The organism is Streptomyces sp. NPDC048612 (assembly GCF_043199295.1).
Taxonomy (GTDB): Bacteria; Actinomycetota; Actinomycetes; order Streptomycetales; family Streptomycetaceae; genus Streptomyces.
Window position 1 is genome coordinate 111,429 of the sequence record NZ_JBICVV010000010.1, and the last position, 173,055, is coordinate 284,483.

Annotated in this window: 147 protein-coding genes, 2 tRNA genes and 2 pseudogenes (1 of these 151 cut by a window edge); 86 read left to right on the forward strand and 65 right to left on the reverse strand. The window is 71.9% G+C overall.

Going from position 1 to position 173,055, the window contains the following annotated elements; genetic code table 11:
* The 3 genes from ACGFN2_RS17565 to ACGFN2_RS17575 all read left to right on the forward strand — a co-directional run.
* On the forward strand, nt 1-745 hold the 3' portion of the coding sequence (locus ACGFN2_RS17565; protein WP_393361142.1) for a helix-turn-helix domain-containing protein. The gene continues 98 nt to the left of window position 1, outside the view; 745 of the gene's 843 nt are visible here — the last part of the coding sequence; the start codon falls outside the window, past its left edge; the stop codon is at nt 743-745.
* The gene (locus ACGFN2_RS17570; RefSeq protein ID WP_393361145.1) at nt 727-1,017 is read left to right on the forward strand and encodes a DUF397 domain-containing protein; all 291 of its coding nucleotides are present in this window, start codon (nt 727-729) and stop codon (nt 1,015-1,017) included. Before ACGFN2_RS17565 ends, ACGFN2_RS17570 begins: the two co-directional genes overlap by 19 nt.
* Nucleotides 1,018-1,168: 151 nt before the next feature.
* On the forward strand, nt 1,169-2,635 hold the full coding sequence (locus ACGFN2_RS17575) for a hypothetical protein (protein WP_393361148.1): 1,467 nt from the start codon (nt 1,169-1,171) through the stop codon (nt 2,633-2,635).
* Nucleotides 2,636-2,791: 156 nt separating this feature from the next.
* Here ACGFN2_RS17575 and ACGFN2_RS17580 read toward each other — a convergent pair whose 3' ends face one another.
* Together ACGFN2_RS17580 and ACGFN2_RS17585 are read right to left on the reverse strand one after the other, a co-directional pair.
* Nucleotides 2,792-4,138 (reverse strand): Ig-like domain-containing protein, encoded by a 1,347-nt coding sequence (locus ACGFN2_RS17580; RefSeq protein WP_362602647.1) that lies wholly within the window; start codon nt 4,136-4,138, stop codon nt 2,792-2,794.
* Nucleotides 4,139-4,222: 84 nt separating this feature from the next.
* Nucleotides 4,223-5,524 carry a CaiB/BaiF CoA transferase family protein gene (locus ACGFN2_RS17585; protein WP_393361151.1) on the reverse strand — a complete coding sequence of 434 codons (1,302 nt, stop codon included), beginning with the start codon at nt 5,522-5,524 and terminating at the stop codon, nt 4,223-4,225.
* A 322-nt stretch (nt 5,525-5,846) separates the two neighbouring features.
* On the opposite strand from ACGFN2_RS17585, the gene ACGFN2_RS17590 reads away from it, so the two are divergent.
* Nucleotides 5,847-6,212 carry a hypothetical protein gene (locus ACGFN2_RS17590; RefSeq protein ID WP_362602641.1) on the forward strand — a complete coding sequence of 122 codons (366 nt, stop codon included), beginning with the start codon at nt 5,847-5,849 and terminating at the stop codon, nt 6,210-6,212.
* A 124-nt stretch (nt 6,213-6,336) separates the two neighbouring features.
* Here ACGFN2_RS17590 and ACGFN2_RS17595 read toward each other — a convergent pair whose 3' ends face one another.
* The gene (locus ACGFN2_RS17595) at nt 6,337-6,960 is read right to left on the reverse strand and encodes a YIP1 family protein (RefSeq protein ID WP_362602638.1); all 624 of its coding nucleotides are present in this window, start codon (nt 6,958-6,960) and stop codon (nt 6,337-6,339) included.
* Nucleotides 6,961-7,045: 85 nt separating this feature from the next.
* On the opposite strand from ACGFN2_RS17595, the gene ACGFN2_RS17600 reads away from it, so the two are divergent.
* Nucleotides 7,046-7,762: a VIT family protein gene (locus ACGFN2_RS17600; protein ID WP_393361155.1), complete on the forward strand. Its 717-nt coding sequence runs from the start codon at nt 7,046-7,048 to the stop codon at nt 7,760-7,762.
* 85 nt (nt 7,763-7,847) lie between these two features.
* Here ACGFN2_RS17600 and ACGFN2_RS17605 read toward each other — a convergent pair whose 3' ends face one another.
* The 4 genes from ACGFN2_RS17605 to ACGFN2_RS17620 form a co-directional block, all read right to left on the reverse strand.
* On the reverse strand, nt 7,848-8,969 hold the full coding sequence (locus tag ACGFN2_RS17605) for a P1 family peptidase (RefSeq protein WP_393361466.1): 1,122 nt from the start codon (nt 8,967-8,969) through the stop codon (nt 7,848-7,850).
* Complete coding sequence (locus ACGFN2_RS17610; protein ID WP_393361158.1) at nt 8,962-9,795, reverse strand: hypothetical protein; 834 nt, start codon at nt 9,793-9,795, stop codon at nt 8,962-8,964. Before ACGFN2_RS17610 ends, ACGFN2_RS17605 begins: the two co-directional genes overlap by 8 nt.
* A 429-nt stretch (nt 9,796-10,224) precedes the next feature.
* A complete protein-coding gene (locus ACGFN2_RS17615) occupies nt 10,225-11,382 on the reverse strand; it encodes a low temperature requirement protein A (protein WP_393361161.1) in 1,158 nt (385 codons plus the stop codon).
* Nucleotides 11,383-11,487: 105 nt separating this feature from the next.
* On the reverse strand, nt 11,488-12,519 hold the full coding sequence (locus ACGFN2_RS17620) for a methyltransferase (RefSeq protein WP_362602626.1): 1,032 nt from the start codon (nt 12,517-12,519) through the stop codon (nt 11,488-11,490).
* 211 nt (nt 12,520-12,730) lie between these two features.
* Between ACGFN2_RS17620 and ACGFN2_RS17625 the strand changes: the two genes are divergently transcribed.
* Together ACGFN2_RS17625 and ACGFN2_RS17630 are read left to right on the forward strand one after the other, a co-directional pair.
* Nucleotides 12,731-14,047 (forward strand): amidohydrolase, encoded by a 1,317-nt coding sequence (locus tag ACGFN2_RS17625; protein ID WP_393361164.1) that lies wholly within the window; start codon nt 12,731-12,733, stop codon nt 14,045-14,047.
* Between the two features lie 310 nt (nt 14,048-14,357).
* A complete protein-coding gene (locus ACGFN2_RS17630; protein WP_393361167.1) occupies nt 14,358-15,428 on the forward strand; it encodes a MerR family transcriptional regulator in 1,071 nt (356 codons plus the stop codon).
* Nucleotides 15,429-15,498: 70 nt separating this feature from the next.
* Here ACGFN2_RS17630 and ACGFN2_RS17635 read toward each other — a convergent pair whose 3' ends face one another.
* From ACGFN2_RS17635 to ACGFN2_RS17645, 3 genes are all read right to left on the reverse strand, one after another.
* Nucleotides 15,499-16,713: an FAD/NAD(P)-binding oxidoreductase gene (locus ACGFN2_RS17635; RefSeq protein ID WP_362602617.1), complete on the reverse strand. Its 1,215-nt coding sequence runs from the start codon at nt 16,711-16,713 to the stop codon at nt 15,499-15,501.
* Nucleotides 16,714-16,805: 92 nt separating this feature from the next.
* The gene (locus tag ACGFN2_RS17640) at nt 16,806-17,855 is read right to left on the reverse strand and encodes a sulfite exporter TauE/SafE family protein (RefSeq protein WP_393361170.1); all 1,050 of its coding nucleotides are present in this window, start codon (nt 17,853-17,855) and stop codon (nt 16,806-16,808) included.
* On the reverse strand, nt 17,840-18,640 hold the full coding sequence (locus ACGFN2_RS17645; RefSeq protein ID WP_393361173.1) for a GntR family transcriptional regulator: 801 nt from the start codon (nt 18,638-18,640) through the stop codon (nt 17,840-17,842). Before ACGFN2_RS17645 ends, ACGFN2_RS17640 begins: the two co-directional genes overlap by 16 nt.
* Before the next feature lie 348 nt (nt 18,641-18,988).
* Between ACGFN2_RS17645 and ACGFN2_RS17650 the strand changes: the two genes are divergently transcribed.
* A complete protein-coding gene (locus ACGFN2_RS17650) occupies nt 18,989-20,494 on the forward strand; it encodes a rhodanese-like domain-containing protein (protein ID WP_393361176.1) in 1,506 nt (501 codons plus the stop codon).
* A gap of 322 nt (nt 20,495-20,816) precedes the next feature.
* Here ACGFN2_RS17650 and ACGFN2_RS17655 read toward each other — a convergent pair whose 3' ends face one another.
* Complete coding sequence (locus ACGFN2_RS17655) at nt 20,817-22,181, reverse strand: MFS transporter (protein WP_393361179.1); 1,365 nt, start codon at nt 22,179-22,181, stop codon at nt 20,817-20,819.
* 295 nt (nt 22,182-22,476) lie between these two features.
* Here ACGFN2_RS17655 and ACGFN2_RS17660 point away from each other — a divergent pair, with 295 nt between their 5' ends.
* From ACGFN2_RS17660 to ACGFN2_RS17670, 3 genes are all read left to right on the forward strand, one after another.
* On the forward strand, nt 22,477-23,010 hold the full coding sequence (locus ACGFN2_RS17660) for an AMP-binding protein (protein WP_362602602.1): 534 nt from the start codon (nt 22,477-22,479) through the stop codon (nt 23,008-23,010).
* A 1,189-nt stretch (nt 23,011-24,199) separates the two neighbouring features.
* Nucleotides 24,200-24,769: a MepB family protein gene (locus ACGFN2_RS17665; protein ID WP_393361182.1), complete on the forward strand. Its 570-nt coding sequence runs from the start codon at nt 24,200-24,202 to the stop codon at nt 24,767-24,769.
* Nucleotides 24,770-24,908: 139 nt separating this feature from the next.
* Complete coding sequence (locus ACGFN2_RS17670; protein WP_393361185.1) at nt 24,909-25,220, forward strand: hypothetical protein; 312 nt, start codon at nt 24,909-24,911, stop codon at nt 25,218-25,220.
* A gap of 40 nt (nt 25,221-25,260) precedes the next feature.
* On the opposite strand, the gene mscL is transcribed toward ACGFN2_RS17670, so the two are convergent.
* From mscL to ACGFN2_RS17695, 5 genes are all read right to left on the reverse strand, one after another.
* Nucleotides 25,261-25,767, reverse strand: a complete 507-nt coding sequence (mscL, locus tag ACGFN2_RS17675; protein ID WP_393361188.1) for a large conductance mechanosensitive channel protein MscL — start codon at nt 25,765-25,767, stop codon at nt 25,261-25,263.
* A gap of 741 nt (nt 25,768-26,508) precedes the next feature.
* A complete protein-coding gene (locus ACGFN2_RS17680; RefSeq protein WP_362602590.1) occupies nt 26,509-27,342 on the reverse strand; it encodes an S-methyl-5'-thioadenosine phosphorylase in 834 nt (277 codons plus the stop codon).
* A gap of 114 nt (nt 27,343-27,456) precedes the next feature.
* Nucleotides 27,457-27,798 carry an FmdB family zinc ribbon protein gene (locus tag ACGFN2_RS17685; RefSeq protein WP_362602587.1) on the reverse strand — a complete coding sequence of 114 codons (342 nt, stop codon included), beginning with the start codon at nt 27,796-27,798 and terminating at the stop codon, nt 27,457-27,459.
* A 112-nt stretch (nt 27,799-27,910) separates the two neighbouring features.
* Nucleotides 27,911-29,212, reverse strand: a complete 1,302-nt coding sequence (locus tag ACGFN2_RS17690) for an MFS transporter (protein ID WP_393361192.1) — start codon at nt 29,210-29,212, stop codon at nt 27,911-27,913.
* Nucleotides 29,213-29,527: 315 nt separating this feature from the next.
* Nucleotides 29,528-31,045, reverse strand: coding sequence for a potassium/proton antiporter (locus ACGFN2_RS17695; protein WP_362602927.1), 1,518 nt, complete (start codon nt 31,043-31,045; stop codon nt 29,528-29,530).
* Between the two features lie 185 nt (nt 31,046-31,230).
* On the opposite strand from ACGFN2_RS17695, the gene ACGFN2_RS17700 reads away from it, so the two are divergent.
* On the forward strand, nt 31,231-33,954 hold the full coding sequence (locus ACGFN2_RS17700) for a penicillin acylase family protein (protein ID WP_393361195.1): 2,724 nt from the start codon (nt 31,231-31,233) through the stop codon (nt 33,952-33,954).
* A gap of 179 nt (nt 33,955-34,133) precedes the next feature.
* On the opposite strand, the gene ACGFN2_RS17705 is transcribed toward ACGFN2_RS17700, so the two are convergent.
* Nucleotides 34,134-34,766 (reverse strand): 5-formyltetrahydrofolate cyclo-ligase, encoded by a 633-nt coding sequence (locus tag ACGFN2_RS17705; RefSeq protein ID WP_393361198.1) that lies wholly within the window; start codon nt 34,764-34,766, stop codon nt 34,134-34,136.
* 87 nt (nt 34,767-34,853) lie between these two features.
* On the opposite strand from ACGFN2_RS17705, the gene galU reads away from it, so the two are divergent.
* The 10 genes from galU (at nt 34,854) to aroC (ending at nt 43,700) form a co-directional block, all read left to right on the forward strand.
* Complete coding sequence (galU, locus tag ACGFN2_RS17710; protein ID WP_362602575.1) at nt 34,854-35,756, forward strand: UTP--glucose-1-phosphate uridylyltransferase GalU; 903 nt, start codon at nt 34,854-34,856, stop codon at nt 35,754-35,756.
* A gap of 4 nt (nt 35,757-35,760) precedes the next feature.
* A complete protein-coding gene (gene glp, locus ACGFN2_RS17715; protein WP_393361201.1) occupies nt 35,761-37,077 on the forward strand; it encodes a gephyrin-like molybdotransferase Glp in 1,317 nt (438 codons plus the stop codon).
* A gap of 60 nt (nt 37,078-37,137) precedes the next feature.
* Nucleotides 37,138-37,620: a cyclic pyranopterin monophosphate synthase MoaC gene (gene moaC, locus ACGFN2_RS17720; RefSeq protein ID WP_362602569.1), complete on the forward strand. Its 483-nt coding sequence runs from the start codon at nt 37,138-37,140 to the stop codon at nt 37,618-37,620.
* The gene (locus tag ACGFN2_RS17725; RefSeq protein ID WP_362602566.1) at nt 37,617-38,120 is read left to right on the forward strand and encodes a MogA/MoaB family molybdenum cofactor biosynthesis protein; all 504 of its coding nucleotides are present in this window, start codon (nt 37,617-37,619) and stop codon (nt 38,118-38,120) included. The genes moaC and ACGFN2_RS17725 overlap by 4 nt, the downstream gene beginning before the upstream one ends.
* A complete protein-coding gene (locus ACGFN2_RS17730) occupies nt 38,117-38,755 on the forward strand; it encodes a GNAT family protein (protein ID WP_362602925.1) in 639 nt (212 codons plus the stop codon). Before ACGFN2_RS17725 ends, ACGFN2_RS17730 begins: the two co-directional genes overlap by 4 nt.
* A gap of 151 nt (nt 38,756-38,906) precedes the next feature.
* Nucleotides 38,907-39,950 carry a hypothetical protein gene (locus ACGFN2_RS17735; protein WP_393361206.1) on the forward strand — a complete coding sequence of 348 codons (1,044 nt, stop codon included), beginning with the start codon at nt 38,907-38,909 and terminating at the stop codon, nt 39,948-39,950.
* A gap of 75 nt (nt 39,951-40,025) precedes the next feature.
* Nucleotides 40,026-40,098 (forward strand) — tRNA-Ala (locus tag ACGFN2_RS17740).
* A gap of 508 nt (nt 40,099-40,606) precedes the next feature.
* Entirely contained in the window at nt 40,607-42,229 is a 1,623-nt protein-coding gene (locus ACGFN2_RS17745) for an acyl-CoA carboxylase subunit beta (protein ID WP_393361209.1), read from the forward strand.
* Nucleotides 42,226-42,507, forward strand: coding sequence for a hypothetical protein (locus ACGFN2_RS17750; protein ID WP_393361212.1), 282 nt, complete (start codon nt 42,226-42,228; stop codon nt 42,505-42,507). The genes ACGFN2_RS17745 and ACGFN2_RS17750 overlap by 4 nt, the downstream gene beginning before the upstream one ends.
* 5 nt (nt 42,508-42,512) lie before the next feature.
* A complete protein-coding gene (aroC, locus tag ACGFN2_RS17755; RefSeq protein ID WP_393361469.1) occupies nt 42,513-43,700 on the forward strand; it encodes a chorismate synthase in 1,188 nt (395 codons plus the stop codon).
* Between the two features lie 156 nt (nt 43,701-43,856).
* On the opposite strand, the gene ACGFN2_RS17760 is transcribed toward aroC, so the two are convergent.
* Nucleotides 43,857-44,516: a ScbR family autoregulator-binding transcription factor gene (locus tag ACGFN2_RS17760; RefSeq protein WP_393361215.1), complete on the reverse strand. Its 660-nt coding sequence runs from the start codon at nt 44,514-44,516 to the stop codon at nt 43,857-43,859.
* Between the two features lie 208 nt (nt 44,517-44,724).
* Between ACGFN2_RS17760 and ACGFN2_RS17765 the strand changes: the two genes are divergently transcribed.
* A complete protein-coding gene (locus ACGFN2_RS17765; RefSeq protein WP_393361472.1) occupies nt 44,725-45,723 on the forward strand; it encodes a ScbA/BarX family gamma-butyrolactone biosynthesis protein in 999 nt (332 codons plus the stop codon).
* Nucleotides 45,724-45,744: 21 nt separating this feature from the next.
* Here ACGFN2_RS17765 and ACGFN2_RS17770 read toward each other — a convergent pair whose 3' ends face one another.
* Nucleotides 45,745-46,332, reverse strand: a complete 588-nt coding sequence (locus ACGFN2_RS17770) for a TetR family transcriptional regulator (protein ID WP_393361218.1) — start codon at nt 46,330-46,332, stop codon at nt 45,745-45,747.
* Nucleotides 46,333-46,553: 221 nt separating this feature from the next.
* On the opposite strand from ACGFN2_RS17770, the gene ACGFN2_RS17775 reads away from it, so the two are divergent.
* From ACGFN2_RS17775 to ACGFN2_RS17790, 4 genes are all read left to right on the forward strand, one after another.
* A complete protein-coding gene (locus ACGFN2_RS17775; protein ID WP_393361220.1) occupies nt 46,554-47,633 on the forward strand; it encodes an oxidoreductase in 1,080 nt (359 codons plus the stop codon).
* 13 nt (nt 47,634-47,646) lie between these two features.
* Nucleotides 47,647-48,375: an HAD family hydrolase gene (locus ACGFN2_RS17780; RefSeq protein WP_393361475.1), complete on the forward strand. Its 729-nt coding sequence runs from the start codon at nt 47,647-47,649 to the stop codon at nt 48,373-48,375.
* Nucleotides 48,376-48,586: 211 nt separating this feature from the next.
* On the forward strand, nt 48,587-49,678 hold the full coding sequence (locus ACGFN2_RS17785) for a ParB/RepB/Spo0J family partition protein (RefSeq protein WP_393361223.1): 1,092 nt from the start codon (nt 48,587-48,589) through the stop codon (nt 49,676-49,678).
* Between the two features lie 108 nt (nt 49,679-49,786).
* On the forward strand, nt 49,787-50,809 hold the full coding sequence (locus ACGFN2_RS17790; protein ID WP_393361226.1) for a LuxR C-terminal-related transcriptional regulator: 1,023 nt from the start codon (nt 49,787-49,789) through the stop codon (nt 50,807-50,809).
* A gap of 29 nt (nt 50,810-50,838) precedes the next feature.
* Here ACGFN2_RS17790 and ACGFN2_RS17795 read toward each other — a convergent pair whose 3' ends face one another.
* Nucleotides 50,839-52,722 (reverse strand): BTAD domain-containing putative transcriptional regulator, encoded by a 1,884-nt coding sequence (locus ACGFN2_RS17795; RefSeq protein WP_393361229.1) that lies wholly within the window; start codon nt 52,720-52,722, stop codon nt 50,839-50,841.
* A gap of 227 nt (nt 52,723-52,949) precedes the next feature.
* Between ACGFN2_RS17795 and ACGFN2_RS17800 the strand changes: the two genes are divergently transcribed.
* From ACGFN2_RS17800 to ACGFN2_RS17820, 5 genes are all read left to right on the forward strand, one after another.
* On the forward strand, nt 52,950-53,438 hold the full coding sequence (locus ACGFN2_RS17800) for a PhzA/PhzB family protein (RefSeq protein WP_393361232.1): 489 nt from the start codon (nt 52,950-52,952) through the stop codon (nt 53,436-53,438).
* A 152-nt stretch (nt 53,439-53,590) separates the two neighbouring features.
* Complete coding sequence (locus tag ACGFN2_RS17805) at nt 53,591-53,923, forward strand: hypothetical protein (protein WP_393361235.1); 333 nt, start codon at nt 53,591-53,593, stop codon at nt 53,921-53,923.
* A gap of 17 nt (nt 53,924-53,940) precedes the next feature.
* Nucleotides 53,941-54,537 carry a phenazine biosynthesis FMN-dependent oxidase PhzG gene (gene phzG / locus ACGFN2_RS17810; RefSeq protein WP_393361237.1) on the forward strand — a complete coding sequence of 199 codons (597 nt, stop codon included), beginning with the start codon at nt 53,941-53,943 and terminating at the stop codon, nt 54,535-54,537.
* 150 nt (nt 54,538-54,687) lie between these two features.
* Nucleotides 54,688-55,515 carry a PhzF family phenazine biosynthesis protein gene (locus ACGFN2_RS17815; protein WP_393361478.1) on the forward strand — a complete coding sequence of 276 codons (828 nt, stop codon included), beginning with the start codon at nt 54,688-54,690 and terminating at the stop codon, nt 55,513-55,515.
* 22 nt (nt 55,516-55,537) lie between these two features.
* A complete protein-coding gene (locus ACGFN2_RS17820) occupies nt 55,538-58,051 on the forward strand; it encodes a LuxR C-terminal-related transcriptional regulator (RefSeq protein ID WP_393361240.1) in 2,514 nt (837 codons plus the stop codon).
* Nucleotides 58,052-58,109: 58 nt separating this feature from the next.
* Here the strand turns inward: ACGFN2_RS17820 and ACGFN2_RS17825 are convergent, their stop codons facing one another.
* Genes ACGFN2_RS17825 through ACGFN2_RS17835 form a run of 3 tightly spaced genes read right to left on the reverse strand, consistent with a single transcriptional unit; the run spans nt 58,110 to nt 61,959 of the window.
* The gene (locus ACGFN2_RS17825; RefSeq protein WP_393361243.1) at nt 58,110-59,315 is read right to left on the reverse strand and encodes a 3-deoxy-7-phosphoheptulonate synthase; all 1,206 of its coding nucleotides are present in this window, start codon (nt 59,313-59,315) and stop codon (nt 58,110-58,112) included.
* The gene (locus ACGFN2_RS17830) at nt 59,312-61,297 is read right to left on the reverse strand and encodes an anthranilate synthase family protein (protein ID WP_393361246.1); all 1,986 of its coding nucleotides are present in this window, start codon (nt 61,295-61,297) and stop codon (nt 59,312-59,314) included. The genes ACGFN2_RS17825 and ACGFN2_RS17830 overlap by 4 nt, the downstream gene beginning before the upstream one ends.
* Complete coding sequence (locus ACGFN2_RS17835) at nt 61,294-61,959, reverse strand: isochorismatase family protein (protein WP_393361249.1); 666 nt, start codon at nt 61,957-61,959, stop codon at nt 61,294-61,296. Before ACGFN2_RS17835 ends, ACGFN2_RS17830 begins: the two co-directional genes overlap by 4 nt.
* Before the next feature lie 388 nt (nt 61,960-62,347).
* On the opposite strand from ACGFN2_RS17835, the gene ACGFN2_RS17840 reads away from it, so the two are divergent.
* Entirely contained in the window at nt 62,348-63,442 is a 1,095-nt protein-coding gene (locus ACGFN2_RS17840; RefSeq protein WP_393361252.1) for a phenazine antibiotic biosynthesis protein, read from the forward strand.
* Nucleotides 63,442-64,836 carry an aldehyde dehydrogenase family protein gene (locus tag ACGFN2_RS17845; RefSeq protein WP_393361255.1) on the forward strand — a complete coding sequence of 465 codons (1,395 nt, stop codon included), beginning with the start codon at nt 63,442-63,444 and terminating at the stop codon, nt 64,834-64,836. The genes ACGFN2_RS17840 and ACGFN2_RS17845 overlap by 1 nt, the downstream gene beginning before the upstream one ends.
* A 72-nt stretch (nt 64,837-64,908) precedes the next feature.
* Here the strand turns inward: ACGFN2_RS17845 and ACGFN2_RS17850 are convergent, their stop codons facing one another.
* A complete protein-coding gene (locus ACGFN2_RS17850) occupies nt 64,909-66,138 on the reverse strand; it encodes a cytochrome P450 (RefSeq protein ID WP_393361258.1) in 1,230 nt (409 codons plus the stop codon).
* A gap of 210 nt (nt 66,139-66,348) precedes the next feature.
* Between ACGFN2_RS17850 and ACGFN2_RS17855 the strand changes: the two genes are divergently transcribed.
* From ACGFN2_RS17855 to ACGFN2_RS17905, 11 genes are all read left to right on the forward strand, one after another.
* Nucleotides 66,349-66,702: a YybH family protein gene (locus ACGFN2_RS17855; RefSeq protein ID WP_393361261.1), complete on the forward strand. Its 354-nt coding sequence runs from the start codon at nt 66,349-66,351 to the stop codon at nt 66,700-66,702.
* Between the two features lie 52 nt (nt 66,703-66,754).
* A complete protein-coding gene (locus tag ACGFN2_RS17860; RefSeq protein ID WP_393361264.1) occupies nt 66,755-68,212 on the forward strand; it encodes an MFS transporter in 1,458 nt (485 codons plus the stop codon).
* Nucleotides 68,213-68,246: 34 nt separating this feature from the next.
* A complete protein-coding gene (locus ACGFN2_RS17865) occupies nt 68,247-68,600 on the forward strand; it encodes a phosphopantetheine-binding protein (protein ID WP_393361267.1) in 354 nt (117 codons plus the stop codon).
* On the forward strand, nt 68,590-71,094 hold the full coding sequence (locus tag ACGFN2_RS17870; RefSeq protein WP_393361270.1) for a type I polyketide synthase: 2,505 nt from the start codon (nt 68,590-68,592) through the stop codon (nt 71,092-71,094). Before ACGFN2_RS17865 ends, ACGFN2_RS17870 begins: the two co-directional genes overlap by 11 nt.
* Before the next feature lie 49 nt (nt 71,095-71,143).
* Complete coding sequence (locus ACGFN2_RS17875) at nt 71,144-73,225, forward strand: acyltransferase domain-containing protein (protein WP_393361273.1); 2,082 nt, start codon at nt 71,144-71,146, stop codon at nt 73,223-73,225.
* Between the two features lie 11 nt (nt 73,226-73,236).
* A complete protein-coding gene (locus ACGFN2_RS17880) occupies nt 73,237-74,334 on the forward strand; it encodes an aldo/keto reductase (RefSeq protein WP_393361276.1) in 1,098 nt (365 codons plus the stop codon).
* Between the two features lie 55 nt (nt 74,335-74,389).
* Complete coding sequence (locus tag ACGFN2_RS17885; protein ID WP_393361279.1) at nt 74,390-74,782, forward strand: lipocalin-like domain-containing protein; 393 nt, start codon at nt 74,390-74,392, stop codon at nt 74,780-74,782.
* A gap of 92 nt (nt 74,783-74,874) precedes the next feature.
* The gene (locus tag ACGFN2_RS17890; protein ID WP_393361282.1) at nt 74,875-76,257 is read left to right on the forward strand and encodes an FAD-binding oxidoreductase; all 1,383 of its coding nucleotides are present in this window, start codon (nt 74,875-74,877) and stop codon (nt 76,255-76,257) included.
* A gap of 223 nt (nt 76,258-76,480) precedes the next feature.
* Nucleotides 76,481-77,515: a 3-oxoacyl-[acyl-carrier-protein] synthase III C-terminal domain-containing protein gene (locus ACGFN2_RS17895; protein ID WP_393361285.1), complete on the forward strand. Its 1,035-nt coding sequence runs from the start codon at nt 76,481-76,483 to the stop codon at nt 77,513-77,515.
* A gap of 20 nt (nt 77,516-77,535) precedes the next feature.
* Entirely contained in the window at nt 77,536-79,401 is a 1,866-nt protein-coding gene (locus ACGFN2_RS17900; protein ID WP_393361288.1) for an HAD-IIIC family phosphatase, read from the forward strand.
* 2 nt (nt 79,402-79,403) lie between these two features.
* Nucleotides 79,404-79,658 (forward strand): phosphopantetheine-binding protein, encoded by a 255-nt coding sequence (locus ACGFN2_RS17905; RefSeq protein WP_393361291.1) that lies wholly within the window; start codon nt 79,404-79,406, stop codon nt 79,656-79,658.
* Between the two features lie 92 nt (nt 79,659-79,750).
* Here the strand turns inward: ACGFN2_RS17905 and ACGFN2_RS17910 are convergent, their stop codons facing one another.
* From ACGFN2_RS17910 to ACGFN2_RS17940, 7 genes are all read right to left on the reverse strand, one after another.
* Nucleotides 79,751-80,398 (reverse strand): M23 family metallopeptidase, encoded by a 648-nt coding sequence (locus ACGFN2_RS17910; protein WP_393361294.1) that lies wholly within the window; start codon nt 80,396-80,398, stop codon nt 79,751-79,753.
* Nucleotides 80,399-80,524: 126 nt separating this feature from the next.
* Nucleotides 80,525-81,811: a glycosyltransferase gene (locus tag ACGFN2_RS17915; protein ID WP_393361297.1), complete on the reverse strand. Its 1,287-nt coding sequence runs from the start codon at nt 81,809-81,811 to the stop codon at nt 80,525-80,527.
* Between the two features lie 184 nt (nt 81,812-81,995).
* On the reverse strand, nt 81,996-82,781 hold the full coding sequence (locus ACGFN2_RS17920) for a MerR family transcriptional regulator (protein WP_362602554.1): 786 nt from the start codon (nt 82,779-82,781) through the stop codon (nt 81,996-81,998).
* A 272-nt stretch (nt 82,782-83,053) separates the two neighbouring features.
* The gene (locus ACGFN2_RS17925; protein WP_362602551.1) at nt 83,054-83,449 is read right to left on the reverse strand and encodes a GntR family transcriptional regulator; all 396 of its coding nucleotides are present in this window, start codon (nt 83,447-83,449) and stop codon (nt 83,054-83,056) included.
* 160 nt (nt 83,450-83,609) lie between these two features.
* Entirely contained in the window at nt 83,610-84,629 is a 1,020-nt protein-coding gene (locus ACGFN2_RS17930) for an ABC transporter permease (RefSeq protein WP_393361300.1), read from the reverse strand.
* On the reverse strand, nt 84,626-85,555 hold the full coding sequence (locus ACGFN2_RS17935) for an ABC transporter ATP-binding protein (protein WP_393361303.1): 930 nt from the start codon (nt 85,553-85,555) through the stop codon (nt 84,626-84,628). The genes ACGFN2_RS17930 and ACGFN2_RS17935 overlap by 4 nt, the downstream gene beginning before the upstream one ends.
* A gap of 146 nt (nt 85,556-85,701) precedes the next feature.
* Nucleotides 85,702-86,187 (reverse strand): GNAT family N-acetyltransferase, encoded by a 486-nt coding sequence (locus tag ACGFN2_RS17940; protein WP_362602541.1) that lies wholly within the window; start codon nt 86,185-86,187, stop codon nt 85,702-85,704.
* A 67-nt stretch (nt 86,188-86,254) separates the two neighbouring features.
* On the opposite strand from ACGFN2_RS17940, the gene ACGFN2_RS17945 reads away from it, so the two are divergent.
* The gene (locus ACGFN2_RS17945; protein WP_362602538.1) at nt 86,255-87,058 is read left to right on the forward strand and encodes an exodeoxyribonuclease III; all 804 of its coding nucleotides are present in this window, start codon (nt 86,255-86,257) and stop codon (nt 87,056-87,058) included.
* 244 nt (nt 87,059-87,302) lie between these two features.
* Here the strand turns inward: ACGFN2_RS17945 and ACGFN2_RS17950 are convergent, their stop codons facing one another.
* On the reverse strand, nt 87,303-87,815 hold the full coding sequence (locus tag ACGFN2_RS17950) for a stress protein (RefSeq protein ID WP_393361307.1): 513 nt from the start codon (nt 87,813-87,815) through the stop codon (nt 87,303-87,305).
* A gap of 365 nt (nt 87,816-88,180) precedes the next feature.
* On the opposite strand from ACGFN2_RS17950, the gene ACGFN2_RS17955 reads away from it, so the two are divergent.
* Entirely contained in the window at nt 88,181-90,235 is a 2,055-nt protein-coding gene (locus ACGFN2_RS17955) for a BTAD domain-containing putative transcriptional regulator (RefSeq protein WP_393361310.1), read from the forward strand.
* Nucleotides 90,236-90,266: 31 nt separating this feature from the next.
* Here ACGFN2_RS17955 and ACGFN2_RS17960 read toward each other — a convergent pair whose 3' ends face one another.
* Nucleotides 90,267-91,145, reverse strand: a complete 879-nt coding sequence (locus tag ACGFN2_RS17960; protein WP_393361313.1) for a MerR family transcriptional regulator — start codon at nt 91,143-91,145, stop codon at nt 90,267-90,269.
* A gap of 218 nt (nt 91,146-91,363) precedes the next feature.
* On the opposite strand from ACGFN2_RS17960, the gene ACGFN2_RS17965 reads away from it, so the two are divergent.
* The 4 genes from ACGFN2_RS17965 to ACGFN2_RS17980 all read left to right on the forward strand — a co-directional run bounded on the left by ACGFN2_RS17965 (nt 91,364) and on the right by ACGFN2_RS17980 (nt 95,159).
* Nucleotides 91,364-92,893 carry a flavin-containing monooxygenase gene (locus tag ACGFN2_RS17965; protein ID WP_393361316.1) on the forward strand — a complete coding sequence of 510 codons (1,530 nt, stop codon included), beginning with the start codon at nt 91,364-91,366 and terminating at the stop codon, nt 92,891-92,893.
* Nucleotides 92,890-93,873, forward strand: coding sequence for an alpha/beta fold hydrolase (locus ACGFN2_RS17970; protein WP_393361319.1), 984 nt, complete (start codon nt 92,890-92,892; stop codon nt 93,871-93,873). Before ACGFN2_RS17965 ends, ACGFN2_RS17970 begins: the two co-directional genes overlap by 4 nt.
* Nucleotides 93,870-94,751, forward strand: a complete 882-nt coding sequence (locus ACGFN2_RS17975) for an SDR family oxidoreductase (protein ID WP_393361322.1) — start codon at nt 93,870-93,872, stop codon at nt 94,749-94,751. Before ACGFN2_RS17970 ends, ACGFN2_RS17975 begins: the two co-directional genes overlap by 4 nt.
* A 150-nt stretch (nt 94,752-94,901) precedes the next feature.
* Nucleotides 94,902-95,159 carry a hypothetical protein gene (locus ACGFN2_RS17980; RefSeq protein WP_362602520.1) on the forward strand — a complete coding sequence of 86 codons (258 nt, stop codon included), beginning with the start codon at nt 94,902-94,904 and terminating at the stop codon, nt 95,157-95,159.
* A gap of 171 nt (nt 95,160-95,330) precedes the next feature.
* Here ACGFN2_RS17980 and ACGFN2_RS17985 read toward each other — a convergent pair whose 3' ends face one another.
* Entirely contained in the window at nt 95,331-95,960 is a 630-nt protein-coding gene (locus ACGFN2_RS17985; protein WP_393361325.1) for a hypothetical protein, read from the reverse strand.
* A gap of 221 nt (nt 95,961-96,181) precedes the next feature.
* Here ACGFN2_RS17985 and ACGFN2_RS17990 point away from each other — a divergent pair, with 221 nt between their 5' ends.
* Nucleotides 96,182-97,162: an XRE family transcriptional regulator gene (locus ACGFN2_RS17990; protein WP_362602514.1), complete on the forward strand. Its 981-nt coding sequence runs from the start codon at nt 96,182-96,184 to the stop codon at nt 97,160-97,162.
* 67 nt (nt 97,163-97,229) lie between these two features.
* On the opposite strand, the gene ACGFN2_RS17995 is transcribed toward ACGFN2_RS17990, so the two are convergent.
* Nucleotides 97,230-100,568, reverse strand: coding sequence for a S41 family peptidase (locus ACGFN2_RS17995; protein ID WP_393361481.1), 3,339 nt, complete (start codon nt 100,566-100,568; stop codon nt 97,230-97,232).
* Nucleotides 100,569-100,882: 314 nt separating this feature from the next.
* Here ACGFN2_RS17995 and ACGFN2_RS18000 point away from each other — a divergent pair, with 314 nt between their 5' ends.
* The 5 genes from ACGFN2_RS18000 to ACGFN2_RS18020 all read left to right on the forward strand — a co-directional run bounded on the left by ACGFN2_RS18000 (nt 100,883) and on the right by ACGFN2_RS18020 (nt 106,087).
* Nucleotides 100,883-102,019, forward strand: coding sequence for an energy-coupling factor ABC transporter permease (locus ACGFN2_RS18000; RefSeq protein WP_393361328.1), 1,137 nt, complete (start codon nt 100,883-100,885; stop codon nt 102,017-102,019).
* A gap of 1 nt (nt 102,020) precedes the next feature.
* Nucleotides 102,021-102,782 carry a cobalt ECF transporter T component CbiQ gene (gene cbiQ, locus ACGFN2_RS18005; RefSeq protein WP_393361331.1) on the forward strand — a complete coding sequence of 254 codons (762 nt, stop codon included), beginning with the start codon at nt 102,021-102,023 and terminating at the stop codon, nt 102,780-102,782.
* Nucleotides 102,770-103,543 (forward strand): energy-coupling factor ABC transporter ATP-binding protein, encoded by a 774-nt coding sequence (locus ACGFN2_RS18010; protein ID WP_393361334.1) that lies wholly within the window; start codon nt 102,770-102,772, stop codon nt 103,541-103,543. The genes cbiQ and ACGFN2_RS18010 overlap by 13 nt, the downstream gene beginning before the upstream one ends.
* Nucleotides 103,544-103,693: 150 nt before the next feature.
* Nucleotides 103,694-104,881: a serine hydrolase domain-containing protein gene (locus ACGFN2_RS18015; protein ID WP_393361337.1), complete on the forward strand. Its 1,188-nt coding sequence runs from the start codon at nt 103,694-103,696 to the stop codon at nt 104,879-104,881.
* A 264-nt stretch (nt 104,882-105,145) separates the two neighbouring features.
* Nucleotides 105,146-106,087 carry a TIGR01777 family oxidoreductase gene (locus ACGFN2_RS18020; protein ID WP_393361340.1) on the forward strand — a complete coding sequence of 314 codons (942 nt, stop codon included), beginning with the start codon at nt 105,146-105,148 and terminating at the stop codon, nt 106,085-106,087.
* A 19-nt stretch (nt 106,088-106,106) separates the two neighbouring features.
* On the opposite strand, the gene ACGFN2_RS18025 is transcribed toward ACGFN2_RS18020, so the two are convergent.
* The 3 genes from ACGFN2_RS18025 to ACGFN2_RS18035 all read right to left on the reverse strand — a co-directional run bounded on the left by ACGFN2_RS18025 (nt 106,107) and on the right by ACGFN2_RS18035 (nt 110,666).
* On the reverse strand, nt 106,107-106,958 hold the full coding sequence (locus ACGFN2_RS18025) for a DMT family transporter (protein WP_362609764.1): 852 nt from the start codon (nt 106,956-106,958) through the stop codon (nt 106,107-106,109).
* Between the two features lie 161 nt (nt 106,959-107,119).
* A complete protein-coding gene (locus tag ACGFN2_RS18030; RefSeq protein WP_362609761.1) occupies nt 107,120-108,772 on the reverse strand; it encodes a penicillin-binding transpeptidase domain-containing protein in 1,653 nt (550 codons plus the stop codon).
* A 154-nt stretch (nt 108,773-108,926) separates the two neighbouring features.
* Nucleotides 108,927-110,666 (reverse strand): dolichyl-phosphate-mannose--protein mannosyltransferase, encoded by a 1,740-nt coding sequence (locus ACGFN2_RS18035; protein WP_393361343.1) that lies wholly within the window; start codon nt 110,664-110,666, stop codon nt 108,927-108,929.
* Between the two features lie 88 nt (nt 110,667-110,754).
* On the opposite strand from ACGFN2_RS18035, the gene rsmI reads away from it, so the two are divergent.
* The 8 genes from rsmI (at nt 110,755) to ACGFN2_RS18075 (ending at nt 119,263) form a co-directional block, all read left to right on the forward strand.
* On the forward strand, nt 110,755-111,636 hold the full coding sequence (rsmI, locus tag ACGFN2_RS18040; RefSeq protein ID WP_393361346.1) for a 16S rRNA (cytidine(1402)-2'-O)-methyltransferase: 882 nt from the start codon (nt 110,755-110,757) through the stop codon (nt 111,634-111,636).
* A 175-nt stretch (nt 111,637-111,811) separates the two neighbouring features.
* Nucleotides 111,812-112,297 (forward strand): hypothetical protein, encoded by a 486-nt coding sequence (locus ACGFN2_RS18045; protein ID WP_362609754.1) that lies wholly within the window; start codon nt 111,812-111,814, stop codon nt 112,295-112,297.
* A gap of 33 nt (nt 112,298-112,330) precedes the next feature.
* Nucleotides 112,331-113,206, forward strand: coding sequence for a TatD family hydrolase (locus ACGFN2_RS18050; protein WP_393361349.1), 876 nt, complete (start codon nt 112,331-112,333; stop codon nt 113,204-113,206).
* A gap of 169 nt (nt 113,207-113,375) precedes the next feature.
* Complete coding sequence (locus ACGFN2_RS18055; RefSeq protein ID WP_393361352.1) at nt 113,376-114,530, forward strand: ubiquitin-like domain-containing protein; 1,155 nt, start codon at nt 113,376-113,378, stop codon at nt 114,528-114,530.
* A 22-nt stretch (nt 114,531-114,552) separates the two neighbouring features.
* Nucleotides 114,553-115,485, forward strand: coding sequence for a 16S rRNA (adenine(1518)-N(6)/adenine(1519)-N(6))-dimethyltransferase RsmA (rsmA, locus tag ACGFN2_RS18060; protein ID WP_362609745.1), 933 nt, complete (start codon nt 114,553-114,555; stop codon nt 115,483-115,485).
* Nucleotides 115,482-116,420, forward strand: a complete 939-nt coding sequence (locus ACGFN2_RS18065) for a 4-(cytidine 5'-diphospho)-2-C-methyl-D-erythritol kinase (RefSeq protein WP_393361355.1) — start codon at nt 115,482-115,484, stop codon at nt 116,418-116,420. Before rsmA ends, ACGFN2_RS18065 begins: the two co-directional genes overlap by 4 nt.
* Nucleotides 116,421-117,172: 752 nt before the next feature.
* Nucleotides 117,173-118,330 (forward strand): ADP-ribosylglycohydrolase family protein, encoded by a 1,158-nt coding sequence (locus ACGFN2_RS18070; protein WP_393361358.1) that lies wholly within the window; start codon nt 117,173-117,175, stop codon nt 118,328-118,330.
* A 118-nt stretch (nt 118,331-118,448) separates the two neighbouring features.
* Nucleotides 118,449-119,263 (forward strand): IS5 family transposase gene (locus ACGFN2_RS18075; protein WP_393361483.1). Its coding sequence is split into 2 segments (ribosomal slippage): nt 118,449-118,791 and nt 118,791-119,263, totalling 816 coding nucleotides; the frame shifts between segments, so codons are not numbered across the junction.
* A 101-nt stretch (nt 119,264-119,364) separates the two neighbouring features.
* On the opposite strand, the gene ACGFN2_RS18080 is transcribed toward ACGFN2_RS18075, so the two are convergent.
* Nucleotides 119,365-120,039 carry a M10 family metallopeptidase domain-containing protein gene (locus ACGFN2_RS18080; RefSeq protein ID WP_393361361.1) on the reverse strand — a complete coding sequence of 225 codons (675 nt, stop codon included), beginning with the start codon at nt 120,037-120,039 and terminating at the stop codon, nt 119,365-119,367.
* Nucleotides 120,040-120,444: 405 nt separating this feature from the next.
* Here ACGFN2_RS18080 and ACGFN2_RS18085 point away from each other — a divergent pair.
* Nucleotides 120,445-120,564 (forward strand): annotated as a pseudogene (locus ACGFN2_RS18085) (type I restriction endonuclease subunit M); the annotation flags it as partial.
* Nucleotides 120,565-120,600: 36 nt separating this feature from the next.
* Here the strand turns inward: ACGFN2_RS18085 and ACGFN2_RS18090 are convergent.
* From ACGFN2_RS18090 to ACGFN2_RS18100, 3 genes are read right to left on the reverse strand one after another with little or no spacing between them, the layout of a single operon-like run.
* A complete protein-coding gene (locus ACGFN2_RS18090; protein ID WP_393361364.1) occupies nt 120,601-120,795 on the reverse strand; it encodes a DUF397 domain-containing protein in 195 nt (64 codons plus the stop codon).
* 39 nt (nt 120,796-120,834) lie between these two features.
* Nucleotides 120,835-121,032: a DUF397 domain-containing protein gene (locus ACGFN2_RS18095; protein WP_362609725.1), complete on the reverse strand. Its 198-nt coding sequence runs from the start codon at nt 121,030-121,032 to the stop codon at nt 120,835-120,837.
* A gap of 1 nt (nt 121,033) precedes the next feature.
* Nucleotides 121,034-121,891 (reverse strand): helix-turn-helix domain-containing protein, encoded by an 858-nt coding sequence (locus ACGFN2_RS18100; protein WP_393361367.1) that lies wholly within the window; start codon nt 121,889-121,891, stop codon nt 121,034-121,036.
* A gap of 187 nt (nt 121,892-122,078) precedes the next feature.
* Between ACGFN2_RS18100 and ACGFN2_RS18105 the strand changes: the two genes are divergently transcribed.
* Nucleotides 122,079-122,294, forward strand: coding sequence for a hypothetical protein (locus ACGFN2_RS18105; protein WP_393361370.1), 216 nt, complete (start codon nt 122,079-122,081; stop codon nt 122,292-122,294).
* Between the two features lie 131 nt (nt 122,295-122,425).
* Complete coding sequence (locus ACGFN2_RS18110) at nt 122,426-122,635, forward strand: hypothetical protein (protein ID WP_393361373.1); 210 nt, start codon at nt 122,426-122,428, stop codon at nt 122,633-122,635.
* Nucleotides 122,636-122,718: 83 nt separating this feature from the next.
* Here ACGFN2_RS18110 and ACGFN2_RS18115 read toward each other — a convergent pair whose 3' ends face one another.
* Nucleotides 122,719-123,033: a hypothetical protein gene (locus ACGFN2_RS18115; protein WP_362609715.1), complete on the reverse strand. Its 315-nt coding sequence runs from the start codon at nt 123,031-123,033 to the stop codon at nt 122,719-122,721.
* Between the two features lie 241 nt (nt 123,034-123,274).
* On the opposite strand from ACGFN2_RS18115, the gene ACGFN2_RS18120 reads away from it, so the two are divergent.
* Complete coding sequence (locus tag ACGFN2_RS18120; protein WP_362609712.1) at nt 123,275-123,640, forward strand: hypothetical protein; 366 nt, start codon at nt 123,275-123,277, stop codon at nt 123,638-123,640.
* Nucleotides 123,641-123,673: 33 nt separating this feature from the next.
* On the opposite strand, the gene ACGFN2_RS18125 is transcribed toward ACGFN2_RS18120, so the two are convergent.
* A complete protein-coding gene (locus ACGFN2_RS18125; RefSeq protein WP_393361376.1) occupies nt 123,674-124,438 on the reverse strand; it encodes an alpha/beta hydrolase fold domain-containing protein in 765 nt (254 codons plus the stop codon).
* Nucleotides 124,439-124,468: 30 nt separating this feature from the next.
* Complete coding sequence (locus ACGFN2_RS18130; RefSeq protein WP_393361379.1) at nt 124,469-124,834, reverse strand: hypothetical protein; 366 nt, start codon at nt 124,832-124,834, stop codon at nt 124,469-124,471.
* 176 nt (nt 124,835-125,010) lie between these two features.
* Here ACGFN2_RS18130 and ACGFN2_RS18135 point away from each other — a divergent pair, with 176 nt between their 5' ends.
* On the forward strand, nt 125,011-126,813 hold the full coding sequence (locus ACGFN2_RS18135; RefSeq protein WP_393361382.1) for an ABC-F family ATP-binding cassette domain-containing protein: 1,803 nt from the start codon (nt 125,011-125,013) through the stop codon (nt 126,811-126,813).
* A 216-nt stretch (nt 126,814-127,029) separates the two neighbouring features.
* Here the strand turns inward: ACGFN2_RS18135 and ACGFN2_RS18140 are convergent, their stop codons facing one another.
* Nucleotides 127,030-127,512 carry a hypothetical protein gene (locus ACGFN2_RS18140; protein WP_393361384.1) on the reverse strand — a complete coding sequence of 161 codons (483 nt, stop codon included), beginning with the start codon at nt 127,510-127,512 and terminating at the stop codon, nt 127,030-127,032.
* 833 nt (nt 127,513-128,345) lie between these two features.
* Between ACGFN2_RS18140 and ACGFN2_RS18145 the strand changes: the two are divergent.
* Both ACGFN2_RS18145 and ACGFN2_RS18150 read left to right on the forward strand, forming a co-directional pair.
* Nucleotides 128,346-128,600 (forward strand): annotated as a pseudogene (locus ACGFN2_RS18145) (hypothetical protein); the annotation flags it as partial.
* 20 nt (nt 128,601-128,620) lie between these two features.
* Nucleotides 128,621-128,926 (forward strand): hypothetical protein, encoded by a 306-nt coding sequence (locus tag ACGFN2_RS18150; protein ID WP_393361387.1) that lies wholly within the window; start codon nt 128,621-128,623, stop codon nt 128,924-128,926.
* Between the two features lie 395 nt (nt 128,927-129,321).
* On the opposite strand, the gene ACGFN2_RS18155 is transcribed toward ACGFN2_RS18150, so the two are convergent.
* Genes ACGFN2_RS18155 through ACGFN2_RS18165 form a run of 3 tightly spaced genes read right to left on the reverse strand, consistent with a single transcriptional unit; the run spans nt 129,322 to nt 135,167 of the window.
* On the reverse strand, nt 129,322-134,130 hold the full coding sequence (locus ACGFN2_RS18155) for a putative T7SS-secreted protein (RefSeq protein ID WP_393361390.1): 4,809 nt from the start codon (nt 134,128-134,130) through the stop codon (nt 129,322-129,324).
* Nucleotides 134,127-134,750: a hypothetical protein gene (locus tag ACGFN2_RS18160; protein ID WP_393361393.1), complete on the reverse strand. Its 624-nt coding sequence runs from the start codon at nt 134,748-134,750 to the stop codon at nt 134,127-134,129. Before ACGFN2_RS18160 ends, ACGFN2_RS18155 begins: the two co-directional genes overlap by 4 nt.
* Complete coding sequence (locus ACGFN2_RS18165; RefSeq protein ID WP_393361396.1) at nt 134,751-135,167, reverse strand: SseB family protein; 417 nt, start codon at nt 135,165-135,167, stop codon at nt 134,751-134,753.
* A gap of 477 nt (nt 135,168-135,644) precedes the next feature.
* On the opposite strand from ACGFN2_RS18165, the gene ACGFN2_RS18170 reads away from it, so the two are divergent.
* Entirely contained in the window at nt 135,645-136,445 is an 801-nt protein-coding gene (locus ACGFN2_RS18170) for a LuxR C-terminal-related transcriptional regulator (protein ID WP_393361399.1), read from the forward strand.
* Between the two features lie 106 nt (nt 136,446-136,551).
* Here ACGFN2_RS18170 and ACGFN2_RS18175 read toward each other — a convergent pair whose 3' ends face one another.
* Nucleotides 136,552-136,860 carry a hypothetical protein gene (locus tag ACGFN2_RS18175; protein WP_393361402.1) on the reverse strand — a complete coding sequence of 103 codons (309 nt, stop codon included), beginning with the start codon at nt 136,858-136,860 and terminating at the stop codon, nt 136,552-136,554.
* A gap of 29 nt (nt 136,861-136,889) precedes the next feature.
* A complete protein-coding gene (locus ACGFN2_RS18180; protein ID WP_393361404.1) occupies nt 136,890-138,560 on the reverse strand; it encodes a sodium:solute symporter family protein in 1,671 nt (556 codons plus the stop codon).
* Nucleotides 138,561-138,783: 223 nt separating this feature from the next.
* Between ACGFN2_RS18180 and galT the strand changes: the two genes are divergently transcribed.
* The 4 genes from galT to ACGFN2_RS18200 all read left to right on the forward strand — a co-directional run bounded on the left by galT (nt 138,784) and on the right by ACGFN2_RS18200 (nt 143,062).
* Nucleotides 138,784-139,845 (forward strand): galactose-1-phosphate uridylyltransferase, encoded by a 1,062-nt coding sequence (gene galT / locus ACGFN2_RS18185; RefSeq protein WP_393361407.1) that lies wholly within the window; start codon nt 138,784-138,786, stop codon nt 139,843-139,845.
* On the forward strand, nt 139,842-140,816 hold the full coding sequence (galE, locus tag ACGFN2_RS18190; RefSeq protein ID WP_393361410.1) for a UDP-glucose 4-epimerase GalE: 975 nt from the start codon (nt 139,842-139,844) through the stop codon (nt 140,814-140,816). The genes galT and galE overlap by 4 nt, the downstream gene beginning before the upstream one ends.
* A complete protein-coding gene (galK, locus tag ACGFN2_RS18195; protein WP_393361413.1) occupies nt 140,816-142,006 on the forward strand; it encodes a galactokinase in 1,191 nt (396 codons plus the stop codon). The genes galE and galK overlap by 1 nt, the downstream gene beginning before the upstream one ends.
* A gap of 270 nt (nt 142,007-142,276) precedes the next feature.
* Nucleotides 142,277-143,062, forward strand: coding sequence for a LuxR C-terminal-related transcriptional regulator (locus ACGFN2_RS18200; RefSeq protein WP_393361416.1), 786 nt, complete (start codon nt 142,277-142,279; stop codon nt 143,060-143,062).
* A 62-nt stretch (nt 143,063-143,124) separates the two neighbouring features.
* Here ACGFN2_RS18200 and ACGFN2_RS18205 read toward each other — a convergent pair whose 3' ends face one another.
* The 3 genes from ACGFN2_RS18205 to ACGFN2_RS18215 all read right to left on the reverse strand — a co-directional run bounded on the left by ACGFN2_RS18205 (nt 143,125) and on the right by ACGFN2_RS18215 (nt 146,660).
* Nucleotides 143,125-145,122 carry a beta-galactosidase gene (locus ACGFN2_RS18205; protein ID WP_393361419.1) on the reverse strand — a complete coding sequence of 666 codons (1,998 nt, stop codon included), beginning with the start codon at nt 145,120-145,122 and terminating at the stop codon, nt 143,125-143,127.
* A 62-nt stretch (nt 145,123-145,184) separates the two neighbouring features.
* The gene (locus tag ACGFN2_RS18210; RefSeq protein ID WP_393361422.1) at nt 145,185-145,979 is read right to left on the reverse strand and encodes an SDR family NAD(P)-dependent oxidoreductase; all 795 of its coding nucleotides are present in this window, start codon (nt 145,977-145,979) and stop codon (nt 145,185-145,187) included.
* A gap of 183 nt (nt 145,980-146,162) precedes the next feature.
* A complete protein-coding gene (locus tag ACGFN2_RS18215) occupies nt 146,163-146,660 on the reverse strand; it encodes a MarR family transcriptional regulator (protein ID WP_362609685.1) in 498 nt (165 codons plus the stop codon).
* Nucleotides 146,661-146,824: 164 nt separating this feature from the next.
* Between ACGFN2_RS18215 and ACGFN2_RS18220 the strand changes: the two genes are divergently transcribed.
* Entirely contained in the window at nt 146,825-147,649 is an 825-nt protein-coding gene (locus ACGFN2_RS18220; protein ID WP_362609683.1) for a trans-aconitate 2-methyltransferase, read from the forward strand.
* Between the two features lie 94 nt (nt 147,650-147,743).
* Nucleotides 147,744-148,118: a VOC family protein gene (locus ACGFN2_RS18225; RefSeq protein ID WP_393361426.1), complete on the forward strand. Its 375-nt coding sequence runs from the start codon at nt 147,744-147,746 to the stop codon at nt 148,116-148,118.
* Nucleotides 148,119-148,168: 50 nt separating this feature from the next.
* On the opposite strand, the gene ACGFN2_RS18230 is transcribed toward ACGFN2_RS18225, so the two are convergent.
* The gene (locus tag ACGFN2_RS18230) at nt 148,169-148,852 is read right to left on the reverse strand and encodes a TetR/AcrR family transcriptional regulator (RefSeq protein WP_362609667.1); all 684 of its coding nucleotides are present in this window, start codon (nt 148,850-148,852) and stop codon (nt 148,169-148,171) included.
* Between the two features lie 21 nt (nt 148,853-148,873).
* Complete coding sequence (locus ACGFN2_RS18235; RefSeq protein ID WP_362609665.1) at nt 148,874-149,887, reverse strand: fatty acid desaturase; 1,014 nt, start codon at nt 149,885-149,887, stop codon at nt 148,874-148,876.
* A 302-nt stretch (nt 149,888-150,189) separates the two neighbouring features.
* Between ACGFN2_RS18235 and ppc the strand changes: the two genes are divergently transcribed.
* A complete protein-coding gene (gene ppc / locus ACGFN2_RS18240; protein ID WP_393361430.1) occupies nt 150,190-152,952 on the forward strand; it encodes a phosphoenolpyruvate carboxylase in 2,763 nt (920 codons plus the stop codon).
* Between the two features lie 70 nt (nt 152,953-153,022).
* Here the strand turns inward: ppc and ACGFN2_RS18245 are convergent, their stop codons facing one another.
* The 6 genes from ACGFN2_RS18245 to ACGFN2_RS18270 form a co-directional block, all read right to left on the reverse strand.
* Nucleotides 153,023-153,544, reverse strand: coding sequence for a hypothetical protein (locus ACGFN2_RS18245; RefSeq protein WP_393361433.1), 522 nt, complete (start codon nt 153,542-153,544; stop codon nt 153,023-153,025).
* Between the two features lie 80 nt (nt 153,545-153,624).
* Complete coding sequence (pth, locus tag ACGFN2_RS18250) at nt 153,625-154,212, reverse strand: aminoacyl-tRNA hydrolase (protein WP_362613346.1); 588 nt, start codon at nt 154,210-154,212, stop codon at nt 153,625-153,627.
* Between the two features lie 143 nt (nt 154,213-154,355).
* Nucleotides 154,356-154,949, reverse strand: a complete 594-nt coding sequence (locus ACGFN2_RS18255; RefSeq protein ID WP_362613348.1) for a 50S ribosomal protein L25/general stress protein Ctc — start codon at nt 154,947-154,949, stop codon at nt 154,356-154,358.
* A 205-nt stretch (nt 154,950-155,154) separates the two neighbouring features.
* Complete coding sequence (locus ACGFN2_RS18260; RefSeq protein ID WP_362613350.1) at nt 155,155-156,129, reverse strand: ribose-phosphate diphosphokinase; 975 nt, start codon at nt 156,127-156,129, stop codon at nt 155,155-155,157.
* A 72-nt stretch (nt 156,130-156,201) separates the two neighbouring features.
* Nucleotides 156,202-157,659: a bifunctional UDP-N-acetylglucosamine diphosphorylase/glucosamine-1-phosphate N-acetyltransferase GlmU gene (gene glmU / locus ACGFN2_RS18265; protein ID WP_362613352.1), complete on the reverse strand. Its 1,458-nt coding sequence runs from the start codon at nt 157,657-157,659 to the stop codon at nt 156,202-156,204.
* Nucleotides 157,660-157,791: 132 nt separating this feature from the next.
* A tRNA-Gln gene (locus tag ACGFN2_RS18270) sits at nt 157,792-157,863 on the reverse strand.
* Nucleotides 157,864-158,193: 330 nt separating this feature from the next.
* Here ACGFN2_RS18270 and ACGFN2_RS18275 point away from each other — a divergent pair.
* Complete coding sequence (locus ACGFN2_RS18275) at nt 158,194-159,627, forward strand: sensor histidine kinase (RefSeq protein ID WP_393361438.1); 1,434 nt, start codon at nt 158,194-158,196, stop codon at nt 159,625-159,627.
* A 42-nt stretch (nt 159,628-159,669) separates the two neighbouring features.
* Here the strand turns inward: ACGFN2_RS18275 and ACGFN2_RS18280 are convergent, their stop codons facing one another.
* Entirely contained in the window at nt 159,670-160,233 is a 564-nt protein-coding gene (locus ACGFN2_RS18280; protein ID WP_362613355.1) for an SUKH-3 domain-containing protein, read from the reverse strand.
* An 8-nt stretch (nt 160,234-160,241) separates the two neighbouring features.
* Nucleotides 160,242-160,760, reverse strand: coding sequence for a YwqJ-related putative deaminase (locus ACGFN2_RS18285; protein ID WP_362613357.1), 519 nt, complete (start codon nt 160,758-160,760; stop codon nt 160,242-160,244).
* 320 nt (nt 160,761-161,080) lie between these two features.
* Between ACGFN2_RS18285 and ACGFN2_RS18290 the strand changes: the two genes are divergently transcribed.
* The 4 genes from ACGFN2_RS18290 (at nt 161,081) to ACGFN2_RS18305 (ending at nt 167,204) form a co-directional block, all read left to right on the forward strand.
* Entirely contained in the window at nt 161,081-162,088 is a 1,008-nt protein-coding gene (locus ACGFN2_RS18290) for an SMI1/KNR4 family protein (RefSeq protein WP_362613359.1), read from the forward strand.
* 5 nt (nt 162,089-162,093) lie between these two features.
* Nucleotides 162,094-164,862, forward strand: coding sequence for an SUKH-4 family immunity protein (locus ACGFN2_RS18295; protein WP_393361442.1), 2,769 nt, complete (start codon nt 162,094-162,096; stop codon nt 164,860-164,862).
* Nucleotides 164,863-165,102: 240 nt separating this feature from the next.
* Complete coding sequence (locus tag ACGFN2_RS18300) at nt 165,103-166,038, forward strand: LCP family protein (protein ID WP_393361486.1); 936 nt, start codon at nt 165,103-165,105, stop codon at nt 166,036-166,038.
* 164 nt (nt 166,039-166,202) lie between these two features.
* Nucleotides 166,203-167,204, forward strand: a complete 1,002-nt coding sequence (locus ACGFN2_RS18305) for a cellulose-binding protein (protein WP_393361445.1) — start codon at nt 166,203-166,205, stop codon at nt 167,202-167,204.
* A gap of 27 nt (nt 167,205-167,231) precedes the next feature.
* Here the strand turns inward: ACGFN2_RS18305 and ACGFN2_RS18310 are convergent, their stop codons facing one another.
* Nucleotides 167,232-168,845 carry an MFS transporter gene (locus ACGFN2_RS18310; RefSeq protein ID WP_393361448.1) on the reverse strand — a complete coding sequence of 538 codons (1,614 nt, stop codon included), beginning with the start codon at nt 168,843-168,845 and terminating at the stop codon, nt 167,232-167,234.
* A gap of 207 nt (nt 168,846-169,052) precedes the next feature.
* Between ACGFN2_RS18310 and mfd the strand changes: the two genes are divergently transcribed.
* Complete coding sequence (gene mfd / locus ACGFN2_RS18315; protein WP_362613364.1) at nt 169,053-172,619, forward strand: transcription-repair coupling factor; 3,567 nt, start codon at nt 169,053-169,055, stop codon at nt 172,617-172,619.
* The last annotated feature ends 436 nt before the right edge of the window (nt 172,620-173,055 follow it).

Consider the following 173,055-nt stretch of genomic DNA (forward strand, 5'->3'; position numbering starts at 1 on the left):
CCGCCAGCTCGGCGACGTGCTGGGATGGGACTGGTCGCTCTTCGGGAAGATGGAGAAGGGCGAGACCCTCGGCGGCCCGGAGGTCGCCCAGGCGTTGGACCAGCATTACGGGACGGCTGGACTGCTGCTGACGCTGTGGGAGTTGGCGGCGGGGGACCCTACGCAGTTCCGGGAGCGGTACCGGCGGTACATGACGCTGGAAGCCGAGGCGGTGAGCATGTGGCACTACGCGGTGAGTGCTCTCCCCGGCCTGCTTCAGACAGGTGGCTACGCACGCGACTTGCTCTCGGTAGGAGGCAGCAGCGATGACGAGCTGACCCGGCACGTTCAAGCGCGAGTAGGGCGTCGGGAGTTGCTCGACGGCCACGATGCTCCGCGCTTCCGCACCATCTTGTCCGAGGCCGTATTGCGCACACCGCTGGCTGACGCCGAGGAATGGCGTGAGCAGCTTGAGCACCTGGTGACCATGGGAGACCGGCCACACATCATGGTTCAGGTCATTCAGCAGCAACGCGGACTCCACGCCCTGACGAACACGGACACGATGTTCCTGCGACTGCCGGACGGCCGCACCGTGGCATGGGTAGAGACGGGATATTCGGGCGAACTTGTCGAGGAAACGGCAGCAGCCGAACGACTTCAGCTCAGCTACGATCTGGTCCGTGACCTAGCCCTATCCCCGGCTGAATCACGGAAGTTCATCAGGCAGCTGTTGGAGGAGGCCTCGTGCGAGCCATCGACCTGAGCACCGTCACCTGGCGCAAGAGTTCATACAGCAACCAGGACGGCGGCGCCTGCATCGAGGTCTCCGACGACCTCCTGGCCACCGCCACCTGGCGCAAGTCCAGCTACAGCAACCAGGACGGCGGCCAGTGCATCGAAGTCACCGACGACTTCCCCGCCGTCGTCCCCGTCCGTGACAGCAAGGACCCCCACGGCCCGGCCCTCCTCTTCGAGGCCTCCGCATGGTCGTCCTTCGTCGCCACCGTGAAGAACGGCGGGCTCACCAGCGCCTGAACTCCACGACACGGCCCCCGTCGCCCACCGGTGACGGGGGCCGTCGTCGTGTGCGCAGAGGCACCGGGAGCAGCCCCGGTCGGTAGCGCCCAGGGCCTCGAAGGCAACATCGTCACGGAAATTGGACGCGGCCGGAGAGGGCACGGAGCAGATGAAGGAAACACCCGACGCGGGCACGTACGGAGCGTCCGGTGCACGCAGCGGCCGGTGGGTGTCCGTGGCCGGGCCCCTCGCGCTGGTGGCGCTCACCGTGGCCTGGCTCTTTCTCGGGGCCGGGGCCGCGCGGACGGCCGTCATCTGGCTCGCCTTCGGGGTTCTGGTGCTGTGCCTGGGAGCCGTCGGGGCAAGTGTGTTCCGGGCCGGTGCGCCCCGGAACGAGACGTACGCACGGGCGGTGCGGGCCGCCTCCGCGGCATCGGCGGGCGCCCGGCCCGCCGCCGTTCCCGCGCGGCTGCACGGCACGCCGTGGCAGTCGCTCCGCGCCGTCGGCCTGCTCGTCGCGCTGCCGACGCTGGTGTGCCTGTGGATCGTGCTCGCGGCGGCGGAACCGGACTCCGGGAGCCGGGCGCCGGCCTTGCGCGAGGCCGGCGCCGTCACCGGCAGCTTCCGTATCGCCGCCATCGAGCACGAGGTGACCGAGGGGCGCGGCCGGCGGGCGCACGCCACGGCCGACTACACCGTCATCCTGCCCCCGGCGGCCGGGCAGCGGGGCGGCCGCGGGGTTCCGGCCACCTTTACGGCGGCCACCGAACGGCGCCAGGAGGTCGGCGGGACGCTCTACGTCGGCCACGTGCCCGGGCACCCCGAACTGGGGGCTGTGGGCGACGACCGGCGGGCCGAGGTGGAGCGGAAGCTGTCCGGCCGGGCGGTGGAAGCCTCAACGTCCTGGGTGGCGGCGGGTTTCTGGATTCTGGTGACGCTGGGGCTGTGCGCCGGCTGGTGGCGGGAGGGCATCACGCGCCGGGGTGCGCGCAGCACCGGTGAGGACTGGGTCGCCCTACGGGTCCGCGTCACGGGCGGAGGAAAGCACACCGACGCCCCGTCGGCCGAGGGCACGGATCAGACGACCGCGCGCGAACGCCGGGACAATACCCGGCAGCTCAAATGTCTGCTGCTCGCCGTCGACGGCACAGAGCGGACCGTTCCCTTCCACGGCGAGCTGTCCAGCACCGTCGCGGGGACCGTCCTGGCAGGGGCATCAGGGCTGCTGGTGTGGCACCCGCAGCGGGGCCGGGGCAAGGACGTGCTCGCCGAGCTGATCGGCGATGACGGCTGGCAGTTGCCGGGTGCGGTGCCCGTCCGGGTGGCTCAGGACGTGCGGGCGGACGTCCCGGCCCCGGAACGCGGGCCGGTCCCCGGGGCTGAGACCGGGCGTCAGGTCCCGCTGCTGGACCTCGGCGCCGCCTGGTCCGCGACCGTGTCGAAGCCGCTGCTGGTCGGACTGGCGTGCTCGGTGGCGATCATGGGAGCACTGCTGGCCGTGCCGGACAACGGCGCGTGGCGGCTGTGGGCCGGTGCGGCGGGCCTGCTGGTGCCGCTCGCCGCCGTCTTGGTGCAGGAGGTGTTCTTGGCTGACCAGGGCAGCGCCGACGGGACCGCCCCGGGCGGCGGCGACTGACAGAGGCCGGACGGGCCGTCCGTCCCGCTCATTGGCGGGACGGACACGCAGCCCTCCCACCGGGGGACGGATGCCCCCGTACACACACAAAGGCGGTGGCCGCCCCCCAAGGGACCGGCCACCGCCTTCAGCCGTACTCCGCCGGCGCGTCGTGTGTCAGACCGCGCTGCCCTGCTGCCACTCGGACCAGGACATGTTCCAGCCGTTGAGGCCGTTGTCGGGCTTGACGGTCTCGTCCTTCGAGTTCTTCACGATGACGACATCACCGATCAGGGACTCGTTGAAGAACCACTTGCCCGGGGTGTCGCCCCCGCCGCCCTTGTTGTCACGCAGGCCGACGCAGCCGTGGCTGGTGCCGGCCTGGCCGAAGATCGACGGGGCGCCCCAGTAGTTGCCGTGGAGGAAGGTGCCGGAGGCCGACAGCCGCATGGCGTGCGGGACGTCGGGGATGTCGTACTCGCCCTTGCCGTCCTTCTTCTTGAAGCCGACCGTGGAGCCGTCCATCCGGGTCTGCTCGAACTTCTCCGAGATGACCATCTGGCCGTTGTAGGTGGGGTTCTCGGGGCTGCCGCCGGAGATCGGGACGTTCTTGAGGGTCTTGCCGTCCCGCTTGACCGTCATGGTCTGGGTGTTCATGTCGACCGTGGAGACCTGCGAGCGCCCGATGGTGAAGGACACCGTCTTGGACTGCACGCCGGTGATGCCCTGGCCGCCCTTCACCCCGTCCAGGTCGATCTTCATGGTGACCTTGGAGCCGGCCTTCCAGTAGTCCTCGGGACGGAAGTCCAGGCGCTGGGTGCCGAACCAGTGGCCGACGACCTTCTGACCGCTGCTGGAGGTCACCGTGATGTGGGACTGGACGTCCTTCTTGTTGGTGATCGCCTTGTCGAAGTTGAACGACACCGGCATGCCGACACCGACGGTCTTGCCGTTGTCGGGGGTGTAGCTGCCGATGAAGCTGTTCGCCGAGGAGACCGTCGTGAAGGAGGCGTTCTCGGTGGCGGCCCGGCCCTTGGCGTCCTTGGCCTTCGCCACGATCCGGTACTTGGTGCCGCGCTCCAGCTGGACGCCCGGCTTCCAGGACGTGCCGTCGGACGATATGGCACCGGCGACGTCCTTGCCGGAGTCGGCCTCGGTGAGCTTCACCTCGGTCAGCTTGCCGCCGGTGGTCTTCACCCCGGTGTCGTTGATGCTGGCGTTGGTGGCGCCGTCCTTCGACGAGACCTTGATCTTGACATCGGAGGCGTTCTTGGCGGCCGCGGCGTCCGCGCCGGCCTGGCCGTTCTTGCCGTCGTCGTTGCCACCGGCCGAGGCGTCCCCGCCACAGGCGGACAGGGTCAGCGCGCTCGCGGCGAACAGGGCCGTCACGGCGAGCGTGCGGCGCATCCGCCGGTTGCGGCGCGGCGCGCCCGGCGCCTGCTGCTCGGCTGACAGGAGCAGCTGGTGCGGGGTGCGGGACCGAGCGGGAGCGGGGGTGTCCGGCGTTGTCACGAGCTGCTCCATAACAGGGGTGTTGTGGTTTTCCGTGCTGGTAAACAGCACGAGCGGGCGGATTTGGTTGCGGGTACGGCTTTCTTGTGACGAAGGTCACAATCGCGGCGGCAAGGGGCGGTCGGTCGGCCCTGACAGCCAGGTTCGCAGTGCCGTGCCGTGTTCGTCCAGGCGGGGTGGAGCGAAGGGTTGGGTCACCGGCGTCCCCGAAAGGCGGAGTGGGCTGGCCACTTGGGGGACACGCCCCTCGCCGACCGGGGTCACCGGATCGAGGCCGAGGCGCGCCGCCAACTCCAGGGCCTCGGAGAGGCTGTTGACCGGGCCGCACGGCACGGAGACGGCGGACAGCCGCTCGGTCCAGCCGTGCGGGGTGTCGGCGGCCAGCCGGTCCTCCAGTGCTTTGATGAGATCTGTGCGGTTTCGCACCCGGTCCTCGTTACGGGCGAAACGGAGATCGTCGGCGAGTTCCGGGGCGCCCAGCGCTCCTGCCAGCTCCCGGAACTGACGGTCATTGCCCACCGCCACCGCGAGCAGCTGCCCGTCACGGCAGGCCAGCGTCTCGTACGGGGCGATGCTCGGATGGCGGTTGCCCATGGGGCCCGGGTCGCGACCGGTGGCCAGATGGCCGGACGCCTGGTTGACCAGCGACCCCAGCAGCGAGGACAGCAGATTCACCTCGACCAGCTGGCCCCGGCCGGTGCGGTCACGGTGGCGCAGCGCCGCGAGGATGCCCGTGGCGGCGTCCTTCGCGGTCAGCACGTCCACCAGCGCGACGCCCGCCTTCAGCGGGGTGCCGCCGGGCTCGCCGGTGATGCTCATCAGCCCTCCGACGGCCTGTACGACGAAGTCGTAGCCCGGCAGCCGGGCGCCCGCGCCGGAGCCGAACCCGGTGATGGTGCAGTGCACCAGGCCCGGGTTGGCGGCGAGGGTCGCGGTGTGGTCCAGGCCGTGACGGGCGAGCGAGCCGGGGCGGAAGTTCTCGATCAGTACGTCGGCCCGGCGCGCCAACTCGCGGGCCGCGGCCGCGTCGTCCGGGTCGTCGAGGTCCAGGGCCAGGCCGCGCTTGGAGCGGTTCGCGGCGTCGAAATAGGCGGCCGTTCCGCGCGGCGGGGTGCCGCCGCCTGGTGCCGGGCCCGTGCCGGAGGGGGCGTCCGGGACGAACGGCGGTCCCCAGGCGCGGGTGTCGTCACCGGTGCCCGGCCGCTCCACCTTGATCACCTCGGCGCCGAGGTCGGCGAGCGTCGCGGCGGCCAGCGGCCCGGCCAGTACCCGGCTGAAGTCCGCGACGAGGACGCCGTCCAGGGCGCGCGCGGGCGGGGCGCCGTTCGGTGCGGCGCCGGCGGGTCCGGAGGGGGTGTCGGCGGGCGGCCGGGGCTGCGGCCGGTGCGGCTGCGGCACGTGCGTACTCCTCACGTCGCGGACGGGGTGCCGTCATCGTCCGGGACGATCTTCGCCGGGGGAAGCCGCCGCGGTGTCCAACGGGGCCGGGCGGACCCTGCCGGGGCGGCCTCTTGGGGTGGCGCCTTCGCGGGTCGTGCCGGGAATGTGGCGAAATGTCATAGGAGATGTGTCACTTCGGGACTTTTGGCCCAAGATCTCCTGTCGGAAGTCCCGAGGCGTGGTGTGTACTGACTCCAGGGCCCGTCGTCCGGGCCCGGATCAGCCCGCCGCATCCGGAGACCAGCCCCACCCCAGCGCCCCACCCGTCCGGGAGGACCCCATGCTCCCCTCCGTTTCGATTCTTCAGCAGATCGGCTTCGGCGCCCTTGTCGCGGTGGGCGTCGTCTGGGCCGTGGCGATCACCAGACTGCTGCGACGGGGCCGCTACGAGGCCGCCCTGCGGCGGGACCAGCGGGAGATGCGGGCACGATACGGGCCGCGCGGCCGGTTCGCACCCGGCGGCCCGTACGGGCGGCGCGAATCGGCCGGGCCGCCCGCGGACGGGCTGCCCGCACAGCCGGAGCTGCTCGGATCGGTGCCGCGGCAGACCGGGCCCGACGGACCGCCGTCGGAGTGTGTGGAGCTGAGCGACGCCGAACGGGCGGCCTTCGAGGGGCTCGTACGGCAGCTGAGCAGCCGTAGTTGAGCCGGTCCTGAGGGCCGGGTGAGACGGTCGGGGCGAGATGGCCGGGGCGAGATGGCCGGGGCGGGCGGCGGGGCGGGTACGCCCGGCGGTGGACCGGTCCCGGCCGCAGCGACCGGCCCCGGATTCAGCGGACGGGTCCCAGCCTCAGCAGGGCCAGCGCCGCCAGCATCTGCACGGAGACCGCGGCCGCCGACTTCCACGTCGAGAGATGGTGCTGGCCGCGTATCAGCAGTATGGCGAGGACATAGCCGAACCCCCAGGTCGTCCACGTCGCGGCCTGGACGAAGGTGGCGCCGGTCGGCAGCCAGGCGGCGATCGCCATCCGCGGCAGATCCGTCACCCAGAAGAGCACGATGAACAGGCTCGCGGTGGGTGCGAAGCGGCCGATGCCGCCCAGCGTACGGGCGATGGCGTGGGCGACCGCGCCCAGGACGAAGCTGGCGGCCAGCACCCCCGCCTCGGCCAGCCCGATGAGCTGGAGGCCCGCCGTGCGGTCGACGGCCCACTGGGCGTGGAACGCGTCCACCGACAGCACCCCGATGGCGCCGCTGATCAGCGACAGCAGTACCGCCGCGCTCCAGGCGCTGCGGTCCCGCGCCTCGTCCAGCACCTCCACCGGGCGGTACCAGAGCCCGAATATCAGCCGGTGCCACCACAGTCGGCGGCGGGGCGCGGGCTTGCGGGGGGCCCGCTGGACGAGCGTGGGCGGTGGGGGCGGGGGAGGCGGTGAGGGGGGCGGTGCGGACATAAGGCCGTTTCTACCACCGGCCCTTCCGCGGTGGCGTGGGGGCGTCGGGCCGGGCACGGGCCGGTGCGGATGCGACGCTCTTCCGATGACTTCGCAGACACCGGACCACGACGAGGCACACGGCGGCGGGCTCGGCAGCCGCCTCAACTGGCTGCGGGCGGCGGTTCTCGGCGCCAACGACGGCATCGTGTCCACCGCCGGACTCGTCGTCGGGGTCGCCGGCGCCACCGACGAACGGGGCGCGCTGCTGACGGCGGGGCTGGCCGGACTGCTGGCCGGTTCCCTGTCGATGGCGGCCGGCGAGTACGTCTCGGTCTCCACCCAGCGCGACTCGGAGAAGGCCGCGCTGGCGAAGGAGAAGCGGGAGCTGGCGGCCGAGCCGCAGGCCGAACTCATCGAACTGACCGAGATGTTGGAGGGCAAGGGGCTGGCGGAACCACTGGCCCGGGAGGTGGCCGAGCAGCTCACCGAGCACGATGCGCTGCGGGCACACGCCGAGGTGGAGCTGGGCATCGACCCCGACGAACTCACCAACCCCTGGCACGCGGCGGGGGCGAGCTTCCTCGCCTTCACGGCGGGGGCGCTGCTGCCGCTGCTGGCGATCGTGCTGCCGCCGGCCGCGCACCGCTTGTGGATCACGGTGGCCGCCGTGGTGGCGGCGCTGGCGCTCTGCGGGTGGAGCAGCGCACGGATGGGGTTCGCGCCCGTGGGACGGTCGGTGCTGCGGAACGTGGGAGGCGGCGTGGTGGCGATGGGCGTGACGTACGCGGCGGGCTCACTGCTGGGAGCGGTGGGAGTGTGAGGGGCGACCCGTAAGGGCCGGCGCGGAGGGCTCGGGGTGCCAGGTCCCTGACTCCGGCGCCGGGACCCGTACGGGGCGGGGCCGCTCAGTCCAGCCCGTACAGGTCCCGGTAGGAGGGGAAGACCCCGCCGGGACCGCGGACCGTCTCCGCGCGGTGGGCCGCGTCGACCACGGCGCGGGTCAGGACGTCCGCGCCCGCGGCGAGCAGCTCGTTCAGCGCGCCCGCCACGGCGTGGATGCCGAAGGCGGGATCGGCGTGCGGCTTCTCGGCGGTGAGCGGCCGGGTGGCGGTGGACAGCGCGAAGACCGTGTCACCGTCGGAGAGGAGATGGACCGGGCGGATGGCGCGGGCCAGGCCGTCGTGGGCGGTGCCGGCCAGCTTGTGGGCCTGGGCGCGGGTGAGGGCGGCGTCGGTGGCGACCACGGCGAGGGTGGTGTTGAGCGGCGGCCGGACGGACGCCGCCGAACGGGCCAGGGACAGCTCCCGGGCCTCGGCCAGCCGACGCAGCGCCGCGGCGTGCACCTCGGGGGCCGGGAGCGCGGCCGGGTCCTCGTACAGATGGCCGTAGAGGGCGCCGGTACGCGGGTCGGTGACGGAGCCCGCGGCGTTGACGGCGGCCAGGGCGGCGACGGTGGCTCCCGAGGGGAGCACCGCACTCGCCGTGCCGATGCCGCCCTTGAGGCCGCCGGCCACCGCGCCCGTACCGGCCCCCGTGTTGCCCCGGGCGACCGGGGCGCCGGGCTCGGTGCCCGCCGCGGCGTCGGCCGCCGACCGGCCCAGCGCGGCGTCCGGGCGGGCCCGCCAGTCGCCGCCGCGGCCCAGGTCGAAGAGGGCCGCGGCGGGCACCACCGGGACGACCTGGGCCGGGTCCGGGCCGACCCGGAAGCCCCGGCCCGCGTCCTCCAGCCAGGCGACGGCACCGGACGCGGCGTCAAGCCCGAAGGCGCTGCCGCCGGTCAGCACCAGCGCCTCGACCCGCTGGACGAGGTTGCGCGGGTCCAGGGCGTCGGTCTCCCGGGTGCCGGGACCGCCGCCGCGCACGTCGACGGCCGCGACGGCGCCGCCCTCCGGGGCCAGCACCACGGTGGTGCCGGTCAGGAACCCGTCACCGATGCGCTGGGCGTGGCCGACCCGGAGGCCGAGGACGTCGGTGAGGGCGTCCTGCGGCCCCGTGGGGTACGGCGGGCCCGACGGCTGCTCAGTAATCGGCCGGTCCCATCACGACGACCGGGTGCAGGTCGGGATCGAGGGTCCGCAGCAGCTCCCGCATCACCTTGGGCTTGAGGCTGATACAGCCCTGGGTGGGGCCGTCGTGGTCGACGTGCAGCCAGACACCGCCGCCCTTCGCCGCGCCCCAGGGGCGCCGCTGGTCCAGCGGGGAGGCCCCCTGCTCCCGGTTGTAGTTGATGGCGATGACGTAGTCGAAGGCACCGGCCAGCGGCTCGCCCTCCACACCGGTGCCGTCGGCGACGAAGCTGCCGTTGCGGTCGTAGGGGAGCTTGGTGCCCTCGGGGGCGGCCAGCAGACCGCCCGCGTCGGTGAGGGGGAAGACCCCGATGGGCGAGCGCAGGTCGCCGTAACGGTGGTCGTCGGTCCAGCCGCGGGCGGCGTTGTGGGCCGGCCAGGCGGGGCCCGCCTCCCAGTCGTCCCCGCCCTCCTCACGGGTGTAGAGGACGACCCGGGACTGGAAGGAGTCCATGCCCTTGCCCGTGACGACCAGCACCTGCCGGGAGTCGGCCGGTATGCGCTTCCTGGCCGCGTCACTGAGGCCTGGGACCGGCCGTCCGGCCGGGGCGTTCGGTGCGGCGTTCGGGGCGGTTTTCGGCGCGGACACGGGCGTACGTGGCGTGTCCGGGCCGGAAGCCGTCGTCGACGTGGTGCTCTTGGCGTCGGTCCCGCCGTTGTGGTCGTCGCCCGAGGCGGGCCACGCCCACAGGGCGGTGCCGACCAGGGTGGACAGGGCGAGACCGCTCACGGCCTTGCTGCGCCGGGACAGTCTCGTCCGCGCGCGGGACTGGGCGTGGCGGGCCATGGCTGGCGTCTCCTCAGGTACGGACGATGGTCGGTCCCGGGGCTTCTGCGGGTCTCCCACAGTGACACCCCCTGTCATAAAAAGGGCAATCTGCACCCTACCGCTTCCCCGTGCGCGCGCCTCCGCTGGCCCTTGTGAACAGTGGGGAACAAGAGCACGAGGTGGTGGGAAGTGGGGTCCATTGGTGGGTAATTGACGGGCAATGGGGTGGGGCGGGAGCGGTGGCCGTGCCGGGGCCGGGCCGCCGCCCGACGGGGGTGAAGATGGCCGGATCTGATGTGCAATCAGGGTCGCGAGCAGGGCTGAACGGGCGTCAGGTACGCCGATCGGGGCGGAGAACGACGGCCCCGCAGGGCCTCGCACGCACGGGGCCGACACGCCGTGGACGAGATCGGTGCCGGGACGCTCGTCGAGACGGGTGACGGGCCGCTACACCACCGGCGCGGTGCCCTGACGGGAGCTGAGGGCCACACCGGCCACCACCGTCGCGGCCGCCACCAGCCCCGTCGCCAGGACCGCCCAGTGCCCGGCGAAGGTGCACACCAGAACCAGCAGCGCCGACACCGGCAGCACCAGATGCTGGGCCGGCCCCCGCTTCTGGTGCCGGGAGTGGATCAGCCACACCGTGAGCAGGAACAGCGCCGCCGGCACCGTGACACACCCGGCCGCAGCGAACGCCGACAGATGCGCCCTGCCGAAGGCCTCCGCCACCGCGACCTCGATACCCGCCCCGACCGCGGCCGCCGAACCGAACACCAGGTAATGCCCGTAGCCCCACAGGAACGCCTGACGGTTCGAGCGGAGGTGACGGTGGATGGGCACCGCAAAATAGATCCAGTACGCGGCGAAGACCAGCAGCAGCCCGCCGCCCGCGATCGGCAGCAGCCTGTCGAGCGCCTCGTTCCGGTCCAGCGCCGACTGCACGGCGACGGTGGCCGCCGCGATCGTCTCGCCCAGCACGATGATGGTGAACAGGCCGTACCGCTCGGCGATGTGATGCGGATGCCAGCTCGTCTGCCGCTCCCGCTCGGCCAGCGCGGGAACCGCCAGCTCCAGCAGGCCCACCACCACGAACACCCACGGAATGTCGCCCTTGGGCAGGACCAGCAGACCCAGCCACCCGATCTGGCACACCGTCACCCCCAGGGCGTAGCGCAACGCCGTCCGCCGCTCGGGACCCCGGCTGCCGAGCGCGGCCCGCAGCCACTGGGTGACCATGGCCAGCCGCATCACCACGAACCCGAACCAGGCCACGGTGAAATCGCTGTGCGCGAAGGCCCGCGGCACACCCGCGGCCAGGATCAGCACCCCCGCCATCTGGACCAGCGTCACCACGCGATAGAGCGGGTCGTCGGTGTCGTACGCCGAGGCGAACCAGCTGAAGTTCATCCAGGCCCACCAGACGGCGAAGAAGACCATCAGATAGCCCGGAACGCCGTGGCCCGGATGCCCCTCGGCCAGCGCGTGCGCCAGCTCGCGACCGGCCTGCGCGACCGCCACGACGAAACACAGGTCGAAGAAGAGCTCCAGCGGGGTGGCGGCACGGTGCTGCTCGTCGCGGCGCCGCGCCCGCATGAGGACCGGCACGTCAGCTCCTCTCGTAGGCCGGAGCGGCCGCCCTCAGTAGAGCGCGGGCGGACGGAGCGGCCAACGAGGGCAACGGGGCGCGGCGTGTCGCCCCGCGCGCGGCGGCTACTCGGCGACCGCCTCCACGATCGAGGGAAAGACCGAGGTCGGCAGCACCCGCGTCAGCCGGAACCCGCCGGCCGACAGCAGCGTCGCGAACTCCTCCGCGGTGCGCTCCTGCCCGTCGAGCACCGCCATCATCGCGACGTCCATGGTCTTGCCGAAGTGCGGCGTGTTGCCCGGCGGCAGCACGGACTCGATGACCAGCAGCCGGCTGCCGGTGGCCATCGCCCGGTGGCAGCTGCGCAGGATGCGCCCGCACGCCTCGTCCGGCCAGTCGTGCAGCACATGCTTGAGGACGTAGACGTCACCGCCCTCCGGCACGGACGCGAAGAAGTCGCCCTCCTGCGCGCGCCAGCGGCCCTTCAACTCGTCGCCGTCCAGGAGGTGACCGGCCAGCGGCGGCGCCTGGTCGAAGAGCACACCGGTCAACCGCGGATGGCGGCGCAGCGCGGCCCGCAGCAGCCCGCCGCGGCCGCCGCCGACATCCACCACCGTGCCGGTCGCGGGGAACGGGCAGACGGCGGCCACCGCCTCGTCGACCGGGGCGGACAGCGACGACATCCCGTCGTCGAGCACCCGGCGGGCGGCCGGGTCCGCCGTCAGATACGCGAAGAGCGGCGCCCCGAAGATCCGCTCGAACGACGCGCCGCTGTGCTCCACGGCCTCCGGCATGGCCGCCGACGTCCGCAGGAACAGCTCGTCGGTCGCCATGAGCACGGCGGCGTGCAACGAGTCGGGAACGTCCGTACGCAGCGCCTGCGCGGACGGCGTCAGCTGGTAGCCGCCCGCCGCGTCCTCCCGGAAGATTCCACGGGTGGCCAGATAGCGCAGCACCCGGCGGAGGTGCGGGGCATGGGTGCCGGTGGCGGCCGCCAGCTGCTCGACGGTACGCGGGCCCTCCGCGAGGCGGTCGGCGATGCGGTGGTGCGCAGCGGTGCGCAGGGCGGCGGAGAAGAGATGGCCCATGGCCAGGTCGATCAGATGAGCCGAGAGGTCACGGGGCTCGCCGGTCGGTCGGTTGGGGGAAGTGGCCAACGTCAGCCTCCAGTCATCGGCGTGGGCTTGCCGGCCCGGGGCACAGGCGGTGATCCACCGTCGCAGCCACGGGCTCCGGTGTCACCAGCGAAGGGGAGGACAACCGCGAAGTCCGGCCAGGGGAGGGCGGAGTGCCCTAAGGGACGGGCTCCGGGGATTGCAGGGGCCACCGACCGCCGCCCGGCCCGCGGATTCATGGTCGAATGCGCGTATGAGCGACAGCGACACGACCGTCACGACCGCTAACGCCGACCCCCGCGGCAGCTCCGCCCCCGCCGCCGTCCTGGCCCCGCTCGACGACCGCCTCGCGGACCTCGAAGCCCTCTACGAAGACCTGCACCGCCACCCCGAACTCGCCTTCCAGGAAACCCGTACGGCCGCCGAGGCCGCCCGCCGGCTGACCGGCCACGGCTATGACGTCACCACCGGCATCGCCGGGACCGGCGTCGTCGGCGTACTGCGCAACGGCCCGGGCCCCGTGGTCCTGCTGCGCGCCGACATGGACGCGCTGCCCGTCACCGAGAACTCCGGCCTGGACTACGCCTCCATGGTCCCCGGCCGTATGCACGCCTGTGGGCACGACGTCCATGTGACCTGCCTGCTGGGCGCCGCCGACCTGCTCGCCGCGGGCCGCGACCACTGGTCCGGCACCCTGATCGCGCTCTTCCAGCCCGCCGAGGAGGCCGGCGGCGGCGCCCGCGCCATGCTCGACGCCGGCCTCTACGACAAGCACCTCGTCCCCACCCCCGACGTGGTGCTGGCCCAGCATGTCGCCCCGTTCGGCGCCGGGCTGATCGCCTACTGCCCCGGCCCCTGCATGGCCGCCGCCGACAGCCTGGAGATCACCTTCCACGGCACCGGCGGCCACGGCTCGCGCCCCGAGACCACGACCGACCCGATCCTGATGGCGGCGTCCTTCGTCCAGCGGGTGCAGTCCGTGGTGGCCCGCGAAGTCGCCGCGACGGACCGGGCGGTGGTCACGGTCGGCTCCTTCCAGGCCGGGGACTCCGCCAATGTGATCCCCGACCGCGCCGTCGTACGGCTCAGCGTCCGCACCTTCGACGAGACGGTCCGCACCGCGGTGCTGGCCGCCATCGACCGCATCGCGCGCGCCGAGGCAGCCGCCTCCGGTGCGGACCGCGCACCCGACACCGAGGTCCTGGGCTCCTTCCCCGTCACCGTCAACGACGCCACGACCCTGCGGGCGGTCAACGAGCAGTTCACCGAACTCTTCGGTCCGCAAAGGCTGTTCGCCTACGAGCCGGCCACCGGCAGCGAGGACGCCGGCCTGCTCGCCACCGCCGCCGGAGCCCCGCTCTACTACTGGTGGCTGGGCGGCTGGGACCCGGCGGAGTTCCAGGCAGCACTGGCAGCCGGCCGCCTCGCCGACCTCCCGTCCAACCACTCGCCGCACTTCGTCCCCGTGGTCCGGCCCACCCTCACCACGGGCGTCGAGGCACTGACCGCCGCGGCACTGAACCGGTTGGGTCCGGTGGGGAGGGAGGGGGTGGGGGCTAGCGGGGAGTAGTGAACGGGGGGAGGTGACGGGCGGCTCGGTGGGGCCGAGCGGTGCAGGCTGGACGGTCCGGGCGCTGTGGCGCGGGCCGGCCGGGCGGGCCGAGTAGCGAGGTGCGACGGTGCGGCGCGCGTCGCCCGTATCCGGTGTCCGGCCGGTTGGCGCGGTGCGATGGGGGTGCCCGGTCGGCCGGTCCCGCCAAGGCGGCGCGAGGTGGCGCCACCGCATCCGTTGACCTTGCCCTTGGGGCAAGCCCCAGCATCGGCGGTGCCGGGCGAGGCGCCCGGCACGAGGAGGACGGACGGGTGAACGGAGACGGGGCATGGCGCCGTACGACAACGACGCGCTGCTGACCATCGGGGCCTTCGCACGGGCCTCCCGGCTCTCGCCGAAGGCACTGCGCCTCTACGACGAGCTCGGCCTGCTGCCCCCGGCCCGCGTCGACCCGCACAGCGGCTACCGCCACTACGCCCCGGCCCAGTTGGAGCGGGCCCGGCTGGTGGCCTGGCTGCGCCGGCTCGGCATGCCGCTGGCCCGTATCCGCGAGGTGTGCGCACTGGCACCGGACGCCGCGGCCGCTGCGGTCGCCGCGTACTGGGCGCAGGTCGAGGCCGACACCGTGGCCCGCCGGGACCTCGCCGCCTTCCTCGTCGACCAGCTGGAGAGGAAGAACACCGCCATGACCCCACCCCACACCCCCCTGACGATGCGCTACGCCGCCCTGACCGACCAGGGACTGGTGCGCACGGCCCACCAGGACGCCGCGCACGCCGGACCGCGACTGCTGGCCGTGGCCGACGGCTACGGCCCCGTCGGCGGCCCGGCCGCGACAGCAGCCATCGAGGCGCTCAAGGACCTGGAAGAACAGGACCTGACCTCCGCGGACCTGCCGGCCGTCCTGGAGGAGGCCGCCCGCCGCGCCCACCGCGCCGCCCCGGCGGACGAGGCGACCGGCAGCACCCTCACCGCGCTGCTCCGCTCCGGCGCACAGCTGGCGCTGCTGCACGTCGGGGACTCCCGCGCCTATGTGCTGCGTGATTCCCGCCTCCTCCAGATCACCCACGACCACAGCCTGGTGCAGTCGCTGATCGACGAGGGCCGGCTCACCCCCGAGGAGGCCGCCTCACACCCGCAGCGGGCCCAACTGCTGCGGTCACTCGACGGGGCCACCGAGCTCGCCCCCGATCTGCAGCTCCTGGAGGCCCGTCCCGGGGAGCGCTATCTGCTGTGCACCGACGGCCTGACCGGGACCGTGCCGGCCGAGACCATCCAGCAGGTGCTGGCCACGGCCGACGGCCCCGACCAGGCCGTACGCGAACTCGTCCGGCTGGCCCGCGAGGCGGGGGCGCCGGACAACGTGGGGTGTGCGGTGGGGGAGACGGCGGGGGGTTAGGGCGGGGTGGGGGATGGGCCCTAGGGGGGAGATGTGCCCCTTGCAGAGCCCTTCCCGGTGAGGGGCGGGGTTACGCCAGGCCCTTGAGCATCCCCTTGAAGTAGAGCTGCGGCAGGCCGTAGCGCTTGAGGAACCACATGTCGGTGCGCTCCCGGGTGGTGTCGAGGAACGGGATCGACGGCGTGGGCTGCAGGTCGTAGTCGAACTCGGCGAGCAGCATCTTGTGCCGGGCGGTGACCAGCGGACAGGACGTGTAGCCGTCGTAGCGGGCGGTCGCGGGACGCCCGCGCAGCCCGGCGAGGAGGTTGGCGACCGCGACCGGAGCCTGCTTGCGGATCGCGGCGCCCGTCTTGGACGTCGGCAGACTGGCGACATCACCCAGCACGAACACATTCGGGAAATCGGGGTGCTGGAGCGTCTCCCGGTCGGTCTTGACGTACCCGTACGGGGAGTCAGGGTCGGCCAGCGGGCCGTCGGCCAGCCACTCGGGGGCACGCTGCGGCGGTACGGCGTGCAGCAGGTCGTAGGGGACGGTCTCGGTCGCGCCGGTGGTGTGATCGGTGATCACCGCCTCCCGTGCCGCGCCGTCGAGACGGGTCATCTCCGAACTCAGCCGCACCTCGATCCCGTACCGCCGGGCCGTCTCCGTCAACGCACGGGAGAACACCGGCACCTTGAACATCGCGGGCTCCGGCAGCACCAGAATGGTGCGGATATCCCCCAGCACCCCGCGCTTTCGCCAGTAGTCCGCCGCCAGATACGCGATCTTCTGCGGCGCGCCACCGCACTTCACCGGCCCGGACGGCATGGTGAACAGCGCCGTACCGCGCCGCATCCGGCGAATCAAGTCCCAGGTCAGCGGCGCGAGATCGGGCCGGTAGTTGCTGCTCACCCCACCGTGCCCGAGCGCCGCGGCGAGACCGGGCACCCCGTCCCAGTCGAGCTGCAGGCCCGGGGCCAGCACCAGCCGCCCGTAGGAGAGCACCCGCCCCGAGGCGGTCGTGACCGTACGGGCGGCCGGATCGACGGCGGTGGCCCGCTCCCGCAGCCAGCGCACCCCCGGCGGCATGACCTCCGCCTCGGTGCGCAGCGAGGACCGCAGCGGCGCCTGACCACCGCCGACCAGCGTCCACAACGGCTGGTACCAGTGCGTCTCGGAGGGCTCCAGCAGCGCGATGTCCCGGACACCGGCACGGCGTAACCGGGCGGCGACGGTGATACCGGCGGTGCCGCCGCCGACGATGAGGACCTGGTGGTGGGACGGGGCCGCGGGTGCGGGGGCCATGAACTCCTCCTGGAGGTGGTGGGGATCAGGTGGGTCGGTGGGGTCGGGGTCGGGGTCGGGGGGAGGTCGGGGTCGGTGTACGGGACGCGGGGCTACCAGAGTTGGGGCAGCGCCGTGGCCGCCATGACGACGGCGAGGACGGTGACGAGGCAGGCGAAGGCCGTGGCCAGCACCTCGGGGCGCAGCCGGGTGGTGAGGCGGTTGCCGAGGTGACTGCCGACCGCCGCACAGGCCGCGAAACCGGCCAGCAGCGGCCAGTCCAGTGCACCGGTACCGGCCCGGGTGCCCAGCGCCGTAAGGGAGTTGATGAGGATGACAAGAAGCGAGGTGCCGACGGCGACCGGCATCTCCAGGCCCAGCACCAGCGTCAGCGCCGGTACGACGACGAATCCGCCGCCGACCCCGAAGAAGCCGGTGAGCAGCCCGACGGCGGACGCCGTCACCGCGAAGCGCGCGGGCCGCAGAGGCGCGCGACGGGCGGGCCCGCCGTCGTTCTCGGCGGCCGCCGGGGACGAGGAATCCCGTAAGGGAACGGCCTCCCGTAAGGGAACGGCCTCTAGGGGCTCCGTGGGGGACGGCTCCGGGGACGGCTGTGGTGGCACCTCCGGGAACGGCCCCTCTGCGGGCTCCCGTAAGGGCACGGTCTCCGCGGCCTCCGCCGAGGACACCGCCCCCGCCGGCCCCCGTAAGGGCCGCACGCTGTCCGTCGCCGTCGCCGTCGCCGTCGCCGTCGCCGTCGCCGTCGCGGTAGCTGTTGCCGCCGCCCGCCGCTCGTGCCGCCCCCGTGTCACCAGCATCGCCGCCACCACGAGCAGCAGACCCGCGAACGCCGCCATCAGCACCGTGGGGTCCAGGGACGCGCTCCACCGGGAGCCGAGGTAGCTGCCCGCCGTACCCAGCGCCCCGAAGGCCGCACCGGCCGCCCACCGGACCCGCCCGGCCCGGCCGTGGCACCACAGCCCGGTCACCGCGCCGACCGTGACGACGACCAGCGCCCCCGCCGTCGCCTCGTGCGGCGACTGCCCCAGCAGATAGACCAGCACCGGCACCGCCAGCACCGAACCGCCACCGCCGAGCGCACCCAGCAGCAGCCCGATCAGCAGCCCGCACGGCAGCGCCGCCAGGGCTATGAGGACGGACACGAGGCCCGCGGCGCGAGGGCGACCGCCCGGCTGTCATCGGACCACTCCGCGACGAAGGTGAACCGGTCGCCGCGCACCACCGTCTCGCGCCACTCCACCGGCCGTTCCCCGGCCTGCCCGAGCCGCTCGATGGCGAACGCCGCCTCCCGGTCGGCCAGCCCCAGCAGCCACGTCTGCCGGATGTCCGGCAGGAAGGGCTGAATCCGCTCCCGGCCACCGGTCACCTTCACCCCGCAGCGCCGCGTCAGCTCCCCGTAGAGCGAGGTGTGCCCGAAGTCGGCGTCCAGCAGCGGCTCGGCCACCTCGGCGGCCAGATAGGCGGTGTCGTGCGCGAGTGGTTCGCCGTCCGCGAGCCGCAGTCGCTCCAGCACGACCAGCGGCGCCTCCGGGACCAGCCCCAGCTGCCCGGCGACCGTCCCGTCCACGGTCCGCTCCAGCCGCAGCACCTCACTGCGCTGCTCCACCCCCTGACCCTCCAGCTCGCGGAAGAGGCTGTAGAGGGAGCCCAGCGGCTGCTGTATGCGGCGGGTGTTCAGCCGGCTCGTCCGGCCGCGTTCGGCGATCACCAGGCCGTCGGCACGCAGCTTGCGCAGCGCCTCCCGTACGGTGTGCCGGCTGACCTCGTACTCGCCGGTGAGCCGGTGCTCGGCCGGGAACTCCGCACGGAACGCGCCGGCCTCCATCCGGCGGCGCAGATCGGTGGAGAGCTGCGCCCACAGGGGCAGCGGCGAGCGCCGGTCCAGGGGGCGCGGGCCGTGCGCGCCGTGCGGCGGCTCGGTCGTCATGGTGATTCCTCCGCGGGCGTACGGGGGTTGGGCGCACAGCGCTGGTTGCTGCGCTGGCGGTCGTGGTGGCGCCGGAGCAAGGGGCCGCCGACACCGGAGGAGCGGTCAAACGAAGCGCGGCCCGTTGGGGTGTCACGGAAACGCCATCCACCGAGCCGCTGTGGCCGATCAATGTCCGTATGTCTCACGCTGGTTGACGGGGCGTCCAGTACTGCCAGGCACCGCCCGGCTTGTCGCCCCGCCATCCGGCTACCTAATGTACGTACATCCGTGCATCCGCACAACGCACCCTGCCCGAACGGGCCCCGGCCGCCGCGCACGGGCCCCGCGCACCCCTGGAGGCCGACCGTGCACTTCGCGCAGTACTACCTCGACTGCCTCTCCCAGGCGTCGTATCTGATCGGCGACGAGACGACCGGACGCGCCGTCCTCGTCGACCCGCGCCGCGACATCGACGACTACCTGCACGACGCGGAAGCCGCCGGCCTGCGGATCGAACTCGTCATCGAGACGCACGTACACGCCGACTTCCTCTCCGGGCACCTCGAACTCGCGCGGGCCACCGGCGCCACCGTCGCCTTCGGGGAGGCCGCCGAAACCGGCTTCCCCATACGGCGGTTACGAGACGGCGAGCGCCTCTCGCTCGGGGCGGACGACGGCCAGGGAGTCACCCTCACCGTTCTCGCCACCCCCGGGCACACCCTCGAATCCATCTGCCTGGTCCTGCACGAACACCCGGAGGACGACGTACCGTTCGGCGTGCTCACGGGCGACACCCTCTTCGTCGGCGACGTCGGCCGCCCGGACCTGCTCTCCGCCGCCGGGCACACCCCACAGGACATGGCCGCCCGTCTGCACCGCTCCCTGCACACCAAACTCCTGACCCTCCCGGACGCGACCCGGGTCTTCCCCGCACACGGCGCCGGCTCCGCCTGCGGGCGCAACCTCTCCAGCGAGACCAGCTCCACCATCGGCGACCAGCGCCGCCTCAACTACGCCCTCCAGCCCATGCCGGAAGCCGACTTCGTCCGCCTGGTCACCGCGGGCCAGCCCACCACCCCCGGCTACTTCGCCCACGACGCGGCCCTCAATCGCGACGGTCACCCCCTCCTGGAGCCCGGCCCGCCGCCCGCCCTCACCCTCGACGAGGCCCTCGCCGCCCGCGACCAGGGTGCCGCCCTCCTCGACTGCCGCCCACTGGCCGCCTACACCCGCGCACATCTGGCGGGCTCACTCCACACGAGCCTGGACACCCGCTTCGCCGAGTACGCCGGCAGCGTGGTCGCCCCCGGCACCCCCATCGTGCTGCTCGCCACCCCCGGCACCGAACAGGAGGCCCGCCTCCGCCTCGCCCGCATCGGCTACGACCACGTCCTCGGCCATCTCCCCGACCCGGCCGCCGTACTGGACCGCAGGCCCGAACTCAGCCGCAGCAGCCGACGCATCCGCCAGGAGGAACTGGCGGCGCACGGCTGCAGGGTGGCACAGGGGGAGCCGACGGCGGGGGGCTCGGCGGAGGGGGGCCAGAGCGGCGCCCCGGCGGCCGATGCCGAATCGGCGGATGCCAGGCCCGTCGGCACCGAACCCGTCGATGCCGAACCCGTCGGCGTCCAGCTGATCGACGTCCGTAATCCGGCCGAATACGAGGACGGCGCCCTCCCCGGCGCCCGCAATGTCCCCCTGGCCGGCCTCTCCGACCGCCTCACCGAACTGGACCCGGCCCGCCCGGTGATCCTGTACTGCCGCAGCGGCAACCGCTCGGTGATCGCGGCAGCCCTGCTGGAGGCCCACGGCTTCACGGAGGTCTGCGACGTGATCGGGGGGTACGACGCGGCGGGTGCGGGTGCGGGGTAGGCGCGCGGGCTGCGGGGCTGCGGGGCTGCGGGGCTGCGGGGCTGCGGGGCTTCGGGGCTTCGGGTGCGGCGCCTGGCGCGCGGGGTGCGGGGCACGCCACGCGCGTGACGGCCTCATGCAGATGAGTGCCTGACATGCGCGATTGCCTTATCCCCGCCGTTCGCCCTGGGTTGGCCTTCTGACCAGGGGAGGGGGCCGGGGCAGGGGCCGGGGCAGAAGCCCGCCGGGGCGGGCCTGCCCGGGGCGCTTCGGCACAAGCTGCCGTAAGCGACCAAGCCAGGCCCCAAGCCCGCCCCCAGTCCCGCCAGCGCCCCCCGCCCCCCTACCCGCCCCACCACGACCCCAGCCCCCGCCCAACCAGCAGCGCAGGTACGGAAGGCAACACAAGTGCCCCAGCAACGGCCAGGCAGACAAGGGCGGGGAGGAGCAGAGACGGGCCGCCGCCGTCCCCCGTCGCCCCGGCACCGGTGAGGGTGAGTCCGGCCCCCGCCGTGATCGTCAGCACGGCCTTGGTCACGCCGGACGCCTCGCCCGCCCGCTCGCGGCGCACCACCGCCTGCGTGCCGGTGAGGGCCAGCCCGCCGGCCACCCCGAGCGCGACCGCGGCCGCCGTCGACGCGAGCAGCAGGGCGGGCGCGCCCGTACCGCGTGTGGCGGCCACCAGCGCGGCCCCCGCGACGGCGAGGCAGAGCGCCATCACCGGCACCGCCGCCGCCGGACGCACCCGCCCGGCCAGCGGACCACCCACGGCCAGCGCGCCCGCCGGAACAACGAAGAACACCCCAGCGTCCCGCACCGACCACCCCTCACCCTGCTGAAGCGTCCACGGGACCACGTACAACAGCGCCACGGTCGCGGAGTTGGCGACCGTACCGGCCACGGTCAGTGCCACGTACGGGCGATTGCGGAACAGGGCGAGGTCCACCAACGGGGCGGGCGCGCGCCGCTCGGCCCGCACGAACAGCGCGCCCAGCAGCACCGCGCCGACCGCCCAGCCCCAAGCCGCGAGGTGCTCCAGCCAGCGGGCCAGACAGGCCGGCACACCCGTCGCGGTGAGCGCGCCGACGATGTCGAGGGACCTCCCGGCAACCGGATCGCGGGACTCCGCCGCCCGGCGGGCACACACCAGCGCGGCCACGGCCAGCGGCACCGTCAGCCAGAAGACAGCCCGCCAGGACACCGACCGGGCCAGCACACCACCGAGGAACGGGCCGCACACGGTGGCCAGTCCGGCCAGCCCCAGCGCACGGCCCATCGCCCGGCGCCCGCGCCCCGGCGGACAGGCGCGAGTCAGCAGCGCCAGCCCCGCGGGCATGATCAGGGCTCCTCCCACGCCCTGCACCACCCGCGCCGCCACCAGCAGCGGCAGCGACGGCGCGAGCGCACACAGCACGGCCGCGACACCGAAGAGCGCCAGCCCGCCCGTCAGCACCAGGCGCCGCCCGTACAGGTCGCCGAGACGCCCGGCGAGCGGCATCAGCGACCCCGCGGTAAGGAGATAGCCACTGACGACCCAGGGGGTACCCGTCGCGGAACCGTGCAGCGCGTCGCGGAGGACGGGCAGCGCCAAGTTCAGTGCGAAGGAGTCCAGTTGCACGCAGAACGCGCCGGTGGCGACGGCGGCCAGCGCCCAACGGGCCTGCGGCTCCAGGTAGGTGTGTGGTTCGGGTTCCGGCATGACGGGCATCGGGCCGCCTCTCACGGGTCCGCCTCTCGCGCCTGCGGAGGAAAACGGAAAAAGGGAGGGGAGAGGGGGATGGAGTGCACCGGAAAGGGGCAGGAACCCGGAGCGGGTTGCGCACGGGCCGGGGAGGCCCGGAGCGACGAGCCGGGCGGCCGGGGCGGCAGCCAGTGCGGTGACCGCGAGGACCGGGAGCGATCTGCTGCCGCGTGGGTGCGGGAAGGGGCGGCGCGGCCCCGTACAACGGACGTTCAGCGAACGTTGATCGGTGATCTCCATGCTGAACCGCATGTTGCGCCGTGTGACTTCAGAGCATGCAGATGACGCCCGGGAAGTGCAAGAACCGGAGGCGTCACGGATCGCCCTCACCTGGAGTGGGGAGCCCGGACGCCAGGAGGAGCTGACGCACGGCATGCTCCTCGACCAGGCCGAACGCGCCGCCGCCGTACTCCGCCGGCTCGGCGTGCGGGCCGGTGACCGGGTCGCGGTGCATCTGCCGCTGGTGCCCGAGTCGGTCATCGCCACGCTCGCCTGCGGCCGGCTGGACGCGATACGCACCACGCTGCCTGTCTCGCTGACCGTGCCCGAACTGGTCGCGCGGACCCGCGAGTCCTCGGCCCGGGTGCTGATCACGGCCGATGCGGCGTTCTGGGACGGCGCCGTACGGCCCGTGAAGGCACTGCTCGACCACGCCCTGGCGCGGGGCAGCGCCTCGGGCCCTGCGGTGGACCGCACCGTCCTGGTCGTGAACCGCTGCTCGCGCCCGGTCTCCTGGAAGCCCGGACGCGACCAGTGGTGGCACGAGGCCCTGGGCGTACCGTCCGCCGGCCACTGACACCTCACCGGCCGCGAGCGGGCGGCCTCCGTCGCCGACGTAATGCGGCCCCTCCGGTGCGATGCGGCCCTCCGGTGCGATGCGGCCCTTCGGGGAATCGCCACGGCTGGGCGAGGCGCCCGCACACGCTCGTCGTGGGCAAGGCGTGAGCAGAACGGTTCAGCCGTGAGGGGAACGGTTCAGGGGGTGCGGCTCCTCGGCCCTTCCGCGGGGGAGCGGAGGAGCGGGGCACCGAGGGGGAGCACGGCGCGAGCGGGGGCGGCGCGTCGTGAACGCCGCGGGCGGCGCGAACGGGCACGGCGCTTCAGGCGGGCCGGGGCGCGGGGCGAGGTGCTTCGGGGAGCGCGCGGCGTGGGGGCGGGCGCTTCGGAGCGCGGCGCCTGGGCCCAGGGGAGGGGCAGGCAAGTACGGCCGTTCCGGGGAGCGCCGGCGAGCGCCGCGAGTACCTCGCCGTACGCCGCGAGTACCTCGCCGTACGCCGCGAGTACCTCGCCGTACGCCGCGAGTACCTCGCCGTACGCCGCGAGTGCGCCGCGATGCACAGCCACCCACAACCACCCACGGCCTCACCCACTCAGGCCACCAGAAACGGGCCATGCGCCTCACCCGCCCCTAGCGTGGAGCACGGCACAGCCCTCAGACGCCCCACCCGCCTCGGGCCGCGGCTCCGAAGGCAACCGGGCGCCGCCCCAGCGGAAAGGTCGCTGCCCCATGGCTCGTCATGAGTACGCACACCCCCGCCACCCCCTGCCCGGCAGCGACCGCAGTCGGCCTCTCAGGCGTCGCGGCTCACAGGGCCCGCCAACCAGGCCCCATGACGGTCATCGCCCGCACCCCATACCCACCCACGACAAGGGCCGCTAGGACAGAGGCCGTTCATATCCCACCCGGATCACACCGGACACCTGACGCGCCTCCTGCCCTCCCCCCCGGGCCCTCCCCCCCGCCCTCCTCCCCCGGCCCTCCGCACCCCGCTCCCTTCCTCCGCCCCCGGCTCCCCTCGCTCCCGCCGCCACCCAGGGCCCTCCGCCCCAGCGCCTCCGCCCCAGCGCCCACGCCCCCCCCGCGCCCACGCCCCCCGCTCCCGCCGCCACCCCAGCGCCCACATCACCCCGCGCCTACGCCCCCCGCCCTGCCCCCCCGATATCCCCCCGCCAGGTCCGGCGGCCCGCAATGACACGATGGGGGAATGGCGACAAAGCCCGAAGAATCCTCCGAGTGCCGGCCGACAGTTCCCGGGGCGTGGCCGGAGGGCGCACCCCTGCATGCCGAGCTTCTTGCGGCGAAGAGCCTGGTTTACGACCCCTGCGGGTTCACCTGCTCGCAGCCGGTCCGGGAAGCGGAGAGCGCGGAGTACGCGGCGCATGAATTCACGCTCGACGGCTCCGCCGTCAGGTATCGGGTCGCCAAGACCACCCCGACGAAGGCAGGGCAGTTCGTCACGGTGTGGAAGCGGAGCCCCGGCGGGCCGATTCAGCCCTTCGATTCCGGAGATCCAGTGGATCTCTTCGTCATCAGCAGCCGCGCGGACCAGAACTTCGGACACTTCGTCTTTCCGCGTGAGGTGCTCTGCGAACGGGGCATCGTCTCCCGGAACGGCTCCGGCGGAAAGCGTGCCTTTCGCGTCTATCCGCCATGGGTGGAGACCGCCAATCGGCAGGCCCGTACCGCGCAGGCGTGGCAGGTGAACCACTTTCTGCCGATTCCCGAGGACGGGTCTCTCGACTCGGCCCGCGCACAGGCCCTCTATCACCCGTGACCGGCCGCCCGGGCCACCACGAGGGAACGCGCGCCCCCGCCCGGGGCTCGCCCTCGTGCCGCCCGGCACCACCGCCGAAGAGGCGCCGTGGGCCCACGCCGGGCCGGGACCGCTCCCGGCCCGCCCGTACCCTGGAGTCGTGAGCACCACCCCCGACCCCGCAGCGGCCGCCGAGCAGCCCGAGTCGGCCCCCGAGCCCGCGCGGGCCCCCGCGCCCCAGGACGCCGCCGAAACCGACGCCGACGCCGCCCCCACCCCCGAGCAGCCTCCCGCCTCCCCCGCCGCACGCCCGGCGGCCTCCAAGGCTGCGGCCCGGCTGGTCTTCGACGATCCGTTGAGTCGGCAGTCCTCCGATGACACCGACCGCGGCTGGGGCGAGCGCCCGGCCGGGGGCGACAGTGCCGCCGACCTCGCCCGCTTCCTCGACGAAAAGCCGCCCCACCACCTCTGAGTGAGGCGACGGGGCGGCTTCTGCCGGCCGTGGGCGCCTGCTACTCGTGGGTCTTCTGTGTGCCGATGGTGCCCGAAGCGGAGGAGGGCGCGGACGGCGAGCCGGTGCGCTGGGCGAGCAGGGCGTCCCGGATCTCGATGAGCAGCTGGATCTCGGTCGGGTCCGCGGTGGCCGCCTCGGCCTGCTGCTTGGCCGCCTGGCGTTCCTTCCACTTGTTGATCGGAAGGATCATGAGGAAGTAGACGACCGCGGCGGTGATCAGGAACGTCAGGGCGGCGCTGAGCACCGAGCCCCAGAGGATGTAGATCCCGTCGGCGAAGGCGCCCGTCTTGGGGTCCTTGGCGCAGGTGGCGGTCAGGCAGGACTGGTAGTGATCGAGGTTCTGTGAACCGAGCGCGCCCACGATGGGGTTGATGATGCCCTTCACCACCGCGTTGACGATGTTGGTGAAGGCGGCACCGACGACGACCGCGACCGCGAGTTCGATGACGTTGCCGCGCATCAGGAATTCCTTGAATCCCTGGATGACGCCCTTGCTCTCGCTCACCTGACAGCCTCTTTCCCTGCTCACTGCGGACGGTGCACACACACTCAGCACCGCAACTTACGGCAGGGCGGGGCGGGGATGTCCAGTCGTGTGACACGAGCCATCGGGCGACCGGTGCGTCGGCGCGGAACGGAAGGTTCCGGCGGAGTGGCCCGAGAACACGGGCCCGGTGGACGGATACCGCGGTACCGGTGCGGTGGGCGCGCCCCCCTTGGCGCGCGGCGGGTGCCCCGCCCTGCGCGACAGTCTCACGGGGGCCGGGAACGGAGGCCACTTGATCTTGGAGCATGGTCACCGCCCTCCCGGCGCCGCCGACGACGGGCAGCCGGGCGCGGGAGCGTCTCGTACGGCCCCGTACGATGCCCCGCCGGCCAGTGCCGCGGCGGTCATCGCCAGCCCGGCCGCCAGTAAGCGCTGCCGCGCGCTCCGCCCCCATCGGTGCCTCCCGCCGCCGGCCCGCACCGGCGGGAAGTGCGGCACCTCACACGGCGGGGGAGCGGGGAGCGGCGGAGAGAGGGCATCGGGGCCGGTGAGGCTGGAGACGCCGGCGAGGGCGGGCGAAGAGGGAGCGGGCGAGGTACGGAGCATGGTGGTACCGCCTGTGAGGTGGTGAGGTCGGGTGAACCGCTGATCACCACCGTGCCGCACGGCCCCGTCCGCCCGCTCCGGGCTGTGGACGACCACGTCGCTGTGGACAACTCGGCCACCCGGGAGGGGGAGGCCGAGCGTCCCGCGGCGGCGTTACGGCAGTTCGATGCCCAGGTCCCAGCCGGCGTGGGCGCCGGTGCACAGGCAGTCGCGGGCCGCGTTGTCGGGGAGGGCGGCGACCGCGTCGAAGAGGACCTCGCGCAGCCGGCCGACGTTCTCGGCGAAGACCCGGAAGACCTCCTCGTGGGAGACGCCCTCGCCGGTCTCGGTGCCCGCGTCCAGGTCGGTGACGAGGGACAACGAGGTGTAGCAGAGGCCCAGTTCGCGGGCCAGGACCGCCTCGGGGTGGCCGGTCATGCCGACCACCGACCAGCCCTGGGCGGCGTGCCAGCGCGATTCGGCGCGGGTCGAGAAGCGGGGGCCCTCGATGACGACGAGGGTGCCGCCGTCCACCGGCTCCCAGTCCCGGCCGCGGGCCGCCGAGAGGGCGGCGCGGCGACCGGTGGGGCAGTAGGGGTCGGCGAAGGTCAGATGGACGACGTTGGGGACGCTGCCGTCGGGCAGGGGCTCGCCGTCGAAGTAGGTCTGGGTGCGGGCCTTGGTGCGGTCGACGAGCTGGTCGGGGACCAGGAGCGTGCCGGGGCCGTATTCGGGGCGCAGCCCGCCGACCGCACACGGGCCGAGGACCTGGCGCACGCCGAGTGAGCGCAGTGCCCACAGGTTGGCGCGGTAATTGATGCGGTGCGGCGGGAGATGGTGGTCGCGGCCGTGCCGGGGCAGGAACGCGACCTGGCGGCCGGCGACCTCCCCCGTGAACAGGGAGTCGCTCGGGCGCCCGTACGGGGTGTCCACTGTGATCTCGGTCACGTCGTCGAGGAACGAGTAGAAGCCCGATCCGCCGATAACGCCAATCTCCGCGTCAGCCATGCCGGTCACACTATCGGGGCGCGGCAACGGGGGAGAGTGGCTGACGGAGACGGAAGAAAACCGCAAGGCAACGGGCCCCGCCGTCGGTGACGGCGGGGCCCGGAGAAGCGCGGGTCAGGCGGCGGAGCTGCTGCCCGAGGACGAAGCGGCGGCCGGGGAGGCGGACTTGCTGTCCGAGCTGCCGGACGAGGAGCTCGACGTGTCCGAAGAGCCGGACGAGTCCGAGGAGGACGTGCCCGAGGTGCTGGAGCTCTTCGCGGGGCTGCTGCTGGACGACGAGCCGCGGCTGTCGTTGCGGTAGAAGCCGGAGCCCTTGAAGACGATGCCGACCGCGGAGAACACCTTCTTGAGGCGTCCGTTGCAGCTGGGGCACTCCGTGAGCGCGTCGTCGGTGAACTTCTGCACCGCCTCGAGGCCCTCGCCGCACTCGGTGCACTGGTACTGGTAGGTCGGCACTTGACTTCCTCCTGGCACTCTCACTCGATGAGTGCTAACGACGCTCCATATTGCAGTATTCCCGCCCGCCAGTCCACCGTGACCGGCGGACGGTGACCGACCCCACGCTCGGTCAGGCGCGCGCCAGCTCCCGTTCCCGGTCGTCGGAAACGGCCGGGACCCGGGCGTCGGCGCCCTGCGAGGCGACGGGGGAGGCCGCCGCCGGGGTGCGCGGCAGCAGGTGGGCGCGGAGCGCCAGCAGCACCACCAGGGCCAGCGCCGTACCGGCCAGCGGCACCAGGAACCCGGTGCTCGGCCCGAAGCGGTCCGCCAGCTGGCCGGCCGAGGTCGCCGCGGCCGCCTGGCCCAGCGCGACCGCGCCGGTCAGCCAGGTGAAGGCCTCGGTGCGGGCGGCGGCCGGCACCAGCGACTCCACCAGCGTGTAGCCGGTGATCAGGGCCGGGGCGATGCACAGGCCGACGACCAGGCCGACGGCGCCCAGCAGCGGCACCGCGGTGACCGCCCACAGCGGGACGGTGGCCAGCGCCAGCAGCCCGTAGGCCACCAGCAGACGGCGCCGCGGGCCCACCTTCCAGGCGAGGGCGCCGCAGACGATCCCGGCGAGCATGTTGCCGCCCGCGAAGATCCCGTAGAGCACGCCGTTGATGCCGGGCTGCCCGATGTGCTCGGTGAACGCCGTCAGCGAGACCTGCATACCGCCGAAGACCGAGCCGATGCCCAGGAAGGCCACGATCAGCACGCGGACACCGGGGACCGACAGCGCCGAGACGCGCGCCGGTTCGCCGGTCCGCGCCCGGTGCACGGCCGGCTGGCTGCGCCGCTGCGCGGCGAACAGCAGCCCGCCGGCCAGCGTCAGCGCGGCCTCGGCGACCAGCCCGGCCGCCGGGTGGACCCCGGTGCACAGCGCGGTCGCCAGCACCGGGCCGACCACGAAGGTGAACTCGTCCGTCACCGACTCGAAGGCGGCGGCCGTCGGCATCAGCGGGCTGCCGCCCAGCCGGGCCGCCCAGCGGGCCCGCACCATCGGGCCGACCTGCGGAGTCGAGGCGCCCGTGGGGACCGCCACCGCCAGCAGCGTCCACAGGGGGGCGTGGGCGAGGGCCAGGGTGATCAGCGCCGCGACGCCGGCGACATGCGCCAGGACGCCGGGGATCAGCACCGCGCGCTGCCCGAAGCGGTCGGCGAGCTTGCCGCTCTGCGGGGCGAACAGGGCCATCGATACACCGGTGGTGGCGGACACCGCGCCCGCGGTGCCGTACGAGCCGGTGGTGGACTGGACGAGCAGCACGATGCCGATCGTCAGCATGGCGAAGGGCTGCCGGGCCAGAAAGCCGGGCAGCAGGAATGTCCATGCACCAGGGGTGCGGAGGAGTGGTCCGTATCCGGTACGGGTGTCCTTGACCGCGGATGCCACGGCCGGGCCTTTCTGCCGCCTGGTAGCGCCACCCGCGAGGTCCTCACGGGTACGCGCCGAGAGCTGTCCTCTCGCGCAGGACCGAGTGATACCGCGTGGTCCGCACCAAAGAGGTGGCTGCATGGGGCAGGGGGACCGCGGCCGCCGAGCGGTCGCGCCAGCTCTGCATCAGGCAGAGTTGGTTCGTCGATGTGCCTCTTCATGCTACAGGCCGCAGCGCGTGAAGCCCTGGGATAGGCCAGGGCTTCACACGGAATTCCTTGGTATCCGTGGAGAGATGCGGCACATTTCCGTATCTCCCGCTGCGGCGCGGGGTCAGTGGCGGCTGTGGCCCCGCCCCGAGGGGCCGCCGGTCCCCAGCCAGCCGGCCAGCTTGCCGCCCTGGGAGACCGCCTGCAGCCGCCGCTCCGCCGCGTCGCGCACCGGATCGGTCGCGACCACCAGCAGCTCGTCGCCGCGCCGCAGCACCGTCGACGGCGAGGGCACGAAGCTGGAGCCGTCCCGGACGATGAGGGTGACGGCCGCGCCCGCGGGCATCCGCAGCTCCCCGACCTCGACGCCGTGCATACGGGACGCCGGGCCGATCGAGGTGGACAGCAGATGGCCGCGCAGCCGCTCCAGGGGCGCCGACTCGATGCCCAGGTCGGCGGCCTCCTTGCCGTCGCCCAGCCGCAGCCGCCGGGCCAGCCAGGGCAGGGTCGGCCCCTGGACCAGGGTGTAGACCACGACCAGCACGAAGACGATGTTGAAGACCCGCTCGCTGCCCGGCACGTCGCCCACCATCGGGATGGTGGCCAGCACAATCGGCACCGCACCGCGCAGTCCGGCCCACGACAGCAGGGCCTTCTCCTGCCAGGGCACCCGGAACGGCAGCAGCGCCACGAACACGGACGTCGGCCGGGCCACCAGCGTCAGGATCATGCCGATCACCAGCGCCGGGACGATGTCGTCGATCAGGTTGTGCGGGGTCACCAGCAGGCCCAGCAGGACGAACATGCCGATCTGGCCGAGCCAGCCCAGGCCCTCGGCGAAGCCGCGGGTGGCCGGGGCGTGCGGCAGTTTGGCGTTGCCGAGGATCACCGCGGCCAGATAGACGGCGAGGAAGCCGGAGCCGTGGGCCAGGGCGCCGGCCGCGTAGGCGGAGACCGCGATGGCCATGACGGCGATCGGGTACAGGCCGGACGCGGGCAGCGCCACGTGCCGCATGCCGTACGCGCCGAGCCAGCCGATGGCCAGGCCGATGGCGGCGCCGATCGCCAGCTCCAGAGCGATCTCGCCGAGCAGCGCGTACCAGTGCTCGACCGGTCCCGCGGTGGAGAAGGCGACCACGAGGATGACCACGGGGGCGTCGTTGAAGCCGGATTCGGCTTCCAGTACGCCGGTCAGGCGGGCCGGCAGCGGCACACTCCGCAGCACGGAGAAGACGGCCGCGGCGTCCGTGGAGGAGACCACGGCGCCGATCAGCAGCGCCTGGCGCCAGTCGAGTCCGGCCAGGTAGTGCGCTCCGGCCGCGGTGACCCCCACGCTCACCGCGACCCCGACCGTCGACAGCACCGCCGCCCGGGGCAGCGCCGGCTTGATCTCTTTCCACTTGGTGCCCAGGCCGCCCTCGGCGAGGATCACGACCAGCGCGGCATAGCCGAGGAGTTGGGTCAGCTCGGCGTTGTCGAAGATGACGCCGCCCGGACCGTCCTGTCCTATGGCGACGCCTATCCCCAGGTAGATGAGCAGGCTGGGGAGCCCGCTGCGCGAGGAGAGCCGTACCGCGGCGACCGCAATGAGCAGTACGAGCGAGCAGATCAGCAGGAGTTCGTTGAGGTGGTCGACAGTCAGGAGCTGATCCTTCCTCGCACGGGCGCCGGGGCGGGCGGCTTTCCTTACCGTATCTAGTTACTGAGGCTAACAATTTACCATTACTTGAAGGTTGGATGTGCTGGCGGTGACTCCGCGTAGGGGTCGCCGAACCCGTGCGCCTATGGTTGCTCCAGCACTCCCACCCTGCCCCTCGAAGGACAGAGATGCCCGCCAACAAGTCCGGCCCAGTCCCCAGGAAGAAGAAGGGGCGGCGCGGCCGCCTCGTCGCGATCACGGTCGTGCTGCTGCTCGTGGCGGGCATCGGCTTCGGCGCGTTCTGGGGAGTCAGTACCGTCCGCGCGTCGTTCCCGCAGACCACCGGCTCACTCAAACTCCCGGGGCTGACCAACCCGGTGGACGTCACCCGCGACGCCCACGGCATTCCGCAGATCTACGCCGACACCGACGAAGACCTCTTCCGCGCCCAGGGGTACGTCCAGGCCCAGGACCGCTTCTGGGAGATGGACGTACGGCGCCACATGACCTCCGGCCGGCTCTCGGAGATGTTCGGCAAGAGCGAGGTCAAGACCGACTCCTTCCTGCGTACCCTCGGCTGGCACGAGGTGGCGCAGAAGGAGTACGACACCAAGCTGTCGCCCAGCACCAAGAAGTACCTCCAGTCCTACTCCGCGGGCGTCAACGCCTACCTCAAGGACCACAAGGGCTCCGCGGTGTCCCTGGAGTACGCGGCGCTGGACTTCGAGAACGACTACAAGCCCGAGAAGTGGACCCCGGTCGACTCGGTGGCCTGGCTCAAGGCGATGGCCTGGGACCTGCGCGGCAACATGCAGGAGGAGATCGACCGGTCCCTGATGACCAGCCGCTTCACCCCCGCGCAGATCGCCCAGCTCTACCCCGCATACCCGTACAAGCGGAACAAGCCGATCGTCGAGGGCGGCGCGGTCGACCCCTCCTCCAAGGAGTTCAAGCCCAGCGGTTCGGCGAACGCCGCCCCGGCCGGTCCCGGCGGGGCCGCCGCGGGCCTCCAGGCGCAGCTGTCCTCGCTGTCCAAGACGCTGGACAAGGTCCCGGCACTGCTCGGCCCCAACGGCAACGGCATCGGCTCCAACTCCTGGGTGGTCTCCGGCGCCCACACCACCACCGGCAAGCCGCTGCTCGCCAACGACCCGCACCTGGCACCGCAGATGCCCTCGCTCTGGTACCAGATGGGCCTGCACTGCCGCACCACCGGACCCAAGTGCAACTACGACGTCTCCGGCTTCACGTTCTCCGGTATGCCCGGGGTCGTCATCGGCCACAACCAGGACATCTCCTGGGGCATGACCAACCTCGGCGCGGACGTCACCGACCTGTATCTGGAGAAGGTCGGCGCCGACGGCTACTTCTACGACAACAAGCAGCGGCCCTTCATAACCCGCAGGGAGACCATCAAGGTCGCCGGCGGTGAGAGCCGCGACATCACCGTCCGGTCCACCAGGAACGGGCCGATCGTCTCCGACCGCGACGACGGACTGGCCGGCGTCGGCAAGTCCGCCCCCGTCGGCAACGCCGCCCCGGACCGCGGCGACGGCTACGCCGTATCGCTGCGCTGGACCGCGCTGAACCCCGGCAGGTCCATGGACGCCGTCTTCGAACTCAACCGCGCCAAGGACTGGAACGGCTTCCGCAAGGCCGCCGCGCACTTCGAGGTCCCGTCCCAGAACCTGGTCTACGCCGACACCAAGGGCAACATCGGCTACCAGGCGCCGGGCCGCATCCCGGTCCGCGGCAAGGGGGACGGCCAGTTCGACGGCACCTACCCGGCGCCCGGCTGGGACCCGAAGTACCAGTGGACCGGCTACATCCCGCAGCGGTCCCTGCCGTACGAGTACAACCCCCGGCGCGGCTACATCGTCACCGCCAACCAGGCCGTCACCGACGAGAAGTACCCCTACCTCCTCACCAAGGACTGGGGCTACGGCTCCCGCAGCCAGCGGATCAACGACCTGATCGAGTCGAAGATCAAGGCCGGCGACACCGTCTCCACCGACGACATGCAGACCTTCCAGATGGACAACAGCAGCGAGATCGCCCGGCTGCTGACGCCCTACCTGACGAAGATCGACATCAAGGACAAGTACGTCCGCGACGCCCAGCAGCTGCTGGAGGGCTGGGACTTCACCCAGGAGCCCGACTCCGCCGGGGCCGCCTACTTCAACGCCGTCTGGCGCAACACCCTCAAGCTCGCCTTCGGCAACAAGATGCCCAAGGAGCTGCGCCCCGACGGACAGTGCCTCACCGTCCGCCCGGCCGACGAGACCGGACCCGCCGACGAGAACGACAAGTACCTCCGCGAATGCGGCGAGCGGGCCGGCGACACCGCCCAGCCCGACGGCGGCGACCGCTGGTACGAGGTCGTCCGCGGCATCCTCGACGACCCGGACAACGACTGGTGGAAGACCGAGGACCGGCCCAACCGCCCCGGTGACAAGAACCGCGACCAGCTCCTCGCGCACGCCATGAAGGACGCGCGCTACGAGCTGACCTCCAAGCTGGGCAAGAACATCGACAACTGGAGCTGGGGACGGCTGCACCAGATGTTCCTGACGAACCAGACCCTGGGCACCGACGGACCCGGCATGCTGCAGGGCCTGTTCAACCGCGGCCCCTGGAACCTCGGCGGCGGTGAGGCCGCGGTCGACGCCACCGGCTGGAACGCCGCCGGCGGCTACAAGGTCACCTGGGTCCCGTCCATGCGGATGGTCGTCAACCTCGCCGACCTCGACAAGTCCCGCTGGATCAACCTCACCGGCGCCTCCGGGCACGCCTACGACGCGCACTACTACGACCAGACCGACAAGTGGGCCAAGGGCGACCTGCTGCCCTGGGCGTACAGCGAGCAGGCCGTCAAGGCGGCGGGCAAGGACACGCTGACGCTGTCCCCGTAGGGGCGCGCGGCGCACACGCCGCCACCTGGTGCACGCCAAGCCGTCGGGCGGGCCGGAGGATTCCGGTCCGCCCGACGGCTTTCCGGCTCCCGCGGCGGGCCGCCGGCTGCCGCCCGCCGGTCCCGCCCGGCCCCCGCGCCGTACGGGCCGGCCGGTCCGCCCGCCCGTACACGGCCGGCTCAGTCCTCCGGACGCTCCCCGGGTGCCGTGAACCGGTGCACCCCCGACGGGGTCACCGCCGCATGCACCGGCCGGTCGTGCGGCTCGGCCGGCACCTCCGCCAGCACCTCCGCGTCGTACAGCAGCACCACCAGTGACGCCCGCGCACCGGCCCGCTCCAGCCGCGCCAGCACCCGGTCGTAGGAGCCGCCGCCGCGCCCCAGCCGCAGCCCGCCGCGGTCCACCGCGAGCCCCGGCAGCAGCACCACGTCCGCCTCCGTGACGGCCTCCGGGCCCAGCCGCGGCCCGTCCGGCTCCAGCAGCCCGCGGCCCGCCCGTACGAGGCCCCCGGCGCCCTCGTAGAGCGCCCAGTCCAGATCGTTGTCCGGCAGCAGCACCGGCAGCAGCACCTGCACCCCCTCCGCCCGCAGCAGATCGAGCAGGGCGCGGGTGGAGGGCTCACCGCCTATCGAGACATACGCGGCGACCGTCGGCAGCGCCTCGGGCCGCGGGGCGACCGGCCACACCAACTCGTCCAGCTCCAGCGCGCGTCGCGCCAGCGCCTCGCCCGTCGCCGCGACGACATCCGGCGGCAACGCTCTCCTCACCTCCAGGAGATCCCGCCGCAACCTGCGCTTTCTATCGTGATTCACGCTCACTGTGTGCCCTTGCTCCCGCTCTCATGCTCTTTTCGCCAGACCCTCATCATCGTTCCGATAGGGCCGGTTATGGTGGCGCGCATGACCCCATCGCACACACGGATCAGCAAGGCTGTCATTCCCGCAGCCGGCCTCGGCACCAGGTTTCTCCCCGCCACCAAGGCCACGCCCAAGGAGATGCTCCCGGTCGTCGACAAGCCCGCCATCCAGTACGTGGTGGAGGAGGCCGCCGCCGCCGGGCTCTCCGACGTCCTGATGGTGACCGGCCGCAACAAGCGCCCCCTGGAGGACCACTTCGACCGTAATTACGAACTCGAGGAGGCGCTGCACCGCAAGGGCGACGAGTCCCGGCTCGCCAAGGTGCAGGAATCCAGCGACCTGGCGACCATGCACTACGTACGCCAGGGCGACCCCCGCGGTCTGGGTCACGCGGTGCTGTGTGCCGCACCTCACGTGGGCGACCAGCCCTTCGCGGTCCTGCTGGGCGACGACCTGATCGACCCCCGCGACCCGCTGCTGGCGCGGATGGTCGAGATACAGGAGCAGTACGGCGGCTCCGTCATCGCCCTCATGGAGGTCGACCCGGCGCAGATCCACCTCTACGGCTGCGCGGCCGCCGCCCCCACCGGCGACGACGACGTGGTGGCCGTCTCCGACCTGGTCGAGAAGCCCGACCCGGCCGAGGCCCCCAGCAACCTCGCCATCATCGGCCGCTACGTCCTCGACCCGGCCGTCTTCGAGGTGCTGCGCAAGACCGCCCCGGGCCGCGGCGGCGAGATCCAGCTCACCGACGCCCTCCAGGCGCTGGCCGCCGACCCCTCCCTGGGCGGCCCGGTCCACGGCGTGGTCTTCAAGGGCCGCCGCTATGACACCGGCGACCGCGGCGACTACCTGCGTGCCATTGTCCGACTGGCATGCGAACGTGAGGACCTGGGCCCGGACTTCCGGACCTGGCTTCGCAGTTACGTCACCGAGGAGATGTGAGACGTTGAACCACGCCACCGGCCGGACCAGCCACCAGGACCGTGTCTGGTCGGTGGCCGAGCACCTCGACGACGTCCTGGCGAAGATCGCCCCGCTGGACCCGATCGAGCTGCAACTCCTCGACGCCCAGGGCTGCGTCCTGGTCGAGGACATCGCGGTCCCCGTCGCCCTGCCGCCCTTCGACAACAGCTCCATGGACGGCTACGCGGTCCGGGCCGCCGATGTCGCGGACGCCACGGAGAGCGCACCGGCCGTCCTCACCGTCATCGGTGACGTCGCGGCCGGCAGCGGCGAACTTCCCGCCATCGGGCCCGGCCAGGCCGCCCGCATCATGACCGGCGCCCCGCTGCCGCCCGGCGCCGAGGCCGTCGTCCCCGTCGAGTGGACCGACGGCGGTACGGGCCAGGGACCGGCCGCCACGATGCGCGCCCACAGCGCCGCCCCGCAGGACGCCGGCGGCGAGGTCCGCGTCCACCGCCCGGCCGCCGCCGGCGCCCATGTCCGCACCCGCGGCAGCGACGTCACCGAAGGCGAGCAGGCGCTGTGCGCGGGCACCGTCCTCGGCCCCTCCCAGATCGGCCTGCTCGCCGCCATCGGCCGCGGCACGGTCCGGGTCCACCCCCGCCCCCGCGTCGTGGTGCTCTCGACCGGCAGCGAACTGGTCCAGCCCGGCGAGGCGTTGGGCCCCGGCCAGATCCACGACTCCAACAGCTTCCAGCTCACCGCGGCCGCCCGCGACGCCGGAGCCATCGCCTACCGCGTCGGCGCCGTCGCCGACGACGCCGAGACCCTCCGCGCCACCCTGGAGGACCAGCTCATCCGGGCCGACATCCTGGTCACCAGCGGCGGCGTCAGCGTCGGCGCCTACGACGTCGTCAAGGAGACGCTGGCCGAGCTCTCCGCCGAGGACGGCGCCGTCGAGTTCCGCCGGCTCGCCATGCAGCCCGGCAAGCCCCAGGGCTTCGGCCTCATCGGCCCCGACCGCATCCCGCTGCTCGCCCTGCCCGGCAACCCCGTCAGCGCCTACGTCTCCTTCGAGCTGTTCGTCCGCCCGGCCATCCGCGCCCTCATGGGCCTGCCCGAGGTCCACCGCCCCACCACTCCCGCCCGGTGTGCCGAGACCGTCGCCTCCTCACCCAAGGGGAAGCGCCAGTTCCTGCGCGGCTCCTACGACGCCGAGGCCGGCACGGTCACCCCGGTCGGCGGCGCCGGCTCCCACCTGATCAAAGCCATGGCACACGCCAACGCGCTGATCGTCGTCCCCGAGGACACCACCGAGGTCCCCGCGGGCGAGGAGGTGGACGTCGTCCTGCTCGGCTGATCCGCTGCCGCCGGGGGTACGGTGTCGTCCCACAGGCGGCAGTTTGGTACCGGGAGAACGATGAGCAGCGGCCAGCAACACCTCACCCATCTCGACGCGGCCGGCGCGGCGCGGATGGTGGACGTCTCCGCGAAGGACGTCACCGCCCGCACCGCCCGTGCCCGTGGCCGCGTCCTGGTGTCCTCGCAGGTCATCGAGCTGCTGAGGGGCGAGGGAGTACCCAAGGGCGATGCCCTGGCCACCGCCCGGATCGCCGGCATCATGGGCGCCAAACGCACCCCCGAGCTGATCCCGCTCTGCCACCCGCTGGCCGTCTCCGGCGTCAAGGTCGACCTCTCCGTCACCGACGACGCCGTCGAGATCACCGCCACCGTCAAGACCACCGACCGCACCGGCGTCGAGATGGAGGCCCTGACCGCCGTCTCCGTCGCCGCGCTCACCGTCGTCGACATGGTCAAGGCCGTCGACAAGGCCGCGGTGATCTCCGACATCCGCGTGGAGGAGAAGACCGGCGGCAAGTCCGGCGACTGGAGCCGGTCATGACACCCGCCCGCGCCCTGGTCGTCACCGCCTCCAACCGGGCAGCGGCCGGTGTCTACCCCGACAGGGGCGGCCCGCTGCTCGCCGAGGGCCTGGCCGCCATGGGCTTCGAGGTCGACGGCCCGCAGGTGGTGCCGGACGGCGAGCCGGTGGAAGCCGCCCTGCGCGGCGCCGTCTCCTCCGCCCGCTACGCCGTCGTCCTCACCACCGGCGGCACCGGCCTCTCACCCACCGACCGCACCCCCGAGGCCACCCGCCGGGTCCTGGACTACGAGGTCCCCGGCATCCCCGAGGCGATCCGCGCCGCCGGCCGGACGAAGGTCGCCACCGCCGCGCTCTCCCGCGGCCTGGCGGGCGTCGCCGGTACGACCCTGATCGTCAACCTCCCCGGCTCCACCGGCGGCGTCCGCGACGGCCTCGCCGTCCTCACCGAGCTGCTGCCGCACGCCGTCGACCAGATCCGCGGCGGCGACCACCCCAGACCTTCCGGGAGCCCGAGCTGAACGCGCCCTGGCCCTGGCCGGTCATCCTGACGGACGGCGATGTCACCCTCCGCCCGATAAGGGTGCGCGACCAACGGGCCTGGCGCGAGGTCAACCGCCGTAACCGCGACTGGCTGCGCCCCTGGGAAGCCACCATCCCGCCGCCCCCGCCCGGCCTCGCCCCGCCGCACCGTCCGACGTACCGTCAGATGGTCCGCCATCTCCGTGCCGAGGCACACGCCGGCCGGATGCTGCCGTTCGTCGTCGAATACCGCGGGCAGCTCGTCGGCCAGTTGACCGTCGCGGGCATCACCTGGGGCTCCATGTGCTCCGGCCATGTCGGTTACTGGGTCGACCAGGACGTGGCCGGCCGCGGGGTCATTCCGACGGCCGTGGCGCTCGCCGTCGACCACTGCTTCCGGACCGTGGGCCTGCACCGCATCGAGATCTGTATTCGCCCGGAGAACACTCCCAGCCGCCGGGTGGTCGAAAAGCTCGGGTTCCGCGACGAGGGCATCCGCCCGCGCTACCTCCACATCGACGGCGCCTGGCGCGACCACGCCGTTTTCGCACTCACCGCGGAAGAGGTGCCCGAAGGCCTGCTCAGCCGCTGGCGGCGGGGGAATCCCCGTACGCCCGGCGCAGCCCACAAATAAAATAAATGTTCGAATGTATTCGCCGGTTGACCGGATTGGCGGAGGTGCTGATCTCTACGATCACAAAAAAGTTCGAGATATCAGCCAGATCGTGCGACACACCGGCCCAATTGGCGGATGGCCCCCTGCAAACCCCTCTACCGTGTGAGTCGTGAGAAGCAGCGGCCTCATCTACGCAGTCATCGTCGGGGCCTGGGCTGCCTACTTGGTGCCGATGTGGCTCCGTAGGCAGGACGAGCTCAACGAGGCCCGTCCGACCGAGCGCTTCAGCACCGCCATCCGGCTGCTGTCCGGACGTGCGGCGATGCAGCGCCGCTACGACAAGCGGAACGGGGAGTACCCCGCCGACGATGCGGGCGACGAAGCGGACCCGGACGCTCCGGCCGACGAGGCCGCCGCCCGGGCCTTCGGCGACCCCGCTCCGGCCGAGCCGGCCGAGGCCGGCCACACCCGGGTGCAGGCCGCCCCGCCGCGCCCCTCCGCCGCCGAGCGGACCAAGCGCGCGAAGGTCCTCGCCCGCCGCCGGCGCACCACCACCCTGCTGTTCCTCGCCTTCACCATCGGCGCCGTCGTCGCCGCGGTCGGCGGTCTCCCCTTCCTCTGGGCCCCCGCCCTCCCCGCCCTCCTCCTGACCGCCTACATCATGTACCTCCGCATTCAGGAGCGGCGGCGCTTCACCTTCACCATGGACCGGCGCAAGGCGGAGGCGGCGGCCCAGCGACTGCGGGAGGGCCGACGCCGCCCTCAGCAGGCGGCCGAGCAGCCGCCCGCCGACGAGCACCCCGCCGAGGCCCACGCTGACGCCCCGGCCGACCCCGCCCCGGAACCGCCCCGCCCCGCGACCCCCGCCCACACCGCGGGCCGCCGCGCCCTGGTCGAGGAGACCGACCACGCCGAGTGGGTCGACCAGCAGCGCGAACGCGAGCGCCCGCGCCCCGCCGACGGCACCTGGGAGCCGGTCCCGGTACCCCTGCCCACCTACGTCACCGCCCCGGTCGCCCCCCGCGCCACCAGCCACGTCGACCTGGACGCCGACGACGCCTGGAGCTCCGCCCGCTCCAGCGCCGCCGCCGACCGCCCCCACCACGACCCCCAGGCGGACCGCCCCACCCACCCCGGCCGCCGCGCCCGCGGCCGCACCCCCCTCTTCGACCAGTACGAGGACGAGGACCGCCCCCGCGCGGCGAACGAGTGACAGCCCTCCGCTGACCAGCACCGGAAGCGATTTCCGAGCACCGCGATCGAGATGCTAGAGTTTCACTCGTCGCAAGGGCCTGTGGCGCAGCTGGTAGCGCACCTCGTTCGCAACGAGGGGGTCAGGGGTTCGAATCCCCTCAGGTCCACGTGATGGGCCGTTCGCGGGTTAGCCCCCGAACTGTTCACGAGATCCCGGTCAGACGGTCACCGTCTGACCGGGATCTCTGCGTTTCGGCCTCGATTAATGCGGAAGTCGGTCCATCGGCGCTCCGGGAAGCGCGGCTTCGCCGCCCGGAGTTGATCGGGGGCGGAGATGTCAGCATGCCGAGGTGACCGCAGGCACGGAGGCAGAAATCCAGTGGTCTCGCGACATGACGATCTTCAGACCTGGTCCAAGCGCGGGTCACGGATTGCGGCTTATGGCCGAGCCGGCGCGCGCGTGGACTTCCTGGGGGCGTGGTGGTTCCCCCGTCCGTCTTGGCGGAGGGCTTCCGCTCGTGAGGACGCAGTGCGCCGTGGGCGGTGCGGGTCTGCCTGATGCTCCGCGTGCAGAACTTTGCAAGGTCCCTGCAATGGCGGGCGCTCACGATGAGAGACGTCCGTCGTACGAAGGTCGTGGTTGCTCCTCCGCGACCGCTTCCGGAAGGGGCATGGGTGAGCACTGTCGAGGAAGACCTGCTGTGCCGGTCCGCCGGGCCGCACGCACTCGCTCCCCCGGAGCAGGCGCCCGGACTGCGTGCCAGGGTGGCCGAACTGACGGCGGTGCGCGAACGTGTGCTGGCCGGACCGAGCGCAAAGGCCACCGAGGCGCAGAAGAGGAAGGGAAAGCTGACGGCGCGTGAACGCCTGGAACTCCTCTTCGACAACGGCGCGTTCACCGAGACCGAAGGGTTCCGCCGGCATCGGGCCACTGGTTTCGGCCTGGAGGACAACCGGCCGTACACGGACGGTGTGATCACCGGCTGGGGCCGGGTCTGGGGCCGCGAGGTCTTCGCGTACGCCCATGACTTCCGCATCTTCGGTGGGGCCCTCGGTGAGGCGCACGCGCAGAAGATCCACAAGGTGATGGATCTGGCGGAAAAGGCCGGCGCCCCGATCGTGGGGCTGTGCGACGGTGCCGGTGCCCGTATCCAGGAGGGGGTAACGGCGCTGGCCGGGTACGGCGGTATCTTCCAGCGCAATGTCCGCAACTCCGGAGTGATTCCACAGATCAGCGTGATCATGGGGCCGTGCGCGGGCGGCGCCGCCTACAGCCCGGCGCTGACCGATTTCGTCTTCATGGTGCGCGGCACCTCGCAGATGTTCCTGACCGGCCCAGACGTGGTCCAGACGGTCACCGGTGAGCGGATCACCCAGGACGGCTTGGGCGGCGCGGATGTGCACGCGGGCCGCTCCGGTGTGGCGGGGTTCGCGTATGACGACGAGGAGAGCGCGCTGGAGGACGTGCGGCATCTGCTGTCGTACCTGCCTGCCAACAACCGTGAGCGGCCGCCCGTCGTACCGGTCGGTGACCCGGCGGAGCGGCGCACCGACGCGCTGCTCGACCTGGTGCCCGCCGACCCCCACCAGGCGTATGACATGCGCCGGGTCATCGAGGAGATCGCCGATGCCGGAGAGTTCTTCGAGGTCCACGAGGCGTGGGCGCCCAATGTGCTGTGCGCGCTGGCCCGGCTGGCCGGCCAGGTGGTCGGGATCGTGGCCAACCAGCCGCTGGCCATGGCCGGGGTGCTGGACATCCACGCCTCCGAGAAGGCCGCGCGCTTCGTCCAGTTCTGCGACGCCTTCAACATCCCGCTGGTCACCCTCATCGACGTGCCGGGCTTCCTGCCGGGTGTCGATCAGGAACACAACGGTGTGATCCGGCACGGAGCAAAGCTCCTGTACGCGTACTGCAATGCCACCGTGCCCCGGGTCTCCCTGGTCCTGCGCAAGGCTTATGGAGGCGCGTACATCGTGATGGACTCCCGGTCGATCGGGACTGATGTAGCACTGGCGTGGCCGACCAACGAGATCGCCGTGATGGGTGCCGAAGGCGCGGCCAACATCGTCTTCCGGCGCGAGATCGCTGCTTCTCCTGTCCCGGAGGCCACCCGTCGCCTCCGTATCGAGGAGTACCGGCGTGAGCTGATGCATCCCTTCTACGCTGCCGAACGCGGCCTGGTCGACGACGTGATCGACCCCGCTGAGACCCGGTCGGTGTTGATCGACGTGCTCGCCATGCTGCGCGGGAAACACGCCTCCATGCCGAGCCGCAAGCACGGGAACCAGCCCCAGTGAGCGCGCGGGCCGAGGAGGCATCCGTACGAGAACTGCTCGCGGCCGGTTCCTGGCGGATCGTCAGGGGCAACCCCACCGCGGAGGAGGTGGCGGCGCTGGTGGTGGCGCTCGGCACGGTGCTGTCCCTGAGCGCCGGAGCACAGAGCGGGACGGCAGACATCATCGTGAACGACGCGCGGCACGGTGCTCCCTGGCATGCCCCGACTCCCGCGAACGGGGCGGCAACGGCTACGTCGTGGGCCGCGGGGCCGCGGCCCGGATGGCGGATGGCGGCATGAACGGAATGGGTGGCGGACTGCGCTGGTTGACCGCGGGGGAGTCCCACGGCCCCGCTCTGGTCGCGACGCTGGAGGGGCTTCCCGCCGGTGTTCCGATCACCACGGAGGCGGTGGCGGACGACTTGGCCAGGCGGCGGCTGGGCCATGGGCGTGGCGCGCGCATGACGTTCGAGCGCGACGAGGTGACCTTCCTCGGCGGGGTGCGGCACGGCCGGACGCTGGGGTCGCCGGTCGCGGTAGTGGTGGGGAACTCGGAGTGGCCGAAGTGGGAGCGGGTGATGGCGGCGCATCCCGTGGATCCGGCGGAGCTGGCCGCACTCGCGCGCAACGCGCCGCTGACCCGGCCCCGGCCGGGCCACGCTGACCTGGCGGGGATGCAGAAGTACGGGTTCGCTGAGGCGCGTCCGGTGCTGGAGCGGGCTTCCGCGCGGGAGACTGCGGCCCGGGTGGCACTGGGCGCGGTCGCCCGGGCGTATCTGAAGGAGACGGCCGGGATCGAGGTCGTCTCGCACGTGGTGGAGCTGGCGTCGGTGAAGGCGCCACACGGTGGATATCCGGCCCCGGCCGATGTGGCGAGGCTGGACGCACATCCGGTGCGCTGCCTGGACCCGGACGCGGGCAGGGCGATGATCGCGGAGATCGACCGGGCCCACCAGGAGGGTGACACGCTGGGTGGTGTGGTCGAGGTGCTGGCTCATGGTGTGCCGGTCGGCCTCGGCTCCCATGTGCACTGGGACCGCCGGCTGGACGCGCGGCTCGCGGCGGCCCTGATGAGCATCCAGGCGATCAAGGGCGTAGAGATCGGGGACGGCAATGCCCTGGCCCGGGTGCCTGGTTCCCGGGCCCACGACGAGATCAGGATGACCCGAGACGGCATCAGGCGCGCATCGGGCCGCTCCGGCGGTGTGGAGGGCGGCCTGACGACGGGTGAGGTGGTGCGGGCACGTGCGGCGATGAAGCCGATCGCCACAGTTCCGCGCGCGCTGGCCACGGTCGATGTCGCGACGGGAGAGGCGGCCACGGCACATCACCAGCGCTCGGACGTGTGCGCCGTGCCGGCCGCCGGGATCGTGGCGGAGGCGATGGTCGCGCTGGTCCTTGCGGATGCGGTGGCGGAGAAGTTCGGCGGTGACAGCGTGCCGGAGACCCGCCGCAACGTGCAGTCGTACCTCGACTACCTTCGGGTCCGGTGAGCGGGCCGCCGGTCATGGCACGAGCCGGCGGGGTGCCGCCGTCGTCTGTCCACGGTCCGGCTCATGGGGGCGCTACGTGTGGCTGCGGCCTGCCGCAGGGCACCCGGCGGGACGGGAACACCACGGCGGCTGCACCGTGATCCGTCGTGGAGTTCGTCAGCTTGCCTCGTGTGCGGGTTTCTTGATCTGGGGGAGGGCGGCCTCGATGATCTCCTCCACGCGCGTGGTCAGATCCGCGCGGTTGTTGAGCCGCCATGAGATGTGCTGCATCCCGAAGAACGCCGCGACCAGGACCCGCCCCAGTACCTCGGGATTGCACGAGGCCGGCAGCTCCCCGGCTTCCTTGGCCTCGCCGAGCAACTCGGTGATCGATTCGGTGAAGCCGTCGAAGGGCCGTGGCAGGGTGGCGTCGATGAGTGACGACTCGATCTGCAGACGTGCCCCCGCCTGGATGATCGTGTCGTCCCGGAAGGCGGCGGCCGTACGGTGCAGCAGCTCGGCGACGGCTTGCACCGGCGGCAGTCCGGCCTTCCGGACCTTCTCGGTGATCAGCGGAAGCCGCTGGTAGAACTCCTCGGCGACGGCCACCGCCAAGGCTTCCTTGTTCGCGTAGTGGAAGTAGACGGCGCCTTTCGTCATCCCGGTCAGCTCGGCGACATCGAGCATGGTCACAGCGGGAAACCCCCGCTCCGCGAACGCGGTCGCGGCAGCGCTGAGGACTTGTTCCCGTGTGCGGACAGCCCGCTCCTGCTTGAGCTCCCGCGGCTTGCTGCCCTTGGCCGGGGCCCGGCGCAGCGGCTTGTCTGCGGCTTTCACAGTGCTCCTCTTCATGGCGCTGTTCTCGCGTGCTGCCTCCATCGTCCGTTGCGTGAAGGGGCATTGCAATATTCCTTCTCGAAGGTATATTTTTTTTTGCGTGTCGGCTGGTCGGCACAGGAACGATCCACACAGCGTTCACCACGGGGCTATGGGGGAAAACATGCTCAACGGTTTAAGTGTGGCTGGATCAGAGTTACCCGAAGTGATGGAAGGGGGGTCCGTCGGCGGCTGGTCCGTCGGTGCCGCGCGACCTCTTGAGTTCCTCCGGCCTGTGCCGCGCACCCTCGTGCACCGTGCGGCCATGACCGAGGTCTTTTTGACCGACGCGGTCAAGGTCGGGGATGACGCCTTCCTGGTGGCCGCCCAGTGGCCCCGGGACCACTCCCTTTACCATCCTGACCTGTCCGGCCGCACCGATCCGCTGCTTTTTGCGGAAACGATTCGACAGGCGCTCGTCTATCTCGCGCACGAGTACTACGACGTACCGCTCGGCCACCGGTTCGTGGCCTATGACCTCGATTTCCAGATCACGGACGCTTCCGCGCTGCGGGTGGCCGGAGCGCCGCATGCCGTGGTGCTCGAGGCGCGCTGCGCCACTGTGGGGCACCGGCCCCCGCGCCGCCACGGCCTGCGCATGGAGGTTGTGTTGACGGTCGACGGCGAGGTCTGCGGCCGTGGCGGTTTCCGTTTCGTCGCCGTGGATGAGCGTGTCTATCGCGCTCTGCGGGCCCGTAACTCCGTGCCGGGCGACCACGTCGCCCCGGCGTCAGCGGGCACCGGCGGCTCCGCCACGAGCGTGTCGGCGGAGGCTGTCGGCAGGCTCCGCGGCAAGGACTGTGTGCTGGAGCGGATGGAGCCGGGCGGCGAGTGGAGGATGCGGGTGGACACGGATCACGCGATCCTCTTCGACCACCCCAGCGACCATCTACCGCTCATGGTCGCCATGGAGGGATTCCGTCAGCTGGGCCATCTGCTCACTCATGACGATCCGTCAGGGGGCTTGGGTCAGGCGCCCGCCGCCCCGCACACCCTTGTCTCGTGTGCCGTCACATGCCACCTCTTCGCCGAACTGAACCTGCCGGTATCCTTGGCCGTCCGGGACGACCGCCGGATGGCAGGGGCGCGTCGGCTGCGAGTGGACGCGGTGCAGTGCGGCCGGGTGATCGCCGGCTCCACGATGGTGTGGGCCGAGCCGCTGCCCTGATCGGCGCCCCGCTGACCACTCTCAGCGGTGGCGCAGGACGGGAGCCAGGATGTCCCACATCCCGCGGACCCGGCTCGGCAGTTCCTTCCAGCCCGAGACGGGCGCCGTGCAGTGCGCGCCGAAGAGTACGGCGAGCAGGAGATCGGCGACCGTCTCGGGGGGAAGTTCCGGGCTGATGTCCTGCTCGCGCTGGGCGTCGCCCACCAGGCGCACCGCGTAGTCCCGCAGCTGGGAGAGCACCGCCGGCGGCTCCGCTCCGGCCTTCGCGCTGTCCAGCACCAGCCGCAGCGCAGCGGTGACACGGATATCCGTGTGGAGCCGGTCGGCGAGTGAGAACGTCAGGGAGCGGAGTTTTTCCCACGCTGGGGCATGCGGGTCGTCCGCGCTGTCGGCCAGCGTCCGAACCGCTTCGTCCAGCCGTTTCACCAGGGCCGCGGCGAGTTCCTCCTTCGACGAGAAGTGGCCGTACAGGGCCCCTTTGGTGAGGCCGGTACGCTCGGCGACCCGCTGAAGGTTCGTGTTGGGGTAGCCCTGCTGGGCGAACTCGAAGGCCGCCGCGTCCAGTACGCGCTCGTATGTCTGCAAAGACCGTGCTTGCTTCCCGGTCATCCGCTCTTCCCTTCTATGGCCCGCCTCTCTAAAGATACCTTCACGCAGGAATTTTCCTGGTGTGGAAGTCGGCAGGCCTTCGCCGTGATGAAGGGCATCAACCAATCTCAACCTTCACAGGAGTTCAAGCGATGACTGCGCTCACCCAAGCCTCTGTCCTCGGTGCTTCCCGTGCTCTCCCTGATTCCCCGGGAGGGATTTCCGCGGCTGAGGCCGCCGCTGTGGCCTCCTGCGGCGTGGCGGCCGCCGAGCGGGAGCGGCGCATCGGCGCGCTGACCGCGCAGGCCCTGACGGAGGCCGGGTTCGCCCGGCACTTCGTGCCCCAACGCTGGGGCGGCGGTGAAGGGGCTTTCACCGAGCTGTTCGACGCGACCGTCGAGGTGGCCGAGGGCTGCGCGTCAGCCGCCTGGTGCGGGGCGCTGTGGGCGGGGCACGGCAGATTCGCCGCGTTCCTGCCCGAGGAGGGGCAGCGGGACCTGTGGGGGGAGTCCCCCGATGTGCGGATCTCGGCCGCGGTCGTGCCTCCCGCGGGCAGCGCGGAGCCGGTGGACGGGGGCTGGCGTGTGCAGGGCACCTGGCGTTTCGCCAGCGGGGTGGATCACGCCGACTGGCTGCTGGTCGCCGTGCCGGAGCCGTGCGAGACGGGCGGGCAGGCGCTGGTCTTCGCCGTGCCGCGCGAGGAGTTGCGAATCGTGGATTCCTGGAACAGTGTCGGGCTGCGTGGCACCGGCAGCCACGAGGTCGTCCTGCGGTCGGTCATCGTTCCGGAGCGGCGCTCCTTCGGGATGGCCCGGATGATGAGTGGAGACGCGCTGCCCGGGCGGGCCCGCTGCTACGCGGCCCCCGCCCAACTGGTCGGCGGAGTACTGATGATGGCCCCGGCGCTGGGGGCGGCCCGGCGTGCGCTGCGGGTCTGGAGTGAGCTGGTCGTGGGTAAGGCGGCCAAGGGCACCGCCGACTTCGCCGTTCCTGTGTGGGAGGCGCTGGCCCGTTCCTCGGCCGAACTGGACGCCGCCGCACTGCTGTTGCGCGACGTGGTATGCCGTGCGGACGCCGAACCGAGAGCCGAGGGGGGTGTCGCGCACGGCCGGCGGGACGCCGCCGTTGCCGCGGAGCTGGTGGTCAACGCCGTCGAGCGGCTGTTCAGGACCGGCGGTTCGCACGGCGGTCATGCCGAGGGGGAGCTGCAGCGCGCCTGGCGGGACGTGCACACCGCCACCGGACACGCGGCGCTTCGGCTGGGGGCAGCGGCGGAGGCGTACGGCCGGGCGACGGCCGCGGTGCTGTCGCAGGGACGGTGATCTGGTCGTGACCATGTGGGGGGTGGTGGCGGCCGGGCCCTTGGCTGTGGGCGGGGTGCGCCCTTCCGTGCTGGTGTTCTGTGATGTGGACGAGACGTTGATCGGCTGTAAGAGCCTGCTCGACTTCCTCCTTTTTCATTTCACCGAACGCTACGGCGCCAGCGGGGCGCGCCACAGCGGCGCCGTCGTCGACGCGCTGCGCGCACAGCAGGAGGCAGGGGCATCGCGCGAGGAAGCGAACCGCAGCTTCTACCGGGGCTGGGCGGGCGAGCGGGCCGCCACGGTCGCCGCTTCGGGGCGGCGCTGGTATACGCAGCGCTCGCGTGACCCGGCCTTCTTCCGGCCGTACACCCGGGCCGCGTTGCGCGCGCACCGCGCCCGTGGTGCCGTCGTCGCCCTCGTCTCCGGCTCGTTCCCGGCAGTGCTCGATCCCATCGCGGCAGCGGTCGGGGCGGCCCATCTGCTGTGCGCACGTCCGGAGGTGCGGGGTGGTGTGCTCACCGGCGACCTGGTCGGCGGGCCGGCCATCGCCGAGGGGAAGCGTCGGCTTGTGAGGGAGTTGCTGAGCCGTTACCCGGATGTGGACCCCGAGGACTGCTTCGCGTACGGCGATCACGTTTCCGACCTGCCGATGCTGACCGAGGTCGGCCACCCCGTCGTCGTGGGCGACAACGCGGAACTGGTGGCCGGGTTGCCAGGGGCGCACCGCTTGGGACATAAAATTCCTTCGCGAAGGTATTAAACTGTCATGGGGGCGAGGCCGCCGCTCCGGGCGGCCGCCCCGGCCGCGCGACGCGGGGAACCGCGCGCGGTCCGTAGGAGAGGGGCAGACGCACCATGCAGGAGGCATACGTGGCAACGGCCTGCCGGACCACGCGCGGGGCAGGGGCCTGCGGCCCTTCGGGAGTGTGCTGCGGCCGATTTCATGACCGAGTGTTAGTGGGGGCGGTCCTGTGAGCATCACCGACATCAGCACGGGCATCGGAACCGGAATCGGCGCGGTCCGCATGCCGTTGGCCCCGGTGGACTCCGTACACCTGCCGGGCGACGCGGAGGGCGCACCGGAGCCGCAGCACGGCCGGCTCTCGCCGGTCGAGGTGATTCCCATCGCCTCGTTGCTGCCGGCCGCCTCGCCGCGGCTCGACGGGGAGGACCCGGGCCATGTGCAGGCCCTCGCCGACTCCGACGCGACCCTCCCGCCGATCATCGTGCATCGCGACACGATGCGCGTGGTCGACGGGATGCACCGGCTGCGCGCCGCTGCTCTGCTGGGCCAGGAGCGGCTGCCGGTCCGGTTCTTCGAGGGCGCCGAGCAGGACGCCTTCGTTCTCGCCGTTGAACTCAACGTCAAGCACGGCCTGCCGCTCTCCACCGCGGACCGGGTCGCTGCCGCCGCCCGCATCCTGCGCTCGCACCCACAGTGGTCGGATCGCGCCATCGCGGCGGCGGCCGGACTCTCGGCCCGGACGGTGTGTGCCATCCGTCAGCGCACCGAAGGGACACAGCCGCAGGCCGGCTCGCGGGTCGGCCGGGACGGGCGGGTCCGCCCGCTCAGTACGGCGGTCGCCCGACGGCAGGCGAGCGAGTTCATCGCCGAGCACCCCGCGGCCTCGCTGCGCGAGGTCGCCGCGGCGGTCGGCATCTCACCGGGCACGGTCCGGGACGTCCGCAAGCGGCTGTTGCGCGGCGAGGACCCCGTACCGCCGGGCCAGCGCGAGTGCCGTGATTCCCGGGCGGCCGCCCCGCACCAGAAGGGCGGTCGGCCGGAGCCGCGCGTCAGGGCCGGTACCGAAGCCGCCCAGCCGACGCCCGAGGACAGCGGCGAGCTGCTGCAGATGCTGAGCCGGGACCCCTCGGTGCGCCTCACCGAGAACGGCCGGTACCTGCTGCGGCTGATGGCCACCCATGCAGTCCCGGCCGGTCGGCGCCGGCAACTCGCCGAGAGCGTCCCGTCCCATTGCACCCCCATGGCGGCCGCACTGGCCCGCCAATGCGCCGCCGCCTGGCTGGAGCTCGCCCACAGCCTGGACGGCCGGCAGGACTGACGCCGGGTCCCGCCGTGCGACCGCTGCTCTGCAGCAGTCGCACACCACGGGGCCGGAAATCCGAGCTTGCGAACGCAGGCCCGTGTTGCCGCACCGAACGAGGAATCGATGCTTGACGAACTGGGTCTGGGGCCGGACGCCGAAACCGTGTACGGCGTCATGCTCAGGGCGCCGCAGCTGGGAAGGTCAGAGCTGGCCGAGAGGTTGGGCTGGGCACCCGACCGGGTGGAGGACGCCTGGGACGAGCTGGGCCGGCTGACGCTCGTTCGCCCCTCCGCGGAACAGCCCGGGCGGATGCGGCTGGTCGACCCGGAACTGAGCCTGCAGCATCTGCTCGTGCGGCAGGAACGGCAGGTGCTCGCCCGCCAGAAAGCGGTGGCCGACGCGCGGATGGAGATCAGCAAAATGCTGCTCGACCTGGTCGACGCCGGTTCAGCGTCCCGCACTTGCGGTGTCCGGCAGTTCACCGGGACGGACGCCGTCCGTTCACAGCTGGAACGGTACGCCCACAGCTGCGAGCGTGAGATCGCGGTGTTCGCCCCGCGCGGCGCCCAGATCGGAGGGACGCCCGAGGCCTCCCGCCAGCTCGACCAGGCGGTGCTCGCCCGTGGCCTGCGGGCCCGGTACGTCTGCCTCGCCAGCCTCGGCAACGACCGGGCCGGGCTGGCGCACGCCCGGTGGCTGCGGGACAACGGCGGCGATGTACGGTGCGTGCCTCAGCTGCCGTTGCACTTGGCCGTCTATGACTCCCGCTCCGCTGTGGTGCCCATCGACCCCGAGGCCGCCGACAAGGGCATCCTTGTGATCGACGGCGGGGGTGTGGTCACGGCCCTGCGTACCCTCTTCGAGCAGGTGTGGCAGCAGGCCGAGCCGCTGGACGCCGCCCCGGTGCCGGCCGACGGGGACCGCCCCAGCAGCCAGGAGCGGGCCGTGCTGGAACTGCTCGTCGCCGGGCACACCGACGATGTCGTCGCCCGCAAACTCGGCATCTCCGTGCGTACCAGCCGCCGGATCACCGCAGAGCTGATGAACCGGCTGTCCGCCCGCAGTCGCTTCCAGGCGGGGGCGCTCGCTGCCGCTCGCGGCTGGCTCGCCCCGGATACCCACCCGGTCGTGGCGCCGGGGACGTGACGGGACCCGCAACGGTTCTCCACGGGCGCTCATGTCCGTACCATGCCGTGCACCGCCGGCCGGACCGCCGGCCCGGCCGGGGCATCCTCGCCCAGCGACTCGGCAAACAGTCGCACCAGCTCCGGGCAGCGGTACAGCGGCCATCCCCGCTCGTCCGTGCCGGGCAGCTCCAGCAGCCTGGTATCCGCCAGTGCCTCCAGCATCCGTTCCGCCTCGACCGGGGACAGGCTGAGCCGCGCCGCCGCATCCCGGGTGGTGAAGGGCCGCCCGCCGAGACCCGGCAGCGCGCGCAGCACCGCCAGTGACTCCGCATCCAGCTGCCGTGCCGAACGCCCCATGCTCTCCGCCACCGACAGCCCGCCGTAACGCAACTCCTCCAGGCGCGCGGCCGGTTCTGCGAGTCGGTCGGCCAGCCAGGCCATGGGCAGACGGGGACGGGCGGCGAGCCGGGCCCCCGCTATCCGCAAGGCGAGCGGCAGTCCGGCGCAGTACGCCACCACGTCGCGTGCCGCGTCCGGCTCCCGCACCAAGCGCTCCGGTCCGGCCACTGCTTCCAGCAGGGCCAGTGACTCCCCGGGCCGCAGTGGCTCCAGCAGCACCGCGTGGATGCCGGGGGTGGCCGCCAGGGGCGTGCGGCTGGTGACGATCACCGCGGACCGGGTCCCGCCGGGCAGCAGCGCGTCCAACTGCATTTCGGACACCAGGTTGTCGAGGACCACCAGCAGCGAGCTGCCCGCGGTCCTCGTACGGTAGCGCTGTACGAGTTCGGTCAGCTCTGCGTCCCCCGGGGCGTCGTCGCCGAGCGCTCGCAGCAGCGGGACCAGCACCCTGCGCGGATCTTTCGCTGAGCCGTCAAGGTCGGTGAGATCGGCGTACAGGTGGCCGTCGGGGAAGGCCGGCGCCGCGGTGTGCGCCACGTGGACGGCCAGCGTGGACTTCCCGATTCCTGCTGTGCCGGTGAGCAGGAAACGCCTCGGCCGCCGCGTCGATCCGTCGGGCGCGCCCGGGTGCTCCGGAGGAAGCAGCCGCAGCAGTTCGGACGCTTCCCGCTGTCGCCCGGTGAAGTCGCCGGCCTCCGGCGGGAGCATGGCCGGTACGGAACCGGGCGCGCCCGTTGCGGGCGGTGCGGCGGAGGCGTCGATGCGGACCGCCTCCGTCGCTCCCGGTGCAGGGGCGACCAGGGCCGGATCGTTGTTGAGCACCGCGTAGTACGTGGCGCTCAGCGTGGTGCCCGGGTCGACCCCCAGATCGTCGGCGAGCAGCTGCCGTCCGTGGTGGAACACCGCCAGCGCGTCGCTTTGTCGGTCGCAGCGGTACAGCGCCGTCATCAACTGGGCGCGCAGCCGTTCGCGCACCGGGAAGGTGTGCACCAGCCCGGTGAGTTCCGGGATCAGCTCCCGGTGCCGGCCCATCGCCAGATCCGCCTCCAGCCGGTCCTCCAGGGTGACCGCCCTGGCCTCTTCGAGCCGCGGTCGCTCGGCGTTCGCGAACGGCTCCGTGACATCGGCCAAAGCGCGTCCCTGCCACAGCTGTAAGGCCAGTGCGAGCTGTCGTCCCGCCCGTTCGAACTGGCGGTCGCGCAATGCCCGGGCTCCCTCGGCCGCCAGCCGCTCGAATTCCAGCACGTCGACGACGGCGTCCTCGGCCCGGAGCAGATAGCCGGACTGCCGGCGCACCAACTCGACCTCGGGCCCCAGGACTCCGCGGAGCCGTGACATGTAGGTATAGAGCTGCGCTGTCTTCGTCCCCGGGGGATTCCAGCCCCAAAGCGCCGAGCTCAGCGTGCTGTCGGGCACGGTCCAGCCGCGTGCCAGCACCAGTGCCGCGAGCGACGTCCGCACTTTCGCCCCCGACAGCACAACCATGCCGTCCGCGTTGATCGCCCCGATGTTTCCGAGCAGCTGGAATTTCATGGCTCCCCCCGGACTGACGAAGGATCAGTGGGATCGATCCTTGTGCTTGTCATTCTGGGCGCACGGCGCCTGCGCAACTGCAGAGTGCGGAGTCAGGAAGTTGCGACGGCAGGACGCTGCCAGGGCCGTATAGAGGAAATATGGGCGAGGGGCCCGAGGCTATAGATGCCGGGCTCACGGTGACCGGCGGCAGTATCCATCCATCCACGATCCGCCGGAGGTCATCCGTGTCCGACACCGCACAGCTGGGCGGCACCGCTACCGACGTCGAACTCCGCCGCACCAACCGGTCCGTGGTCGAGAGGTATATGCACACCCTCGGTCAGGACCGCCTGGAACGGCATCACCTCTTCACCGACGACGGTGTCGGCGGCCTGTGGACTGCCGACACCCCCGGCCCGATAGCCATACACGGCCGGGACAGGCTCGGCGAGCACGCCGTCTGGTCGCTGCAGTGCTTCCCCGACTGGGTCTGGTACAACATCGAGATCCACGAGACGCAGGACCCGAACCGCTTCTGGGTCGAGTGCGACGGCAAGGGAAAAATCCGCTTCCCCGGCTATCCCGAGGGTTACTACGAGAACCACTTCATCCACTCGTTCCTGCTGGAGAACGGCAAGATCAAGCAGGCCCGGGAGTTCATGAATCCCTTCAACCAGCTCCGGGCACTGGGAATTGATGTGCCGGTGATCGAGCGGAAGGGAATTCCCACCTAGGGAAGGGCAAGCTGCGCTCTGTTCCAGGTGGCCGGCTGCGCGGACGTGCCGTACGCGACACATTTCCGCGCGGCACCGACCGGGAACGAGGGCCGTACGCCGACCGGGGCGGCACCCGTCGTCCACCACTACCGTAGAAGGGTTTATACGCCATGAGGGCAATGGTCGCCTGGTGGGATTTGGGGGAATCCGACCAGACCATCGAGTCCCTGCGGGATTTCCTGCGCGACGAGGCGGTCGACGCGTGGAACCGCGTGCCGGGGCTGATCCACAAGTACTGGATCGCCGACCAGGAGAACGACCGCTGGGGCGCCGTCTTCATCTGGGAGTCGGCCGAGGCCGCCGCGCCACCGCACCCACGCAGCGCCGCCGAACTCATCGGATACCCGCCCACGCACCGCTGGGTGTTCGACATCGAGGCCATCGCCGAAGGCGTCCATGCGCTGCCCCGCCTCGCCGGTCAGGGCCTCGCCCTTCAAGCATGAGCACGGTGGAGGCACACGTGAGCGACTCGTCCGAATTCCAGAACCTTCCCGCCGACCCGATCGAGCTCTTCCGCACATGGTTCGGCACGGCGCCCGAGCGCGGTGTCCGGGAGCCCGGAGCCCTCGCACTGGCCACCGCCGACGCGGAAGGACGCACCTCCAGCCGCATCGTCCAGATCAGTGCCGTCACCGAGCGGGGCCTGGTGTTCACCAGCCACGACAGCAGTCGCAAGGGCCGCGAACTGGCCGCCCGGCCGTGGGCGTCAGGGGTGCTCTACTGGCGCGAGAGCGGCCAGCAGATCGTCCTCGCCGGACCGGTGGAACGGCTGCCGGACGCCGAGGCGGACGAACTGTGGTTCTCGCGCCCGGTGGGGACCCATGCGATGACCACGGTCTCCCGGCAGAGCGAAACCCTCGACGACGAGGCGGGGCTGCGCGCCGAGGCGGACCGGCTGTCCGCGCTCGGAGTGCTGCCCCGGCCGGCGCCTTTCGCCGGCTATCTGCTGGTCCCCGAATCGGTGGAGTTCTGGCAGTCCCGCCAGGACCGGCTGCACCTTCGCCTGAACTACCTCAGCACCGGCGACGGCTGGACCACGCGCCGGCTCCAGCCCTGACGAGCGAGTCCGAAGCCCGCCCGTACGGCCGCGCGCGCCGGCGGGCGCTTCGGCTCACCCTGCCGGGCTCGACCCACCCCTCCCACACGACAGAAAGGTGACGGACATGGCTCCGGCGCCCGCGCGAATGGACGGATGATGCACGCCTACATGGTCGCAGACGCCTTTACGAGTACGCGCCTCGAAGGCAATCCGGTGGCCGTCTTCCTCGATGCGGCTGACATACCGGGCCCGCGTATGCAGCGCATCGCACGGGAGATGAACCTGTCGGAGACCACCTTCGTCCTCCCGCCCCAAGAGGGCGGTGACGCCCGTATCCGTATCTTCACCCCGGTCAACGAGCTGCCGTTCGCGGGCCATCCCATGCTGGGTACCGCCATTGTCCTGGGCGAATCGATCCGCGCCAACCGCCTGCGGCTCGAAACGGGGATGGGCGTCATCCCGTTCGTCTTCGACCGGGGCGACGACGGCAAGATCGTCTCCGCCCGGATGAAGCAGCCCATACCCACCTGGGAGGTCTACGAGCACGCCGAGGAACTGCTGGCCGCGCTCGGTCTGGACGCCTCCACACTGCCGGTGACGGCCTATCGCAACGGCCCCCGTCACGTCTACGTGGGACTGGAGAGCATCGAGGCGCTCTCAGCTCTCGAACCGGACCACAAGGCGCTCACCAAGTTCACGGACATGGCCGCCAACTGTTTCGCGGGGTCCGGCACCCACTGGCGCAACCGGATGTTCTCGCCCGCGTACGGGGTGGTGGAGGACGCGGCCACCGGATCGGCTGCCGGTCCACTTGCACTGCACCTGGCGCGGCACGGCCTGATCAAGTTCGACGAACAGATCGAAATCCAGCAGGGCGTCGAAATGGGGCGCCTTTCCACCATGTTCGCCACGGCGACGGGCAAGGCCGAACACGTCGAGTCGATCGAGGTGGGCGGTTCGGCGGTCATCGTTGCCCGCGCCGGGCTCATGGCCTGAAGGACGGGGGAGTGGCACAGTCATGCCGCAAGACAGCGGAACCGAATGGCCCCTGACGGCCAGAGAACCCGAACTCGACAGTGTCGCCGCCTCGTTGGTGCGGGGCGGCGCGCTGCTGACAGGTGGGCCGGGCACCGGTAAGAGCCGGCTGCTGCACGCCGCCCTGGAACGCGCGGAACGGGCCGGGCACGCCATCGCGTGGCTGCACGGCCCGCTCGACACTGACCTCGTCCGGCACTTGGGCGAGGCCCCGGCCGAAGGCGGTGACAGGAGGCGGCTGGTGCTCGGCGCCGACGACGTACACCTCGCTGACCCGGGTGCGGCGGAGCGCCTCTACGGACTGGTGCGAGCAGGCCGGGCCGCCCTGGTCGCGGCGGCCCCGGCGGGAGCCGTACTGCCGGAAGGGATCTCCCGGCTCTGGGTGGAGCGGCTGGTCGAGCGCATCGATGTCGATGTGTTCGACCGCTCCGCGTTCGCCCGGATTCTGCACGCACGGCTCGGCGGCCATGTTGCCGGGGCGGCACGGGACCGGCTGTGGTCACTCACCCTCGGCAACGCGCGGTTTCTGTGCGAACTGGTGGACTCCGCCCTCGAAGCGGGCACGCTGCGGCCGGTGGGGGAGGCCTGGCAGTGGCCCGGCCTCCCCCACGAGCCCTACCCGCGGCTTGCCGAAGTGGTACGGCTGCACCTCGGGCGGCTCGCACCGGACGAGGCCGAACTCGCCGAGATGATCGCCCTCGCCGAGCCCCTGGAGGCGGGTCTGGCGCCCGTCGAAGAGCTCGCCCGCGCCGCCGAGTCCCTGAACCGACGCGGCATCGTCGTGGCCGAACGGGCCGGCCGCCGGCTGCGGCTGCGTCTCGCTCACCCGCTTTTCGGGCCCGTCCTTACCGCGGACCTTCCCGACCTCACGGCCCGCCGCCTGCGGCTGCGGCTGGCCGACGCCATCGAAGCCACGGGCGGGTGCCGCTCCGAGGACGGCCCCCGGGTGGTCTCCCTCCGGCTCGCCGCCGGCCTCGAACCGCCCCCCGCACAGCTGGCGGCCGCGGCCCGGTCCGCCCTGGACCGTCGCGACTTCGCTCTCGCCGAACGGCTGGGCCGCCGGGCGCGGGCCGCCGGCAGTGGCCCGGCGCCCGCCGGGACCGGGCCGGTGCTCGCGCAGGCGCTGGCCGGACAGGGGCGCCACGAGGAGGCGGAAGAGGAGTTCGCGCGGGCTGACGGAGGTGCCGCGCAACGAGCGGTGAACATGGCCTGGGGACTCCACCGGGTGGCGGAGGCAGACGGCCTCGTGGCGGCGGCCTTGGCGGCCGGTGCAGCGGATGCCGGGCTGCTCGGCGTGCGGTCCGAGCTGCGACTGCTGCAGGACCGTACCGGCGAGGTGGCGGCGGCCGGCTCTCCGGACTCCCCCGCGGCACCGGCCCTGATGCCCCTCGCCGCCTTCGCCCGCATCGAGCGGGGCGACGCCGCGGGGGCCCTCGCCCTGCTGCGGGAGGTACGCCCCGCACTCGACGGCTGGGACCGGGAGAACCGGCTCGCCGCACAGCTGCTGGCCGCGCGCGCCGCCTTCCAGACCGGCGAGACGGCCGAACTCGCCACGGCGCTGGACAGCACTCGCCGGTACGGCGCCGGGCACCGCGGTGAGGCGAGGGCCGCCGTCTTGCGGGCCCGCACCTATCGAAGCGCCGGACGTTACGCCGAGGCCGTGGCACTCCTGCGCCGTGCGTGCGCCCTGGCCGACCCCTTCGACTGGTTCACCACCCCTGCCTGGACGACGGCGCAGCTCGCCGGCGCGCTGGCCGAGGCCGGCGAACACGCCGAGGCGGTACACACCGTCGTCGACGCCCTTGCCGTCCAGCGGCAGGCGGTGGAGTACCCGCTCGCGGCCGACGGCACAGCGTTGGAGCACGCCGTGGTCCTCGCGCACGTCGGCGACCGCTTCGGCGCGGTACGCCACGCCCAGCGGGTCGGGGTCGGCGCGGCGGCCGCCGGGCGCCTCCAGCAGGCGGTCACGGCATGGCACCTGGCGGGCCGCGTCGGTGACCCGGGACCGGCCGCGGCACGCCTTGCCGACCTGGCGGTACCGGCCGAGGGCCGGGGATACCTCGCGCTGCTGGTGGCCCATGTGCGCGCCCTCTCCCGGTACGACGGCGACGCGCTCGACGCCGTCGCCGACCGGTTCGCGGCTCTCGGCGTGTTGCCGCTGGCCGCAGAGGCCGCCGCGCAGGCCGCCCGCGCTCACCGGACCGCGGGTCGCCGCCGCATGAGCCGCACGGCACGGGTGCGCTGCGCCGAACTCCTCGCCGGGTGCGACGGGCGGCTGCCGCCCTGGGTGGCGGCTCCCGCGGCCGAGCCTGCCGCCGTCACGGCCCGGCTGACCACCCGCGAGCGCGAGGTGGCCTGGCTGGCGGTCTCCCGGCTGTCCAACCAGGAGATCGCGGACCGGCTGGTGGTGTCGGTCCGTACCGTGGAGAACCATCTGCACCGCGTCTACGGAAAGCTCGGTGTGACCGCACGCAGCGAACTCGCCCACCACCTGTAGGGATGGCAGCGGGGCGGCCCCGGCCGGCGAGCGGCCGGGGCCCTCCTCCTGTCCCGCCTCACACGCCCACCGGAGTCGCCAACTCGGCCACCAGACGGCCGAGTTCCCGCGTTTGGCTGCGGTTGAGACGGGGATCGCAGGCCGACTCGTAGCGACATGGCACATCCCTGAGCCCCACCCCTGCGCCGACGCATTCGGTGACCTCCTCGCCGGTCATCTCCAGGTGCAGGCCGCCGGGGTGGGTACCGAGCGCCCGGTGCACCTCGAAGAAGCCGGTGACCTCGTCCAGGACGGTGTCGAAGTGACGGGTCTTGTGCCCGGACGGCGCGCTGAAGGTGTTGCCGTGCATCGGGTCCGTCACCCAGGCGACCGGTGCCCCCGCCGCGGTGACGCTCTCCACCAGGCCCGGCAGCACGTCCCGTACCCGCTCGGCGCCCATCCGTGCGATGAAGGTCAGCCGGCCGGGTTCCCGGCCGGGATCGAGCCGCTCCACGAGGGCGAGCAACTCCTGCGGCGTGGCCGTCGGACCGACCTTCACCGCGACGGGGTTGCGCAGGCGGGACAGGAAATCGATGTGCGCACCGTCCGCGTTCCGGGTCCGCTCTCCCGCCCACAGCAGGTGGCCGGAGCCGGAGTACGCCTCACCTGTGCGGGCGTCGGTACGGGCCAGCGGGCGCTCGTAGTCGAGCAGCAGCGCCTCGTGCGAGACGAACAGCTCCCGGCACGCGGCCTGCCCGCCGTGCTCGGCGAGCAGCGAGCGCACCACGTTGAGCGTCGCGCCCGACGCCGCGTACATCTGGAGCATCCGGTGCGGGTCGGGGGTGCGGGCCCCCGCGGTGAACTGAAGGCCGTTCACGGCGTCGCCCCGGTACGAGGGCAGTGTCACCCCGTCCTTGGTTTCGACGGGCTGGGACCGCGGCTTGGCGTACTGGCCGGCCAGCCGGGCCACGACCACGACGGGCAGGAACATGGCCTCGCTCAGCTCGTCCGCCGTCGCGAACAGAGTGTCCATCTTGCGTGAGACGGCATCGAGAGACAGGTCCCGGAAGGTCTCGGCGCAGTCGCCACCCTGCAGCACGAACGCGTCGCCGAGTGCGACGGCCGCCATCCGCCGCCGCAGGGTGTCGCACTCCGCGGGCAGCACCAGCGGCAGCCCGGCGGCGAGCCGCTCCGTGACCGTCGCCAGCTCGGCGCCGTCGGGCCATACCGGCTGCTGCAAGGCTTCCGGGGCGGTGGTGGGCGAACTGACCAGGAGCGCACTCATGCGACGACCTCACGATCCGTGGAAGAGAGAGAAGATTCCAAAAACGCCTGCCCGTGTGGGAAGACGCCGCTGACCAGCCGTTCCAAGATGCTCACGCCGCCGCGTGACATGACCGACTCCGGGTGGAACTGCACGGACGCGAACCCCGCGCCGCGCAGCCCGTACACCTCACCGGTGACGGGATGCCTGGCGACTTCGACCAGGCCGGGCCGTTCGGGTGGGCCGGGGAAGACATCCGCCGCGCTGACGGCGGTGAACGTGTTGTAGAAGTAGACGTCCTCACGCTGCCCGAACAGCTCGATGCTGCGCTGCACCCCCTGGTGGGGCACCTCCTTGCGCCGGAGCTCCAGGCCGAGGACGCCGCTGAGTGCCTGGTGGCCCAGGCACACCGACAGGAACGGGGTGCCGCGCGCCAGCAACTCCCGGGTGAGGGAGCGCAGATGGGCGATCTTCGGCTGACCGGAGTCCCGGGGATCACCCGGTCCGGGGCCGACCACGACGAGGTCGTTGCCGTCGATCTCGTATGCCTCGTCGAAACGGCGGACGCGTACATCGAGCCCCAGCGAACCCATCAGGTCCGCGCCCATAGCGGTGAAGGTGTCCTCCGCGTCCACGAACAGCACGCGCAGTCCCGCCAGCGGGGAATCACGCCGCCGCCGCTCGGGGGCGGTGCGCCAGAACGGTGCCAGCGGCTCGTTGCGGGCGGCCAGAGCCGAGCTCACCGCCGGCATCAGGGTCAGTCGGCGGGCCGCCGCTGCGGCCGGGGAGACCTCACCCGGCTCGGCGCCCCGGCCCGCGCCGGGTCCGCCGTGGACCACGCCGAGAAGTCCGGCGGCCTTGGCCCGGGTCTCGGCGGCCTCGCTGTACGGGTCCGAGTCGCGTACCACCGTCGCACCGACGCTCAGCCGCAGCCTTCCGGAGCGGTCGACGTCGGCCGTACGGATGAGGATGGCCGAGTCCAGCGCACGGTCCCCGTCCGCGTCACGGCCCACGAGTGCCGCGACCCCCGCGTAGTAACCGCGGCCATCGGGCTCGTACTTGGAGATCACCTGGCAGGCGCTCTCCAGCGGGCTGCCGGTCACAGTCGGCGCGAACAGCGTCTCGTGGAGGATCTCCCGTGCGTCGAGGCGGGAGCGGCCCTCGACGAAGTACTCGGTGTGCGCGAGCCGGTCCATCGCGCGCAGCCGCGGCCCGAGCACCCTGCCACCGCCCTCGCACACCCGGCTCATCATCTTCAGTTCCTCGTCGACGACCATGTAGAGCTCATTGGCTTCCTTGCGGTCGGCCAGGAACTCCAGCACCCCGTCCGCCGACGGGCCGGACGGCGGATAGCGGTAGGTGCCGCTGATCGGGTTCATCACCGCCGTACCGGAGTCCACCGTGATGTGGCGCTCCGGGCTTGCGCCGATCAGGGTGCGGTCCCCGGTGTGGACCAGGAACGTCCAGTACGCGCCCGCCGCGTGGCGCAGCAGCCGGCCGAAGAGGGCCAGCGCCGTGCGCGGCGACCAGTGGTCGAGCTGCGTGGCGAAGGTGCGCTTCAGCACGAAGTTCGCCCCTGCACCGGCGCCGATCTCCTCGTCGATCACCCGTCGGACGACGTCGGCGTACGCGTTGTCGTCCAGGTCGAACCCCAGGTCGTGGGCGGTGACCGGGACGTCGGGGAGACGTGCGAGCACCTCGTCGACGGGGGCGGCGGCCTGCCGGGCGATGTCCATGACGAGCAGCGGCGTGCCGTCGTCGGGGGCCTCGAAGCCCCGCTCGGCGATCTGCCGGTACGGCAGCAGCACCAGCGCCTCGTGGCGGTTGCGGCCGCCCTCGGGCGGGAGGGGGACGTCCGCGATGACGTCGGCCTCGCGTAGGTCGCCGGTGAGCAGCTCCACCCGGCCGCCGTCCGCCTCCGGGCGGTGCAGCAGCGCGAAGGCGACCGGCGGCGCCGGACCGGTCAACTCGTCCAGCAGGCAGTGGTCCGGGTGTCCGGTCATCGCAGGGCTCCTGTGGTCTCGAGCGCCAGCGCGTCCAGCACCGTGTCGGTGGGCACGACCATGGCGCAGCGTTTCGCGGCGTACTCCAGCGCCATCCGGTGCTCTTCGGCAGAGAAGTCGGCGACGGCGTCGGCGACGAGGAACGGCTGGATGTCGTGGGCGAAGGCCTCGCACGCGGTCTGCAGCAGCCCGACGTGTGCGTATACCCCGCACAGCACGAGTTGGTCGCGGCCGCTCGCGCGCATCAGATCAAGCAGGCCGGTGCGGAAGAAGGCGCTGGGCCGCCACTTGACGAAGACCGTGTCCTCGGCGGCCGGCGCGAGCGCCCCCGGAATGTCCCGGTCGGCAGCAGTGGCCCGCATGCCCGGACCCCAGAAGTCCGCGAGCAGGCCGCGCTGTTCGGGGGTCATGTCACCGGGCTGCGCGGTGTAGGCCACCGGCACACCGGCTGTGGCGGCTGCTTTGCGCAGGGCGGCCGCATGGGCCGTCAGCTCGGTCCCTGGGGACCGGCCGGCGAAGAATCTCAGGAAGTAGTGCTGCATGTCGTGGACGAGCAGCAGCGCACGGCGCGGGTCGACCGTCCACGAGGCGGTGTTCTCCGGCAGCCGGTCGGCCGTCGGCATGGCGTAGGCGGGGATGACGGGGATGGCGGCGTCGGCCATGGAGTCGTCTCCTTCGAGTGGCCTGGTGTCACGGGCCTGAAGCATGGGCCGCGGGGGTGGTTGGCCCTCGGCTCCGATGAGCACACCATCCGGGGGGCCGGAGTTCGTGAGTGGCCGTCACTCAAACCGGTCTGGTACGGGGTGGGGCCAGGCACGCAGGGCGGGGCGTCGCCACGACGTCGTGCGGCAGCAGCCGGCCGGACAGCAGCAGGCCGGGGAGCAGGGCGATCAGGACCGCCGCTGCCGGTGAAGGGGCCGAAGCACCGGCAGTCCGTCAGAGGGCACGCCGCCGAGCGACCGGCGGTGCGGATGAGTGGTGGCTACTCACGCCCGGTCCGGCCCCCGCGTGGTCTGGTGGAGCAGCCAGTCCCGCGACCAAGGAGAGACCGTGTCGACAGCAGCCCATCCGGTTCTGGACCTCCCGTTCGACAGTCACCCCGACCCGGAGGAGTTCATCCGTGCCGCGATGGAGTGGCACTTCCATCCGGATACCGGTTCGCCCTATTGGCTGGAGCGGGCCAAATCGCTGGACTTCGATCCGCGTACGGACGTCAAGAGCCACGACGACCTTCAGCTCTTCCCGAACGTCGTCAACGAGATGCGTGAGGTGCCCGTCCACGCCCTGATACCCAAGGGCTACGGACCGCGCCCCGACGTCGTGGGCGTCTACGAGAGCGGCGGTACCACCGGAGCCCCCAAACGCGTGGTGTGCACCCGGGACTGGATGGAGCGCCTGGTCGAATGGAGCAACGCCAACCTGGACGAGCACGGCTTCCCCAGGGGCGTCGACTGGCTTGGCCTGACCCCCTCCGGCCCGCACATCGTCGGTGAGATCTTCCGCCGGTCCGCCGCCACCCACGGCCGTCACGGCTTCCAGGTCGACCTCGATCCGCGCTGGGTGAAGAAGCTCATCGCCGACGGCAGGGGCGATCAGGCCGACGCCTACGCGGAACACGTCATCGACCAGGCCGAGTTCATCCTGCGGACCCAGGAGATCGGGGTCCTCACCATCACCCCCGCTCTCCTGGAACGGTTGGTGCGCCGTGAGGACCTGGTCGCGCTGGTCAACGAGAAGGTGAGGGCGATCCGCTGGGGCGGAACCCAGCTGGACCCCGACACCCACCACCTCTACCGCACCGAGATCTTCCCCGAGACCGCCCTGTACGGCCACTACGGCAGCACCATGATCATGGGGATCGCCGGCCAGCGGCCCGGCTCCGGCGACTCCTGTGTCTTCGACACCTTCTCGCCGTACGTCACCTTCTCGGTCGTCGACCCGGCCACCCGTCGCCCGGTGCCCTACGGCGAGCGCGGACAGGTTGTCATGAATCACGTCTCCAAGGCGTTGCTCCTCCCCAACAACCTGGAGCGCGACCTCGCCACCCGCGTCGAGCCGGTCGGCGGCCACGTCGGTGACGCGGCCGCCGACATCGCCCCGGTCGGGCGCTTCGAGAACGAGGCAGTCATCGAGGGGGTGTACTGATGGTGGCGTCGCAGGAGACCGATCGGACCGACGGTCTGATCCAGCTGGACGTGCTGGGGCCGTCGGGAACCTACCGTTCCCGCAACCGGACCACCGTGCCGGATGTCTCCGGCCGGCCGGCCGTGGAACTCTCCCTCGCGCCCGCCGTGTACGTCGACCGGGCAATGACCGCGCTGCGCAGGGCCCGGCCGCTGCCGGTGGACGAGCGGGTCGCTGCCATCGTCCGCGCCGGGCGGCTGTTCGCCACCGGGACCATCAACGGTCTGACCGTGGGGGAGTACGAGTACGCGGTGAGCCGCGTGGGCGGGGTACCCATCCAGGTGGTCCGCGCCGCCACCCGCACCGCACTGGAGCGCTCCGCGCAGCTCCACCACGGGTTGCAGCATGCCCGCCCCTGGGGCGCGGTGGGCGACTGGCGCGACCCGCTCACCCGCGCCGGGCGAGCCGTGTGGACCCGGCGCGGTGAGGTCTTCGCGGTACACGCCGCCGGCAACCACCCAGGCACCCACACTCTTTGGCCCGAGGCACTGGCCCTCGGCTACCGCGTCGCAGTACGCCCCTCGCGCCGTGAGCCGTTCACCCCTCACCGCCTCGTGACCGCGTTGCGCATGGCCGGATTCGGCGAGGACCAGGTGGTCCTGCTGCCTACCGACCACGCCGCCGCGGAGGCCCTGCTGCGCGGCGCCGATCTCGCCTACGGCAGTGACGAGGTCATCCGCCAGTACGCCGGCGACCCCGCGGTGCTGCCGCTCATCCCGGGCCGCTCCAAGATCCTGCTCACGGCGGACACTGACTGGCGTGAGCATCTGGACACCGTCGTCGACTCGATTGCTCACCATGGCGGAACCGGCTGCGTCAACGCCACCGCCGTCCTCGTAGAGGGCGACCCCACCCCGGTCGCCGAGGCGATCGCCGAGCGTCTCTCGGCTCTCCCCAGTCTGCCGCCCGAGGACGACAGGGCGATCCTTCCGGTCCAGTCGGCCGTCTCCGCGCGGGCGCTGGAGAAGTACGTGCGCGACCGGGCCGTTGGCGCCCTCGCCCATCTGGGCGGCGACGGCTTCGTCGAGGAACTCGGCGACGGCAGCGCGGTGCTGCGTCCCGTCGTCCACCAGCTGGAGCGCGCCGACGATCCCCGGGCCGGTGCCGAACTTCCCTTCCCCTGCGTGTGGGTGGCGCCCTGGTCGCGGGAGGAAGGTGTCGCGCCGCTGCGTGACACCTTGATCCTCGGGGCGTACACCGAAGATGACCGGCTCATCGACGCGTTCCTCGACGAGCCCACCATCGCCAACGTGTACATCGGTGACCACCCCACGTACTGGACGGCCACGGGCATCCCGCACGATGGCTACCTCGCGCACTTCCTGATGCGTACCAAGGGCGTCATCCGCGGTTGAACGGCCCAGCCCACAACGGGTGATGCCCGGCTCCTTGCGGAGACCGGGCATCACCCGTTGTGCATCCTGCGGTCACCAGGTGACGGGCAGTTCCACCAGCCGCTTGTTGACCGCCGCCGGGTGGAAGCGCAGCGAGTCGTCCGGTACGGCCAGCCGCATGCCGGGGAAGCGCTCGCGCAGCGCCCGCAGAGACTCCTGCAGCTCGATCCGGGCCACCGGGGCGCCCAGGCAGCGGTGTACCCCGTAGCCGAAGGCCAGGTGATGGGCGACCGTGTCGCGGTCCGGGTCGTGGCGGCGCGGCCCGGGGAAAGCGTCGGCGTCGAAGTTGGCAGCCTGGGTCGCGGCGATCACGATGTCGCCGGCCCTGATCGTGACCCCGCCCAGTTCGACGTCCTCGGTCGCCTTGCGCGCCAGAGTGCCGCCGTAGTCGCCGATGGGCAGCCTCCGGATCAGCTCCTCCACCTCCGCCGCCAGCTTCTCGGGGTCCTCGGGCAGGCCGCGCAGCCCCTCGGGGCTTGCCAGCACCTCCCTCAGAACCAGCCCCAGTTGGGCCACGGTCGTCTCGAACCCGGCGACCAGCAGGGTGCCGCCAAGGGCGACGATCTCCTGATCGGTGAGCACGTCCTCGGCCTCACCGTCCGCACCGCCCCGGGCCAGGACGCTGAGCAGGTCGTCCCGCGGGTCGGCACGCCGTTCTCGCACCAACTCGCCGATGTAGGAAAGGAGTTCGGTGTGGGCCGAGGTGTCGGGGGTGCCGGTTCCGGTGATCGGCGCGTGGAGCCCGTCCCGCCACTTCTCGATCCGGTGCCGGTCCTCCAGTGGCACGCCCAGGATCTCGCCGATGACGCGCATCGGCAGCACCATGCAGAAGCTCTCGCACAGGTCGGCGGGGGCCGGCTGCTGCGCCAGGTCGTCGAGCAGCTCACCGGTCATCTCCGCGATACGCGGCCGCAGGCGTGCGATTCGGGCTTCCGTGAAGCCCCGCGCGGCGACCCGGCGCAGGCGAGTGTGGTCCGGTGGGTCCAGATTGAGTATCGAGGTGCCCACGGCCTCGACGGCCAGCAGGTGGCCCCCGGGGTCGCGGACCGCCTCCTGCCGGGAGAACCGCGGATCGGTGAGTGCCGTGCGTACCTCCCGGTACCCGGCGATCAGCCAGGCGGGACGACCACTGGGCAGCCGTACCTGGGTGACCGGTTCCCCGGCCGCGATCCTGGCGTAGTCCTCGGCCGCGTCCGCGCGCCTTTCGGCGCCCCGGAGCGGGAATTCCGGCAGCTGCCGGCCGGTCGTGCTCGTCGCGATCATTCAGATTCCTCCCGTTCGAACGCAGCAGCCGGAACCGTACGGTGCGGCTTCGAAAGCGAGCAAGTATCCGCAGTTGCCCACGGAATTCACCCTGCAAAGCAGCACAGGTCACCGGGGCGTCAGTTGCTCTATAGACCCGCTATGGGACTTCTGGAGGCCGTGCGGCCCAGGATGCCTGTACCACCGGAACCCGTAGGGAAAGAGCTGGAAATGACTGCTGCACGTGAAAAGGCCGCCGCTCCCGGGGATTTGGCCCGGCTTTTCGTCGAGCGCGCCAATGCCGGGGACCTCGAAGGGCTGGTGGAGCTCTACGAACCCGACGCGGTAGTCGCCCTTCCGGGCGGCCGCACGGTCGCCGGACAGGCTGCGATCCGTGCCGCGTACGAGCAGATGCTGGCCAGGAAGCCCGAGTTCGGCCCCGGCACCGCACTGCCCACCATCGTCAGCGGCGACTGGGCGCAGACCGCCTCGCGCACCGATGACGGCGGGGCCCGTGCCGAGGTCGCCCACCGGCAGTCCGACGGCAGCTGGCTGATCGTCCTCGACCGGCCCTTCTTCGCCTGACGCGGACCGGGGGACCGGCGCTGGACGCGACGACGCGACAAGGAGCACCGACGTGAAGAAGTGGCGCGGCAACCCGTGGGCGATGCTGGTGACGCTCTCCCTCGGCTACTTCATGACCATGCTCGACGTGACCATCATCAATGTCGCCGTGCCGAGCATCTCCGACGATCTCCACGCCACACTCGACGACATCGCCTGGGTGGTCAACGGCTATGTTCTCGTGCTCGCCGTCCTGCTGATCACCGCTGGACGGCTCGGTGACGTGTGGGGCCCCCGGAACCTCTTCCTCGTCGGGACCGCCCTGTTCACGCTGTCTTCCGTCACCTGCGGGCTCGCCGCCACCCCGGGGCAGCTCATCGCCAGCCGCTTCCTGCAGGGACTGGGCGCCGCACTCTTGCTGCCACAGACGATGACCACGATCATCGCCACCTTCCCGGCCGGGAAGCGGGGCACGGCCCTCGGCGTGTGGGGCTCCATCACCGGCATCGCCACTGTGGTGGGCCCGACCGCGGGCGGGCTGCTCGTCACCTTCGCCGGCTGGCGCTGGGTGTTCCTGATCAACGTGCCGATCGGGCTGGCGGTCCTGCTTCTCGGACCACTGCTGTTGACGGACGTCCGCCCCGGCAAAAAGGGCAGGATCGACGTCCTCGGCGTGGCGCTGTCCACCGCCGGACTGCTGTTGCTCACGTACGGGCTGACCGAGGGCAGCCGCTACCACTGGGGTACCGTGCGTGGCCCGGTCACCATTCCCGGGATCGTCGGCGGCGGCGCTGTTCTCCTGTTGCTGTTCCTGGTGGACCAGACACGCAAGCAGCACGCACGGGGCAAGCACGGCCGGCACAGCAGACCGCGCCGCGATCCGCTCATCCCCTTCACCCTGTTCCGCCATCGCGACTACACCTTGATGAACGCGGTCATCGTGCTGATCTCGGTCGCGGTGGTCGGCGTGTATCTGCCGCTGAACATGCACATGCAGTCCGCGTTGGGCTACAGCGCCCTGCAGGCGGGCCTGCTGATGGCCCCGCAGGCGGTGGTCTCGGCCTTCGTCGCGCCGTTCGCGGGGCGGCTGGCCGACCGGATCGGCGGTAAGTACGTCCTGACCTCGGGACTCACCCTCTACACGCTCGGCACCGCAACGGTCCCGCTCGTGGTGGCCGTCAACGGGCCCTGGTACGCGTACCTGCCCGGCTTCCTCGTCGCGGGCGTCGGAGTCGGCGGCACCTTCGGGCCGCTGCAGACCGTGGCCACCCACAGCATCCCGCCACAACTCGCCGGGGCCGCCTCCGGTGTCATCAACAGCAACCGCCAGTTCGGCTCGGTCCTGGGCGGCCTGCTCGTCGCGACCGTGCTCCCGGCGCTCCACGCGACCCTCCTCATCAGCATCGGCGCACTCGTCGTCGCGGTACTGCTGTGCATGTGCGCGGGACGGTCCGTGGGCAACCGAGGAGAAACACCAGTTGCACAGGCGGAGCCGAAGCCGCTGACCGCGGCCCGCACTTATCAGCACTGAATTCGTCAAGCCACGAAAGACTTGGGAGAAGACCGTGATTTCTCATCCCCCGGCAACGGACACCGAGCGTGTTCTCGCCGGCATTTGGAGCGAGGTCCTCGAACTTTCCGAGGTCGGAGTGGAGGAGAACTTCTTCGACCTTGGCGGCCATTCCGTCCTGCTGCACATGGTCCAGGACCGGATCACCACCCGGCTCGGCAAGAACCCCCCTCTCGTGGACCTCTTCCAATACCCCACGGTCCGCGGCCTCGCGGGTCATCTCGACGGGGGCGTCGCAGGGGAGCCGCTGCGCCGTGAAGCCCTGCGCTCCGGCGGCCGTGCCCGGCTGGCCGGCCGCCGTGACCGCCGGACGCGTACCGAAACGGGAGGCACCGGCGATGGCAAGTGACCCCATGCACCAGAAGGAGCACGACGACGGCGACGACTCGCTCGTCGCCGTCATCGGCTTGGCCTGCCGCTACCCGGGTGCCGACGGCCCCGACGCGTTCTGGCACAACCTCAGCCACGGTATGGAGACCGTCACCCGCTTCCCGCGCCGCCCCGCGCCGCGTGGCGGCACCGAGTACACCCCTGCCCGCGGGCTGCTGAAGGACCCGGAGTGGTTCGACGCGGGGTATTTCGGCTACTCGCCGCGCGAGGCACGCCTGCTCAACCCCCAGCACCGGGTCTTCCTGGAGTGCGCGGTCGAGGCACTGGAGGACGCCGGCCACGACCCCGCGCGCCACCCTGGTTCCATCGGCGTCTACGCCGGCAGCACCGACACCGCGTACGCGCAGGTCCTCAAGGACCGCCAGGACGAGCTGCCCTCGGTCACCGACATGGAGATCCTGGTCGCCAATGCACCCGACTACCTGGCCTCCCGGGTCGCCTACAAGCTGGGGCTGCGCGGGCCCGCCGTAGTGGTGCAGGCCGCCTGTGCCACCTCGTTGGTGGCCGTGCACACCGCTGTTCAGGCGTTGCTGTCCGGCGACTGCGAGATGGCCCTCGCGGGCGGCGTCGCCGTCCGGGTCCCGGCCAAGGAAAGCCCGTACATCGAGGGCGGGATCATCTCCGCCGACGGCACCTGCCGTACCTTCGACGCCGCCGCGGGCGGCACCGTGGGCGGTGACGGCGCCGGCATCGTCGTCCTCAAGCGGCTCGGTGACGCGCTGGCCGACGGCGACCGAATCCGCGCCGTGCTCCGCGGCTCGGCCGTCAACAACGACGGCTCGAACCGGGTCGGGTTCACCGCGCCCAGCGTCGAGGGGCAGGCCGCGGTGGTACGTGACGCCCAGCTCGTCGCCGGGGTCGACGCCCGGACCATCACCTACGTCGAGGCCCACGGCACGGCGACCCCGGTCGGTGACCCCATCGAGATCGCCGCCCTCACCAAGGCCTTCCGTGCGGACACCGATCACACCGGCTTCTGCCGGATCGGCGCGGTGAAGTCCAACATCGGGCACACCGACGCCGCGGCCGGTGCGGCCGGACTCATCAAAACCGTGCTGTCCCTCGAACACGGAGTGCTCCCGCCGAGCCTCAACTTCACCGCGCCCAACCCCGCCATCGACTTCGCATCGAGTCCCTTCACCGTGGCCACCACCCTGGAGGAGTGGCAGCCCGAGGGAGGGGTCCCACGGCGGGCCGGGGTGAGCTCCTTCGGCATCGGCGGCACCAACGCCCATGTCATCCTGGAACAGGCCCCCGAACCGGCCCCGCCGGGCCCCGCCCGCCCCTGGCAGCTGCTTGTGGTCTCCGGCGGCACCGAATCCGCCGTGGAAGCCGCGACGGGCCGGATCGCCGCGCATCTGCGGGCCCACCCCGACGTGCCGCTCGCCGACGTGGCCTGGACCCTGCAGACCGGCCGGCGTGAGCTTCCCGTCCGGCGGTACGCCGTGGTCAACCGCTCAGAGGACGCGGTGCGGGTGCTCGGAGGGCTGGACCGCGGGCGGCTGGTCGGCTCCGCCGGCCGTCCTCGGACCGGGCCGGTCACCCTGGTGTTCCCGGGTACGGTGACGTCCGAGCAGACCGGCGAACTGTACGAGGGGGAGTCGGCTTTCCGCCGGGCGGTCGACGAGTGCCTGGCGGTGGCCGGCGTCCGCGACGAGATACCTGCCGAACTCGACGTCTTCGCGACCGAGTTCGCCCTGGCCCAACTGTGGGCGGCGTGGGGTGTGCGGCCGGCAGCGGTTGCCGGTCACGGCACCGGGGTCCTGGTCGCCGAGACGGTGGCCGGGGCGTACACCCTCCGGGACGCGGTGCGCAGGGTCATCGACGGGGACGGGACCGGCCCGGGAACAACGGGCGGGAGCACGAAGGGCACCCCCCGCATCCCCGTGCTGCCGAACGTTCCGCGCCCCCCCGTCGGCGACAGCGACCACACCGTGCTGCCCGTCCTCACCGACGCGACGGGCCACCCCGGTGTCCTTGCCGCGCTTCTCGACGCCCTCGGCCGGCTGTGGCTGGCCGGCACACCGGTGGACTGGACCGGCGTGCACGAGGAAATGCCGCGCCTGCGGGTCCCACTGCCGGTCTATCCCTTTCAGCGCGAGCGCTACGTCGTCGAGCCGGCGGGGCAGACCGCGACCGAGCAGGTGTCCCCGGTCGAGTCGGCGCCCGCGCAGGCAGTGGAGGACGCCGGTGCCCCAGGGACCCTCCCGGCCGTCGCCGAACTGTTCGCGCAGACCCTCGGACTCGACGACATCGACCCCGACGACAGCTTTTTCGATCTCGGTGGAGATTCCCTCATCGCCACCCAGCTGCTGGCCCGTGCCCGTGAACTGTTCTCGGTGGAGCTGGACACCGGCGCGCTGTACGAAGCGCAGACAGCGGCCGAGCTCACCGAGCTGATCGATGAGCGGCGGGGCCGCCGGGGCGCCGCCGAGCCGGCGTCGGCGGCGTGACCACAGGGCGCCGACCCCAGCGCCCCACGTTCTGAAAGGAGCACCAGGAATGAATGCCGGTACGCCGAGGGCCGCAGCCGCCCGCGGCGGCGGCCGGTGGCTGGTCACCCGCACCCGCCGCCCGGACGCCATCGCGGACCTCTACTGCTTCGTCCATTCCGGAGGATCGCCCGGAGAGTATGTGCGCTTCGGCGACGACCTGCCCGAACTACAGGTGTACGGACTGCAGCTGCCCGGCCGCGCCTCGCGGCGCGCCGAGCCCGCCGTCACCGGCATGCCAGAGCTTGTCGATGCCGTGGTCGGGGCCCTCGACCCACGACGGCCGTTCGCCTTCCTCGGACACAGCCTCGGCGGCCTGGTGGCCTTCGAAGTGACCCGGGCACTGCGGGACCGCGGCCGGGAGCTGCCGCGACGGTTGTACCTGTCGTCCAGCCCGCCGCCCCCGCACACCCGAGGCGCGACTGTGCTCCACACCCTCCCGGACGAGGAACTGCTCGCCGAGATCGAACGGCGCTGGGGTGAGCTGCCGGCCCAGGTCCACACCGACGCCACGCTGCGCGAGATCGCACTGGAGGCGTTCCGGTCCGATCTCGCGATCTTCGAGACCTACCGGTACGAGCCGGGCCCACCGCTGGAGGTACCGGTCTCCGTCTTCGCGGGCGACCAGGAGCGCGAGACCCTGCACATCGAGAACTGGCAGGCCCACACCACCGGCCCGTTCGACGTCACCCACCTGCCCGGTGGTCACTTCTATTTCCGCGACCCGCAGCAGCGCCACGCACTGCTCGGCCGGATAAGGGAGGGCATGGCTGTCCCGCCCGGCGCCGCGGTCACGACCGCGACCACGGCGCCGGCCTCCGAAGCGGTCACCGTGCTCGGCCGGGCCGGGGGGTACCACCTGCTGATGCTGGCCGCGGACACCCCGCAGTCCCTCGATGACGCGACCGGACGGATGCGGGACCACCTGGCCGGAGCAGGGCCCGCGCCCGCCCCCGGCGCCGGAGCCGAAGAGGGCGCGGTACTGCCGTACCGCCGGTTCGCCGCCGGGGAGACCCACCAGGCCCTGGTGAGGGCCCTTGCCAAGCCGGCCACGCCGACGCCGAAGGCGGACGGACCCCGAGTCGCCTTCGTCTTCCCCGGCCAGGGCTCCCAGTACGCCCGTATGGGACTGCGGCTCGCTCAGGAACTCCCGCTGTTCGGGGCGGAGTTCGACGCGTGCCTGACCCTGCTGGAGAAGGAGTCGGGGCACGACCTGCGCCCCGTCTTGGAGGCTGCGGCCGGCGACGGACTCCAGCAGACCGGCGTCGCCCAACCGGCCCTCTTCGTCCTGGAGTACGCCTTGGCCAGGACCTGGCAGCGACTCGGTGTGCGGCCCGCCGCGATGGTCGGGCACAGCCTCGGCGAGTACGTCGCCGCCACCCTCGCCGGGGTCATGCCGGTGCGCGAGGCCCTGGGCTTCGTGGCGCTGCGGGCCCGGCTGATGCAGCGGGCGCCGGCCGGCGCGATGCTGGCGGTGCCGCTGCCGGAGGAAAGGCTGGCCCGGTACCTCGAACTGGGCGCCGACCTCGCCACGGTGAACGCTCCGGCGTCCTGTGTGCTGGCCGGAACCGAGGAGACCATCGCCCGCGTCCAGGACATGCTGACCGCGGCCGGGACCCCCGGCCGGCGGCTGCGTGTCTCGCACGCCTTCCACAGCAGGCTCATGGACGGCTGTGTGGACGAACTGCGCGAGGCTGCCGCCCGGATCGGCCTGCGGCCGCCCACCGAGCGCTTCGTCTCGGGGGTCACCGGCACCTGGATCACCGCGGACCAGGCCACCGACCCCGACTACTGGGCCCGTCATCTGCGGCAGCCGGTGCGGTTCTCGGAGGCGGTGGGCACCGTACTGGCCGAAGCTCCGGATGTGATCCTGGAGACCGGCCCCGGCCCTGCCCTGACCAGCCTCGTCAAGCGCCGCTCCGATCTGCCGCCGCACACCCTGGCCCTTTCCTCGCTGCCGCACCCCGGCGGCCGGACACCGGAGCCGGCGGGCCTGCTGGCCACGCTCGGCAGGCTCTGGGAGGCCGGAGCCTCCGTGGACTGGCAGGCGCTCGGTGCGGACCACTCCCCCGTCGTTCCCCTGGCCGCCTGAGGAGGCATGCCGTGCGCTATCAGACCTTCGGACGGAACACGGGCCTGCGCGTGTCGGAGTACGCACTCGGGACGGGCAATTTCGGTACCCGTTGCGGCGAGAGCGGCAAGGGCTCACAGCTGCTGTGGGCCAGGCGCGGCGCGGGTGCCGACCGGCACACGGCCCGGACGCTGTTCGAGCGCTTCGCCGAGGCGGGGGGCAACTTCGTCGACACCGCGGACTGCTATCAGTTCGGCGAGGCGGAGGAACTGCTCGGCGAGTTCCTCGCTGCCGACCGGGACCACTTCGTACTGTCGACCAAGTTCACCAACGGCACGTCGCCGCAGCCCCGGGTCACCGGGACCGGCAACAGCCGCAAGACCATGGTGCGCTCCGTCGAGGCCAGTCTGAAACGACTGGGTACCGACTACATCGACCTGTACTGGACCCACTTCCCCGACGATCTCACGCCCGTTGAGGAGATTCTGGCGGCCTTCGACGACCTCGTTCGTGCCGGGAAGATCCTTTACGCGGGGCTCTCCAACTTCCCTGCGTGGCGGATCGCCCGTGCCGCCACCATGGCGGACCTGCGGGGCTGGTCGCCGCTGATCGGCGTGCAGACCGAGTACAGCCTGACCCAGCGCACCCCTGACCGGGAGCTGCTGCCGATGGCGGAGAGCCTCGGGCTGGGCGTCGCCATGTGGTCGCCGCTGGGCGGCGGGCTGCTCACCGGCCTGTACCGGCGGGGCGCCGACGGCTGGGTCAGCGACGGCAAGCGGGCTATCCGAGGCGGCGATGGTGGCCGCCAGGAGGCGGTCGTCGACGTGGTGCGGGCTGTCGCAGAGGAGACCGGGGCGCCTGCCGCCCAGGTCGCTGTCGCCTGGGTGCGCGAACGCGCCCGGCGGGCTGCCACCGCCCTGGTGCCCGTCATCGGCCCCCGCAGCCCTGGACAACTCGACGACTACCTCGCCGCCCTCGACCTCACCCTCACCGACGAGCAGTACGCCCGGCTGTGTGCGGCGGGCACGGTGCCCGCGGGCGCGCCCCATGAGGTCAACGCTCTCGCCCGGGACGCGGTACTCGGCGGCGATCCGGGCCGGGTGACCGCCCCCGCTGTCCCCGTGCCGTGAGCCGGAGGCCCGCAGACACGAAGACCACCGGGAACGGACGGAGTGACAGGACACGATGACGGCACAGGAACTCGTCGGGGTATGGCGGCTGGAGTCCTTCCGCGACATCGACGGCACAGGAACACCGCAGGAAGGGCCGCTCGGGCCCGAGCCACGGGGGCTGCTCTTCTACTCGGCCGACGGCCACGTCTCCGTGACCATGATGCGCACCGGGCCCGCCCACACCGAACGCAGCAACTACATGAGTTACGCGGGCACCTGGCGACGTGAGGGGGACCGTGTTGTTCACACCATCGACGTTGCCCCTGAGCCGGGCTGGCTGGGTACGGAGCAGTCCCGTGACCTCGAACTGGAAGGCGACGAGCTGGTGTTGCACGGCAACGCTCTGGTCGGTCGGCCGCAGCGCAGGGTCCTGCGCTGGCGGCGCGTCGCCGGTGACGCCGGCTGATAAACCCTGCGGGTGTGCAAGGGGCCGGACAGTGGACTTCGGATGGACACGGGGGCAGGGTGAGGACCCGCCCCCCGGAAAGGAACGAGCAGATGAGCGTCGACGTGGAAGCGCTGACCGCCACGGTGCGAGGGCCCGTCCTGCAGCCCGGCAGTGACGGCTATGACGAGGAGCGGGCCGGCTTCCAGGCCGGATTCCAGCACCGCCCCGCAGTCATCGTCGGAGCAACCGGCGCCGAGGACGTGCGTGCCGCGGTCCGTTTCGCCGCCGAGCGCGGAATGCCCGTCGCCGTGCACTCCACGGGGCACGGCATCGTCACCGCCCTGGACGGCGAAGGCGTTCTGATCAGCACGCGCCGCATGACGGGCATAGAGGTCGACGCCGAGAACCGCACCGTGCGCATCGAGGCCGGTGCGCGCTGGGGCCAGGTGATCGAGAAGACCGCTCCGCACGGGCTCGCCCCGCTCAACGGCTCCGCCCCGCACGTCGGCGTCGTGGGGTATCTGCTCGGCGGCGGAACGGGAATCATGGGCCGCGAGTTCGGCTACTCCTGTGACCATCTGCGAGCCGTCGATCTCGTCACGGCCGACGGCACACCGCACCATGTCACCCCGGACTCGGACCCCGACCTGTTCTGGGCGCTGTGCGGCGGCGCCGGGAACTACGGCGTGGTCACCGCCGTCGAGACCGACCTGTTCCCGGTCGCCCGGTTCTACGGCGGTGGGCTCTACTTCGAGGCGGACGACCCCGTCGGGATGCTGCGGGCCTACCGGGAGTGGACGCTGACCGCGCCCGAGCAGCTGACCTCCTCGATCGGGATGATGTTCTATCCGCCGATGCCGGTCTTCCCCAAGGAGTTGCAGGGGCGGTACGTCGCCGAGATCCGCATCGTCTTCAACGGTGACCCGGCGGACGGCGAGCAGCTGGTGGCCCCGCTGCGCGCACTCGGGCCGCGCCTCATCGACTCCCTCCGGGAGATGCCGTACGAGGAAGCCGGCTCCGTTTACCACGATCCGGACTTCCCCCACCCCTACTTCGGCGGGAACGTGCTGCTGCGTGAGCTCGATCCCACCGCACTGCAGACCCTCATGGATCTCGCGGGCCCCGGCTCGGCCGTCCCGTGCATCATCGACATCCGCCACCTCGGCGGCGCATTCTCCCGCCCGCCGGCCCACGCCGGCGCGGTCGGCGGACGCGAGGCCCAGTACATCCTGCGCGTGATGACCGGCGGGGCACCGGCCCCCGCCGAGGCCGTGCGCGCCGCCCACCAGCGGGTCTACGACGCGATGAAGCAGTGGACCGTGGGGCGCAGCCTCAACTTCGTCTACCACGACGGCTCTCCTGTGGACGAGGAGCAGGTACGTGAACTGTTCGACGCGGATGCCTATGAGCGGCTCGCACGCATCAAGGCGCGCCACGACCCGGACAACCTGTTTCGTTTCACCCACAACATCAAGCCTGCCGAACGAAACTGACGACCGGTAGCAACATCCCCCGTGCTACCGGTACTCCGGCCCCGGCCTCCACAGGCCGGGGCCGGCTCTTTTTCCCGTCCATTTCTATATTGGCTCCATATTCAATCTCCTGAAGGAACTGAATTCCTCTGTAATTGCTCGAACGTCGTTCCCTCTGCCGCTATTCGGCCCCTAGCATGGTCAAAGCGTGAGTGACTGATCGGCAATGTGGAGGAGATGCCTGATGGGCGACCGCCCTGTGGAGTTCGGTATATCGGACTTCGGATTCGCATTCGGAGAGGACCAGGACGTCGAAAAGGTCGCCAAGGACTACGTTGACGACCCCGAGCGGGTGCTGCAGTGGGGCTGCGCCACGTTCCACCGGGCCCCGGACGGCGTGTACGCGGTCGACCTTGCCGCTGAGGCGGCCGAACAGGCGCTGGAGCGCGCGGGCATCGGTGCCGACGAGGTCGACCTGGTCGCGCTGGCCACTGCGGAGAACCCCGAGTACCTGTACTGGGACTCCGCCTCCGCACTCGCCCGGGCGCTGAAGATCAAGAAGACGCAGACCCTGCTCTTCGACAACGAGGGCTGCGGCGCGGGCACCACCGCCTTCGGCCAGATCGCGGGCACCTTGGCCCTCCAGCCCGAGTTGAACACCGCGCTCTTGGTCGTCGTCAACCGCGTCGACGAATACCGCCGCAACCGTATGGCCATCAATCAGTGCGTACACAGCGATGGAGCGGTGGCTGTCGTTCTGCGTCGCGGGCACGGCACTAATCGCTGGCTGACCACCGAACAGTTCACCGACCCCGACCTGGTCGACGGATTCCGCGGTGAATACGGCGGGGCCGTCAACCCTGTTCCCCCGGCGGACTGGAAGAACGTCGACGGCTCCAGCGTGGGATGGTTTCAGGCGCACTTCGGCAAGGACCCGAAGCGGCTGCGGGCGTTCCTTGAGCAGCGTGACGAACGGGTCGCGGAAATCGTCGACCGGGCCTGCGCCAGGGTCGGCCTCACCCGAGCCGATCTGGACCACGTCATCTACATCAACGACGCACGGCCGGGCGCCATCGAGGCCGTCTCCGATCCGCTCGGTCTGCCGATCGAGCGCACCAACGCCGAATTCGCCCGGAACCACGGCCACATGGGCGCCGCCGACCAACTCGTCTCGCTCGGCCTGCACCTGGAACGCGGCGATCTCAAGCGTGGAGAGATCGTAGCGCTATGCGGTATATCAGCCGGTATGCGCTGGATCTGCACTCTGTTCGAGATCTAGCGGACTGTGAGGGGGAAGACATGACCGACACCACTGTGGAAACCGATCTCCTGGCGCTTCTGCGTGACGCCGCGGAAGCCGGCGTGGCACCCGGACCCGCGGTTCGCAGCGAGCTGCTGCAGCTCGACGACCCGAAGAAGGCTCTGCGCGCGGGCAAGATCCTGGAGAGCCTGCGCCCCGAAGGCGGCGAGCTCCGGCCCATACGCGTCGGGATACTGGCCACCTGCACCCTTGGCTCCTATCCCGGCCTCCTGCGGACCGCTCTGGTCGGCGCGGGCGCACTGCCGACCGTCGAGCCCGGCGGATACGGGATGTTCGAGATATCCCTTGCCACCGCCGCGTTCGCCGAGAACGGCGACCCCGACCTCGTCAGCTGTCTGCTGGACGAGTCGTACTTCCTGCCGGAGGACTGGGACGCCACCGATGTCCCCGCCCTGGAGGAGCATCTGGCGACACGCCTTGCCGATCTGCGGCAGCTGCTGTGCACGAGCAACGAACGGTCCTCGGCGACCCTGCTCGTGCACACGCTGCCGCTGCCCGCACGGGTCAGCGACAGCATCATCAGCCGCCGGGCCCGTACCCGGCTGGCGCAGGCGTGGCACAGGCTGAACGCCGACATCCTCGCCCTGGCCGACGACAGCAGCCGGATCGAGGCCGTGGACCTGGCGGGCGCGCTCGCCGAGAACGCGGTACGCGCCCGCGACGACCGCCTCCACGCCTTCGGCGACATGCCGTACACCGACGGGGCGCTCCTCGTGCTCACCCACGAGGTACGCCGGTTCGTGCAGGCCAAGCTGGGCCTGTCCCGCAAGGTCCTCGCGCTCGACCTGGACAACACCCTGTGGGGCGGCGTCCTCGGCGAGGTCGGTGCCGAGGGCGTGGAACTCGGTGGGCTTTACCCGGGCAACTGCTACCAGCAACTGCAGCGCACGGTCACCCGCCTGCGCGACCAGGGTGTCGTGCTGGCACTGGCCAGCAAGAACGACGCCGAACCGGTCGACAAGGCCCTCACCGAACACCCCGAGATGCTGCTGAAGCCCGAGTCCTTCTCCGCCACCGCCGTCAACTGGCAGCCCAAGGCGGGGAATCTGCGTGCCATGGCCGATGCTCTCGACCTGGCCACCGGCTCGTTCGTCTTCATGGACGATTCGCCCTTCGAGCGCGGTCAGGTCGCCGCCGAGCTGCCCGAAGTCGCGCTCGTGCCGGCCGACGGCGATCCGGCGCACCTGGTGCGCTCACTGTTGCGGCACGGGTGGTTCGACGTCATGGAGCTGACCACCACCGACCGCAAACGGCCCGAGCTGTACCGCACCCGGGCCCGGCGCAACGAGTTCGCCGGTGAGCACGGCTCCCCCGAGGAGTATCTGCACGCCCTGGGTCTGGAGCTGACGGCAGCTGAGGCCACTGCCTACTCCGTGCCCCGCATCGCCCAACTCGCCGCCCGTACCAACCAGTTCAACCTCACCGGAATCCGCTACGACGAGCCGGGCACGGCCGCGATGAGTACCGACCCGGCTCATCTGGTCGCCGCGTTCTCGGTGCGTGACCGGTTCGGTGACGAAGGCGTCACCGGCGCCGTCTGGGTGGAGCGCGGTGCCGGCACCTGGCGCGTGACCAACCTGGTGCTCAGCTGCCGGGTGCTGGGCCGGGGTATCGAGCTGGCCATCGCCGGCTGGCTCGCGGACCGGGCCAGGGCGGCCGGCGCCTCGACTCTCCAGGGGAGGTTCGTGCCCTCCGGCAGAAACGGTGTGGCCGCCGAGTTCTGGACCAGGGCCGGGTTCACCCCCACCGACGAGGACGGGGCCTTCGAGCTGGACCTGGCCATGGGGAACGACCCGGCACCCGCATGGATCAACATCGTCGAAAACGAAGAAAGCAGGGCATGATCATGAGTGAACTCGCAGCGACCAGGCTGGCCGTGCTGGAAACCCTCGGCCAGGTTCTCGAAACCCCGGTGGATGATCTCCGGGCCAATCCGGTGCTCGCCTCCCATGCCTGGGACAGCCTGAGGTCCCTGGAGGCCCTCACTCTGCTGGAGGGCCGGCTCGGCGTCGACTTCGACCTCCGTTCCTTCAACGCCGCACGGACTGTCGACGACCTGGTTCACCTCATCATCCCCGGCGAACTGGCAGCCCACCGTTGACCACACCACGGTCACCGTTCCCGTGGCCCCGTGAGGCACGGAATCCCGCACGGTCTCTTCAGCCGGGCGGGATTCCGCCGTTTCGGGGGCCGTTATCGACGGTGGTGCGGCCGGTGGTGGCCGTGGCTGCGGTGGGGCCGGTGGTGGCCCCGGGCGCGGTGCAGGCGGTGGTTGCCGTGTGTGCGGTGGGGGCGGGATCTGGGGGTGTGGGGGGTGAGGTGGATGCCGTGGCGGGCCAGGTAGGGGAGGGGGTTGATGTCTGAGCCGTAGTAGCGGGTGGTGCGGACCTCGAAGTGGAGGTGGGGGCCGGTGGCGCGGCCGGTGGCGCCGCTGTAGCCGAGGTGGGTGCGGGCGCGGACCTTCTGGCCGGGGCGGACCGTGATGCGGGAGAGGTGGCCGAAGAGGGTGTAGCGGCCGTCCTTCATCCGGATCGTCACGGCCTTCCCGTAGGCGCCGGACCGTCTGGCGAGGACCACCGTGCCGGAGCCCACGGACCTGACCTTGGTCCCGGTGCGGACGGCGAGGTCGATGCCGGTGTGGTGACCGGCCTGCCAGGTGCCGCGGACGCCGTAGGGCGAGCTGATGCGGTGGCGGGCCTTCGTGGGGTGGCTCCCGGTGCCCGCGGGGGCGGCGAGGGCCACCTGGGACGCCGCCAGCGCGAGGACGCAGCCGGTGGCGGTCGGGGCTATGGCGAGCAGCAGCATTCTGCGCAGCGGGGTGCTTTTGCGGAACGTGGTCATAGTTGCGAGCCCACGCCTTGTGGCGGGTGGTCGCATCCCGGGGCGGGGCAGCGGCCCGCCGAACGGGTGGCGGGATGTCCGCCGGGCGGGCCCCGCCGGCCGCCCGGCCGTGCTCGCGGCGCGGGCTCAGTCCGTCAGGCGTTCGACCGCCTTGAGGACCTCGCCGGCGCCGTCCTCGGCGGCGAGGCGGTGGGCGGCGGCGCGGGCGTGGTCGCGGCGGGCCGGGGCGGCGGTGGCCTGGGTGAGGGCGTGGGACAGGCGGGTCACGGCGCGGTCCGTGGACAGCTCCTTGAAGGGGATCGGGGCGGTGGCGACGCCCAGGGCGGACAGGCGGGCGGCCCAGAAGGGCTGGTCGGCGGTGACCGGGACCGGGACGGTGGGGGCTCCGGCGCGGACGCCCGCGGCCGCGGTGCCGGCGCCGCAGTGGTGCACCACCGCCGCCATCCGCGGGAAGAGGAGGGCGTGCGGGACCTCGCCGACGGTGAGGAGGTCGGCGTCCGCCGCGGTGTGCCCGGTGGACAGGCCGGCCCAGCCGGACTGGAGGACGCCGCGGAGCTTGGCCCGGCGCAGGGCGGCCGCCGCGATCGTGCTCAGGCGCTCGCCCTCGCCGCCCGCCATGCTGCCGAAGCCGATGAAGACCGGGGGCGGGCCCGCGGCGAGGAAGTCCTCCACGGCGGGCGGGAGTTGGGCGTCCGGCGCGTGCCAGGGCCACCAGTTGCCGACGATGTCGAGGCCGGGCCGCCAGTCCGTGGGGCGGGGCACCAGGACCTCGCTGAAGCCGTGCAGGACCGGCCGGCCGGCGGCCTCGGCGCGGCGGCGGACCGTACGGGGCGTGGCGGGCGGCAGTCCGAGGCGGGCGCGCAGTTCGCGGGCCGCGTCGGCGTAGAGGCGGTCGATGATGCGGAGGGAGAGCCGGCCGGCGGCGCGGTTGCCCCAGCGGCCCAGTGAGCGGCCGCCGCTGACGACCGGGGGGAAGTCACCCGTGGGGGCGCCGGGCACGAGGGGCAGGTCCAGGAACGGGATGCCGCGCGCCTCCGCCAGGTGGTGGCCGAGCGGCGCGGTGGTGGCGGAGAGCAGGAGGAGGCCGGTGTCGTCGTGGACGGCGTCGGCGATGCCGCTGCCCAGTTCTCTGATGAAGGCGGCGGCCTGGCGCATGAGGGCGCCTTTGCCGCCGGGGCCCGTGCGGCGTGCCTGTCCGGTGGCGTCTGTGGTGTCCGCGGTGTCGGTGCGACGGGTGCGGGGGTCGGCGGGCAGCCGGCGGAACTCCAGGCCGGCGGCCCGTACAAGCGCGGAGTAGCTGTCGTGGGTGGCGAAGGCGACCTCGTGTCCGGCGGCGCCGAGCCGGGCGCCCAGGCCGGTGTACGGGGCGATGTCGCCGTAGGAGCCGGCGGCCGTGATCAGGATCTTGGTCATGGGTGGTCAGCCTTCTTCGGGCGAGCGGAGTGGGTGGAGGGGGCGAGCGAGCGCGAGTGAGGGGTGCGCGGTGTCCGGTGTGGGGCCGGTCCGGGGCTGGGGCTGGGTGCTCAGCCCGGTTGGGTGCTCAGCCCTCGGTACGGCGCTCAGTCCTCGTACAGCCGATGAGCCCTCGTGCGGTGCGTCAGGCCTCGTGGGCCGGGGACCGGCGGACGGCGTTGGCGTGGACGGCGGTGCGCAGGTACGGGGCGAGGCCGGGGCGTTGTTCGGTGGGCGGGACGAGCAGGGCGAAGGCGCGGGGGTCGGCGGCGAAGTCGTCGGCGATCCGGCCGTGCATGTCGGTGGGGCACGGCGTGAACCAGCGGGTGAGGTGCTGCCGGTGCTCCTCCGCGAGGTCCATCGCGGGGGTGCCGTCGGCCGGTTCCCCGGCGTCGAAGGCGGCGAGGAGCCGTCGGCGCCAGTCGGCGGCCTCGGCCATGATCGTCGCCCAGTCCTCCTTGGAGTGCGCGGCGGCCCGTGCCATCGAGCGCTGATGGCCCTCGCGGTGCTGCCACTTGAGATGGGCCTGGGTGGCGTACGTGAGGTCGAAGGTCACCTCGCCGAAGACCTCGAACCGCTCCTCGGGCGTCAGCTCCACACCGGTCTGCTGGACCTCCATGGCGTGTTCGGCGACCTCGACCAGCCGGTGCAGCTTGGCGATCTGGTCGTTGAGGAGGCGGTGCCGGGCGCGGAGGTGGTCGAGCGCGTTGGCCTGCGGGTCCTCCAGGATGGTGGCGATCTCGTCGAGCGGGAAGCCGAGTTCCCGGTAGAAGAGGATCTGCTGGAGCCGGGCGAGGTCGGTCTCGCTGTAGAGGCGGTAGCCGGCGGGGCTGCGGTCGCTGGGGGAGAGCAGGCCGGCCTTGTCGTAGTGGTGCAGGGTCCGCACCGTGATCCCCGCGAAACCGGAGACCTGCCCGACCGAGTAGCTCATCGCAGCGCCCTTCTTCCCGTCATGTCCGGCCGGCCCGCTGTCCTCCGTGGTGCGGTCACCGGTGGCCGGGGCCGTGCCGCTCCGTCACAGTGCGGCCTGACGTCGGGTGAGGGTCAAGCGGGGAGAGCCGGGAGAGCGGGGGCGGAGCGGCGGGGCCGTGCCGCGGCATCGTCGCCCCGTCCGCGGGTGCTCGGGACGCCCGCGGGTGCTCGGGACGGCCGGGGTCGGCGAAGGGCTCCTGCCCCGTCCGCCCGTCACCCCGCCCGTCCGCCTCAGCCGTCCGGGTAGCGGTCCTGGAGCACCGAGCTGACCAGGGCCTGGACATCCTCCCGGGCCAGGCCCTCCGCGCGTGCCCGGTCCATCCAGGCGCGGAGTTCCTCGCGGAGCAGGGTGTCCGCGGCGGACTGGGGGCGGGCGAGGGTGCGGCTGACGAAGGTGCCGAGGCCGGGGCGCGGTTCGACCAGGCCCTCGCGTTCCAGTTCGCGGTAGGCCTTGAGGGTCGTGTTGGGGTTGACCTTGGTCGTGGCGGCCACCTGTGCGGCGGTCGGCAGCCGGTCGCCCTCCACCAGGACGCCCAACCGCAGTGCCTGCTGGACCTGCTGCACGATCTGGAGGTAGGTGGCGACACCGCTGCGCCGGTCGATCCGGAATTCGACGACGCTCACCACCTCTCTGCTGCTTTCGTCCGTGCCGTCCTGGGTGCCGGACTGCCCGACCGCTTGATGATCGGCCCGGCCGTGCCGGGTGTCAAAGCGCCGCCCGGAACGTGCCCCGTACGGCAGGAACACCTGTCCGGCCGCCCGTCCCGGCCGGCGCGCCGCCGCCCGTTCAGAGCGGCCGCCGGTGGGTCCGCCGGACGACGAACGCCAGCACCGCGGCGGTCAGCGCCAGCAGCAGCGCCGCGCCCAGCCACTGCATCCCGGCCAGCTGCCCGTAGTCGAGGTACTGGGTCACCCGGCTGACGATGCCCAGCTTGGCGCGGCAGGCCTCGGCGTCGCCGCCGGAGCAGGTGCCGAAGCCGTAGAGCCTGCCGTCCGCGGTGGACACCCAGTCGTCCATCCGTACGGCGTCGGGCGGCAGGGCGGGGCCGCTGTCGGAGCCGTACGGGTAGATGGAGCTGCGCAGGGTGCCGAGCCGGGGGCGGACCCATTCGGCCCAGAGCAGGCCGGTGACCGCGGTGAGCAGGGCGGTGGCCGCCATGGCCGGCACCACCCGCTTGATCAGCATGCCGAGGGCGACACCGCAGGCGGCCAGGAAGAGGGTCCTGGCGACAGGGATGGGCCCGGTGCTGTCGAAGGCGCCGCCGGTCAGCCAGTCGCCGCCGTTGACCAGGGCGTGAGCGGGGGCCCACAGCCAGGTGAGGACGGCCGACAGTGCGGCGGTGCACAGTGCCGCGACGGCCAGCGGCAGGCCCAGCGCGGCGGCGATCCAGCGGCTGCGGCTCACCGACTGGGTGGTGACCAGCCTGACCGTGCCGTGCTCCTGCTCGGCCGCGATCAGCGGGGCGCCGAGGAAGATCCCGAAGAGGATGGGCAGGTACTGCACGAGGGTGAAGTCGAGGCCGAACATCGTGCCGAACCGGCTCTGGAACTCGGTGTACAGCCGCCCGTCGGCGTCGGGGGTGCCGCCGTGGTCGTGCAGGAAGTCCTGTACGCCGATGCGCTGGTAGGCGAAGACGGCGCAGCCGACGGCGGTGACCACCAGGGTGGTGCGCAGCAGGGCGCGGTGCCGGCGCCAGACCAGCCAGGGCAGGCCGCGCAGCAGCCCGCGGCGGCCGCCGGCCGTACCGTTCGCCCCGGCCGCCGCGGCCGTGACGTCCGCGGCGCCGGACGTGCGGGTGGTGCTCACGCCGCGGCCTCCCGCGGTCCGTCGACGCGGGCCTCGTCCGCGATCAGGCTGGGGGCGTCGGGCGCACGCAGATAGGCCAGCAGGACCTCCTCCATGCTCGGCGCCAGCACCTCCCAGCTGTCGGAGAGCGGGCCGCCGGCCCGCACCAGGGCGCTGAACTGCCGCCCGGTGACCCGCGATTCGACCACGGTGTGCTGCCGGCGCAGCTCCTCGGGCACCCCGTCGTCCCCCTCGGCGACGCCCGTCACCAGCAGGTGCGCGGGGATCAGGTCCTCGGTCTGGCCGGCCATCCGCAGCCGGCCCTCGGTGAGGACGAGGAGGTAGTCACACATGACCTCCATCTCGGAGAGCATGTGGGACGACATCAGGACGGTCGTGCCCTGTTCGGCGGCCTCGGCCATCAGCAGCCCCGACAGCTCGTGCCGGGCGAGCGGGTCGAGGTCGGACATCGGCTCGTCGAGCAGCAGCAGCTCGGGCCGCTTGCCGAAGGCGAGGGCGAAGGCGACGCGGGTGCGCTGGCCGCCCGAGAGGGTGCCGACGCGGGCGCTGAGCGGCACCTTGCCGGAGCGGACGATCCGCTCGGCCAGCTCCTGGTCCCAGCGCGGGTTGAGTTCACGGCCCAGCCGCAGCGTCTCGGCCACCGTGAAGCGGGGGTAGAGGGGCTTGTCCTGGGCGAGGTAGGCGACCCGGGTCAGGACCTCCGGGTCGGAGACCGGGACGCCGAACAGCTTCAGCGTGCCGGTGGTCGGCTGCACCAGGCGGGTCGCGGTGCCCAGGAAGGTGCTCTTGCCGGCGCCGTTGGGGCCGACGAGGGCGCAGATGTGGCCCGCGGGGAGCCGGAAGGAGCAGTCCCGCAGCGCCCAGCCGCGACCGTACTGCTTCCCCAGTCCTTCGGCCTCGATGGCCCATGGGCTCGGGTCGCTCACCCAGATCCCCCCTTTAGCTAGTTGATTAGTGGAATGAGTATGGGGAGCGGCCCGGACGCCTGTCAACAAAGGGAGGGGAGGGGCGGTGCGAGGAGCGGGCGGTCGGGGCGGCCGCCCGCTCGGGGGAGCGGGGCGGTCCGGCCGCCTCAGCCCTCCGCGGCCAGCGACTTCGCCATGCAGCGGCTGTCGTCGTACGTCCGGTAGAGGCCGAACTTCTTGACCGGTACATAGCCGCACGAGGCGTACAGCTCCAGCGCCTCGGGCTGCTTGATCCCCGTCTCCAGCACCATGCGGGAGCGCCCCGCGGCCCGTGCGTCGGCTTCCAGGGCGGCGAGGATCTGCCGCGCCAGCCCCCGCCCGCGCGCCTCCGGCACCACGTACATCCGCTTGATCTCGGCGTCGCCGACCGCGTACCCCTCCGCCGCGTCCTCCTGTCGCCGCCATCCGCCGGTGGCCACCGGGCGGGCCCCGTCGTAGGCGATCAGGTACATGCCGCGCGGCGGGGCGAACATCTCCGGGGCGAGCGGGGTGATGTCGCCGTCGTCGCCGTAGCGCCAGGCGTACTCCTGCTGCACCAGGGCGTCGAGGGTGACCGCGTCGGGGTGGTCATAGCGGACGGGGCGTATCTCCATTCCAGAAATCGTACGGGCGGGCCGGTGCCCGGCGCGAGGAGCCGCCGGGGGTGGGTATCGTGCCCGGATGCTCACCGTGACCTCTGTGAATGTGAACGGGCTGCGCGCCGCGGCCAAGAAGGGATTCGTCCCGTGGCTGGCGGGGACCGCGGCGGACGTGGTGTGCCTGCAGGAGGTACGGGCCGAGGCCGCCCAGCTCCCGGACGAGGTGCGGGAGCCCGCGGGCTGGTACACCGTGCACGCCCCGGCGGCCGCCAAGGGACGGGCCGGCGTCTCGCTCTACACCCGGCGGGAGCCGGACCGCGTCCGGGTCGGCTTCGGCTCGGCGGAATTCGACGGCAGCGGCCGCTACGTCGAGGCGGACCTGCCCGGCGTGACCGTCGCCAGCCTCTATCTGCCCTCCGGCGAGGTCGGCACGGAGCGGCAGGACGAGAAGGAACGCTTCATGGCGGAGTTCCTGCCCTACCTCGTCGACCTGCGCAAGCGGTCCGCCGCGGACGGCCGTGAGGTGGTGGTGTGCGGCGACTGGAACATCGCGCACCAGGAGGCCGACCTCAAGAACTGGAAGGCCAACCGGAAGAACGCCGGCTTCCTCCCGGAGGAGCGCGCCTGGCTGACCGACGTCCTGGACGAGACCCACGGCGGCTACGTGGACGTCGTCCGCGCACTGCACCCGGACACCGACGGGCCCTACTCGTGGTGGTCCTACCGGGGCCGCGCCTTCGACAACGACGCGGGCTGGCGCATCGACTACGCCATGGCCACCCCCGGCCTCGCCGCCCGCGCGACGAAGGCGTACGTGGAACGGGCGGCCGGCCATGACCAGCGGTGGTCGGACCATGCGCCGGTGACGGTGGTGTTCGAGCGGTAGGTCACGGCGGGACGCCCCGTCCGGCGGTGGTGCTCGCCGTGCTCTGCATGGCGACGGTCACTCGGCGGTGACGGCGCCCTCTTCCCCCGCAATTCCGTATGCCGTGTCCAGGCGGAGCCGGCGGAATTCTTGGATTGCTCCGGCGTGCGGGGTCTTGCGGGCCTTTGGGTGGTATGCACAACGGCCCGCCGGAGGACCGGCGGGCCGTTGTGCGGGGAGGCGGGTCAGTGGTGCGACCGGGGCCTCAGGAGACGCGGGAGAACTTCACGTAGCCGCCGTTGTCGGGGCGCTCCCAGATGCCGCGGAAGGCCCAGTTGATGTAGCCGCCGTCGCCCTGGTTCGTGAACTCGCCGTCCTCGAAGACCCAGATGCCGTAGACGACGCCGTCGTAGGTGGCGGTGCCGAACGACTTCACGCCGTTGAAGTGGTCCTCGTACGGCTGGCTCAGGTTGTGCACCATGACGTTGTACTTGCCGCCGGCCGCGTAGAACGCCGACTCCATGAAGCTCTTGACGAAGCCCTCGCGGTTCTGGGCGGTCTTGATCGACGCCTCGATCTTGTTGGCGATGCCCAGCACGTCGACGTTGAGGTTGAGGTTCGCGTTGGCGCCGACGCTGACGGGCGACTCGCCCGCGGCCGCGGCGGCGGCCACCGGCGTGGCCGAGGCGGTCGCCGGGAAGGCCACGGCGGTGCCGGTCAGCGCCGCGCACAGGGCGGCTGCGGCGAGGCTCTTCTTCACGAGGTTCTTCCGGGACATGGTTGTCCTCCATGTGTAGGGGGTGGCAGACCTCCCCGTCCCCGGTGCGGTTGCGGGGACGGAGAGGCGGCCCGGGGCAGCCGCTGGGGAATGCCACTGCGCCGGTGCGGAAACGATGATTCGCGGCCCGGCTCATGATCCGCTCACGTCGTGATCACGGAGTCCGGCAACGGCCCGCGTTTTATTGACTTTTCGTCAATTCGCTGACTGTGTCCATATAGTGAGAGCGAATGAGGGAATCGGAACCCAGTGTTCCTACCGGTGGTCTTCCTGGAAAAAGGGGCGGTTTGCCGTGCGTCCACCGGCGGCGTGAACTTGAGGTCACAATGGTTCAGTTGCGGCTACTAGGGCCAGTTGAAATTGAAGTGAACAATGGGCGACTGCTGAGTTTGGGAACCGGCCGGCTGCGCAGTGTGGCGGCGATTCTGATCAGCGAGGTCAATCAGGTGATCACGGTGAGCAGAATGATCGACCTGGCCTGGGACGCGGACCCGCCGGCCAGGGCGAGAGGCGTGGTCCACAACCATGTGCACCGCCTGCGGCGGCTGTTGGTCGGCCAGGCCGAGATCGCCACCCGCGGCCAGGGGTACGCGCTGCTCGCCGATCCGTGCGCGGTGGACGTCAACCGCTTCCGGTATCTGGTGTCCGGCGCCTATGAGGACGAGCCGCGGACCGCCGTCGCCAAACTGCGCCAGGCGCTCGGGCTGTGGCGGGGGGAGGCGCTGGCGGACGTGCCCGGTGAGCGGGTGCGGCGGATGCTGGGCGTCGGGCTGACGCAGGCGCGGGTGGCGGCGCTGCAGGAGCTGGGCTCCAGGCTGCTGATGCTGGGCCGCTACGGGGAGCTGATCACGGAGCTGACCGCCTGGCTCGCGGAGCACCCCCTGCACGAGGAGCTGACCGCGCTCCTGATGCGCGCCCTCCAGGCCAGCGGCAGACAGGCGGAGGCCCTCGACCACTACCACCGCACCAGACGCCATCTGGAAGAGCACTTGGGCATCGACCCCGGCCCGGCGCTCAGTGCGACCTATCTGGCGGTGCTCAGCGGGAAGCCCATGGCCACCCCGCCCTTCGCCACTCATGCGCGGGCCGGGAGCGGGGTGGGGGTGGGGCACGGGGCCGGTGCCGGGACCGGGTCCGGCTCGCGCACCGGGGCCGGCGTCCGCTCCGGTCCGGGGGCCGCCGCGCCGTACGCCCCCGATCCGGCCGCGCCGGGCGACCACCCTGGCCCCGGCCCCACCACGTCATACGCCCCCACCGCCCCGCACGCCCCCGCCGCCCCCTACGCCCCGACTGCCCCCTACCCCCAGGCCGCCTCCCACGGCCCCGACCGCCCCTCCGCCCCGCTTCCGCACCCGCCCCGGCCCACCCAACTCCCGCCCCGTATCGCCGACTTCTGTGGACGGGCGCGGGAGATCGTCGCGCTGGACCAGACGCTGGACCGGCTGCCGCGGCCGGACTGTGTGGTGCTCGCGGGGGGCGGCGGGGCCGGCAAGACCACGCTGGCGGTGCACTGGGCGCACCGTCACCAGGCGGAGTTCCCCGACGGGCAACTCTTCGCCGATCTGCGGGGGTTCGAGCGTCCCCCGATGCGGCCCGACACCGTGCTGGGGATGTTCCTGAGGGCCCTGGGGGTGCCCGAGGCGCAGATACCCGACGGTCTGGCGGAGCGCTCGGCGCTCTACCGTGCGCTGCTCGCCGGGCGGCGGATGCTCGTGCTGCTGGACAACGCCGGCACGGCGGAACAGGCGCGCCCGCTGCTGCCCGCGACGCCGGGCTGTCTGGCCGTGGTGACCAGCCGGCGGCGGCTGAGCGGGCTGGTGGTCCGGGACGGCGCGGCCCTGGTCACGGTGGGGCCGTTCGCCGCGGACGACGCCCTGCAGCTGCTGGGCAACGCCCTGGGCCCGGCGCGTCTCGCGGCGGACCCGGCGGCCGCCCGGGAGCTCGTCGAGCGCTGCGACCGGCTGCCGCTGGCGCTGCGGATCGCCGCGGCCCGGCTGATGGCGCACCCCGACTGGCCACTGGGCTGCTGGACCGGGAAGCTGGCCGACGAGCGCCGCCGGCTCCAGGAACTGTCCGCACACGACGCCGATCTGGCGGTGGAGGCCTGCCTCTATCTCAGCTACCGCGCGCTGTCGAGCGGGGCCGCCCGGCTGTTCCGCCTCCTCGGGCTCCACCCCGGCCCGGACGTGGACCTGCCCGCCGCCGCGGCCCTGGCCGGCCGCGATGCCGAACGTACCCACCGCCACCTCGCCGAGCTGAGCGACGCGCACCTGGTCGAGGAGCATGCGCAGGGGCACTACGTACGGACCGAGCTGGTGCGCCTCTACGCCGCGCAGCGCGTCGCGTCCGAGGAGACCCCGGCCGACCGGGACCTCGCCCGGGAGCGGCTGCGGGACCACATGGCGCTCTACGGACGGTGACGGCGCGAGGCCGTCCCCCGGCGGCCCGCGGTCACCTCTCCTCCGGTCCGTCCGGTCTCTCCGGCCCCTCCGGTCTCTCCGGCCCCTCCGGCCCCTCCGGCCCCTCCGGTCCCGCCGGTCTCTCCGGGGGCAGCCACCTCGCCACCTCCGCGCGGACCCGGCGGTCCATGGCCATGGACAGCTCGGCCTCGACCACGCCCTTGGAGAGCGGGCGGAGCTTCTCGATGGTCTCGCTGATCCGGTCGACCTCGTGGGGGGCGACGTCCTCGCACGCCGCGAGGCGGCCGAGGACGTCGGACAGGAGGTGGGTGCGGATCAGGTCGGTGAAGACGTCGGCGAGGGCGTCGGCGTGCGCGCGTACCTGGCGGCCGGCCTCCAGGACGGCGGCCAGCGGGACGCCCTTGTGGACGAGCTCGGTGGAGGCGTCCAGGAGGCGGCGGCTGATGTGCACGAACGCGTCGCCGTCGACGGCGAGATAGCCGATGTCCAGGGACGTGCTGAGGTTCTCGGGAGTGATGTCCTCGCTGAAGTGATCGGCGAGTGCCTCGGGGGTGAGGCGGACCGGTGTCTCCTCGGACCAGGGCGGGACCAGGGGGTTCTCCAGGCCGAGGAGTTCGCCCACGTCGCGGCCGGTGTCGAAGGCGGCGAGGAGTTCGGCGATGCCGCCGAGGGTGTGGCCGCGCTCCAGGAGGGCGCCGATGGTGCGCAGCCGGGCGAGGTGGTGCTCGTTGTACCAGGCGATCCGGCCCTCGCGGCGCGGCGGCGGGATGAGCTTGCGCTCGCGGTAGAAGCGCAGCGTACGGACCGTGATGCCGGCTTCCCTGGCCAGGTCGGCCATCCGGAGTTCGCGCGGGGGGCGGGGGTCCGCGGGCTCCGTCCGCGCGTCCTGGGGGTTCTCGTTCGCTGCCACGGGTTCAGCCTATGCCGGGGGCGTGCATCGGGGCCGGGGTGTACGACCGGCGGTAACTTCCTTCCGTCCGCCCCCTACCGCTCGGTACGTGGCTGCCCTACGCTCCCATTGCGCCAGTGATTGCTGGCGCGGTTGGCCGGCCGGCTGGGACGGCCGCCGTGCCCGCGGGCACGGCACCGAAAATGGCAGGAAGAACGTCGGACTCGGGAGGCGGCGGGATGGACGGGCACGAGCGCAGGCATGTGCGGGTTGCGGTGATCGGATCGGGCTTCGGTGGCCTGGGGGCGGCGGTCCGGCTGCGGCGCCAGGGGATCACCGACTTCGTGATCCTGGAACGGGCCGACGCGGTCGGCGGCACCTGGCGGGACAACAGTTATCCGGGGTGTGCGTGCGATGTGCCCTCGCACCTCTACTCCTTCTCCTTCGCGCCCAACCCGGAGTGGCCGCGGAACTTCTCCGGGCAGCCGCACATCCGGGCGTACCTGGAGCGGGTCACCGACACCTTCGGGCTGCGCCCGCACCTCCGCTTCAACTCGGAGGTGCGCGCCCTGCGGTGGAACGGGGACGCGCTGCACTGGGAGGTGGAGACCGCGAGCGGGCCGCTGACCGCGGATGTGGTGGTGTCGGCGACCGGGCCGCTGTCGGACCCGAAGGTGCCCGACATCCCCGGGCTGGACACCTTCCCCGGCAAGGTCTCGCACTCCGCCCGCTGGGACCACGACTACGACCTGCGCGGCAAGCGCGTCGCCATGATCGGCACCGGGGCCTCGGCGATCCAGATCGTGCCGGCCATCCAGCCGGAGGTGGAGCGCCTCACGCTCTTCCAGCGCACCCCGCCCTGGGTGCTGCCGCGCGCCGACCGCAAGATCAGCGCGGCCGAGAAATGGCTGCACACCAAGGTCCCGGCGACCCGGGCCGCGCGCCGCGGGCTGCTGTGGGGCATCCGGGAGCTGCAGGTCAGCGCCTTCACCAAGCGCCCCAACGAGCTGGGCCTGATCGAGCGCCTGGCCCGCAGCCACCTGAACAAGGCCGTCAAGGACCCGGCGCTGCGGGCCGCGCTCACCCCCGACTACCGCATCGGCTGCAAGCGCATCCTGCTCTCCAACACCTACTACCCGGCGCTGGCGCAGCCCAATGTGGACCTGTTCTCCGCGGGGCTGAAGGAGGTCCGCGGCAGCACCCTCGTCGGCGCCGACGGGAGCGAGACCGAGGCCGACGCGATCGTCTTCGGCACCGGCTTCCACGTGACGGACCTGCCGATCGCGCAGCGCGTCACGGGCGCCCACGGGACGACGCTGGCCGAGGAGTGGAAGGACGGGATGGCGGCGCTGCGCGGCGCCACCGCGGCCGGCTTCCCCAACTTCCTCACCATCATCGGGCCCAACACCGGCCTCGGGAACAGCTCGATGATCCTGATGATCGAGGCCCAGCTGAACTACCTGGCCGACTACATGCGCCAGCTCGACGTCCTCGGCGGCAAGATCGCGCTGAGCGCCCGCCCGTCCGCCGTCCAGGACTGGAACCGCAGGCTCCAGCAGCGGATGACCCGCACGGTGTGGAACGTCGGCGGCTGCGACAGCTGGTACCTGGACGCCAATGGCCGCAACACCACCGTCTGGCCGGGCACGACCGGGGAGTTCAAGAAGGTCACCCGGCAGGTCGACCTCGCGGAGTACGAGGTGCTGCGGCCACCGGGCGGCGCCACCACGGGCAGGAGCACCGGCGAGCGCGCGGAGGTGGCCGTATGAGCCGCCGGCCCGCCCATGTCACCAGCGGCCCGTACGCCCCGCCGGTGCCGCGTACGACGCGGAGCGTCACCTCGGCCGACGGCGCCCGGGTGTACACCGAGATCCACGGCCCCGAGTCCGCCCCCGCCGTCGTCCTGGCGCACGGCTGGACCTGCTCGACCGCCTTCTGGGCCCCGGTCGTCCGCGACCTGGCCACCGACCACAAGGTCGTGCTCTACGACCAGCGCGGCCACGGCCGCAGCCCCGCCGCCCGCCCGGCGGGCCACAGCACCCATGCCCTCGCCGACGACCTGGTCGCCGTACTGGAGGCGACCCTGGCGGCGGGCGAACGGGCCGTGCTGGGCGGCCACTCCATGGGCGGCATGACGATCATGGCCGCCGCCGAGCGGCCACAGCTGCGCGAACGGGCCGCGGCCGCGCTGTTGTGCAGCACCGGCAGCGCCGATCTGCCCGCGGAGTCACGGGTGTTCCCGCTGCGCGGCCCGAACGGCCGCCGGCGCGCCCACCGGCTGATGCTGCGCTCACGGGCCCCGCTCGGCCCGGTCTCGCCGCTCACCCGGCGGGCCCTGCAGTACGCCACCATGGGGCCGGGCGCCACCGCCGAGCAGATCGAGGCCTGCGCCCGGATCGTGCACGGCTGCCCGACCGGGGTACGGGCCCGCTGGGGCGCCGTGCTGGACGGTCTCGAACTGACCGGTGGCGCCGCCCGGCTGGAGCTGCCGACCGCGGTCCTCGCGGGCACCGCCGACCGGCTCACCCCGCTGGTGCAGGCCCGCCGGCTGGCCTCCGTCCTCCCCGACTTCCGCGGGCTGACCGAGCTGCCGGGGCGGGGCCACATGACGCCCATCGAGGACCCCGGCGCGGTCTCCGGGCTGCTGCGCTCGCTCGTACAGGACCATCTGCGCGGCACCGGCGTGACGGCGGCAGCGGCCGCCGAAGTGCCCGGCGGCGCACGGCAGAAGAAGGAGGAGTCGGCATGAGGGCGAGCAGGGATCTGACCGGGCAGGTCGTCGTGGTGACCGGTGCGGCGCGCGGGGTCGGTGCGCTGCTCGCGCGGAAGCTGTCGGCGCGCGGTGCGACGCTGGCGCTGGTCGGCCTGGAAGCGGACGCACTGCGTGCCGTCGCCGCCGGTCTGCACGGCCCGGCGCACCACTGGCACGCCGACGTCACCGACCACGAGGCGATGGCCCGGGTGGCGGGCGAGGTCAAGGACCACTTCGGGAAGGCCGATGTGGTCGTCGCCAACGCCGGGGTGGCGACCGGCGGGCCGTTCGCCGACTCCGACCCCGCCGACTGGAAGCGGGTCATCGAGGTCAACCTCATCGGCGGCGCGGTCACCGGCCGCGCCTTCCTCCCCCTCCTCACGGCGTCCCGCGGCTACTTCCTGCAGATCGCCTCGCTGGCCGCGATCACCCCGGCGCCGATGATGACCGCGTACTGCGCGTCCAAGTCGGGTGTCGAGGCGTTCGCGCACTGTCTGCGCGCGGAGGTCGGCCACAAGGGCGTACGGGTCGGCGTCGGCTATCTGAGCTGGACGGACACCGACATGGTGCGGGGCGCCGACCAGGACGAGGTGATGCGCGAACTGCGCTCCCGGCTGCCCTGGCCGGCGAACCGCACCTATCCCCTGGGACCCGCCGTCGACCGGATCGTCGCGGGCATCGAGCGCCGCTCCGCGCATGTCTACGGGCAGGGCTGGCTGCGCGGGATGCAGGCGGTCCGCGGATATCTGCCCTCGCTCATCGGGACGGCGGGGCGGCGCGAGATGCGGCGCTTCGGGGACCGGCTGGACGGGATGCGGGTCGGGCTGGTGGGCGCCGGGGGCGCGGCGGACGAGAAGGCGCGGGCGGACCGGTGAGCGGCCGCTGAGCCACGGCCGCGCCGCCGCCGAGCCCTCGCGGTACTCACGGTGTGTAGTCAATCGTGATCGAAATGCGAGCAATGTCCGGGCGTGTCACGCTGAACGGGGCCCAAAACCCCCCTTTACACCCCACTAGGAGTGAACAGCATGGGCATCAAGGACCAGTTCCAGGACAAGGCCAACGAGCGCAAGGACCAGGCGCACATGGCCATGGGCGACGCTCGCGAGCAGGGTCACGAGCGCGGCCAGCGCCCGGACCACGAGCGCGGCGGTCAGCGCCAGGACCGTGAGAACGGGCGCCAGGGCGGCCAGGACCGCGGCCAGCAGCCCCGTGAGCGCGGCCAGCAGGGCCGCCGGCCGGCCCAGGACGCGATGGACGCCGCCGAGGGCCGTCACCAGAGCTGACGTGGCTCGTCCTGAACACCACGCACGGCGACGTACGCGCCAAGCGTGAAGGGGCGCACCCGGTCGACCGGGTGCGCCCCACCGTGTTGCCCCGTTCCCCCCACTGCCCTGCCGCCCCGTTCCCCCGTTTCCCCCAACGCCCGTGACCGCGGGGTCAGTCGGTGGCCGCGGTCAGCTGACGACCTTGAGCTCCGTCGGCCAGCCGTGGCGTCCGGCCTGGGTGAAGAGGTGGGTGATGTCGGCCGGGCTCAGCTTGATGCAGCCCAGCGAGCGGTAGTCGTCGGCGCCTTCCCAGCGGTAGGGGCTGTCCTTGCCGGGCTGCGGGTCGGCCTGGCTGCCCTCGGGCCACATCTCGCTGTGCACGAACAGCTCGGCGCGGGTGGTCCGGCCGTTCTCGCACACCTTGTCCTGGACGTGGATCACCTTCCCGTTCACCCCCTGGTCCCCGCCGTTGTAGTGCGCGTCGTGGGCCAGCACCTGGTAGGTGCCGTTCGGCAGCCAGCCCTGCGAGGTGGCGCACTCGTTCTTTCCGTCGGGTCCGCCGTCGCCGGAGCCGGCGCGGTACGTGGCGAGCACCGTGTCCCTGGCGTCCGGGACGCTCTTCATCAGGGAGAGCCGCGAGTCGCCCGGGTCGCTCTGGTTCTTGTCGAAGGAGAGGTACGTACCGCCGGCCGCGGCGGCCTCGGTGGTCTTCCCGGACGCCGGCGGGGCGGCCGTCGCGGGGGCTGCTGCGGTGGCGGTCAGGCCGCCGGCCAGTGCCAGCACGGCGGCCAGCGGCGCGATCCGGTGACGGATTGCCATGGGTGAATCTCCGTTGCGGTGGGGGTGGTGCCGGGCCTTGTGCGCAGGCCCCGGCCGGGAACGCTAGGACCGCCATGTAATGAGCACGTAACCGGAAGATGATCGGTCGTCTCGGACCGGCACCCGGCCGTCCGTGCAGGTCAGTTGGGCACCGGCCGTCCGGTCACGCGGCGTCGGGGACGGTGTTGTGCCGCCGGGCCGGCGGCGGTTCAATGGCCCGCATGAAGAGCACGGGGGGCGACGACGGCTTATCCCCGGCTGCGGCCGGGGACGCGGCCGCACTCGTCGGACTGATGCAACAGCTCAAGGACCAGTCCGGGTTGACCTACCGTCAGCTCGAACAGCGGGCGGCGGAACGGGGCGAGGTGCTCGCCCGCAGCACGCTCGCCGACGTCCTGCGCAGACGGACCCTGCCGCGCGCCGAACTCCTCGCCGCGTTCCTGCGGGCCTGCGGCCGTGCGGACGAGGAGGTCGGCGCCTGGCTCGCGGCGCGGCAGGACATCGAGGAGCGGGCGACGACGGTGCACGGGGAGCCGCCGGAGGGTCGTAAGGCGCCCGGCGGGGCCGCCGCCCCCGGCACCCCGCCCCGCCGCCCGTTCCGCACACCGCTGCTGCTGAGCGGTGCCGTCGCGCTGGTGGTGCTGCTGCTCGCCGTCGGTGTACCGCTGCTGACCGGGGGCGACGCCGCCCGGCACGAGGCCGTGGCGGAGGCGCCGCTGCCCACCGGCGAGGTCCGCATCCGTCCGCTGCGGGCTCCGGACCTGTGCCTGACGGACGGGCGGGTGCTGCGGGCGCGCCGCTACCGCACGGTCGCCGTGCAGCGGTCCTGTGCCGAGGCCGTACCGCCGCGGACGCATCTGACGGCGGCCGGCGCGGGGCACCACCGCATCCGGTGGACCCATCGTGACGGCGGCGAGGGCTGTCTGGTCCTGCTGCGCGAGCCCGGACTGGACGGGCTGCTGGAGCCGTGGGACGACTGCACGGCGGGCGGGCCCGCGCAGTTGTTCCGGGTGGAACCGGCCGGCGGGCGGACGGGCGCCGACGGGCGGAAGGGGACCGGCGGGACGGCGTACCGGCTGCGGCTGAGCGGTGACGGCGCCGGGCGGTGCGTCACCCTCGGCGGCCGGGAGCCCGGCGTCACCGCCCTCGCCCGGCCGTGCACGGGAGCGGACGACCAGACGTTCCTGATCGGCCCGGAGTGAGGCGAACGGGCCACCGGGGGCAGCGGGTCAGCGCGGACGGCGGGCCAGCGGCGCGGACCGGTGCGCGTCAGGCCCCGGCCGCCTCCGCCGTCCCTCCGCTGCGCGGCGGCAGCTGCGGCCGCCGCAGGTCCGGCACGTCCGACAGGTCCGGAGGGGTGGCCGCCGGATGCCGCTCCAGCAGCTCCAGCGCGGTGCGGATCGCGACGCCCAGCTGGGGGTGCCGGCCCTCCGCCCAGTGCAGGGGGGAGCGCAGGGCCTCGATGTCGACCTCGACGCCGTGGTTCTCCACGCCCCAGCCGTAGAGCCGGAACCACGCGGCGTTCATCGGGACGGTGATCGCGGTGCCGTCGGCGAGCCGGTGGCGGCCGGTCATCCCGACCACCCCGCCCCAGGTGCGCATGCCGACCACCGGGCCGAGGCCCTGGAGCTTGAAGGCCGCGGTGATCATGTCGCCGTCGGAGGAGGTCATCTCGTCGGCGACCGCCACGATGGGGCCGCGCGGCGCGTTGCTGGTGTACGAGACGGGCTCGGCGTCCCGGGTCAGGTCCCAGCCCATGATGGTGCGGGTCAGCTTCTCGATCACCAGCTCGGAGATGTTGCCGCCCGCGTTGCCCCGGACGTCCACGATCAGCGCGGGCCGGGAGACCTCCATCCGCAGATCGCGGTTGAACTGTGCCCAGCCGGAGCCGCCCATGTCGGGGATGTGCAGATAGCCGCACCGGCCGCCGCTCAACTCCCGTACCACCGCGCGGCGTTTGGCCACCCAGTCCTGGTAGCGCAGCGGCCGCTCGTCGACCAGCGGGACCACCGCGACCCGGCGGGCCGGGCCCTCGCCGTCCGGCGGGGAGAACGTCAGCTCCACGGTGGTGCCGCCGGCCGCGGCCAGCAGGGGAGCGGGGCCGGTCACCGGGTCCACCGGGCGGCCGTCGACATGGGTGAGCGCGCTGTCCTCGCGGATGCCCGTACCGGCCAGCGGGGAACGGGCCCTGGAGTCCGAGGACTCGCCGGGCAGAATCCGGGTGACCACCCAACGGCCGTCCCGGCACACGAGGTTGGCGCCGAGCAGGCCCATGGCGCGCTGGTAGTGCGGCGGTCCCTCGTTGCGGCGGGCGCCGGTGACATAGGCGTGCGAGGTCCCGAGTTCGCCCATCACCTCGCGCAGCAGATCGGCGAACTCGTCGGGGGAGGCGACCCGGTCGAGCAGCGGCCGGTACTGGGCCAGCACCGCGTCCCAGTCGACCCCGCACATCCGCGGGTCCCAGAAGTACGCCCGGGTGATCCGGCCCGCCTCCTCGAACGCCTGGTGCCACTCCGCGACCGGATCGACGTCGTGCAGGATGCGCCGCAGGTCCAGGAAGACCGTGGAGTCGCTGTCGGGTGGTTCGGTCGCCGGTACCGCGCGCAGGTCGCCCTCGTCGTTGACGACCAGCCGCGAGCCGTCGCCGCTGAGCGCGAACCCGTCCAGGGAGCTGGTGAGTTCGGTGCGCCGGGCCTTGGTCAGGTCGAAGTGTTCGAGGGTGGGGCGGCCGGAGGTCTCGGCAGGGTTGGCGAAGGTCTCGCCCAGCGCGCCGGAGATCGGCCAGCGCAGCCAGACCAGCCCGCCGCCGCCGACCGGCTCCAGGGACGAGTACTTGGACGCCGCCACCGGGAACGGCGTGACCCGGTTCTCCAGCCCTTCCACCTCGACCAGCACCGGCCCCTCACCGGACGGCGGAGGGATCTCGTCCGGGTCCAGACCGCCCGCGGCGGGGCGGCCCTCCGGGGACAGTGCGAACGGGGACGGCGTCGCCGACGACAGCGGCACGAGGTGCGGGCGGCAGCCCAGCGGGAACGACAGGTCGCCGGTGTGCACGTCGTAGACCGGGTCGAAGCCGCGCCAGGACAGGAACGCCAGATAGCGGCCGTCGCGGGTGAACACCGGCTGCTCGTCCTCGAACCGGCCGTTGGTGACGTCGACGATGTGCCCGTCGGACAGCCGGGCCATCTTGATCTGCCGCAGGGTCCGTCCGATGCCGGGGTGCGACCAGGTCAGCCAGCGGGAGTCGGGGGAGAACGCCAGGTCGCGGACCGGGCCGTTGACGGAGCGGATCAGCTCGGTGACCCCGCCGGAGCCGGCCTCCTCCGTGCCCGCCGCCTCCTCCGGGCGGGCCACGTCCACCAGCAGCAGCCGGCCGTCGTGCGCGGCCACCGCCAGCCGGTCGCCGTCCGGCGCCGCGGTCATCTCGTGGACCCGGCCCAGCTCCCCGGCGGCCAGCCGGCGCGGTTCGCCCGGCGCGCCAGCCCGCGGCAGGTTGGTGATCTCGATCGCGTCGTCGCCCTCGGCGTCGGTGACATAGGCGATCCGGCCGCTGGCGCCCAGCATCTCGGGGAGCCGGACCCGTATGCCGGGGACGTCGTGGATGGTCCGGGCCGGGCCGTCGCGGTGGGTGAGCCAGTACAGGCTGCCGCGGACGCCGACCGCGCTGGCCCGCCCGGTCGTGTCCACCGCGAGCGCGGTGACGTGCGAGGCGGCCGGGACCTGGTAGCCGCGCCGCCCGGCCCGCGGGCCGCCCAGCCGCACCGCCAGCTTGCGCGCCGCCGCGTCCGGGCCGAGGCCGTCGATCAGCCAGAGGTCACCGGCGCACTGGTAGACGATCCGCTCGCCGTCGGTCGAGGCGTGCCGGGCGTAGAAGTCGGCGTGGTCGGAGTGGCGGCGCAGGTCGGTGCTGTCGGGCAGACAGGAGTAGACGTTGGCGATGCCCTCGTGGTCGGAGAGGAACGCGATCCGGCCGCCGACGAACATCACCGAGTCCAGGTGCCCGTGCAGATCCGGCAGCAGCCGGGTGCCGTGCAGCCACATCCGGCCCATCGCGCCGCCCCGGTAGCGCTTCCAGGAGGCCGGCTCGTGCGGCGGCTTGCCGGTCAGCAGCAGGGTGCGGTGCTCCCCTCCGAGATCGGCGACCGCGATGTCGGAGACCGGCCCCCAGGGCAGCCGGCCGCCGGGGCTGCCGTCGGTGGGCACGCTGTAGGCCCACGAGTAGTACGAGAACGGCTGGCCGTGCGAGGAGACCGCCAGGACGTGGCTGTGGCCCTCGTGGTCGGGGGGCGCCCAGCCGCAGACCCGCGCGTCCGTGCTGCCCCAGTACGTCAGCCGGCGGGCCGGGCCGCCCTCGACCGCCGCGAGATGGACCTCAGGGTCGAGGCTGCGCCAGGTCGTGAAGGCGATCTGCCGCCCGTCGGGGGAGAAGCGGGGGTGGCCGACGCGGGTGCGGTCCACGGTCAGCCGCCAGGCGCGGCCGGGCTCCCCGCCGTCCGGGGCGAGCGGGGCGATCCACAGGTCGTCCTCGGCGGCGAAGCAGAGCAGATCGCCGTGCAGATGCGGAAAGCGCAGATAGGAGCCGCCGGGCGGGTCCGGCCGGGCCGGCATCCGGCGCAGCCGCCCGCGAGGCTTGGCGGGGTCCGGCTCCGGGCGCTGCCCGACGGCCTCGGGTGCATCGCTCACGCACCCATCGTTTCGGCCCGGGCAGAGGGCGGCAACCCGGACGGGTGACGGCCGCCCCCGCGCACGGTCCGGCGGCGCGACCCGCCACCCGTTCGCACATGCGTTCCCCTTGGGGCTGTCGGAGGGGGGACCCGCTGTCGGAGGCGTCGTGGCCGTTCCGCATCATGGGCGCTCTTGCGACTTGTTTGCAGGAGGCACCACCATTGGTGGGTTGCAGAGCCTGGAGCGGAGAACCCGAGATGCACGTACCCGATGGATTCATCAACGCGCCGGTGTCGGCGGCGACCGGTGTGGTCGCCGCCGCCGCGGTCGCGGTCAGCCTGCGCGGTGCCCGGCGTGAGCTGGCGGGTGCGGGGCAGGGCGGCGCCGCGGCCGCCGAGCGGACGGCGCCGCTGGCCGGACTGGTCGCGGCGTTCATCTTCGCCGTGCAGATGCTGAACTTCCCGGTCGCGGCCGGCACCAGCGGACATCTGCTGGGCGGCGCCCTCGCGGCGATACTCGTCGGCCCGTACACCGGCGTGCTGTGCGTCTCGGTCGTGCTGCTGATGCAGGGCGTGCTGTTCGCCGACGGCGGGCTGACCGCGCTGGGCGTGAACATCACCGACATGGCGATCGTGACGACCGTGGTCGCCTACGCCCTGTTCCGCGGGCTGGTGAAGGTGCTGCCGCGCAAGCGCCGCTCCCTCACCGTGGCCTCCTTCGTCGCCGCCCTGCTCTCGGTGCCGGCCGCCGCGGTCGCCTTCACCGCCCTCTACGCGCTCGGCGGGACCGCGGACGTGCCGATCGGCAAGGTCTTCACCGCCATGGTCGGCGTGCACCTGCTCATCGGCATCGGCGAGGCCGCCATCACGGCCCTGACCGTCGGCGCTGTGATCGCGGTGCGCCCCGACCTGGTCTACGGCGCCCGCGGGCTGACCAAGCCCCTGGAGCTGCGCACCTCGCCGCTCGCCACCCCGGACGGCGGGACCACCCCGGCCGACGCCCCGGCCGCCGCCCCCGTCCCCGCTGCCGACCCGGCCCCCGCGCGCCGCTCCGTCCGCCGCGTCTGGCTGGCCGGACTCGCCGCCGCCCTGGTGTGCGCGGGCGGCCTCAGCTACTACGCCTCCGCCAACCCCGACGGCCTGGAGAAGGTCGCCCACGACCACGGCATCGACGCCAAGGCCGAGGACCACGCCGCCAAGGACTCCCCGCTCGCCGACTACGGCGTCAAGGACATCACCGACCCCCGGCTGTCCGGCGGCCTCGCCGGGGTCATCGGCGTCGGCGCGACGCTGGCCGTGGGCACGGGCGTCTTCGTCGTGGTGCGCCGCCGCCGGAGCGCCGCCACCGCCGAGCGGCCGGACGCGGGTGCCGGACACCCGTCGGAGAGCGTCTGACATGGGCGCCGGACATGCGCACAAGCTCTACCGGCACGGGCACTCGCCCGTGCACGCGCTGCCGGCGCACTGCAAGCTCGCGGCGGTCTTCTGCTTCGTCCTCGTCGTCGTCTCCACCCCGCGCGAGGCGGTCTGGGCGTTCGGGCTGTACGCGCTGCTGATCGCGGCCGCGGCGGCGGCCGCCCGGGTCCCGGCCGGGTTCCTGCTCAAGCGGCTGCTGATCGAGGTGCCGTTCGTCGCCTTCGCCGTGCTGATGCCGTTCGTCGCTGAGGGACCGCGGGTCACCGTCCTCGGGATGAGCCTGAGCGAGTCCGGCCTGTGGGGCGCCTGGAACATCCTCGCCAAGGGCACACTCGGCGTCGCCGCGTCCGTGCTGCTCGCGTCCACCACCGAGCTGCGGGAACTCCTGCTGGGCCTGCAGCGGCTCCGGATGCCGCCGCTGCTCGTACAGATCGCCTCCTTCATGATCCGCTACGGCGACGTGATCACCGACGAGATGCGGCGGATGCGGATCGCCCGGCTCTCCCGCGGCTTCGAAGCGCGCGGCGTCCGCCACTGGGGCGTGCTCGCCAAGTCCGCCGGGGCGCTGTTCATCCGCTCCTACGAGCGCGGTGAGCGCGTCCACCTCGCGATGGTCAGCCGCGGCTACACCGGCACCATGCCCGTGGTCGACGGCAGCGCCGCCACCCGCACACAATGGTCCCGCGCGGCCGCCCTGCCCCTCGCCGCGCTCGCCGTCTGCCTCCTGGGATGGACCCTTTGAGCACCGCCACGCCCGCCCCCTCCCTCGCCGTCTCCGGGCTCGCCTACGCCTACCCCGACGGGCACCAGGCGCTCTTCGGCGTCGACCTGACCATCGGCCGGGGCGAGCGGGTCGCCCTGCTCGGGCCCAACGGCGCCGGCAAGACCACCCTCGTCCTGCACCTCAACGGCATCCTCGAAGCGGGCGCCGGCAGCGTCGCGGTCGCCGGGCTCCCGGTCGCCAGGGAGCATCTCGCCGAGATCCGCCGCCGCGTCGGCATCGTCTTCCAGGACCCCGACGACCAGCTGTTCATGCCCACCGTCCGGGAGGACGTCGCCTTCGGGCCGGCCTCCGCGGGGCTGCGCGGCGCCGAGCTGGAGGAGCGGGTCACCGAGGCGCTCACCCAGGTCGGGATGGCGGAGTTCGCCGACCGGCCGCCGCACCACCTCTCCTTCGGGCAGCGCCGCCGGGTCGCCGTCGCCACGGTGCTGGCGATGCGGCCGGAGATCCTGGTCCTCGACGAGCCGTCCTCCAACCTCGATCCCGCCTCCCGCCGCGAACTCGCCGACATCCTGCGGTCGTTGGACGTCACCGTCCTGATGGTCACCCACGACCTGCCCTACGCACTGGAGCTGTGCCCGCGGTCCGTCGTGCTCTCCGGCGGTGTGCTCGTCGCCGACGGGACCACCCAGGAGCTGCTGTGCGACGAGGAACTGATGCGCACCCACCGGCTGGAGCTGCCCTTCGGCTTCGACCCGCGGTCGGTCCACGTCCCGCGCTGACCCACCGCCGGCGCTCTTCCCCGGCACCCCCGGCCGCCCTCCCCGCGTGTGACGAAGGCCACGGCCCGCGGTCCTGGTCATCAGCACCGACCCGCGCGTTGCACCATGGATGGGTCACGAAAGCGACGGATGCAGGGGAAGCGGGAGTCAGTGGTGGACGTCCAGGGCACGGTCGAGGACGGCTTCGAGCCGGTCCGGGACGCCTTCATGGCCAACTTCGCGCGGCGCGGCGAGCGGGGCGCGGCGGTCGCCGTGTACCGGCACGGGCGCAAGGTCGTCGACCTGTGGGGCGGCACCAGGGACGGCGACGCCGGCAAGCACGCGGCGGGCGCGGCCCGCTGGGAGGCCGGCACCGCCCAGGTGATCCGCTCCGCGACCAAGGGCATCGCCGCCGTCGTCCCGCTGCTGCTGCACCAGCGCGGACAGCTCGACCTCGACGCACCGGTCGGCACGTACTGGCCCGAGTTCAAGGCAGCCGGCAAGGAACGCGTCCTGGTCCGCCATCTGCTCTCGCACCGCGCCGGACTGCCCGTACTGGACACCCCGCTCACCCCGGCGCAGGCCCTCGACGGCACCAGCGGCCCCGCGGCCCTCGCCGCCCAGGCACCCGCCTGGGAACCCGGCACGGACCACGGCTACCACGCGCAGACCTACAGCTGGCTGCTCGGCGAACTGGTGCTGCGGGTCACCGGCCGCACCCTCGGCAGCTGGGTCGCCGACGAGATAGCCGGGCCGCTCGGCCTCGACCTGTGGATCGGCCTCCCCGAGGCGGAGCGGTCCCGGGTCGGGCGGATCGCCGCCGTCGAGCCCCCGGCCCCGCCCGCCGCGGCGGGCCTCCGTGTCCGCCCCAAGCAGTCCGTCACCGACGCCTACGCCGACCCGGACTCGCTCACCCGCCGCGCCTTCGGCGCGATCTCCCCCGACCCCGACGAGAACGCGCCGGAGTACCGCGCCGCCGAGCTGCCCGCCTCTGGGGGCATCGCCACCGCCCGCTCCCTGGCCCGCTGTTACGCCGCGCTCATCGGCCCCGTCGACGGCCGCTCCCGGCTCTTCGCGCCCGCCACCCTCACCCTCGCCCGCACCGAGGAGTCCGCCGGGCTCGACCGCACCCTCCTGGTCCAGACGCGGTTCGGCCTGGGCTTCATGCTCCACGGGCCGGCCTCCCCGCTCCTGGCGCCCGGCTCCTTCGGCCACCCCGGGCGCGGGGGCGCGCTCGCCTGCGCCGATCCCGAGCGGGGGCTGGCATTCGGCTATGTGACCAATGGGATGCAGCGGGGGGTTACGGCTGATCCGCGTGCGCAGGCGTTGTTGCGGGCGGTTTCCCACGTTGCCGGGTGACGGCGCCGTGTTCCTTCCGTGAGTTGTGCCCCCCTTCGGCGGGAGCGGGGGAGGTTGTGGGCTGACCCCGCCGGTTGTGGGTGGTGGGTGCCCCGAACCCTCCTGTTGGTGAGCGGGGTCGGCCCGGTGGGGGTGGGGGAGGGGGTGTCTCCGTACGCTGTGGAGGTCGGCCGACGGCGCGGTCTCTCCGGCTCGTTGACGGGGGCGGGCGCTGCGGCAATCTGATGGTCCGGGGCGGTGTCGCCCCGGTGACGAGGGGGCCCGATGAAGATGGTGATACCCGGTGGGACCGGGCAGGTGGGCGCGATACTGAACCGTGCGCTGACCGCGGCGGGGCACGAGGTCGTGGTGCTGACCAGGCGTCCCGCGCGGGCGGGGGAGGTGGCCTGGGACGGCAGGACGCCGGGGCCCTGGACGGCGGCGGTCGACGGCAGCGATGTCGTGATCAACCTGGCGGGACGCAGCGTCAGTTGCCGCTACACCCGGGCCAACCTCCAGGAGATGATGCGCTCCCGGGTGGACTCGGCCCGGGTCGTGGGCGAGGCGATCGCGGCGGCCGAACGGCCGCCCCGCGTCTGGCTCCAGATGAGCACCGCCACGGTCTACGCCCACCGCTTCGACGCGTCCCACGACGAGGCGACCGGGGAGATCGGCGGCGCGGAGCCCGGCGTCCCGGACTACTGGGCGTTCAGTGTGGAGATCGCCAAGGAGTGGGAGCGGGCGCAGGAGCAGGCCGTCACCCCGGACACCCGCAAGGTCGCGCTGCGGTCCGCCATGGTGATGAGCCCGGACCGCGCCGGGGTGTTCGACGTGCTGCTGCGGCTGGCGCGGCTGGGGCTCGGCGGCCCGGTCGCGGGCGGCGCCCAGTACGTGTCCTGGATTCATGACCACGACTTCGTCCGCGCGGTGGAGTTCCTGGTCGACCGGAGCGACCTCGCCGGGCCGGTGAACCTCGCCGCGCCCGGTCCGCTGCCGCAGCGGGACTTCATGCGCGCGCTGCGGGCCGCCTGGGGTGTCCCGGTGGGGCTGCCGGCCACGAAGTGGATGGCCGAGCTGGGCGCGTTCGCCCTGCGCTCCGACACCGAACTCCTGCTCAAGAGCCGCCGGGTGGTGCCCGGCCGGCTGCGCGAGGCGGGCTTCACCTTCGCGTACGACGCCTGGCCGGCGGCCGCGGACGACCTGGTGCGGCGCGTCCGTACCCGCTGAGCCGCCGGCCCGGCGCCCCTCAGCCGGTGTGCAGCATCAGGCCGATGCCGAGCACCATCAGGCCCGCCGCCGCGATCCGGGGGGCGCCGAAGCGTTCCTTGAAGAAGAGGGCGCCGATGGCGGCGCCCACGATGATCGAGGACTCGCGCAGGGCGGCGATCGGCGCCAGCGGGGCGCGGGTCTGGGCCCACAGCACCAGGCCGTACGCGAACACGGAGAGCACTCCGCCGGCCAGCCCGCGCAGTGCGAAGGGGCGCAGTTCGGTGAGGAGTTGGCGGCGGCGGGTGGCGAGCGCGTAGGCGGGGATCGCGATGCCCTCCAGGAACATCAGCCAGGCGATGTAGCCGAGGGCGCTGCCGGAGGCGCGTACGCCCAGGCCGTCGACGGTCGTGTAGGAGGCGATGGCGAGGCCGGTGGCGAGCGCGGCGAGCAGGGCCGGCCAGTGCGGCCGGGTCCCGGCACCGCGGATGCCCCAGAGCGCGACCCCGACCAGGCCAGCGGAGGCCAGCGCGACCCCGGCCAGGGCCCAGCCGTCGGGGATCTCGTGCACGAAGACGGCGGCCAGGACGGTGACGACCAGCGGCGCGGTGCCGCGGGCGATGGGGTACATCTGCCCGAAGTCGCCCAGCCGGAACGACTGCATCAGCAGGGCCTGGTAGACGATGTGCAGCACGGCGGAGGCCAGCAGGTAGGGCCAGGCGCCGGCGGCGGGCAGCGGGGTGAAGGCGGCCAGGGCCAGGCCGCAGACCGCGCCGCCGCCCCCGACCAGGGTGAAGGCCAGCAGCTGGTCGCGGATGCCGTGCGCGATGGCGTTCCAGCTGGCGTGGGTGACGGCGGCCAACAGGACCGCGGCGACGACCAGCGGGGTCACGAGGTGCGCTCGCGCTCGGCGGGCGGTATGGCGGTCTGGGGGCCCGGGGCGGTGCCGGAAGCGGAATCGCTCATGGCCCGCACGCTAGCGAAAGCTGTACGGGCCATGCGAACCAGATCCGGTCGCTGAGACGGGGCGCCCCCACGGGCGCCCCGCGCGGGTCAGCGGGCGGTGAGGACGGCGCGGACCACCGGGCCCGCGTTCGAGCCGCCGTGGCCGCTCGCCGGGACGACGGCCGCCGCGGCGAGGTCGTCGCGGTAGGCGGTGAACCAGGCGTTGGGCTTCTTCTGGTTGTCGACCTCGGCGGAGCCGGTCTTGGCGCCGACGTCACCGCTGACCCCGGCCATCGCCTCGGCGGCCGTACCGGACGTCGCGGTCAGCTTCATCAGCGACTTCAGCCCGCTGAGGGTGGACGGCTTCATCGTGCGGGAGGCCTTGGCGAGCGTCCGGTGGTCCAGCGCGGGCGAGACGATGTACGGCTGGTGGAAGGAGCCGGCCCGCACCGTCGCGGAGAGCGAGGCGACGGTGAGCGGGTTCATCCGCACCCCGCCCTGGCCGATCAGCGACGCCGCCATCTGCGCGTCGCTCTGCACCGGCACCGAGCCGTCGAAGGTGGGGATGCCGGTCTGCCAGTTCAGGCCGATGCCGAAGACGTCCCGGGCCTCCTTGGTCAGGTCGTCGTCGCTGAGGTGCTTGGCCTGCGAGATGAAGGCGTTGTTGCAGGACGCCGCGAAGCTCTGCGCGAACGTGCCGTGCGGGATCTCGGACTTGTCGAGGTTCTGGAACTTCCAGCCGCCGACCGTCACGTACTTGGGGCACGGGTGCTGCTTGCCGGGCGAAGTCATGCCCTTGTCCATCAGCATCGCCGCGGTCACGACCTTCATCGTGGAACCGGGCGCCATCGAGCCCTGGGTGGCCAGGTTGAAGCCCTTCTCCGGAGCGTTGGCGAGCGCCAGGATCTCACCGGTGCTGGGCTTGACCGCGGCCACCGACGCCGACTTCTTGCCCTTGACCGCCCGCTCGGCCGCCGTCTGCATCCCGGCGTCCAGGGTGGTCTTGAGGGTGCCCGGCGTCCCCTTGGAGAGCACCTTCAGGGTCTTGTCGGGCAGCTGGTCGGCGGGCTTGGCGGCCTTCGCGCGGTGGATGAACAGCTCCACACCGGGCTTGCCGTCGGTCTTGTCGCCGTACTTGTCGCGCAGGCTGTCCAGCACCCCGGCCAGCGCCGGATGTGCCTCGGGGGTCAGCTCCGCGCCCTTGCGGTCGACGGCCTTGATCGGCGGCGCCTCGGCCTCGCCGGTCCGCAGCTGGTCGCCCTTGGCCAGGCCCGGGTGCATCATCGCCGGCTTCCAGGCGATCTGCGGCTTTCCGGTGGCCTTGGCGCGCTGCACGGTCGCCGAGGTGCGGTACGAGTACGCCGCCTTGGCGCCCTTGTAGTCGATCTGCGCGGCGACGGTGTACGGCACCTTGTCCCCGGCGGGAGTGCCGGGGCTGAGCGACACCTTCGAGAACCGCGCCTGCTTGTTGAGGGCCGCGAGCGCGGCCTTGCACTTCTCCGGGTCGTCCGTCATCCCGGCCGCCTTGGCCGCGTCGCCGGACTGCCAGGCGGTCAGGAACTGCCGTGACGTCGTCTGCACTTCCTTGGCCGACAGCGGGCCGGTGGGCACCTTGGTGCCCTCCTCGCCCGACTTGGCGTCCGTGGAGCTGACCTCCTGGGACGACTCGTCCGAGCCGCCGAACAGCGTGAAGCCGCCCACGACTCCCGCCACCAGGGCCACCGATCCGCCGATCAGCCCGTACTTCACCTCACGGCGCATGCCACCGATTCCCTCCCAGAGCCTCGTCCTTGAATACGCACACAAGAACGTGCCCCGCACTCTATGGGACACGGGAGGGCGGTGAGTCTCGATAGGGGCACGGTCCGGTGACGCGCTGTTGTACGGCTGTTACGGAACTGTCGAATTCCGGCCGCTAGACCCAGGTGTCGAACCACATCCGGTGGTGCCAGGCCGACTTGGGGATCGGCATCCCCGTATAGAGGGGGTAGAAGTAGATGAAATTCCATGCGATCAGGAGAACCAGGACACCGGCGCCGACCGCGCCGATCGTGCGGCGGCGCTCCGTCGAGCCCGGCGGCCCGATGATCGCGCCGATCATCATCGCCAGCGCCAGACACAGGAACGGGACGAACACCACCGCGTAGAAGAGGAAGATGGTCCGCTCCTGGTAGAGGAACCACGGCAGGTATCCGGCCGCGACGCCGCAGAGGACCGCCCCGGCCCGCCAGTCCCGCTGGAAGAGCCAGCGGTAGAGGACGTAGAGCAGCGCGCAGCAGGCCGCCCACCACAGCAGCGGGGTGCCCAGTGCCAGCACCTCACGGGCGCAGCCCTCGGCCGCCGTGCAGCCGTCCTGGCCGGCCTTGGGGTCCTCGTAGAAGTAGGAGACCGGACGCCCGAGGACCAGCCAGCTCCACGGGTTGGACTGGTAGGTGTGCGGGGTGGTCAGTCCGGTGTGGAAGGAGTAGACCTCGGTCTGGTAGTGCCACAGGCTGCGCAGCCAGTCCGGCAGCCAGGTCCAGTGGCCGGTACGGCCCTCCGGTGAGGTCGCCCAGTCCCGGTAGTAGCCGCCCTTGGTGGCGATCCAGCCCGACCACGACGCCAGGTAGGTGGCGAGGGCCACGACGACGGTGGACGCGAAGGCGGGCAGCACATCGCGGCGCAGCGTCGAGCGGAAGGGGTGCCGGGCCCCGGCCGTACGGCGGGCCGCGACATCCCACAGCACCGCCATCAGGGCGAAGGCCGCGAGGTAGTACAGCCCGTTCCACTTCGTCGCCGCCGACAGGCCCAGACACAGTCCGGCCGCGATCCGCCAGGGTCGCCACCCGAGCCGCATCCGGTCCCCGACGCTCTCGTCGGGGCGCGCGCGGCCATCCTCTCCGGCCGGCAGCGCCGCCGCCAGCCGGGCTCTGGTGCGGTCCCGGTCCACCAGCAGACAGCCGAACGCGGCCACCACCCAGAACATCACGATCAGATCGAGCAGCGCGGTCCGGCTCATCACGAAGTGCAGACCGTCCACCGCCAGCAGGGCACCCGCCAGACAGCCCAGCGCCGTCGAGCGCAGCAGCCGGCGCCCGATACGGCAGATCAGCAGCACCGAGAGGGTGCCGAGCAGCGCCACGGCGAACCGCCAGCCGAAGGGGTTCATCCCGAAGAGGCTCTCGCCCGCCGCGATCAGCCACTTGCCCATCGGCGGATGGACGACGTACGAGTGCTCCGGCGACAGCAGCAGCTCCGGCGGATGCCCGACCAGCGCGTCATTGGCGTTCTTGGCCCAGGTGCCCTCGTAGCCGTACTGCAGCAGCGACCAGGCGTCCTTCGGGTAGTACGTCTCGTCGAATATCACCTTCCGCGGGCTGCCCAGGTTCCAGAACCGCAGCACCCCGGCGAACAGCGCCACCAGCAGCGGACCGAGCCAGGCCGCCCAGCGCGTCAGCCGCACCGCGGCCTCCGGGCCCGCGCCGAACACCGCCCACAGCCGGCCGCTCGGCTCGGGGAAGGCGGGCACCAGCCGCGTGCGGACATCGGTCTGCGGGCGGACGGGAAGCCCGAAGCGGCGCAGCCGCCGCTGCCACACGGGGGGCGCTCCGGGCGGCTCCGGGGCGTGCTGCGCGGCGGCGTCGGTCGCGGTGGTGTCACTCGTCACCCGGCCCATCGTAGGGAAACCGCCTGTGGACCGGCGGGAGCGCACCGGCGGGACACCGACCGGCCGGAGCGCGGCGGCGCCCTGGGAGGATGGGACGGTGACTGGAACGCTGGTACTTGCAGGGACGCCCATCGGGGAGATCGCGGACGCGCCGCCGCGGCTCGCCACCGAGCTGGCCGCCGCCGACGTGATCGCCGCCGAGGACACCCGGCGGCTGCGCCGGCTGACCCAGGCGCTGGAGGTCCAGCCGACCGGGCGGATCGTGTCGTACTTCGAGGGCAACGAGGCGGCCCGGACGCCCGAGCTGGCCGAGGCGCTGGAAGGCGGGGCGCGGGTGCTGCTGGTCACCGACGCGGGCATGCCCTCGGTCTCCGACCCCGGCTACCGGCTGGTCGCCGCGGCCGTCGAACGGGACATCAAGGTCACCGCCGTACCGGGCCCCAGTGCCGTGCTCACCGCCCTGGCCGTCTCCGGGCTGCCGGTGGACCGCTTCTGCTTCGAGGGGTTCCTGCCCCGCAAGGGCGGCGAGCGGCGCACCCGGCTGCGTGAGGTCGAGGGCGAGCGGCGCACCCTCGTCTACTTCGAGGCACCGCACCGCCTGGACGACACCCTCGCCGCGATGGCCGAGATCTTCGGCGCCGGCCGGCGGGCCGCGGTCTGCCGGGAGCTGACCAAGACCTACGAGGAGGTCAAGCGGGGGCCGCTGGCGGAGCTGGTGCCCTGGGCGGCCGAGGGGGTGCGCGGCGAGATCACCATCGTCGTCGAGGGTGCCCCGGACAGTGGGCCGCAGGATCTGGACGCCGAGGAGCTGGTGCGCCGGGTGCGGGTCCGTGAGGAGGCCGGGGAGCGCCGCAAGGAGGCCATCGCCGCGGTCGCCGCGGACGCCGGGCTGCCCAAGCGGGAGGTCTTCGACGCGGTGGTCGCGGCGAAGAACGCGGAGAAGAGCGCGGCGAAAACCGACTCATCAGAAGGTAAATGACTGGCCTGAAAGGTAAAGCTCCGGCCGCGCTGGCGGGGACTTTTCCCTGCCTCCGGCCAAATCTGGGCCAATACGGTCGTCGATCTGCTGCTTTGTGACCGGGAAAGGCGTCCACTGGACGAGGGACGAACGGTTTCCCGAAGACCTTGTCCGGAGGACAAGAGGAGCGCAGCACATGAACGATTTCGCCAGGACCACCGGAGCTTCGACGACGACCACGGGCGCGCCACACCCCGATCACCGGCCCGACGCCGCCGCGCACGAGGCGTACTCCTTCGCCTGCATGCGATGCGGCCACGGCTGGGAGCAGGCTTACGAGATAGTTCACCAGGTCGACGGCAAGGGCGAGCTGCACGTCGTCTACTACGCGGACGGCGAGCGCGTCCGGTCCCCGCTGACCTGCCCCACCTGCGTGAACTGCGGCAGCGACGTGGTCCGCATCATGCGCTCCGGCCAGGTCTCGATGGTGTCCGCCGCGATGGCGAGCATGTACCAGCGCGGGAACGGCGGCGAGAAGAAGCACGGCGGCGCGAAGAACAAGGAACCCGCGGCCGCGGACCCGGACGGCACCGACGACCGCACCGCCGGGGACAAGGACTCCGGACGCCACCACTGGCACCTCTCCGACCTGCTGCACCCCTTCCAGCACCACCGCAAGTGAGCCCCGCGCCGCGCCCCTCGTAGGATCGCGGCCATGGCACCGCAGGACAAGAACACCCCGCCCCCGCTGCCCGAACCGCTTCGGGTGGCGGTCGCGGATTCGCACACCCACCTGGACATGCAGGACGGCACCGTCGACGAGGCCCTCGCCAAGGCCGCCTCCGTCGGGGTGACCACCGTCGTCCAGGTGGGGTGCGACCTGGCCGGTTCGCGCTGGGCCGCCGAGACCGCCGCGGCCCACGACAGCGTGCACGCCACTGTCGCCCTGCACCCCAACGAGGCGCCCCGCATCGTGCTCGGCGACCCCGATGGCTGGTCGCGGCAGGGCGCCCGGGAGCCCGGCGGCGACAGCGCCCTCGACGAGGCGCTCGCCGAGATCGACCGGCTCGCCGCCCTCCCGCACGTGCGCGGCGTCGGCGAGACCGGCCTCGACCACTTCCGCACCGGCCCCGACGGCATGGCCGCCCAGGAAGCCTCCTTCCGGGCCCATATCGAGATCGCCAAGCGGCACGGCAAGGCCCTCGTCATCCACGACCGCGAGGCACACGACGACGTGCTGCGCATCCTGCGCGAGGAGGGCGCCCCCGACCGGGTCGTCTTCCACTGCTACTCCGGCGACGCCGAGATGGCCGGGGTCTGCGCCGCGGCCGGCTACTTCATGTCCTTCGCCGGCAACGTCACCTTCAAGAACGCCCAGCCGCTGCGCGACGCGCTCGCCGTCGCCCCGCCCGAGCTGGTCCTCGTCGAGACCGACGCCCCCTTCCTCACCCCCGCCCCGTACCGCGGACGGGCCAACGCCCCGTACCTCATTCCGGTCACCCTGCGGGCCATGGGCGGCGTCAGGGGGATGACGGAGGACGCCCTCGCCACCGCCGTCGCGGCGAACACGGCCCGGGCCTTCGGTTACTGACGGTTCGCGGCCGGCGCCCGACGCCCGCCGACGGGGCCGCGCGCCCCGTCGGAGCGCCCTCCCGCGCCCCCCAATCCGGTCACTTTCCGTATCGGGTCGAGTTGGGAGAGTGACGGCGGCTCCGCTACATTCCCGCCGTCAACCGCATCCGTGGCATGGGGAGCGCGCCGTGAGTCCTTCGCAGAGCAGCCACCGCGCGGCGCGCGGCCGTCGCAGACGCCGCGCCGAACACCCCGACGCGCTGCGCCGGCTGCTGCCCCGCGCCCTGGTCGTGGCCTTCCTCGCAGGCGGCACCACCGCCTTCATCGCCCACGACAAGGCCATCAGGCTCACCGTCGACGGCGCCCCGCGCACCCTGCACACCTTCGCCTCCGACGTCGACGACCTGCTGGCCGCACAGCGCCTCGACATCGGTGCCCACGACATCGTCGCGCCCGCCCCCGGCACCGCCCTCAGCAGCGGCGACGAGGTCGTCGTCCGGCACGGCCGCCCCGTCGTGCTGACCATCGACGGACAGCGCCGCACGGTGTGGACCACCGCGGACACCGTCGCCGGCGCGCTGCACCAGATCGGCGTACGCGCCGACGGCGCCTACCTCTCGGCCTCCCGCTCCCGGCGCATCGCCCAGCGCGGCATGGAGCTGGCGGTCCGCACCGAACGCTCCGTGGTGATCGTCGCCGACGGCCGTGCCCACCGGCTCCGCACCAACGCCGCCACCGTCCGCGAGGCACTCGCCGAGGCCGGGCTCACCCTGCACGGCCAGGACACCACCTCGGTGCCGCCGGAGAGCTTCCCGCACGACGGCCAGACCCTCTCGGTCCTGCGGATCACCGGCTCCAGGGAGGTCCGCGACAAACCCATCCCCTTCCGCACCGTCCACCGGGCCGACTCCCGCCTGGCCCGCGGCACCGTCATGGTCGTCCAGCAGGGCCGCCCCGGCGTGCGGCGCGTCACCTACCGCACGCGCATGGTCAACGGCGTCAAACAGAAACCGAGGCGGCTGCACAGCGAGGTCGTCCGCGCCCCGCGCCCGCAGATCGTGCACCTCGGCGTCCGGGACCTGCCCACCTCCGTCCGCGGCGCCGACCACCTCGCCTGGCACGCCCTCGCCCAGTGCGAGGCGGGCGGCCGGCCGCACGCCGTCGACTCCTCCGGCACCTACGGCGGGCTCTACCAGTTCGATGTCGCCACCTGGCGGGCCCTCGGCGGCCGCGGCCGCCCGCAGGACGCCTCCCCCCAGGAGCAGACCTTCCGGGCCAAGAAGCTCTACATCCGAAGGGGGGCGAGCCCGTGGCCGGTCTGCGGCCGTAAGCTTCACGGGTGAACGAGCGCAACGAGGCTGTGGCATGAGCAAGAGCACCACCGACGATCCCGGACCCCTGCTGGGCGCCGCCGACATCCGCGAACTGGCCGCCGCCCTGGGCGTCCGCCCCACCAAGCAGCGCGGCCAGAACTTCGTCATCGACGCCAACACCGTCCGCCGGATCGTCCGGACCGCCGAGGTCAGGACCGACGACGTCGTGGTCGAGATCGGCCCGGGGCTCGGCTCGCTGACCCTGGGGCTGCTGGAGGCCGCCGACCGGGTCACCGCCATCGAGATCGACGAGGTGCTGGCCGCGGCGCTGCCGTCCACCGTCGAGTCCCGGCTGCCCGGCCGCGCCGACCGCTTCGCGCTGGTCCACAGCGATGCGATGCACGTCACCGAGCTGCCCGGCCCCGCGCCCACCGCGCTGGTCGCAAACCTCCCCTACAACGTCGCCGTGCCCGTGCTGCTGCACATGCTCGCGACCTTCCCCACCATCGACCGCACCCTGGTCATGGTCCAGTCCGAGGTCGCCGACCGGCTCGCTGCCCGCCCCGGCAACAAGGTCTACGGCGTGCCGTCGGTGAAGGCCAACTGGTACGCCGAGGTCAAGCGGGCCGGCGCCATCGGCCGCAACGTCTTCTGGCCCGCCCCCAACGTCGACTCCGGCCTGGTCTCCCTGGTACGCCGCGACAAGCCCATCGAGACCACCGCGAGCCGCGACGAGGTCTTCGCCGTCGTCGACGCCGCCTTCGCCCAGCGCCGCAAGACCCTGCGCGCCGCACTGTCGGGCTGGGCCGGCTCGGCCGCCGCCGCGGAAGCCGCGCTGGTGGCCGCCGGAGTCTCCCCGCAGGCCCGCGGGGAAGCACTGACCGTCGAGGAGTTCGCGCGGATCGCCGAACACAAGGGACCGGGCGGCGCGCCCGGCATCCGTCAGGCAGGGGGAGCACACACCTCAGGGGGAGAGCAGGCATGACCGACCCGACCGACCCGACCGCCGCCCCGGTCACCGTCCGCGTACCGGCCAAGGTCAACGTCCAGCTGGCGGTGGGCGCCGCCCGCCCGGACGGCTTCCACGACCTGGCGAACGTCTTCCTCGCCGTCGGCCTCTACGACGAGGTCACCGCCACCCCCGCCGAGTCCCTGCGGATCACCGCCGAGGGCCACGACGTCGACCAGATCCCCCTGGACCGCACGAACCTGGCCGCCCGCGCCGCCGAACTCCTCGCCGCCCGGCACGGCATCGAGCCGCACGTCCACCTCCACATCCGCAAGGACATCCCCGTCGCGGGCGGCATGGCCGGCGGCAGCGCGGACGCCGCCGCCGCCCTCCTGGCCTGCGACACCCTCTGGTCGACGGGCGCCTCGCGGGACGAACTCCTGGACATCTGCGCCGAGTTGGGCAGCGACGTCCCGTTCAGCCTGGTCGGCGGCGCCGCGCTGGGCCGCGGCCGCGGCGAACTGCTGACCCCGCTGCCCGTCGGCGGCACCTTCCACTGGGTCTTCGCGGTCGCCGACGGCGGCCTCTCCACCCCCGCCGTCTACGGCGAGTTCGACCGGCTGACGGCAGGCACGGACGTACCCGAGCCGGAGCCCGCCCCGGACCTGCTGGCCGCCCTGGAGTCCGGCGACGCCACCGCGCTCGCCCCGGCCCTGTCCAACGACCTCCAGCCCGCGGCCCTGTCCCTGCGGCCGTCGCTCACCGCGACCCTGGAGGCGGGCACCGCGGCCGGCGCCCTGGCCGCACTGGTCTCCGGCTCGGGACCGACCACGGCCTTCCTCGTCAAGGACGCGGAGGCGGCCGAGGCGGTCGCGTCGGCGCTCATGGCGTCCGGGACCTGCCGTCAGGTGCGGGTGGCGGATTCCCCGGCGGCGGGGGCGCGGGTTCTTTCCTCGCCTTCGTCGGCATAGCAGCGACCCTCATCGGCTGCCGCCGCCTCACCAGGTGAAACGACGTCTGAGTAAGGTGAGCGATCACGGGAGCAGCCGGAGTGGAGGGGGTGGTAGCGCCATGCTGGAGCCAGGACTGGGGACGCCGGATCGATCCGTTCGTCCCGATGCCCGCGCCGAGTGTGAAAGGGCGTCTCTTCGGCGGCCTCTTCTTCTTTCTGGCGCTCCTCTGCGCCGGCTTCTCGCTGTACAACTCGACGCACGGCAGCGGGCCTCGTCGGTCGTCACGGCACGCTCACGGTCGAGCGCCGCTGGATCGACCACGGAAGCCGTCACCACAGCGACAAGACGGTGTGCGCCGGCACCTTCCGCGCAGACGACGGAACGACCGTCGATCACGAGGCGACCATCACGGCAGACCGCGAACGGGGCGACCGCATCCCCGTCCAGCAGACCGTGAGCGGCTACCTCGCACCGGCTTCGGCGAGATCTGGCGCTGGTGCGCGCTGTTCTTCCTCGGCCGGATCGTCGCCGCGCCGGGGGTCCCGTTCGCCGCGACCGGCATCCTGCCGAGCAGGGGACAGGCCGTGGCCGTGGGCCGGTTGATCGCCGGAACCCGCGCGAGTGCCTGGATGCAGCGGCTGGTCCTGGGCGGCGCCGGTGGTGCGGCGCTCAGCCTCTACCTGGCCTGGATCTTCTGAGCCGGAAGGCTCCGGCCACGCGACCGATCGACGCAATGACCATGAGCACAACCATCAAGTGAGGGAACCGGCTTGAACAGTCAGTCGTGGGGCGACATCGTCGCCCGCCATGCCCGTGTCCGTGGCTGTCTTCTGGGCGGGGCGATAGGCGACGCCCTGGGATACCCGATCGAGTTCCAGTCGCTGGCCTCGATCCGCAACGGCTACGGGCCGTCCGGGGTCACCGGCTTCCTGCCGGTCGGCGGCGTCGTCCTCGGCCAGGTCTCCGATGACACCCAGATGACCCTCTTCACCGCGGAAGGCCTCATCCGCGCCTACGCCCGCTACGGCCCCGTCACCGGCAACGGCATCAGCTCCGCCGGGCCCGTCCTCGTGCGGAACGCCTATCTGCGCTGGCTCGACACCCAGAACCACCCCGCGCCGCCGGCCGAACTCGCCCTCGTCCGCACCGGCTGGCTGCGCCAGCAGACCTGGCTCTACGCCCGCCGTGCCCCCGGCAACGCCTGCGTCTCCGGCCTCCGCTACGAGCACATCCCCGACACGCTCGGCGAGCTCGGAGCGCCGGGGCCGGTCAACCCCGACTCCAAGGGCTGCGGCACGGTCATGCGCTCGGCTCCCTTCGGCCTCACCGGCATGCCCGTTCGCCGAGCCTTCGAATTCGCCGCCCGCTGCGCCCAGATCACCCATGGCCATCCCACCGGCTACTACGCGGCCGGTGCCTTCGCCGCCATGATCGGACACCTACTGGACGGCGACTCCCTCGAAGGCGCCGTGCTGCGCTCGATGGAACTCCTCGCCCGCTATCCCGGCCACGAGGAGACGACGGCCGCCCTCCGCAAGGCGGTCGACCTGGCTGCCGACGGCACAGCGACCCCCGAGAAGGTCGAAACCCTCGGCGGAGGCTGGATCGCCGAGGAGGCCCTGGCCATCGCCGTCTACTGCGCCCTCGCCCGCCCCGCCGACCCGGCACCCGGGTGCACGCGCGTTGAGTCAGCCTTCCTGCTCTCCGTCAACCACTCCGGTGACAGCGACTCCACGGGTTCCCTCTGCGGCAACCTCCTCGGCGCCCACCACGGCGACCTCGCCCTCCCCCCGTCCTGGCTCACCGCCGTCGAGGGCCGTGGCACGATCACCGAGCTGGCCGACGACTTCTCGGCGGCGTTCCACCCCCTCATCCACCAGCCGTACAACGAGTCGTTCTTCGCCCCCGGGCGCTACCCGCGCAGCTGACGCCGCTCGGCCACGGGCGCCCACCCGGCACCGTACGGCAGTGCCCGCCGTCCGCTTCACCACATAGGACACGGTCTTAGACCGTGTCCTACATGGTCAGTTGGCGGTTGTGCTGGGCATGGGGAGTGGACGGTGGGGATGGATCGTTCCGGACGGCTTGTGGGAGTTGGCAAGACCGTTGCTGCCGGCGGCGCCAGTTCGTCCGCAGGGCGGCGGGGTCGCGAACATCGATGATGAGGCGGTGTTTGCCGCGATCATCTACGTCCTGGTCAGCGGCTGCGCCTGGCGGGCGTTGCCACCGTGCTTCGGAGCGTCGAAGTCGACCGTGCACCGCCGCTTCGCCATCTGGTCTCGTGCCGGGGTCTGGGGTCGACTGCATCAGAAGGTTCTCCAGCTCCTGGACGAGCAGGACCTGGTCGACCTGTCCCGTGCGGTCCTCGATTCCGCCCACGTGAGGGCTAAAAAGGGGGCGAACTTGCAGGTCCGAGCCCCGTGGACCGAGGTAAGCCCGGTTCCAAGATGCATGTCCTGTCCGACGCGAGCGGACTGCCCCTACGGGTCGGGCTCTCCGCGGCCAACACCCACGACAGCCTCGCTCTGAAGCCGATGCTGTCCCATTTCCACATGGGACACGAATTCCACGCGGCCGAGTCCAAGCCAGTGCGCCTTCATGCAGATAAGGCGTACGACATCCCTCACCTGCGGCGTTGGCTGTGGGGCAAACGCATCGGCGCCCGTATCGCCCGTAAGGGCATCGACTCCAGCGAGCGGCTCGGCCGTCGCAGGTGGGTCATCGAACGCACCATGTCCTGGCTGACCGGCTACCGCCGTCTCAACCACCGTTACGAGCGGAAACCAGGCAACTACCTGGCCTTTCTCGGACTGGCATCCGCTCTCTGCTGCTACAAGCGGTTCCTCAAACTGACCATGTAGGACACGGTCTTAGGCACCGTTTCTGACGGTCCGGTGGGCCGGCGGTCCGCCGGTCCGCCGGTGTCAGGGCGGCCACGCGGCCGCCGCCGGTCACGCGGAATTCACCGGCCCGGCGCCCCGTACAGCGCCTGAATCCGCTGGATGTCCTCCTGGCCCAGAGTCTTCCCGCCCGTGTAGTAGGGGTACATGATGGACTTCCGATCGGCGGAGTGGTCGAGCCCCAGAATGTGGCCGAGTTCGTGGAGGGCGACAGAACTCAGGTCGGTCCGCCCGGATTGCGCCGTCGTGCTCCAGGGCTCCTGGTCGTCGAAGTGCAGCATTCCCCACTGCGGTTCATAGGCGTGTGCCAGGACGCCACCCTTGCCGTCAAAGGCTGCGTTATCGCCGTGGTCGCCGGTGTGGAACCCTATCTTTATATTCGCCTTGCTGCCGGTGGTCTTGGTGAAACGAAGTTTGCTGGCCTTCGCCCAGGTATTCATCGCCTTCGCGAGAGCATTCTCGACCTCTGCCCGCTTTCCCCGGAGATCGGAGCGGGAGCTGTAGTGGTCCAACTTCCAGGTGAGCCGGGAGGTGGGCCACTTGTTGGCCTCGGCGGCGAATCCCACCCGCTGCTTCTTCCCCAACACGTCATCGAGATAAGGCCGCGTGGTGGCGTGGTCGTGCGACCGGGCGGCGTGACGCTCACCAGCTGAGGCCGGAGCGGCCTGCGAGGAGCTGGGTATGAGCACAAGAAGAGAGGAAGCTGCAACCAAGGCAGCCGCCAGCGTTCGGCGCATGAACATTCCTTTGAGCGTGGGGGGTGAGGGAGCGATAACTCCCCTGCCGCGCATACGACTTGGCGGACGTGACGCTATCCGGATAAGCGCGACGCAACCAAGCCGTCCAGGCAATGTGAGCCTTAAGTTTCCTTAAGCCCGAGCTAATGCAGCGCTGCCGCACCACGCCATAGAATGGCGAATAAGAGGCTGCCTCACATGGCAGCTTTCGTGAGCTTCTTGTAGCAGTCAGGGCGGTGGCGACGACGACGGCCAGGCCTCGGCTCTGCCAGTCGTCGCGGACCACGTACGGGATCGTGAGGCCACGAGCAGCCCATGGCAGGCTCATGCCGCATGATCGACGAATTCGCGAAAGACACCCTGCACGGGAGACTGCGGCGGGACCGCAAGGCGCTGCTCTGGAAACTCGACGGCCGGACCGGATTGCGCGCCGAACACGAGAAGCAGATCGACGAGGAAGCCCGTGCGGCCCACCGCGCGAACATCGAGCAGGCCGCCAGGTCGGCCGCACCAGTCATGGCGTAGAAGCTTGCCTCACGTGACGTGATGTCGGCTCACGCCTCAACTCCGGCTGTCGGTACCCTTGACGGCGGCGACGAAGGCGGACCAGGCGGCGGCCGGGAAGACGATCGCCGGGCCGTGCGGGTCTTTGGAGTCGCGGACGGGGACGATGCCGGGGAGGTCGTCTACGACCTCGACGCAGTTGCCGCCGTCGCCGTTGCTGTAGGTGCTCTTGCGCCAGACGGCTGTGCTCAAGTCGATCCTTTTGGTGCCCACTTGGTTTCTCCTCTGAACTCAGATGCCCGGGAGATCGGTGTCCTTGACGGCGGTGACGAAGGACGACCAGGCGGCGGCCGGGAAGATGATCGCTGGGCCGTGCGGGTCCTTGGAGTCGCGGACGGGGACGACGCCGGGGAGGTCGTCGACGACCTCGACGCAGTCCCCGCCGTCGCCGTTGGTGTAGCTGCTCTTGCGCCAGACGGCGGTGCTCAAGTCAATCCGGTTGTTTGTCACTTCGGTAGTCCTCTGCGGCCGCCTCGATCATGGTCAGGGACGCCTCAGGAGCGAGTGCGGCGGCCCTGAGCCGATCGTATGCCTTGCGGTATTTCCTCACGAGGGCCGGATCGTCGATCGTGTCGCCGCTGTACTGCGATTCCAGGTAGGCAAGTGGCGGAGCATCAGCAAAGGTCATGATCTTGGCCAACCCCACCGTCATGAGGGGATGCGGTCCGCAATTCCGCGGAAGAACCTGTGGAACGATCCGGCGCTTCCTGGCCAGCTCCGCGATGCGGTCGAGCTGTTCAGCCATCTCGGCCCCCTGGATGACCGGGCAGCGCCATACGTACTCAGGCAGGATCACCCAGTACTCCGGTGCCTTGCCTTCACGCTCGAAGATGTGGGACCTCGCCGTGCGGGCGCTGACCTTCACCTCCACTTCCTTGTCGGGCGCCAGCGGGTGCGTCGCCCTTACCACCGCCCGCGCGTACGGCTCGGTCTGCAACAAGCCAGGGATGAGGGTGGGGCACCATTCCTCGATGGTCTCCGCGTACTTCTCCGCCTCCAGGACGCTTTCGAAGTACTCGGCGTGCCCCGTCCGCCTCGCCTTCCGCACGTCCTCGCAGCACCGCTGGAAGAAGCCATCCGTCTTGAGGACCTTGTCCACGTGCTCGGCCAGTTCCGGTGGCATCCGGCGTTCGCCGCGTTCGATTTCGCTGAGGTGGCTTTGGCCGTAGAAGCTGCCCTCGATCAACTGCTGGAGCGTGAGGCCGGCCAACTCCCGCTGGTAGCGCAGCTCCTTGCCGTAGAAGGTCGGAACTCCCGCCGACCCGTCGATGTCCTTGCGTCGTGACACGGTTCACCGCCGTACGTAGACCTGATTCACAGTCGTTGCGGACGAGCCCCGGCGGTTTCCGCATTTCCACCACGTCGCACCGTGCGTTCCCCGCACCGCAACCGGGAGCCCAACCCCCTTTCACGTTACGCCGCGTCACGTCACTCTGTAGGCGGTTCGTCGCTATGCGTACAGAAAGGCGGGGTCCATGCCCCTCGACCACTCCCTCACCGACGATGTGCACGACAGCGCCGAAGAGCTGCGCACGGCGTTGCGGGCCCACGGCATCACGCTGCCGTCGCTCGGCGTCGACCTGCCCGGCTTCGCGGGCTCCTACAGCGTCTCGCTCGTTGCGCTCGGTAACTGCAATGCGGCGACCGCCCGCCGGCTCGCCGAGGTGCTGCGCGAGGCGGCGACCCGTTGAACGGAGTGCACGGTCTCGTCCGAACCGCCTTCGGCAGACTGCTGTGTTGGTTACTCCCGGGCCGTGGCGGCCACCGGGCACCCCGCGGCACCGGCGCCCTCTCGCCCACGGCCTGGCCGCCGGAGCCTCCGGTGCGGCGACGCCTCGTACGCGTCCGGCGACTGCCGCCCGAACTGCTGCCGCTGTGCGGTGAGGACGGCCGTCCCGTCCGGCCGTACGTCCCCGTCCGCCCGTCGCAGCAGGCGCGGCCTCCCGCGGATCAGGCGGCCCGGCGCCGGGAGTTGGAGGAGGCCGTACGGCGGCTCAACACCTGGTCGTCCGGTGGCGGCGGCCGCCGCTGACCCGCCGCGATCCGTCGGGGGTGGTGCCCCCGACGGATATTCCGTGGCGACGTCTCACGGTGCGGAGCGGTCGGCGCGAGCCTTCACTTGCTCCTGGTCTCCACGTTCATGGCGCCCATCCGGCTCTTGCCGCAGCTCATGCCGAACTTCCAGTTGCCACGCCCCGTCCACGCGCCCTTACGGATCTTTCCGTCGGCGCACTCGGCCACGGCTCGTGCGTGGCCGAACGGGACACTGCACGACCCGCTCCAACTCGTCCGCGTGTACTTCAGCTTCCAGCACGTGACCTGCTGGAAGTGCTCGTAGCCCGCGGCGGCGGCCGGGGTGGCCGAGACGAGCCCCGCCGATGCCGTACTGAGAATGACTGCACCAAGTGACAGCGCGAGCTTGTTCTTCATCGTGTCCCCCTTGTTTCCCTGCGGGGCCCGTTGGTCTGCGAGCCCGATCATGCAGCCTATAGCGACGCCGTTACCCGTGGGTAATGCATTTCGGTGCGGCCTGCGTCGCCCGTAGTCGAGGGCGCACAGCAGTTCCTTTCCGCCGCCGTCCGCACCGTTGGCTCGCGCCTCATCCTCCGGGTACATCTGAGCTGGCGGCGGAGATCGCCGCGTTGAGCACGCCGTGACGAGAGGGGATGGCATGTCGCAGACCGAGGGTGCACGACTGTTCCGGGAGACCTGGATCGCGGGTGTGCATCAGCACTTCCCCGGGGAGCCCAAGGCCGGTTACGTCACTCCATGGGCCGACACCCCGCAGTGGGAGCGCGAGGCGGCCGGGTCGGTCTACGAGCAGGTGCGGCAGTTCGTCGAGTCCAGCGACGGGCACACGTCCCGGCTGTCCCGGGAGCAGAAGGGCCGCTTCGTCGCGACCTGCTGGACGGCCCAGATGTTCAAGCACTTCGACGACCCGAAGCCGGGCTACGTCGCGGACTGGCCCGGCCTCCCGGCCTGGCAGCAGGAGACCGATGCCGACATCTTCGAGGCCATCGAGAAGGCGCTGAGCTGACCGCGGAGGCGGGGCTCTGGGGGCCTGGCGGCCCTACGCCTCGCCCCCGCCGACCCCCGCCAGCACCCCCGCCACCAGCCGTCCCGCCCGTACCGCGTGTTCGGCGGTCGTCGGGACGCAGCGGTCCGAGGCGGGGTCGTACGCGGTCATGATGACGCCCGCGTGGTCGGTCTCCGGCTCCTGGAGGGTCAGCGCCCGGCCCGCGGTCCGTAGTGCCGCGGCGAGGTCGCGGGAGTGCTGGGCGTCGAGGACGGTGTCGCGGGTGCCGTGCAGCAGATGGACAGGTACACCCGGGTCGTGGCCCGCGGCGAGATCTTCCAGCGGGGCGGTCCCGGTGGTGCGGGCCGGCAGGTCGTAGCGGCCCGCCATGGCCACCACCGCCCGCGGGCGCCACTGCGCCGCGGACTCGGGCCGCAGGGCGACCCCGAGCGCGGCCCCGGCCCCCGCCGACCACCCGGCCAGTACGGACGACGCCTCGTCGCCGCCCAGACCGCCCGCCTCCTCGCGGACGAAGGCCAGCGACTCCAGCAGCTGGGCCCGGCCGCCGTCCGGGGCGTCCGAGCGCCAGTCCGGGACGAGCACCAGCGCCCCGAGGGCCGCCGTCGTGCGCGCCAGCGGCTCCAGGATGTCGCGCTCGTCGGGGCCGATGCCGTGCCACAGCAGCACGGTCGGCATCGCGCCGGACGCCCCCGACGCCTCTGCCGGACGGTAGACGTCCAGCTGCTTGCCGCTCGGCCCGTAGACCAGCCCGCGTACCGTCTCCACCTTGCTGCCCGCCGTGCCCATGTCCGGTGCCATGACGGCACGTTACAACGGCGAGCCAGCGCCTCAGCTGCCCGCGAGGCCCAGCGCCACCACCCAGGACACGACCAGCAGAACCGGCGCCGCCAGGAGGCAGCCCCAGCCCGCCGCGCTCCTGTTGGCCATGCCCACCACCGCCAGGAGGGCGGCCACGAAGGCGGCGCCGACCGGCAGGCCGCCGACGATCTGCTGGGTGCCCGCGGAGCAGATCGCGCGGGCGTCCCCCTCGGAGCAGCTGTCGCTCGCCATCACCAGCAGCGGCGCGAACAGCCCGGTCACCCCGGCGAACGCCAGCACCAGCAGACCGATGAGGACGCGCCCCACGGTGGAGCCCGTCACCGACGGTGCCGCGTCGTGCACAGGAAGGGCTTCCGGAGCCCGGTCGTTGATCATGCGGCCCACGCTAGGAGCGCCCGCCGGCCCTGCCATCGGTACGGATACTCATCTCCCGGGCACTCACCCCCAGCAGTTATCCACAGGTATTGATCTCCCGGCGGCCCTGCTCCGCACGACGACTAGGCTGGGAAGGTCGCCCGATGTGAACCGCAGGTGTGAAGCGCAGGAGTGAGATGGCCGTCAACCTCGTCAATCTGGAAGCCGTCGGCAAGGTGTACGGAACCCGTGCCCTGCTCGACGGTGTCTCGCTCGGCGTCAACGAGGGGGACCGGATCGGCGTCGTCGGACGCAACGGGGACGGCAAGACCACCCTGATCCGGATTCTCGCCAAGCTGGAGGGCGCGGACAACGGCCGGGTCACCCACAACGGCGGCCTGCGCCTCGGCGTCCTCACCCAGCACGACTCCCTCGACCCGGCCGCCACCATCCGGCACGAGGTCATCGGCGACCTCGCCGACCACGAGTGGGCCGGCAACGCCAAGATCCGTGACGTGCTCACCGGCCTCTTCGGCGACCTGCACATGCCGGGCTTCACCGACGGCCTGGACACCGTCATCGGTCCGCTCTCCGGTGGCGAGCGCCGCCGTATCGCGCTGGCCAAGCTGCTGATCGCCGAGCAGGACCTGATCGTCCTCGACGAGCCCACCAACCACCTCGACGTCGAGGGCATCTCCTGGCTGGCCGGGCACCTCCGCGCCCGCCGCTCCGCCCTTGTGGTCGTTACCCACGACCGGTGGTTCCTCGACCAGGTCTGTACGCGCATGTGGGACGTCCAGCGCGGTGACGTCCACGAGTACGAGGGCGGCTACAGCGACTACGTCTTCGCGCGGGCCGAGCGGGAGCGGATCGCCGCCACCGAAGAGGCCAAGCGGCAGAACCTGATGCGCAAGGAGCTGGCCTGGCTGCGGCGCGGCGCCCCGGCCCGTACGAGCAAGCCCCGCTTCCGCATCGAGGCGGCGAACGAGCTGATCGCCGACGTCCCGCCGCCCCGCGACAGCGCCGAGCTGATGAAGTTCGCCAGCTCCCGCCTGGGCAAGACCGTCTTCGAGCTGGAGGACGTCAGCGTCCAGGCCGGGCCGAAGGTGCTGCTCAAGCACCTGACCTGGCAGCTGGGGCCCGGCGACCGGATCGGCCTGGTGGGCGTCAACGGTGCCGGCAAGACCTCGCTGCTGCGCGCGCTGGGCGAGGCGGCCCGTACGCAGGGCGACGCGCAACCGGCCGCCGGCCGGATCACCGTCGGCAAGACCGTCAAACTGGCCTACCTCTCCCAGGAGGTCGGCGAACTCGACCCGGCGCTGCGGGTGCTGGAGGCCGTCCAGCGGGTGCGCGAGCGCGTCGACCTGGGCAAGGGCCGCGAGATGACCGCCGGCCAGCTCTGCGAGAAGTTCGGCTTCACCAAGGAGAAGCAGTGGACGCCGGTCGGCGACCTCTCCGGCGGTGAGCGCCGCCGCCTGCAGATCCTGCGCCTCCTCATGGACGAGCCCAACGTCCTCTTCCTCGACGAGCCCACCAACGACCTCGACATCGAGACCCTGACCCAGCTGGAGGACCTCCTCGACGGCTGGCCCGGCTCCCTCATCGTCATCAGCCACGACCGCTACTTCATCGAGCGCACCACCGACCGCGTCCACGCCCTCCTCGGCGACGCCACGCTCCGGATGCTGCCCCGCGGCCTGGACGAGTACCTGGAACGCCGCCAACAGGTCATCGACGCCGCCACCCCGGCCCCCGCGCAGCAGACCGCCGCGGCCCCCATGAAGGCCGCCGCCGTCAACCGCGCCGCCCAGAAGGAACTCCAGAAGATCGAGCGCCAGCTGGACAAGCTCGGCGACAAGGAGACCAAGCTCCACGCCCAGATCGCCGAAAACGCCACAGACTTCGAAAAGGTCGCCGGCCTCGACGCCCAACTCCGCGAACTGAGCACGGAGAAGGAGGAGCTGGAGATGCGGTGGCTGGAGTTGGCTGAGGAGGCGTAGGGGAGTCGAGAGCGTACGGGCGGGCGCTCGGAGACGGGCGCTCGATGACGGGCGGGACGCTACTGATTCCTGGAGCGACGCCAAGCACCATACGGTCACCGCGCACATCGTTATGGCGGCCGTACGGCGCTCAGCGCCGCTCCAGGAGTTGCTCCGCGCCCAGCGGCGAGGCGCGATTACAGCGGACTACAGCGAATCACGGCCAATCACGCGGAATCACAGCGGCTTCCTGACCTCACCGCGAATCTTGCCCGCCTTATCGGCGAATTCCTGAAGGTCGATGGAACGCGGATCCTTCGACAGCGCCGAGCCATCGGTTTCGACGACATTCCCGCTCGTACTGGAATCGGCCCAGACGCAGAACGGCACTGTCACCTTCTGCCCCATATCCGTCTTCACATCCACACCACACGTGAGCGGATCTCCACCCTCACTGGGCGTGAATTCCTCATCCATCACGACGGCTTCCGTCTTACCGTCGCGCGTCATGCCACGGATGGTGTGGTCAACGGCCTTCTCGGGATCATCAATGACCCCGTAGAGCCCCAGCATCACCAGCGACTTGGTCCCGGACGAGTACTGCCCGCCCACTGCCTTGACGCCGTGAGCGCCAGCCCCGTCTTGCGGCACCGCATCGCTGGCCTGCTGGGATATGTCCTTGGCGAGCTCGTACTCCCCGCCCGCCAGCGTCTGCGGCACCGTAATCCGGTACTTCGGCCCACTGGCCCCACCCGACGACCCCCCTCCACCCCGCATCCCCGCATTAGATGCCACCGTCCCCAACACCAGCACCCCGGCGATAGCCCCAAGAATCCCCCATGCTTTCCCGGTCTTCCGCTTGGGCGGTATGGGCGGGGGCATGCCTGGCCCGCCGTACCCGAACTGGGGCGCCTGCTGCGGCATTCCGTAGGGGCCAGGCTGCTGGCCGTACGGCACCGGTCCGGCGGGGTGGGGCTGCTGTCCGTAGGGCCCTGGCCCGCCGAGGCCGGGGTGAGCCTGCTGCCCGTAGGGCCCCGGCGCGCCAGGAGCGACCCCCGGCGGATACCCACCCGGCTGTCCGGGCTGTGGTATCTGCGGCGCCCCTTGCGGCGCACCGTAACCCGGCACCTGCCCGAAACCACTTGGCGGCTGTTGCGGAGTAGTCATCGACATCCTTCTTTTCCGAGGCGCGACCGAACGCCCGAGAAGAGCTTCTTGAACACGCTGATTTCATCCCGATGCCCCGCTCTCCAACAGCACATAGACGACGCCTTCCGACTGGCGGTCATCCTGAGCATTGCGTTGAGAAGGACGTCGACCCCGCTTTCCTCTGATTCGAGATGGTCCAGGCTGCCCACCCTATGCTCGGCTGGCGGGGCAGCTTTGAGCAGGTGACTGGCTGCATCACCGCCACGGCGAGACACCAGGCAGCAACGTCAACTGGCTCGCACACCTTGGACTCTGGCGTGAGCAACTGAGATCACACGCGGCCCTGTGGGGCGCCGCCAGCAGGTCATCGAGGTCGCCGCCCACGCCCCGCCTTGCAGACCGTGGCCCCAAAGAAGGCTGCCGCGGTCAACCGCGCCGCCCAGAAAGAACTCCAAAAGATCTAGCGCCAGTTGGACAAGCTCGGCACCAAGGAAACCACCCTTCACACCCAAATCACCGAAAACCCCACCGACTTCGAGAAGGTCGCCGGCCTTGACGCCCAACTGCGGGAGCTGAGCGTGGAGAAGGAGGAGTTGGAGCTGCGGTGGTTGGAGTTGGCTGAGGAGGCGCAGGAGAGGGCGCACCGCACGCCTCCGTGATGCCTGCTTCGCTGCGGCCGGTGTCCGGCACCTGGGGCTGGCAACCACTGGCTCCGACCAGGGTTGTCGAGCATCCCGTGGCTCGCGGGGTGAACCGCAGCGCCGAGCCGGATGAGGCTTGGGGCTGCCCCTCCCTCATCGCGAATACATTCTGCCTTGCCTCAATTGCCTGGAAGTCTATGGGCTGGGGATCGCTGGAGGGCCACAAGATCGAGCATGACCCACGATTTTTCCCGGTCGGTGTCCTGCTAACTGCCATCAGTGGCCTGTCGAACTTCAGCCTTGTCGATGTGTCAATGTATGGCTTAATCATCTTCGGGGTGTGAAACGATGGATTCCACTCCTGCCGCATCCAAGGCTGCTTTCAGCGTGGCAATCTCTACCTTGGTTCCCTCCCTCCCGTTTTCCCTCAACTTGTCGGCTGCCGCTTTGGCCTCCCCGATGGATCCGCCGTCGAAGCGTCGGATTGCTTTTAGTAGCGTCGCTCCCGCTCCGTCTCCGGAGAGTGAAATGCGAGAGGGTGCATTAGATGCAAGAATTGCTTCGCGTATATATAGGGGAAGGGGGGCGGGTCCTCCTGTGTGCTGAGCGCTACCACATGAACCGCAGGCGCATTCTAGGTCCCATCTGTGACGGTCGTAAATAAGCGCCTCAGTTGCCGTGCAAGTCAGCGCCGCGCCGCATTCCTCGCAGGTCGACTTCAGTGTTCCCGATTGGAAGATCATTCCCACCCTCTCATCCTCATGTAGCGGTGCACGGTTTCGTAGAATTGGCGCGAGGTGCCCGACCCGTCCCTCGGGTGATGTCTATCGAACATGCCTCTCTGCCACCATCGATGGTGAAGTTCCTCGTGGACCATCGTATCGCGCAGCTGGTGTCGAGAAACGAATGAGCTCGGACCTATGTGGATCCCCTGTTCGAATTTTGATATTCCGTGCCCAGCCCACGGGCTGTACTGAGGCTTATGGGTGAATTGCAAATGTTGGAAATCCTCCTTGAGGATTGCTTCGAGTGCTCTATTTCGGCTTCTCGCGGTACTTCCGGTGACATCGCTGAGAGTGCTGACGAATTGATTGCCTCCCCCTCCCTTTCCTTCTGACGGCATCGATGCGTCGCACGAGAATAGTCCTAGTGGGTCCGCTTGCGTCAGGGGGTTTCGAGTGTATGAATTTGGATTTGGTGAGGGGGTTAGCCCCAAGGGGTCCGGAGAGAGGTAGCGTCCCGTTAGTCCATCGTAGTGTCGATGGAAGTTATAATTAAGCTCCGTCTCGGGGTCAAAGTACTGGCCGAAATAACGCAGTGGTGTATGGGCGGTAGCACTGCTGTTCCAGGTGGTCGTTCCCCATAGGGTGGCCCGCGAGCGCCAGGAGATAGATCCTTTCTCGTCGTACATCCCAAACGGGGTTCCGACGAGATCGGTGGCTAGGTAGAAGAATCGTTGGTCGACAGTCGCGTGAGGGGTGTGTGACGGATGCAGAACCTGGGTTTTTCGCTCCGTTTGAGTGAGGGGCGTAAACCCCTCATATTCCCAAGTGAGGGTGACGGCCTCGTGAGCGCCGAGTGCGTGTGAGGTTTGTTCGGTTAGGGTTGAGCCATCCCAGGTGAATTCAAGTTGCTCTGCGGCTGCTCGAATTTCGGAGGTGAGGCGTTGTTTGACGATGCGGCGGCCGAACGGGTCATAGAGGTATCGCCAGGTGGTTCCGTCGGGTGTGATGACAGAGATGAGGCGGTCCTCGGCGTTCCAGGTGTAGCGCCAGGTTTCCGGTTTACGGGAGAGGCGGGTTTTCTGACGGATGGTGACGCGGCCGAGGGGGTCGTGTTCGTACCGGATGCGGCCGGCTTTGGTGATGTTGGTGCCGGTGTAGGCGCGGTCGCCTCGGGCTGAGGGGCTGGCGTGTCGGTCCGGCCAGGTGGCGTGGGTTTGGTTGCCGGCTTCGTCGTAGGCGTAGGTCTCGGTCCAGTCGGTGGCGTGGACGGCGGTGACGCGGCCGGCGCGGTCGAGGTCGAAGGTGCGGCGGCCGGTATGGGAGTCGTCGATCGCGGTGAGGTTGCCGTCGGGGCGGTAGGTGTAGCCGCGGTGGAGGACTCGTTGGGCTTCGGCGGCGGCAGGATTCTGCATCGGAGCCGCCCCGGCGGGGGGCTGGCGGTTGCCGGTGGCTGCTGCGGTGAGGGATTGGGACGTGAGGCGGCCGGTGGGGTCCCAGGTGTGGGCGAGTTGGAGATGGTCGCCGATGGTGCGGGTGAGTTCCTGGCCTGCGGCGTCGTGGTCGAAGGTGAGGACGTGGCCGGCGATGTCCATGGCGGTGCGGTTGCCGGCGGCGTCGTAGGTGTAGGTGGTGGTGTGGCCGGTGGGGGTGGTGCGGGAGGTGCGGCGGCCCAGGGCGTCGTAAGTGAACGTCATGGTGCGGCCGTTGACGGTTTCGGCGGTGACACGGCCGAGGATGTCGCGGGTGTAGGCGACGGTGGCGTCGGGGTTGGCCGCCTGCCGGAGGCTTCCGCCCGTGTCGTGCTCGTAGGTGGTCATCAGGCCCGCGGCGTTCTTCTCGACAATGCGGCCGAGGACGTCGCGGCTGTAGGTGGTGACCTCGCCGAGAGCGTTGGTGCGGGTGGTGAGTTGGCCCGCGGCGTCATGGATGTAGGCAAGGACCCGGTCGTCGAAGTCGGTCTCGGATATCAGGCGGCCGGCGCCGTCATAGGTGTAGTTCCAGGTCAGGCCCTGGGGGTTGGTGACCTGGGTGAGGCGGAGTTCGGTGTCGTGGGTGAACTCGTGGCGGACGCCGTCGGGGTCGGTGCGGGCTGTCAGCAGGTCGAAGTGGGTGTATTCGAAGTGGGTGGTCTGGCCGATGGCGTCGGTGTGGGTGAGGCGGTTGCCCTCGCCGTCGTAGGTCCACTCCTCCGTGGCGCCGGTCGCGTCGATGCGGGCCGCCAGCTTGCCTTCGACGGTCCACACCATGTGCGTCGTCTCGCCGAGCGGGTCCGTGACCGAGGTGGTGCGGCCGAAGGCGTCGCGGCGGTAGTGGGTCACCGCGCCGAGGGGGTCGGTGACCGAGATCGGCAGGCCCGCCTTGTTGCAGTAGAGGCGGGTGGTGTTGCCCAAGGCGTCGGTGACGGCGGCGACATGGCCACGCTCGTCATGGGTGTAGGTGGTGGTGGCGCCCGCGGGGTCCGTGGTGGAGGTTCGGTTGCCGGTGGCGTCGTAGGTGTGGGTCCAGGTGGCCCCGTCCGGACCGGTGGTGCTGAGGGGCAGGCCGTCGTTGTTGTAGGCGCTGGTGGAGGCGGAGCCGTCAGGGAGCACGACGCTCACCGGGCGGCCCTCGTCGTCGTAGTCGATACGGGTGGTGCGGCCCAGGGGGTCGGTTGTCGACAGGACGCGGTTTTTGGCGTCGCGGACGGTGCGGGTGGTGGCGCCGGTGGGGTCGGTGGTCGCGACGATCTGGTGGCGGTCGTTGACCTGGTAGGTCGTGAGCTGGCCCAGCGAGTTGTAGTGGAGGTTGGTGCGCAGACCGGTGACGGGGTCGGGGTCGCCCCAGGAGAAGTGGCCCCGGAGGTGGCCTTCGATGCCGCCCTGCGAGGTGCAGCGGTCCTGGTCGTCGTAGAGGTAGATGTAGCTGCTGTTGTTGGTGTCGGTCCAGGACGTGATCCGGCCGTGGTCGTCATAGCCGAAGCGCAGGGGCAGGCCGGAGGAGTTGGTGGTGCTGGTGAGGTTGCCCAGCTCGTCGTATCCGTAGGTGACCAGGAGTTGGTCGCTGCCGTCGGGGGCGGCGCCGGCGAGGTGGAGGGCGGTGATGCGGCCCTCGTCGGTCGTCAGCAGGAGGCGGTAGCCGGCGCTGTGGGTGATGGCGGTGGGGGTGCCGTCTTCGGTGTAGTCGAAGGTGTGGTGGTTGCCGCGCCGGTCGGATATCTCGTCGAGGACGGCGAGGTTCTCGGTGTAGGTGGTGAAGTAGCGGCGGACGCCGGTGACCGGGTCGGTGAGGAGGTAGTCGCCGTCCGGGGTGAGTTCGAGTGGGGAACCGTCGCCCTCGGCGGGCAGGGTGGGGACGCCGACGGCGGGGTGGGGGTAGAGCTGGAAGTTGCCCTCTTCGCCGATGAGGATGACGCCTTCCGCGTCGATCTCCAGGCGCTGGTCGACGGTGGACATCCAGGTCGGGCCGAACCAGCGGCCCTGGCGGTAGGACGACTCGAAGGTGCGGGTGAAGGAGAGGGGGAGGCTGCCGGGGAGGGAGATGTCGGTCTGCGGCAGGATCATGCGGCCCGTGGCCATGTCGATCGGGTCGCTGCCGAAGGTCTTGCACCAGGCGGTGCGCAGCCGGTCCATGACGGTGCGCTTTCCGCCCTCCCTGGCTGCCGTCCGCGCTGCGCCCTTGGCCGCGTTCTTCGCTCCCGCCTTCGCAGCGCCCTTGGCGAGGCCGCCCGCTCCCTTGCCGCCGACCAAGTTGACGACCATCGCCGCGCCCGCGTCGAACGGGTCGCTGCCCCAGCCGGAGCCGAGCATGCCCTTCGCGGTGTCGATGGGGTGGAGTGGGGCCTGGGCAAGGCCCATAAGGGTGGTGGAGGCGTGCGAGAGATACTGCCAGGGGTGGGTGATGTTGTAGGGGTCCAGGGGGTTGACCGTTCGGGCCAGCTTGAGGGTCCCGGCTGCTGCCTTGAGGGCACCACCGGCCATATGCACGTTCGACAGGACGAACGCTTCTCCGCCGTCTTTGAGCGCCGCGCCTGTCAACTGCGTCAACGCGGGCTTGTCGGGAGCGTGGGCCAGCGCGCCCTTGATGGCGTTACGGGCCCGCCCCGCCGCTTCGTTGCGCTGGGTTCGGGCGCTCTTGAGCATGTCCTGTGCCGTCTCGCGTCCCTCGGCACCGGGGTCCTTGAACGCGACCGGCTTCTGCGGCTGGGCGCCCGGGTCCTGGCCCCGGTCGACGGCGGCGTTGTACGAGTCGACCTGTGAGTTGAAGGTATCGACCTTGGTCTTGTAGGCCTCGATGGACTGCCGGGTGGCCTCCAGCGCCTTGCGGTACTTGTCGATCGCGTCGCCGGCCTTGCCCTGTGCCCAGGACACCGTCTCCGCGTAGGACTTCAGGGCCTTCGAGGCGTCGTCGCAGGCATCGGCGGCGTACATCCACTGCTTGGGATGCATATCGAACGCCTCACGGAACGCGTCCGCCGCTTTGCCGCTCCAGTGCTGGCCCGAGCCGATCTTGCGCATCCCGTCGGCGACCCGGTCGAAGGCCGCCGAGAAGTCCTTGAGGTGGGACGCCGTCTCGTTGATCTTCTCCACGTCGCCATGGACGAGTTCCTTGGGATCTTCGGTCTCGCCCAACTGGCGTTCGTCGACGTGGGCGCCCAGAGCACCGGCCGCGTCGGCACCGGCGGAGCGGACGGCGTGCCCGGCGTCCTCGAGACCGGCCGCCTCCAGGGCATCACCCGTCAGGTCGGCGCCATGCTCGATCAGCTCACCGGCACCTCGCTCGACGGCCCCCGTGAACTTGCTCGCGCCTTCGCCTACGGCGTTGAAGGCATCCCCGACCCAGCTCACTTGCTGTTACCCCCCTGGCCCTGCGCACCCTTCGGTTCGTGGAACTCTGTCGTGACCTCGCCGCGCTCCTCGAAGGGGTGCTTCGCCCGGTCAGGGATCGACTGGAAGTCCGAGGCGACTTGGTCAGCCGTCGCCAACATCTCGTCCTGCGCCTCCAACGACGCCTTCGATGTCGGATCGAAGTCCGCGTTCGCGACCTGGGAGAAGGGGTTGTCGCCGCCGATCTTGGCCCATGAGGTGTTGTGCAGCTGCTCCGCGGTCTTGGACGGGTCGCCCATCGCGGCGTTCACCGTCTGCTTCAGGGCGTCCGAGACGTACTGCTCCTGCTCGTAGTACATGCCGGCGGTAATTCCGAGCTTCTTGGAGAATTCGTTGGCGTCCTGCATCAACGTGCGCACGCCCCAGCCCCAGCGGTCACAGAAGGAGTCGAGCACGGTGGCCAGGCCGTCATCGCCGCATTCCATGCTGTCCAGGGACAAGCGGTCGAAGCCCCGACCCAGTTGGGCCTCCACATCAAAGCCCAGCTCTTTGAGTTCTGCTGTCGCGGCCTTGATTCCCTTGGTGAGCCGCTCAAAAGCCTCGGGCTCGAGCTGGTAACCGTTTCCACCGACCATGCCCATCTATTCTTCCCCCTTGCGCGCTACATCCGGAATGCCGCCCGTTGGTATATCCACCGCCGCTCTGTCCGGAACGATTCCGGACACCGGCGGGAAGAGCGCCCCCTGTTCGCTGCCTGCGTCCAGGGCCACCCCTGCAGGGCCCTCGCAGGCGGGAATCAGCACGTCAAGGACCCGGGCGCCGGACGCGGTCACATACCGCCACTCCGTGCCGGGGGCGCTGCCGCGCGAGAGGGCGAAGCGCGACAGGGCCTCTTCGTCGGTGAAGACGTACAGCCAGCGGATGCCGTCCAACTCCGCCGACATAAGCGTGTCGTTCACCGTTGGGATCAAGACATGCGTGCGGCGGAATTCCCCCACCAAAGCGGCTGGATCTGGCCGCCCTGCATGAACCGCCGCCACCTCGTCGGCCAATGACATAAGGGCCGGACCCCTCCCCCGATGCTGTGATCATCTATCGAACCCACTTTCGCATACGGCACTGACAACGCTGCTGGCGACACTCGCAGCGAAAACCGGCCGAGGGTTTCTTTTTGAATTCAACGAAGTTGGTGGAGTGCATAGTTCGGTTCGGCCCAGGGGAGGGGGTTCCTGCGCATGCCCGTCTTTGCGCGTCACCGGAACAGCGCCGGGGTGCGTGCCGTCACTCAACTCCCGGGTTGGGTTGAGCAGTCCCGTGATCTCGGAGGCGCGCCGGGGGTCGGCAGGCCGGGCCTGCGGCGGCGCCGACCCCCATCGAAAGACCCCAACCAGCCCCGATTGGCCGGGATTCCAGCATTCCGGGGGGCTTCTTCCCGGTAGGGGGCGCGGTATCGGGGTGGAGCGTGTAGCTTCCCGGGGACGAGCGGCCCGGTCGGGGGCCGCGCCGGGGCCCGCCGGAGCGGGGGAGGTTGCTCGATGGGCGTGCGGCTCATGGTGGTCGACGATCATCGTCTGCTCGCGGAGGCGCTCGCCTCGGCGCTGAAACTGCGGGGGCACCGGGTGCTGGCGGCCGCCGCGCCGAGTGCGGGGGCCGCGGAGCTGGTGGTGAGCCGGGCGCCCGAGGTGTGCCTGCTGGGCACCGCCGCGCCGGCCCGGCCGGGGGCCTTCGACCCCGTCGTACGGATCAAGAAGGAGCGGCCGCAGGTCGCGGTGGTGGTGCTGGGGCCGGTTCCCAGCCCGCGCGGGATCGCTGCCGCCTTTGCCGCGGGTGCCTCCGGGTACGTCCGTAACGACGAGCGGATCGAGGGTGTGGAGCGCGCCATGATGAAGGCGCGGGCGGGGGAGTCGGCGGTCTCGCCGCAGCTGTTGCAGCAGGCCTTCGAGGAGCTGCTGCACCCTGCTGCGCAGCCGGACGACGAGGGGGCGCGGCTGCTGGAGCTGCTCACCCCGCGTGAGGTCGAGGTGCTGGTGCGGGTGGCGGACGGTGAGGACACCCGGCTGATCGCGGCGGGGATGGACATCGCGCCCAGTACGGCGCGGACGCATGTGCAGCGGGTGCTGATGAAGCTGGAGGTCGGGTCCCGGCTGGAGGCCGCCGCGCTGGCGGCGCGTACGGGGCTGCTGGACCGGGCGGGCGGCCGGGGCGGGCGTGGCACGGCGGCGGGACCGCACGCAGCGGACGCACCGCCCATACCGCACGCAGCGGACGCCCCGCACGTACCGCACGCACCGGACGCAGCGGCGGGGCCGGCCGCACCGACCGCGCCGCCGAGGTAGCGTCCCCCAGCCCCGCGACGGGCCGCCACCCCAGCAACGGCCCTCAGCCCTCCGCGGAGCCACCCCAGCAACAGAGCCCTCCGCGGAGCCACCCCAGCAACGGCCCTCAGCCCTCCGCGGAGCCGCCCCCACTCCCGTCCGCCAGCTCCGCCGCCGTGGGCGGGACGGCAGGCCGCAGTTTCAGCCAGATCAGGAAGAACAGGCCGAGGGCGAGCATGCCCAGGCCCGTCCACAGGTTGATGTTGATGTCCTGGGCCTTCCTCAGGTCCGCGTCCGAGGCCGTCAGTCCGGCGATGGTGACGATCACGCCGTAGACGACGAACAGGCCGCCGATGATGCGCCGTACGTCGAAGAGCCGCGCGGCGGTCGCCGACTCGCGCTCCAGCTCCTCGACCTCGTGCTGGTGGTCACTCATGGTGTGTCAACTCCGCTGGTTCAGGCAGGTCAGAGGGAGAACGGGAGGTAGCAGACGGCGGCCAGGACGAGCGCGCCCCAGCCCAGCAGCGCCGGCTTGCGGTACCAGGCGTCGTCGCCCTCGGCCGGCAGCTCCGCCATGCCGGGCGACCGCGTGCCGTAGACCAGGCCGGCCAGCGACTCGGCGGACTTGGGCTCGGTGAAGAGGGTCACCACGACCATCACCAGCGCGCCGACGACGAAGGCGACGATCGAGGAGACGAAGTTGGCGCCCTGGTCGGAGGGGATCGCGATGATGCCCTGCTTGTAGAGCCAGAAGTAGTTGACCATCGCGGCCGCGGTGCCGGAGAGCAGTCCCCAGAAGCCGGCCGCGGCGCTGGTCCGCTTCCAGAACATGCCGATGATGAAGACCACGAACAGCGGCACGTTGAAGAAGGAGAAGAGCGTTTGGAGGTAGTTCATGATGTTGCTGAAGGATGAGGCGATGAAGGCGGTGCCCATGCCGATCAGCACGCCGACCGCGGTGACGACCCGGCCCGTCTTCAGGTAGTGCGCGTCCTCGCGGCCCTTCTTCAGGTAGGCCGCCCATATGTCGTTGGTGAAGACCGTGTTGAACGACGACACGTTGGCGGCCATGCCGGCCATGAAGGCGGCGAGCAGACCGGTGACGGCGATGCCGAGGACACCGTTGGGCAGCAGGTCGCGCATCAGGACCGGTATCGCGTCGTTGTACTGCAGGCCGTCCTTGGACTTGCCCAGGGTCGGCTCCATGACCAGCGCGATCAGGCCGGGGATGACCACCACCAGCGGGATGAAGATCTTGGGGAAGGCGGCGATCAGCGGGGTGCGCTTGGCGGCGGAGAGGTTCTTCGCGGACAGCGCGCGCTGCACCTCGGCGAAGTTGGTGGTCCAGTAGCCGAAGCTCATCACGAAGCCGAGCCCGAGCACGATGGTCAGCCAGTTCGCGCCGAGCGGGTTGGCCTCACCGATGCCGGTGCCCTGCCAGGCGGTCAGGAACGCGTCACCGTGCGAGGCGTCGAGCGAATCGGTCAGGCCGTCCCAGCCCCCGACGCGCTTGAGGCCGACGATGGTCAGCGGGATCAGCGCGGCCAGGATGACGAAGAACTGCAGCACCTCGTTGTAGATCGCCGAGGACAGCCCGCCGATGGTGATGTACGCGAGGACGAAGAAGCCGGCGACGACGATCGCGACCCACTGCGGCCAGCCGAGCAGCGCCTGCAGCACGATCGCCATGGCGTAGAGGTTCACGCCCGCGATCAGTACGGACGAGACGGCGAAGATGACCGAGCTGAGCAGGTGCGAGGACGGGCCGAAGCGGTGCAGCAGGAACTCGGGCACCGAGCGGACCTTGGAGCCGTAGTAGAACGGCATCATCACCAGGCCGAGGAATACCATCGCCGGGATGGCGCCGATCCAGTACCAGTGGACGGTGTAGGCCCCGTACTGCGCGCCGTTGGCGGCCATACCGAGGATCTCGGTGGCACCGAGGTTGGCGGCGACGAAGGCGAGTCCGGTGACCCAGGCGGGCAGCGACCGCCCGGAGAGGAAGAAGTCCAGGCTCGTCTTCACGCTGCGTCTGGCAGCGAATCCGATGCCGAGGACGACGACGAAGTAGAGGGCCAGGATCGTGTAGTCCAGCCCGTTGGTGGGGAGCCGTAGCCCCTCGGCCAAGGTGGTCATAGGTGGGCACCCGCTTCTTTGCGCGATCGGAACGCACAGAAAGCTACGCGCGGCCCCTCAGAAACTGAATACTTTTGTTTGGTTGAGTTGTTGATCTGTGATCGGGCTTGTCTATATGTCCCGAATGTCTCCGCGCTTTCCCGCGCTGCGCCCCGCATTGACGCCGCTGTTTAGTTGTGCTTCATTGTGTTTGTTTGTGTTTGGTCGGCGCGTGAGGAGCTCCGTGAAGAAGACGACGACCCGGCTGGCGGACGGCCGGGAGCTCATCTACTACGACCTGCGCGACGACGTGGTCCGTGACGAGCGCGACCCCCGCCCCCTCGCCCCCGTCGCCACCACCTCCGAGATCCGCCACGACCGGCTCCTCGGCGACTCGGTCGCCATCGCCTCCCACCGCCAGGCCCGCACCTACCACCCCCCGGCCGACGAGTGCCCGCTGTGCCCCTCCCGCCACGGCCGGCGGTCCGAGATCCCCGCCCCCGACTACGACGTCGCCGTCTTCGAGAACCGCTTCCCGTCCCTCGCCGGCGACCACGGCCGCTGTGAGGTCGTCTGCTTCACCCCCGACCACGACGCCTCCTTCGCCGACCTCACCGAGGAGCAGGCCGGCCTGGTCCTGGACGCCTGGACCGACCGCACCGCGGAACTCTCCCAACTCCCGGGCGTGGAACAGGTCTTCTGCTTCGAGAACCGCGGCGAGGAGATCGGCGTCACCCTCGGCCACCCGCACGGCCAGATCTACGCGTACCCCTTCGTCACCCCGCGCACGGAGCGCATGCTCGGCTCGCTCGCCACGCACCGTGAGGCCACCGGCCGCAACCTCTTCGACGACACGGTCGCCGACGAGCTGGCCGACGGCCGCCGGATCGTCCTGGCGGGCGAGCACTGGGTGGCCTTCGTCCCGTACGCCGCCCACTGGCCCTACGAGGTGCACCTCTACCCCAGGCGCCGGGTCCCCGACCTGCTCGCCCTCGACGACGCCGCGCGCACAGAGTTCCCACAGATCTACCTGGAAGTCTTGCGGCGCTTCGACCGGATCTTCGACGAAGGGGACGGCCAGGGGGAGCGCACCCCCCGCACGCCGTACATCGCCGCCTGGCACCAGGCGCCGCTGCGGGCCGGGCGCCGCGAGGACTTCGCGCTCCACCTTGAGCTTTTCACCATCCGCCGTACTTCCGGCAAGCTGAAGTTTCTCGCGGGTTCCGAATCCGGCATGAACGTGTTCATCAATGACGTGCCGCCGGAGGCCGCGGCCGAGCGACTGCGAGAGGTAGCGAGCGAGTGAGCAAGAAGTACCTGGTCACCGGTGGTGCGGGATACGTCGGCAGCGTCGTCGCGGCACATCTGCTGCAGGCCGGACACGAGGTGACCGTGCTGGACGACCTGTCCACAGGCCACCGCGAGGGCATCCCCGCCGGGGCCCGCTTCATCGAGGGCCGCATCCAGGACGCCGCGAAGTGGATCGACCCCTCCTACGACGCGGTCCTGCACTTCGCCGCGTTCTCGCAGGTCGGCGAGTCCGTCGCGAACCCCGAGAAGTACTGGCGCAACAACGTCGGCGGCACCATGGACCTGCTCGCCGCGATGCGCGACGCCGGGGTCCGCACCCTCGTCTTCTCCTCCACCGCCGCCACCTACGGCGAGCCGAAGGCGACCCCGATCACCGAGTCCGCCGAGACCGCGCCCACCAGCCCGTACGGCGCCAGCAAGCTCGCCGTCGACCACATGATCAGCGGCGAGGCCGCCGCCCACGGGCTGGCCGCCGTCTCGCTGCGCTACTTCAACGTCGCCGGCGCCTACGGCAGCTGCGGCGAGCGCCACGACCCCGAGTCGCACCTGATCCCGCTCGTCCTCCAGGTCGCCCAGGGCAAGCGCGAGGCGATCTCCGTCTACGGCGAGGACTACCCCACCCCCGACGGCACCTGCGTCCGCGACTACATCCACGTCGCCGACCTCGCCGAGGCCCACCTCCTCGCCCTCGACGCGGCCACCGCCGGTGAGCACCTGATCTGCAACCTCGGCAACGGCAACGGCTTCTCCGTCCGCGAGGTCATCGAGACCGTCCGCGAGGTCACCGGCCACCCCATCCCGGAGGTCGTCGCCCCGCGCCGCGGCGGCGACCCCGCCGTGCTGGTGGCCTCCGCCCAGACCGCCGTCGACCGCCTCGGCTGGCGGCCCGCCCGCGCCGACCTCGCCGGCATCGTCGCCGACGCCTGGCAGTTCGCGCAGAACCTCGACCGGACCAAGGAGTCCTGATGACCGCACACGGAGCCGCCGCTCCGGCCACCGGGCGCCGCGCCCGGCACACCGCCGAGCAGTTCGCAGCGGTGTACGGCGCCGCCCCCACGGGCACGTGGGCGGCGCCCGGCCGGGTCAACCTGATCGGTGAACACACCGATTACAACGACGGTTTCGTGATGCCCCTGGCCCTCCCGCACACCACCCTCGCCGCCGCCTCACCCCGCACCGACGGCGTGCTACGGCTGCACTCCGGCGGCGCCGACGGCGGCGTCGTCGAACTCCGCCTCGACGCGCTGAGCCCAGCTCCCCAGGGCGGCTGGGCCGCCTATCCGGCCGGGGTCGTCTGGGCGATGCGGGAGGCCGGACTGCCCGTGGGCGGCGCCGATCTGCACTACGAGAGCACCGTGCCCACCGGCGCCGGACTCTCCTCCTCCGCCGCCCTGGAGGTCGTCACCGCGTTCGCCCTCAACGACCTGTACGCGCTCGGCCAGGAGCCGCAGCGGCTGGCGCAGCTCGCCCAGCGGGCCGAGAACGCCTTCGTCGGGGTGCCCTGCGGGATCATGGACCAGACCGCGGCGGCCTGCTGCATCGACGGCCACGCCCTGTTCCTGGACACCCGCGACCTCACCCGGCGCCAGGTCCCGTTCGACCTCGCGGGGGAGGGGCTGCGGCTGCTCGTCGTCGACACCCGGGTCAAGCACGAGCTGGGGGACGGCGCGTACGCCGAGCGGCGCGCGGGCTGTGAACGCGGCGCGCGGGCGCTCGGGGTGCGGGCCCTGCGCGACGTGTCCCCCGCGCATCTCCCGGAGGCGCTGGACCGGCTGGCCGGCGACCCCGGGGTCCAGGCCCTCGTCCGGCACATCGTCACCGAGAACCACCGCGTCGAAGAGGTCGTCGCCCACCTCGACGCGGGCCGCACCCGCGCCATCGGCCCGCTCCTGACCGCCGGCCACGCCTCGCTCCGCGACGACTTCAGGATCTCCTGCCCGGAGCTCGACCTCGCCGTCGACACCGCCGACGCGGCGGGCGCCCTCGGGGCCCGGATGACCGGCGGCGGCTTCGGCGGCTCGGCGATCGTGCTCGTCGAGGAGGCGGCCGCCCCGGCCGTCGGCGCGGCCGTCACCGAGGCGTTCGCGGCGGCCGGCCATGCCGCCCCGCGGATCTTCGAGGCCGTCGCGAGCGCGGGGGCGCACCGCGTCGCATAGGGCGCGCCGGACGGCGTGAAGCCACCGGACCGGTGCCGGACGGCCCCGCCGGGGAAGCAGTTTCGTCAATCACCTTCCCTCGCCGCACCCCGTCCGTACGCTGGGAACCCGCACCGGTGGGGGCCGGTGCCGATCAGGGGGCGAGACCGTTCGGGTACGGCGCCCGGGGTGGGGTGGCCATGTCGGCACGGCGGCGGCCGTGCGGCTGAGGCGATCTTCAGTCCGGGCGTCGTGCCCGCTATGGTCCGTTCACCGAGACAGGGGGTCTCTGTGCAACGCATCCGGGTTCTGGTGGTCGACGACCACCGCATCTTCGCCGAATCCCTGGCGGCCGCGCTCGCCGCGGAACAGGACGTGGACGTCGCGGCCGCGGGCAGCGCCCCCGCTGCCCTGCGCACTCTCGACCGGGCGGCCACCGACGGCCGCCGCTTCGACGTGCTGCTCGCCGACGCCGACCTCGCTGCGCCGCTGCTCGCGGTCCCCGCGCAGGGGGCGGCCCGCGACGCCGTCCCGCGGGAGTCCGTGCCGCGCGCCGTGCCGCGGGACGGCATCGCGCTGGTCGCCGGGCTGCGCACCAGCCATCCGTATCTGCGCACGGTCGTCCTCGCCGACCGCGACGACCCGCGCCGGGCGGCCGCCGCCCTGCAGGCCGGAGCCTCCGGCTGGGTCGCCAAGGACTGCTCGCTGTCCCGGCTGCTCGCCGTCATCCGCGGGGTGCTCCGCGACGAGACGCATCTGCCGCCCGCCCTGCTGACCGGCGTCCTGCGGGAGCTGACGGCCGCCCGCAAGCACCGCTCGGAGAGCGAGCGGCTGGTGGAGTCGCTGACTCCGCGCGAGCGGGAGGTGCTGCGCTGCATGGTGGCGGGCCTGGGCCGCAAGGCGGTCGCCGAGCGGCTGTTCCTCTCCCCGCACACGGTCCGTACCCATATGCAGAACGTCCTCGGCAAGCTCGGAGTGCACTCCACCCTCGCGGCGGTGGCGCTGGCCCGCCGGGCCGGGGTCGGCCCGGTCGAGCTGGAGACGGCGGCCGCGGCGGCGTCGGTACCGGTGCCCTGAGGGGCCCGCCCGGCCGGTGGGCCGGGTCCGCACGGCCGTGGGGCGGGACTTTGCGGACACCCCTAGGGCTCCGTCAGTACGGCCACGCCCCGTGCCCCCAGCGTGATCCGGCCGACGGCCCCGGTGCCGGGCGTCCCGTCTGCCGCGAGTGCGTTCCGCATCGGTGCCGGCAGCGTGACCTCGACGGTCTCCGTCCCGTGGTTGAGCAGGAAGACATGGCGTCCGCCGGCGCCCTCACGGACGGTGGCCTGGACGCCCGGCGGCAGCTCCGGCAGTACGGGGCGGACATCGGCCGCGGCGCGGACGTCGTCCAGCAGCGCCCGCATCAGCGCCGGTTCGAGCCGGGTGCCGACGTACCAGACCGTGCCCCGCCCGTAGGAGTGCCTGGTCACCGCGGGGCGGCCGGCGAGCGGCCCGTCCGTGAAGCGGGCGAGCGCCTCGGCCCCTTCGAGGTCGAGGGCCTCCGACCACAGATCCGCCCGGCCCGTGTAGTCACCGCCCCCGACCGCCACCGTCCGGCCCGCTTCCAGCGGCCAGAACTCCTCGACCCGCAGCCCCAGCAGCGCCCGCAGCGGCGCCGGGTAGCCGCCGGGGTGCACCCGGTCGTTCTCGTCGACGATCCCGGAGAAGAACGACACCAGCAGCCGCCCGCCGTCGCGTACATAGGCGGCCAGCCGCTCGGCGTCCGGCGCGGTGAGCAGGTAGAGGCTGGGCGCCACGACCAGCCGGTAGCCGGACAGCTCGCGGCGCGGCGGCAGCACGTCGCAGGCCACGCCCGCCTCGAACAGCGGCCGGTAGTGGTCCAGCGCGATCCGGGAGTGCTCCAGTGCGGTCGACGGCTTGGAGTCCAGCTCCAGCGCCCACCAGCTCTGCCAGTCCGCGAGCAGCGCCACCCCGGCCCGCGACCGGGTCCCCGCGATCCCCGGTAGTGACGCCAACTCCCGCCCCAGCTCGCACACTTCGCGGAAGATCCGGGTGTCGGTCCCGCCGTGCGGCAGCATCGCCGAGTGGAACTTCTCCGCGCCGCCCAGCGACTGCCGCCACTGGAAGAACAGCACCGCGTCCGCGCCCTGGGCGACGGCCTGCCAGCTCCACAGCCGCATCGCGCCCGGCGGCTTGGGGCCGTTGCGGGGCCGCCAGTTGACCGCGCCCGGCGCCTGTTCCAGCAGCATCCAGGGCTGCCCGGAGCGCGCCGAGCGCATCAGGTCGAAGACGTACCCGGCCCGGACGTGGTCGTCGGGCACAGAAGGGTCCTGGTAGAAGTCCAGCGCCATCGCGTCCATATGGGGCGCCCAGGCGAAGGCGTCGACCGGCTTGTGCTGCGGCATCAGATTGGTGGTGGCCGGAATGCCCGGGGTGAGGCGTGCCAGCACCGCTTTTTCGGCCAGATAGCAGGCGCGCAGGGCCTCGTCGCCGAAGCGCAGATAGTCGAGCTGCTGCGCGGGGTTGGGGAAGGTGGGCGCGGTGCGGGGCGGCAGCACCTCCTCGAAGTCGCCGTACGCCTGCGACCAGAAGGCCGTCGACCAGGCGTCGTTGAGCGCGCCGATGCTCCCGTACCGCTCCCGCAGCCAGCGCCGGCAGTCCCCGGCCGACACCTCGCAGTAGCAGTGGCGGGTGTGGCAGCCGTACTCGTTGCCGATGTGCCACAGGGCGAGCGCGGGGTGGCCGGCGTAGCGGGTGGCGAGCTGTTCGACGAGGCGTACGGCGTGGGCGCGGTAGACGGGGCTGGAGGGGCAGTAGTGCTGGCGGCCGCCGGGCCAGCGGCGGTGGCCGTCGGCGTCCTCGGGCAGGATCTCGGGGTGCGCGCGGGAGAGCCACGGGGGCGGGGAGGCGGTCATGGTCGCCAGGCAGACGGCGATCCCGGCGCCCGCCAGCCCGTCCATGACACGGTCGAACCAGCCGAACTCCCAGGCTCCGGGCCGGGGTTCGACCTTGGCCCAGGAGAAGATCCCGGCGGTGACCATGGTGACACCGGCCGCCCGCATCAGCTCCAGATCCTCGGCCCACACCTCCTCGGGCCACTGCTCCGGGTTGTAGTCGCCGCCGAAATGGATGCCCATGGACTCCCCTACGGATCGAAGCCCGCACGGGGCGCCGCGGCCCCGCCGTCAGCGGGCACGGCTCACGACGAGTTCGTGTACACGCTCCAGCCGCCGTCGACGACCAGGCCGGCGCCGGTGACGAAGGACGCCTCGGGGGAGAGCAGGAAGGCGATGGCCGCCGCGACCTCCTCGGGCCGCCCCAGCCGCCGCGCCGCCGTCTCCGCGGCGCCGGCCTGCCGCTCCTCCTCGCCGATGCCGTCCCGGGGCGCGGTGAGCACGGGGCCCGGCAGTACGCAGTTGACCCGCACCTCCGGCCCGTACTCGACGGCGAGCTGACGGCCCAGACCGGTCAGTCCGGCCTTCGCCGCGGCGTAGGCGGGCCGCCCCGGCAGCCCGGCCAGGGCGTGTGGGGACGAGGTCAGCACCACCGAGCCGCCGCGCGCCCGCAGATCCGCCAGCGCGGCGCGCACCCCCAGGAACGAACCGGTGAGGTCGACCGCGAGCTGCCGGTCCCAGTCCGCGAGCGGGGTGCGGTCGTCCGCCGCCCCATACGGCAGGAAGGCGTTGCTGACCAGCCCGTCCACCGGGCCGTAGCGCCGCCGCGCCGCCTCGACGGCCCGCCGCCAGCCGTCCTCGCCCGCCACGTCGCAGTGCTCGTACGAGGCGTGGCCGCCGGCCGCCCGGATGCGCCGCGCGGTGTGTTCGCCGCGTGCGTCGTCGATGTCCAGCAGCAGGACCCCGGCGCCCTCGGCCGCCAGCCGGTCGGCGGTGGCCGCCCCGATCCCGGCGGCGGCCCCGGTGACCAGAACCGTACGGCCCTCGAACCGCCTGCCGTACGGGCCGTTCGCCGGGCGGGGTGCGCGCTGCTGGCTCATGGCGCGATCCAAGCCCACGGGGCGAGCGGCGGGCAAGGGCACGGGGCCCAGAGGGGCGCGCGGGCACTTCAGGGGGCGCGCGCATCCTTCACGCGCGCCATCAAATGCGGTGCGCCAACAGGTCGTACGCCGGTGCCACGGACCCTTCGGGCGCGCTCCGGGATGGCCCCGGCGCCGGGCCCGCTAGCCCGGGGTGTTGTCGAACGGCCCGGTCAACTGCCGCAGCAGCCCGGCCAGTTCGCGGCGTTGCTGGGGGGAGAGCTCGGCCAGAATGGCGCGCTCCTGCACCAGCAGTCCGGCCAGTGACTGGTCGGCCCGGTCGCGGCCCTCGGCGGTCAGTCTGACCAGCACTCCGCGCCGGTCGCTGGGGTCCGGCAGCCGCTCGACGAGGTTCTTCTTGGCCAGCCGGTCGATGCGGTTGGTCATCGTCCCCGAGGTGACCAGAGTCTGTGTCAGCAGCGCCCCGGGGGAGAGCTGGTACGGCGCCCCGGCGCGCCGCAGCGCGGTGAGCACGTCGAACTCCCAGGGCTCCAGCCCCACCTCGGAAAACGCGATACGGCGGGCCCGGTCGAGGTGTCTGGCCAGCCTGGAGACGCGGCTGAGGACCTCAAGCGGCTCCACGTCGAGGTCCGGGCGTTCACGGCGCCATGCTGCGACCAGTCGGTCGACCTCGTCCTCCATGACGATCAGTGTAAAGGGTCTGTCGACATGAAGTCTCTTGACGTCGAGATATATTTCGCTGGACTATGGGCATCGTCGGCGGGGGCTCGGTTTCCAGCCGAGACGGCTCGAACCAGACCGTGCCCGCCTTGTGTCAGCCCTGCATCGGCAAAGGGGTTTCGAACATGCACGACGCACCAACCTGGGATGCGCAGCAATACCTCCGCCACTCCGGGCACCGTACCCGTCCGTTCCTCGACCTGCTCACCCGGATACCCGACCTGCCCCGGCAGGGCCGCCCCGCCCGCATCGCCGACCTCGGCTGCGGTCCCGGCAACGTCACCGCCCACCTCGCCACCCGCTGGCCCGACGCGCACATCACCGGATTCGACAACTCCCCGGAGATGCTCAAGGAGGCCGAGACCCACGCCGGCCCCACCCCGGGCGGCGGCCACCTCGACTTCGCCCCCGCCGACGCCGCCGACTGGACGCCCGAGGAGACCTACGACCTGATCGTCTCCAACGCGGCCCTCCAGTGGGTCCCCAACCACCCGGACTCCTTCGCCCGCTGGATCGAGGCCCTCGCCCCCGGCGGCACCTTCGCCTTCCAGGTCCCCGGCAACTTCACCTCACCCAGCCACGCCCTCCTCGGCGAACTGTGCGACGCCCCCCAGTGGCGCGAGCGGCTCACCACCCACGGCCGCCGCTTCGTCCACATCCTCGAACCGGCCGACTACCTGGAGCGCCTCATCGACCTCGGCTGCGCCGCCGACGTCTGGGAAACCACCTACGTCCAGCTCCTGGAGGGCGACGACCCGGTCCTCGACTGGGTCAAGGGCACCGCCCTGCGCCCCGTCCTCACCGCCCTGGAGAACGACCCGGACACCCGCGACGCCTTCCTCGCCGAATACCGCGACGCCCTCCGCAAGGCCTACCCCACCGGCCCGCACGGCACGGTCTTCCCCTTCCGCCGCATCTTCGCCATCGCCCGGAAACCGACGACGGGCTGACGGTCCGGCCCGGAAGCCGACCACCGGCTGACGCTTCCGCCCACCGCCGGCCCCGTCCCCGTGCCCCGACTCTCCCCCCGAGGTGACCCACGCCATGATCACCGGCCTCGACCACATCCAGCTCTCCGCACCTCCCGGCACCGAGGACGCCCTACGGGTCTACTACGGGGACCTCCTCGGCATGACCGAGGTCTCCAAGCCGCCGACGCTCGCCGCCAACGGCGGATGCTGGTTCGAGGCCGGCACGGCCCGCGTCCACCTGGGCATCGACCCGGACCACCGCCCCTCGAAAAAGGCCCACCCCGGCCTCCGCGTCCACGACCTCGACGCCTTCGCCACCCGCCTGGCCACCGGCGGCGCCCCCGTCACCTGGGACCACAACCTCCCGGGCCACCGCCGCTTCTACTCGGTCGACCCGGCAGGCAACCGGCTGGAGTTCCTGGAGGCGGTGACTACGGCCGAGGGGTGAGGGCATGGGAGGCGGGGCGGTGGGCCGTTACGCCCGGGGCCCCGCCCCCCTCAATTCTTCCGATGCCCTATCAACCGAGGCCGAGCCTCCAGGTTGCCCAGGCCGTGCCAGGCCAGGTTGACCAGGTGGGCCGCCACCTCCGCCTTCTTCGGCTTGCGGGTGTCGACCCACCACTGGCCGGTCAGGGCCACCATGCCGACCAGGGCCTGTGCGTAGAGCGGGGCGAGCTTCGGGTCGAAGCCGCGGGCCTTGAACTCCAGGCCCAGGATGTCCTCGACCTGGGTGGCGATATCGCTGATGAGCGAGGCGAACGAGCCCGTCGACTGGGCCACGGGGGAGTCGCGGACCAGGATGCGGAAGCCGTCGGTGAAGGTCTCGATGTAGTCGAGAAGCGCGAAGGCGGCCTGTTCCAGGAGCTCGCGCGGGTGGCCGGCGGTCAGTGCGCCCGTCACCATGTCCAGCAGCTGCCGCATCTCGCGGTCCACGACCACCGCGTACAGGCCCTCCTTGCCGCCGAAGTGCTCGTAGACCACCGGCTTGGACACCCCGGCCTTCGCCGCGATCTCCTCCACCGACGTGCCTTCGTAACCCCGCTCGGCGAAGAGCGTGCGACCGATGTCCAGCAGCTGCTCCCGGCGCTCCGCACCGGTCATCCGGACCCTGCGGGCCCGCCGCGTCCCCGCGGAGGAGGACTTGCTCTTGCTGCCGCTGGTACTGCTGTCGTCGATCGCCACCCGTCAATGATGCCTTCCCCGCTAGCGCCGGGCGGCACCCCCGGCGGCCTTCTCCGCGCGTCGCGCGTCCAGCCGGGACGCGTCCGGCCACCGGACGTCGTACGCCCAGCCCGCCTTCTCGGCCCAGCGGATCAGACGGGCGCTGGAGTCCAGCTGCCCCTTCATCACCCCGTGCCGCGCACAGGTCGGGTCCGCGTGGTGCAGGTTGTGCCAGGACTCGCCGCACGAGAGGACGGCCAGCCACCAGACGTTGCCCGAGCGGTCACGGGACTTGAAGGGGCGCTTGCCGACGGCGTGGCAGATGGAGTTGATCGACCACGTCACGTGATGCAGCAGCGCGACCCGGACCAGGGAGCCCCAGAAGAACGCGGTCAGCGCACCCTGCCAGGACCAGGTCACCAGGCCGCCCACCAGCGGCGGGATCAGCAGCGAGACCGCCGTCCACAGCACGAACTGGCGGGAGATCCGGCGGATCGCCGGGTCCTTGACCAGGTCCGGCGCGTACTTCTGCTGCGAGGTCTGCTCCTCGTCGAACATCCAGCCGATGTGCGCCCACCACAGGCCCTTCATCAGGGCGGGCACCGTCTCACCGAAGCGCCACGGCGAATGCGGGTCGCCCTCGGCATCGGAGAACTTGTGGTGCTTGCGGTGGTCCGCCACCCAGCGCACCAGCGGCCCCTCCACGGCCAGCGACCCCATGACCGCGAGCGCGATCCGCAGCGGCCGCTTCGCCTTGAACGAGCCATGGGTGAAGTAGCGGTGGAAGCCGATCGTGATGCCGTGGCAGCCGATGTAGTACATCACCACCAGCAGCGCCAGATCGAGCCAGCTCACCCCCCAGCCCCACGCCAGCGGCACCGCGGCCAGCAGCGCCACGAACGGGACGATGATGAACAGCAGGAGCGAGATCTGCTCGACCGACCTGCGCTGCTCACCGCCGAGCGTCGCGGACGGCGCCTGCGTACCGGCGGCCGGACCGGCGGCGGAATCGGCGGATACCGGTGGATCTTCTACAGCTTCAGGACCAGCAGTCATGGTGTCCCTCGTCGGGGGCTCGGGGGCGCGTCTACGGCTACGGAACCGTAACCTACGGTCTCGTAAGTATGGCAGTGCCGCCGCCACGGGCAAGGCCGTGACAGGCGCCACACCCGTCCGCTGTGACGCAGTGCCCACCCAGCGGACGGTGTGATCTGCCGAAGCTGGGCAGACCTATCCTGGGGACGTCGGACAGCGCGGTCCGCAACCCGCCCGCATCAGAACTGCCCAACCCGTCGCCCGCCCCGACCCCTCCCACGGGTCGCGTGCGACGTCCCTGATCGCCGCAAGGAGCCGCACCTGTGAGCAGCGCCGACCACACCCCGGCCGAAATCGTGTCCATCGAAGGCCCCGAAACCGGCCCGAGCGACAACGTCGCCCTGCGTGCCGACATCCGTCGCCTCGGTGACCTCCTCGGCGAGACCCTCGTCCGCCAGGAAGGGCAGGAGCTGCTCGACCTCGTCGAGCGGGTACGCGCCCTGACCCGCTCCGACGGCGAAGCCGCCGCCCGGCTCCTCGGCGACACCGACCTGGCCACCGCCGCCAAGCTGGTGCGCGCCTTCTCCACCTACTTCCACCTTGCGAACGTCACCGAGCAGGTCCACCGCGGCCGGGAGCTCGGCGCCCGGCGCGCCGCCGAGGGCAGCATCCTCGCCCGCACCGCCGACATGCTGAAGGACGCCGACCCCGAGCACCTGCGCGCCACCGCCCGCAACCTCGGCGTCCGCCCCGTCTTCACCGCGCACCCCACCGAGGCCGCCCGCCGCTCCGTCCTCACCAAGCTCCGCAAGGTCGCCGAGCTGCTCGACAGCCCCGACGCCGAGCGCCGCCGCGCCGACCTCCGCCTCGCCGAGAACATCGACCTCATCTGGCAGACCGATGAGCTGCGCGTCGCCCGCCCCGAGCCCACCGACGAGGCCCGCAACGCCATCTACTACCTCGACGAGCTGGGCCGCGGCGCCGTCGGCGACGTCCTGGAGGACCTCGCCGCCGAGCTGGAGCGGGCCGGCACCGAGCTGCCCGCCGGCACCCGCCCGCTGACCTTCGGCACCTGGATCGGCGGCGACCGCGACGGCAACCCCAACGTCACACCGCAGGTCACCTGGGACGTCCTGCTCCTCCAGCACGAGCACGGCATCACCGACGCCCTGGAGCACGTCGACGAGCTGCGCGGCGCCCTGTCCAACTCCATCCGCAACTGCGGCGCCACCGACGAACTGCTCGCCTCCCTCCAGCACGACCTGGACCTCCTCCCGGAGATCAGCCCCCGCTACAAGCGGCTGAACAGCGAGGAGCCCTACCGCCTCAAGGCCACCTGCATCCGGCAGAAGCTCCTCAACACCCGCGAGCGCCTCGCCGGCGACACCCCCCACGTCCCCGGCCGCGACTACCTCGGCACCACCGAGCTCCTCGACGACCTCGCCCTCATCCAGAACTCGCTGCGCGAACACCGCGGCGGCCTGGTCGCCGACGGCCGCCTGGAGCGCACCCTGCGCACCATCGCCGCCTTCGGCCTGCAGCTCGCCACCATGGACGTCCGCGAGCACGCCGACGCCCACCACCACGCCCTCGGCCAGCTCTTCGACCGCCTCGGAGAGGAATCCTGGCGCTACGTGGACATGCCGCGCGACTACCGCCGCAAGCTCCTCGCCAAGGAACTGCGCTCCCGCCGCCCGCTGGCCCCCACCCCCGCCCCCCTCGACGAGGCCGGCGCCAAGACCCTCGGCGTCTTCCGCACCATCCTCAAGGCCAAGGACACCTTCGGCCCCGAGGTCATCGAGTCCTACATCATCTCCATGTGCGCCGGCTCCGACGACGTCTTCGCCGCCGCCGTCCTCGCCCGCGAGGCCGGACTCATCGACCTGCACGCCGGCTGGGCCAAGGTCGGCATCGTGCCGCTCCTGGAGACCACCGACGAGCTGAAGATCGCCGACCAGCTCCTCGACGAGATGCTCGCCGACCCCTCCTACCGGCGCCTGGTCGCCCTCCGCGGCGACGTCCAGGAGGTCATGCTCGGCTACTCCGACTCCTCCAAGTTCGGCGGCATCACCACCTCCCAGTGGGAGATCCACCGCGCCCAGCGCCTGCTGCGCGACGTCGCCCACCGGCACGGCGTCCGGCTGCGCCTCTTCCACGGCCGCGGCGGCACCGTCGGCCGCGGCGGCGGCCCCTCCCACGACGCGATCCTCGCCCAGCCCTACGGCACCCTCGAAGGCGAGATCAAGGTCACCGAACAGGGCGAGGTCATCTCCGACAAGTACCTGGTGCCGTCGCTGGCGCGGGAGAACCTGGAGCTGACGGTCGCCGCCACCCTCCAGGCCTCCGCCCTGCACACCGCCCCCCGGCAGTCCGACGAGGCACTCGCCCGCTGGGACGCCGCCATGGAGACCGTCTCCGACGCCGCCCACGGCGCCTACCGCCGCCTCGTCGAAGACCCCGACCTGCCCGCGTACTTCTTCGCGTCCACCCCCGTCGACCAGCTCGCCGAACTCCACCTCGGCTCCCGGCCCTCCCGCCGCCCCGACTCCGGCGCCGGCCTCGACGGACTGCGCGCCATCCCGTGGGTCTTCGGCTGGACCCAGTCCCGACAGATCGTCCCCGGCTGGTTCGGCGTCGGCACCGGTCTCAAGGCCGCCCGCGAGGCCGGACTCGACAGCGTCCTCGACGAGATGCACGAGTACTGGCACTTCTTCCGCAACTTCCTGTCCAACGTCACCATGACGCTGGCCAAGACCGACCTGCGGATCGCCCAGCACTACGTCGACACCCTCGTCCCCGACGAGCTCAAGCACGTCTTCGACGTCATCAAGGCCGAGCACGAGCTCACCGTCGCCGAGGTCCTGCGCGTCACCGGCGAGAAGGAACTCCTCGACTCCAACGACGTCCTCAAGCAGACCTTCCACATCCGCGACGCCTACCTGGACCCGATCTCCTACCTCCAGGTCTCGCTGCTGCACCGCCAGCGCACCGCCGCCGAACGCGGCGAGGAAGCCGACCCGGTCCTCGCCCGCGCCCTGCTGCTCACCGTCAACGGCGTCGCCGCCGGACTCCGCAACACCGGCTGACCCACCCCGGCACCACACACGACGGCGGCCCGCCCTCCACCAAGGAGGACGGGCCGCCGCCGTATCAGCCCTACAACGCCGCGAACGCCGCGCCCAGCAACACCGCCCCCAACAACCCCATCACCCACGCCGTACGCCGCAACCGCATCCCCCCGGCCACCACCAGCGCCGCCAGCAGCAACGACCCCGCGAACGGCACCCACGCATGCAGAATCCCGGCCGCCCCCGTCCGCACCGCATGCGTCGTTCCCGGCTTGACCGTCACCTCGACCCGCGCACCCCGGTCCACCGACCCCTGCGCGACCGACACCTTCGCCAGCCGCCGGCCCTCACCCGCCGACGGCACATACGGACCCGTACACCGCTCACCCGCACACGCCGACACCGTCATCACACCGCGCCCCCGCGCCTTCACCAGCATCGCGTACTGCGCCGTCTGCCACGACGTCCACACCCCCGCCACCAGCAGCAGCAACGCCAGCAGGCCCATCACCCCGGCCCTGGCGACCAGCAGCATCCCGACGGCACTCTCACCGGCCCGCCGGGTACGACTGCGTCTGACCGAACGGGTGCGCGTACTGCTTCTGGCCATGGCGGCGATCCTTGGCCATCACCCCTCACCCGGTCAACCTCCGGAAACGGTTCGTCAGAGCCTGACCACCGCTGTCCCCTTCAGGAGTTGTACGTGGTCTGTGCCCTTTCCAGACCGTCCACGATCAACGTCTCCACCGCATCCGCCGCCCGGTCCACGAAGTAATCCAGCTCCCGCCGCTCCGCCCCCGAGAAATCCTTCAGCACGAAATCCGCCACCTGCATACGACCCGGCGGACGCCCGATCCCGAACCGCACCCGGTGATACTCCGCGCCCAGCGACTTCGTGATCGACTTCAGACCGTTGTGCCCGTTGTCGCCACCACCCAGCTTCAGCCGCAGCGCACCGTAATCAATATCCAACTCATCGTGAATCGCCACGATGTTGCCCACCGGCACCTTGTAGAAATCCCGCAACGCCGTCGTCGGCCCACCCGACAGATTCATGAACGTCATCGGCTTCGCCACCACCACACGACGACTGGACGGACCCGGCGGACCACAACGCCCCTCCACCACCTGCGCCCGCGCCTTGTGCGTCTTGAAACGGCCCCCCATCCGCTCCGCCAGCAAATCCGCCACCATGAATCCCACATTGTGGCGATTGCGCGCGTACTCCGGGCCCGGATTACCCAGCCCCACCACCAGCCACGGATCAGCGTCCGCCATGTCAGCAACTCCCACATCCGCCGGCCGCATCCGCCGGCCCCGACCGCAACTGCCCATGAAACAGCCCAACCGCCGCCCCGCACCCAAAGGCACGCGGCAGCGGCTGGACCACTCGCTGAGAAAACGCCTCAGCGAAAAGCGACTCAGGCCTCGGCGCCTTCGCCCTCACCCTCGGCGGCCTCCTCGGCCGGGGCCTCCGCCTGCGCCGCGACAACCTGCAGCACCACGGCGTCGTCCTCGACGGACAGCGCGGAACCCGACGGCAGGGCGATGTCCTTGGCCAGCACCGAAGAGCCCGCCTCCAGGCCCTCGACGGACACCGTGACCGACTCCGGGATGTGGGTGGCCTCGGCCTCGATCGGCAGCGCGTTCAGCACGTGCTCCAGGACGTGCTGGCCCGGGGCCAGGTCACCCTCGACGTGGATCGGCACCTCGACGGAGACCTTCTCGCCCTTCTTCACGGCCAGGAAGTCCACGTGCACCAGGAACTGGCGGATCGCCTCACGCTGCACGGCCTTGGGGATGACCAGCTCGCTCTTGCCGTCGAAGTCCAGACGGATCAGGGCGTTCGGCGTCTTCAGGGCCATCATCAGCGCGTGGTTGTGGATCGCCACGTGCTGCGGCTCCGCGCCGTGACCGTAGATGACCGCGGGAACCAGGTCGGCGCGACGCGCACGACGCGCGGCACCCTTGCCGAAGTCGGTACGGACCTCGGCGGTGAGCTTGACCTCAGCCATGACTGCACTCCTCGTAACTCAGAAACATCCGGTGGGCGTCACCCGGCCCACGACAGACCTGCTACGAAGAGCGCGTCGATAACGGACAGCCACCACAAAAGGGCGGCCTCCCTCGCCGAGCAACTCCACGAGTCTACCCGGCCGGAAGGCCGCCCCAAAGTCGATCAGCGCCGGACTACCTCACAGGCCCGCCCGGCGCCCGCACTCACTGCTCCTCGAAGAGGCTCGTCACCGAGCCGTCCTCGAACACCTCACGGATCGCCCGGGCGATCGTCGGCGCCATCGACAGCACCGTGATCTTGTCCAGCTCCAGCTCCGAAGGCGTCGGCAGCGTGTTCGTGAACACGAACTCGCTCACCTTCGAGTTCTTCAGCCGGTCCGCAGCCGGACCCGACAGCACACCGTGCGTCGCCGTCACGATCACATCCGAGGCACCGTTCGCGAACAGCGCGTCCGCCGCCGCACAGATCGTGCCACCCGTGTCGATCATGTCGTCGACCAGGACACACACCCGGTCCTTCACATCACCGACGACCTCGTGCACCGTGACCTGGTTCGCCACGTCCTTGTCCCGCCGCTTGTGCACGATCGCCAGCGGCGCACCCAGACGGTCACACCAACGGTCCGCCACCCGGACGCGGCCCGCGTCCGGCGACACCACCGTCAGCTTCTCCCGGTCCACCTTCGCGCCCACGTAGTCCGCCAGGACCGGCAGCGCGAAAAGATGATCCACCGGACCGTCGAAGAAGCCCATGATCTGGTCCGTGTGCAGATCCACCGTCACCACACGGTCCGCACCCGCCGTCTTCATCAGGTCCGCGATCAGCCGCGCCGAGATCGGCTCACGGCCACGGTGCTTCTTGTCCTGACGCGCATAGCCGTAGAACGGCACCACGACCGTGATGCTCCGGGCCGACGCCCGCTTCAGCGCATCAATCATGATCAGCTGTTCCATGATCCACTTATTGATCGGAGCCGTGTGGCTCTGAATCAAAAAGCAATCCGCGCCACGCGCCGACTCCTGATAGCGGACATAGATCTCACCGTTGGCGAAGTCAAAAGCCTTCGTCGGGACCAGGCCGACACCCAGCTGATGCGCGACCTCCTCCGCCAGCTCGGGGTGGGCGCGGCCGGAGAAGAGCATCAGCTTCTTCTCGCCGGTCGTCTTGATCCCGGTCACAGCAAATCTCCTCGAATCACAGTTTGCGTGCGCTCATCACGGTACGCCCCGCACGGCGCACCCCTTGCACGATCACCGCTCGCCCTCGGAATCCTGACGAGCAGCCGAAGCCGCCTGCGCGGCGGCACTTCCAGGCCGCTTACGCGCGACCCAACCCTCGATATTCCGCTGCTGGCCACGCGCGACCGCCAGCGAACCCGGGGGCACATCCTTGGTGATAACCGAGCCCGCCGCCGTATAAGCGCCGTCCCCGACAGTGACCGGAGCCACAAACATGTTGTCCGACCCCGTCTTGCAATGCGACCCGACCGTCGTGTGGTGCTTCGCCTCACCGTCGTAGTTCACAAAGACACTCGCCGCGCCGATATTGGTGAACTCACCAATCGTCGCATCCCCCACATACGACAGATGCGGCACCTTCGTGCCCGCACCGATCGACGCGTTCTTCATCTCCACATACGTGCCGGCCTTCGACTTCGGACCAAGATCGGTACCCGGACGCAGATACGCGTACGGCCCGACATTCGCCCCCTCGCCGACACGCGCACCCTCGGCCACCGTGAACGACAGCACCGCGCCCGCACCCACCGTCGTGTCCGACAGCCGCGAATGCGGACCCACCTCGGCACCCGCCGCCACATGCGTCGCACCCAGCAGCTGCGTCCCCGGGTGCACCGTCACGTCCGGCTCGAACGTCACCGACACATCCACCCACGTCGACGCCGGGTCCACCACCGTCACACCGGCCAGCATCGCCCGCTCCAGCAACCGCTCGTTCAGCAGCCGCCGCGCCTGGGCCAGCTGCACCCGGTTGTTGATCCCCAGAATCTCCCGGTGATCGCCGGCCACCGCCGCACCGACCCGGTGCCCGGCCTCGCGCACGATCCCCAGCACATCCGTCAGGTACTCCTCACCCTGACTGTTGTCCGTACGCACCTTGCCCAGCGCATCGACCAGCAGCCGCCCGTCGAAAGCGAACACCCCGGAATTGATCTCCCGGATCGCCCGCTGCGCCACACTCGCGTCCTTGTGCTCGACGATCGCGGTCACTGCGCCCGAGCTCTCGTCCCGCACGATCCGCCCGTAGCCCGTCGCATCCGGGACCTCGGCCGACAGCACCGTCACCGCGTTGCCGTCCGCGGCGTGCGTGTCCCCGAGCAGGCGCAGCGTCTCCCCGGTCAGCAGCGGGGTGTCACCACAGACGACGATCACCGTGCCGTCCACGGCCACACCGCTCTGGCTCAGCTCCTCCAGCGCCGTACGCACCGCATGACCGGTGCCGTTCTGCTCGTGCTGCACCGCGGTGCGCACACCGGGGTCGATCTCGGAGAGGTGCGCCTGGACCTGCTCGCGGGCGTGGCCGACGACCACGACGAGGTGCTCGGGGTCCAGCTCACGGGAGGCGGCGACGACATGGCCGACGAGGGACCGGCCGGAGAGGGTGTGCAGGACCTTTGGGGTGGCCGACTTCATGCGGGTTCCCTCACCCGCTGCGAGAACGACGACGGCTGCCGGGCGGTTGGCGCTCACGGGGATGCCCTTCGGCTTCTTGGCTACTTCGGGTGGTGGTCACCCGAAGGATACCGGTGCGTATAGCAGCCGAAACGCGGGCGGGTCCTGACGTGGTGGTCAGGACCCGGATATTCGCCCGTTGTGCATGTGCTCCCCCGCCAGGACTCGAACCCGGACATAAGGCACCAAAAGCCTCAGTGCTGCCAATTACACCACAGGGGATAGTAGAGCGGTTTAGACCGGACATCTCGTCAGTCTGGCCGCTTGGCACCCAACACTATGCCGCACCACCAGCCTTCGATGCGACGGTATAGCTCCGCACTTTGTAGCACCCGGACCACCAGGCAACCGAGGCCCTGGCCGCGCAGTTCGCGGGCGCGGGCGCGGAGGCCCGGCCCTGGCGTCGGGGCAGCGTGTCGCGCGCGGGCATGTCGAAAGTGTGGGCGATTCAATAGTTCGAGGGAAAACCCGCGGTAAGGGCTGGTATGGGGCCTGGTTTGTGGCCCATTAGGGGTCGGGGCTTGGGGGGTGGGCGCCCGTAGGCTGGTCGGTATGACCGCAACGGGGGCAAGCGAAGGTGTGGGCGCGCGGGGTGCGCCGGTGAGCGGGCCGTGGTGGTGGGCCCGGCGGCGGAGTGCCGTGCTGGACGTGGGTCTGGCGGCGGCTTCCACGGTGGAGTGTGTCTTCGAGGGGGCGCGGTTCGCCGACGGGGCGCAGTTGCCGCAGCTGGTCGGGGTGCTGCTGGGTCTGCTGGTGGGGCCGGTGCTGTTGTTGCGCCGGCGTCGGCCGGTGGTGGTGGTGCTGGTCTCGATCGCGGTGACTCCGGCGGTGATGGGCGGGCTGCTGAGCACGGTGGGGCTGTACACGCTCGCCGCGTCGGATGTGCCGCGCCGTATCACGGCGTTGCTGGCGTCGATGACGGCGGCGGGGACGCTGGTGACGACGTTCCTCAGCCTGCGGCAGGACGTGGCGGCGCAGGAGGACTTCCAGCCGCCGGGGTGGCTGATCCCGGCGATGTCGTTGGCGCTGGGGCTGGTGCTGACGGCGCCGCCGGTGTTGTGGGGGCTGTATGTGGGGGCTCGCCGGCGGCTCGTGGAGAGTCTGCGGGAGCGGGCGGACGGTCTGGAGCGGGAGCTGTCGTTGCTGGCCGACCGGGCCGAGGAGCGGGCGGAGTGGGCCCGTAACGAGGAGCGGACGCGGATCGCGCGGGAGATGCATGACGTGGTCGCGCACCGGGTGAGTCTGATGGTGGTGCATGCGGCGGCGTTGCAGGCGGTGGCGCTGAAGGACCCGGAGAAGGCGTCGAAGAACGCGGGGCTGGTCGGCGACATGGGGCGGCAGGCGCTGACGGAGCTGCGGGAGATGCTCGGGGTGTTGCGTACGGCGGATGCGGCGGCGCGGGGCGACGTGGTGTCGGGTGCGCCGGAGCGGCTGGCGGCGGTGGCGTCGCGGGCGGGGGCGACGGTGCGGGCGCGGCCGTCGGAGCCGTTCGCCGGTGAGGGTGTGGGGGAGGCGCCGGAGGAGGCCGGGGAGCCGGTGCCGGTTGCCGGGGAGGCGGATTCCGAGGGGCCGCATCTGGCGGAGCTGGCGGATCTGGTGGGTCAGTCGCGGGCGGCCGGGATGGTCGTGGAGCTGTCGGTGGACGGGGTGGCGGAGGGGGAACCGGCCGGGCGGCGGTATGCGCCTTCGGTGGAGCGGACCGTCTACCGGGTGGTGCAGGAGGCGCTCACGAATGTGCACAAGCATGCGCCGGGGGCGCGGGCGCGGGTGCGGCTGGCGCACCGGGAGGGTGAGCTGGCGGTGCAGGTGGAGAACGGTCCGTGTGAGGGCGGGGCGGCGGATGCGGGGCTGCCGAGTGGCGGTAACGGTCTGGTGGGCATGCGGGAGCGGGTGACCGCTCTGGGGGGTGTCTTCGTCTCGGGTCCGACGGATGCCGGTGGTTTCCGGGTCTCGGCGGTCCTGCCGGCTCCCGCCGAGGCCGCCTGACGTACGCACGGGCACCGGCAGGAAGGGCGCCGGGGCGGCGGTTCAGTCCGTCTCCGGCCCGGCCACTCCCAGCCGCAGTGGCCGGCTTCCCAGGACGAGTGTGCCCAGTGCGCTGTCGATGTCGGGTCCGAGGTACCAGTCGCCGGTGTGGTCGAGGCTGTAGATCCGGCCTTCGGCGTCGATGGCGAGGGTGGCCTGGGTGAAGGTGGCGCCGTCGTGGTCGGTGAGTTCTTCGCGGCCGAGGGGGGCGACGTCGGTCTCCAGGGCGCGGCCGAGGTCGCCGAGGGTGCGGGCGAGGTGGAGTCCGTGGAGGGGGTCGAGGGTGAAGGGGGTGGGGGCGATGTGGCGGCCGGGGCCGGGTCCGGTGATGTGGAGTCCGCCGAATTCGGCCCAGGCCTCGACGGCGGCGGGGAAGACGGTGTGGCGGTGGCCGGCGGGGGAGGTGTGGGCGCGGAGGGTGTCTGCCCAGTGTTCGGCCTGCTTTATGTCCCAGCGGCCGGGGTGCCAGCCGGCTTCCTGGAGGGCGACGTCGACGGCGGCGGGGAAGCGGGTCGAGTCGGTCCGGTCGTGGGCGGGGGTGCGGGGGCCGGGGGTGGTGGGCGGCATGGTGGCGGTCAGCTTCCTGTGGGCGTGGTGCCGCTGATGGGCATGACGCCGAAGTGGGCGAGGAGGGCGTCGCAGGAGCGGCAGGGCGGGGCGTAGCTGCCGTGCTGGGGGTCGCCGTCCTCGCGGATGTGGCGGGTGGTGAGTTTGGAGTGTTTGAGGGAGCGGCGGGCTTCGCCGTTCGTGAGGGGTTTGCGGGAGGCGCGTTTGCCGCGGTTGGACTCGACGGCGGTGAGGTGGCGGGAGAGCAGGACGGCTTCGGGGCAGCGTCCGGTGAAACGTTCGCGCTGTGCGGTGGCGAGGGTGTCGAGGAAGTCCTGGACGAGGGGGTGCAGGGCGGGGGGCTGTTCGGCCTTGCCGGCGGTACAGGTGAGGGTTTGTCCGCGTACTGACAGGGCGGCGGCGACGGTGGGGAGGATGCCGTCGCGGCGCTGGCGGAGGGCGGGTGCGCGATGGGTGTCGGCGGTGCCGCTCCAGCCGATGCGGGGGTCGCCGGCGCTTGAGTTGTGGTGGCGTGCAGTGGTGCTCATGGTGGTGCTTTCCCTCCCCGAATCCCCGTGGTACTGGGGGCCCCTCGCCGTAGGTGGGGGAGGGTCAGCCTGCCAAATGTGCTGGGTCTTGCGGTAGTCGGTGGGGCTGCGGGTGATCTTACGGCGGGCTGACGGGGCGTCGGTCGCGGGGTATCGGGGCTGGTGGGCGGGGTGGTGCGCGGGGGGCTCGGGGGTGGTGTGGCGGTGGGTGACGCCGGTGTGTCGCGGGGCTGACGGGCGGGGGCGGGGGAGGCGGGGAGGGCGTGGCGGTACGGCTTAGGCTGTGCTGCAAAGCCAGCTTCAGCCAGGGGGCACGTGCGATGACGACAGGTCGGCAAGGGCTGGGGGCACTCCCCGGCCCCCAGGCGGCGGGACATGCCGCGCCACCGAATTCGGCCTATGCCGGGCAGGTCGTACATTTTCCCGATCCGGTGCGCGCGGCGCGCTACCCCGCCGGGGTGCGGATGGACGAACGGGGTTTCCCGGAGTTCTCGCCGTATGCGCGCGCGGCGGCGGAGATCGCCGAGCCGCCGGAGGGTTTCGGCGTCGACGAACTGCGGCTGACGGACTATGTGTCGGCGAACGCGGCCCTGCACGCGCAGGGGCACGAGCTGTGGATAGACGTGCCGGCGGTGGCGACGCCGCACGGCTGGACCTGGCACCACGTGGCCGGCACCCGGCGGATGGAGCTGATCCCGGTCGAGGTGAAGGCGCTGCTGCGGCATCACGGCGGGCTGGCGACGGCCGCCGTGGCGCACGACAAGCGCGGGACCCGGCCGCTGCAGGAGACCCGGCCGGCGCACTTCGGGCTCCCGCACCGTGATCTGTCGGTCGGTGAGGAGCAGTTGGCCCAGGCCGAGGAGGCGCTGGGCTACCGGCTGCCGGGTGCGTACCGCTCGTTCCTGAAGGCGGCGGGCGGCTGCGCCCCGGTGGGTGCCGCGCTGGACGCGGAGTTGGGGCTGCTGGTCGACCAGCCGTTCTTCACGGTGCGCGACGATGCGGCGGTCAACGATCTGCTCTATGTGAACAAGTGCCTGCGGGACCACTTCACCAAGGACTATCTGGGCGTGGCGTTCGTACAGGGCGGGGTGGTCGCGGTAAAGGTGCGCGGCGAGGCGCTCGGTTCGGTGTGGTTCTGTCCGTACGACGATGCCCGGGACCAGGACGGGTGGACGGTGCAGGAGCGGGTCGAGCGGCTGCTGTTGCCGTGCGGCGCGGACTTCGATGACTTCCTGCAGCGGCTGGCGGGCAATCCGCCGGAGCTGGAGACGGTGGCGGATCTGATGGTCGACGGTGGCTTCGCGTACGCGGTCGCGGTGGGGGGTTGAGCGCGGTGGTGACGTTCGCGCAGGCGCAGGAGCGCGCCGAGCTGTGGGTGAACGGCGAGGTGCCGCCGGCGCTCCACCGTGAGGTGCGGGTGCGGGAGTTCGATCTGGGCTTCGTGGCCTGGGCGGAGGACCGGGAGGGAGGGCCGACGACCGATGGCGGCCGGGCCCGGCTGGTGATCGCGCGGGACAGCGGGGAGACGACGCTGTGGCCGGGGCTGCCGGTGGGTGAGGTGATCCGGCGTTACGAGGAGGAGTACGGCGCTTCCGTGGACGCCGGGCGCGGGGCGGCCGAGGCGCCGCCGCAGCGGATCGATCTGGAGGCCACGTCGTTCCTGCTGACGCCGCCGGAGTGGCTGCAGGAGGCGGCGGACGCGCGGCGGGCGGCGGAGCAGCGGGGCGCGGAGGGTGCGGCTCCGGCCGCGCCGCCTGTTCCCGCGCCCGCCCCCGGGCCGGTGGCGGCGGAGGCGCCGGTGTCGGACGCCTGGGCCGAGGTGAGCGTCAACGGCACGGACGGCGGGGCCGCGCAGAGCGGTGCGCAGGTGGGTCCGGGGGCGGGCGCCTCCGGGGTGCCGGAGCCGTGGGCCGGGGCGGACACGACCTCCGGTGCGGGGGGCGAGGACCGTTCCGTGGGGCTGCCCGCGACGGTGTTCGCGCCGCCGCTGGCCGGTTTCGACGAGGCGGACGAGGCGCCGGCGCCGCGGGCCCGGCCGGACGCCAAGACCGAACTTCTGCAGGGCGGCAGCCAGTTGCCGCACACGCAGGTCGCGCCCGCGCCGGCCGCGCCGGAGGACGGGGCCCGGCCCGGCGCCGGTGCGCTGCCGCCGCCGATGCCGTCCGCGCCGCCGGCCGCCGCGGGGCTGCCGGATCTGCCGCCGCCGTCCGGTGCGCCGGTCACCGAGGTGCCGCCCCCGCCGGGTGCCGCCGTGACCGGGCCGGGTGTGCCGCCTACCGGGGCGCCGCCCGCCCCGCCCGCGGGCGACGGGGTGCATGCCGCGGCGACGATGCTGGCCGACGGCTCCGCGCTGCCCGGCAACGCCGCCGGGGGTCCGCCCCCGCCGCCCCCCGTACCCGGTCCGCCGGTGGCGGGCGGGGACGGTGGGCAGCAGGCCGCGGAGGCCGGCGGGTCCGAGGCGTCCGGTCCGGCGGGGTCCGGTGGGCCGGCCGGCGGGTATGTGCCGACGCAGATGGTCTCGCAGCTGGACGCGGCGGAGCTGGATCTCAGCGCGGTGGACGGGCCGGAGGCGTCGGGCGGGGCCGGTGCGTCCGGTTCCGGCGGTCCGGGGCCCGGCGGGGTGCACGCGGCCGCGACGATGCTGGCCGACGGTGCGGCCGTGCAGGCGGCCGGGCTCGCGAACGCCGGGGGGCCGGGCGGCGGCGCCGGTGGCCCCGGGGTGCCGCCGCCGCCCGCGCCGCCCGGTGTGCCGGGCGTGCCCAAGCCGCCCGGCCCGCCCGGCGTGCCCGGCCCGCCCGCGGACGGCCGGAACTCCGGTGGCCAGGGCGGTCCGCCCCCGCCGCCCGCCCCGCCTGCCCCGCCCGCCACGGGCGGTCCCGGCGGCGGGGTGCATGCCGCGGCGACGATGCTGGCCGACGGCGCGTCCGTGCAGGCGGCCGGCCTCGGCGGTGCCGGTGGACCCGGCGCGGGCGGCGGTCCGGGTGCGCCCGGTGTGCCGCCGGCGGCCGGTCCCACGCCGCCGCCCCCGGCGCCGCCCGGTCCCCAGCAGGGGCCGCCCGGTGCGCCGGGCCCCGGCGGCACGGGCGCGTACGGCTATCCGCAGGCGCCCGGCGGCCTGCCGACGGTCGGTCCGGGCTATATGGCGGTGCTGAGCTACCGTGCGCCGGACGGGTCCGAGCAGAAGATCGTGCGCCGTTCCGCGCCCGGTACGCCGCACCCGGAGTGGCAGCTGCTGCACGAGCTGCGCGGGATGAACATCCCGCCGCAGCAGGTGCTGGAGCTGCACACCGAGCTGGAGTGCTGTGACCTGCCGGGCGGCTACTGCGCCCGGATGATCCGGGACAACTGGCCGCAGGTGCGGATCAGCCACACCGCCGCGTACGGCCGCGAACACGCCTCGCGCCAGCAGGGCGTCCGGCATCTGGTCGAGCACCAGGGCGAGTTGCACCAGGTCGCGGACGGTCCGGCGCGTCCGGCGCCGGTGCGGGTGCCGCTGCCGCACCCGTCGCAGGTGCAGCCGGTGCCGCCGGCGCCCCCGCAGGTGATCGGGCAGGAGCTGGAGCAGGCGTTCGGTCCGCAGGCCCTGTTCCGCTTCGACCAGCGGGCGGTCTCCCGGCAGGGGGTGCCCGACGTGGTGGCGCAGATGCTGGTGTGGGCCGGGCTGCCGGTCGACTTCGGGCCGTTCTTCTGGGCGCAGGCGCAGCCGCACCGTCCGGTGCCGACGCTGGCGGAGCTGGCGGCGGAGCGGATGGTGCAGCCGGCCGCGGACGCCGGTTCGTATCTGGTGATGGGCAACGACTTCGGCCGTCAGCTGTGTGTGCAGTACGGGACCGCGCACATCGTGGCGGTGCCGATGGAGGCCGGTCCCGGCGGCCAGCCGGCGACGCCGCAGTTCGTGAACTCGGGGCTGCCGGAGTTCACGCGCTGTCTGGCGATGCTGGGCCGGATGTGGCGGCTGCGGTACGGGCTGACGCCCGAGCAGGCGGGCCGGTGGACCGTCGACTTCCAGGCGCAGCTGGTCGCGCTGGACCCGCCCGCGCTGGGCTCGCCGGAGACCTGGTGGTCGGTGCTGCTGGAGCAGATGTGGGACGGGCTGCTGTAGCGGTGTGTCACCGGCCCGGGGCCGGTGCCCGCCGGGCCGGTGCGGGGCGCTCGACCTGCGGAACGGGCCGGGCGCGCCGACCATGCGTATATGGGCCGTCCGATACCCCCGTTGTCGCAGGCGTCGTCGACGACGCTGTACCGGGCAGGGCGCCCGCGGTGGTGGCACCGCGGGCGGACGGGCGGGCCGCCGCGCCGGCCACGGCGCCGCCGCCGCTGGGCGTGGTTCACCTGGACCCTGGTGGTGCTGCTGGTGCTGGTCGCCCTGGTGTGTGCGGGCGGGGCCTGGCTGTACGTCTCGACGGGGCGGCAGCTGCAGCATGTGGACGCGCTGGCCGACTACCCGGGCCGGCCGGCCGCGGGCAAGGGCACGAACTGGCTGCTGGTCGGCACCGACAGCCGTACCGCGCTGACCCCGCAGCAGCGCGCTGAGCTGCACGTCGGCAACAACGAGGTGCAGAACACCGACACGATCATGGTGCTGCACTCCGGGGAGCACGGCCCCACGCTGGTCAGCCTGCCGCGGGACAGCTACGTCCCGATACCGGGCCACGGCAGCCGGAAGATCAACGAGGCGTACGCGGACGGCGGGCCGAAGCTGCTCACCCGAACGGTGGAGCAGGCGACCGGGCTGCGTATCGACCGCTACGCCGAGGTGAACTTCCTGGGGTTCGTGCAGGTCGTGGACGCGCTGGACGGGGTGCGGCTGTGTCTGGACGCCCCGTTGAAGGACGAGAAGTCGGGCGCGGACTTCGTGGCCGGCTGTCATCGGATGAACGGGGCCGAGGCGCTGGCGTTCGTCCGGGCGCGGTACACCGACCCGGAGGGTGACCTCGGACGGGTGAAGCGCCAGCGGCAGTTGCTGGGTGCGGTGGCGGACGAGATGGCGGCCCCGTCGGTGCTGCTCGATCCGGACCGGCTGACGCGGGTGCGGGACGCCTCGCTGGCGGCGCTGCTGGTGGACGATGGCGCGGATGTGGCGCGGCTGCTGGATATGGGCTGGTCGATGAAGCAGATCGCCGGGGGCGGCGGCACGGCGACGACGGTTCCGGTGCAACGGCCCGGGGTGATGGTCAGTGGTGTCGGGTCGGTGCTGCCGTGGGACGAGAACGGGGCGGGGGAGTTGTTCCGGGCGCTGCGCCACGACGAGCCGATTCCGACTTCTGGCACCAAATGACGCATCCTGGTGGGGTGGCTGGGGTGAGGTGCCGCGACGGTGCGATGCCGCACCGATCCCCAGGGAAGCGCGCGTAACGCCACAGTGCTGCACACAACCATGCGAACGGCGCGGAGGGCTGCGGGTCGCCCGGCGGCCGTGCGCGGCGGAGAGGGGCTTGAGGGATGAGTGCATCGGTTTCGCCTCACGGGTTCGAGACCGTACGAGGGCGCGGCTACCGTCCGGAGGACGTGGACCGCCGTGTCGAGGGAATCTCGGTCGACCGCGACTCCTGCTGGGAGCGCGCCGCGCGGCTCACGGTCCTGTCCAACGAGATGGCCGCCGAGCTGGCGGAACTGCAGGCCCATGTGGCGCAGTTGCCGCCGCAGACGTATGTCTCGCTCGGCAGCGAGGCCCGGCTGATCCTGACGACCGCGGAGTCCGAGGCGGCGCGGCTGCGGGCCGGGGCGCAGCAGGCGGACGAGGAGATCCGGGAGGCGGCAGCGGCCTACGCGGACGAGGTCGGAGAGGCCGCCGACAAGGCGGCGGACGCGCGGCGCGGTGAGGCGGAGACGCTGGCCCGGCGCACGGGGGAGGCGGCGCGGGGCGAGGCCGCCGAACTGGTGGCCGTGGCCGCCGAGGACGACAAGAAGCTGCGGGAGGAGGCGGCCGCGGAGCTGGCCGAGGTGCGCCGGCGCACCGCGCAGCTGCTGCGCGACCAGGAGCAGCGGCAGACCGAGGAGTGGGACGGCACCGGGCGGGACATCGCGGAACGGGAGGCGGAGACGGACCGGCTGGTCGCGGAGCTGGACGCGCGCGCGAAGGCGGCCCGCGCCGACAGTGAGCGGCTGTACGCGGAGGCCGAGGAGGCCGCCCGGCACCGGCAGGAGGACGCCGAGGACCGCGCCGCCGGTCTGCTGGCGCAGGGGCAGGCCGAGGTGGAGCGCATCGAGCGCACCACGGCGCGGGTCCTGCGGGAGCACGACGCGGAGCGCGACGAGGTCCGCACCCACATGGCCCATGTGCGCAACAGCCTGGCCGCGCTCACCGGGAAGGCGCCGGTGGCGGACGAGGACGACGCCGCGGAGCCGAACGGCGGACCGGAATCCGGCGGCGCGGCCGGCCCCGACGAGGAGGACACCCTGGAGACCCAGCTGCCCCGCGCGGGCGGCGGCGCGAAGGGCTGACCGTACGGCCGCCGACGGGCCGCCCGCTCAGGTCCCGCCCGGCCCGCTCTCGCCGGTGCCGGTGCCGGTGCCCGTGCCGCCGGCCTCCGTGTGCACTGGGAAGCGGCGCGGGGCCGACAGCAGGGCGAGCAGCGCGAGTCCGGCGGCCGCGGCGGCGCCCGCGTAGACGTGGTCGACGGTGGTGTCGACGGCCCGGCGGAGGTAGTCGGTGGCCTGCGCGGTCAGGCCGCCGGCGTGCTCCAGGGCGCGTGAGACCGCGTCGAGGTCGCCGGGCAGGCCGGGGCGGATGTCCGAAGGGGCGTGCGCGAGGCGGTCGTTGAGGGTGGCGTTGGCGAGGGCGCCGAAGAGCGCGGCGCCGAGGGACTGGCCGACCTGGCGGCAGAAGAGTATGGAGGCGGTGGCGGTGCCGCGCTCCTGGTAGCCGACGGAGGACTGGACGCCGATGATCAGCGGGAGCTGGGAGAGGCCGAGGGCCGCGCCCAGCGCCAGCATGAGCAGGGCGGGCTGCCAGGCCGCCCCGGGGTAGGGCAGCAGGAGGAAGGCGAGCAGCACCAGGCCGGCCGCGCCGATGCCGAGCATCGCGCAGCTGCGGATGCCGACCCGGTTGTAGACATGGCTGCTGAGGGCGGCCGAGACCGGCCAGCTCAGGGTCATCACGGACAGCACGAAGCCGGCGGCGGTGGGGCTCAGGCCCAGGACCGACTGCGCGTAGGTGGGCAGGAACACCGTCGGGGCGACCATCAGCAGGCCCAGGGCGCCCAGGGCGAGGTTGACGGCGGAGATGGTGCGGCGGCGCCAGACCCAGCCGGGAATGATCGGCTCGGCGGCCCGCCGTTCGATGAGGACGGTGAGCGCCGCGCACCCCGCGCTGCCGGCGAACAGCAGCAGGGACGGGGCGGAGAGCCAGGGCCAGGCCACCCCGCCCTGGACCAGGGCGGTCAGCAGCAGCCCGCCGCAGGCGAAGATCGCCAGCGCGCCGGGCCAGTCCACCCGGGGGCGGGCTGCGGGCCGCGGCCGGTCCCGCTGCGGCTCGGTGAAGTGCCGCCCGATGAGCCAGAGGGCGGCCCCGCCCACCGGCAGGTTGACCAGGAAGATCCACCGCCAGTCGGCGTAGGCGGCGAGCAGTCCGCCCAGCGCGGGCCCGGCGACCGCCGAGGCGGCCCAGACGCTGGAGAGCCTGGCCTGGATCTTGGGGCGTTCCTTCATCGGGTAGAGGTCGGCGGCGATGGTCTGGACGGTGCCCTGGAGGGCGCCGCCGCCCAGGCCCTGCACCACCCGGAAGGCGATCAGCGAGCCCATGTTCCAGGCTCCGGCGCAGGCCAGCGAGCCGGCGAGGAAGAGCACGATGCCGGTGATCAGGATCGGCCTGCGGCCGAAGGTGTCGGAGAGCTTGCCGTAGACCGGCAGGGTCACGGTGACGGCCAGCAGATAGCCGGAGAACAGCCAGGAGAAGACCGCGAAGCCGCCGAGGTCGCCGACGATCTGCGGGATGGCGGTGGCGAGGATCGTCGAGTCGAGCGCGGCCAGCGCCATCCCGAGCATCAGGGCGGCGACGACGGGACGCGGCGGCGGCCCCGCGGGTGGCGGGCCGGCCGCCCGCAGTGTGCCGCTGTCCCCGGTCCGTGGCGTGCTTCCGCTCACCGTGCCCCCTCCTGAGGTTCTTGTACCGTGCACCCTTCCACGGGGGCGGGGGCTGCGGAACCGGGCCGCCGTGGTCACGGGGGCGGGAGGGCGCCGTCCCCGGCTTCCGGCCCGGCCTGTCAGCGGGCGGGCGTACGCTTGGCAACCCCGGCCCGTGCGACGTGTCGGGCTGCTGCGTTGTTCGCCTCGCTGGGACGGAACCTTTTCATGAGCCTGACTGGTCTGCTCGACGCCGTCGTACGGGACCCGGCGCTCGCCGAAGCGGTGCAGGCCGCGACCGACGGCCACCGCCCCCGGGTGGATCTGGTCGGCCCGCCGGCCGCCCGCCCCTTCGCGATCGCCGCGCTCGCCCGGCAGGCCGGCCGCCCGGTGCTCGCGGTGACCGCCACCGGCCGGGAGGCCGAGGACCTCGCCGCCGCCGTGCGCAGCCTGATGCCGGCCGGTGAGGACAACTCCGTCGTGGAGTTCCCGTCCTGGGAGACGCTGCCGCACGAGCGGCTCTCGCCGCGCTCGGACACCGTCGGCCGGCGCCTCGCGGTACTGCGCCGGCTCGCCCACCCGCGCCCGGACGACCCCACCGCCGGCCCGGTCTCGGTCGTCGTCGCCCCCATCCGCTCGGTGCTCCAGCCGCAGGTCAAGGGCCTGGGCGACCTGGAGCCGGTCAGTCTGCGCACCGGCGAGACCGCCGACCTCGAAGAGGTCGTCGACGGTCTGGCGGCGGCCGCCTACTCGCGGGTCGAGCTGGTCGAGAAGCGCGGCGAGTTCGCGGTCCGCGGCGGCATCCTGGACGTCTTCCCGCCCACCGAGGAGCACCCCCTGCGGGTCGAGTTCTGGGGCGACGACGTCGAGGAGATCCGCTACTTCAAGGTCGCCGACCAGCGGTCCCTGGAGGTCGCCGAGCACGGGCTGTGGGCGCCGCCGTGCCGGGAGTTGCTGCTGACCGACGAGGTGCGGGAGCGGGCGGCGGCACTCGCCGAGGACCATCCCGAGCTGGGCGAACTCCTCGGCAAGATCGCCGAGGGGATCGCCGTCGAGGGCATGGAGTCGCTGGCTCCGGTCCTGGTGGACGACATGGAACTGCTGCTGGACGTGCTGCCGAAGGGCTCCATGGCCGTGGTGTGCGACCCGGAGCGGGTGCGCACCCGGGCCGCCGACCTGGTGGCGACCAGCCAGGAGTTCCTCCAGGCGTCCTGGGCGGCCGCCGCGATGTCGGACGGGCCGGCGGCCGACGGGAAGGCGGCCCCGATCGATGTGGGCGCGGCCTCCCTGTGGGGCATCGCGGACGTCCGGGACCGGGCGCGTGAGCTGGGCATGCCGTGGTGGTCGGTCAGCCCCTTCGCGGCCGACGAGGACCTGGAGTCCGACGGCGACACCCTCAAGCTGGGCATGCACGCCCCCGACACCTACCGCGGGGACACCCAGCGGGCGCTGTCCGACACCAAGCAGTGGCTCGCCGACGGCTGGCGTACGGTCTTCCTCACCGAGGCGCACGGCCCCGCGGCCCGCACGGTCGAGGTCCTCGCCGGTGAGGGCATCGCCGCCCGCCTGGACGCCGACCTCCCCGAGCTCTCCCCGTCCGTCGTCCACGTCTCCTGCAGCTCCCTCGACAACGGCTTCATCGACCCCTCGCTGCGGCTCGCCGTCCTCACCGAGACCGACCTCTCCGGCCAGAAGGCGGCCGGCAAGGACGGCGCCCGGATGCCGGCCCGCCGCCGCAAGACCATCGACCCGCTCACCCTGGAGGTGGGCGACTTCATCGTCCACGAGCAGCACGGCGTGGGCCGCTACATCGAGATGGTGCAGCGCACCGTGCAGGGCGCCACCCGCGAGTACCTCCTCGTCGAGTACGCCCCCGCCAAGCGCGGCCAGCCCGGCGACCGCCTCTACATCCCCACCGACCAGCTGGAGCAGGTCACCAAGTACGTCGGCGGCGAGGCCCCGACGCTGCACCGCCTCGGCGGCGCCGACTGGACCAAGACCAAGGCGCGCGCCAAGAAGGCGGTCAAGGAGATCGCCGCCGACCTGATCAAGCTGTACTCCGCGCGGATGGCGGCACCCGGCCACACCTTCGGCGCGGACACCCCCTGGCAGCGCGAACTGGAGGACGCCTTCCCGTACGCGGAGACGCCCGACCAGCTCACCACCATCGCGGAGGTCAAGGAGGACATGGAGAAGTCGGTCCCGATGGACCGGCTGATCTGCGGCGACGTCGGCTACGGCAAGACCGAGATCGCGGTCCGTGCCGCCTTCAAGGCCGTCCAGGACGGCAAGCAGGTCGCCGTCCTCGTCCCCACCACGCTCCTCGTCCAGCAGCACTTCGGCACCTTCACCGAGCGCTACGGCCAGTTCCCGGTCAACGTCAAGGCGCTGTCCCGCTTCCAGACCGACACCGAGGCCAAGGGCGTCCTCGAAGGGCTGCGGGAGGGCTCCGTCGACCTCGTCATCGGCACCCACCGCCTCTTCTCCTCCGAGACCAAGTTCAAGGACCTGGGCCTGGTCATCGTCGACGAGGAGCAGCGGTTCGGCGTCGAGCACAAGGAACAGCTCAAGAAGCTCCGCGCCAACGTCGACGTCCTCACCATGTCCGCCACCCCCATCCCCCGCACCCTGGAGATGGCGGTCACCGGCATCCGCGAGATGTCGACGATCACCACGCCCCCCGAGGAGCGCCACCCGGTCCTGACCTTCGTCGGCCCCTACGAGCAGAAGCAGATCGGCGCCGCCATCCGCCGTGAACTCCTGCGCGAGGGCCAGGTCTTCTACATCCACAACCGGGTGGAGTCCATCGACAAGGCCGCCGCCCGCCTCCGCGAGATCGTCCCCGAGGCCCGCATCCAGACCGCCCACGGCCAGATGGGCGAGTCCCAGCTGGAACAGGTCGTCGTCGACTTCTGGGAGAAGAAGTTCGACGTCCTCGTCTCCACGACGATCGTCGAGTCCGGCATCGACATCTCCAACGCCAACACCCTGATCGTCGAACGCGGCGACAACTTCGGCCTCTCCCAGCTCCACCAGCTGCGCGGCCGGGTGGGCCGCGGCCGGGAACGCGGCTACGCCTACTTCCTCTACCCGCCGGAGAAGCCGCTCACCGAGACCGCCCACGAGCGGCTGGCGACCATCGCCCAGCACACCGAGATGGGCGCCGGCATGTACGTCGCCATGAAGGACCTGGAGATCCGCGGCGCGGGCAACCTCCTCGGCGGCGAACAGTCCGGCCACATCGCCGGCGTCGGCTTCGACCTCTACGTACGGATGGTCGGCGAGGCGGTCGCCGACTACCGCGCCTCCCTGGAGGGCGGCGTGGAGGAGGAGCCCCCGCTCGAAGTCAAGATCGAACTCCCGGTGGACGCCCACGTCCCGCACGACTACGCCCCCGGCGAGCGGCTGCGCCTCCAGGCCTACCGCGCCATCGCCTCCGCCTCCTCGGAGGAGGACATCGCGGCCGTCCGCGAGGAACTCACCGACCGCTACGGCAAGCTGCCCGAACCCGTCGAGAACCTCCTGCTGGTCGCCGGCCTGCGGATGCTGGCCCGCGCGTGCGGGGTCTGTGACATCACCCTCCAGGGCGCCAACGTCCGCTTCGGCCCCGTGGAGTTGCGCGAGTCCCAGGAGCTGCGCCTCAAGCGGCTCTATCCCCGTACGGTCCTCAAGCCGGCCACGCAACAGATTCTTGTTCCGCGGCCCACGACGGGGAAGATCGGCGGCAAGCCGGTGGTTGGGCGCGAGCTGCTCGCGTGGACAGGAGAGTTCCTCTCCACCATTTTGGGCTCGTAGCCCCGCTTCCCACGTTGTCGGGTGGCCCGCCGTGCCTGCTTTTCGCCTTCGGCGGGGGTGGGGGTTTGGGCGGGGGCCGCGGTTGTTCGTTGTGGTGCCGGGTTCGGTCCTGCGGGGCCTGTGTTGTGGACTGCTTCGCTTTACGTCCACAACACAGGCCCCTCCGGACCGCCCCCTCCCGTTCGTGTGGCGGCCTCCGTCCGGTGGGGGGAGAGGTGAAAGACCAGTAGCTGGGCCCGTGTCGTGGTGCGGGCCCAGCTACTGGTCTTTTGTTTTCTTCACCCTCTACCGGGGTGGGGTCCCTCAACTACGGGAGGGGGCGGGGCCGGAGGGGTGGGTGTTCGGACGTAAAGCGAAGCAGTCCGAACACCCACCCCGGAGGCCCCGAACCCGTCACCCACCACACACCGGGGCCCCACCCCACCAACCCCCTCCC

Coding starts and splice junctions, on each gene's coding strand:
- ACGFN2_RS18020 (WP_393361340.1), top strand. CDS start 105,146: ATGAAGATGGTGATACCCGGTGGGACCGGGCAGGTGGGCGCGATACTG.
- ACGFN2_RS17915 (WP_393361297.1), bottom strand. CDS start 81,811: ATGACCAAGATCCTGATCACGGCCGCCGGCTCCTACGGCGACATCGCC.
- ACGFN2_RS17950 (WP_393361307.1), bottom strand. CDS start 87,815: ATGTCCCGGAAGAACCTCGTGAAGAAGAGCCTCGCCGCAGCCGCCCTG.
- ACGFN2_RS17645 (WP_393361173.1), bottom strand. CDS start 18,640: ATGACGACCGAGCCGCCGCACGGCGCGCACGGCCCGCGCCCCCTGGAC.
- ACGFN2_RS17830 (WP_393361246.1), bottom strand. CDS start 61,297: ATGACCGGACACCCGGACCACTGCCTGCTGGACGAGTTGACCGGTCCG.
- ACGFN2_RS17850 (WP_393361258.1), bottom strand. CDS start 66,138: ATGATCGCGACGAGCACGACCGGCCGGCAGCTGCCGGAATTCCCGCTC.
- ACGFN2_RS18065 (WP_393361355.1), top strand. CDS start 115,482: ATGACCGACCCGACCGACCCGACCGCCGCCCCGGTCACCGTCCGCGTA.
- ACGFN2_RS17835 (WP_393361249.1), bottom strand. CDS start 61,959: ATGGCCGACGCCGCCATCCCCGTCATCCCCGCCTACGCCATGCCGACG.
- ACGFN2_RS17980 (WP_362602520.1), top strand. CDS start 94,902: ATGGGCATCAAGGACCAGTTCCAGGACAAGGCCAACGAGCGCAAGGAC.
- ACGFN2_RS18125 (WP_393361376.1), bottom strand. CDS start 124,438: ATGGCACCGGACATGGGCACGGCGGGCAGCAAGGTGGAGACGGTACGC.
- ACGFN2_RS17805 (WP_393361235.1), top strand. CDS start 53,591: ATGAGGGCAATGGTCGCCTGGTGGGATTTGGGGGAATCCGACCAGACC.
- ACGFN2_RS18120 (WP_362609712.1), top strand. CDS start 123,275: ATGTCGCAGACCGAGGGTGCACGACTGTTCCGGGAGACCTGGATCGCG.
- ACGFN2_RS18080 (WP_393361361.1), bottom strand. CDS start 120,039: ATGCGCCGAACGCTGGCGGCTGCCTTGGTTGCAGCTTCCTCTCTTCTT.
- galU (WP_362602575.1), top strand. CDS start 34,854: ATGACCCCATCGCACACACGGATCAGCAAGGCTGTCATTCCCGCAGCC.
- ACGFN2_RS17680 (WP_362602590.1), bottom strand. CDS start 27,342: ATGGCTGACGCGGAGATTGGCGTTATCGGCGGATCGGGCTTCTACTCG.
- ACGFN2_RS18045 (WP_362609754.1), top strand. CDS start 111,812: ATGAACGATTTCGCCAGGACCACCGGAGCTTCGACGACGACCACGGGC.
- ACGFN2_RS17825 (WP_393361243.1), bottom strand. CDS start 59,315: ATGAGTGCGCTCCTGGTCAGTTCGCCCACCACCGCCCCGGAAGCCTTG.
- ACGFN2_RS18215 (WP_362609685.1), bottom strand. CDS start 146,660: ATGGAGGACGAGGTCGACCGACTGGTCGCAGCATGGCGCCGTGAACGC.
- ACGFN2_RS17655 (WP_393361179.1), bottom strand. CDS start 22,181: ATGCCCGTCATGCCGGAACCCGAACCACACACCTACCTGGAGCCGCAG.
- ACGFN2_RS17970 (WP_393361319.1), top strand. CDS start 92,890: ATGAGCCGCCGGCCCGCCCATGTCACCAGCGGCCCGTACGCCCCGCCG.
- ACGFN2_RS18255 (WP_362613348.1), bottom strand. CDS start 154,949: ATGGCTGAGGTCAAGCTCACCGCCGAGGTCCGTACCGACTTCGGCAAG.
- ACGFN2_RS17700 (WP_393361195.1), top strand. CDS start 31,231: ATGCCCGCCAACAAGTCCGGCCCAGTCCCCAGGAAGAAGAAGGGGCGG.
- ACGFN2_RS17890 (WP_393361282.1), top strand. CDS start 74,875: ATGAGCGTCGACGTGGAAGCGCTGACCGCCACGGTGCGAGGGCCCGTC.
- ACGFN2_RS17870 (WP_393361270.1), top strand. CDS start 68,590: ATGGCAAGTGACCCCATGCACCAGAAGGAGCACGACGACGGCGACGAC.
- ACGFN2_RS18280 (WP_362613355.1), bottom strand. CDS start 160,233: ATGCCGCCCACCACCCCCGGCCCCCGCACCCCCGCCCACGACCGGACC.
- ACGFN2_RS17590 (WP_362602641.1), top strand. CDS start 5,847: ATGCTCCCCTCCGTTTCGATTCTTCAGCAGATCGGCTTCGGCGCCCTT.
- rsmA (WP_362609745.1), top strand. CDS start 114,553: ATGAGCAAGAGCACCACCGACGATCCCGGACCCCTGCTGGGCGCCGCC.
- ACGFN2_RS17920 (WP_362602554.1), bottom strand. CDS start 82,781: ATGAGCTACTCGGTCGGGCAGGTCTCCGGTTTCGCGGGGATCACGGTG.
- ACGFN2_RS18205 (WP_393361419.1), bottom strand. CDS start 145,122: ATGGGCATCCATTTCGGCGGCGACTACAACCCGGAGCAGTGGCCCGAG.
- cbiQ (WP_393361331.1), top strand. CDS start 102,021: ATGGGCGCCGGACATGCGCACAAGCTCTACCGGCACGGGCACTCGCCC.
- ACGFN2_RS18180 (WP_393361404.1), bottom strand. CDS start 138,560: ATGACCACCTTGGCCGAGGGGCTACGGCTCCCCACCAACGGGCTGGAC.
- moaC (WP_362602569.1), top strand. CDS start 37,138: ATGAGCAGCGGCCAGCAACACCTCACCCATCTCGACGCGGCCGGCGCG.
- ACGFN2_RS17790 (WP_393361226.1), top strand. CDS start 49,787: ATGCTTGACGAACTGGGTCTGGGGCCGGACGCCGAAACCGTGTACGGC.
- ACGFN2_RS17875 (WP_393361273.1), top strand. CDS start 71,144: ATGAATGCCGGTACGCCGAGGGCCGCAGCCGCCCGCGGCGGCGGCCGG.
- ACGFN2_RS18160 (WP_393361393.1), bottom strand. CDS start 134,750: ATGGGCATGGTCGGTGGAAACGGTTACCAGCTCGAGCCCGAGGCTTTT.
- ACGFN2_RS17910 (WP_393361294.1), bottom strand. CDS start 80,398: ATGACCACGTTCCGCAAAAGCACCCCGCTGCGCAGAATGCTGCTGCTC.
- ACGFN2_RS18170 (WP_393361399.1), top strand. CDS start 135,645: ATGGGCGTGCGGCTCATGGTGGTCGACGATCATCGTCTGCTCGCGGAG.
- ACGFN2_RS18105 (WP_393361370.1), top strand. CDS start 122,079: ATGCCCCTCGACCACTCCCTCACCGACGATGTGCACGACAGCGCCGAA.
- ACGFN2_RS18115 (WP_362609715.1), bottom strand. CDS start 123,033: ATGAAGAACAAGCTCGCGCTGTCACTTGGTGCAGTCATTCTCAGTACG.
- ACGFN2_RS18030 (WP_362609761.1), bottom strand. CDS start 108,772: ATGCGCCGTGAGGTGAAGTACGGGCTGATCGGCGGATCGGTGGCCCTG.
- ACGFN2_RS17575 (WP_393361148.1), top strand. CDS start 1,169: ATGAAGGAAACACCCGACGCGGGCACGTACGGAGCGTCCGGTGCACGC.
- ACGFN2_RS18220 (WP_362609683.1), top strand. CDS start 146,825: ATGCACGACGCACCAACCTGGGATGCGCAGCAATACCTCCGCCACTCC.
- ACGFN2_RS18010 (WP_393361334.1), top strand. CDS start 102,770: ATGGACCCTTTGAGCACCGCCACGCCCGCCCCCTCCCTCGCCGTCTCC.
- mfd (WP_362613364.1), top strand. CDS start 169,053: ATGAGCCTGACTGGTCTGCTCGACGCCGTCGTACGGGACCCGGCGCTC.
- ACGFN2_RS17895 (WP_393361285.1), top strand. CDS start 76,481: ATGGGCGACCGCCCTGTGGAGTTCGGTATATCGGACTTCGGATTCGCA.
- ACGFN2_RS17965 (WP_393361316.1), top strand. CDS start 91,364: ATGGACGGGCACGAGCGCAGGCATGTGCGGGTTGCGGTGATCGGATCG.
- ACGFN2_RS17635 (WP_362602617.1), bottom strand. CDS start 16,713: ATGGCCCCCGCACCCGCGGCCCCGTCCCACCACCAGGTCCTCATCGTC.
- ACGFN2_RS17900 (WP_393361288.1), top strand. CDS start 77,536: ATGACCGACACCACTGTGGAAACCGATCTCCTGGCGCTTCTGCGTGAC.
- ACGFN2_RS18050 (WP_393361349.1), top strand. CDS start 112,331: ATGGCACCGCAGGACAAGAACACCCCGCCCCCGCTGCCCGAACCGCTT.
- ACGFN2_RS17845 (WP_393361255.1), top strand. CDS start 63,442: ATGGTGGCGTCGCAGGAGACCGATCGGACCGACGGTCTGATCCAGCTG.
- ACGFN2_RS18285 (WP_362613357.1), bottom strand. CDS start 160,760: ATGAGCACCACTGCACGCCACCACAACTCAAGCGCCGGCGACCCCCGC.
- ACGFN2_RS17940 (WP_362602541.1), bottom strand. CDS start 86,187: ATGGAGATACGCCCCGTCCGCTATGACCACCCCGACGCGGTCACCCTC.
- ACGFN2_RS17945 (WP_362602538.1), top strand. CDS start 86,255: ATGCTCACCGTGACCTCTGTGAATGTGAACGGGCTGCGCGCCGCGGCC.
- ACGFN2_RS17595 (WP_362602638.1), bottom strand. CDS start 6,960: ATGTCCGCACCGCCCCCCTCACCGCCTCCCCCGCCCCCACCGCCCACG.
- ACGFN2_RS17625 (WP_393361164.1), top strand. CDS start 12,731: ATGAGCGACAGCGACACGACCGTCACGACCGCTAACGCCGACCCCCGC.
- ACGFN2_RS18165 (WP_393361396.1), bottom strand. CDS start 135,167: ATGTCATTGGCCGACGAGGTGGCGGCGGTTCATGCAGGGCGGCCAGAT.
- ACGFN2_RS18210 (WP_393361422.1), bottom strand. CDS start 145,979: ATGAGCCAGCAGCGCGCACCCCGCCCGGCGAACGGCCCGTACGGCAGG.
- ACGFN2_RS18245 (WP_393361433.1), bottom strand. CDS start 153,544: ATGGCCAGAAGCAGTACGCGCACCCGTTCGGTCAGACGCAGTCGTACC.
- ACGFN2_RS17765 (WP_393361472.1), top strand. CDS start 44,725: ATGGAAGGGGGGTCCGTCGGCGGCTGGTCCGTCGGTGCCGCGCGACCT.
- ACGFN2_RS18035 (WP_393361343.1), bottom strand. CDS start 110,666: ATGGGCCGGGTGACGAGTGACACCACCGCGACCGACGCCGCCGCGCAG.
- ACGFN2_RS17600 (WP_393361155.1), top strand. CDS start 7,046: ATGACTTCGCAGACACCGGACCACGACGAGGCACACGGCGGCGGGCTC.
- ACGFN2_RS17665 (WP_393361182.1), top strand. CDS start 24,200: ATGGCGACAAAGCCCGAAGAATCCTCCGAGTGCCGGCCGACAGTTCCC.
- ACGFN2_RS18175 (WP_393361402.1), bottom strand. CDS start 136,860: ATGAGTGACCACCAGCACGAGGTCGAGGAGCTGGAGCGCGAGTCGGCG.
- ACGFN2_RS18130 (WP_393361379.1), bottom strand. CDS start 124,834: ATGATCAACGACCGGGCTCCGGAAGCCCTTCCTGTGCACGACGCGGCA.
- ACGFN2_RS17610 (WP_393361158.1), bottom strand. CDS start 9,795: ATGGCCCGCCACGCCCAGTCCCGCGCGCGGACGAGACTGTCCCGGCGC.
- aroC (WP_393361469.1), top strand. CDS start 42,513: ATGGGTGGCGGACTGCGCTGGTTGACCGCGGGGGAGTCCCACGGCCCC.
- ACGFN2_RS17905 (WP_393361291.1), top strand. CDS start 79,404: ATGAGTGAACTCGCAGCGACCAGGCTGGCCGTGCTGGAAACCCTCGGC.
- ACGFN2_RS17990 (WP_362602514.1), top strand. CDS start 96,182: ATGAAGAGCACGGGGGGCGACGACGGCTTATCCCCGGCTGCGGCCGGG.
- ACGFN2_RS17820 (WP_393361240.1), top strand. CDS start 55,538: ATGCCGCAAGACAGCGGAACCGAATGGCCCCTGACGGCCAGAGAACCC.
- ACGFN2_RS17855 (WP_393361261.1), top strand. CDS start 66,349: ATGACTGCTGCACGTGAAAAGGCCGCCGCTCCCGGGGATTTGGCCCGG.
- ACGFN2_RS18305 (WP_393361445.1), top strand. CDS start 166,203: ATGAGTGCATCGGTTTCGCCTCACGGGTTCGAGACCGTACGAGGGCGC.
- ACGFN2_RS17770 (WP_393361218.1), bottom strand. CDS start 46,332: ATGACCGGGAAGCAAGCACGGTCTTTGCAGACATACGAGCGCGTACTG.
- ACGFN2_RS17580 (WP_362602647.1), bottom strand. CDS start 4,138: ATGGAGCAGCTCGTGACAACGCCGGACACCCCCGCTCCCGCTCGGTCC.
- ACGFN2_RS17995 (WP_393361481.1), bottom strand. CDS start 100,568: ATGCCGGCCCGGCCGGACCCGCCCGGCGGCTCCTATCTGCGCTTTCCG.
- ACGFN2_RS17780 (WP_393361475.1), top strand. CDS start 47,647: ATGTGGGGGGTGGTGGCGGCCGGGCCCTTGGCTGTGGGCGGGGTGCGC.
- ACGFN2_RS18225 (WP_393361426.1), top strand. CDS start 147,744: ATGATCACCGGCCTCGACCACATCCAGCTCTCCGCACCTCCCGGCACC.
- ACGFN2_RS18275 (WP_393361438.1), top strand. CDS start 158,194: ATGACCGCAACGGGGGCAAGCGAAGGTGTGGGCGCGCGGGGTGCGCCG.
- ACGFN2_RS17985 (WP_393361325.1), bottom strand. CDS start 95,960: ATGGCAATCCGTCACCGGATCGCGCCGCTGGCCGCCGTGCTGGCACTG.
- pth (WP_362613346.1), bottom strand. CDS start 154,212: ATGGCGGACGCTGATCCGTGGCTGGTGGTGGGGCTGGGTAATCCGGGC.
- ACGFN2_RS17975 (WP_393361322.1), top strand. CDS start 93,870: ATGAGGGCGAGCAGGGATCTGACCGGGCAGGTCGTCGTGGTGACCGGT.
- ACGFN2_RS18235 (WP_362609665.1), bottom strand. CDS start 149,887: ATGACTGCTGGTCCTGAAGCTGTAGAAGATCCACCGGTATCCGCCGAT.
- ACGFN2_RS17885 (WP_393361279.1), top strand. CDS start 74,390: ATGACGGCACAGGAACTCGTCGGGGTATGGCGGCTGGAGTCCTTCCGC.
- ACGFN2_RS18000 (WP_393361328.1), top strand. CDS start 100,883: ATGCACGTACCCGATGGATTCATCAACGCGCCGGTGTCGGCGGCGACC.
- galK (WP_393361413.1), top strand. CDS start 140,816: ATGACCGCACACGGAGCCGCCGCTCCGGCCACCGGGCGCCGCGCCCGG.
- ACGFN2_RS17795 (WP_393361229.1), bottom strand. CDS start 52,722: ATGAAATTCCAGCTGCTCGGAAACATCGGGGCGATCAACGCGGACGGC.
- ACGFN2_RS17725 (WP_362602566.1), top strand. CDS start 37,617: ATGACACCCGCCCGCGCCCTGGTCGTCACCGCCTCCAACCGGGCAGCG.
- ACGFN2_RS17630 (WP_393361167.1), top strand. CDS start 14,358: ATGGCGCCGTACGACAACGACGCGCTGCTGACCATCGGGGCCTTCGCA.
- ACGFN2_RS18290 (WP_362613359.1), top strand. CDS start 161,081: ATGACGACAGGTCGGCAAGGGCTGGGGGCACTCCCCGGCCCCCAGGCG.
- ACGFN2_RS18135 (WP_393361382.1), top strand. CDS start 125,011: ATGGCCGTCAACCTCGTCAATCTGGAAGCCGTCGGCAAGGTGTACGGA.
- ACGFN2_RS17815 (WP_393361478.1), top strand. CDS start 54,688: ATGGTCGCAGACGCCTTTACGAGTACGCGCCTCGAAGGCAATCCGGTG.